Source organism: Desulfovibrio desulfuricans DSM 642 (genome assembly GCF_000420465.1).
Lineage (GTDB): Bacteria > Desulfobacterota > Desulfovibrionia > Desulfovibrionales > Desulfovibrionaceae > Desulfovibrio > Desulfovibrio desulfuricans.
The window spans coordinates 1-177308 of the sequence record NZ_ATUZ01000018.1 but is presented as its reverse complement, the minus strand read 5'-3'; the positions used below and the strand labels follow the sequence as shown (position 1 = coordinate 177308).

The following is a 177308-nucleotide window of genomic DNA, read 5'->3' as shown; positions in this document are numbered from 1 at the left end:
ACGGTTCTGTTTCTGAGGTCGCGAAAAAGAGTTTCTGGGCTTGTATCCATTGATGCCATCGGAGTTGGGATTTTGAACGCCATAAATCCTCCTAGCATAGTATATAAAAATATATTTTTTCGAATAAGCTGCTTAAAACGAAAAATAGAAGAACTGTGCCCCAAGCACAAGTAAGAAAAAAATCAAAATATAGGGCTAATCGCGCGAAAGCAGTTAACGTAAAAAACCCCCGACCATTTTTCAATGATCGGGGGTTTTAATTACCTATCTGGTGGAGCTGAAGAGAATTGAACTCTTGACCTCTTGAATGCCATTCAAGCGCTCTCCCAACTGAGCTACAGCCCCATGAGAAATTTGGAATTATACTTTTTCGCCGTGGGGTGCAAGTATTTATTTCAGCTAGTCAAAAGAAAATGCCGAGAGCGGTGCGCCCATAGCCCTGCCGTGCCAGGCAAGCTTGCCCTGCGCGACTCCGGCAGCCCCGGCAATCACCATCAGCGGGATCAGATGCTCCTCGCGCGGGTGGGCAAAGCGCGCACCGGGGGCCTTTTCCCATTCCGCAAGGGCAGCGTTGCGCATGGCGGCATTGGGGTTGCACACGGCATCCGCCAGCCAGTTGTCAAAAACATCCGCCCCTTCAATGGGCGTGTTATCCCCGTAGCGGAAGGCCCGCATGTTGTGAAAGCTCATGCCGCTGCCCACAAACAGCACGCCTTCCTCGCGCAGAGGGGCCAGCGCCCGCCCCAGGGCCAGATGCTCCAGCGGATCAAGCCCCCGCCGCAGCGATAGTTGTATCGTGGGCATCTGCGCCTCTGGATACATCAACAGGCCCGGCACAAACACGCCGTGGTCAAAGTCCCGCGTAGTGTCCTCTGCCAGCGGCAACCCTGCCGAGCGCATGCACTGGCCCACACGGTCAAACAGTTCCGGCGCGGGCGGCGCAGGCCACTGCAACTCATAGGTATGCGGCGGAAAGTCGTAGTAATCGTAATACAGGCCAGGGGTCCGCGTGGTCAGCAGGGTAAATTCCGACTGCTCCCAATGGGCGGAGAATACAATCTGCGCCCTTGGCTGTTGCGGCAACGTTGCCGGGATGGAGCGCATCCAGCCGCCAAGGGCATTCCATGTGTCCGGCGGCATCCAGTCCATAAAAAAGCAGGGGCCGCCGCCGTGGGGGATGTAAAATGCGGGCATGGTCATGATGCGCCTCGCTGGTGGATGTGGATGTCACAAAACTAGCTTGAGGAGGGAAGATGCAGCTATCAGCGTAGCGCCAAATCCTGCCGGGGCCAAGAGCCGTAGCGACCAGTACAGACAAATTTTTGCGGGTGCAAGCCAAGCCCATAATGAAGGCGGGCATTCCGCAGAATACCCGCCTGTGCATACAGTCATGTTTGCGGGCAACGCCCTTTATCCATCCTCGCGCCATGCGCCGCGCCCTGTTACCCACAGCCAGAGGCAGAGCACGCCGAGCAGCACGGCAAAACCAAGATGCACAAGGTCAATAAAGGTTGTCATACCCGGCGAAAACGTGATGGAAGGCAGGTTTTTGGCAACGCGGGCCATGCCGCTCAGCACCACAACCCCCAGCACTGCCAGCCGCACCTTGCCCCAGTAGGCAAGGCGGCCCCGCAGCCTGCCGCGCACCTGCAGGGTCAGCCAATACAGTCCCAGCGCCAGCAGCAGGGCAGCCAGAATATAGTGGACGTTCAGCGTGGTGTAAAAATCGCCTGTCCATGTGAGGCCGGGAACTTTGGCAATGCCGTATCGGCTTGCCACGGGCAGTTGCATCATGCCCGTAAAGCCGAGCAGAAGGGCCACGGTCACCCACAGCTTCTTGAGCAAGCCGCCGGAGAGGGCAGCTTCAGTCTTGGGGTCATGCAGCGCACCCTGAGGGCGGGCCTGCGTGTGGCTCGGGCCTTGCCCCTGGCGTGCGGCATTTACCAGCGCCCCTGCCACGCCCACCAGCGGTGCCGTTATCAGCATGCGGGTGAGGTTGCCAGCCTGCGCCATGGAGTCCTCCACCGGGCCAAAGGTGGGCTTGCCGGGGCCGGGTTTGGCCTGCGCCGCCAGTTCGGAAAACGGCACGGGCGATAGATAAAAAGTATTGGTGCCGCCGTTTTCCGTCACGCCATAAAGGTACGCGCCGCGCTCCTGCGCCAGCTTGCGGGCCTGCGCCAGAATTTCATCGCGGGGGCCAATGGTCTGCACCTGCTGGGGGCAAACCTCTACACAGGCGGGCAGTTGGCCGTGGGCAAAGCTGTCTGCGCAGCGGTCGCACTTGTACATGATGCCGTTGCCGGCAAAGCGCGGCATGAGGTCAAGATACAGCCCCACGCCCGATTGCCGCTGCGGGATGTGCCAGGGGCAGACCGTGCGGCATTTTGCCCCGCCAAGACAGGTCTGGCTGTCTATGCTCACCGTGCCTGTCTCTGGCTGGCGGCTGGCCGCGCCCCATGGGCAGAGGTTGGCGCAGGGCGGATTTGTGCAGTGCAGGCAGCGGCGGGGAATATGCAGTTCAAGCGGCGCGCCGTCCTTCTGCACGGTAACGCTCTCAATATACAGCCAGTTATAGGGCGTGAGCCTGTCGTCCACATCCCGCTTGCCAGACCAGTCCTCGTCCTTGGTTCCGGGCGGAAACATGACCGGCAGGGGCTTTTTGACTTCCGGATAGCGGTTCCCGTTACGATCGCGGCAGCCCTCCACGCACTGGCCACAGCCGATGCATTTTTCAATGTCGAGCAGGGTTGCGTATTCCGCATGCTGGGCAGAGGCGCTCGCGCCATTGGTTTCGGCCCGGGCATCCAGCCCCGCAGCCGCAATGCCTGCCGTAGAGGCCGCGCCCACCAGAAAATTACGTCGGGTCAGTGCCATGTATGCTCCCTTATCGGCATATGCGGGCGCAAGGGTGCAGCCGAATTGCCGATTATTACGATTCATTCGCAATATGGCATATTCCGAAAAAGAGTGCAATTTATAGCATACTTTTACAGTATGGCTTGAAGGGGAAGGCAAATAGGCAGAGCACGGCAGAAAGCCCGAGCAGGAATGAAAAGCTTATGTCGTCAGGCCAGAAAATCAGGCCCAAGAAGCTGGGAAGTCGGCCCAATAGCCCGCAGCAGGGGGCAGGCTATTCTTCGCGGGGCAGCACGGGCACATAGACATCGTGGGTGCCGGACTGAATAAAGCGGCTGTCGTAGCGCTCGAAGCAGGGCTTGTCGACCAGAACGGTATAGCCGCCCGGCGTTTGAGGCCATTCGTCATACATGTAGTCGTATGCTTCCTGAAGCATGCCTGCGGCGGGGATGCGGCAACAGGCATAGAGACCGCCCGGCAGGGTTACCGCGTCCATGCCTGCGGGAGGCGCGGCAAGTTCCGGAGCTTCCATTGCAGCCCAGTAATCAAAAGCCAGTCCTGCATGGTCTGTAAACAAAGAAAGCCCGTAAGACGGCCCCTGATAGGTATTGCTGGGCTTGCCGCTCAGCTCTGGCATGCGGGGGGTAAAGACCTCATTCCACAGCCGGGGGCATTCCTGCGGGGCGTTGTGCAGGGTTGTGTGGATGCGCACACCGAAAAGGCGGACACTGTGGTGTTGCAACACCACAACGGCAAAAGGCATTGGCATGAACGCTCCTCGGCTGGTCTGATCACAGGGCAACAGTTTTCGGCCGCAGGGGTGAAATGACGTCAGTCCCCCATATGCGTCGGCCAGCCGTTTTGCATGTACCAGTTATGTTAACATGTCAACCGGTATACCAATGTGATGAAATCGTCATGGGCATATATTATGCTGAATTATATTTAAAATTTGTAGATGATGATTTATAATTACTAGCAGTCTGTTTACAAAAGCGAGGCGTGCCTTGCATCCATGCCACTGACCATACCACAGGCCCTTGCCGCTGCTATGGCTCGCGTGGACAGCGCCCCCGGCTCCCGCTAGTGTGAGTCATGCCGTAACCCCCCAGTCTGGCGCGCAGGCGCGCCGCAAGCAGGAGCCGTCATGCACCATGCCACTATGCTTCCACGCTATACCCGGCGCGCATTTTGCTCCTTGGCGCTGGGAACCTGCGCCGCTCTGCTGCTGCCCTGTTCCTGTATGGCCTCCATTGCGCAGGGCATCGGCAAGCCGGTGAGCGATGAGGCCCTCAAAGCCGAATTTGCAGAAATGTGCGCCGGTGCGGAGCAGATGCTCGCCGGGCAGCGGCCAGCGGAAGATTTGCGCGCCATGGTTGCCCAGGCAAGGCAGGCCCATGACCGTCTGCTGCCTCTGCCGGATATTGGCGGGCCGGAGAACCTGACCTACCCCAGTTTTCTGGTAGGGCCGCAGTATGCGGCGCTGTACACTGCCATGCGCGAGCACGGATTCAGCGCCAGGGATGTGGGCAAGCTTGTGTACGATCTGGCGGTCTACAGTTTTGAGGAGCAGAAGGAAGCCTACCGCGCCAACGGGCAGCGGTTCTTTACGCCGGAGTATTTTGCCCTGTTGCAGGGCTGGGCCATGCGCAGCCAGCAGCGGCGCTATCCGCTGGATTGGGTGCAGACGGTATTTCGGGGTGATGGGCGCGATTTTGATATCGGTGTAAACTACACGGAATGCGGGCTGATGAAGTATTTTGCCTCGCTGGGCATGCCCGAGCTGGCTCCTTATCCTTGCCGGGTGGACTTTCCCACCGCACGGGCGGAGGGCACGGGCCTTGCGCGCACCTCAACGCTGGCTGAGGGCGGCAAGGTATGCGACTTCCGCTACAAGCAGGGGCGGGAAACAACCCAGGGCTGGGACATGGCGTGATGCGGCTGTTGCGCGGTGGCCTTGCATCCATGCCGCGCACAGTCGTCAGCAGGTTTTGACCGCCAGCACGTCCTTTTCAACCAGCTTGCGCATGGTTTCCGCACAGCGAAAAATATCCCTGCCCACAATGTCTGCTTCTTCAAGCAGCGTGGTTTCGCCATCGGCATAGGCCAGCAGATCCATCATCAGATTGACCTGTTCCGTACAGGAAGTTTTTGTGCTCAGCGTGGGGTAGAGGCCGCGTTTGCCCAGCTGCGGTTCGCACAGCACGCGCGGCTCGTAGGTGACGTTTTCTTCCAGCGCTTCAAGGATGCGCGTCATGATGTTCACGCTGCCTTCAAGCCCCTTTTGCGTAACAAGCGAACAGTCGTCCAGCGAGGTGTGGTACTCGGGGTAGACGTGGTATTTGCTGCGCATGACGCTGCACAGGGGCAGGTCGATGCCGGGCGCGCAGTACTGGCGCTCGTCGCTCTCGCGGTCAAGAAAGGTGTAGCGGATAAAATCGGGTGCAAAATGGTGCAGCACGTGCAGGGCGGCCTTGTCGGCCAGAGTGTTGCCCTTGCGGCTGGGCAGATAGGAATAGGCCCGTTCATCGCCCATGCAGGTGAGGTTGAAGCCCGCCACCACATTGCGGCGCAAGGCCTCGTGGTTGCGGCTCAGATAGGTGATGGAGCCGATGGTTTCGGGCACAAAGGCAAAACGGTAGGTGTAGCGGCGCGGGCGCTGCGCCACCCACTGCGCAAGGGCCGTGGCCACCACCGGGCCGGAAAGCTCGTTGTTGGCCATGGAGGGGTGGCAGATGTAGGTGGAAAGAAAAACTTCTTTTTCGCTCTGACCGGGAATAACAAGATCGCCGTACGTCAGATGCCCCGGGGCAAGGGTGGAATCTATGAAGGCATGGTACATGCCGGGGGCCAGCTTTTGCCGCTCGTCGTGCTTGATGCAGAAGCCCCAGCGCCGGGCATAGTATGATGTGATGTAAGGAATGGCATTGGGCATTTCGGGCAGGGAATGCAAATGATTTTGCAGATCTTCCAGCGAAATGTCGCAGTCAACGGGTTCGGAATACCCCATCACATGCAGATTGGTGTCGGCAAAGTCGGCAATCACTTCGCCCGATGGGCCAGTCAGCCGCGCGCCCCTGATGTTCCATTCGTCCGGCACTGTCCAGTCAAAAACCTTGGATCCAGACGGCACCTCAACGGTGCGTAATCCCGGTAATTCTTCCTGCAACATGCGCAACGTCTGCCGCACCCCGTTGCCCGTAATACTGCGGCATATGGGAAAAAGGCTGCGAAGAAAGTCGTGGAAGCTCGTCATTATCCTTCCTTATGTTGGCATCGCGTGAGGCAGCAATTCCCAAAAGGGGCACTAACCCTAAGGGGCACTAACCCTAAGGAGCACTAACCCTGAGCGCCGAATTCCAGGGGGGGAATTTTCCGCCGGCAATGCCTGTCGCGAGCTTGCTTATGGCGACTGAGGCGCGCAGTCAAGCAGCAATTTTCTGTAAAACGGAAAAAAGATGCCCGCTGCCCCCATACAGGGCTTTTGTTCCCGGTCGTCGCGCAGGCCAGAACTGCCATTATGACCGCGCGCGTGGAGCTTCAACGGCAGCACGGGCCAAGCGGGAGCCAGCGCGCCTATTTAAGATTAGCATTTAGTTTGTGCGCAGAAAAGCCCCAGGGCGGGCGCGCAAAACATCCTTTTCCGCCATCAACAATACTGGTATGCAAAAAGTGCTCGCGCAATGCAAGCAACTATACGTAAAATCAGCTAGAATCTGGAGACTCCATGCCTCATATCAGCCTTACCGAAGCACAAAAAATGGGCGAAGACATTTTGCAGGCCCACAAGGTCGGGCAGCGACATGCCCAATTGACCATCGCCTCGCTCCTGCGGGCAGAAATGGAAGGCCTGCCTTCGCACGGATTTTCGCGCATTCCCTACTATGCATCTCAGGCGGCGGCAGGCAAGGTTGATGGCAAGGCAGTTCCGGTGGTGGAACGCGCAAAGCCTGGCGTGGTGCTGGTTGACGCCTGCTGCGGATTTGCCTTCAGCGCTTTTGCCGATGGCCTGCCCGTGGTGGCTCAGGCCGCCCGGGAGACTGGCGTGGCCCTTATGGCCGTGCGCAATTCGCACCATGCGGGCGTGATGGGATTCCCCGTGGCGGATCTGGCGGCGCAGGGTCTGCTGGCCCTCGGCTTTGCCAACAGCCCCGCTGCATTGGCCCCCTATGGAGGCTCAAAGGTGACGTTTGGCACGAACCCTCTGGCCATGGCCTGCCCGCGCAAGAACGCCCCACCCCTTGTTATTGATCTTTCCATGGGGCTGCTGGCGCGCGGCAAGATTTTGCAGGCCGCAAAAAAGGGCGAGAGTATCCCCGAGGGCGCGGCTGTGGATGCAGAGGGCAATCCTACCTGCGATCCGGTCAAGGCTTTCAACGGCGCACTGCTGCCCTTTGGCGGCCCCAAGGGCTATGCCCTTGCACTCATTGTGGAAATAATGGCGGCAGCGCTTACGGGTGCTTCCCTGGCCATTGAGGCCTCTTCCCTGTTCACGCCGGACGGCCCGCCGCCGCGCCTTGGGCAGAGTTTTCTGGTCATGGACCCTGCGGCTACGGCAGGGGCGAACTTTCTGGATCGGGTGGAGCACTTGCTGGGCTTCATCAGCGACCAGCCGGGCGCGCGCCTGCCGGGCGACCGCCGCATCGGCCTCAGCCGCGCCGCCAGTGAGCGAAATAGTATTGATCTGCCGGAAGATCTGCTGGCCCAACTGCAATCGCTGCACTAGCCGCAGTGTTTAAACGGTGTTGCCCTCTTGCGCGTAAGGCCGGGGGGCAAAACCGTATTTCAGTCATGGTCGCAGGCCGGTTATTTGAAGGGAAAGTACAGCTCCCACAGGTGCGAAAGCGGCAAAATAATGGCCATCGCGGGCAGCATGTTGATGACCGGGAATATCTTGATATCGCACATGCGCAGGCCCGTGGCCACAAAGATGACGCCGCCGCAGGCGGTAAAGTCGTTGAGCATGGCCGGGGTCATGAACGGGGCAATGGTGGTGGCCCCCATGTAGATGAGCGCCAGAATAATAAACTGCGGCACGGCGATAAGGCTTACGGAAAAGCCCATGAAGGAGCCGAAAACCACGCCGGTAAACATGTCCAGCGCGGCCTTGGTCAGCAGGATGTCGGGTTTGCCGGTGAGGCCTTCATGAAAGGCCCCCAAAAAGCCCATGCTGCCAAAGCAGAATGCCGCCACTAAGGTTATGACCATCAGGGAAAAGTTTTCATCGCCCATACGCTTGCTTTTCAGCAGACCAAAAATGGCCCGCAGGAACTTTTGCAACAGGGCTTCGGCATACATGATTTCGCCCACCATGGTGCCGAGAATGAGAGAAACCGTCACGGCTGGCAGTGCTGCGGCCTTGCCCACAAGGGTTGCGCCCAGACACAGGGTGATGACGCCAAAGATTGACGGCAGCGCTTTTTTGAGCCGTTCAGGAAAAACATCGGCAAAAATAACGCCGATGATGCCGCCGATGAAAAGTCCGCCACTGTTCACAATTGGCCCGATCATATGCGTGCTCCGCGTAATGGCATAGAAATCGTTCTGGAAGGCGGACAGGAAAAGTGGTCTGTAGGCCGGTGTGAATCGATGTGGTGATGCCAGGGTTTGTTGCCCCGAAAACAGCAAGGACGCAGGCGCGGGGCCGCCAGTACGCCGGGATTATCCCGAAAGCAGAATGACTTGGTGTGCGGTTTGGGTACCACAAGGGATTTTCGTTGACAATGCGCCCTCGCCAGCGGCGGGCGCAGGAGCAGACAGGAGACAGTATGATTGTGAGAACATGGCACGGGTGCGTGCCTGTGGCTATGGGCGACGCCTTTGCCGGGCATCTGCGCAAAACGGGCGAAGACCACGCCAAAAGCGTTGACGGCAATCTGGGCGTTGCGGTCAAACGCATGACCTTTCGCGGCTGGGAGCATTTTTTCTTTGCCACATGGTGGGATTCGCTGGAGGCCATAAAGGCCTTTGCGGGCGAAAGTTACCAGCTTGCCGTGCACTACCCCGATGACGAACGCTTTGAGCTGGTGGCAGACCCCTATGTGTTCCACCACAAGGTAGATCAGATTACGCCCCTGTAAACGCGATTCTGCGCGCAGTATGGAGAGGCCGTGGTATACGCGCTCATTGCTCTATGCGGCATTGTGGCAGGGGCCATCAGCGGGGTGGTGGGCACCGGGTCGTCCATAATCCTGCTGCCGGTGCTGAGTCTGGCTTTTGGCCCCAAGGCTGCCATTCCCATCATGGGCATTGCAGCCATTGTGGGCAACGCGTCGCGCGTGGTGGTCTGGCGGCGGCAGATAAGCCTCAGGGCCTTTGCCTGCTATTCGGTAACTGCCGTACCTGCGGCGGTGCTGGGTGTGCGAACGCTCTGGATTATGCCCGCAGAAATTTCAAACTTTTGCATCGGTCTGTTTTTCTTTGTGCTCATCGGGTTGCGGCGGGGAATGCGCACGCGCGGATTGCGGCTGGGGCCACGGCAGATGGCATTTACTGGGGGCGTGGTGGGATATCTGGCTGGTGTTGTGTATTCCACAGGGCCGCTGACCATCCCCATCTTTGCCGGTTTTGGCCTTGCTAAGGGCGCGCTGCTTGCCACCGAGGCGGCTGCCTCCATTGCGGTGCATCTGGCCAAGACTTTTGCGTTTGGTGCCGTGGGTGGCCTGCCCCTGCCGGTGCTGTGCAATGGTCTTGTGGTGGGTGCTACGCTGGCTGTTGGCACATTTCTGGGCAAGCGTTTTGTGCTTGGCATGTCTGAAGCGACCTTCAGTCTGCTTATTGATGCCATGCTTGCCTGTGCGGGCCTTGTGATGACGGGCAACGCGCTGCTGGGGTAGAGAAAATGCGGCGCGGAAGCGGGATTTTCCCCTCTTCACAAAAGCCTGCATGAGGCATAACAGACCCTGAACGGACTGCGCTGCGGCAGAATTGTGCGGAACAAGGCCCGGCGCTGCATTTGCGGCACAGCAACAAACAGGGACACGACTCATGGCACAGCATTACATGAAATACGGCGACAGGGAATTTTCTGTGGAGCTTGGCAACGGCCTCATCGCGGCGGAGCTGCATTCAAATGCGGTTGCGCTGCCCGCCAAAAGCGCGCTGGAGCATATTAACGAAGCTCTGGATAATCCTATCGGTTCGCCCCGGCTTGGGGAAATGCTCAAACCCGGCCAGACGGTGTGCATTGTCGTGCCAGATTCCACGCGTCTGTGGCAGTCGCCCAATGTTTATGTTCCTGCTGTGGTGGCCCGTCTGAACAAATGCGGCATCCGCGATGCGGACATTCGTATACTCACGGCCACGGGCACGCACCGGCCGATGACGCGCGAGGAGCACATCGCCATCGTTTCCGAGGATATTTACAACCGTATTCAGGTTATTGACCACAAGTGCCGGGATTCGGCGGATATGGTCAAGGCGGGCGTGACCAGCAACGGCACCGAGGTGTGGTTTAACCGCTTTGCCATGGAGTGTGACCATATCATCCTGACCGGCGGCGTGGTGTACCACTTTCTGGCCGGGTACGGCGGCGGCCCCAAGTATCTGCTGCCCGGCATCGCCAGCTACGAGACCATCCAGCGGCACCACAACCTGGCCCTGAACAAGGGCTTTGGCAGCGGCACCAATGCGGCGGTGCGTAGCGCCAATATGGAAACCAGCAATATTTTTCACGCCGATCTTGAAGAAGCCGCCCTGCTGGCCAAGCCCAGCTTCCTGCTCAACGTGGTGGTGGACGACAATTACAACATCATCAAGGCCGTGGCTGGCGACATGGTGCAGGCCCACCGCGAGGCCTGCGCGCTGGTTGATGCCATCGACGGCGTCAACGTGGCCGAGCGCACTCCCCTGGTCATCGCCAGCGCAGGCGGCGTGCCCAAGGACATCAATTTTTACCAGACCATCAAAACCCTGGCCAACGCCCTTGCGGTGGTGAGCGAGGGCGGCACCATCATCATTCTGTCAGCCTGCACCGAGGGCTTTGGCAGCCCGGATACCCAGCACCAGATCTGCGATTTTGACAATATGGACGCGCGAGAAAAAGACCTGCGCGAGAATTTTTCCATAGGCAGCTATGTGGGATTTCTGTTTGCGGAATCGGCGGAAAAGCACAACCTCATCATGGTCAGCTCCATGAATGCTGCGGACTTTGCCAAAACAAAGATTCATATTACCACGACTCTGGATGAAGCCCTTGCGCTGGCTAAAAAACTGAACGGCGGCAAAGACCTGCGGGCAACATTGCTGCCCCACGGGGCCAATACCCTGCCCAAGCTCCACGCGGTCAACAACTAGGCATTTAACAGTTGAAAAGCTCACTTGAGGCAGACAAAGCCTGCCTTAACGCCTTGCATGGATTGACAGACTGATCACAAAACATCGGGCGTAAAGACGACTGGATTGTCTCCACGCCCGATGTTTTCGTAAAAGCAACAGCGCCCCCTCATGCCTGTACACGGGGGCATCGGCGAATGGCTTGGACAAATGTAGAAAATGCGATATGTCCCAACGATGTGTTTTATGGGGGGGAGTATGCGCTTTATCTATAATCCTTGTACAGACGCCTCGTTCAATCTGGCGGCGGAAGAATGGCTGCTGCGCAATAGCGAAACCGACATTTTTATGCTCTGGCGTAATGCGGCTTCTGTTATTGTGGGGCGGAACCAGAACTCCCACTCCGAAATCAACGCCGATTATGTGCAGCAGCACGGCATCCCCGTTGTGCGCAGGCTTACCGGCGGGGGCGCGGTTTTTCATGACCTGGGGAATATCAACTTTACCTTCATCAGCCTGAACAACCATTCGGGGCTGCTGGATTTCAAGCGCTTTGCCACGCCCATTACCGAAGCGCTCAATGCCCTTGGCGTCCCCTGCGAGTTCAATGGCCGCAACGACATGGTCGTTGGTGAAAGCAAAATTTCCGGCAACGCGCAGCACATGCACCGCGACCGTCTGCTGCACCACGGCACCCTGCTGTATTCTGCCAACCTGGATTCGGTCTGCGCCGCGCTCAAGCCCAGCCCCGCAAAATACATTGATAAATCTGTCAAAAGCGTGCGTGGCCGCGTGGGCAACATTGTGGATTTTTTGCCCCAGCCCATGCCCATTGAGGAATTCATAAACTACCTCATGCGCTTTGTGGCCGGGGAGGGTTCTATAGGGCAGACGGCCTTGAGCACGGAGGAAATAACCGCCATTGAGGCTCTGGCAGTAGAGCGCTACCGCTCCTGGTACTGGAATTTTGGCTATTCACCCAATTACGCCTTTGAACGCAGCACAAAGACCCCCGGCGGCGTACTTGACGTACATATGGATGTGCGTGACGGCATAATCGCCGATATCCGTCTGTTCGGCGACTATTTTGGCGTTCGGGATGTGACGGAACTTGAAGACATGCTCTGCGGGTGCAGGCACGAGCGCGGGGCTCTGGAGCGTCGGCTGGCTCTGGTTCACATTGACGCATTCATTCAGGGCATTGGCGACCGTATTTTCCTGGACTGCCTTTTTTAGTTGGCTGGAAGCGGGCAATAGTTTCAACCACTTGCGCATTGCCCTGTTTTTATGCCATATAAATTTCCATATATTTTATTTCATTTATTTACCGGACTTTTTCCCTTATCTTTCTGTTTGCCCATATGCGCTCCAGCAGCGTGTTGCAGGTCTGCCTGGCAGGGTGATCCTCTACGCGCGGTCTGATTCTGCGGGCTGATGTGTGCTTTTGAAAATTTTCCTGACTTGCGCGAGACGTTTGGATGTGGCAGTGCATAACATCTGGTGCCAAAAATAGTTTTGGGCTGGCACCATGCAGACGGCAAGCAAGTGTCAACTGCAAGCTGGCAACGCACACAATGGGGGCATTACAATGAGCGCTTCTACCAGAGACCTTGTTGGTATAATCATCAACCGCACCTCCCGCACATGGCGTACCAAGCTTGACGAGCGTCTTTCCCATCTGGGGCTGACCCAGGCGCGCTGGCTGGTGCTCATGCACCTGTCGCGGATGAACGGCAAGGCCCTGCAAAAGGATCTGGCCGTTTCTGTGGGCGTGGAAGGCCCCACCCTGGTGCGGGTGCTGGATGGCCTTGAGCGCATGGGCCTTGTAGAGCGTGTGGGCGTGGAGGGTGACAGGCGCGCCAGACGCATCTGCCTGACCCCCAAGGCGGACAGCGTCATCAACGATATTCTGAACATTGGCACAAAACTGCGCGTTGAAGCTCTGACGGGCATATCCGATGCAGACCTTGAAGTTTTTTATCGTGTGATGGAAGTCATCCTGGCCAATCTGCTTTCCGCATCAGCAAAGTAGCGATTTGCGCGCCTTTACGGCGGTGTTTTTTTATCCCCGGCATACTGGGGATGGCGCAGGCGTCATGTTGGTTTGCCTAGCGTCTGCGCAGCAGGTGGGGTAGGGCCGTTGCGCAGAAAATGCCGCCCAGAATGGCAAGGGTGCTCACCAGCAGCCGCAGCCCCAGAGTTTCGTTCATGAGCACGGCGCCGCCAAGGGCGGTGATGAGCGGTACGCTCAACTGCACCACAGCGGCAGAGGGCACGCTGAGCCAGCGTAAAACAGCATACCAGAGCACATAGCCAAGAGCCGAAGCCAGAGCTCCGGCAGCCAGGGCGCAGGCAACGCCTGCCCACGGCCATGCGGCGGGCATGCCAGCCTGGTCAAAGGCCGCAGCCCAAGCTAACAGCACGATAGCCAGCGGCACACAGCGGATAAAATTGCCAGCCGTGGCCGCAGCGGCATTGCCGCCGCCCCTGCCGTAAATTGTATAGGCCGCCCAGCACAGGCCAGAGCAGAAAATGACCGTAGCCGCCCCTGCTGGCGGCGCATCAAGCCCCGGAAGCAGCAGATAGACAAGCCCTGCCATGGCAAGTCCAATGCCCAGGCTCTGGGCCTTGCCGGGATGTTGCCCCAGCCGCAGCCCGGCCACGAGCATGCCAGCCTGCACGGCCACGGCAATAACCAGAGCGCCCGCCCCGGCAGACAGCCGTACATAAGCCCAGGAAAAGCAGGCCATATAGCCAAACAACGCCAGCGCAGCGCCCCAGCTGCCAGCACGCAGCGGGTTGCCGCCGCTCCGCAGCTGGAGCAGCCAGAGCATGGCAGCGGCAGAAATGGCCCTCAGGGCCGTATATACAGAGGGATTCAGGGGATGGGCGTTTTGCCCTTCGGCAAGCGCAAAGCGGCAAAGCAGAGAGTTGGCGGCAAAAAGAATCATGACCAAGGTCGTCAAGGCCGCCACCACCAAGGGGGAAGCATGCGTCTTGACTGTCGTCTTGCCAGCCCTGACGCTCACACGCATCAGTCAATCCGCCGTGCGCCCTGCAACTTGCGGAACACCGTACTGCGGTTGATCTGGAACAGCTCCGCCACGCGCTGCACAGAGCCGTGCACTTCAATGGCCTTGAGCAGAAAATCCCGCTCCATTTCGGCCATGATGTCGCGCAGGGGGCGGCGGGCGGCGAGGATGTCCTCGGTATAGCACGAGGCTTCGCGGGGTGCGCCGGATATCTGCGGCGGCAGGTCGCGCGGGGAAATCAGCGGCCCGCTGAGCGTGATGACCAGGCTGTGCACAAGGTTTTGCAGCTCACGCACGTTGCCGGGCCAGGAATAGGCCGTCATGATGTCCAGGGTCACGTCCATAAAGGCCATGGCCTTGTGGTATTTGGCAGTGTACTGGGCGAGGTAGTGCTCTGCCAGGGGGCGCACGTCTTCCTGTCTTTCGCGCAGTGGGGGGATGCGCACCGTGGCAACATTGAGGCGGTAGTACAGGTCGCGTCGGAAGGTTCCGGCCTCCACGCTTTCGGCCAGATCGCGGTTGGTGGCGGCAATGATGCGCACGTCCACCTTGCGCGGGCTGGAGGCCCCAACCCGCATGATTTCGCCGTCCTGAAGCACGCGCAAGAGCCGCGTCTGCATGGAAAGCGGCAACTCGCCCACTTCGTCCAGAAAGATAGTGCTGCCATCGGCAATTTCAAAATATCCGGCCTTGCCCTTGTTGGAAGCGCCCGTGAACGCCCCCGGCATGTAGCCGAACAGCTCGGATTCTGTGAGCGATTCAGAAATGCCGCCGCAGTCGACCTTGAGCAGGATTTTATCGTTGCGGGCCGACTGGGAGTGGGTGTAGCGGGCAAACACATCCTTGCCCGCGCCGGTTTCGCCTAAAATAAGCACGGTCGCGTCCGTGTCCGCAAAGCGGCGCAGCAGGGAAACCACGTCACCCATGGCCCGGCTGGCATACACAGGCTCGCTCGATTTCGCCGCGCCCTGCGCAATGTAGGCCAACTGGTCGTTGATCTGGTCAATAAGTTTGCACTGCCCTGCCACCTGGGTCTGCAACTGGGCGAGCAGGGTGACATCGCGCGCAAACGTGACCACCAGACACAGATCGCCCTTGGCATCAAAAACGGGAAAGCCCGTAAGCACAAGTTTTTTGCCGTTTTTGAGTTGCTGCACATGGGTGGTGGGCCTGCCCGTGCGCACGATCTCCGGATTCAGGATGCAGTCAAACGTGCCTTCCTGTACCAGATCGCGCACATTCTTGCCGCGTATCTGTTCCTGGGTCAGCCCGGTCAGCTGCTCGTACATGCGGTTGACCCGCAGGCTGGTGCCAGAGGCGTCGCTTATAAAAACGCCTTCAGGCAGGGCGTCGAGTATGCGCTCCACATGTTTTGATAGAAGCTCGGAAGATCTGCATGCCATAGGTCAATCGGGGGTAAGTGGTTATCAGTGCGGTACGCGGAGCCGATCGCCCAGGATGCCCTGCGCCACAGCCTGAAGCCTGTTCATGTGCTCTGTTTCCAGCTTTACATCGCCCATGGGCACGGGCCTGTCGAGAAACTGGTATTTCTGCGTACCAAGGCGGTGGTAGGGCAGCATTTCGTATTCCACCCGCTCAAAGGGCTTGAGGAATCCGGCAATGGCGGCAATGGCTTCTTCGCTGTCGTTAAAGCCGGGAATTATCGGTGTGCGTGCCAGTATGGGCAGATCGGGAAATTCTTCTGCCAGAATACGAAAATTTTCGAGGATACGCCTGTTGGGCAGGCCTGTCTGCGCTTCGTGCACGGCGCTGTCCATGTGCTTGATGTCGAACAGCACGTAATTGAGATATGGCGCTGCCTCGCGGATGGTATCAGGCGAGACCATGCCGCAGGTTTCAACCGCGGTCTTGATGCGCCGGGTGCGCGCCTCGCGCAGCAGAGCCACGGCAAATTCACCCTGCAACAGGGGTTCGCCGCCCGAAAGGGTCAGGCCGCCGCCAGAGCGGGCATAGAAGGCCATATCCTGTTCAACTACTTGCAGCACATCGTCCACTGTACGCTCTTTGCCATAAACCAGCAAACCCTGAGCCGGGCAGGCCGCAGCGCAGGGCAAATCACACGCGGCGCAACGGCTGCGGTCTATGTTCAGCTTGTCGTCATCACCCAAGGTGATGGAACCGTGCGGACAGGCTACAATGCAGTGCCCACACTTGGAAACGCCCAGGCAGCGCCCGGCATTGAATGCCAGCTCCGGTTCGCGTTTTTGCGATTCAGGATTGCTGCACCAGCGGCAGGAAAGGGCGCAGCCCTTGAGAAAGACAATGGTTCTTATGCCGGGGCCGTCATGAACCGAATATTTCTGTATGTTAAAAACCATGCCCCGCTGTTGGCTGTCTTCCAGGCACATAAACCCTTCCTTTATGAAAAAAGCGCGGCAGCCCGGATGCTGAGGCTGCCGCGCGGTTGAATATTACATCACGTCGTGTTCAGTACGGGCAATCAGGTCGTTCTGCAGGTCGGGCGACAGATCCACAAAGTAGGCGCTGTACCCGGCAATGCGCACAATGAGGTTGCGGTACTTCTGCGGGTCTTTCTGCGCGGCCACCAGGGTCTGCTTGTTTACCACGTTGAACTGCACATGCCAGAGCTTGAGGTCGCAGAAGGTGCGGATAAAGGACACCAGCTTTTCCGTGCCCTGTTCGCCTTCCACGCACTTGGGCGTGAACTTGATGTTCAGCATGCGGGCGGCGCGGTCGCGCATGCCCATGTTCTTGGTCTGGTAGTTGGAGAGCAGCACGGCGGTGGGGCCGTTGACGTCCGCTCCGTGGGAGGCCGAGGAGCCATCGGAAAGCGGGAAGCCGTCTGTACGGCCATTGGGCGTGGCGGAAACCACCTTGCCGAAGGGCACGTGCGAGGTAAAGGGCACGTAGCGCACATCGTTGTGGATGCCCAGCTCCTTCATGGAGTACTTGCCGCCGTATTCCACGGAAATCTTGTCGATTTCGCGGCCAATGGCATCGGCGTATTCATCGTTGTTGCCGTAGCAGGGGGCGGAACGCAGCATGGCGCGTACGTCATCGTAGCCTTCAAAGTTGGCGTCAATGGCGGCCAGCAGCTTGTCCATGCTCAGTTTCTTTTCTTCAAACACCAGCTTTTTTACGGCGGCGAGGGAGTCCACAACCGTGCCGAGGCCCATGTATTCAAAGTAGCCCAGGTTGATGCCTTCGGGGATCTGTTCCTGATGCAGGTCGATGCAGTGCTTCATGCACAGGTCGTGCATGGCCGAGCCCATGGGCTGGGCAAAGTGCTGGGCGCGCAGCTTGTTGATGATGTACTGCTGGGTAAAGGCCGCCTTGAGGAACAGCAGGTGCTGCTGCACGTAGGCGTTCCAGAATTCGTCCCAGGTCTTGAAGTTGCGCGGGTCGCCGGTTTCAGCGCCCAGAAGCTGGTCGCCGTATTTCTTCATGCGGCCATTGCGCAGCACCATTTCCACGGCAGCGGCAAAGTTGATGTATGCCCCGCCCGATGTGTAGGTGTCACGGTTGGGCATGCGGGCTTCGGTGCAGCCGGAAACAGCGTAGTCCAGGGCTTCTTCAAAGGTCGCACCCTTGGAAACATAGAGGGGCACGATTTCTTCGTCGTTGATGAGCTTGGGGAAGCCGGAGCCGTACTTGATGGTTTCGGCCACGTCCCACAGGTAACGCTCGGGCGCGCGGGAGTGGATGCGGGCCGCGAGGTCGGGGTAGTGCAGCGGGAACTCACGCTTGGACTTGAGGATCAGGTAGGTCAGAGCGTTGCTGGCATCGCGGCCATCGGTGGTCTGGCCGCCAACGGTCACGGCTTCCCAGTGGGCATAACCTTCGTTGAAAGCGCCGCCGGTGGGCGAAATGTACATGTCGATGAATTCGGCCATGCCCACCCACATGCATTCCAGCAGTTCCGTAGCCTGGGCATCGGTGATTTTGCCCTCGGCACGGTCTTTGGCGTAGAAGGGGAAGAAGTACTGGTCCATGCGGCCATTGGAAATGGTGGTGCCGGTCTTCTGCTCAATGCGCGAGAACATCTGGGTGAACCACTGGCTCTGGCAGGCTTCCCAGAAGTCGCGGGCGGGTTCGCCGGGAACGTGGTCGGCATTGTCGGCCATGCGCAGCAGTTCGGCCTTGCGGGTGGGGTCGGCTTCCTTGGCGGCCATTTCGCGGGCAAGCACGGCGTGGCGCTTGGCCCACAGCACGATGGCATCGCATACGATGACGATGGCTTCAAGGAAGGGGCGCTTTTCGCAGGCGTCCTTGCAGCTCAGGGGATCAAGGGCGTCCAGCTTGTCCTGGGCTTCCTTCTTGATGCTGTTAAAGCCGCGCTTCAGGATCTTTTCATAATCGTGCACCCACTGGATGGACGAACGGAAGGACGAAGTCTCGTTGACGATAAAGCGCGAGATAAGCCCCATGGGGTCGTCATAGGTCAGCTTGTGGATCTCGGCGGGCAGGGCGGCGTTAAGGGCCTCATGGTAGGTCTTGCCCTTCCAGTACGGCGCAATTTCTTCAATAACGCGCTTGGCGTCTTCAGGCGTGATCATGGCGGGCGAGGTCTTGCGGGTGGGCAGATCGCGCACGGCGATATCCAGAAAGTCGCCGTCCAGCTCGGGGTACAGAATGCCGTAACGGCCATCGCAACCGGCGCGGCCAAGCAGCAGCTGGTCTTCCTGCACGTAGACGGTCATGTTTTTCGCAATGTGCATGAGGGCCTTTGCCCATCGCAGTACCAGGGGCTGACCGTCTGTCTCCTGCATGGATTGGGTGAAGTACAGCGCGCGTTCAATGTCGATGCGCGGCTTCTGGCCCTCAAAGCGCTCCAGCAGCTTGAAAACGCGGGTGTGGGTTTTGCGGAACTTGTCTTCCCTGCCCTCGATCTTGTCGTACAAACGCTGTTCCTGGGGGGACCGGCATTCGCAAGTGGTGGTGCTCATCACGCTACTCCTGAAATATGAATATGTGGCGCGCGGTGCTGTTGTGGTGCCGCCGCGCGGAGAACGCCGATAGTTTGTGGCAATCCTCGGTTGCCCCCCTCTCTGCATGGGGTGTGCCAAATTTTATAATACTTTGAAATGATTTTATTTTTTAAAAAATATGGATTTGCGGGCGCTCAGAGGGCACCTGCGAAGGAAAGGATGATGCATGATTGCATCAGTCAGGATTGTTTTTTGATAAACTGGTACAGGAGTGCGACGCAATTTTGCGACATGCTGAGGAATTGCGGTTTGCCAGAGGGTCTCAAAATTGCGAAAATCCTATATGAAACATATTTCACAATATGCCCAAAAGCGTTGTCGGTAGCAGGTATCAATAGGTGCGGATTTGCGACATCAATAATCTTGCGCCGATTGGCTGCGCGCATTGCTTATTATTAACTGGCTGTAAAATAAGTTAAAATTAGCTATGCGCGCTTTTAGACCCTGATTTTTAATGGCACGCATTGTGCAAAACAAAAAAATCACAAAGCGGAGGCCTTTGATGAGGCCGTCCAGGTTTATGTTTTACAACCCCCTACTGAGAGTGAGGAGAAACATGCGTAAACTATTTTTTGCAACCGCTCTTGCGGCTACAGCCTGCCTTGGCATGAGCCTTTTTTCGCAAGATGCCTTTGCTGAAAAACCGCTGACCCTGAGGCTGGGGCACCCCATGGCTCCGGGCAATAACGTGACCGTAGGGTATGAAAAGTTCAAGGAACTTGTTGAGCAGAAAAGCAACAAGAAAATCCGCATCCAGATTTTCGGCAACTGTCAGCTTGGCAGCGACCGCGTGACCACAGAAGCCGCTCAGGCTGGCACGCTTGATATGTCTTCAAGCTCTTCGCCTAACCTTGCCAGTTTTTCCAAGGCCTTTATGGCCATCGATCTGCCCTATGTGACTGACCCCAAAAATCAGGACAAGCTCTACAAGGCCCTGGACGAAGGCGATCTTGGCAAGGCTCTGGACAAGGTTGCAGGTGGTATCGGCCTCAAGACCATCATGTTCAGCGAATACGGCTACCGCAACTTTGTTTCTGCCAAAAAGCCCCTGAACAGCGTGCAGGACCTCATGAACCTCAAGGTGCGCACCACGGATTCCCCCGTGGAGGTGGCCGTGGCCACAGAACTGGGCATGAATCCGGCTCCTGTGGCCTGGGGTGAAACCTACACTGCGCTCCAGCAGGGTACTGTTGATGCCGAGGGCAACACATTTTCCCTGCTCAACGATGCCAAGCACACTGAAGTGCTCAAGTACGCCATGGATTCACAGCACAACTATTCCATGCATGTGCTGCTGATGAACAAAAAGAGGTGGGACAGCCTCACCCCCGAACAGCAGAAGATCATCGCCGAAGCGGCTCACGAAGCTCTGGTGTGGCAGCGCGCGGAGACCGTAAAGCTTGAAAAGCTGGCCTGGCAGGCCTTCCGTGACCGGGGCATCACCATCCACATGCTCACTCCCGAGCAGCGTGAGGAACTGAAAAAGAAGACCGCTCCTGTGCGCGAAAAGTTTGCCAAGGAAATTCCTGCTGAGTTGCTGGAACTGATCGCCGCAACGCAGAAGTAGTTATTGTCGGGGGGCCGCCAGTTTTGCTGGCAGGCCCCCCAACAAGAATTAGCACTCACCGACGGGGAAAAGCATGAACGCCACAGAAGCAAAAAACAGCCCTCTGCGCTGGCTGAACCAGAATTTTGAAAACATTTTCATGGTTGCTGGCCTGATCAGCATTATTTTATTCATTACCTGGCAGGTTATTTACCGCTACATCATTACCCAGTTCATTGAACGTGCCGGTGCGGCTGTATGGACTGAAGAGCTATCGCGGTATATTTTTTCTGGATTTCCTATCTGGCCGTTTCTGTGGCTATCAGAAAACGCTCATCCATTCGCGTGGACATGCTGTATGACCACCTGCCTCCCCGCTGGCAGCGCATCAGTTGGATAACGGTTGAAACGCTGTTTTTATGTCTTACAGCCACCATTGCATGGTTCGGCTGGGGGCAGATAGAACGGTTGCTGACATTTCCCCAGTACACAACAGCTCTGGGCATGCCCTATCTTGTGCCGTACCTCATTCTGCCGCTGGGTTTCGGCCTCATGTGCCTGCGGCTTTTGCAGTCGCTCTACGGCCAGGTGAAGGAGTGCGGCGCGCTTGATACGCTCATTGGTCTGGCCCTGACAGCGCTCATCGCTTCTCCCTGTTTTATCTTTGATTATATTGAGCCTCTGACGGCGCTTTTTGGATACTTTGTGGTTTTGTGCGCCATTGGCGTGCCCATTGCCATTTCGCTTGGGCTTTCCACCCTTGCCACCATCGTAAGCGCAGACACCCTGCCCATTGAGTACATGGCCCAGGTGTCGTTTACGTCCATCGACAGCTTCCCCATCATGGCCATCCCGTTCTTTATCGCTGCGGGCGTGTTCATGGGCGCTGGCGGCCTTTCGCGGCGTCTGCTCAGCCTTGCGGACGAGATCGTCGGCGGCCTGTATGGCGGCATGGGCCTCACGGCCATTGTGACCTGCATGTTCTTTGGGGCCATCAGCGGTTCCGGCCCGGCCACGGTGGCGGCCATTGGCGCGCTGACCATCCCTGCCATGATCGAACGCGGGTACGACAAGTATTTTTCTGCCGCCCTGGTGGCTGCTGCTGGCTGCGTGGGCGTGATGATTCCGCCAAGCAACCCCTTTGTGGTCTACGGCGTATCCGCTCAGGTTTCCATCGGCGATCTGTTTATGAGCGGCATCGTGCCGGGCATCATGACCGGCTTTGTGCTCATGGGCTACTGCTACTTCTATTCACGCAAGCAGGGCTGGCGCGGCGAAAACAAGGTGCGCAACCTGCACACCCTGGGCAAGGCCTCGTGGGAAGCCAAGTGGGCGCTCATGGTGCCTGTAATCGTGCTTGGAGGCATTTACGGCGGCGTCATGACGCCCACCGAGGCCGCAGCCATCGCCGCTTTTTACGGAATGATCGTGGGGCTTTTTCTCTACCGCGAAATGGATATCAGGACGTTCTTCGCCTCATGCGTTGAATCGTGCGAAACCTCGGCCATTATCATTGTGCTTATGGCGATGGCCACGCTTTTCGGCAACATCATGACCATTGAGGATGTGCCCGGCACCATTGCCCGTGCCATCCTGGGCTTCACAAACAGCAAGATCGTCATCCTGCTGCTCATCAATATTCTTCTGCTTATTGTGGGCACCTTCATGGAGGCTCTGGCCGCCATTGTCATCCTTACGCCCATACTGCTGCCCGTTGTCACGGGGGTTGGCGTGTCGCCCCTGCATTTCGGCGTCATCATCGTCGTAAACCTTGCCATTGGCTTCATCACGCCGCCAGTGGGCGTCAATCTGTTCGTGGCCAGCGGCGTTGCCAAGGCCAAACTGGAAAAGATAGCAGGTATGGCCCTGCCCATGATTGGCCTCATGGTGATCGTGCTGCTCATCTGCACCTATATTCCCGAAGTGCCCCTTTGCCTTGTAGGCGCCAAATAACGCACCATGGTTGTTGAACTCTGTAGCCAGTTCAGGAGAACTGCACAATGAATACCATTGATTTTCGTTTTCGTCCCAATACGCCGGAGATCATCAACGGCATCAAGAACAGCTCCATGTTCAAGGCTGCCTGCAAGGCCATTGGCTTTGACAAGCGCAAGCCTCAGCCGCTTGAGGATATTGTGGCCGATCTTGACCGGCTTGGCGTAGACCTTGGTGTTATCACAGGCCGCGACTGCGAAACGACCTACGGTTTCCCGGCCAATAACGGCAGCGTGCTTGAATTCTGCCGGGCCTATCCCGACAAGTTTGTGGGCTTCTGGGGCATTGACCCGCACAAGAAAATGGCGGCAGTGCGCGAGATTGAGCAGGTTGTGGCCGAATACGGCATGAAGGGCATTGCCATTGACCCTTATCTTGCCCATATCCCAGCCTCTGAAGCCAGGTTCTACCCCCTGTACTCAAAGTGTTGCGAACTGAATATCCCCGTATTCATCACCATGGCTCCGCCGCCGCAGGTGCCTGGGGCCATCCTGGAATACGCCGACCCCCGCGATGTGGACAAAGTTGCCCGCGACTTCCCCGAGCTTACGCTCATCATGAGCCACGGCGCATACCCCTACGTGAACGAGGCCGTGTACACCTGCCTGCGCAATGCCAACGTGTACATGGATATTTCGGAATACGAGCGCGCCCCCATGGTTGACGTGTACGTGCGCGCCATGAACGACCTCATTCCCGACAAGGTGCTTTTTGCCAGCGCCCATCCCTTTGTGGAACTTGCTGACGCCCTTGATGCCTATACCCACTTTGACCTCACTGAAGAAACCCGGCGCAAGGTCATGTATGAAAATGCCCGCCGTGTGCTGGGGCTGGATCGGGCGTAACACCCTGATCCCCTGATAACTTTGGAGTCTGGCCGCCGCTGCGGCAGTTCTGCCGTGTGGGCTGGTTGGCACGTGGAGGGCTGATCGCCTGGCGTGCTGCCAGACCCCATTTGGAGAGACCCTCTCCTCCTGCCGGGGGCCGGGCTAATGCCAGCCCGCCCCCGTACACAGTCCGGCCTGGGCGTGTGCTGCGTCACGCCGGGCCGGGCTGTTATTGGGCCAGACTGATATTGGCCGGACAGGCTTCGCACTGTTGTCCGGCGTCTGTTATGGGAGCCTTTATGCTTGCGGCGCTTGCGGTTTCGTCATTTCTGGTGGGCGCGCTTATTGGCGCAACAGGGGTGGGCGGCGTGCTGCTGATCCCGGCTATCATGTTTTTCGGCGGGCTTGGCACGCATGAGGCCATGGCAACGGCGCTGTTCAGCTTTCTGTTTGCGGGCATTGTGGCAACGGCGAGCTATCAGCGCTACGGCACCATTGACTGGCGGGTTACCCTGCCAGTGGTGGCGGGCAGCTTTTTGTCGGGTTATGCGGGAGCGTATGTGGGGGCGTATGTTCCGGCGCGCGGGCTCAACATTCTGCTGGCCTGCCTGATAATCTTTTCCAGCCTGTATTCCATGCTTCCGGCGCGCAGAGGAACGGGCATGGCCCAGCGGCTCAGCCCCAGGGGCAATACGGCGCTGCTCTTTGGCATTGGCATTTTTACGGGATTTTTGTGCGGCATGACGGGGGCTGGCGGGGGCATTATTTCCGTGCCGGTCATGCTGCTGTTCAGCTATGCTCCCTTGCAGTGCATTGCCACAAGCCAGGTTTTGCAAATGGTAATTTCTGTTTCCGGCTCTGCAAGCAACATGAGCAACGGCTTCATTTCCTATTCCACGGTCTGGTGGGTCACGGCCTGCGAGCTTGTGGGCATAGCCGTGGGCGCGCACATTGCCCACCGTGTGCCTGTGAGCCTGCTCAAGCGCATGGTCAGCGGGCTTTGCATGGCCATAGGTCTGTTCATCGCATGGCGGGCAATGGGTTAGATCAGGAGCTGGTACTCCAGCACTTCAGCCTTTCCAGTGATATCTGGTCACGGGCCTGCCGTGACCGCCGTAGTCTTTTTCACTGCCCAGGCGGTCAGCCGCCGTAAGGTAGTCGAAATACTTTTTCAGCGATATGCGCGAAATGCCTGTCAGCGGCTCAATATCCTTGAGGCTGAACGGGCCGGAACAGCCCTGCAGCACCTGTATGATGTTTTGCAGGGTGGTGGCGTCTATGCCCTTTGGAGTATCTGCCGGAGGCTGACCAGATTTTTTAATAAATATACGTTTGTCCAGGATTTCTTGCGTGATGGGCACCTCGGGCGATGTGAGCAGCTGGCGCTTTTCACGCAGCTGCTCAAGGGCGGTGCGGAACCTCTCAACCGTGAAGGGCTTGACGATATAGTCTGCAACGCCCATGCGCAGGGCGTTGAGAATGTCATCGCTGTTCTGCGCGGCGGTTATCATGATGACGTCTGTATTGAAAAAACTGGTCTTGATGATGCGCAGCAGTTCCATGCCGGTCATGCCGGGCATAAACATGTCGAGCAGCACCAGATCAATTTCTCCGGCGCGCAGCAGTTCCAGCGCGGCCTCGCCGGAACTGGCCCTGCCTTCAAGGCAAAAGCCCTCTATTCCTTCAAGATACACTGCCGCCAGATCTGCCACCATGGGATCGTCTTCAACGATGAGCACGCGGATCATTCCTGTTCTCCTTGCGCCAGCGCAGCCACAGGAACACGCACGGTAAAGACCGTGCCGTGCCCCGGTTTTGCGTCGATTTCCACAGAACCGTCCATTTCTTCCAGCGTAAGCAGCAGCATGTAAAGCCCGATGCCCCTGTTTGACCCCTTGGTGGAAAAGCCCTTGGTGAAGATTTTTTCCAGATGTTCATCGGAAATGCCGCGCCCGGTATCGGACACGCTGATAACAAGTTCGTCGCACCCGCCCGCCTGAGCCGGGATATTTTCGATATTCAGGGTGATCCTTTTTTCTACAGCGTAGATGGTGGCTTCAAAGGCATTGTCAATGAGGTTGCCCACCACCGTGACCAAGGCGTGCGAGCCCTTGGGCGAAAGCGGGGGGATCACGCCGTGCCCTTCGATCACCAGGGTCACGCCCATTTCATGGGCGCGGCTGTACTTGCTCTCCAGAAAACCCGCAACAATGGGATCCTTGACCAAGGCGGCAATGGCGGAGGTTTCCAGTTTTTTGCTGCCGATGATCTGCTCGAGGTAGGCATCAAGCTCCGCGTGGCGGCCATTGCGCAACAGACCGGAAATGACGTGCAGCTTGTTGAGGTACTCGTGCGAGCGCGAGCGCAGCGCCTCGACATAATTGTTAAGGCCGGTGAGGCGTTCGGCCTGGGCGCGCACGTCCGTCATGTCGCGGAAGGTCGCCACAGCGCCGATTATTTCTCCCTGCACCAGAATTGGCACGCGGTTGGTCAGCACCACGCTGTTGTTGATATTCTGCTCCTGGTCGTACTCCGGCCTGCCCTCCCTGACCACGGCGTCAAGGCGGGTGCCGGGGATGGCGCTCTGCACGGGCTGGCCCTCCAGCGGGCCGAAAACGCCCGCCGAACGCAGAATTTTTTCGGCCATTTCGTTAACAAGCACCAGGGTGCCGTTCTTGTTTACGGCGATAATTCCCTCGCGGGTGGTGCGCAGTATGGCGTTGCGTTCTTCAAGCAGCCGCGCGATCTGGTGCGGTTCCAGTCCGAAAAGGATCTTTTTAATGGTGCGCGAAAGCAGCACCGCCAGCACAATGCCGATAACCAGCGAGAGCGCCAGCAGCCAGCCAAGAGGCCCGGTCAGGCGCGCCACGCCCGCCTCGATATCGCTGGACAAAATGCCTGCGGAAGCCGCGCCCAGCTGATTGCCCTGCGCGTCAAAAATGGGCCGGAACGCCCGCAGCGAAAATCCGAATGTGCCGCGCGCCGATGAAAGGTAGGACTGCCCTTCAAGGGCCTTGCCTTCATCGCCGCCCATGAAGTGCTGACCGATTTTTGCAACGTCGGGATGAAAAAGGCGGATACCCTGCATATCTATCAGCACGATAAATTTTACGTCCGAGGCACGGGTGAGCGTTTCAAGAAAGGCGGTCATCTGTCTGTACGCCTCGGGCTGGCGGGTGCGCATGGCCTCCACCACAAGCGGAGATTCCGCCGCAAGCTGCGCCACGCTCGAAACGGTATTTTCCGCATCCTCATAGCCGTACTTGCTGATAAAATAGGAACCAGCCAGATGCCCGAGCAGCATGGGCGGGCAAAGCGCAAGGCTGACCATAATAACAAGCTTTACAAACAGGCTGGAATTTCTGATGGCGTGCAGCATGGCAAACCGACGAGGGCGGTCATGCTGGCGGGCAGACCGGATTGTGGCGGCGGCCCGTGGCTGGGCTCCGCCTGTGAGTGTGCGGCACAATTGCGGCAGGCGTAGGCTTGCCCGCCAGAAGCTATCATATCAGGTGCGTTGTGGGGCCGCAAATGGCGGCAAGCGTGTTGAAAATGGGTGTTGCTGCCAGATTGGGAGTGCTGCCGCAAATGGCAACATTTTGCAAAACATCCCTTGAAACAGCACAGGTGTTGCGCGCGGAGCCCACACGTTCCACGGCCAAGTAAAAAATAGTGTGGAAAAATATCACCTGCGGAGTTAGGAATGGCGACCCCCCTATGTGTGCATGTTTTGGAATGCTGTTGAGTTGGTCATTGAGTTACTGAACCAGGAAACGAAGATGGAGCCGGGGATGAAGAAAATTGCAGTGTTACTTTTGGTAGCCGGGATGTTGTGCGCAGTGCCCGGGGGAGCAAGCGCCATTGATTTTTCGGCCAAGGGCCGCTGGGCTTATAATTTCAGCTACGGCCAGCACGGCAATTTTACCGAAGGCGGGAACAAAACGGGCTACAGCTCCGGTGAAGACGAATTTGAAGCCGCCCAGCAGGTTCGCCTGCAACTGGACGCCAAGGTTTCTGAAAATCTTTCCGGCACGGTGCACTTTGAACTGGGTGGCTACAACCGGGGCATGATGCAGTACTGGGGCGCCAGCAACAGCGGCGGCTCGCTGGGCGCGGACGGCAACTGGGTCAAGGTCAAGAACGCCTTTCTCGACTGGACTGTGCCGCAGACGGCCCTCAAGGTGCGCATGGGTATTCAGCCCATGCAGCTGCCCGACTACATCAACAACAGCCAGGTGCTGGCCGATGATGTGGCGGGCATCACAGCCTCCTACGCCTTTAACGAAAACGTGGGCGTGACGGCCTTCTGGGCGCGCCTCTTCAATGACAACACCACTGACGCAACCAACCGCGGCCCCGGCTACATGGACAACATGGATGCCGTGGGCCTGACCCTGCCCCTGACGTTTGACGGCGTAAGCCTCACGCCCTGGGGAATGTATATGGGCATTGGCCCGGCCATCAACTACAACAACGTCAAAAATTCCCAGATCACCAGCTACACCAGCGTAGCCTCTGCCGGCGGGCCCAAGGCTGGCCTGCTGCCCCTGTACGGCGGCTTCCACAAGCGCAAGCTCAGTGAATACGGCAATGCCGTATGGATGGGCCTGCCCGGTCAGGTGACGTTGTTCGACCCTTTCCGCGTGTCGTGGGACGTTGTTTACGGCTCCGTGCAGTATGACGATGCCGCCATGAACCGTGCTGGCTGGCTGGCCTCCCTGCTGCTCGAATACAAGCTGGACTGGAGCACCCCTGGCCTTTACGGCTGGTATACTTCGGGCGATGACGACAATCCGGGCAACGGCTCCGAACGCATGCCCAACATTCACCCCAACAACCCCAACGATTTTTCGGAATTCGCCTTCCACGGCGACCCCATTGTGGGACGCGACAGCATTGTGGGCAAATCCATGACAGGCACCTGGGGCATTGGCGCGCGGCTCAAGGATATGAGCTTTATCGACAATCTCAGCCACACCTTCCGCATCAACTACATGGGCGGCACCAACGATCCGGCGATCCTGAAAAAGATCAAAAATGCCAATGGAAGCTGGATGGCTCCCAATGATGGTTCCGTGCCAGGCCGCGAGGGTCTGTACCTGACCCGCAACGACAGCCTTGTGGAATTTGGCCTGAGCACCAAGTACAAGATGTACGACAACTTCACCATCTACGTGGAAACCAACTATGACGCGCTCTTCCTCGACAAGAGCGCATCTGTGTGGGGCAACAGCAAGATGAATGGCAAGAGCGACCGCAGCGCCGATGCCTGGAATACCGCCGTGACCTTTGTGTATCAGTTCTAGGCCGCGCGCGGTCAGCCCCTGAAGCACCGCGAAAATAAAGCGCCCATGATTTCATGGGCGCTTTTGCTTTATCGGGACGTGCAGGCGGCAGATGCCGCTCATTCGGAGGCGGTGCGGCTCCGGCTCATAAGCAGAACAGGCGTAATGCCCAGCGCGGCGACCGCAGCCATGATCAGGTAGACGGCCTCCATGCTCCACATGGAGGCAATGCCGCCAAACAGCACGGGCGTCAGCATGTTGATTATGCCGCGCCCGAAGGAATTGAGCGAAAAAATGGCATCGTAGACGGTTGCGCCGCGTACCGGCTCCGTGATGATGGTCTGTATGACGGGTACGGTCCCCTTGGTCACAATGCCGATGGCCAGGGATATAATCACCGTTAGTATAAGATTGCTTGACTGGAGCAGGGCGCAAAGCAGCAGGGCAAGGGTAACACCTGCGATAACAAAGATTTTTCGGGTGCCGAAAATATCTATCAGGCGTCCGCAGGCCATCTTTCCCACAAAGGAACCGAGGGTGAAGCCAAGAGCGAACGAGCCGATGGTTTTGGCGTCTATGCCTTTTGCCACCAGCAGCAGTGGCAGAAAGGTAAAGATTCGGTCATTGCTGAAGGCATTGAGCATGCTGGCAAGCATGGCCAGAAAGACATCCCGGTTTTTCAGTATGCTGAACCCTGCAAAAGGATTGCGTCTTGGGCGCGGGGGCGGGGTTTCCGCAGAGCCGGGCAATGGACCGGAAGCGGAATTGTCAGCTTGCGTATTGCCGCCCGCCGCTGGGGATTTTTTTACGGCGGTGCAAAAGAGCCACAGGGCGGCGCACAGGGCCAGTACGCCATAGGCCAGGCAGACTGCCCGCCAGCCCGGCATGGGCCCCACAGAGTAGGCCGCCGCAAAGGCGGCAAAAGAGACCAGCGGGATGCGCCCCACATCGCCAATGGCGGTAAAGTCGCTCATGACCCGGCCAAGGCTCTGCCTTTCAGTATTGGCCGTGATGTAGGAAAAAGAAATGTTATGAAAGGCGGCAAAGCCCGCCATTGCCAGCACAAAGCACGTACCGGCGGTAATCATGCCGCCCGCAAAGGCCGCGCCCAGATAGCCAAGCCCGGCCAGGCATAGGAGCAGGGCCACAGAGCCGTCAAAGCCGAACCGCCGCGAAAACAGGCCCGTGCCAAGGCCCACGGCAGTGCTCAGTGCCGCGCCCAGCGATACCACAAGGCCCACGTCCGTTTCTCCACTGCCAAGAGCCAGCGCCATGAATGCCAGCACAACGGGAACGGAATCGAAAAGCCCGTCAATCAGAATGTGGCACAGATTCAGCATGATAAAGCGTGCGCGGGGTATCATGGGCAAGCTATACCGCTATGCCTGATAGGCGTCCAGTTGCCCGGCATGGGACAGTATGCAAAAAAGCTCCCCAACGGGCGGCCATTGGGGAGCTTGCAGTCTTGTGCGGGATTACTCAGGCTGTCTGGCTTTGCGCCTTCATGTCCTTTATGAGCTGATGCAATATCTGGGTCTGTTGCATGAGGTCAGATACTGCCGTGGAGGCCTGTTCCATTGCCTGCGCTGTTTCTGCGGAGATGGTGGCAATCTGCTCAACGGAGCGGTTGATCTCCTCGCTGGTGGCGGACTGCTGCTCGCTGGCCGTGGCAATGGACTGAACCTGATCATTGACCTGATCCACAAAGCCGAGGATATTTTTCAGCGAGTCGCCAGAGTGGGCGGAAAGGGCGGCGGCGTTTTCAATGGCCTTGACCACGGTTTCCACGCTGGAAATATTTTTGCGCGTACCAGCCTGAATTTCGTTCACCGCGCGGCCCACATCCTGGGTTGCCGTCATGGTTTTTTCCGCCAGCTTGCGCACTTCATCGGCCACCACGGCAAAGCCGCGACCCGCATCGCCTGCGCGCGCAGCCTCAATGGCGGCGTTAAGTGCAAGCAGGTTGGTCTGATCGGCTATGTCTGCAATGATGTTCATGACCTCCCCGATGCCGTCCGCCTGTTTGCCCAGCACCGCCATGTCTTCGCGAATGGCAAGGGAGTAGGCGCGCACGTCTTCAATGCCTTTGACCGCTTTGTCCACAATGGCGGCTCCGTCCTGAGCCTGCCCGCGCGTCTCGGTAGAGGCGCTGGCAGCCCGCTGGGAGTTTCTGGCGACCTCAAGCACGGTGGCGTTCATTTCTTCCATGGCTGTGGCGGTTTCCCGCACCCGGCCTGATTGCTCGTCCGCGCCCCGGCTGGACTGCTCAACGCGCGCAGAAAGCTGCTCGGAAGCCGAGGTGACAACACCAGCCACGCTCTCAAGCCGTTGGATTGTATCCACAAGTTTGTTGCGGTTCTCTTCCACTTTTTGTCTGGCTTCGTGCGCTTCCTCTGCTGCGCGGGTGGCCTTGGCGACCTCCTGCTCTGCAAGCTGGCTTTTTTCTTCCGCAAAAGAAATTTTGCGTTTCAGCTCCACAAGCATGGTGCTGAGGCTCGTTGCCAGCGTGCCAAAGTCGTCCTTTCTCTGCATGGTCATTTCTGAATCAAGCGCGCCGTCGCTGATGTTTTTTGCAAAACAGATGCACTCCCTGAGCGGCTTGATAATGCCCATGGCGATAGCCAGCGAGATCACCGTGATGAGCGCCAGACCGCAAATAAACATGGCGGTAAAGAAAATGCGCCCGGTTTCAACAACGCTGCGGCCTTCGTCCGAAACTTTTTTGGAATAGGCATCAAGCAGGCTCGCAAGCTTGTCCACCACGGCCCGGTGCTTTTGATAGGCGGGCGCAAGCTGGTTCAGGCAAATGCTTTCAGCTTCTGCCTTGTTGCCGGCCTGAAGTGCCGGTTTGAGCCTGGTTTCAAATATTTCAAAGATGGCCTTCCCCGTGGGGTATAGTTCCTGATTGAGAATTTCCTTGATCTTTGGGTCAATAGCGCCGGAATGCCAGAGTTCGTATTGCTGCTGGAATGCTTTTTTATGCTGGGCAATGGAACCGTAAATTTTTTCAAGGCTTGCAGCATCACTGGCGTTAACGGTTTGCAATGCATCAAGGTATGTTTCAACAACATAAAGCGGTGGAGGTAAAATATCGGCAAGCAAATCCTTGCTGTTTTCTATGGATTGATATGTTGCGGAACCAATTGATGTTTTTGATATCGTGTATGTTGAAATGACAAAAAGGGCAGTCATGCCCAAAAATACAGAAGCTATAAGAATTGTGAACTTTCTGGCAACAGAGATATTTTTCAGCATTGCCGTTCCCTCGCAGTGGTATAATAGAATGACTGATGTGATGCTTGGTTCTAAACGGACGCGCAGGGAAAAACAATAGGGCCAGCAGACCCTCGCCAACAGAACAGCACAAAAAAGTAACATTTGCCTGTTGGGCGCAAGGGAATCGCAGCGCAATAGCTTGATATGCTTGATATGATGAGCAGATATTGGAAAGACTGTTTTGAACAGGGAGATGCCGCGCATGTCGTAAATTTTGTAAGGGGAATCGCGCAGGCTTCTGTCAATGGGCGCATTGTCCGGGTGTTGCTTGATCTAGCGGCAGAATCGTATATCTGGCTATAATTACAGAGATATATTCCTGTTCTCCGTCAGGGGCTGTTTTGTTATGCTGCCGTTACGCTGATAACCGTCATTGATTTTCATGCCCCTGCGCACTGTTAGGAAGCCGCCCATGACCGAAATTGAAAATTCTGATCCTTCTGCAACGCCCAGCCATGCGTCAAACCATGAGGCAGGCCACGCGCCATACACTGCGCCAGACACTGTGCCAGTCCACGCCCCCGGTGGCGGAGTGTTGCCGCCGCTGACCAAGACCGCGCTCAACACCCTGTGCGATACCGGGGTAATCAGCACTGTAGCATGGCAGCGGGCCGTGGAATTTTGCGGTTTCAGGCCGGACGGCAAGGCCTGGCTCGCCTACTGGCGGCAGATGTTTTTGCTGGGCGGGGCGCTGTTTTTTCTGGCGGGCGTGATCTGCTTCATTGCCTGGAACTGGGGAGCCATGACGCCCTCTGCGCGCATGGCGCTTATGGGCGCGCTGGTGGCCGGGAGCGGCCTTGGGGCTGTGCTGCTGGGGCCGGATACGCGGCTGGGGCAGGTTTTGCTGCTGGCCTGCGGCATTGCAATGGGGCCGATGCTGGCGGTGTTTGGGCAGACCTACCAGACAGGGGCCGAGCTGTGGGAGCTGTTTCGGGTATGGACGGCGCTGCTGGTGCTGCTTGCGCTGGCGGGCAGGCAGGCCGGGCTGTGGTTTGCCGCGTGGATTTCAGCCAATATTTTTGCGGCGCTCTGGCTTGGGCGCAGCCTTTCCTCGCCTCTTGATGCCTTGGGGCAGTTTCTTATGGTGCCGGAGTGGCTTGTTGCCATTGCCTGCGCCATTGCGTGCTGGGAGTGGATGACCCGCAGGGCGGCGGCCAGACTGCAACAGAATCTGGATGATGCAGGCGATGATGCAGGCAATAATCCAGGCCAGAATATAGATCAGAGCAAGAACACGGCCCATGCCCATGCGCAGGCGTGGCTCTGCTCGCGCTGGATGCCCAGACTGCTCTTTTTTGACATGGTTTCCCGCACCACGTTTTTTCTGATCGCCACTATTTTTGGCCTGTATTTCAGGGTTGAGCAGATGCTCTGGCTTTCGCCCAATTTTGTTGTGGGTTTTGCCCTGGTTGTGGCGGGTTTTTCGTGGTGGTGGTATCGCACCCGGCAACCCGACCTCTTCATGCTTGCGGCCCTTCTGGCAGCGGGCGCGGCAGTGCTGCTTTCCGCTCTGGCGGAAGCGGAACTGTTTTTCAGCGCCGGAAGCATGGCAACCTTTTTGCTGTGGGGTTTGCTTGTCACCGGCGTGACTGCGGGGCTGGCAAAGATACTCCTGCACCTGCAACGCAGCATGATAACGGCCCCCCGGCAGGAGGCCGAAACCGTGGCCTTTTTTTCTTCAATCCTTGCCCGCGCCGCTGCCGGGAACAACTGGCAAACGCTGTGGGCGCACTTGCAGGCGGGCGATTTTGTGCCGCTCAATCAGCCCTTGCCTGACGCATCGGGCAGGCTGGGGGCGCAACCCTCCCCCTGGTATGTCAGGGGCATGCTGGCCTTTGGCGGATGGGTGGCGGCGGTTTTCTTCATCGCCTTTTTCGGATTTTTGCTTTTTGAGAGTCTGGGGATCAGCTCCAATGAGGAACTGACCGTTTTTGCGGCATCTGTGCCGGTGCTGCTTATGGGGCGGGTGCTGCTGGCAAGGCAGCAGTTGTTTGCCCGACACTTTGGCTTTGCCTTGGTGATTGCCGGAACTGTCGGGCTTGGCATTGCCCTGTGCGCCAGCATCAGGCCCGAAGGTTTGGCCTGTTTTGCGCTGGCGGGGGTGCTTTTGGCTCTAGGCATCCTCATGGGCAATGCTGGCTACGCAGTGCTGGCGGCGGTGGTGATTGGCAACTCTGTGGCGCTGGGGATTGCGTTCTCTTACGGGTATGCGCGCAATGGTTTTGCCGCCTCCGAAACAGGCGGCGCGGTGGAGTTGTTTTCGCTGTGGTGGGCGCTGGTTTGCGCGGGGCTGGCCTGCTATTGCCTGCGTGAACACAGGTGGCGCGGCACGGCGCGTGGCAACGTGACGGAAGGGTGGTTTTACGGCTTTTACGCTTCTGTGCTGATTTTTGAGATGTTCACCCTTGCCCCGGCGTACAGCCTCGCCAGCGATATGGGTTTGCCCGGTCTGACTTCGGGATATTTGGGCCTTGCCCCGGCTCTGGCTGTGGCCGCGCTGGCATACTGGTTAGGCAAAGGCGCGGGCAGGCCCGCCCGGCTGCTCACAATGGCGGGCATGCTCCTTGTGTTTGCGCTGTCGTGGTATCTGCCGGGGGCGGGGCTGGCCCTTTTGGGGCTAACGCTGGCAAGGCGGATGGGCAACGTGGTTATGCAGGGCTTTGTGCTGGCGTATCTCTTCGCCTACATGGTTTTTTATTACTACAGTCTGGCTGTGCCGTTTTCGCAAAAGTCCATCTATCTGATGGCAACAGGCCTTGGCCTGCTGGCGCTGGCCCTGATTCTGCGGCTATGGCAGGCAAAAGCTGCGGCGCGGGAGGCAGCCCATGCGTAAGCTCTATATTCTTGCGGTGCTGGTTTTGTTTTTGGGCGGCTATGGCCTTTCCGTATACCGCATGGAAACAGTGCTGGCGGAAGGCAAGACAATCCTGCTGGCCTTTGCCCCGGTTGACCCGCGCGCACCGCTCATGGGCGACTACATGGCCCTGCGCTATGTGGTGAACAACGATATTCGCAAGGCCATTGCGCAGAGGGCCGCACAGAGCGCTGCCCAAAAGGCAGCTCAAATGAGTGCGGAAAAGGGGACGCCGGAGGCTGGAGCTTCGGGCAATGCGGCAAACGGCGGGGGCGTGGATGGCAGTGCCAGTTCGCCCACAGCACGCGCAAAAAGCCTCAACACATATGACGAAAGCAGGAACACGGAAGGCTTTGCCGTACTGCGCATTACCAATGACCCGGTGCCGCATGCGGCATCATTTGTGCGGCTGGATGATGGCAGCCCCCTGCAAGCCGACGAATTTCTGCTGGCCTACAAGCTGCGTGGATACGAAGTGCTGACTGCCGCCACAGCCTTCTACTTTCAGGAGGGAACCGCCCATCAGTATACAGGCGCTAAGTTTGGTGTGTTCAAACTCGCGCCAGACGGTAAGACCCTGCTTGTAGGGTTGGGGGACGGGTAGGGGAGTTTTATTGAGGTGGCAAAGTGCCTTTACTCAACTAAGGGATAATGATGGCTAAGCTTTCCAGTTGGCTAGAAATAACGTGCGCATAATGTTACCTGTTGCGATTAAAATATATACGTTTTGCTTTGGGTATTATTTGCACATCTTCATCTTGCACTATAAAATAGTCAATTGGTGTTCCGCTTAATCTTGCAATGTCGAAAAAAGATAACCCTAGTCGAGTGCTAATGTCTTCTTTGGTCACCCCAAGGCTTGAAATAAGCATTTTTGTTGCTGCATTAAGCAAATTAGGTGTTTCCAGAGGCATTTCATCGTCGAATGGTTCATTTGTTCTCCATCCTTTTTTTGAAAGATGGATATATAAATAGTGTTTAATTTTTTCAGGTATAATATTTAACTGAGAACACCGCATAATTTGGGCGCTTATGGAAACTCCCCATTTCTTTTTCAGCGATTTAAAGCCATCAAGATTAGTGTATCGCAAATCTTTAGCATAGCCCATTTCCGGCATGAGAAATGCGGACGCATAAACATTCGCTTGGTCTTCTACAATTTTTCTATTTTTATCTGTCAGAGTTATATTCCGGTGCATGACGAGGTGCCCAAGTTCGTGGGCAACACTCATCCTATCGCGGCATGCCGTTGTCTCTGATGTTACAAATATGCAAGGCACTCGGTTGCCCAACAACCAGCGTGAAAAAGCAAACTCTGATGGATCCATGTCAACACGCAAGACCACACAGCCGCTGTTTTCCATTAGTTTGATCATGTTAGGAACTGCACCATATCCTAATCCTAATGCAGCTCGTGTTCTGTAGGCAATGTCTTCAATGGTTGCACTTGGGACTGATTCCCAATTTTCTCCCAGGGTTATCTGGGGAATTTTCAATTCCGGCAGGTCGATATATTGTAGATAAATATTCAAAAGTTCTTCAAGCCAGGCACTTTGTTGTGCCCATTGTTCTTGAAACACCTTTTTTTGGCGAGTGAATGAGCGGAAAAATACAGGAGACTCCAACGGGGGGGCAAGTGGCTTGAAAAAGAAAGCTTCAGGAACGGATAGAGCATTTGCAAGCTTTGTTATTGCGTCAGGTCTTGGAAGTTGCTTGCCTGCTTCATAATTTGAAATAGATGTTTGTGTGATAGACGACAGCATAGAAAGGGTTGACTTGTTAATTCCCCTTGCAATCCGCGCTTGTTGGAGTCTCTCTTTCAAAAAATCAAGCATTTTCTATCCGATATTTTGTTGTTCCATTGGCTTCGCTTTTGGCTGGGCATCCGGCAGCTCTGTCTCTATTTGAACTGGCTGCGTATTAATTGCACCAACAGGTAGTTCAAGCATTTCAATGAACATTTTTAAATTAGGATCTGGCAAAACGATTCTGGCAAATCCAAGTTCCTCTCCGTGCTTTTTCTCAGGGCCATGGAGAATAAGGCAGTATGGAAAATCTGGCCGATCAAGACCACTATCACCAAACAAAGACCATTGATTTGTCAGCGCATGGTTTGCCCTGAAATTGGCCCATCTTATCTTGCCGCCCTCATGAGGGAGGCGATTAATTGAAAAACGGAGGCCCCCAGCAATGCCATAAGCATATCGGTATGACTGATTGCGGTTGCTTTTGGGATCCCATTTTGATCCTTGCCCCGTGTGTGCATAAAAAGCTTGTTGAAAGGCAAGGTCTCCAGCACTTTTTTGATTTAAACTCAAAACTTGTTTTCGCATGCGAGCGTCGTGGAATCGCTCCGATTGAAGCGCAGCTTCTTGGTAGCCATAATGAAGTTTCTGCAAAAAGTCATCAATCAACTTGCCACGATCTGCTGAGTAAAATTTTTCAATAAATTTGGTCATATACTTGACAGCTCCTTTTTTATAAAAATAAACTTTATATAATTTTTGTCAATTTTTATAAACTTTATAGCGAGAAAAAGGGGTTGTCAACGTTCTCTTTGTAATGAATCCTATCGTGGTGTTGCGTAGGTAGTGAGGAGATATGCGAGGAACGATCCGTTCAAAAACAAAAAAGCCCTTACGGCTCGTCTCCGTAAGGGCTTGTATTATCTGGTTGCGGGGGCAGGATTTGAACCTACGACCTTCGGGTTATGAGCCCGACGAGCTACCGAGCTGCTCCACCCCGCGACACGTGCAGCGTTTCTCGCTGCGAGAACAGATATCTAAGCGCTTGGCCTCTGACTGTCAAGGAAATTAATAAATTTTTTTGAAAGAGCCTCATTCAAAAATGATTGTCAGAGCCTGAAACCCTTTGTTTGCGCAGTTATATTGCATTTTACTTCTCAAAAATATTTTTGCTCCAGGGGCGCGTTTTTCAGTCAGCATAATCTCACTTGCCAGTTGCCGCAGTAACTGTCGTTCCTTTTTTTCATTTCATTCGTTGAGATTGCGGCTGGTTTTGCTGGTCAGCATCCACATCCCCCCCTCGCTCAACGCCCCAGCGATTGCAAACAGGCCCGCGCGGGGCTAAACTTCGGCTGTCAGCGCCGCCTTGCGTTTTGCAGGGCGACCCGCCGCATCAAATCCTTCGGATGTTTCGCCATGCTCACCCTTGTTCTGGCCGTTGTCATTGCTGTTGCCGTTTCCTTTACCTGTTCGCTGCTTGAGACGGTGCTGTATTCCCTTTCGTGGTCAACCATCGAGCGGCTGCGCAAGTCCGGCAGCAAGTCCGGCGAGCTATTGTACGCCCTGCGCACCCAGGTGGACAAACCCATTGCCGCCATCCTCACGCTCAACACCATTGCCAACACCGCCGGGGCCACGGTGGCGGGCGCGGCCTTTCTGGCCGTGTATGGGCCGGAATACATGTCGATTTTTGCCGTGGGCTTTACGGTGCTGATTCTGACAATGGGCGAAATCCTGCCCAAGAATCTGGGCGTGACCAAGGCGGAGCCGCTTGGTGTGATGCTCGCCCGCCCACTTGCCATCATGGTCAAGCTCATGTCGCCCCTGCTGTGGGTTACGAGCATGATAACGCGGCTCGTGTCCCCGCCGTCCGCTGGCCCGGTCATTTCTGAGGACGATATTCGCGCCGTAACGAGCCTTTCGCGTCAGGCGGGGCGCATCAAACCTTATGAAGAAGCCTTTATCCGCAACGTGCTGGCGCTGGACCAAAAGCGTGTGCGCGAGATAATGACTCCCCGCACGGTGGTGTTTGAACTGCCGGACGACCTCACCGTGGAGCAGGCCTATACAGACCAGCGCACCTGGCATTTCAGCCGCATACCCGTGTACGGCGACAATAACGAAGACATTGTGGGCGTGGTGGAGCGCCGCACCCTGGGCCGCTGCATAAACGAGGGCCGCAAAGATGTGACCCTCGGCAAGATCATGCGCCCAGCGCATTTCATCATTGAAAACCAGACCCTTGACGTGCTGCTGCACGATCTGCTCAAGGCCCGCGTGCATCTCTTTGTGGTGCTGGATGAATACGGCGGTCTTGCTGGCGTGGTGTCGCTGGAAGACGTGCTGGAAGAGATCCTCGGCAGCGAAATTGTGGACGAAAGCGATAATGTGGATGATCTGCGCGCGCTGGCTCGTCAGCGGCGGCGCGAACTGAGCGTGAACCGGCAGGGCTGATCTGTTGCCCTGCGCTGCCCGCTTGCCCGGCTTGCAAATCCGGCGCGTAGCAGCTTGCGCGCCAGCCGAAGCGGATTGGGCGGCGTGGAATAATTGTATTATCCCTTGCGGCAGAAATCTTATTGTAGTAGTATGATAAGACGCAGGCCGCATTCTGCCTTGCATGTGTGCCTGAGCAAATGCTTGTTTGGATTCAGCCCCTGTTCCCCTGCTGTTGCAGTGGTGTGCGCCCGCACACAAACCTTGCGGCAAGTGTGACTACAATCACAGAACCCGCGCCCCTAGCTGAGTTATACTTCTATTAAAAATAATTCCTATCTTGTCAACAGGTGTAAAATAGCGTAAGGGTTTGAGCAATCAGGCCGGGTGCCCCAGGGCAAAAGCCCCAGCCCGGCAGGTTCGGTCTGCGCGCCCTGCGGCGCAACAGGCCGAAGGTCATGGCCCCTTTCGGGCAGCACCAAGCATGACCCAATGTTTCAGGAGAAACGCATGGCCCGCAAAAAAAACACTGGCATCTACATAGCCGCGCTGCTGCTCTTTTTGGGCGGGGTGGGCTATCTTGCATATTCCGGCTTTTCTGAAAACAGCGTGTATTTTCTGAACGTGTCGGAAGCCAAGGCCGCAACGCCCGAAAAACTCGTGGCGGCGCGGCTTTTTGGTACTGTGGCCGAAGACGGCATTGAGAAGCACCGGGGCGCGCCCGGTGTGGATTTTCGCCTTGAAGACAAGGACAACGCCAGCCAGACCATTCTGATAAGTTATTCCGGCGCAGTGCCGGACACCTTCAAGGCTGGCGCGGAAGTTATTGTTGAAGGCGGCATGGGGCCGGAAGGCCGCTTTCAGGCCAAGACGCTCATGACCAAATGCCCCTCCAAATACCAGAAAGAGAACCGCAATAGCTGAGCCTGCTCAGCGGCATTGCCGTTTGGCGAGTGCGATTGGCCTGACTGGCCCTTCGTTCTGTCCATAGTTGCGGGCCAAGGTCGCGGGCTTTCCCTGCAAGATGGCCGGGTTTCAGTTCAGTGCGCGTAGCCGTAATCGGGCACCCGATGCCCAAACGATAGCAACGCCCCGCCTAGCGGCGGGCCGCCCCCTAAGCGGGATAAAGGAGTCTTATGTACGTTTTTGCCTTTGCCCTTCAACTGGTGGCCCTGCTGGCCGCACTTGGCGGCTGTGGTCTGGCCCTTCTGCAATTGTGGCAAAACCGGGAAGACTCCCTCGCCGTGGTGGAAAAAGCCCACCTCGTTATCAGCGGCGCGCTCTTGCTGGCCTCGGCCCTGCTGCTGCACGCCCTGTTCTGGAACGACTTCAGCGTAGCCTACGTTGCCAGCTATACTGACCGCGTACTGCCCGTATTTTACCGCCTCACGGCCTTCTGGGCCGGGCAGCCCGGCTCCATGCTCTTCTGGGCGCTGGCAGTGGGCCTGAGCGGCAGCGCCTTCGCGCTCACGCGGGCCTACAGAAACCTCAGCCGCCCCACGCGCCTGTGGTACTGGAGCTTTTTTTACATCATCATGGGCTTTTTTGCCCTTATCCTCACCAGCTGGAGCAATCCCTTTGTGCTGCAATCGCCTGTTCCGGCAGACGGCAACGGCCTGAACCCCCTGCTCCAGAATCCCGGCATGATCTTTCATCCGCCGCTGCTGTTCCTCGGTTACGGCGGTTTTGCCGTGCCTGCCTGTCTGGCGTTGGCGCAGTGCCTTTCAGGGCAGAGCAGCAGCGAAGGGTCCTGGTTCCGCCTTTCGCGGCCCTTCATCATTCTGGCGTGGCTGTTCCTTACGGCGGGCATAGTGCTCGGCGCATGGTGGGCCTACATGGAGCTTGGCTGGGGCGGCTACTGGGCATGGGACCCTGTGGAAAACGCCTCTCTGGTGCCCTGGCTTATCGCCACGGCTTCGCTGCATACCCTGATTGTTGAAGACCGCCGGGGCAAGCTTGGACGCGTCAACGTTGCCATGATGGTGCTCACCACGGTTTCGGCCTTTTTTGCCACCTACCTCGTGCGCAGCGGCGTTATTGATTCCGTCCACGCCTTTGGCGACGGCAGCGTGGGTACGCCCCTGACCATCTTTGTGCTGGGCGGCCTTGTCATTGCCCTGTGGATTCCCTTTGCCTCGCCCAAAACCGGCAAACCCCTTGCCGGGCTTGAAAGCCGCGAAGGCTTTCTGACCCTTGTGGCCTGGGTGCTGTTGGCGCTTGCCGTGATTATTCTGGTTGCCACCATGTGGCCCGTCATCAGCAAGTTGTGGTCTGCCGCGCCGCGCGGCCTTGACGCGCGTTTCTACAACCGCGTGTGCCTGCCCCTCGGCGCGCTGCTGGTGATGATGATGGCGGCCTGCCCCTGGCTCGGCTGGGGCGGGGGCCTGCGCAACAAGAAGGGCTTTTTTGCCGTGATCGGGGCCTTTGCAGTCAGCGCCGGGGTTATCTGGACGCTGGGCTACCATCAGCCCACGGCCCTGCTGGGCGCTTCCGCCGCTGTGGCTATTGTGCTTGGGGCCGTCATGCTGCTGGCTGACAAGGCCAACCGTTCGCAGCCTGTCACCATCGGGGCGCTGGGCGCGCACATAGGCATGGCGCTGGTTGCCATTGGCATCTCCTTTTCCGGCCCGTACACCACTGACCGCGAAATGATCCTCGCCAAGGGCGAAAGCAGCACCGTGGGCAGCTATACTGCCACCTTGCTCGAACTGGGCGAGGGCCGCCGCGTTGACCATGAATTTATCGCCGCACGGCTGGAAATCTTCAAGGATGGCAAATCCATCGGCATTGTCGCGCCGGAGCGCCGCCTGTACGACAAGTTCGGTACCATGCAGTTCTCCGAAGTGGACGTGATCCCCGGCCTTGGCAACGAAATCTACGCCTCCCTGCTGGGGCTGGACGAAAGCTCCAGGGTTGTGGTCAAGGTCAGTGTTGAGCCGCTGGTCAACTGGCTGTGGATCGGCGGCACCATCATGTGCCTTGTGCCGCTTGCCGGTCTGCGCCGCCGCAAGAATCCCGCGCCGGAGTCGGACAGAGAGAACAGCGCGGCCTAGCCGCAGGAGGCCCTCTTGCTGGAACTTGTGCGCGTTGCCAAGGTCTATGGCGTCAAGGTCGTCTTTAAAGACGTAAGCTGCGCTCTTGCTGCGGGGAGTGTCTCGCTGCTTGTGGGCGGCAACGGCGCGGGCAAGAGCACCCTCATGCGCATCATGGCAGGGCTTTCCCGCCCAAGCGCTGGCGCTGCCAACGTGGCCGATCAGGCCCGCGTGGGTTATCTGGGGCACGCTACCTTTCTGTATCCCGGTCTCACGGCGGTGGAAAATCTGGCCTTCTGGCGCGACGCCTACGGCCTCAAGCTGACGCGTGACGACATTATGGCCGGGCTGGCCCGCGTGGGGCTGGAAGCCCACGCCCACGAACGGGCGGGCGTGTTCTCGCGCGGTATGGCCCAGCGCCTGAATCTTGCGCGGGTGCTCATGCAGGCCCCGGACGTGCTCCTGCTGGACGAACCCGGCACAGGTCTTGATGTGGGTTCGCTGGCCCTGCTGCGGCGCGAGATTCTTGCAGCGCGGCAGCGCGGGGCATGCGTGGTGCTTATCAGCCACGATCTGGCGGGCGACGCCCCACTGGCCGACAGGCTGCTGGCGCTGGAACACCGCAAACTGGCCTATGACGGCTCCCCCGCTGGCTTTGGCGGATTTGCCCCGGTGGAAACCTTGGCTGGCGCTGCCGCAGAGGCCTCTGAACGCACGCAGGGAGGCCCCGCATGCTGCGCCTGATGTTTGCCATGACCCGCAAGGATCTGGCCCTGACGCTGGCGCGTGGCAGCGGGCTGGTGCAGGCCTTGCTGCTCGGGCTTTTGCTGCTTTTTGTATTTAGCCTGTCGCAGGGCATTGGCGAGCGCATGGCACCCCAGGGCGCTGCGGCTGTGTTCTGGATAAGTTCCGCCTTTTGTCAGGTGCTTATTTTCAACCAGCTCTATGCGCTGGAAGAAGTTAACAATTCCCGCCTCGGGCTTTTGTTGTGCCCCGCCCCGGTGCAGGCCGTATGGCTTGGCAAGGGCTGCGCGGGGCTTGCCCTGCTGGTGCTGGCGCAGGTTGTTTTTCTGCCAGCGGCGGTTGTCTTTCTGGGGCAGGATCTCAGCGGGCCATTGCCCGAGGCTCTGCTGGCCCTTGTGCTGACGGATATCGGCATGTGCGCCCTTGGCTCCCTGCTGGGGGCGCTGGCGCAGGGGCAGGCCGCCCGTGAGTCTTTGCTGAGCATTGTGCTTTTTCCGCTGCTGACGCCGCTTTTGCTGGCGGGTATCAGCGTGGGGGCGCAGGCCCTCGGCGCCCCCAACCCGGATGGGCCGGGGGCGTGGCTCGGCGTTGCCGCCGCCTTTGACGCAGTTTTTCTTGGTGCCGGGCTTTTGCTGTTTGGATACATCTACGCGGGGGACGAGTAATGCCCAAGTGTTCGGCGTTGCCGCAGATTCTGGCCCTGCTGGGGGGCGTTGCCTTTGCCGCCTGTCAGTGGCTTGTGTTTGCCTATGCCCCCGAGGAAGTGACCCTGGGGCTGGCGCAAAAGATATTTTACATCCACCTGCCCATGTCGTGGTGGGCACTGGTGAGTTTTTTTGTGGTGTTTGGCGCATCTGTGGCCTACCTGTGGCGGCGTAATCCCGCTGCGGACAGGCTGGCTGCCGCCGCCGCAGAAGTGGGCGTGCTGCTGGGCGGCCTTGCGCTGGTCACGGGCATGCTCTGGGCGCGCCGCTCGTGGGGCGTGTGGTGGACGTGGGATCCGCGCCTGACCACAACCCTGATCATGTGGTTCGTGTACGCGGGCTATCTGGTTTTGCGCGGGCTTGACCTGCCGCCGCAGCGCCGCAATACGGTGTGCGCCGTGGTGGGCGTGGTGGCCTTTCTGGATGTGCCGCTGGTCTTTATGTCGGCGCGCATCTGGCGGTCAATCCATCCGGCTGTTTTTGGCAGCAAGGGCGGCGGGCTGGAGCCTGAAATGCGTATTACCGTCATTGCCTGCGTGGCCTGTTTTGGCCTGCTGTGGGCGGCCCTGGTGTGGCTGCGCAAACGCCAGCTTGATCTGCGCGACCGCCTTGACGCGCTGGCGCAAAATCGGCTGAATGCCTGATATTTTGGCCCGTAACTGGAATCATTCACTCCACCCGGAGGAACTATGGATACACTGACATGGGTAATCATGGCCAATGCCGCCGTGTGGATTGGCATTGGCTCGTATATGGCTTTTCTGGCGGCTCGCCAGCGTTCACTGGCCGCGCGCCTTGCCCAGATGGAGATGCTCAATCATGACTGATACGAAAAAAGGCAACCTTTCTGCCCGGATACTCATTATCGCGTTGGCTGTTGCGCTGGCCGTGATGCTTGGGGCTTCGCTCAAGGCGCGGTTCCAGAATCCGCATCTCACTGTGGCGGCCCGTCAACAGCAGGGAATGGGCGGGGGCGAAACTGGCGAAGATGCCCAGACCGTGGGCAAGCTCATGCGTCAGGTTGCGGAAAATTCGCAGGATCTCGGCGCTCTTATTCATCTGATCGAGCACCTTGTGACCGCGCAGAACTGGGATGCGGCGGAAACCTTTGCCCAGCGCGCCGTGACCATGGACGTGAGCAATCCCAAGCCCCTGTACCTGCTTGGCGTAATCCAGCACAATCAGGGCCGCCACAAGGAAGCCGCCGAAGCCCTTGAGCAGGTCGTTAAGATCAAGGACGAAGCCTCCGTGCGTTACAGCCTCGGCGTGCTGTACATCTATTTTCTCGAAGACCCCAAGCGCGGCGCGGAACATTTGCGCGCGGGCCTGACTGACGCCACCGCCAGCGAAGAACTCAAGGCCGCCATCAAGCAGGAACTGGAAAAAGTCCCCGCAGTGCAAGAAGCCCAGCCTGCCGCAGCCAAGCCCGATGCCAAAGCAGACGCCAAGGCGGACAAGAAAGCTGACAAAAAGGCAGACAAGAAATCCGCCAAGTAAGACTTTTCTGCCAGCCAGAAATTAAAAAGGCCTCTGTGGAACTGCTCCACAGAGGCCTTTTGGTGTTTTGAATGGCCTTGTTAGCCACTCCAGATAGCAGAAGAAAAAATTCAGGGGGGTGGGGGTACGGGGGAGGAGACCCTTTTTAAAGGGTCCCTCCCCCGCAAAACTCTCGCCTAGCTGTTGTAGAAGTTGATCAGGCAGCCATTGAGGATGATCTTGCGTTCATCACTGGTCAGTTCCTTGAGGGCCAGGCTGATCTGCTGAGCCTGCCCGCCTTCGCTGGCAACGTAGCCGGTGAAGCTGGGGTCGGCGTTCTGCACGGCGCTGCGCACGTTGGGCACCACAAGCCAGTCGCCGACTTTCAGGCTGTCAGCCAGCGAGGGATCAACAATAAAGGGCAGCATGCCCCAGTTGATAAGGTTGGAGCGGTAACGCTTGGTGGCGTATTCAACAGCCATGTTGGCCCAGCCGCCCAGCACTTTCTGGCAGGAAGCCGCCTGTTCGCGGGCCGAGCCATCGCCGGGCTTTACGGCAAAGATTGTGGAGCCAAGGCCCACCTGCTTGAGGTCGGCTGCGCCCTGCAACACGTCAAGACCGCACACAGCAAAGAGTCCCCGCGCCTTGGCAAGCAGTTCCGCATCGGCGGGATTGGCGAGGCGGGCGGCTTCCATGGCGTTGACGGCCTTGGCGCGGTCCACATAGCCGGGGTCTTTGCGGGAAAGCGTGTATTCCGCCAGTTTGAGCGGGTTGGAGCGCAGGGACGAAGTTTCGCCGGAGGGAATCAGCTCGTCCGTAGTGGTGACCGGGTCGGTGATCACGCTTACCACCTGCAGGAGCAGATGTTCGGGCAGGGGGCTCATGCTCGGCCAGTCGGCAATGTTGGGGCCGCGCACGAGCTGGGCTTCGGGTTCCGCCTTGCCAAAGCCGTTGTACACGCGGCTGTGGTAGATGAGCGGCTCAAAGGAGTAGGAAAGATCGACATTGGCCAGCGCGGGCGCTGACCAGTCAAGCTCTGTTGCCGGGGTGAGGCGACCGCCGTTGGCCGCAGTGGCGGCGATGGAGCGGGCGTCCATGAGGGCCACCGTGGAAACCTGCCCGTTGGAAGGCTTGGAGCCTTCGCGGTTGGGGAAGTTGCGGGTGGTGTGGCGGATGGAGAGCGCCCCGTGGGCCGGGGTATCGCCAGCGCCGAAACAGGGGCCGCAGAAGGCCGTCTTCATCACCGCGCCTGCAAGCATGAGCTTGGCGGTTGCGCCGTTTTTGACGAGCGCAAGGCCCTGCGGTTCGCTGGCGGGGTACACGGCCAGATTGAAGGCCTGATTGCCCGTGGATTTGCCGTCCAGAATGGCGGCAGCCAGGGCGATATTTTCAAAATTGCCGCCAGCGCAGCCAGCAATGATGCCCTGATCCACCCACACGCCGCCATCGCGCACCTTGGCGCGCATGTTCAGGCCCTTGGCCGCATCACCAAACTGGCGCAGGGCTTCGGCTTCCACTTCGGCCAACAGTTCGGCCCCGTGCTTGGCAACTTCGGCCACGGGGTACACGTTGCTGGGGTGGAAGGGCAGGGCGATCATGGGCACAATCCTGCTCAGATCAACGCGGATAAGGCCATCGTAGCAGGCCGGGCTTTCAAGCCGCAGCTCGGCGTAGTCGTCCGCGCGGCCGTGCATGGCCATGTAGTCGCGCACCTTTTCGTCAGTGGTCCAGATGGACGACAGACAGGTGGTTTCCGTGGTCATGACGTCAATGCCGCAGCGGTATTCCACAGAAAGACCCGCCACGCCGGGGCCCATGAATTCCATGACCTTGTTCTTCACAAAGCCGTTTTTGAACACCGCGCCAATGATGGCAAGAGCCACGTCCTGCGGGCCAACGCCGGGGCGAGGCGCGCCCTCAAGCCATACCACAACCTTTTGCGGATTGGTCACATCGTAGGTCTTGCCAAGCAGCTGCTTGACCAGTTCCGGCCCGCCTTCGCCAATGGCCATGACGCCCAGCGCGCCGTAGCGGGTGTGGCTGTCTGATCCAAGGATCATGCCGCCGCACTTGGTCATCATTTCGCGCACATACTGGTGGATGACCGCCAGATGCGGGGGCACAAAGATGCCGCCGTACTTGCGGGCAGCGGAAAGACCGAAGAGATGGTCGTCCTCGTTGATGGTGCCGCCCACGGCGCACAGGCTGTTGTGGCAGTTGGTCAGTGCGTAAGGGACGGGAAATTCCTTGAGGCCGCTGGCGCGGGCCGTCTGCACAATACCCACGTAGGTGATGTCGTGCGAGGCCATTGCGTCAAAGCGGATGCGCAGCACGTTGTCGTCCGTGCCGGTATTGTGCGCCGCCAGAATGCGGGCGGAAAGGCTGTTTTTGCGGGCGGCTTCAATGTCCACGCCCTTGGCGCGGGCTTCTTCAGCCATGTTTATGCCGTTGGCGTCAATCACCACAGAACTGTTCACAATTTCGATCATGGCAGACCTTCAGGGGTTTGCGGGTCGCTGGCGCGCCGCGGGTTAGCTAGAGTATTTCAAAGCTGAAATGCTCTGGCGCCTGCATAAGCAGACGCCCGCCGTGTAGGCGTAACGCAGCTTCAGCCGTTGGCGAACTTGTGAGCCTTACGGATGAAGACAGCAACGCTATTTGCTTGCGCTGTTAAGCGCCGGAACGTGCGTGTCTTAACCTTGGAGAATGCATATTCTCAAAGTTAATCGGCTCCAGCTTGCGCCGTGGCCAGTTTGAGGCCAAAGGCTATGAACACAAGGCCAGTGCAGCGCTGCATCCACTTCTGGAAGCGGCTGTTCTCAAAGATGTGCCGGATGCGGCCCAACATATAGGCCAGCGGCACATACCAGAACAGACACAGTCCAGACATGATGCTTCCCAGGGTGAGAAACTGCGGGGCAAGCGGTGCGTGGGGATCCATGAACTGGGGGAGAAAAGTCAGAAAAATCAGCACAGCCTTGGGATTCAGCGCATTGGTCAGAAAGCCCTGGCCGAAGAAGTGCAGCCATTGGCGCAACGTCAGACGTTGCACTGACCGGGCGGGATTCGGCTCCGGCGCCGTTTTAACTACCGCCGCGCTTACAGGCTGGCCAGCACGTTGCCCGGCGCGTATGGCCTGAATGCCCAGCCACACCAGATAGGCCGCGCCCACATATTTGAGGATGCTGAACCACAGCACGGACTGGGCGATGATGGCCGAAATGCCCAGCATGGCTGCCGTGGTGTGCACACAGATGCCAAGGGCCACGCCCACTGCCGAGGCCTGCCCCTGCGGGCGACCATTCATGAGCGAAATTTTGGCAATAAGCGCAAAATCAGGCCCGGGCAATATGACTAGAATTGCCGCCAGAGGAACAAACAGCAGCAGATTGTCCAGTGAAATCATGGTGTAGTCCTTCATTCAAGCCAGAGCAGGAGGAATAAAAGGAGCACCTTGCGGTTGCGCCCGTCAGTCGGTTGACCTCCGAACAGAGCCGTAAAGACACTCCTTTTCTTCATATTCTACCTTCAAGAGTATGCATCTGGCCGGGCAATTGGCCGTATGACTAGCCATGCATCTGGCCCGCGCAGCATGCAGAAGTAAAGCCCGTAACCTTTCGGCTACGGGCTAACATATCTACAGATTTGCGCCGATGATTTCGCCGAACTCCACGCAACCCACAGTGCGCGAACCGGGCACCTGAGCGGCGAGGTCTTCGGTCACGGCCTTGGCGGCAATGGCCTTGCTCACGGCATTGCGGATGCGCTCGGCCGCCTTGGGCACGCCGATGTGTTCAAGCATCAGCGCGCCGCACAAAATGACGCTGCCGGGGTTGGCCTTGTTCTTGCCCGCAATGGTGGGAGCCGTGCCGTGGGTGGCTTCGTAAAAGGCCAGGGTGTCCGACATGTTGACGCCGGGGGCCAGCCCAAGGCCGCCCACCTGCGCCGCCAGCGCGTCAGAGATATAGTCTCCGTTGAGGTTGGGCGTGGCGAGAATCTGGTACTGCTCGGGGCGCAGCAGCGCCTCCTGGAACATGGCGTCGGCAATGCGGTCTTTGATCACCAGACGCCCAGCCACGGGTTCCTTTTCCGTGCAGGTGAGGTCGCCAAATTCCTGCGCGGCCACATCGTAGCCCCACTGGCGGAAGGCGCCTTCGGTGAACTTCATGATATTGCCCTTGTGCACAAGGGTGAGGCTCTGCTGCTTCTGGTCCAGGGCAAAGCGAAGGGCGCGGCGCACCAGACGCTTGGAGCCAGCCTCGGTCATGGGTTTGATGCCCACTGCGGCGGCATCGCCCACTTTGTTCACGCCCAGTTCTTCACGCAGGAAGGTGATAAGCTTGCGGGCCTCGGGGGTCCCCGCGGCAAATTCCACACCGGCGTAAACGTCTTCGGTATTTTCGCGGAAAATGACCATGTTGACGCGCTCGGGGTGTTTGACGGGAGTTTCAAGCCCTTCAAAGTGACGCACCGGGCGGATGCAGGCGTAGAGATCAAGCCCCTGGCGCAAAGCCACGTTGAGGCTGCGGATACCCGTTCCCACGGGGGTGCCGAGGGGGCCCTTCATGGCAAGTTCTGCGCTGCGCAGGGTCTGCATGGTTTCTTCCGGCAGGGGAGAGCCAGTTTCTTTCACGGCCTTGTCGCCCGCCAGCAGCTCTGTCCACTCCAGATTGATGCCGGTATTTTCGGCAGCAAGGGCAGCTTCAATGACAGGGCGCGCGGCCTTCCAGATTTCGGGGCCAATGCCATCGCCTTCGATCCAGTAGATTCTCTTGTTCATGGAATTTCCTTACCTTAGTCGTTGTCGCTGTCGTCTGCTGCCGCCACTTCCTGCTGAAGGGCGCGCGCGCGTTTCAGAAGCAGTTCAAGCTGGATGTCCACGCCAATGACGCCCACGATGTTGTCCTTGTCATCCGTCACCGCGCATGAAACGGTGATGATGAGCTTGCTCGTAAAGTGCGACTGGTACACATCCATGATGTGCAGGTCGCCGGTTTTCATGGGCATCTTGAACCATTCGCGCTCCGAAAAATCGTAGCCGATGGGCAGAGCCTCGTAGGTTTCCTTGTAGACCGGGTCGGTAATGGCAGAGCAGCGCAGCTTGCCCTGATCGTCTGTGAGGTAGCAGTACTGGATAAAGGGGAATTCGCGTACAAATTCATCAAGCCGCGCGCAGGCATGCTTGTTGAGATCCAGCAGATCCTTGCTGCGGGCAAGGCGAATGATGATGTTGGCCGAAAGTTCGCCAGCAAGTTGCTTCATATGGTCGTATTCGGATGCAAAGAGCTCGGGCATGAAGCGCTGTACCAGAGCTTCCATTTCTTCGTGAGAGAAGCTGGTGGTGCGGCCCGTTTCTTCGTACACGGCCATGATGGCGTCATATATCTGGCCCACGGCAGGGTGCTTTTTGGAGACCTGCTGGTCGTTGGGCAGATTGAGGTTGGCGTTGATCCAGTAGGCAACGCCAGCGCGGCCCGTCTTGTCGGTAATGATGATGGGCACCGGGCGGCCAAGCAGATGCTTGGTGTCGAAGATGTTGTAGATCTCTTCGTTCTTGGCCAGGCCATCGGCGTGCACGCCCGCGCTGGTGGCGTTGAAGTCGCGGCCCACAAAGGGATAGTTGTGGGGAATGCGGTAGTGCAGTTCTTTTTCAAAGAACTCGGCAACTTCGTTCAGAATTGTGGTGTCTGCGGCGGCATCGTCGCCCGTAAGCGAAATGTATTCCACCAGCAGGGCTTCCAGCGGGGTGTTGCCCGTGCGCTCGCCAAAGCCGAACAGCGTGCCGTTGACCGCGCCGCATCCATAAAGCCATGCGGTAACGCCGTTGACCAGCACCTTGTGGAAGTCGTTGTGCCCGTGCCATTCAAGCCACTGGCCGGGAACGCCAGCCTCGTCCGTAAAGCAGCGCACAATGCGCTGCACCGATCGGGGCAGCGCCGCGCCGGGGTAGGGAACGCCGTAGCCCATGGTGTCGCACAGACGGATTTTGACCGGCATGCCGCTCTCGCGCGAAAGCTCCATGAGCCGCTGGGCCAAGGGCAGGCAGAAGCCGTAAATATCGGCTCTGGTCACGTCTTCAAAGTGGCAGCGGGGGATGATGCCCCATTCCAGCGCCTGCTCGGCCATGCCCACGTACATGTCCATGGCCTGCTGGCGGGTTTTGCCCAGCTTGAGAAAAATATGGTAGTCCGACACGCTGGTGAGCATGCCGGTTTCGTCAAATTCCATGTCGCGCGCGAGCTTGAGGTCGTCCTTGGTGGCGCGTATCCAGGCGGTCACACGCGGAAAGCGGTAGCCTCTGGCGCGGCATACATCAATGCATTTGCGGTCTTTGGCCGAGTACAGAAAAAATTCCGAAGCCGTGATGAGTCCTGTTTTTCCGCCGAGTCGGTGCAGAAAATCGAACATCTTTGCCACTTGCTTGACCGTATAGGGGGGGCGGGCCTGCTGGCCGTCGCGAAAGGTCGTGTCGGTAATGCGCATCTGATCTGCCGGCCGGGGGGACAGCAGAACCTCGTCAAACGAGGTGCGGCAAACGCTGGTGTAAGGGAAAAGCTCACGGTAGAGCTGCGGTTTTTCCGGCTCCTGCATGACCAGGGTACGGCTGCCTCCAGTTTGGTGAATAATGTTGCTCATTGGGTGTCCGCCCTGCTCGCGCTATGCGAGTGGTAAAAATTGTTGCCGTAAGCCGCTAATATAGCGGTTTACAGCCCTTGCGTCCAGTATGTCTGGCGCTGCGCCCCCGGTGGCACTTGCCAGAAGGCCAAAAATAAAGGAATGTCTTTGGCTGCAAGCGCGACGGTCTATGGGAGAGCGGACGCGCTTTTTCTGAAGGAGCGGGCATGTCTGATTGTGTGCGCTACCCGGCGCCGGGTTGCGTGGTGGAATATATGGAAGGCAATGCCGTGCAGATTGCCCTGGTCACTGAAGAGGTCGGGGGCAGGCTGCGGCTGCTGTTGCCCAACAGAAGGGAAACCCGGCTCAATTCTTCGCGCCTGCTGCCCTGGATAGGGCCCATGCACGGGGCGGACATGGGACGGGAAGACGCCGTGCGCGTGCTTGAAGCGCACAGAAAAACCCGCGAAGACATGGCCGCCCAAATTCCTGTCATGGACGTGTGGGAACTCGCCCAGGGAGAGGTGGAAGCGGCCCCGGCAAGCTGGTTTGCCGAGCTTTTTGAAAGCGATCCCACCACCGATCATGTGGCTGCCTATGGCCGCGCCCTGCTGGCCTGCAAAAGTCATTTTCGTTTTCAGCCCCCGGATTTTCAGGTTTTTTCTGCCGACATGGTTGAAAAACGCATGGCCGAGGAGAAAATCCGCCTTGAGCGCGAATCGCTCATTGCAGGCGGAGCCGCCTTTCTACGCCTTTTGTGGGATGTTGCCTGCCGCAAGCGCGAGCTGCCCCAGCCCCCGCGCGAGGGCGCTGCCCTTGGCGAATGGCCCTCGCAGGAAGTGGCCGAGCGCCTGGAAGAAGTTCTTTTTTCCCGCATGATTGATCCTGAAAGTCAGGAATGGGAAAACATCTGGCGCACCCTGAGCAAGGGCATGCCGGATGTGCCGCATCTGCCCCTGCAACTGCTGGTGGCCTGGGGCAAGGTGCCGCCGCACTATAATTTCTGGCTTGACCGTGCGGGCTATGCCTCGGGCGACACATGGTGGCAGGCCTGCGCCGATGAGGTAGACTCCCTTGCCGCCGCAGGGCGCGACCCCCTGACTACCCTTGTCAACGATGGGCAGGAAGGCAGCCTTGATGTCTGCGATCTGCCCTGCATCAGCATAGACAGCGCAACTACGCGCGACGTGGACGATGCCTTTCATGTGGAGGCGGAGGGCGATGGCTGGGCCCTGACCCTCATGCTGGCCTGCCCCTCGCTGTTCTGGAATTTTGGCGGGCCGCTGGACAAGATGGTGCTGCACCGCGGCACCAGCATCTATCTGCCGGAAGGCGACTGCCACATGCTGCCCGAAGTACTGGGCACTGACGCCTACTCGCTGCTGGCGGGCCAGACGCGTCCCGCACTGAGCGTGCTCGTGCATGTGGCGGCGGATGGCACCCTTGGCGAGTGTGAAATTTCGGTTGTGCAGACCAGCCTTGCCGCCAACCTGACCTATGTGGACAGCCAGGCCGTGCTTGACGCGCAGGCCGCAGGCGAACCCCTGCCGCAGAATGCTGCCACCCCCTATGCCGGACAGCTGCGTCTGGGCCTTGAACTTGCCCGTCAGCGGCAGACCGCCCGCATTGCGGACGGAGCGGTAATTATGGACAGGCCCGACCCTGTGATACGTCTTGAGGGCGAAGGGGCAGATGTGCGCGTGGAAGTTGGGCTGGATTATCAGGCCTCGGACGCGCAGATGCTGGTGGCGGAAATGATGATCCTTGCCAGCGCCGCTGTGGCCCAGTGGGCCGCCGATCACGGCGTCGCCATGCTGCACCGTGTGCAGGATGTGGCCCTGCCCAGGGAATACGCGGGCATCTGGACAAGTCCGCAGGACATGACGCGCATCATGCGCGCGCTCACGCCCTCAGGCCTTGAGGTGCAGGCCCGGCCCCACGCGGCCCTCGGGCTTGCCCGCTACACCCCTGTGACCTCGCCGCTCAGGCGTTATCCCGACCTTGTCAACGAAGAACAGTTGGTGCATTTTTTCCGCACTGGCGCGCCGCGCTGGACAGAAGCCGAGCTGACAGACCTGCTCAACGTGCTTTCGCCCGCGCTGGACGCGGCGGGGCAGGTGCAGCGCTTCCGCCCGCGCTACTGGAAGCTGCTGTTCTTCCGCCAGAAGGGCGACAAGGTCTGGTGGAACGGCGTTATCACTGAAGAAAACGATGCTTTTATTACTGTGAGCCTGCCTGATCAGGGCATGTTTGTGCGCGGTAAAAGGCGGCTCTTTGACGAGCGCTCGCACCCCGGCCTTGCCGTGGATGTGCGTATTGGCAAGGTGCAGCCCCTGTATAATGAAATCATGATTCTGGAAGCGGTTACGGCGGGCTAGACCGGCCTTTCGTTTCCGTCGGGCAGCATCCCGGTCCGGCATGCGCGCCAGCAGCCTCTTGCGCTGCCATGCAGTGGTGTTTTTTTAGGGGACTGTTTGGGTTTGCGGGCATATCTGTCCGTATTTTCAGAGAGTTGCAGCGGAGAACTATATGCTGGAAGTATTGTGGATTGCTCTGGCCTATGTGCTTGGTTCCGTGCCGTGGGGCCTTGTTATCGCCAAGACCTTTTGCCGTCTGGACCCGCGTGAGAGCGGCAGCCGCAACACCGGGGCCACCAATGTGGCGCGTCTGTGCGGCTTTGGCTGGGGTGTGGCAACCCTTGCGTGCGACGTCTGCAAGGGCGCGCTGCCGGTGTGGCTTGCGTTCCGCATCAATCCCTCGCCCCTATTTGTCAGCGTAGTGGGCTTGGCCTGCGTGCTTGGACATGTGTTTTCCTGCTTCATGAAGTTCAAGGGCGGCAAGGCTGTTGCCACCAGCATAGGCGTGTTCATGCCCCTGGCTTTCTGGCAGTTGCTGGCAGCTTCTGCCCTGTGCTGTCTGATCATCTGGCGCAGCGGCTTTGTTTCGCTGGGTTCCCTGAGCCTCGTTGCCGCGCTGGTTGTGGCTCTGGCGGTTACAGGCCAATGGGTGTGGCTGCCTCTTTCCCTGTGCGTGCTGGCCGTGGTGGTCTGGAAGCACAAGGAAAATATCGCGCGCTTGCGCGCAGGCACCGAAAAAAGCTGGCTCAAGGGCAAGCATTCGGAAAAGCAGGAAGACAAGGGATAGCCCCTGGCTTTCCCGCAGATTTCGGCAATGCTGCGGCCTGCTGTGCCGCCATTGTCAGAGCCACAAGCGCCCCTGGCCGCAAAATGTTTTTGTGAACCGGGGGTGAGGATGGGGATTGCAAAGCCCCTTCCTGATGCAATTATCAAGGAGTTTCTCTCATGGCGCATGCGGATTTTCCGGCCTATCGCGGCCGCATGGAGTATGTTTGTCTTGACTGTGGCGCGCGTCATCCCGGCGACAGCCTGCTGTACACCTGCCCGCAGTGCGGCGGCGTGTTTCTGCTGGAAAACCTGGATTTCGACAAACTGAAAGAGCGCAGCGGCGCAGAGTGGCGCGAGCTTTTTGACGCCCGCTCCGCCAGCCGCAGCACCGCGCTTCGGGGGATATTCCGTTTTTACGAGCTGCTTGCTCCCCTGCTGGACGAAGACGATATCGTGTATCTGGGCGAAGGCATCACGCCGATTATTGAAGCGGCCCCGGCCCTGCGTGACCGCGTGGGCGTGCCCTTTGCCTACAAGAACGATGGTCAGAACCCCAGCGCGTCCTTCAAGGATCGCGGCATGGCCTGCGCGTTCAGCTACCTCAAGTGGCTGTGCCGCCGCAACAAGTGGGACGAAGTGCTGACCGTGTGCGCCTCCACTGGCGACACCTCGGCGGCGGCGGCCCTCTACGCCTCGTATGTGGGCGCGCCCCTCAAGAGCGTGGTGCTTCTGCCCCACGGCAAGGTAACGCCCCAGCAGCTTTCGCAGCCGCTTGGCAGCGGAGCAACAGTGCTTGAACTGCCCGGCGTGTTTGACGACTGCATGAAGGTGGTCGAGCTGCTGGCAGAAAATTACCGCGTGGCCCTGCTCAATTCCAAGAACAGCTGGCGCATCCTCGGGCAGGAATCCTACGCGTATGAAACAGCCCAGTGGTACGGGTGGGACATGACCGATCTGTGCCTCTTTGTGCCCATCGGCAATGCGGGCAACATCACGGCCATCATGTGCGGCTTCCTGAAAATGCTTGAGCTTGGCATCATCACCTCGCTGCCCCGCGTGTTTGGCGTGCAGTCCGAGCATGCCGACCCGGTGTGGCGTTATTACGATGCGCCCAAGGATGCCCGCCACTGGCAGCCAGTGACCGTCACGCCCAGCGTGGCGCAGGCCGCCATGATCGGCAACCCCGTTTCCTTCCCGCGTGTGCGCAAGCTGGCGGAGATGTTTATCGAAAAGGGCGGCGAAGGGGCCTTTCAGGTGGTGCGCGTGACCGAGCAGCAGATCATGGATGCCATGATTGTTGCCAACCGTCACGGCCACATTGCCTGCACCCAGGGCGGCGAGTGCCTCGCGGGCCTCATGAACGCCAAGGCCCTTGGCCTGATCAGCAACAAGGAGCATGCCGTGCTTGACGCAACGGCCCATGCCCTCAAGTTCGCAGGTTTTCAGGACATGTATTTCAACGATTCCTTCCCGGCGGAGTACGGCGTCACGCCCGACAAGAGCCTGGCCAACAAGCCGGAGCTGCTCCTGCCAGAAAGCGCGCGTCAGGGGCGCGAAGTGGCCGAATTTGCCCGCATGGGGGCGGATGCCGTGGCAAATCGACTTTCTTTACAAAAAAAGTAAAGTTTATATTATAGAAGCCGATAATCAAAGAAGCGGCAGCGCAGGTCTGTTGCGCTGCCGCTTCTTTTTTGCTGTGCGGCAATACCTCGCCAGCGCAGGGAACGCCGCGTTGATGGCATTATGCGGATAACAGCCACGCTGCGGCCTGTCTTGGCGTGTCCCCATGGAGAATTATCGTCCTTCAGAAATGAGGGAATGCCGCATATGAAATGCTATGAATCAAGGTGTTCAGGTGACTAGTTTTATTACGTAAAGGAAGCTGTTATGTTTTCACGCAGTATCAGAACTGCCATGTTGCTGGTCATCAGCATCGTGGTACTGGCGGTGCAGTCGGCTCTGGTTGTTGTCGTAACGCGCATGGGGGATGAGGCGAACCTTAAGGCAAGCACTCACGAAATGGATCTCACCGCGGACACGGTAAGCAAATCCCTGGGCGATTTTGGAACCCAGCTCAGCATGTTCATCAACGGTGTTTCCAAACCGCCACGACTGCGTGACTTCCTGCTCACGGGCGAAGACAAAAAAGGCGCGGAAGTTTTTCTTGCTGCCATGTCCAAAGCCGCGCCTGAAATCAACACCATTTACCTCTTTGATACCGCCGGGAAACAGCTCATTACCTACGCGCAGGGGCAGGCCGGCAAGCTCAGCGACCTTGCCGACCGCGAATACATCAAGGCCGCCCTGGCCAACAAGCCGGGCTTCAGTTCCGCACCTACAAAAAGTATAGCCACGGGCAAGCTTATCGTCAGCGTGACCGCACCCATCCTTGACGATAAAGGCAAGGTCGTGGGCGGCGTGGGCATGTCATACGACATCGACAGCCTGACAAAAAATCTCAAGGCAATCAGTATTGGCAAGACGGGCCGCGTCATTGTTGTTTCGCCCCAGGGCGTTGTGATCAGCCACGTAAACAGCGATTACATCCTCAAGAATATGGCCGGTGAACCGGGCGTCAGCGATATGGTCAAGGTTGATTCCGGCAGCGGCGTGGAATTTATGCGTGAAGGCGAAAAGCGCATGCTGGCCTGGGATGTGGCTCCCAACTGGAACTGGCGCGTAGGCGTGACCATGGCCCTTGATGAAATAGAAGCCCCGGCCCGCGAGCAGCGCAACGTCATGCTGGTGCTCGGCTTTGTTACTATTCTGGCCTTGGTGGGCATCTGCCTGTTTGCGCTGGACAAGGTTGTTGTGCGCCCCTTGCGGCAGTTGCAGGCTTTTGCTTCAGACGTTGCGGACGGCAATCTTGAATCCTCTCTGACAATCAACCTGCGCAATGAAATCGGCAAGTTGGCAGACAGCCTGCGCAGTATGGTGAGCAGCCTCAAGGCCAAGATAGCCGAGGCCGATGGGAAAAGCCGTCTGGCTCAGGAAGAATCTGAACGCGCAGCCAGCGCAACAAAAGAGGCCGAAGCCGCGCGCATGGCCGCCGAACAGGCCAAGGCCGATGGCATGCTGCATGCCGCTACCGAGCTTGAAGGCGTTGTGGAAGCCGTAACCACGGCTTCGGAAGAACTCTCGGCCCAGGTGGAACAGGCCAGCCGTGGTGCTGAAAGCCAGACTGCCCGTGTGGGTGAAACAGCCACCGCCATGGAAGAAATGAACGCCACCGTGCTTGAAGTGGCTCGCAACGCCGGGCAGGCGGCGGAATCCGCCAAAACCGCCAAGAGCAAGGCTGAAAGCGGTGCCGAAGTGGTGGCCAGCGTGGTAAAGGACATCAGCCGCATCCAGACCAGCGCCGTGGAACTGAAAACGGAAATGACCACGCTCGGCAAGCAGGCCGAGAGTACGGGGCAGATCCTGGGCGTTATTTCGGATATCGCCGACCAAACCAATCTGCTGGCCCTCAATGCGGCCATTGAAGCGGCGCGCGCTGGCGAAGCCGGACGTGGATTTGCCGTGGTAGCCGATGAAGTACGCAAACTGGCGGAAAAAACCATGACCGCCACCAAGGAAGTGGGCGATGCCATCCGCGATATCCAGAACGGCACCCGCAAAAACGTGGGCAATGTGGAGCAGGTAGTGGGTATGATTGACACCGCCACCACGCTTGCAAGCACCTCGGGCGAAGCCCTGAATGAAATTGTGGAGCTGGTGGACGCCACTGCCCAGCAGGTGCAGTCCATCGCCACGGCTGCGGAAGAGCAATCCTCCACCAGTGAGGAGATCAACCGCTCCATTGAGGACGTGAACCGTATTTCGCTCGAAACCAGCTCCGCCATGCAGCATTCCGCCGGAGCGGTTTCAGAAATGGCCCAGCAAGCCCAGGTGCTGCGCGGACTTATCGCCAGTATGAAATCCGGAAATTAGCCAGGGGCGAAGAAAAGCAGAGGCAGATATGCTCTGCCGGACTGAATTTGTTGCTGAAATGTTTTAAAATCAGTCCTTGCTACCTGACTGGAAGCGGCTCCTGCTGATGTGGGGGCCGCTTTTTTCACCCTGTTTTTGCCCCTATCCACAAGGCGCACGTTTAGGCATCACTGTTAATTATTTTAATATCAGTGTTAACAAATGTGAACATATGGGGACGTGGCGTGAAGGAATCAAGAGCCAGATAATAATAAATACTTAGTTATTTCAAATAATAAACAAAAAATAAAATATCTTGATATATTGGAATATATATTGCACTCGCCTTCATTTTGATGTTTTTAGCAAGATCGCAGTGGACAGCCTGAATTGAAATGATCTGTTTTGCAGTGAGGAGGCTAGTTTATGTCGGTACGCAGCATCAGAATGGCAATGATGCTTCTTGTGGGCGGGGTAGTATTTGCGGTGCAGTCGGCCCTGATTGTCGTGGTCGCCCGCTACAGCTATGAGGCCAGCCTGACGTCAAGCGTTGATCAGATGCGCCTCCTGGCTGGCACCATTGCCAAGTCGCTGGGCGACTTTGGCGAACAGCAGCAGATGGTGCTGCACGGAGCGGTGCTGCAACCTGCCCTCAAGGAATATTTGCGTAACCGGCACGATAATGGCGAGGCCGCAGGTTTTCTCTCGGCCATGTCGCGCTCGGCAGACGAAGTAAACTCCTTCTTTCTGTTTGACACGGAAGGCACCCAGCTGATCAACCGTGTTCACGGCAAGGAAGGCAGCCTCAAAAATTTTGCCCACCGCGAGTACATTCGCCAGACGTTCAAGGGCAAGCCCGGCCTGAGCGACACACCGTCAAAGAGCTCGATCACGGGCAAGGCCATTGTGGGCGTTGCCGATGCCATAGTGGACGACAGCGGCAAAGTCATTGGCGGCGTGGGCATGGCCTATGCCATTGACGGCCTGATGGAAAACTACATTAACGACATCCATCTGGGCAAAACGGGCTATCCGTTTATTGTCGCGCCCACGGGCGTCATGGTCGGCCACCCCGACAGTGAGCGCGTGCTTAAGGATGTTTCCAAGGAAGAAGGGATTGCCCATATTCTTGCCACGCCGTCGGGCGTGGAATCCTTCACCCGTGGCGGCGTGGAAAAAATGCTGGCGTGGGCGCCGGTTCCGGGCTGGAACTGGAAGGTTGTCATCACCATGGATCGCGCGGAGATCGAAGCCTCGGCCAACAACCAGCGCAACATCATGGTTTGCGCTGGCTTTGCCGCAATCCTGCTGCTTGTGGGTATTACCCTGCTGGCCCTTGAAAAGATCATCGTCAAACCCCTGCAAGAGCTGGAATCCTATGCCCGGTCGGTGGCGGCGGGTGAGCTTGAGCGCAGCCTGACGCTTGTGCGGCGTAATGAAATTGGTCATCTGGCAGACAGCCTGCGCAGCATGGTGGGCAGCCTTAAAGACAAGATAGCCGAGGCTGACGGAAAAAGCCGTCTGGCGCAAGAAGAATCGGAACGCGCAGCCAGCGCAACCAGAGAGGCCGAAGCCGCCCGCATGGCTGCGGAAAAGGCCAAGGCCGATGGCATGCTGCATGCCGCCACCGAGCTTGAAGGCGTTGTGGAGGCCGTAACCACGGCTTCGGAAGAACTTTCGGCGCAGGTGGAACAGGCCAGCCGTGGCGCTGAAAGCCAGACTGTCCGCGTGGGCGAAACAGCCACAGCCATGGAAGAAATGAACGCCACCGTGCTTGAAGTTGCGCGCAACGCCGGGCAGGCGGCGGAATCCGCCAAGGCCGCAAAGAGCAAGGCTGAAAGCGGCGCGGATGTGGTGGCCAGCGTGATAACGGATATCAGCCGCATCCAGACCAGCGCCGTGGAACTGAAATCGGAAATGACCACGCTCGGCAAGCAGGCCGAGAGTACGGGGCAGATCCTGGGCGTTATTTCGGATATTGCCGACCAGACCAATTTGCTGGCCCTCAATGCGGCCATTGAAGCGGCGCGCGCTGGCGAAGCCGGGCGTGGGTTTGCCGTGGTTGCTGATGAAGTGCGCAAACTGGCGGAAAAGACCATGACCGCCACCAAGGAAGTGGGCGACGCCATCCGCGATATCCAGAACGGCACCCGCAAGAACGTGGGCAACGTGGAGCAGGTAGTGGGTATGATTGACACCGCCACCACGCTTGCGGGCACCTCGGGCGAGGCCCTGCATGAAATTGTGAATCTGGTGGACGCCACAGCCCAGCAGGTGCAATCCATCGCCACAGCTGCGGAAGAACAGTCTTCGACCAGCGAGGAGATTAACCGCTCCATTGAAGATGTGAACCGTATTTCGCTCGAAACCAGTTCCGCCATGCAGCATTCTGCCGGGGCGGTTTCCGACATGGCCCAGCAGGCCCAGGTGCTGCGCGGGCTTATCAGCAATTTGAAATCCGGGCATTAGCCGCCCGGCTGTACGTAACCAATACGGGGGGGGCCTTGCCGCATGGCAGGGCCCCTTTTCATATGGTTTTTCCGGGTCAGCTTTTTGGGCTGCCCACAGATGCTTGCAAAAGAACGCTGCATCAGTAGTGTGGAAAAAACACCAGCAAACCCGGAGGCTCCATGCGGCAGACCACAATCATTGTTTTTTTGTTCATGCTGCTGGCGGTAACTGCCAGCGCGGCAGATTACAAGGACGTTGCCTCCGGCGTGCGCTATACGCACATCGGCGACTACAGCGTTGAACGGCTGAACAAAATTCTTACGTCAGAAGTGGCGGCATTCAGCAATTTCAAGATGCCGTACCCGGAAGCCGCCAATGGCGTGAGCCTGTACAAGGTGCTGTATACAACCATGATTCCGGAACAGGGCAATCGGCCCACGCTTGCTTCCGGTCTTGTGGCGGTGCCGCAAACCACGCAAAAGAAGCTGCCCGTGGTTTCATACCAGCATGGCACGGTATTTACCCGCACGGCGGTGCCCTCCCGCCCCGAGGAATCGGATGAAACGCGCATTGTAACCGCGCGGCTGGCGGGGAACGGTTATGTGGTGATAGGTGCGGACTACATCGGCAAGGGGGATTCCACAGAGCCGGACAGCTACATGGTGCGCGAGGCAACAGTGCAGGCCTGCATGGATATGCTTTTTGCCGCCCGCGCAGTGCTGGCGGATATGGGTATTGAAGAGGATGGCCTGTATCTCAGCGGCTGGTCGCAGGGCAGCTGGAGCACCCAGCAGTTCCGCCATCGGCTCGAATCCCTGAGCATGCCCGTCAAGGCGGCGGCAACGGCGGCTACGCCAGCCGATCTGTACCTGTTGCTGACCCGCTGGATAAACAACCCCTCATCGCTTGATGCCACGTGGCTCGCGGGCAGCGTTATTCTGTTTACCTATTCCTACGCCTACTATTACGACATGCCCGGCCTGCCCCAGACCATCATCAAGCCAGAGTATCAGGCTGCTTGCCGTGATTTTTACGAAAACAATATCGGCTGGGAAGAGCTGAAACCGCAACTACCCGCCAAGGTTGCCGATCTGGTGCAAGAGGAAGTTATGGCGCAATCCTCGGCGGGTATGGACACATTTTTTCGCAGATTGCGCGACAATCAGGCCTTCATGTGGCGCTCGGCAACACCTTGCCGCTACTATTACGGCAAGGTGGATGAGGTCATGCCGCCCTACGTGTCCACCCTTGCAGTGGGCTACACCATCACCGCCGGGGGTGCCAGGGCTGAGGCCGTGTATGCTGGCGACACCGCCGACCACCGGGGTGCGTTTTTGTATGGGGTGGGGGATCAGAAGGATTTTTTTGACAGCAAACGCTAAGCAGTTCCCTTGTCCGCTGGTTGTTTAAAACAGCCTTGCCGGGAACAAAAGACAATTCAAAAGACAGGATTGCTCTGCTGACGGGATTTTTGGCCCTGCGGTCAGGAGGCTGAAAATCAGCCCCCTGACCGCAGTTTTTTTATAACCATGTGTTGTAGCGGCGCATAAAGGCCCCCTTTACCAACGTGGCCAGGGCAAGATAGCCCGCGAGCACCGCAGCCAGCCAGGGGAAGTAGCTGGCGGGCAGCGCGCCCATATCCAGCCCCTGACCCAGCGCGGTAAAGGGAATGGCCGTGCCCACGGCAACGCCAAGGCCCGTGAGCAGGGTCACCTGCCATGCGGCGCGGCTGTGCAGCAGGGGAATGCCCGGGGTGCGCAACATGTGGATGACCATTGTCTGCGTCCACAGCGATTCCACAAACCAGCCCGCCTGAAACAGGGCGGTAAAGCTTGCCTGGTCGGTGCTGCTCATGGCCTGCCAGCCGCCTGCTGGCAGAGGCACTACTGCAGGGCAGATTACCCAGAACAGCAAGGCGTAGGTTGTGAGGTCAAAGACCGAGCTGGTAGGCCCGAGCCAGAACATGAACCGCCGGATGCTGTCCGTGTTCCAGTTGCGGGGCTTGCGCAGAAACTCCTCATCCACATTGTCCCAGGGCATGGCCGTGCAGGAGACATCGTAGAGCAGGTTGAGCACCAGAATCTGTAGGGGCGTCATGGGCAGGAACGGCAGAAATACACTGGCCGCCAGCACGGAAAACATGTTGCCGAAGTTTGAACTAACCGTAATTTTTATATATTTTATTATATTTGCATAGGTGCGGCGGCCTTCCATTACACCGGCTTCAAGCACTGTGAGGTCTTTTTCCAGCAGGATGACGCCCGCGGATTCCCGCGCCACGTCCACAGCGGAATCGACGGAAATACCCACATCGGCGTTCTTCATGGCCGGGGCATCGTTGATGCCGTCGCCCATAAAGCCCACCACATGGCCGTTGCCGCGCAGGCAGGTCACAATGCGGGCTTTTTGGCGCGGGCTGAGCTTGGCGAAAATGTCGGCTTGTTCAACGGCGGCTTTCAGGGCCGCGTCGTCCATAGCCTCTATTTCTGCGCCCAGCAGAATATTTTTGCCCGGCAGCCCCACCTGACGGCATACGCTGCGGGTAACGGCATCGTTGTCGCCTGTCAGCACCTTTACGCGCACGCCGTGCTCGTTGAGCGCGGCCAGCGCCTTTGATGCGGAATCCTTGGGCGGATCAAGAAAGGCCAGATAGCCCAGCAGCACCATGTCTTTTTCGTCCGCCACAGAAAAAACTCCGCTCGTCGCGGACATGGTTTTGTGCGCCACGCCCACCACACGCATGCCGTCGTTATTGTAACGGCGCACGCGCTCGAGTATTTCGGCCTGGAGCTCGGGCGTGAGCGGTTCGACCTGCCCGTGGTATTCGGCATAGGCGCATACGGTCAGCATTTCTTCCAGCGCGCCCTTGGTGATGATCTGGGTCTTGCCCGTGGTGTCGGCCACCACAACACTCATACGGCGGCGGCTGAAATCAAAGGGCATTTCGTCCACAAGGCTGTATTCCTTGCGCAGAGGCTGCATGCTCAGTTCGTCGGCGTGGTTGACGATGGCGGCGTCCAGCAGGTTTTTGAGGCCGGTCTGAAACCAGCTGTTCAAAAAGGCGTGGCGCAGCACTCGGGCGTCTTCCGTGCCGTGAATATCGAGCGAATACTCAAGCACAATCCTGTCTTGCGTGAGGGTGCCCGTCTTGTCGGTACACAGCACATCCATGGCCCCGAGATTCTGGATGGCGTTGAGGCGGCGGGCAATAACCTTTTTGCGGGCCATAAACATGGCTCCGCGCACAAGATTGGCCGATACAACAGTGGGCAGCATCTCGGGTGTAAGGCCCACGGCAATGGAAAGGGCAAACAATGCGGCTTCCACCCAGTCGCCCTTGGTGAAACCGTTGATAAAAAGCACCACCGGGGCCATGCAGATCATGAACTGCAAAAGCAGCCAGGAAACGGAATTCACGCCTTTGTCAAAGCTGGTGGGCGTGGTGGTGGCCGCGATCTGGCGCGCCAGAGAGCCGAAAAGGGTGGCCCCGCCAACAGCCAGCACAAGGCCGTAGGCCGCGCCGCTGACAACGTTGCTGCCCATGAAGGCCAGATTGTCGCAATCAAGGGGCGAGGCGGCGGCAGTGCCGGAGGGCTGGGCATGGGGGAACTTTTCCACAGGTTCGCTTTCGCCCGTGAGGGAAGACTGGCTGACAAAAAGATCCTTGGCCCGCAGGATGCGTATGTCGGCGGGGATCATGTCGCCTGCGGCCAGGCGCACCACATCGCCCACCACCAAGGAATTGATGGGCAGTTCCTTGCCCTCGCCCTCGCGCACCACTTCAATGGTGGTTTTGACCAGCGATTCAAGGCGGGACACGGCATTGCCGGAGCGGGCCTCCTGCACGAAATGCAGCACGCCGCTTATGCAGACCATGACCGTCACGATAATAACGGCGGTGAGGTCTTTTTCTCCGGCAGCTGCCAGCAGATAGTCGGTAAAGAAAGAAATGCAGGCCAGCAGAAGGAGCACAACGCTGAAGGGATTGATAAACGAGGTGAACAGGCGTTTGGGCAGGCTGTCCCTGTCCTTGGCGGCAAGGATATTGGCCCCGTACTGCTGGCGCATCTCATGCACCTGATGGCGGGTAAGACCATCGGGTGAGGAGTTGAACGTCTGCAAGGCTTCGTCCGTTTCAACGCGGGCGGCATCAAGCAGGCGGGTTGCAGCCTGGCGAACCAGTTCCGTACTGACGGTATGTGAGGCGGCGTGGCCTTTGCGGCCAAAAAAACGGGCAAGCGGCACAACAAGGCCGTGCGGCAGAAAAGAGCGCAGAACCATAAAATCCTCCTGGGAGCACGCGCAACGCGTTACCCGCAGGAAGATATTCAGCTACGGGAACGGAATGGCGTGGAAAGAGTGGTGCGACGTAAACTGTCAGGTTCCGAAGGGGAACTGTGGCAACTGTCGGACGACATGTAGGATGCTCCTTCCATAGGTTTGAGGGTGACCGTCTGCCAGAGGGCAGACGCATAAAAAGCGTATGGCCGCAAAAGGCCATCTGCGCGGAACCTATTCGCTCCGGGCATTGTTGTCAAAGGGTGGGATTTGAACTCTACTCTGCCGTATCGGCTTCAAATCCAGGTTTTCTGCGGTTTGGCTCGGCGGATTGTGCCATTTCGTCAAGAAAGTCATGCAAAAAACATATGGCGTCTACCGAAACGGATTCGCAAAGATGCGGTGGATCATTGGGGTGGATGCCGCCGGGCCGCAAAGCCTTGCAGGAGAGGCTGCCGAAGCGTTCAGTGAACAGGGCGGCAAACTGCGCGCACAGATCAACAATTTCTGATTCTTCCTTGCCCAGTTCTGCGCCGCGCAGGCCGATAAGCAGCAAGCCGCCCTCCACAAGGCCGCACTGCCCGCCAGTGCCTCCAGCGCCGTGGCAACCCACTGTGGCAGTGTATATCTGCGGGTGCAGCGGTTCTTTGAGAACGTTTTCCAGGCAGCGCAGGGTTGTGCGGGCGCAGTTGAGATCTCTGTCCCAATAGTAGTGGCGCACCAGGGCGGCCACTCTGTCATGCGTACTCATGGTTTTCCTCTCAGGTGCAGCAGTGTTTCCCATCTGGGAAGATCGACGTTCAGGTCAAGATATTCAGGTGGAAGGTGCAGAGGCGCTGCAGTTCGCAGCGCGCAGGCCACATCATCCACGCTGCCGGTGCGCGGCAGGCTGGCTACATCTTGCAGGGGGCAGAGGTCAAAGTCGTCTGTGGGCAGCATGGCCACCACGGGCAGCCCCTTGATGGCGGCTTCAAGCGCCACGGTGGTGGAATTGGAGGCCCAGACCACCACGCCGGGGGCAAGCTGGTCGGCAATGGGGCCGTCCACGACCTGCACGTCCAGCGCACGGCGGCCCAGCAGGGCGTGCAGCCTTTCCTGAACCGGCAGGTAGGGGTGCGGCTTTACGCGGATTTCCCAGCCGTCAAGCAGGCCTGCATGCAGCGAACGGGCAAGCAGGGCCAGATGGGCCTCGGTTTCGTCCGCAAAAAAGCTGGTTACGGCCAGCAATCGCCGGGGAGCAGGCGTGGAATTATGGCTCGCAGCAGTGGCATTTTGCGCGTCATTGTGGGCCAGATAGAGGTAACGCAGGGCTTCCACTTCGCCCAGCCGTTCGGCGGGCACTCCTGCCTCGCGCCACTGCGAGCAGGCGGACTGCCCGTTGCCCCGCACCATATCGGGCTGAAATTCTGCCAGTTCTCCCGTAAAGGTGCGCGGGTCGTCAAAATAGCGAAAGTCTGTGGGCCGGATGGTGGAGTGCTGCGCGCCGATGACGGGGCCGTTGTCTGCCTCGTGCATGGCCTGAGTGAGCATGCGTTCCCACGGGCAGTTCTCCAGCGGGAAGAGCGTCCAGCGCTGCGGGCCGGCCGTAGCGGCATATCGCTTGAATGCCCGGTGTTGCAGGCAGCGCTCAAGGCAACGCCAGCCCCGGAACGATTCCGCCCAGTAGGGGCCGAGGTAGGCCCAGAAATCAATCTGCGAGCCTGCAAAACGAAAGGCCGCGCGGGCTTCTTTTTCCAGCCGCAGGCTGGCAAGGCACAGGCGCGCGTAGCGGAACAGGGCGGCTATGAGGTCGCCTGTGGTCAGAAATTCTTCAAGATAATGAAAACTCGCGCCGTCCCTGCCTTCTCGGCGAAAGCGGTCGCGCAGGGCAATGCACTGGGCCAGACTGAGCTGGGGCGCGGGAAAGCGGATGAAAAGCCAGCGCACAAAGTGCCCGGCGGTCTGGGCATGCTTCCCGGCGCTCCCCTGTTCTTGCGCCTCCACCCCGGCGGTCGCGTTCAGCGCATCGTGCAGGCTCTCCCAATAGCGGGAACGATAGCGGCCATTTTCCGCTGCCTTCATGTCCACATTGGGAAAGTAGGTGGCGATGGTGGCAGCCTGCCCCTGAGCTGGCGGCAACGGGCTTTTGGCCGAAACGGGCGGCATGTGGCGGCGTACAGTCCACCACCAGTGGGCGTAGCGGGCCAGCGCGCGCAAGGGGGGAGGCGTTGCGTCATAAACCTTGCGCAGCAGACTGCGGGCTGGCTCAAGCGGAACCGGAGCTTCGCTGTTTTCTGCAAACAGCCTGTGGCCTGACTTGCACATGCGGGCCAGCGCATCGCGCAGGTCTTCATCCCCGCCAAAAACGCGCAGGGAGGCAAATCCGCCCTCGTCCATGAGGCGCTCAAGGGTGCGCAGCTTGTAAACAGTGTAGAGGCCGGGCGTCATTTTGGGATGGCGCTCGTACAGCAGCGAACACCACCACATGGAGAGCTTTTCGCCGCAACGCAGATGCTGCTGCACTTCGCGCCCGCCAACGCGCATGCGTCCCAAATCGTGTGCCCAGGCCATATGCTCGGCGCGGATGGTCGTCAGTTCATCGCGCAGGCGCGCAGACAGCGAAATTTCGCCATTGGGCGCTTCCCACCCGTCCCAGTGGGCAACAAGCCGTTCGGGCAGGGCCTGACCCGACTCTGTTTCGGCTTTGCCGCTGGGGCTGTAGCCCGGGGCCGTGCACAGCGCGCGTGCCGCATCCGGCAGTGCCGGGCCAATAACAAGAACAAGCTCTTTCATGCTGAACCCCTAACGCTCAATAATCCCGGCGTCATCCACCTCGGGCGCGGCGCTGGCCTCGTTGAGGGCTGCCCAGATGGCAAGCCCGTAGGGCGGCTGCAACACGCCTTTTTCGGTGATGATGCCGGTGATGAGTTCTGCCGGGGTTACGTCAAAAGCAAAATTGTATACGGGCACATCTGCGGGCGTAAGGCGCGTATCACCCACGTGGGTGACCTCGCGTTCCGGGCGCTGCTCAATGGGAATGCCGCTGCCGTCGGACGTTGTGGGGTCAATGGTGGAGAGCGGGGCAGCCACGTAGAAAGGAATATTGAAGTGCTTTGCCAGCAGGGCAACGCCATAGGTGCCGATCTTGTTGGCCGCGTCGCCGTTGGCGGCAATGCGGTCTGCCCCAACCACCACAGACTGCACGAGCCCCTTGCTCATGAGCAGCGCGCAGGCATTGTCGCAGGCAACAGTAACGGGGATATTGTCCTTGTGCAGTTCCCAGGCCGTGAGGCGCGCGCCCTGGAGGAAGGGCCGTGTTTCATCGGCAATAACCTTGATGCGTTTGCCCTGCTCCACAGCACCTCGAATAACCCCAAGCGCCGTGCCATAGCCCGCAGTGGCCAGGGCGCCAGCATTGCAGTGGGTGAGCACGGTGTCGCCGTCTTTCAGGCAATCCGCGCCAAAACGGCCCAGAGTCTTGCATGCTTCCACATCTTCGGCCTGCATTCTGGCGGCCTCGTCAAGAAAGGCCGCGAGCAGGGGGGCGCGGTCGCCGCGTCCGCTGTTCATGCCCTTCCACCAGCATCTGCGCATGCGTTCAACGGCCCAGCGCAGGTTTACGGCGGTGGGTCGGGCATTGGCAATGCGGTCGAGCAGTTCTTCAAGCTGGGTGGCCCAGCCGGGGCCGCTGGTTTCGTTCAGCGCAAGGGCGCAGCCCCAGGCCGCAGTGACGCCAATGGCCGGAGCCCCGCGCACAACCATGGTTTGTAACGCCGATACAATGTCGTCTGTATTGCGGCAGATCACTTCGGTTTCCTGCTCTGGCAGCAAGCGCTGGTCAAGCAGGTGCAGCGCAAGATTTTGCCTGTCAAAGCGAATATGATCTTCCATGGTTTGCCTCCGCAGGATTCGAGATATTTATCAAGGATACACAACTATGCGCTGAAGGCAAAGCGCAGTTGGCGGCATTTCGCCGTAAACCATATAAAAAACATGCCCCCTCAAGGGGTTCTGCGGCCCGCAATGCTTTACAAACAGGCGCGCGGCTGGCTATGCTGCGGCTTGACAAAATCGTTTCCGGCGCGATGTGAGCGCCCGGTAAACGCACGGGCTTCCTGTGGGGCTGCGCGGCAGGGTGGAGTCCATGCCTGCATGGTGCGGGCGTGACCTGTTGCGAGCGCATGGGACAGACTGCATGTCGATCAACTTAGGAGCTATCAGACATGGAAGAGTTTTCGCGGATTCGCCGCCTCCCCCCCTATGTTTTTGCGGTGGTGGGAGACCTCAAAATGCGGCTGCGTCGGCAGAATATCGACATCGTGGACTTCAGCATGGGCAATCCGGACATCGCAACGCCCGCACCCATCGTCGAAAAGCTTGTTGAGGCAGCACAGAAGCCGGTGAACCACCGCTACTCGCTTTCGCGCGGTATTCCGAACCTGCGCAAAGCCATCTGTGATCGCTATGCCCGCCACTACGGCGTGCAGCTCGACCCTGACAGCGAAGCCATCGTGACCCTGGGTTCCAAGGAAGGCCTGGCCCACCTTTCGCTGGCTATTCTTGAGCCCGGCGATGTGGTGCTCGCACCCGACCCGACCTACCCCATCCACAAGTACGCGCCCATCATTGCAGGCGCGGACGTGCGCAGCGTGCCCATCGGCCCTGGCCGCAACTTTTTTGAAGACCTTGAGGCCGCCATGCGTCAGGCCTGGCCCAAGCCCAAGGTGCTTTTCATCTGCTATCCGCACAACCCCACCACCGAAGTGACGGATCTGGAATTCTTCCAGAAGATTGTGGACTTCGCCAAGGAAAACCACATCTGGGTTGTGCATGATCTGGCTTACGCCGATCTGGTATTTGACGGCTACAAGGCCCCCAGCTTTTTGCAGGCCAAGGGCGCCAAGGATGTGGGCGTGGAATTCTACTCCCTGTCCAAGAGCTATTCCATGCCAGGCTGGCGCGTGGGGTTTGCCGTGGGCAACAAGGATCTTATTCATGCCCTGGCGCGCATCAAGAGCTATCTGGATTACGGCATGTTCCAGCCCATCCAGATTGCCTCCACCGTGGCCCTCAACGGCCCCGAAGACTGCGTGCACCAGATCCGCGATGTATATCAGGAACGGCGCGACCGCCTCATCGAAGGCCTGAACCGCATCGGCTGGGAAACACCTTCGCCCAAGGCGACCATGTTTGTGTGGGCGCACATTCCCGAACCCTTCCGCAAGATGGGCTCCGTGGAATTCTCCAAGCTGCTGTTGCAGGAGGCCCACGTGGCTGTTTCGCCTGGCCTGGGCTTCGGCTCCTACGGCGACGAATACGTGCGTTTTGCCCTGATTGAAAACGATCAACGCACGCGGCAGGCTATTAGCAGTATGCGGCGGTTGTTGTCGGGCGTCTCCGACTAAACCTGTTTCGCACTCCGCGCCTTTTTGCTTCCGGCGGCGTCAGGCGGTCTTTTTATTCCGGTCGAGTACCATCAGAGTACACTCCCTGCATAAAAAGCCCGCATTCCTTGCCGGAAGGCAAAAATCCGCAGGATGGCAAAACAGGTTTTGGAAGCATCATTTGTCCCCTGGACAGCCTGAAACGGGTCGTTTTCTTGCCAGGGAACAAAATTTCGCTTTCAAAAGCCGTTTTTTCGGACGGTAAGAAGCGAGGTCCGAATTACTGAAATCGGCGGGGTCGGGAGGTTTTCCGGCCCCGCCGCAGCAACCATAAGGCCGCACATGGCCAACAACCGCGCAGGCCCGCGGCGGACAGACCGGGGTTAGGCAGCAGATTCGGAGGCGACATGACAAAGAACAGCGATAAACCCCTGGTAGTGGGCCTTGCCGGATTCGGCACCGTGGGCGGCGGCCTTGTGCGTCTGCTTGACGAAAACGCCGATCTTATTCGCCGCCGTTGCGGGCGCGACATCGTGCTCAAAAAGGTGCTTGTGCGCAACGCCACCAAGGCCCGCAGCGCCCCGTTGCCAGCCGGAACCGAGCTAACCACCGATTACCGCGCGCTTACCGATGATCCTGAAATTGACGTGCTGGTGGAACTGATCGGCGGCATCGACAATGCCCGCACCATCATCGACCGCGCCCTTGATCAGGGCAAGCACATCGTCACCGCCAACAAGGCCCTGCTGGCCGAGGAAGGTCTGGCCCTGTTCCAGAAGGCTGACCGCAAAAAGCGCATCCTGCGCTACGAAGCCAGCGTGGCCGGGGCCATCCCCATTGTGGAAACGCTGAAGGAAAGCCTCACGGGCAACCGGATTGAATCGCTCATGGGCATTCTCAACGGCACCAGCAACTATATTTTGTCTGAAATGACCAGCAATGGCATGGATTTTGACGTTGCGCTCAAGCAGGCCCAGCAGCTGGGCTATGCCGAGGCCGATCCCACGCTGGACATTGACGGTCATGATGCCGCCCACAAGCTTATTCTGCTTATCCGTCTGGCCTACGGGGTGCACTATCCCTACACGGCCCTTTCGGTGCGCGGCATTCGCGGGCTTTCTGGCATGGATATCCGCCTTGCGCGCGAATTTGGCTACCGCATCAAGCTCATTGGTCAGGTGCGCGAGGTGCCCGGCGCCGAGGGTGCTGAGGGTGAAGGCAACATCCGGCTTGAGGCCGGGGTGTTCCCCGCCCTAGTGTACCACAAATTTTTGCTTGCCCGCGTGGGCGGCGTGTACAACGCCGTGCGGGTGGACGCCAACGCTTCCGGCCCGCTGTTTTTCCACGGGCGCGGCGCGGGCGATCTGCCCACAGCCGGGGCCGTGCTGGGCGATCTGCTGGCTGTTGCCCGCGATGAACGCCCCAACAACACCGGCTTTGTGGGCAAGGAATTGCCCAAGGCCTCCATCGTGCCGCCGGAAGAATGGCGCTCGTGCTACTATGTGCGCGTCATGGTGCAGGACACCCCCGGCGTGCTGCGTGATCTTTCGGGCTGCATGGCCGCCGAGGGCATCAGCATGGCTCAGGTCATCCAGAAGAGCGATGAAGGCAACGGCGTGCCGCTGGTCTTCATGACCCACGAAACCACGGCCCGCGCCATGAGCGACGCCCTCCAGCGCACCATGGACGCCGGCCTGCTCAAGGAACCCGCGGTGTACTTCCGCGTGTTGGGAGGAGCATGATAATTTTTGATGAACCATACGTCTCGCCAGAGCTGCTCGACTACGCGGCAGCCCGGCGGGAACCGGTGCTCGACAATGCTGTGGCGCGGGACTTGTCCCGCGCCCGCGCGCTTTCTGGCGCAGCGCCCCTGAACCTCATACCGGAAGCGGAATTTGCGGCCCAGGGCCGGAAGCCCTGCCCGGACTGCGCGCCCCCGCGCATCTATACCTGCTCGGAAAATTCCCTGGCCTGGGTTTGCGACCATGTGGACAATGCCGAGCTTGTCAGCGGCATTGAAAAGCTCAAGAACAAGGCCAGGACCCGCGAGTTGCTGCGCCCCCTCTACGATGATTATTTCTATCGCAGACTCAGCCTTGATGCCCTGCGCCACCTGCCTTTTGAAGAACTGCGCCTGCCCTGCGTGGTCAAGCCTTCTGTGGGCTTTTTCAGCCTGGGCGTGCGCATTGTGCGCACCCGCGAAGACTGGCAGGCCGCCCTTGCCGTCATTGAGCAGGAAGCAACGCACTGGCGCGAGCAGTATCCAGACAGCGTGGTGGACAGCGAAGACTGGCTCATCGAGGAATACATTGACGGCGATGAATACGCCGTGGATGTGTACTTTGACGCACAGGGGCAGGCCGTGATCTGCAACATCCTGCGGCACGAATTTGCTTCCGCTTCGGACGTGAGCGACCGCCTGTACTACACGGGCGCTTCTGTGGTACGCTCACACCTTGCGGAGTTCGAGGCATGGTTCAACAAGGTTAACTCCTTGCTGGGTCTGCGGAATTTTCCCACCCATGTGGAGCTGCGGCGTGACGCCCAGGGACGTATACGGCCCATAGAATTCAATGCCCTGCGTTTTGCGGGCTGGTGCTGCACGGACGTCACCCTGTTTTCCTGGGGCTTCCACACCTACGGCTGCTTTCTGGAAGGGCGGCGGCCTGATTGGGACAAGGCTCTGGCAGGGCGCGAAGGCAAGCTCTACACCCTCATTGTGCTGAACAAGCCGGAAAACTGCCCGCCCGTGCGCAACTTTGATTACGAGGCATTGAGCCGGGGCTTTGCCCGTGTGCTGCATGTGCGCAAAAGCGATTTCACGCGCTACGGGCTGTTTGGTTTTCTCTTTACCGAAACGCCGGAAAACCAGCGTGAAGAGCTGGGCCGCATAGCCCGCTCCGACCTGCTGGAATTCACAAGTTGAGGCAGCCGTGGAAACTCTCGAAATAAGCACCCGCAGCCGTTGCGAGATGGTCGACATCACGGCGGAGCTACGCTCGCTGGTGCGTCGCAAGGCCGCAGATGGCCGCTGGCAGAGCGGCGCTCTGGCTCTGTTTTGCCCGCACACCACTTGCGGCCTCACGGTCAACGAAGGCGCAGACCCTGACGTGCGGCGCGACATGCTGGCCTTTTTTAGCCGCCTTGCTCCGGAGCATGGCGATTACCGCCACGCTGAGGGCAACAGTGATGCCCACATAAAAACCACCCTGCATGGGCCATCCCTCCTGCTGATTGTGGAGAAGGGCGAACTGTGCCTTGGCACCTGGCAATCTGTTTACCTGTGCGAGGGCGACGGCCCCCGCCGACGCAACCTGTGGCTGCAATGGCTGAAGTCCGACGACTAGAGCATTTCGTGGCAAGGATTTTTCAGGAAAATCCTTGCGGAGCAGTTAACCCATTCCATTCGTTAACAGCTCTAGAGCGGGCATTCAGCTGTTTGCGGCCTGCCTTTTCATGGCCTCAAAGGAGCACAATCCATGCCCCATGACGTAGATCTTATTCTTACGCTTGCCGGGGGGCTTTCCGCCGCTCTGGTTCTTGGTTTTATCACGCAGAAACTGCGCCTTTCCCCGCTTGTGGGCTATCTGCTCGCAGGCATCATCGTAGGCCCTCACTCCCCCGGCTTTGTGGCCGATGCGTCCACGGCGGCCCAGTGCGCGGAGATCGGCGTTATCCTGCTGATGTTTGGCGTGGGCCTGCATTTTCACCTCAAGGATCTGCTGGCCGTGGGGGCCATTGCCACTGGCGGCGCAGCGGCGCAGATATCGCTGGCAACGCTGGCAAGCATGGGGCTGTTGCATTTTTTCGGCTTTGATCTGCTGTCCGGCGCGGTCTACGGCATGGCTATTTCTGTTGCCAGCACCGTGGTGCTTACCCGTGTACTTGCCGATAACCATGACCTGCACAATACCACCGGGCATGTGGCCCTGGGCTGGCTGGTGGTGGAAGATATCTTTACCATCCTGCTGCTTGTGCTCCTGCCTTCGGTTCTTTCTCCGGGCGGCGAATTCTGGAGCGCCCTGGGCATGACCCTGCTCAAACTGGCGGCGCTCTCCGTGTTTACGCTTGTGGCCGGGCAAAAGCTTATCCCGTTGTTTCTGGGCTATGTTGCCCGCACGGGAACCCGCGATCTGTTTACCCTTGCGGTGCTGGCTCTGGCCCTTGGCATTGCCGTGGCGGCGGCGGAGTTTTTTGGAGCGTCCATGGCGCTTGGCGCTTTTTTGGCTGGCATGGTTGTAGGGCAGTCCGAGTTCAGCGCCCGTGCCGCCGCCGAAGCCCTGCCCCTGCGCGATGCCTTTGCCGTGCTGTTTTTTGTGTCTGTGGGCATGCTCTTTGATCCCGCCTCGCTGGCGCAGGACTGGCCCCTCATGCTGGCGACTCTTTTTGTCATCATGATTGTGAAGCCCCTTGGGGCGCTGCTGATGACAAGTTTGTTCCGCAAGCCTCTCAAGCTGGGGCTGCCCGTGGCCGCCTCCCTGTCGCAGGTGGGTGAATTTACTTTTATTCTTGCGGGTCTTGGCATCAGCCTTGGGGTTTTTGACCAGAGGGTGAACAATGCGCTCATTCCTGCGGCCATCATTTCCATCACGTTCAACCCCATGCTGTACCGCAAGGCCAAGGATCTGGGGCTGTGGTGGGAGAAGCGCAAGCGCGGCAACGTTGCCGAACCTTCGGCCTGCCTGATCGTGCCGGACGAAGGCACCCGAGGGCGGGTGGTTGTGGTGGGCTACGGCCCCGTTGGCCGCAGTTGCTGCCGCATTTTGCAGGACAGCCGCATGCTGCCCGTGGTTGTGGAAATGAATATCGACACTGTGCGGCTTTTGCGCAGCGAAGGGGTACCCGTGGTGCACGGCGATGCCATGCAGGCCGAAGTGCTGCGCGAAGCTGGCCTGGAAAAGGCCGAGGCGCTGCTGCTGACAACCCCCAGCATCCCTGCTGGCGAAGTGACGCCCATAGCGCGCGCGGTCAATCCGCATGCGCGCATTCTGGCGCACACAGCTTTTGTGAGCGAGGCCCGCTCACTGCGCGAGAAAGGCGTGGATGCTGTGTTCAGCGGCGAGCGTGAAGTTGCGCTGGCCATGGCGGAGTACTTGCTGCGTTCGGCGGGTGCGCCGGAAGCGTATGTGCAGACGGAACTGGAACGTGTGCGCGAGAAGCTCGACTAGTCGCGGTTCGCACAAGGCTCTTTTGTTCTCTGGCTGCGTCAGAACGTTTTTTAGCTTCAGTCGAGTACCTTTTTTGTACACTCCTTGCGCAAAAAAACGTTCTTCCTTGCCGGAGAGCAAAATTTCTCTTGTGTGAACCGCGACTGCCGTTACTGTTGGTTGCTGTCCTGAAACGGGCCTTTTCCTTGTTAAAGGACAAAAGCCATCTTTTTAAACGTAAATCTTTGATAGAGAAAAAATTACGCCGAAATTGTAGTGTATTAACGTGCATCGCAAAGAAAAATCACAAGACTTCAATCATCTTCACCGCCTTACACCGCAGTGAAGCCAGCGCCCGGAATGTTGTCATGATTATCCATATCGACATGGATGCCTTTTTTGCATCGGTAGAGCAGATGGACGACCCGTCCCTGCGCGGCAAGCCCGTTATTGTGGGCGGCGAGCAGAGGGGCGTGGTTTCCACCTGTTCTTACGAGGCGCGCATTTTTGGGGTGCATTCGGCCATGCCCATGGCAACGGCGCGCAGGCTTTGCCCGCAGGCCATTGTGGTGCGTGGGCGATACGCGCGCTATGCCGAGCTTTCGCGGGCGGTCATGGCGGCCCTTGGCGAGTTTTCGCCTCTTGTGGAACAGGCCAGTGTGGATGAGGCCTACGTGGATGCCACAGGCCTTGAACGTCTGTTCGGCTCGCTGGAAGAGCTGCTCTTGCGCATCAAGGAGCGTGTGCGTGAGGCCACAGGCGGACTCACCTGTTCCGCCGGGGCCGCGCCGGTGAAATTCCTTGCCAAGATATGTTCAGACATCAACAAGCCCGATGGCATCTTTATCCTGCGTCCCGAAGAAGTGGACGCCTTTCTGGCGACCCTGCCCGTGGGCAAGATTCCCGGCGTGGGCAAGCGCATGGTTGAGAGTCTGCAAGGTCTGGGCGTGAGAACGGTGGGGCAGTTGCGCCGCTACAGTCTGGATTTCATGCTGCGCAAATACGGCAAGTGGGGCGGTGTGCTGTATGAGCGCGTGCACGGGCGCGACCCGCGCGGCATAGAAACCGAGCGCGCCGCCAAGAGCGAAAGCGCCGAATGCACCTTTAATGAGGACACGCGCGACCGGGATTTTTTGCAGCGCATGTTGCTGGCCCATGCAGAGCGCGTGGGTGCCTCGCTACGGCGGCATGGCTACAGGGGCCGCACGGTGACGCTCAAGGTCAAGTATACGGATTTCAGGCAGGTTACCCGATCGCGCACCCTGCCGGAGGGCATAAACGCCACGGAAACCATTTTTGAGGTGGGCTGCGCCCTGCTGCGCGAGCTGCCCCTGCCGCAGCCTGTGCGGCTTATCGGCCTTGGGGTTTCAGGTTTTGACGCGCCTGTGGCGCAACTGGTCTTGCCGGGCGCGGTCAAGCCCGCAACGCAGGGGCTGGACCCGCAGGTCGAGGCCAGAAGGCAAAAACTTGATGCCGCGCTGGACGATCTGCGCAGCCGCTTTGGCAAAAAGGCCGTGCAGCGCGGGCGGCTGTTTACGCCTGCGGAAAAAAAGACCGCTGCCGCGCCTGTCCAGAGCAGCGCTGGGGATGCCGATGCGGCGGATGCAAACGAATCTGATCGTGAGGAGTAGGCGGCTTTAAGCGTTTGCCTGACCTTGCCGCGCAAACAGGGCCATGTATTCCTGATTGCCCTTGGGCCCCTTGATGGCTGCGGGCAGCACACCCTGACAGGCAAGGCCCAGATTGGCCTGGGTGAAGAGCAGAATTTTGTCCACCGCACGCTGGCGGGCGGCCTCATCGCGCACCACGCCCTTGACGGTTTCGCCGGGGCCAAGCTCAAACTGGGGTTTGATGAGCGTGGCGAGCATGCCGCCGGGTTTGAGCCAGGGCATGCACGAGGGCAGCACGAGGGTGAGCGAAATAAAGGAAACGTCCGCGACCACCAGATCAACCATCTCGGGGATAAGGCTCTGCTCCGCATGGCGCAGGTTGACGCCTTCAAGGTTCACTACGCGATCATCGGCGCGCAGGCGTTCGTGCAACTGGTTTTTGCCCACATCCACGGCATAGACGCGTTTGGCCCCCCTTTGCAGCAGGCAGTCCGTAAAGCCGCCGGTGGAAGCGCCCGCGTCCAGACACACAAAGCCGGTCACGTCCAGCGTGAAATGCTCGAGGATGGTCAAAAGCTTGTAAGCGCCACGGCTCACGTAGCGTTCCGGCTCCAGCAGGGCAAAAACCGTGTCCGCGGCAAAAGGATGCCCCGGCTTGGGCACAACCTGCGGCGGCGCGCCGGGAACTGTCTGCTCAAGGATGATTTTGCCCGCCATGATAAGGCGGCGGGCCTGTTCGCGGCTTTCCGCAAGGCCCTGCTCAAATACAAGCTGGTCGGCGCGTTGTCTGGGTGATTTAGGCATGGGGGTCTTATAGCTGCTTGCCGCATCAACCACAAGACTGCCCCAAGCCTGCCCCGTAAGGGGCAGTCAAAAGGCTTGCGGCAGGCCCATCGCAAGAGGCTGTAAAGCCATTTTATGCTCAACCCCGTCCGGCGGACTTGCCAAAGCCGCAAAAGAGGGCTATATAGCTTGCCCTTGTGCGGTACTGCGCCGCGCCAAGGGTAAAACGCGCGGGCGTCCGAATTGCTGTAAAAGCTGGATTATGCCGCGTTCACGAGGTAGCTGCCATGAAAAATGATATCCATCCCAAAGTGTTCAACGCCACCATCACCTGCGCCTGCGGCAATGAAGAGCATGTGCTCTCCACCAAGGGCGAACAGGTTAGCGTGGAAGTTTGCTCCGCTTGCCATCCTTTCTTCACCGGCAAGCAGCGCTTTCTTGATACCGCTGGTCGTATTGACCGCTTCCGCAAGAAGTACGCCAAGTTTGATCAGTAGTAAGCTTGGGTCGGGCCTTTACCGGGACTCCAGCACTGGCATGACGCCCGAAAGTTCGCGGTGGGCAGGCTCGCAGCAAATCGCCCCGCGCGCAAAGCGCGCGAGCGGTGTGTTGCAGCTTGCCCTCGCTCTTTTGAATGCGGAATGCGCCCCGGTGGGCGGGCAGGCCGTCATGGAAGGCGTGATGATGCGTCACGGTGATGTCTACGGACTGGCTGTTCGCCAGACCGACGGCGTCATTCGTGCCATGCGCTGTCCGTGGTTTTCGCTTACCCGCAGCCCCTGGCTCAAAAAGCCCTTTGTGCGGGGCTTCCCTGTGCTGCTGGAAACGCTGGTCAACGGCATCAAGGCTCTCAACCGCTCGGTTGAAGCTGTGGCCCAGAGCGAGCAGGAGGAAATCTCCGGCTGGCATCTGGTGCTTACGCTGATTCTGGCCCTGCTGATGGCAGTGGGCCTTTTTGTGGTTGTGCCGCACCTGCTCTCGCTGGTGATGCTCTGGGCGCGGCTTGGCGGCGATGTGGAAGGGCTTTCGTTCCACCTCTGGGACGGCTTTTTCAAGTGCTGCATCTTCATGGGGTATATCAAGGCAATTTCGTATGTGCCTGATATTCGCCGTGTTTTTCAGTATCACGGGGCAGAACACAAAACCATCCACGCCTACGAAGCTGGGGGGGATGTGGATGCTGCCGCCGCCATGGGCAAAAGCCGCCTGCATCCGCGCTGCGGAACCACGTTTTTGCTGTTTGTCATCAGCATTTCCATATTGCTGCATGCGGTGCTGGTTCCCCTGATGCTGAGCATTTACACGCCGCAGGGCGAGGTTGCCAAGCATGCCCTCACAATTGGCGTCAAGCTGCTGCTGATGGTGCCCATCAGCGCGTTGGCCTATGAGCTTATACGCTACGCTGCCAAACTGCCCGAAGGGCTTTTGGCAACGGTGCTGCGCGCGCCGGGGCTGGCCCTCCAGCGGCTCACCACCTACGAGCCTGACGAAAGCCAGCTTGAGGTGGCCGTGGTGGCCCTGCGTGAAGCCCTTGGCCCGGATGATGGCGCGAAGGTGCGCACCGTAGCCTACACCACGGAATAGCGCTTATTGCCGTCTTTTTCTGCCGCCTTTGCGGCAGATGCTGTACATGGGCCTGTTGCCTGGCATGCTGCTTGCGGCATGGCTGCGCGCCCGATTTCCGTTTTTTCCGCCCACAGCGTGTTGGAGACACCTATGTTCGCCAAATTGGAAGGTCTGGAAAAGAAATTCATGGAGCTGGAGCATTCCCTGGCTGAGCCGGACGTGTTCAACGATCAGGAACACTACCGCAAGCTCACCAAGGCCCATGCCGATCTGCGCGACATTGTGGGAATGTACCGCCGTCACAAGGCGCTGTTGCAGGAGCAGGCCGAAAACAAGCTGCTGCTGCGCGATGAAGATCCGGAAATGCGCGAGCTTGCCCATGAAGACCTGCGTCGCATTGAAAAGGAATTGCCCGAGGTGGAGCAGGAGCTCAAGCTCATGCTGCTGCCCAAGGATCCGCTGGACGAAAAGAACACCATTCTTGAAATCCGCGCCGGTACTGGCGGCGAAGAAGCGGCCCTGTTTGCCGCCGATCTGTTCCGCATGTATTCGCGCTATGCCGAAGTAAAGGGCTGGAAGGTGGAACTCATGAGCGAATCGCCCTCTGAGTCGGGCGGCCTCAAGGAAGTTATCTGCCTTATCAGCGGCAACAAGGTGTACAGCCGCCTCAAGTTCGAGGCTGGCACCCACCGTGTGCAGCGCGTGCCCGCCACAGAAGCCCAGGGACGCATCCACACCTCTGCCGCCACAGTGGCCGTTATGCCCGAAGCGGAAGAAGTGGACGTGGAAATCCGCCCCGAAGACCTGCGCATTGATATTTACCGGGCTTCCGGCGCTGGCGGCCAGCACGTCAACAAGACGGAATCGGCGGTGCGCATCACGCACTTGCCCACCAATACCGTTGTGACCTGTCAGGACGAACGCTCGCAGCACAAAAACAAGGCCCGCGCCATGAAGGTGCTTGCTTCGCGCATTCTGGCCGCCGAGCGTGAACGCTATAATTCGGAAATTTCCGCCGACCGCAAGTCGCAGGTGGGTTCCGGCGACCGTTCCGAGCGCATCCGCACCTACAATTTCCCGCAGGGGCGTTGCACGGATCACCGCATCAACCTGACCCTGTATTCTTTGGACCGCATCATGGAAGGCGAAATCGATCCTCTGATTGAGGCCCTGAGCACGGTGGCGCAAGCCGATGCACTCAAGGCGCAGGCTTCTGATTAATCGTCCCGCCTTAGTATGGCTAGCTACTAAAAACGCCCGCAATTTGCGGGCGTTTTTTGCGTCTGCGTGGCGGGCATCCACGCGGCAGGCAATGCACTTATGCTGACTGGTCGGGCAGCCGCAGCATGCCCTCGCGGATGATAAAGGCGATCACGGCCTCAATGCCGGCGCCGGAAAGCATTTCGGTGAGAACATAGGGGCGTTCGCCGCGCATGCGGCGGGTGTCCCGCTCCATCACATCCAGCGAGGCATGCACCATGGGCGCGAGGTCAACCTTGTTGATGATGAGCAGGTCGGACTTGGTGATACCGGGGCCACCCTTGCGCGGGATTTTGTCCCCGCCGCTCACGTCTATGACATAGATGGTCAGATCTGCAAGTTCCGGGCTGAACGTGGCGGAGAGGTTGTCCCCGCCGCTTTCCACCAGCACCAGCTCAAGGCCGGGATGGCGCGCCTGAAGCTCTTCAATGGCCTGAATATTCATGGAGGCGTCTTCGCGGATGGCAGTGTGCGGGCAGCCGCCCGTTTCAACGCCGATGATGCGGTCGGCCTCAAGGGCGTTATGACGCAGCAGAAATTCCGCATCTTCGCGGGTATAAATGTCGTTGGTGACGACAGCCATGTTGTAGTGCTTGCGAAGGCGCATGCACAGGTGGCGCAAGAGGGCCGTTTTGCCGGAACCCACAGGGCCGCCAACGCCCACACGCAGGCAGGGTCTATTGGTCATGACGTTCAACTCCTGAAAAGTCGGGTGTATTGTCGTTCGTGCCCGGCGCTGCACAGGGCAAGGCCGGGGAGGCTGGAGCCTATGTCCTCATCGGGCAGGGCCGCTGCCTGAGCCACCAGTTGCGGCACGGCAGGCATGAACTCCAGCAAAAGTTTTTGCGCGGCGGTCTGGCCCAGAGGCACTGTTTTGCAGGCCACGGCCACCTGATTTTGCAGCCAGCTCCACACATAGGCGCAGGCCGCGTCCATCCCGGCGCGCTGCAGCGCGGCAGGATCGCAATAAGGCTCCATGCTGCGGACGTGCTGGTCGAGCATGACGGCGGCAACAGCAAAACAGGCCGTGTATCCCGCGTTGTCAGGCAGCGGCCAGTGCGGCAGCATGTCCTGATCGTGCAAAATGCGGCGCAGGGCGCGGCCCATCTGGATTTCTTCCTGCCACAGTTCACGGCTTTCGCGTCCGGCAAGCATAAGGGCGTTCCAGTGGGCCAGCGCACCGGCATCTGCACTGCTTGCTGCCCCGTGCATGCGCAGCAAAAGGGGCAGGTCGTTGCGCGCAAGGCCGAGGCGCAGCACGCCCCAAAGCCAGCGGCGCACGCCTTCCGCAGTGCCTGCCTGCCCCCGTTCCACAGCGGCGGCAAGGCCCTGCGACCAGGCAAAGCCGCCCACGGGCAGGGATTGCCCCGCCAGATAGAGCAGGGCTGTCAGGCCAAACTGCGGCCCATTCCATGCCGGGTGGCTACAGCCACGGCCAGCATGCGGCCCGGTTTGCCCTGCGGCATCCTCCGCCTGCGCATGTGTCGCACACTGTTGAACATGTTGAGCAAGGCAGGTTCCGCCTGCCAGAGCCCTTGCCGGAGGCGGCAGCTCGGATGCCAAGTCAGTCGCCAGTCCGGTAGCCAATTCAGCCATGACTGTGACCGTGCCCGCCGTAGGCTCCGCCCTCGGGTACAAAGGGGAGATTTTCGCGCCGCAGCCGCAGACCCAGATTTTCCGCCAGTTCTTCAAGCACGTGGTCGGGCATGAAGCGCAGCCATTTGTGCCCAAGCTGCAAGGCGGCGTGGCGGTTGCCAATGTGATAGCAGGCGCGTGCCAGGGTTTCCCAGTTGGGGGCAATGCCCGTCACCACGGGTTCCGCGCCGTTGCGTACAATTGCCAGCACGTCCCCGGCGCGCAGAATATCGCCCTCGCGCAGAACCTGCCCGCGCGTGAGAAACAGGCCCGCTTCTTCGCCGCTGTCCAACCGCAGCCGCTGACGGCATTTGCCGCGTTGCTCCCAGGTCAGGGTGAGGGTGGCCGTAGGCTCCAGGTTGTTGCGCTGCCCCATGTTTTCGGTAAATTCCAGCATGGTCGCTCCTTGGGTGGTTTGCCTAGAACAAAAAATACCGTTGCGCCAGCGGCAGCACTTCTGCCGGAGCGCAGGTGAGTATTTCGCCGTCAGCGCGGACTTCATAGGTTTGCGGATTCACGGCAATGGCCGGGGTGGCGCTGTTGAGCAAAAGGTCGCTCTTGCACAGTGTGCGCGTGCCCCGGCAGGAGGAAAGCCCGCGCAGCAGACCCAGCTCCCGCAGCCGTCCCTCGCCGCCGTTTTCCATGAAGGCACGCGAAACAAAGCTCAGGCTGGCGGCAGCCGCAGCCTGCCCCAGCGCGCCAAACATGGGCCGGTAGTGCATGGGTTGCGGCGTGGGGATGGAGGCGTTGGCATCGCCCATGGGCGCGGCGGCTATCTGCCCGCCCTTGATGACCAGCGAAGGTTTGACCCCAAAGAAGGCGGGCTTCCACAGCACGAGGTCGGCCAGAAGGCCGGGGGCCACTGCGCCAATGGCGTGGGAAAGGCCGTGGGTAACGGCAGGATTGCAGGTGTACTTGGCCAGATACCGGCGCACGCGAAAGTTGTCGTTGCCGTGCCCTCGGTCTTCGGGCAGGGGGCCGCGCTGCACCTTCATCTTGTGGGCGGTCTGCCACGCGCGGGTGATGACCTCGCCCACGCGGCCCATGGCCTGCGAGTCTGAGGAAATCATGGAGATCACGCCCATGTCCTGCAAGATATCCTCCGCGGCAATGGTTTCGCGCCGGATGCGCGAATCGGCAAAGGCCGCGTCCTCTGGCAGGGAGGGGTTGAGGTGGTGGCAAACCATGAGCATGTCCAGATGCTCGTCCACGGTGTTCACGGTATAGGGTCGGGTGGGATTGGTGGACGAGGGCAGCACGTTGGGCAGGGAGCAGGCGCGCAGAATGTCGGGTGCGTGGCCGCCGCCTGCGCCTTCCGTGTGGTAGGTGTGGATGGTGCGGCCACGGAACGCGGCCAGCGTGTCTTCCACAAAGCCCGCCTCATTGAGCGTGTCGGTATGGATGGCGACCTGTACATCGTATTCGTCAGCCACGGTAAGGCAGGTGTCGATGGCAGCGGGGGTGGTGCCCCAGTCTTCGTGCAGTTTCAGGCCGCAGGCGCCCGCCTCGAGCTGCTCGCGCAGGGCATCGGGCATGGCGGCATTGCCCTTGCCCAGAAATCCAAAGTTCATGGGCAGTGCGTCTGTGGCGGCCAGCATGCGTTCCAGATGCCAGGGGCCGGGGGTGCAGGTGGTAGCGTTGGTGCCCGTGGCGGGGCCGGTGCCGCCGCCAAGCATGGTGGTGATGCCGCTGGCCAGGGCTTCTTCCACCTGTTGCGGGCAGATAAAATGGATGTGCGAGTCCATGCCGCCAGCGGTGAGCAGGCAGCCTTCCCCTGCAATGATTTCCGTGCCGGGGCCGATGATCACGTCCACATCGGGCTGCACATCGGGGTTTCCAGCCTTGCCGATGGCGGCAATGCGCCCGTCGCGTATGCCAAGATCAGCCTTGATGATGCCCAGCGCCGCATCCATGATGACGGCATTTGTGATGACGGTGTCCATAGCGCCGTCAGCATTGCTGATCTGGCTCTGGCCCATGCCATCGCGAATGACCTTGCCGCCGCCAAAACAGACTTCATCGCCATAGACTGTGTGGTCGCGCTCAATTTCGATCCACAGTTCCGTGTCCGCAAGGCGGATGCGGTCGCCCGTGGTGGGGCCGTAGAGTTCGGCATACTGGCTTCTGGGAATGCGGATCATGCTTTTTCCTCCCTGGGGGCTTCGGCATCAAGCGCCCCCATGATCTGGGCGCGAAAGCCAAACACGCGCCGTGCCCCGGCGTAGGGCACAAGGCGCACCTCGCGTTTCTGCCCCGGCTCAAAACGCACGGCGGTTCCGGCGGGTATGTCGAGCCGCATGCCGCGCGCGGATTCGCGGGCAAAGGTAAGAGCCGGGTTTACTTCAAAAAAATGGTAGTGCGAACCCACCTGAATGGGCCTGTCGCCGGTATTGGAAACTTCCAGCACAACTTCCTGCCCTTCCGAGAGTGCGTTGAGGGTTATTTCGCCCTCAGCGATATGAAATTCACCGGGAATCATGCGTCCCCCTTGTGTGTTCGTGTACGTTGCCGCGTTCGTTGTCGTGTACGGCTTGCCCGTGGTCGGCCCTGATTACAGAATGGGGTCGTGCACCGTCACAAGCTTGGTGCCGTCAGGAAAGGTGGCCTCCACCTGCACTTCGTGGATCATCTCGGGTACGCCGTCCATGACGTCCTCGCGCGTGAGCAGGTTGCGGCACGAACCCATAAGTTCGGCCACGCTTTGCCCATCGCGCGCGCCTTCAAGCACGGCCAGGCTGATGTAGGCCACAGCCTCGGGGTAATTGAGCTTGAGGCCCCGGGCCTTGCGCCTCTCTGCCAGCAGCCCGGCGGTGAAAAGCAGCAGCTTGTCTTTTTCTCTGGGCAGAAGTTCCATGTTGCCTCCAGTATATGCGGCATGCCGCAAGAGTTCCTTGAAATTTATATTGGCGCAGCTCGGCTAGCAGTCTCAATAGCAGCCCGGCTGTGAAAAACACCCTTAAAAAGCTCCGTACCAGATGCGCGGCATGTGCGGCGGGCAACCGGTCAGCGCGGGCCGCAGCAGGTTCCAGGTTGTCAGCAACAGGCTGCGCGCTTCTTCCATATCCGGCCCCAGATAGCGCACCACAAGCACCCCGCCGCGCACGGTGGCTCCGGCCCGTTCCCCCATGTGGGCAGACAGGGGAACGGGCTTGGCCTGGACGGAAATATCGCTTGCAGCGGGGCTTTGCCCTCCAGATGCATCATCAGGAGTGCCATCTGGCGCATCATCAAAGTCGCAGTTGGGCGAGAGCATGTTTTGCAGCGTGGTGCAGCATGCTTCCAGCGCGGCAAGGTCTTGCCCGTCATCCGCTCCGCGTCCCACGGCAAAGAGGGTGGCGGAGACCGCCTGATCATCCAGACCACAGGCGCATTTTTGCAGGGCATCGCCGCCTTCAAAGCGCAGCACTTCATGCAGCAGGGGCAGGCCCTCGCGAGTGAGGATGAGGCTTTGGCGCACGCTGCCGTGGGTAAAGCTCTCGTTGGCGGCAGGGCGGCCAAGGCAGATCATTTCCCAGCCAATACAGGCGCTGGCATTGTCCAGCTCCACCGATGTGCGCATCTCGGCCCGCGCCCCGTCATAGATGATGGTTTCACGCGGCAGCCATTCCAGCATGCCGCCCGCAACGTTCAGGTCTGTGGTCTGACGCTGCGCCACATTATGTTCATCCGCAGCGTAGAATTTGGAGGCAGAAGGGGCGGTGAGCAGGGCGTGCGCGCCTTGCGCAAGCCGCACGGCAAGGCTCAGATCGTCGCCGCTCACAAGGCCGCCCGGCGGGTGCAGCAGGCAGCAGTGGCAGGGCTGGAACGCCTGCGCCCGGCCCGGCGCATTGGCTGGCGCAGCTTCGGGATAGAAGGGCCGCTGCACGCGCAAAGGCCCGCTGAACTGCATTTTTGCCAGCGTGGTACGTCCCTGCCGCACCGCAAAATCCAGCTCCATGCGCGCGCTCCAGCGGCGGTCAGGCGTAAAGCAGTGACCGTGGAGATTGCCGGCAGGGTTTGCGGTGTTGGCAGACATGCAGTTCCTCTTGGATTCCGTGGCGGGAATCAGACGCTCAGAAAGGCTTTGACGGTTGCATCGTCCAGGCCGTGCATGCCGCCCTGCGAAACGATGTGCCCGCGATCCATAATCATATAGGTATCTGCCATGCGGCGGGCAAAAGGCACTTTCTGCTCCACCAGCAGCACGGTGAGGCCCATTTCCTCGTTGAGTCTGCGAATGGTTGTGGCGATGTCGCGCACAATGTTGGGCTGGATGCCCTCGGTTGGTTCGTCCAGAATGAGCAGACGCGGCTCCAGCGTGAGCGCCCGGGCAATGGCAAGCTGTTGCTGCTGCCCGCCGGAAAGATCGCCGCCCCTCCGATGCATCATTTCGCCCAGCACGGGGAAAAAGTCAAAGATGAACGGAGGAATGGCCCCGGCCTTGTCCTTGCGCATGGGCAGGGAAAGCTCCATGTTTTCACGCACGGTCAGCAGGGGGAAGATTTGGCGGCCCTGAGGCACATAACCGATGCCCAGGGCCGCACGGCGCTCCACAGGCAGAGGAAGCAAGTCCGTTCCTTCAAGGAGAATATGACCGGAGCGCGCGGGCAGCACGCCCATGATGCACTGAAGCAATGTGGTTTTGCCCACGCCGTTGCGGCCCATGAGGCAGGCGCACGAACCGGCCTTTACCTCAAGGTTGACGTCGCGCAGGATGTGGCTTTCGCCATAATACTGATTGAGACCTTTGATATGCAGCATTACGCTCCTCCTGGAGCATGAGGCTCGAAAATTGGCAGTTTGCAGTGGTCCAGTCCGTGATCAGCCCGAGATCAGCCACGGCTGACCAGGGGGCGTGCAGGCGCTAGGCCGCGCCCAGCGGTTCGCCCAGATAGGCTTCAACCACGGCGGGGTGGTTCTGCATTTCGTCCATGGTGCCCTCGGCAAGCACGCTGCCTTGATGCAGCACTGTGACCTTGTGGGCAATGGCCCGCACAAATTCCATGTCGTGCTCCACCACCATGATGCTCTGCTCGCCCTCAAGGTCGTGCAGCAGGTCAATAGTGCGGTCCATTTCCTCAGGCGTCATGCCCGCCACGGGTTCGTCCAGCAGCAGGAGTTGCGGCTTCTGCATGAGCAGCATGCCGATTTCAAGCCACTGCTTTTGCCCGTGCGAGAGCTTGCCCGCCTGCAAGCGGGCCAGTTCCGTCAGGCGGATGCGGTGCAGCACTTCTTCGATAAAGACCCTGTTGTCCGTAGAGAGCCGCGCGCGGAACGTGGGCCATACCCGCTTGTCGCCAGCCAGCGCCAGCTCCAGATTTTGCAGCACGCTCAACGCCTCGAACACCGAGGGCTTCTGGAATTTGCGGCCAATACCAGCCTGGGCGATGGCGACCTCATCCATTTGCAGCAGGTTGCAGGTGCGCCCAAACCATGCGGAACCCCTGTCGGGCCGGGTTTTGCCGGTGATGACGTCCATCATGGTGGTTTTGCCAGCGCCGTTGGGGCCGATGACGCAGCGCAGTTCGCCCTTGTCCACATAGAAGGTCAGGTCATTGAGCGCCTTGAAGCCGTCAAAGCTCACGCTGATTTTTTCCATGTACAGCGCAATATCTGGCTTGGACATCATGGGGCGCGGGGGCCGGGCGCGCATCTTCATGGGGCGCTTGTCAAAGGGGGCGTGCGTTTCTTCGTAGGCGCGGGCGGCTTCTGCCACGTCCTCAAGGCTGCGCCCGTGCAAAATATCCTGCTGGGTCTTCATGCTGCGCCTCCTTCTCTGGCGGAATCGGCAGGGGAATCCGGCCTTGCGCCCCGTGTTGCGCGGTTGCGCCACTGATCGGGCAAGCCCGCCAGACCCTGCGGCAGGAAGATGGTCACCAGCACAAACATGCCGCCAAGGGCAAACAGCCAGGCCTCGGGCATGACCGCCGTAAACCACGTTTTGAAGGCATTGACGGCAAACGCTCCAAGCACCGCGCCATAGAGCCGCCCACGGCCTCCAAGCGCCACCCAGACCACAATTTCAATGGAGTTGAGGGGCGAAAATTCTCCGGGGTTGATGATGCCCACCTGCGGCACATACAGAGCGCCGCCAATGCCCGCCAGAATGGCGGACAGCGTGAACACCGCCACCTGATAACGCTCCACCCTGTAGCCGATAAAGCGCACGCGGCTTTCCGCATCGCGTACGGCCACGCACACGCGCCCAAGGCGCGACGCGGTGACAGCCCTGCACAGAAGGTAGCCAGCCATGAGCGCCACGGCGGAGCAGGCAAACAGGGTTGTGCGCATGCCGTCTGTCTGCAATTCAAAGCCCAGCAGGGTCTTGAAGTCCGTGAGGCCGTTGTTGCCGCCAAAGCCCATTTCGTTGCGGAAAAAGGCCAGCAGGAGGGCATAGGTCATGGCCTGACTCATAATGGAGAAATACACGCCCGAAACCCGCGAACCAAAGGCCAATCTGCCAAACACATAGGTCAGCAGGCCGGGCAGCAGCACGACCAGCAGCAGTGCCACCACAAAGTATTCGCTGCCCTGCCAGAACCAGGGAAGTTCCCTCCAGTTAAGAAAAACCATGAAGTCCGGCAGGTTGGCATTTCCATATACGCCGCGCGCACCTATCTGCCGCATGAGGTACATGCCGAAGCCGTAGCCCCCAAGGGCGAAAAACGCGCCGTGCCCAAGGCTGAGCACACCCATGAAACCCCACACCAGATCAACGGAAAGAGCCAGCAGGGAGTAGGTCAGGTATTTGCCAAGCAGGGTGACCATGTAGCCCGGCACATGCAGGGCGCTGCCTGCGGGCAGCAGGCTGCCTGCAACCACAGCCAGCGACAGCAGGGCGGTAATAGCCAGAAAGTTGCGGGTAGGCGCGTTGAGCAGCCTTTCGTGTTCAAAGATATCGGTCGCCATTTACGCCTCCACCGCACGGCCCTTTTGCGGAAACAAGCCGCGCGGGCGCTTCTGGATGAACAGGATAAGGCAGACCAGAATGATGATCTTGGAGAGCATGGCCCCACTGGCAGGCTCCAGAAATTTGTTGGCAATGCCTAGGGCCAGCCCGCCCGTGAGCGTTCCCCAGAGGTTGCCCACCCCGCCAAACACCACAACCATGAAGGAATCCACAATGTAGGTCTGGCCCAGATTGGGGCCAACGTTGGAAACCTGGCTCAAGGCCACGCCAGCCATGCCAGCCACGCCGGAGCCAAGGCCGAAGGTCAGCGCGTCCACGCGCGAGGCGCGTATGCCCATGCAGCGGGCAATGGCTCTGTTTTGCGATACGGCGCGTACTTCAAGCCCCAGCCGGGTGCGGTGCATGGCCACATGGATGAGGGCAAACACGCCGAGGCAGAAAAGGATGATATACACGCGGTTGCAGGTCAGGCTGAAATGCTGGGTTATCTGCCACACGCCGCTCATGAATTCCGGGTTCTGCACGGCGCGGTTGAGGGGCGAAAACACGGTACGCACGGCCTGTTGCAGCACAAGGCTGATGCCGAATGTTGCCAGCAGGGTTTCCAGCGGGCGGCCATAGAGAAAGCGGATAACAGTTTTTTCAAGCAGTACGCCCGTGCCGCCGCTCACCAGAAAGGCGGCGGGAACAGCCAGAATGAGCGCAAGACCGGGCTGGCCCGGCAAGAGCTGCTGCATGCCCCAGGCCGTATAGGCCCCAAGCATGATCAGCTCGCCGTGGGCCATGTTGATAACGCCCATGACGCCAAAGGTGATGGCAAGGCCAATGGCGGCCAGTACAAGAATGGATCCCAGACTCGTGCCGAAGAAGAGCATTTCAAAAAACTGCGCCCACTGGGCGGAAACGCGCTGGGAATACAGGGCATCGTCCGCCGCTTTTGCCACCGCCGTGTCGGATGAGGCGGCAAGCGTACGCAGGGCGTTGAGGGCGGCGGGGCTGCCGTTGCTGTTCAGGGCCTTGACGGCGGCAAGCTGGTCTGAGCGCACGGAGGCCGGGTCAGCTGCCACGTAGAGAGCCAGTGCCGCGCTGAGGTTCGCGCGCACGGCTTCGTCCTTTTCCCCATCCAGCAGCTTGTGCAGGGCCTCCGCCTTGAGGGGCGGGGTGGCGCTGTCCATGAGGGCCGCCGAAGCCTGACGGCGCTTGACCGTGTCTGTGGAGGTAAGGGCCTGAGCGTTGAGGATATCAGTAATACGCTGGCGCTGGCGGTTGCTTGTGCCCACCTTGCGCAGGCTGTCGGCACTCTGTGCCGTGCCAAGTTCGCCCTTGGCGTTGAGGGGCCGCGCCTGACCTGCATCGTCGCTCACAAAAAGCGCTCCGGCAGCTGCATCGGCCAGCAGGGTGTTGCGCAGCAGGGCTTCCAGCAGTTTTTCGCGCAGTGGCGCGGCAAGGCTGCTGTCATCCTTTTCCAGTGCGGCAATGGCCGCATCCCTGTCCGCTACCTTGGGGCTCACCAGAGCCTTGAGCAGATCGGCTGGAATAATGGATGGCGAAGTTTGCACCGGGGACGCGGAAGGAGTCGAAACCGCGCCCCCGGCATTCCCGTCCGGTTCCGGTCCGGACGCCAGCACTGCGGGAGGCAGGCTGAAAATTATGAGGCAGCAGAGCAAGAGCGCCGTGCGCATGGGAATATCCTTTAGTCTGGTCTGCCGGGTCTGCACGGGGCTGACCCTGGCCGACGTGCCGTGGGGGGATTGCGGGGGCCGCTGGGGCCCCCGCAGCAGGTTCAGACGGTTACGGGGGCTATTTGGAAGCACCGCCGCATTTCTTGGTCTTGGTGTTGTAGTTGCCGCAGTTGATGGGGTCGGTCCAGTCGCCGATCAGATCCTTGGATTCGGGCAGGTAGTGCGACCACGCTTCGCCGGGAACCACGGAGGGCGTTTCCCAGACCACCTGGAACTGGCCGTCGGCCTGGATTTCGCCAATCAGCACGGGCTTGGTGATGTGGTGGTTGGGCAGGACCTTGGCCATGCCGCCGGTGAGGTTGGGGGTCTCAAGGCCCACAATGGCCTTCAGAACCTTGTTCACATCGGTGCTCTGGGCCTTTTCAACAGCCTTCACCCACAGGTTGAAACCGATGTAGTGGGCTTCCATGGGGTCGTTGGTCACGCGCTTGGGATTCTTGGTGAAGTCGTGCCATCTTTTGATGAAGGTCTTGTTGGCGGGATTGTCCACGCTCATGAAGTAGTTCCAGGCGGCCAGATGGCCCACCAGAGGCTTGGTATCTATGCCGGAAAGTTCTTCTTCCCCCACGGAGAAAGCCATGACGGGAATGTCGGCGGCAGTGATTCCCTGGTTGGCAAGTTCCTTGTAGAAAGGCACGTTGGCATCACCGTTGAGGGTGGAAACCACGGCGGTCTTTTTGCCCGCGTTGCCGAACTTTTTGATTTCAGCAACGATGGACTGCCAGTCGGAATGACCGAAGGGCGTGTAGTTGATGAGGATATCTTCCTTTTTCACGCCCTTGGAGATCAGGTAGGCTTCGATGATCTTGTTGGCGGTGCGGGGGAACACGTAGTCCGTACCGGCCAGCACCCAGCGCTTCACGCCGAGGTCGTTCATCAGGTAGTCCACAGCGGGGATGGCCTGCTGGTTCGGGGCCGCGCCGGTGTAGATGACGTTGCGCGAGGATTCTTCGCCTTCGTACTGCACGGGGTAGAAGAGGAGGCCGTTGAGTTCTTCAAACACGGGCAACACGGACTTGCGCGAAACCGAGGTCCAACAGCCGAAAACAGCGGCGACCTTGTCCTTGCTCAGCAGTTCGCGGGCCTTTTCTGCAAAGAGGGGCCAGTTGGAGGCAGGGTCTACCACCACGGGTTCCAGCTTCTTGCCCAGCAGGCCGCCTTTTTTGTTCTGCTCTTCAATGAGCATGAGCATGACGTCTTTCAGCGTTGTTTCGCTGATGGCCATGGTGCCGGAGAGCGAATGCAGAATGCCCACCTTTATGGTGTCTTCTGCTGCCTTTGCGTTCAGCGAACCGCACAGGGTGACGAGCATGAGAGCCAACGCCGCCAACGTTTTCTTGAACATGTGGAGCCTCCTTGGAACTGTCTGTATGGCTGTACGTGACGCGGCGCACCCCCATGGTTGCCGCGCTGCTTGCTACAGCACATAGTTAAGCAAGAGGCGTTCCAAGACCGTATTTTGCGTAATATTGCGTAATAATTTGATAAATTTTTTATGGGCACGCTAATGTTAAAACATTTTTGTAAAATCTGGAGATTTTAAAACATTTTTGTACGACTTCGGAGTGGTGCTGTCTGTCCGGCCCACAGCTCCGAACGTCCACGCAAAAAAGCACCCCCGGCCCGGCAGACTTGTAATCTGCCGGGCCGGGGGTGAAGTGTGTATGTCCTGCATCGGTTTGGGGCGTTATGCTGGCGTGGAAGGCGCAAAACGGCGGTGGTCTATGCCGTATTTTTTCATCTTGTAATAGATGATGCGGTAGGTGATGCCCAGATCGCGCGCGGCCTGATGGATGTTGCCACGGGCGTTTTTGAGGGCGTCCACAATAAATTCCTGCTCCACCCGGGCGATGGTTTCGTTAAAGCCGAGGTCGCCGCCCGTGGGGCCGGTGCTGCTGCTCTCTGCGCTTTGCAGGGTGCTGGGCAGGTGATGGGCGCGCAGCACGGCATCCTCGCAGATGAGCACGGCGCGTTCCATGACGTTTTTCAGTTCACGCACGTTGCCGGGCCAGTGGTATTGCAGCAAAAGGTCGATGGCAGGCGTGGAAATGCGCCGTACCGGGCGGTCGTATTCCTTGCTGAACATGCGCAGAAAATGCTCCGTGAGGGGCAAAATATCTTCCGGCCTTTCGCGCAGCGGCGGAATGAACACGGGAAAGACATTGATGCGGTAGTACAGATCCTCGCGGAACAGCCCCTGCTCCACCAGTTCTTCCAGCGGGCGGTTGGTTGCGCAGACAAGGCGCACGTCCACCTTGTAGCGGCGTTCATCGCCAAGAGGCTGGATTTCGCCTTCCTGAAGGGCGCGCAGCACCTTTGCCTGGGCGGTGGTGGACAGGTCGCCGATTTCATCCAGAAACAGCGTGCCCTTGTCTGCCTGGCGGAAAAGGCCAGCACGGTTTTGCACCGCGCCAGTGAATGCGCCTTTGCGCCAGCCAAAAAGCTCGCCTTCAATGAGTTCTGAGGGCAGGGCGGCGCAGTTGAGCATGACCAGCGGCTGCGTGCGCCGAGGGCTTGCTGTGTGCAGGGCCTGGGCCATCAGTTCTTTGCCCACGCCCGACTCCCCGCGCAACAGCACGGTTGCGCGGCTGGCCCCGGCCTGGGTAAGGCGGCGCAGCACGTGCCGCAAGCTCTTGGAGGTGGCAATGACCGAGGCTGGCGTGCCGCTGACAAGCGGTTCATCGGGCAGCATGCAGAAATGCTGGCGCGCCATTTCCTCCTGCAAACGGGCCACCTGTCGGCCCACAAGAGTGGCTACTGTTTCGAGGAAGCGGCAGCGCAGATCCAGTTCAGATTCTGGCGCGGTGGGGGTATCGGCGCTCAGGGTGCCGATAACTTCCGTCTGGTCGGCATTTTCAACGCGCACCGGCACGCTTATGAATGCCAGCCGCGCCATTTCTTCCTGACTGCGGCCAAAAAGGCGGTTCTGAAAGTCGGGCCGCCCCTGCATGCATGAAACAATAATGGGCCTGCCCTCGGCAAAAACCTGACCAGTGATGCCTGATCCCGGCTCATAGGCGGCCTCGGGCGCGTCCGCAGGGCCGTATGAAAGCGAGAGCTTGAGCTCGCCGCTTTCGGGATCCTGAACCACAATGTGGGGTCTGTCGAAGTGCATGTCTTCTGCAAGAGCCGCCAGCAGCTCCTGTAGAGAATCACGAAAGGAATGGCCCGGCGATAGGGCGGCCAACACCCGGTTAAGGGTGTCGAGGCACTGCCCTGTGCCCATGAAGGGCGCTGCGAAATGGGCTTCTTGCATATGTCCCCTGCTCAATGCGGCGTGAGTACGGCGCTGTTTTCCGAAGTTGCCGAACATTGTCCATAGCTGCGTTACGCCTTGGTGGCGGGCATCTGCTCACGCAGTAACATGAGCAATCTCAAGTAAAATTGCTGCAATACGGAACGGCACATCAGGCATCGCGGCAAATGGTGCCCGCTGATGCAGACTGAGGGGGAAGATGCGGATATGGTCTGACCTGTTGTCGGCTTGCAGATGGTGCAATCCCAGGCCACAGTGGCCCCTGTGGGGCTGATTGTTCTGAAACGGGCCGCTTCATAGCTGGCGGCAGGGCGGCTCCGCCACAGAGTGTTGAAGGGCCACGCCCGTGGCGCGGCCCTTCAGAAGATTATTGCTGCGGTCCCTGGTCAATGTCAATGATACGGCCTTGCAGCCACACATAGGCATCAATCTCGTGTCCCGCTTCAGGTTCGTAGTCGCCCAGAACCATCTTGGAGGCGTAAACAGCCAGACGCATGGGCTGCCTGTCCTCAAAGGGAAAGCTGAGGTAGAGCAGCTTTACGGGCATTTTTTCAAGCTGGCAGTCTTTCACTTCTTCAATGGTGGCGCGCATCTGGTATTCGCAGAAGTTGCGGCCAGGCATGATGAGGTGACGATTGCTGACGCTCACCTTGAGAGGCGGCACGTCCAGGCGGGTTTTGCCGGGGTTTTCGGCAAGCCATGCCTCGGCATAGGCCTCGTAACGCACGCCCTGGGTGATTGTGATTTCGTCAAGCAGGGCCTTGCGCAGGCCAAGGGCGAGGCCAGCCAGCAAAAAAGTGTGCATGACGCCGGGGGTGAGGTCGTCCTTGTCGCGTCCATACAGAGGGTCGTAAAACCACATGGGGTTTTTGCCCTCAAGCATGGTCACGGCCACGTTGGCCTCAACGCCGGTCTGCCAGGGGTGCACCTTGTCGACCGTGAGGTCGTTGGGCAGCCCTTCAAGCAGGGGGGTGGCGGTAACAGGGGCAAGCTTTTCCCCTTCCACGCCAGCCACAAGCACGGCAGCCCTGACGGGCTGATCCTGCGGCCATGCCAGCAGAATGTGATCCTTGCCGTCGCGTTTCCACTGCCAGGAGGGGCGGGTTCCGCCGTCGTGCATGACGGTGGTGGCAATCTGGCCCATGATGGCGGCGGGGTTTTGCCCCGTCAGCACAGCCCAGGCATCGCCCAGGGTTTCTGTATGCCCACGGTTGGCGGCAGCCAGTTTGGCTTCCAGCTCTTCGGCAGTAGGAGCCTGATCGGCAAGAGGATTGCCTTCGCTGTCAACCCTAACCCATTCTTCGGCTTCGGTTTCGGCAGCCTGAATTTTGTTTTCAGCTTTTTTGGCCATGAAATATTCCTTTCATCGCGCGGTCAGGGCGCAGGCCGGAGGGTATCCGGCCTGCGCGCAATATATTTTAACGTCTGTCGCCACGGTCGCGGTGGTCACGCCCGCCACGGTCACCACGGCCATTTCTGTCGCCACGGTCGCCCCTGTCGGAACGGGGAGGACGGGCGGTTTCTTCGGGATTCCAGGGGTGGCCCTGCTCTTCAAGCAGCACGGCCTTGCGGCTGGCGCGGATGCGGTCGCCGTTGATTTCAATGACCTTGACCATCATGTCTTCGCCAAGGCGAGCCACGTCGCCGGGCTGTTCCACGCGGTTAACGTCAAGCTGCGACACGTGCACAAGGGCTTCCACATTGGGCAGCACTTCCACGATGGCGCCGATTTCCATGATTTTGCGCACCTTGGCAAGATAGTTCTTGCCGAGGTCGGGGCGCTGGTCATAGTACGAAACCATTTCGCGGGCTTTTTCCAGAGCTTCAGCCGTGGGGGCGAAGATGGAAACGCGGCCAGTGTCTTCGATATCCACTGAAGCGCCGGTAGCCGCAGTGATGGCCTTGATGTTCTTGCCGCCGGGGCCAATGATGAGGCGGATGATGTCCGGGTTCACGAACACTTCGGCATGCTGGGGAGCAAAGCGCGAAAGTTCCTTGCGTGGTTCGCCAATGGCCTTGGCCATTTCTTCCAGAATGTGATGACGCCCTTCGTGGGCCTGCTTCATGGCGGCGCGCATGATCTCGGTGGTGAGGCCGGTGATCTTGATGTCCATCTGCACGCCGGTCACGCCTTCTGCGGTACCAGCGATCTTGAAGTCCATGTCGCCGAGGGCGTCTTCGTCACCAAGAATATCGGTGAGCACGATGAACTTGTCGCCTTCCTTGATGAGGCCCATGGCCACACCGGCCACAGGGGCGCTGATGGGCACGCCCGCATCCATGAGCGAAAGCGAACCGCCGCACACGGCAGCCATGGAGGAAGAGCCGTTGGATTCGAGAGTCTCGGACACAACGCGCAGGGTAAAGGGAAAATCAGCGTCAGCGGGCAGCACGGGGCGCAGGGACCTTTCAGCCAGGGCGCCGTGGCCGATTTCGCGGCGCGAAACGCGCACGGGCTTGACCTCGCCCACAGAGAAAGGCGGGAAGTTGTAGTGCAGCATAAAGCGCTTGGTCACGTCGCCAGTGAGCGAATCCATGCGCTGTTCATCGGTGGAAGAACCAAGGGTGGTCACAACCAGGGACTTGGTTTCGCCGCGGCGGAACAGGGCAGAGCCGTGGGCGCGGGGCAGCAGGCCGGTCTGAATCTGGATGGGGCGCACGGTCTTGGTGTCGCGGCCGTCAATGCGCGTACCTTCGTTGACAATGCGGGCGCGCACCAGCTTCTTTTCCAGGTCGGAGAGCATGTCGCCCACGCTCTTGAGCGCGGCGTCGTTTTCGGCCCAGGCCGGATCGTTCTTGAGGTTTTCCATGACCTTTTCTTTCACTGCCTTGCGGGCGTCCTTGCGGGCCATTTTTTCAGGCACGCGCAGGGCTTCTTCCAGACCGGCGGCAAGGGCCAGTTCCTTCACGCGGGCAACCAGAACCGGGTCGTCGGCGTGGGGGGTAAAGGTCATTTTGGGCTTGCCAGCCAGTTCGCGCAGCTTGAGCTGGGCTTCAACCAGGGGCTGAATCTGCTGGCGGCCCCATTCAAGAGCGTCGATGATGACTTCTTCGGGCACAAAGCGGGCTTCGCCTTCCACCATGGTGAGCGCATCGGCAGAGGCGGCAAACACGATGTTGAGGTCGCTCTGTTCCTGCTGCTCAAAGGTGGGGTTCAGCACAAACTGACCATTGATGCGGGCAATGCGGCCACCGGCCACCGGGCCGTCAAAGGGCAGGGGCGAAAGCATGACCGCGGCGGAAGCGCCCGTGAGGGCCAGCACGTCGGAGTCGTTCACCTGATCGGCAGAGATGACGCTGGCAAGAACCTGCACGTCCTCGTTCAGGCCTTTTTTGGGAAAAAGCGGGCGCAGCGGGCGGTCAATCAGGCGGGAAACCAAGGTTTCACGCTCGGAGGGGCGGCCGATTTCGCGGCGGAAGAAGCTGCCGGGGATGCGGCCAGCGGCGTACATTTTTTCAGAGTATTCCACGGTAAGGGGGAAGAAACCCTTGTCGAATTCAAGCGTTTGTGAGCACACGGTGACGAGCACCACGGTGCCGCCGCACTGAATCCACACAGAACCGTGGGCCTGATTGGCCATACGACCTGTTTCAAGGATAACTTCCTTGCCGCCGACCATGGCTGTAACCCTGATGGGTTCAAAAATATCTTGATACATAAAAATTCCTTTGCGTAGTGCGAAGGGGATTCCGGCAAAAGCGGGCAGATCATCGGCCTGTGGCCTCTGCCTGATTTTCCCGGACCCCCCTTCTTCGCGTTTTGTACCCTCGATGGGGTTGATTCAAGCAACAAGGGGGAGCGCTGGCTCCCCCTTGCGCGACAGAAGTCTTACTTGCGCAGACCGAGCTTTTCGATAAGAGCGCGGTAACGCTGAACGTCTTTCTTCTTCAGATAGTTCAGAATGTTGCGACGGCGGCCAACCAGCTTGAGCAGACCGGTGCGGGAGTGGAAGTCCTTCTTGTGTTCTTTGAAGTGACCGGTGAGGTCTTCAATACGGGCGGTGAGCAGAGCTACCTGAACTTCCGGGGAACCGGTATCGCCTTCGTGTTTGGCGTGGGCATCAATAACCGTTTTCTTGTCGCTGGCATCCATTACCACAGCAGTACTCCTTGATAGTCGGGGTTAGTTCCAAAGTCCCCGCAACACGGTCCAACATGAGCCAGCGGGCGTGGTTTCGAGCTGCGCCAGAGCCAGGGCAGTGCCCTGTTCAAGCAGCAGCGCAAAGCCTTCCGCAGGCTCGACACCTGTCGCGCCCTGCTCGGGGGCATCCGCTTGCGCGGGTGCTTCCGGGCGGCAAGGCACGGCTATGCCGTTGCGCACACGAGCGGCTTCATCCGGCGTGAGTTCCACCTTGCGCCAGTGGGGCAGTGCTTCCGCAATGGGACGCACGCAACCGGGCAACAGGGTGGGATCAGCCGTGAAATCCGCAGGATCGCGGGCCACATCGAGGCCGAAGGGGTGACTATACTCCCGGGTCAGTTCTGTGAGCACGGCTCCGCACCCTAAGCGCGTCCCCAAGCTGTGGGCCAGGGAGCGTATATAGGTGCCAGAACTGCAAGCGACCCGAAAGCTCACAAACGGAAGACTCACCTTGAGTGTTTCCGCCTGCGAAATTTTAATGCGTTTGACCTTGGCAGGGGCTTCTACGCCCTTGCGCGCCAGTTTGTAGAGCGGCTGACCTTCGTGCTTGGCCGCTGAATAGGGCGGCACGGCCTGCTCGGCAAGCTCAAGCCACGCGGCAACTTCGCGGCGCACGTCAGCTTCGCGCACATGCTCCCACGGCGCTTCGGCCACTACCTTGCCTTCAATATCCCAGGTGTCGGTGGTCTGGCCCAGCCGCAACGTGCCGCTGTAAACCTTGCCGCCGCCAGCCAGCAGATGGCCTGAAAGTTTGGTGGCCTGCCCCAGCAAAACAAGCAGAACCCCTGATGCCAAAGGATCAAGAGTGCCCGCATGCCCGATCTTTTTTTGCCCAAGTCGTTTGATAGCCGTGAGACAACGGGCCGAGGTGGGGCCGGAGGGCTTGCGCAGCACCAGAATGCCGTGCTGCTGGGGCAACTGGGCCGCCCCGGTGCTTTTTTCCGGCTGCTGGTCTGGGGTGCTGGGTGCGGCAGTAGCCGCTTTGGTCATACTCATATGCAAGTTGTAACCATAGCCGCAGAGCGGGCATAAGTCAAAAAAATATCGGCGGCAAAGCCCCCTGGCGAGCCTCAAAACCGAGAAAAAAGCAGAAAACCGTTACTCGCAGGTCGAACCCAGCTCTTCGGCATCCAGTTCTTCAGCTATGGCAGCCAGCAACTGGGCGCTTGCCGCATCCATATCGGCCCGCACAGTGCCGCCTGCGGCATTGCGGTGCCCGCCGCCGCCAAGTCTGGCCGCCGCCGCGCGCACGTCTACCGCGCCGTAAGAGCGCAGGCTGAACTTGCAGCAGGCCGGGGAATCCTCCCGCAGCACTGCGGCCACCTGAACGCCGCGCAAACGGCGCAGTTGCTCCACAAAGCCTTCAAGGTCTTCCTTCAGCGCGCCGCATTTGCGCAGGTCTTCAAGATACACGGGGCAAAAACAGACGCTGCCGTTGCGCTCAAGTTGCGCCCGCTGCAAAAGCTGGCCCCAGAGGGTCAGGCGGCCACGGCTCCAGCTGTTTTCAAGATGTTCGCGCAACTGGGCAATATTACAGCCATGCTCAACCAGATGGGCCGTGAGGTAGAGCACCTCGGCGCTGGTATTACCGTGGCAGAAGCCGCCGGTGTCGGTAATGATGCCAAGGGCCAGGCCGTTTGCCAGCTCGCCAGTGAGGGGAAGGCCTGCGGCCAGAGCCACATAGGCCATGAGCTGGGCAGTGGCCGCTGCCTGGGGGTCAACCCAGTTTGCCATGCTCCCCATGCCGTTGCCGCCGAGGTGGTGGTCAATATTCAGGGTTTGCAGATCCGGCAGGCGGCCCGCCAGCTCGCGGCCAAGGCGCTCGGGTTCGCCGCAGTCAAGCAGCACCGCGCAGCGCGGCTTGAAGGGCGGATGCTCAAGCGTAGTGTGCACAACGCCCGGCGTGGAAAAAAAATCCAGATATCCTGGCAGGCCTGGCTGGGCGTAGAGCATGAATTCCTTGCCCATGGAGCGCAGGATATGCCCAGCAGCCGCCACCGCGCCAGCTGCATCGCCGTCAGGGTTCACATGGGCGGCCACAATAACCTGATCCACATGGCGAAAAGCTTCGGCCATGCGTTCCGCACCTTCACGGAATTGCGGGGGAATGAGTTCAGTCCGCTGCATATATCTCCACCTGGCTATCCGTCATTTCCTCGGGGCAGACCGCTTCCATCATGAGCGCGCATTTGTCCATGCGGCTTCGCAGATGGCTCTCGCTGTTGGAAATGGATACCACTGCAAGCCGCAGACGGGAGAGGCTGTCTTCTGTTCCCGCTTCGGCTATGGCTACATTGAATTTGTTTCTGGTCTTCTGTTTCAGGCTGTTGGCAACACGGCGCTTGGCCTTGAGATTATCGTTGCCTTCCAGGCTGAATTCTACGGTAAGAACCGCCATAAACATGGCCATAGGCTGGATTCCTGCCGGGCGAAAGGCTTTTTGCAGGCTTGTCGCCTTGTGGCGGCAAGGGGTAGGCGGCGTGCTTTTGGCCCCACGGGCACTTTCCGGCATAGCCGAGAACTACAGATATGGCCTGTTGGGCTGGCTGTCAAAGGCATGTATGCAAAAAAGAAGGGAGGCCAGTTCGCGGCCTCCCTTCCCATAGATCAATATTTAAAGAGTGGCGGCTTCTTCGACGGTTTCAAAGGCTTCAATGATGTCGCCGATCTTCACGTCGTTGAAGTTTTCAAGGCCTACGCCGCACTCGTTGCCCTTAACCACTTCCTTGGAGTCGTCCTTGAAGCGTTTGAGGGAAGAGATTTTGCCAGTGTAGACCACCACGCCGTCGCGCAGCAGGCGCACACCGGCATTACGGGCGATCTTGCCGTCAGCCACGTAGGAACCGGCGATGACGCCGACCTTGGGCACGCTGAAGGTATCGCGCACTTCGGCCTGGCCGAGGTACACTTCACGCTGCACAGGGGCGAGCATGCCAGCCATGGCGCACTTGATATCGTCCACGAGCTTGTAAATGATCTCGTAGAAGCGGATATCCACGTTTTCGTGGTCGGCCACATCCTTGATCTTGGAAGTGGGACGCACGTTGAAGCCGATAATGATGGCCTGCGATGCAGAAGCCAGCAGAATGTCGGATTCCGTGATCGCGCCTGTGCCGCCGTGCACCACATTGATGCGCACCTTTTCCGTGCTCTGCTTGTTCAGAGCTTCGGTGATGGCTTCCAGACTGCCCTGCACGTCCGCCTTGACCACAAGGTTGAGGGTCAGGGTTTCCTGATCGGACTTGCGCTGCGACAGGAAGGTTTCAAGGGTGACGCGCGATTCGGAGGCCAGATCGCGTTCACGCTGCTTCACAGCGCGGGAATCGGCGATGCGGCGGGCGACCTTTTCGTCGGACACCACAAAGAATTCTTCACCGGCTTCCGGCACCCCTTCAAAACCCTGCACTTCCACAGGCAGCGAGGGACCGGCGTCCTTGACCTTCTTGCCCTGGTCGCTCATGAGCGCGCGCACACGGCCCGAGAAGGTGCCGCACACAAAGCTGTCGCCCTGGCGCAGGGTGCCTTCCTGAATGAGCACTGTGGCGATGGGGCCACGGCCCTTATCAAGCTTGGCTTCCACGATATGACCGCGAGCGGGCTTGTCGGGGTTGGCCTTGAGCTCCATGATTTCAGACTGGAGGGCCACCATTTCGAGCAGTTCGTCCAGACCCATGCGGCTCTTGGCCGAGACCTTGGCAACGATGGTGTCGCCGCCCCATTCTTCGGCCTGCAAACCAAGCTCGGCCAGTTCGCGCAACACGCGGTCAGGCTCGGCCCCGGGCTTGTCCATCTTGTTCACGGCCACCATAATGGGAACATTGGCGGCGCGGGAGTGGTTGATGGCTTCGCGGGTCTGCTCCATGACGCCGTCATCGGCGGCGACCACAAGGATAACAAGGTCGGTGACCTGAGCGCCTCGGGCGCGCATGGCGGTGAAGGCTTCGTGGCCGGGCGTGTCGAGGAACACGATTTCGCCGCGCTTGGTCTTCACGTGGTATGCGCCGATGTGCTGGGTGATGCCGCCGGCTTCGCCGCTGGTGACGTTGGACTTGCGTATGGCGTCGAGCAACGAGGTTTTACCGTGGTCAACGTGACCCATAATGGTAACAACAGGCGGGCGCGGCTTGAGAGTTTCAGGCGCGTCCACTTCCTTGGGAACCAGATAATCGTCTTCAGAAAAGCCGACTTTTTCAACTTCGTAGCCAAATTCGGCGGCCACCAGGGTGGCGGTGTCGATATCCAGCGTCTGGTTGATGGTCGCCATGATGCCAAGACCAAAAAGTACCTTGATGATCTCGTTGGCCTTGAGGCCCATCTGGTGGGCCATGTCGGCAACGCGGATGGCTTCGGTAATCCGGATCTTGCGCTTGGCGGCCTTGAGCGGCTGGGTGGACTGCTGCACCACAGAAGAACGGCCCGACTTGCGGCGGCCTTTGCCCCTGTTCAGGCGACCACTGTCGTCATCATCGCTGCGGCGACCAAAATCACCCTGCTGAAAATCAACTGTACGGCGACCCTTGAGACGCTTTTTCTTGCTCTGTCCATCACGGGTGTCGGAAGGGGAAGCAGGCGCTGCCTGCTGCCCAAAGCCGCCTGCGGGGCCGCCGGGGCGGGGGCCGCCAGCAGAGCGCGGTGCGCCGCCGGGGCCACCGGGGCCGCCAGGACGGGGACCGCCGGGACGGGGAGGCCTGCCAGCGCCGTCTCTGGGCGGATAGCCGCCGGGGCGGCTGTCGCCAGTGCGGGCGGGGCGGGCATCCTGCGAGGGCGTAGCGCCGGGAACAGGACGGGAAATAATGCGAACCTGCGGCGTTGCCGGGGCTTCTGCACGGGGCGCGCGGCGGGGCGCGGCGCCTTCCTCTCCGTCTTCACCGGCGCGGGCTTCGGCAGGACGCTGGGGCAGGGTAGGCGCGGACGAGCCTTCGGGCATGGCCGAGGCATCGGGGCGCGCCACACGAGCCTTGGCGGCCTTGTCCTGGGCTTCAGCCTTGTCGGCGTGGGACTTTTCAACCGGAGCCTTTGCCGTCGTTGCTGTTTCCACCACAGTGTCGGCTGGCGCTGCTTCAGGCGCAGGAGCAGACTCCGCAGCGGCGGGAGCCGGAGCTTCCACAACCTCGGGTTCTTTCTGATCGCTGGGGCGGCTGATGACGCGAGCGGGCGAGACAACCTTGGCAGGCTTGACGCTGCGGGCCTTGTGTTCGGCGGCGGGGGCCGTTTCCTGCGCGGGCTTGGAAGCCTTGGGCGCAACTGGCTCGGCAGCGGCAGGTGCCGCTTCGGCCACGGCTTCTACCACCGGGGCAGTTTCCTTGGGCGCTTCGGTTTCAACCGATGCGGCAACGGGGGTTTCCTGCGCTGCGGTTTCGGCTTCCTGCGGGGAGTCCTTGCGGCGGCGGCGCACGATGACGTCGCGCTGCGAACCCGCGCGCTCCGCATCAACCTGTTTCTGTTCGGCAAAGTAGTCGCGCAAGCGAGTGGCCTCCTCTGAGGTGACGGAACCAGTAGCGGATTTTACCGGCAGGCCGAGCTCACGCGCGACACGCAGTATATCCTTGGGATCCTGCGAGATATTCCCGCCAAGATCCTTAATTTTAATTTTATCATCGGACATGTTTTCCCCCCTTGCGCCGTGTTCCGGGTCTGAATTTCGCGAACTTGGCCGCGCAGACAGGATCGGAACATACATACCAGCCTCTGCCCGGTCTGGTTTTTTCTGCGTCTAAAGTCAAAATTCCCTGCTCCGCCAATACGTGGCGGTCGAGATCGGCCTTGGGAAAGCGGCGGCGGCAGATGACGCACATGCGCTCCGGCCCGTCACAGGCCTGCTCCCCGACTTCAACGGGCGCAGCGTTATTCTTTTGCATCTCCGCTTTCCGTGGCGGCGGGCATTTTCAGCTCCACTGCCGAGGATTCGGGAGTGCTCTCCACAATCGGGGCCAGGAAGTTGATGGCCGAGCGCAGGTCGGCAATGCGCGATGCGCTGATAGTGAGCTTGTCAGACAGTTCCTGGTCCGTGGCCTCGCGCAGGTTGTCCAGCGAGCTGTAGCCCGCGGCCAGAAGCGCTTCAATGGAAACTTCCGCCACGCTGGCAACCTGTTCAAGGCCGTGCCCGATGGCATTGGCCTCATTGTAGCGGGTTTCAGTAAAGATATCGACCTTCCAGCCCAGCAGGCGCGCGGCAAGCTTGACGTTCTGTCCCTTGCGCCCGATGGCGTTGGTGAGCTGATCGTCAGGCACGATGACTTCCAGAAGATTTTCTTCTTCGTCCACCACAATGCGTGAAACCAGGGCCGGGGCCAGGGAGTTGCGGGCATAGGTGGCGATGTCTGCGCTCCAGACAACGATGTCGATGCGTTCGCCGTGCAGTTCCTGCACGATGTTCTGAATGCGCGAACCACGCACGCCAACGCATGCGCCCACGGGGTCCACATCGCGCTCTCGCGAGAGCACGGCAACCTTGGCGCGGGAGCCGGGATCGCGGGCAACGCCCATGATCTGCACCACGCCATCGTCAACTTCGGGCACTTCGCGGCGGAACAGGGCGGCCATGTAGTCGCGGTGCGAACGCGAAACAACAACCTGCGGGCCGCGCCCTTCCTGGCGCACCTCAATGATGAGGGCCTGCACGCGGTCGCCGCGCTTGTAATGTTCACGGGGAATCTGTTCCTCACGGGGCAGTATGGCCTCGGTGCGGCCAAGGTTTACAACCCAGCCGCCCTTGTCGCGGCGCTGCACGATGCCGGATACAATTTCGCCCACGCGGTCCTTGTATTCGGTGTAGATGATTTCCTGCTCCGCATCACGCATGCGCTGGATGATAACCTGCTTGGCAGACTGGGCGGCAATGCGGCCAAGGTCTTCGACCTTGACGCGGAAGCCCATTTCGTCGTCCACCTGCACGGAAGGATCATGCTTGATCGCTTCAGAGTATTCGATCTGCGTGTCAGGATTGGCAAAGTCGTCGTCGGCCATGACGATTTTGAACTGGTAGACCTCAATGTCGCCTGTTTCGTCATTGTAGGTAACTTCCACGTCCATATCTTCGCTGAAGCGGCGCAGCACAGAAGTGCGCACCGCGTCTTCGAGCGTGTCGATGAGCATGTTGCGGTCAAGGCCTTTGTCCTTGCTGATCTGGTCAATGGCCTTTTTAAGTTCAAGATTCATGGGTGCCTCCGGCTGCTGGCGCTGCGGCGAAAATATCTCTGGTTCCTGCCCTGTTCACGGCGGCCAGTTCTTCTGGCCATGCCAAGCGAGTGTGCAGTTGCGTCAGGTTTTACTGGTTCTCTTCAGAACCACTGGATTTTGTTTTCTTTTCCTTGCGGGGCTTGGTCGCAGCCTTGGCGGCGGGCGCTTTTGCGCGGCCCTTGCCAGGCTTTTGCGGCTGCCTGAAAATATACATGCGGCTTGCCCTGCGCACGGAATCCCAGGGGATGCTGACCGGCGGCAGGTTTTCGGGTGTCACCTCGCCCTCGGGCGAGATGGTGGCTGGCGCCAGGGTGAAAGCATTTTCTTCAATGGAAAGCAGGGTGCCGCGCCACAGGCGGCGGGGGCCGCCGTGGGAGGGGTTGGGCCCTTCGGGCGCACCCTCGTTGATGGCAACGGCCCTGAGCAGACGGGCTTCCACCACATCGCCAATATAATGGCGCATCTGATCAAGGCTGAAGAAAAGTCGCGTCAGGCCGGGGGTGGAAACCTCCAGCACGTACGCCTCGGGAATGGTATCTTCCACCTCAAGGGCGAGGCCGATATGGCGCGAGATATGCTCGCACTGCTCAAGGGTGGCAGAAAGCGCGACCAGGGCTGGCGCATCAATGTCGTCGGTGTCGACGGGGGTGGGCTGGGTGTCGGATTCCGCAGAAAACGGCACGTCTACAAAGAGCCGAACCACTGTGCGCCCGGCGCGGACGATTTCCACTCCCCAGATAACCAGGCCCAGCGATGTTGCGAGGGGCTCGGCCAAACGGGTGATGGTTTCTTTGAGTACGTCGTCGGTCATTCGTTTCTTAGAGCATTCCTTTGCGCTGAAAATGCGCTTGCCTGGCGGGTTTGCCCTGTCACAAGGACAAAAAAAAGGGGGCCCATTCAGGCCACCCCGCAGGAACTGCGTTCCGCATCAGGATGTAGCAGTGGCGCGAACGCCAGCCGCTTTGAATGAGTTTCATTATCTTGGTGAAAAAAAATTGTCAAGATGTTTGTGCAATGCGGGCAAGATATACCAAGGCGAGTTGTCGTACCTTGATTGATGAAGTATGGATACCACCAAATGGTAAAAATGGCCCTTTTTTTTCTGAAAACTAATTTTTTTCAAAAAACTGCCGAAATGCAGAGTGAGAAGAGAATAGTCCGGGACAGCGGCATTAGGGGGCTGCTGTACCTTTTTGTAAACGATGGCATGCTGACGGCAAGTTTTTGCCACGCATAAAAAGTTTTTGCGTTTAAAAGCGAGGTGGCTCTGTGAACGGTAAATTCCTTTTGTACAGTTGCGCATCAGCGCTGCTGGCAGCGGGTCTTGGCTTTGGCGTAACTCAACTGGCGGGTTTGCCCGTTTTGGCTGTTATAGTGAGCGCCCTTGTGGCGGCTTTTGGCGCGTTTGCTGCCGGGCGTGCGCTTGCTGGCGGGGCTTTGCGTCAGGCTGGTGAAGCTGTCTGCGCCGTGGCAGCCAATCCAGGCCGAGGCCTGAACAATACCGACCCCTCACTTGCTCCGCTGTTTACAAGCCTTGAAGACCTGCGGCAGGCGTTTAAAAACGACAGGGAATACAAAGACGGCATTCTGCGTGGCCTGCCCATGCCGTTCCTGCTGGTGGACACCAACGAGCGCGCGCTCAGCACCAACAAGGCATGTCTGAACATGCTGGAAATCGACGACAGCATTGAGTCCTGCCTTGGCAAAACCCTGGCCCATCTGTTTTATAACGATCCCACTCGCAAAACCGCCGTGGGCAAGAGCATGGCCACGGGCGAGTGCTTCAAGAATCTTGAAGTGACCATCGGCGGACACAAGGGCGGCAAGGTCAACGTGCTCGCCAACGTGTTCCCCATCTACAATGCCGAAGGGGCCTGTATTGGCGGCATGTGCGTGTATGTGGACATGACCGCGCTTAACGAGGCGCAGCGGCAGATCACGGAGAAGAACCAGCGTATGGCCGAAGTGGCCCAGGCGCTGGAAGAAACCATGGATGAACTGGCCGAGATCGTGGTGGCCCTTACCGGCAGCATCCGGCAGTCGGACAAAAATGCCGCCATTGCCGCGGGGCAGCTTAAAGAGGCCGCCTCCTCCATGGGCCACATGAACGCCAGAGTGCAGGAAGTTGCCGGCAATGCGGATAAGGCCGCCGAAGCTTCAGGCCACACCATGTCCAAGGCCACCACAGGGGCGGAAGTTGTGCAGAACGCCCTGCACGGCATTGAAAACGTGCACCGTGTCACGCTTGAACTGCGTACGGATATGGCCACGCTGGAATCGCATGCCAGAGCCATTACCGAGATCATGAACGTTATCTCGGATATTGCCGACCAGACCAACCTGCTGGCTCTCAACGCCGCCATTGAAGCGGCCCGTGCTGGCGAAGCCGGACGCGGTTTTGCCGTGGTGGCCGATGAAGTGCGCAAACTGGCAGAAAAAACCATGGCTTCCACCACGGATGTGGGCCGAGCCATTGAGGCCATTCAGCAAAGCGCCGCCAAGAGCATGTCATCCATGGATAATGCCGTGCAGCAGGTGGAGCAGGCCACAGATTATGCCAAGCAGTCTGGCGAGGCGCTGGACGCCATCGTGGGTACGGTGGAAAATACCGTGGGGCAGGTCAAGGCCATCGCCGCTGCCAGTGAAGAGCAGTCAGCCGCCAGCGAACAGATCACCCACACCATTGATCAGGTCAACCATATGGTGGCCGACACGTCCCAATCCATGGGCCAGGCCAGCATGGAAACCGACAAGCTTCAGGAGCTGACCGACAAGCTGGAAGACCTGACAGCGCAACTGAAAGTGTAGCAGAATTTTTGCCTCAAGGCAGTAAAAGACCCGTTGCAGCCGGATAGAGCGATAAGCGCGTAATATCTGTCTGGAACGGGTCTTTTGTGGCCAAAAATGTCTGGCAGTTCTTATGTTTGCTCATTCACGCCCAGCACCATCTCAAGCACGGCGTCAGCCAGCAGGGCGGCAGCTTCGGTCACACGGGGGGCAAGCGGCGGGGCCAGCAGGATATCTGTGCTAAAGTCGCCCACCAGTACCAGATTGCCAAGGTAGCGTTTGCCCATGGCTTTGCCGCCCCAGCCGCCCATGCCCGATGCGCTGGCTATGCGGTAGCCGCCGAGCAGGGCTGTTTCCACCAGCAGGGTCTTGTCATCCGGCCCGTCAAAGGCTTCCACCCAGATGGGGCAGGCGGGCAGCACCTCGGCCATGTTGTTCTGGTCAAGGCGCATACGCCGCGCCTCCACGCCAATTTCGGGGTTCAGTTCCAGCAGCAGCTCTGCCAGGGCTTCGACCTTGGGGCGGCCCACATGCCGGGGCCAGTACTGCTGGCGGTTGAGATTGGAGGCGTCCACCACGTCATCGTCCACCAGCACCAGATTGCCCACGCCGCTGCGGGCCAGCATCAGGGCTGCGTTTGAGCCAAGCCCTCCCGCCCCGGCAATGCCCACGCGGGCGGCACGCAGGGCCTCCAGTTGGTCGGGGCTGAGGTAGCGGGCAAGGCCGTTGTGAAGTGCATTGTGCATGGCGTGGATCCGTACGTTGAATGTTCTGGTGCGGATTTTTCCGCATGTGTCCAAACGGCGGCCCGGTGTGCACCAGACCGCCGCGCCATAACTGCAAACAGTGTTTTTATACAGCCACCGGGTCTTCCCAGTCTTTAAGCACAGCCTGATAGCCTATGCCAGCGAGGGAGGCCGCCATTTCTTCAAGGCTGCGGCGGTCGGTGATCTCAAACTGGCCGGGATTGTGCAAATCCTCGGTTGCGCGGCCGCCCACGGCAGTGGAAACACCGGCGGAAACACGGGTTACGCCGATAGGCACCAGATGATCGCGCATAAAGGCGCTTTCGCGGCTGGAGCAGGTGATGCCCGCGCGCGGCAAGAAGCAGCGCATGGCCGTAACATATTGTACAAGATGCCGGTCGTCCACGCCGTGCTGCACGTCAAAGTTGCCTTCATGCGGGCAGATGCGCGGGATGGAAACGCTTATGTCCACGCCGGGATAGCGCCTTTGCAGCCACCATGCGTGCAGGCCGGTGGCAAAGGCATCCTGCTCAAAAGATTCCAGCCCCAGCAAGGCGCCCACGCCGATGGAGCGGATGCCGCCCTCTGCCGCGCGCTGCGGCGCATTGAGCCTGAAACCATAATCATGCTTGGGGCCAACGGGGTGCAGCCATGCGTAAAGTTCCGGATTATACGTCTCCTGAAACATGGTCATGCTGTCCACGCCTGCGTCCACCAGCAGTTCATATTCCTCGGTGGTGAGCGAATAGACTTCCACGCCCACCGAGGCAAAGCGGGGTTTGATGCGGCGAGCCGCATCCGCGATATATTGCGGCGAGGACAAATGCCGCGCATCGCCCGTCAGCAGCAGGATGTGCTGAAAGCCCTTGTCGGCGATAACGTCCGCCTCCGCAGCGGCCTCATCAATACTCAGATGACGGCGTGGCTGCTTGTTTTTGGCATTGAATCCGCAGTAGCGGCACTGGTTGGTGCAGACATCGGAGATGTAGAGCGGCGTGAAGATGTTCACGGCCTTGCCAAAAAAGCGCAGGGTCAGATCGCGTGCGCGGCGTGCCATGGCCTCAAGGTGCGGGGCAGCCGCAGGCGAAAGCAGGGTAAGGAGATCGGCTGGCTGCAAAATTTCCTTTTGCAGCACGGCCAGCACATCCGCTTCTGTGGCGCGCGCGGCTCCCTCTGCCCGGCGGGCTGAAGGCCACGCCTGCAAATATTCCTGAAAAGTTTCCATGTGTGATCCTTATAAGCGGTCGGCTGCCAGCGGTTTGGCTGGCGGTCAACATGGCAATGTATTGCAAGCGTTAGCGGAGAAATCCCGTCAGCGGTGAAGACGCTTCCGCGCCCTGGCCCTGCGCTTTGACCGCGCCGGGGCCAGCCAGCCATGCATCGCGCCCGGCCCGAACCGCCGCGCCGAATGCGCGGGCCATGCTGACGGGATCGCTGGACGAGGCAATGGCCGTGTTTACCAAACAGGCCGCCGCGCCCATTTCCATGGCCTCGCATGCCTGCGAGGGGCGGCCAATGCCCGCATCCACCACAATGGGCAGGTCGATTTCTTCAATCAGGATGCCCACCATCTCCTTGGTGCGCAGGCCCCTGTTGGTGCCGATGGGCGCACCCAGCGGCATGACGGCAGCCGCGCCGGCATTGGCGCAGGCCCGCGCCACGTACAGGTCTGGATTGATGTAGGGCAGAACGGTAAAGCCTTCTTTAGCGAGGATTTCCGTGGCCTTGGCGGTTTCGTAGCCGTCGGGCAGCAGATGGCGGGTGTCGGAAATGACCTCGATTTTTATCCAGTCGCCGCAACCCGCAGCGCGGGCCAGCCGGGCCAGACGCACGGCTTCCTCAGCGGTTCGCGCGCCCGAGGTGTTGGGCAACAGCCGCATATGGGCGGGGATATGCCCCATGATGCCCTGGCTGGAAGCCTGCTTTTCGCCCTGTTTGTCCACACGGCGCATGGCCACGGTGATGACTTGCGCGCCGCTGGCTTCGGCCACTGAAGGAATGAGGCTGTCGGCTCCGTATTTGCCGGTACCAATGAAAAGACGGCTTGTAAGGGTGACGCCGCCAATAATGAAGGGATCGTTCATTGTGCTCTCCGTCTGGGATGTGCTGGTAAAAGGATGGTGTGCTGGGCCGGAAACAGGTTTGGCCTCTTATCCGCCGCCCACAAAGTGCACGATCTCCAGACTGTCGCCCCCGCAGAGCAGGGTTTGGGCAAAACGCTCGCGGGGCAGGATTTCTCCGTTGCGTTCAACGACAACCCGTGCCGTATCATGTCCGCGCGCCGTCAGAAGTTCGGCAACGCTGCATGGTTCGGCAATGGCTTCGGTTTCCCCGTTGACTGTGACATCCATACGCGCCTCCAGAGGAAAACAGCCGCGGGGCTGCTTTCCGAGGTTGAGGTTGTAATGGTCCTGCGGGGCGGTTGATGCCGGACGGCATAAAACAGAAATGCCCGCAAAAACCATTACGGCTGCGGGCGAGCACAATCCTGCAAATAAATGCAGGTTGGCCAGCTTCCCTTCGTCGGCACTATCCGCGTCAGGTGCAGAACCGCGTTGTTTTGCGCGATTCTAGGGGTCAGGGCGCTATCACCCTTTCTCAGCCTTTGAGGCTCCCCCAGCCGGTTTTTCGACTTTAGGCCCAGGCCGGGAGGAATGCAAGCAAAACGCGCCAACGATAGGCAGCAACCCGGCGCTACTACATTCCGATTGCCGCGATGGGGCGGGTTTGCGCGGTACAGACAAGCCCGCAACAAAGTTCTTGCATGGATTCACGAAAAGAGTGAAAATTTTCACATCGCTGCGGGGCCTTTGTGAATGCAGGCAATCTGTCTTCGGTAACCGAGCAAAGTACTGTATAAACAGAGTGCACCAGAAGCCTTTTCCATTAAACTGTGCAAGATATATGGTGATTGGCGTTTGGCCGAAAGTGCGGCATTGGCCTTGCGCAAACAATTTGTATGGACAGCGCAATTTAATGGGGGTACGCGAAAAGCAGGAAAGTTTATGATTAGCAATGTTGACCAGTTAACTGGGGGTTCTGGTTTGTCGCGGTTGTAATGCCCGACGCATTGGCAAGGAGGAAGCAGACTGTGCATTGTTCCGCGGGATTCAGTAGCGTTTTTCTGAGGTAGCGGCTGTGTGCTTTGGAATGATTTGCAGGCTGCGACCAGAAGAACAAAACAGGGAGAGACACGATGGAAAGCTTGGAGCACATTAATGCCATCACGCTAGTGTTTGCGGCATTGTGCATATTTGCCATTGCCTACCGGGTGTATGGCATTTTTCTGGCAAACAAGGTTCTGAAACTGGACGCGGGCCGTATTACGCCAGCGGTTCGTTTTGCTGATGGTCACGACTACGTCAAAACCAACGAATTTGTTCTCTACGGGCATCATTTTGCCGCCATCGCGGCTGCCGGGCCGCTGGTTGGCCCTGTGCTTGCCGCGCAGTTCGGCTATTTGCCCGGCGCGTTGTGGATCCTGATTGGCTGCGTGCTCGGCGGCGCGGTGCACGATATGGTGGTGCTGTTCGCCTCCGTACGGCACAAGGGCCAGAGCCTTTCGGCCATCGCCCAGCGCGAGGTCGGCCCCGTTACGGGTACCGTGGCGGGCATCGCCGTGCTGTGCATTCTTATTCTGACTCTGGCGGGTCTTTCGCTGGCCTGCATCAGCGCCATGCACAACGCGCCATGGTCGCTGTTTATCGTGGTCATCACCATGCCTATCGCTATGCTCATGGGCCTGATCATGCGCTTCAAGCAGAACAGCGTTCTGCTTGCCAGCCTTGTGGGCCTGGTTCTGCTGGTTTTGGGTATTCTGAGCGGTCATGACCTCATGCAGAAGGACGTGCTGGGCTGGGCATTTGACTGGGACCGCAACACCGTGGCTCTGGCCATCGCCGGTTACGGCTTTCTCGCTTCTGTTCTGCCCGTGTGGTTCCTGCTGGTGCCGCGCGACTATCTTTCCACCTATCTCAAGATCGGCACCATCCTTATGCTGGCCGTGGGCATCATATTTGTGCAGCCCATCCTCCTCATGCCCACCGTTACCCCCTTTATTAACGGCGGTGGCCCCGTGATCGGCGGGCCTGCATTGCCCTTTATCTTCATCACCATCGCTTGCGGCGCCATGTCCGGCTTTCATGCCATCATCGGCACAGGCACAACGCCCAAAATGATCGGCAACGAGCGCGATATCCTCTTTGTGGGTTACGGCGCAATGCTTACAGAAGGCTTTGTTGCCATCATGGCTTTGATCGCCGCCTGCACCCTGATGCCCGGCGACTATTTTGCCATCAACTCCACCCCTGACAAGTTCAGCTCACTGGTTGCGGCGCACCCCGCGCTGAACACTGTCGACCTGGGCTTTTTTGAAGAAAAGATCGGCCTGAACCTGCATGCCCGCCCCGGCGGCGCAGTTTCTCTGGCCGTGGGCATGGCCCACATTTTCCACAAGATCCCCTACATGGATCACCTGATGGCCTACTGGTACAACTTTGCCGTCATGTTTGAAGCCGTCTTCATCCTGACCGCCATTGACGCCGGTACCCGCGTTGGCCGCTTCTTCCTGCAGGAAATGCTGGGCAAGGTGTACGCGCCCTTTGGCGACAAGAACTGGATGCCCGGCGTCTACATCACCAGCTTCATCTTCACGTCCATGTGGGGCTATCTGATGTACACCGGCAACATCAGCAACATCTGGCCCCTGTTCGGTCTGAGCAACCAGCTGCTTGCGGGCTGCGCCCTGATCGTGTGCACCTCCATGCTGCTGCGCATGAACCGCGGCAAGCTCAGCCTAGTTACGGCCATCCCTGGTATCTTCCTGACCGCCGTGACTTTCTGGGCTGGTTATTTGCAGGTCACCACGACCTACATCCCCGGCGGCAAGTATCTGCTTGCCTTCCTGGCCTGCCTGGTCATGGTGCTGATGGTCTTCGTGCTTGTGGGCACCATCCGCCGCTGGATTGAGCTTATGAATATCAAGGGAACAGTGAACGACGCTTACGGCGAACCCGTGCGCGCCCTGGCCGAAGAATAGCAGAAGAATAACTGAAAGCCGCCGCTTGCGGCTGGCATAACAAAGCTCCCCCGGAATCTCGCGGTTCCGGGGGAGCTTTCTATTTATGGCAAAGGTCAACAATGGCTTGCGGGGTGCGCCAAGAAGAACGTTACTTCAGCTTGCCCTCAAGGGCCTCGGCAGCAATCTGGCTGGCGGTTTTTTCGTAAACATCTTCGCCGTCAAAAAGTTCGCAGGGGGCTGTGTTGCCCGCTTCGGCCAGACGGCGCAAAGCAGGGGCGTCCATGAGGTCGGGCGGCAGTTGGCTGAGCGCCCATGCGGCCATGCCCTGACAGACAGGGTCAACGTCTTCCAGCCCTTTCAGCAGCCAGGGGCGGGCGGTCAGGCACAACTGCGGGCGGGTATGGGCAAGACGCCCGATGGCCCAGTAGCAGGAGCGGCGCAGGGTGTCGTTGTCGCAATAGTTGTCGTCGCGGCCAAGATCAATGATGTAGCTGATAAGAATGCGGTGAAAATCCTTGGCCAGAGATTCGCTGGCAGCGAGGATTTCTGCAAAGGCCTCGGGGATGCCCCAGCCGATGTTGCCGGATTCTTCGTTGAGGTGCCACATGAGGCGGCGGATGATATTCCTGGCCGATTCCGGCTGTTCCTGCATCAGGCGCGCCGTTACCTGCCCCAGCGCAACAGCGGCGCGGTGCATGGTCTGGGGGCCGAGCAGAAGAAAGGAAAAGAGCGGCCCAACATTTTCAAGGCCGCCTTGGGCGATTTCGTCCAGGTGTTCACGCCACTGCGGGCTGACAAGGCATTCTTTAAGCTTTTGTTTTGTAGATCGCATGCGGGCCATGAGCAGTTCCTCCGCGGTCTGTTTTCAGGCTTGCGTTTATAGTGAGCGCTTTTGAGCGATCTGGCAAGGCAGGAATCTGGTTACGTGTTTCGTCTTGCGGCGGGATTGCGCACTCTCGGCGCGGGGCAAAGGGGGTCGGTTATGGGGCTGCGCCCCCTCCTCGTCCCCCTCTGCACTCCCCCCAGATCAGGTGTCCCCCCCCCCTTTGGGGTTTCAATTACCGTGGGTTTGCGAGGGCACGCGTCTTGTGCTGCGGGAGCTTCCTTCACTCGCTGCACTCTCTCAGGTGATCTTCCTCCGCGACGCGTAAATGCCAGAGTCCGTTTTCGCTTTGGGCGGGGGGCCGTTTCAGCCAGATTCCCAGTCAGTCTTGGTCATTGAAAAGTTACGAATAACAGGATGCTATTCATGATCAGAAGCGGGTCGTGGAGTCGCCTTCCTTATACTCGCCAAAGCGGAGCGAAGGCGATGGTTGGTGTTGGGCGAATTTGCAAAATACGTTTTTTGCGATCTGGAAAGGAAGCGCCGGGATTTTGAGCGCAGCGTACTTGAGTAATTTTATTTTGAAATTGCTTTAGTGACTGCGAAAGCAGGCACCCGCCGTGAAGGCATAAGCGCAATTTATTTGCGCTGTTAAGTGCCGGAACTGGCGTGCCTTGAACTTTGAAAATGTATATTTTCAAAGTTTATCTACTCTTAAATCCGTGAGCATCAAAATCCCGGCGCTGACGCATTCAGGCCGTAAAAGTCGGGTTTGCGTAAATCAGCCTGACAGGCTCAATACCCTCCCGCATTGGGGTGACTATTCTAAAGGGTACAGAAAAAAATCACCCAGAACGGCACGCTGAAATCCAGCACCATGCCGTGTACGATGGAAACAAAAAGCCAGTCTTTGCCGCAATACCGGGTAATACCAGGCAGCGTTGTATCCATGGTAGAGGCTCCGCCGCAACAGATCGGCGCCAGCGGCCCAAGATATCGCGCAAGCAGGGGCGTGAGCAGCAGGGTGATGAGCTCGCGGGCAATGTTGCTGATAAGCGCAATGGTGCCGAGTTCCGGCCCTTTGTACTGCGAAATGAAGATGGACGACAGCGAGTAGTAGGCAAAGCCCGCGCCCACAGCCATGCACTCGCTCACGCTGTAAGCAAGAAACAGGCTCATGAGGGCCGTGCCCGTAAAGGTGCCCACCGTGGTTGCCAGCGGCAGCAACAAAACGCGCGGACGCAGCGTGCGCAGAATTTCGCCCAGCCTGCGGTCGGAGCCGATGGAAATGCCCACCAGCAGCATGAGCAGCCACAGGGCGTATATCGTGAAGTCGTGCTCCACCAGATAGGTGGGTATCAGCCCCATGCGTGCAAGCAGTACGCCGGAGCAGAAAAAAAACAGGATGATGAGGCTACCTTTCATGACTGCGCGCCTCTGCATCCGTTGCCTTTTGCTGGGGTGAAATCCCCGCAGGCGTGGGCGTTTTGGCGAAGAATCGGCGAATCAGCGCCGCGCAGGCTAAGGAACCCAGAATGCCCGCTACCGTGAGAACCAGAGCTGCGCCGCCAAGTCGTGGCAGGGACTGTATGAGCAGCTCGTTGCTGCCCACAGAGATGCCCAGCGCAAAAAGCAGCAGCATGATGGCGGGTGTAACGCAGCGTGTCAGCGAGGTAATCCAGGGCTGGCCGCGCAGCAGAAAGCCAAGGGCCATGCCAAGGAAGGTGAGTCCAAGCGCGATAAACATGGAAAGAAAATCTCCTCTCGGTCGCCCATGAGCGACAATGAAGGGCAGTCCGAAGCGCGCGGCGACCCCCACGTGTCCTGTTTGCGGGTCTTAGCGCAAAATGTGGCGCAAGGCTTCGCGCAACAGGGCCAGCATGGATGCATAGCGCTGGTCGAACTGGAGCAGGTTGTCCACGTCCCAGAGAACCCATACCAGCTTGCCGCGGTGGCGGATTTGTTGGGGAGGCCGCAGCCCGCCGGGGAGCGCGACGGCATTGGCTGCCGCCGAACCCATGACCACCACGCCTCTGGCGCGGAGTTGGGCAGCGCCAGACCAGAACACGTCCGCATTGGCCGCAAAGCCATTGTCCGCCATGGGTGGTACGGCTGGCGGCAATGCAGCGGGATCGGGAGGGAGGCACGAGGGCCAGAAGGTATGCGTACCAGCGGGATGCCCCAGATCTTTCAGCAGGCGCTGCAAAAACTGGCGGCGTTCCAGACGGCCCGGAGTCTGCGGGTCGCAGAGGTCGGGGCCAAGATTCCAGTATGTCCACAATATCGGGCCGGGGCGGGTCTGTTCCAGTCGGGCCTGCCAGGGGGCAGGCCACACGTGGGGAGGCAAGGGCAGCCAAGCGGCGGCCTTGCTCTGCTCTGCGGCTGGAGCGGCTTCGGCATGGGCGGTATCCGGCCCTGCGGGCATGTGGGGCCGCCGCTGGGGCGGCACTTCACGGTTTGGCGCGGGGCTTGCCGATCGTGGACTTTGCTGCCATGGCTGGCGCTCCCGCGCGGGCTGGCCCGTATGCGCCTGGCCCGTATGCGCCTGGCCTGTATGCGTCTGGCTGCGGGCGTTGGCGGATGCCGCGCGAGACGCCTCCTGTTGGGGGGCGGCAAAGGCATCGTAGCCTTCGGGCATGAGCAGGGTGGTAAGCCCACGGCGCTGCCAGAGCGCGCTGACGGGGTTTACGAGCGCAAAAGCCATGAACACAGTTCCCAGGCCACATCAGCCTTGCTTTGGTTGGGCCAGATCTCTTCATGCCCGGTTGCGTCTACAACAGCCATGGAATTGGTGACAGCGCCAAAGCCGCTATCTGTGGCGTTGACGCGGTTGGCGGCCAGCACATCAGCCTTTTTGCCTTGGAGCTTGGTATGGGCCAGCGGCAGCAGGGCCTGCATGTCGGCGGCGGTTTCCGCGGCAAAGCCCAGCACCTTCTGGCCTGGCTTGCGGCCCGCGGAAAGGGTGCGCAGAATATCAGGGTTGGGCGTAAAGGCCACGGTAAGGCCGTCCGGAGCGTCCGCTTTCTTGAATTTGCGGGGGCCAAAGGGCTGGGGCGAAAAATCCGCCACAGCAGCGGTGAACATGCCCATGTCCATGCCGGGCCAGATATCGGCGGCGGCCTGAAACATGTCGCGGGCGCTCACAACATCGTGCCGGGCGATTTCGCGCGGCAAACGTGCGCGCACGCCGGGGCCGCAGACGGCAGTAACCTCTGCGCCGCGCAGCCATGCCGCCACGGCCAGCGCCGCGCCCATGAGGCCGCTGGAAGGATTTGACCAGAAGCGCACGCCGTCCCATGCCTCGCGGGTGGGGCCCAGCGTGACCATAACGCGTTTGCCCGCCATGTCCTGCGGCGAAAGCGCGCGCAGGGCAGCCAGAAAAATATCGTGCAGGGGGGCAAGACGGCCCTCGCCCTGTTCGCCGCAGGCCGTGCCGCCGCATGCTGGGATTACAATATGCGCCCCGCGTTGCCGCAAAATGTCAATGTTGGCCTGCGTGGCTGGGTTGGCCCACATGCGCGGATTCATGGCCGGGGCGATCACTATTGGCCCGTCAAAGGCCAGAGCCTGCGCGGCCAGCATGTCGCCCGCCGCGCCGTGCGCCAGACGGAACAGGGCGTCAGCCGATGCCGGAGCCACTACCAGAGCCTGCGCGTGTTGTCCCGGTTCAAGGTGGGAAAAAACATCCTGCCCCTGTGAAAACATGTCTTCATACACCGGGGCAGCGCCCAGCGACTCAAAGAGCAGGGGAGCCACAAAGCGGCGCGCGCCCGGCGTGAGCGTGGCCGAAACATGTATGCCCATGCCTGTCCATGCGCGCAAAAGATCGGCGGCCTTGTAGCAGGCCACGGAACCGCACACGCCAAGGTGCAGGCGCTTGCGTTCGTAACGGGTGCTCTGGTCAAAGGGAGTGTTCAGGCCACTTTTGCTTTCGCTCATAGGTTTCGCTCCTGTAGACCGCCCTTGTTGCCGCCCCAGCTTTCAGTAAAGCCAGGCTTGGGGGAGGAATTCATGCCGCCGCCACTGCCAGAGCTTTCGCTGTAACCGGACGAGCTGCCGCTGCCGCTGTTGCCCCCGCCGTAGCCGTTGGTGCCAGTATTTTCCTGCATGGGCAGGGTTGCTCCATCGGGCATGCGGTCAGCAACCCAGATGGCAAGCACGGTGCCCATGGTTTCCCGTTCAATTGTCAGCGTAGCCACGGTTGAGCTGCGTTCGTACACGTATACGCTGCGTATGCCCTTGCGCTGGGCCATGCGCAAATGCCAGCCCTGACCCTGCAAGCCGGTGAACATGATCTGGGCTACAAAACCCATGTCGGCATCACCGCGAAATATTTCAAGCCCTTGCGCGCCGCCAGCCCCGGCGGTCTGGTATCCGTGGGTGGGGAAACGCTGCATTCCGGCAGGTGTGGAAACCCCCAAAAGTTGGCTTGTGCCAGTATCAACGCCGCCCGTAAGGGGGTCATTGGTAAAGGGATTGCTGATTTCCATCGTCGAGCAGCCCGCCATCAGAGCGGCAAGCAGGGTGACTGCAAGGATGACAAGCGGGCGTCGCATGGCTATAATCTCCTCCTCCCGGCGTGAAATGCTCCGGAAGCAACCCAAGTACACTAGCGCCTCCGCCGCATGCTGACAAGTCCGCGGCGTGAGAGGTTCATTAATGAGGCCCACGTATTATGCCCACTGAGGAAGCGGATTTTTTTCTCGAAAGTTATAATTTTGCATTGCCTGAAGCGCAGATAGCCCAGTTCCCGCCTGAAGAGCGCGGGAACTCGCGTCTGCTGGTCATGCCGCGCCAGGGTGCGCTTGAGCTTGAGCACCACCAGTTCAGCGATCTGCCGGACTGCCTGCCCGAGGGCGCGTTGCTGGTAGCCAACAATTCCCGCGTATTGCAGGCGCGCCTGCTGGGAACACGCTCCACTGGCGGCAAGGTGGAGTTTCTGCTGCTCACGCCCCTGCCGCTGGTGCTTGAAAGGGGACGGCCCGACAAGCTTGGCGGCTCCAGCGCGGAAGTCGAGGGGCTCATACGCTCCGGCGGCAGCATTCGTGATGGTGAAAAGCTTGAATTTGGCGCGGGCATCAGCGTGACCGTGCTGGAATCGGGCGAATTCGGGCATCGGCGTGTGCGTCTGGCCTGGGACGGGGACCTTTCCAAGGCCTTTGCCGCCACCGGGCACATTCCCCTGCCGCCCTACATCAAGCGGACAGATGCGGAAGAAGATCTGAGCCGCTACCAGACCATCTATTCCCGCGAGGACAAGACGGGTTCTGTGGCCGCGCCCACGGCGGGGCTGCACTTTACCCCCGAGATGCGAGAAACCCTGAAGGCCAGAGGCTTTCAGTGGGCGGACGTAACCCTGTATGTGGGTTACGGCACCTTCAGCCCTGTGCGCAGCGCCGACATACGCGGCCACCGCATGCACAGGGAATATGTGGAAATGCCCGAGGCGACGGCGCTTGCCATTGCCGAGGCCAAGCGTGAAGGGCGGCCTGTGATTGCCGTTGGCACCACCAGCCTGCGCTCTATGGAGGGCGTGGCCGAATTGTGCGGCAGGGTGCAGCCCTTTACCGGTTGGACGGACATCTTTTTGTACCCCGGCAGGCCCTTCCGTGTAGTTGATGGCCTGCTGACAAACTTTCATCTGCCTGAGTCCTCCCTGATCATGCTGGTTTCTGCCCTGGCCGGGCGCGAGCGCGTGCTTGCCGCTTATGCCGAGGCTGTGAGCAGGGGGTATCGGTTCTTCTCATATGGCGATGCCATGCTTATTCGCTAATTGTTCCATGAAGCGGGTGTGGAATCCCAAGGAGCTGAAATGTCAAGAGTTGTATTTATGGAAGAGCGCTGCAAGGGCTGCCGCCTGTGTGTGGAAGTCTGCCCGGTGCACATCCTCAGGCCTTCGGGCCGTTTTAACCGCCACGGTTATGAAGTGATGGAAATGGAAGGCCAATGCACGGGCTGCGCCTCGTGCGCGGTCATGTGTCCCGATGTGGCCATACGCGTGTTCAAAAGCGCGAAAACCAAGGGGGACAAGGCATGAGCGCTGCAACCGAACGTGTGCTCATCAAGGGCAACGAGGCCGTGGCCTTTGGCGCTATAGATGCGGGCTGCCGCTGCTATTTCGGCTACCCCATCACCCCGCAGAATGAAGTGCCGGAATCCCTCTCCAGCCTCTTGCCCGAAGTCGGCGGCCAGTTTGTGCAGGCCGAAAGCGAAGTTGGCGCCATCAACATGGTGCTGGGTGCGGCAGCCAGCGGCATTCCTGCGCTTACGTCATCTTCCAGCTGCGGCATTTCGCTCATGCAGGAAGGCATTTCCTACATGGCGGGCAGCCAGATCCCCGGCGTGATCGTCAACATGCAGCGCGGCGGCCCCGGCCTTGGCGATATCGGCCCCTCGCAGGGCGATTATTTTCAGGCCGTCAAGGGCGGCGGGCACGGCGACCACCGTAATCTGGTGCTGGCCCCCTCCACCGCTCAGGAATGCTATGATTTTATGTTCAGGGCCTTTGCTCTGGCATTCAAATACGCCAACCCGGTCATGGTGCTGGGCGATGCCATCGTGGGCCAGATCAAGGAACCCGTGCGCCGCGTGCCGCCCAGGGACGCCGTGCCCGCCGAGGAACTGGCCGCCCTTGCCGCGCCTTGGCGTATGGAAGGTTATGGCCGCCGTGGCCCCGGCGCGCAGCCGCGCCTGCTCAAGTCGGTCTATCTGGCCGAAGGGGCGCTGGCCGAGCGCAACCGCATGCTCATGCGCAAGTACGAATCCATGAAGGCCGACTGCGCCTTTGAATGCGTTGATACTGACGATGCGGAACTGATCGTGGTGGCCTTTGGCTCCATTGCCCGCATTGCGCGCAGCGCCATCCGCCAGTTGCGCGCCCAGGGGCATAAAATCGGCCTGTTCCGGCCCATTACCCTGTTCCCCTTCCCGGATGAAGCCCTGCGCGCTCTTGCGCCCGGCCGGCGTTTTCTGGTTATGGAGCAGAACACGGGGCAGATGGTGGAAGATGTCCGCCTGGCCCTCTTTGGCCAGCCGGGCGTTGCGCCCGCATCCGTGCTGTGGCACGGCGTCATGCCGGGGCTGTTCATCGGCGCCGATGCCCTGCGCGAACCCATGCTTCAGGCCCTCAAGGAGAACTAATCATGCAAGCTCAGGAACTGGACGCATTGCGTCCCGCCGAGGGCGAAAGCCTGGTTTTTGATACCAATCCCGTGCTCAACGAGCGCCCCACCCACTATTGCCCCGGCTGCCACCACGGCATTGCCCACAGGCTGGTGAGCGAGGTGCTGCACGAACTGGGCGTGGCCGAACGCACCATTCTGGTGGCCTCGGTGGGCTGCGCCACATTCACTTACGATTACTTTAACGTGGACGGCCTTGAGGCCCCGCATGGCCGCGCCTGCGCCGTGGCCACAGGCGTACGCCGCGCCCGCCCTGATGCTGTGGTGTTCACCTATCAGGGCGACGGCGACATGGCTGCCATCGGCATGGCCGAATCCATGCACGCCGCCAACCGTGGCGAAAAGATCACCGGCATCTTCATCAACAACACGGTGTACGGCATGACCGGCGGGCAGATGGCCCCCACCACCCTGGTGGGCCAAAAGACCACCACATCGCGGCAGGGGCGCTCCATCAGCAATGAGGGCGGCCCCATCCGCATGGCCGAGATCATGGCCCAGCTGGACGGCGTGGCCTATTCCGCCCGCTGCTCGCTGGATTCGGTCAAGCATGTGCGCGAATCAAAAAAGGCCATGCGCAAAGCCTTTGAAGTGCAGTTGCAGGGTCTTGGCTTTGGCTTCATCGAGCTGCTTTCCGGCTGCCCCACCAACTGGCATCTGGATCCCATTGCCGCCAACAAGCGGATTGCCGAGGCCATGATGCCCGTATTCCCCCTTGGGGTGTACAAGGATGTGACGGCCAGCGTGGAGGCGGATCATGTCTAACGCATATCAGGATGTGATTATTGCCGGTTTTGGCGGTCAGGGCGTCATGCTTATTGGCAACCTGCTGGCGCAGGCCGGCATGGAACACGGGCTTGAAGTGAGCTTTATCCCCGTTTATGGGGCAGAAATGCGCGGCGGCACGGCCAACTGCACTGTGGTGCTTGATGAGCACCACATCGGCTCGCCCCTGGTGCGCGAGCCCATGTCCACCATCATTCTCAACGAGCCTTCGCTTTCCAAGTTCCAGCCCCGGCTGAGCGCGGATGGCGTACAGATCGTCAATGCCTCGCTGGTGGCGCAGAACCTGCTCGATGCCGCAAAGCGCACGGTCTACATTCCCGTGAACGACATGGCCCACGAACTGGGCAATGTGAAAATGGCCAACATGGTGGCCCTGGGCGCATGGCTCAAGGCAACGGGCGCGCTGCCCCTCAATGTGGTGCAGGAAGCGCTGAACCGTGTGGTCAGCGCGCACTATGCCAAACTGATCTCCGCCAACGCCAAGGCGCTGGAACAGGGCTACAACTTCGCATAGCATGCGGCCCGCCCAGTGCGGGACGCTTTTGCAAAATCAAACATCCGGCAGGGGATTCCCTGCCGGATGTTTGATTTCAGGGCGCGTGCAGGCCTCCGAGCCTACGCGCCAGCCAGGCCGTTGCCGATCATGGTTTCTGGCCGCACGATGCTGTCGAACTGTTCTTCGGTCACGCTTCCCAGCTCCAGAGCCGCCTGCCTGAGAGTGAGCCCTTCCGCCGAGGCCTTCTCTGCAATTTTTGCCGCCTGCTGATAGCCGATAACGGGCGAAAGCGCCGTGACCAGCATCAGGGAATTATTGACGAACGAATCAATTTTCGCCCTGTTGAGCCTTGTGCCTTCAACGGAATGTTCCCTGAACTTGCGGCAACCGTCGCCCAGAATATTGATGGATTGCAGCACATTTTTGATGGCTACGGGGCGCATGACATTGAGCTCAAAATTGCCCTGGCTGCCCGCAAGGGCCACGGCACTGTCGTTGCCCATGACCTGTATGGAGATCATGATCAGGGCCTCGCACTGGGTGGGGTTGATCTTGCCGGGCATGATGGACGAACCGGGTTCGTTTTCCGGCAGTTGCAGTTCGCCTAGGCCGCAACGCGGGCCAGCCGCCAGCCAGCGCATGTCGTTGGCTATTTTGACCAAAGCCACGGCCAGACCGCGCAGGGCGGCACTGAAGCGCACGATGGCATCCTGGGAGGCAAGGGCCATGAACTTGTTGGGCGCAGTGACAAAGGGCTTGCCCGTGATGTTAGCCAGTTCTTCCGCAACTGCCATGCTGAAGCCCTTTGGCGCGTTCAGCCCGGTACCCACGGCGGTGCCGCCCAGAGCCAGGGGGTAGAGTCCCTCGCGGGCGGCCTGAATATCCGCAATGCAGGCCCTCAGCTGGGCGGCATAGCCTGACCATTCCTGCCCCACGCTGAGGGGCACGGCATCCTGCAAGTGGGTGCGGCCAATCTTGACCACGTCCATCCACTGTACCGCCTTGCGTTCCACGGCATCGGCCAGGGCTTCCACCTCCGGCAGCAGGCGCGTATCACAACTTTGCACGGCGGCCAGATGCATGGCCGTAGGAAAGGCGTCGTTGGACGACTGGCTCATGTTCACATCATCATTGGGGCCAACGGGCTTCTGACTTCCCATGACGCCGCCAATCAGCTGGATGGCCCGGTTGGACAGCACTTCGTTCACATTCATGTTGGTCTGGGTGCCGGAGCCTGTCTGCCACACGTAGAGCGGAAAATGTTCGTCCAGCAGGCCGTCCATGCCTTCCTGCGCGGCGCGGTCAATGGCCTGCGCCTTCCAGGCGGGCAGCCTTCCCATGCGGGCGTTGACCTGCGCGCTGGCCTTTTTGATCAGGCAAAGGGCGCGGCAGATTTCCAGCGGCATCTTGTCGTCACCAATGGAAAAATGTTCGAGCGAGCGTTGCGTCTGGGCGCCCCAGTATCGGTTGGCAGGCACCATGACCTGCCCCATGCTGTCAAATTCTTCGCGTTCTCCAGCGGCGTCTATGCCCACAGGAAGATCAAGAACAGACGGTTCATTTTGTGCTGTACTGCCCACGGCGCGTTCCTCCCTGTACGAACAACGGCCCCCGGCCCGCTTCTTGCGAAGCGGCTGACCGGGGGCCGTTCTGTGCCGTTATACGGTGCGGTGCTAGAAGCCCTTGGCCCCCATGAGGCAAGCGAGGTCGCACACACGGTTGGAATAGCCCCATTCGTTGTCGTACCAGGCCACAATCTTGACCAGGCGGCCTTCCTGCACGGTGGTGTAGGGGGCTTCAAGAATGGAAGAATGCGGGTCGCCCTTGAAGTCCATGGAAACCAGGGGCTTTTCGTTGTAAGCCAGAATGCCCTTGAGGTAGGTTTCCGAAGCTTCCTTGAGTTCGCCGAGCAGGCTTTCGGTATCAGTGGATTTTTCCAGAATGCCCGAAAAGTCCACAACTGAAACCGTGGGCGTGGGCACACGCAGCGAATAGCCCGTGAACTTGCCCTTGAGTTCGGGAATAACCTTGGCCACGGCCTGAGCCGCACCGGTGGAGGTGGGGATGATGTTGCAGGCAGCAGCGCGGGCGCGACGCGGGTCCTTGTGGGCCATGTCGAGGATGCGCTGATCGTTGGTATAGGCATGGATGGTGGTCATGTTGCCCATCTGGATGCCGAATTTGCGCTGCAATACAAGGGCCACCGGGGCCAGGCAGTTGGTGGTGCACGAGGCGTTGGACACAACGTGGTGCTTGGCCGGGTCGTACTGCTCGTGGTTCACGCCCATGACGATGGTGATGTCTTCGTCCTTGGCGGGGGCGGTGATGATGACCTTTTTGGCGCCATTTTCAATATGCACGGCCGCCTGGGTGGCAGAGCGGAAGATGCCCGTGCTTTCCACCACGATGTCAACATCATGCGCGCCCCAGGTAAGCTGCTTGGGGTCGCGTTCTGCAAAGCAGTGGATGTTCCAGTCGCCTACTGTGGCGTCCTGACCGTTGACCTTGGCGTCAAGGTTGGCGCGTCCATAGACGGAATCGTATTCCAGCAGGTGGAAATTGGATTCCGCGTCAAACAGGTCATTGATGGCAACCACTTCTACTTTGTCGCGGTAGCTCTGGTGCAGGGCGCGGAAAACCTGCCGCCCAATACGGCCAAAGCCGTTGATGCCTACTTTGATTCTGCTCATATGCAAGTTCCTCATAGCGTAGAGGGAAAAATCGTTGTCGTGCGTTGCCGCCGGAATTCAACGGCTCAAATTTGCAAAGCGCATGCACTGCGCCCGGCGGTTCTGGCCTCCGGAAGAAAGCCCTGCCACTTTTAGGCAATGCCTTTGCCGCTCGGGCTGTTGAAAACCTGCCTAGGCAGCCGGAACAAATCCGCCTGTGCGCGGCCTAGTCTTCGTAGAGAGAGTAGGCGTGTTTGGCCATCAGCTCGTAATTGTTGCGCAGGGCTTCATGCAGGCGGGAGTTTTCAATGGCCAGCGCCGAAATGGCAGCTACGGCTTCCATGAAGGTTTCCTCATCGGCGCTGAATTCGCGCTCCACATCGGAGTACACGCGGATGAGGCCAATGGCTTTGCCGTCAGCCATGAGGGGGGAGGACAGCACGGAAACAAGCCCTTCGGCCTTGGCCGATTCCGGGTACTGAAAGCGCCCATCGGCGGTGGCGTCCTTGAGGTGAATGGTCTTGCCGGAAAGCACTTCGCCGTCAAGGCCGCTGCGTTTCACTTCCACCGGGCCTTTACGCATATAGGTGGAGGAAAGGCCGTGGGCGGCGCTGGGCAGCAAGAAGCGTCCGGTGCTGTCCAGCAGACGGATGGTGCTTGCTTTGCAGCCCATGGTAACGGCGGTTTGCTCGGTGATTTTGTGCAGAACTTCGCGGGGCTCAAGGCTGGAGTTGATAACCAGCGCCACATCCCTGAGCGCACGGAAATAATCGTGTGCCATAGGTGCCTCCTGAGGAAAGCGTTTCGACAGGCATTAAAGCCTGCCGCGCATGAATTGTTGATCTGGTTTGTAACACGTTTTCCAGTTCCAACTATGCGCTATTTTTCTGCATCAGGCAAATGTGGTGTGGCATGGCCCGGCGAATATGCCATAAACAGGCAAGAGTGCACCAATGCAGCGCTATTTCAGGAGGCTGCTGGCCGGGATATTTGCATTGGCAGAATCCTTTCTGGGGTGCGCAGCAAAATTGCCACAGGCTCTCATTGGTCTGTCCGCGAAGGGAAGGCCGAACGTTGTGAAAAAACGGCTGGGCGCACCCTCAGGCGTTCTTGCTTTGCACCCTTATGCCTTGGGCTTGCCCGGGGTCTTCATGCTGATCTGACCTTCGATGATTCCGCCTTCTTCTGTAAGCAGATTGGGCGTGACAACCTGACCTTCGAGCACCCCGGAGCTGTAAACCACGATGCGGCGTTTGGCCGTCACATCGCCGGTGAAGTGGCCGGAAAGCAGCAGTTCGCCCACATCAAGGGTGCCCTGCACCTGAGCATCCTTGCCCACGTTGAGCGTACCGTCACTGACAATTTCGCCAGTATAGCGGCCTTCAATGCGCACAGTGCCCTTGAAGTTGAGTTTGCCTTCATAGACGGTATCGGAGCCGAGGTACGCTATTTCGTCCTTTGCCACGTTTATCCCCTTTGGCTTTACAGTTAGCTTTTAAACATGAAACGTCGCATGGACACGTTGAGTACAATGCCAAGCAGTGTGAAGTTGACCACTGTGGCGCTGCCGCCGTAGCTGATGAAGGGCAAGGGAATGCCCACCACCGGCATGAGGCCTATGACCATGCCCATGTTGATAAAAATCTGCCAGAAAAAGTAGAAAAACACCCCAACCACGAGGGTACTGCCAAAGCGATCCTTGGCCTGAACTGCGGTTGAGAAGATGGAAAGCAAAAACAGGCAGAACAGCGTGACCAGAGCCACGCAGCCCACAAAGCCCCATTCCTCGCCAAAAACAGCCACGGCAAAGTCGGAGTGGCGTTCGGGCAGAAAGCGCAACTGGCTCTGCGTGCCTTCGCGAAAACCCTTGCCCCACAATTCGCCCGAGCCAATGGCAATGCGCGACTGGATGATGTGATACCCTGTGCCGCGCGGGTCGTTGCCGGGGTCCAGAAACGTCAGGATGCGTTGACGCTGGTAATCGTGCATGCCCACAAACCACATAAAGGCGACAGCGGCTGGCGCAACCAGAAGGCACGTTTTGAGCACGTAGCCCTTAAGCCCGTGGAACAGGATCATGCCGCCCATGATCAGCAATATCAGCAGGGTAGTGCCCAGATCGGGCTGAACGATAATGAGCCCGCAAGGAACAAGGCCCACGCAAAGCACGCTGCAAAAATTTTTCCAGCCCAGGGGGCGGCTGTCGCGCGCCAGCAGGCGCGCTACCAGAACCAGTACGGAAAGCTTGGCCATTTCTGAAGGCTGCAAGCTCATGAAACCCAGCGAAATCCAACGCTTGGCACCGTAGACTGTTTTGCCCGCAATGGGCACCAGCAGCAGAAGAAAGACGGTTATGAGAAAGAAGGGCCAGGCAAGGTTGCGCAACTGGCGGTAGTCAAAAACCATTGCCAGCAGCATGCATACCAGGCCGCACAGGCCCCAGATCAGCTGGCGCTGATAAAAGGAATTGAATGCCAGGCCAGATTCCACGCGCGTACCGCTGGCGGAATACAGGTTGCCCACGCCCACAAGATAGAGCAGCAGCATACAGGCCAGAAGGCCCCAGTTGATATAGCTGAAAAGGCGATTATCCATGCCGCTTGTCCGCTTGTCAGGAATGCGTGGTTGCAGGGTGGTGTGAAAAGGCTTGCCCATATGCCGCCGCACCGCACCGCAACACTCCTTGCCCGTGGCGGGCTTTGCTGCGCTTGTTGGCTGCGCTCTTGCCATTGGAGCAAACATTGTTTGCCCCTGCGCGCCGTGCCGGCTCTTTGCCCATGTTGCCTAGTCCGGGGGGGCTACGGCTGCGGTTGGGGCAGGCAACACGATCATGGGCGCGTTAGGATCAGGCCCGAAAAGATAGTCGTAAACCTTGCGGGCCACAGGGCCAGCCACGCTTGAACCGCCGCCGCCGTGTTCTACCATGACAATAACCACATAGGTTTTGCCGTCTTTAACTCCCCAGGTGGCAATCCATGCGTGGTCTCGCTGGGCGTATTCCATCTCTGACATTTTCAGGCGGCGGTCGCCCGCAGCCATCTTGAGCTTGACCACCTGCGCCGTGCCTGTTTTGCCGCCCATGTCGGCATCCTTGCGGCCCACAACCTTGGCTGTGCCGCCGTTGGCAGTGCGGCGCATGGCCTCCACCACAAACTTGAGCGTCTCAGGCTTGGCGGGTACGCGACCCCGCACTTCGCGGGTGGCGTCATCCACAAGCTGGGGCTTGAGCAGATCGCCGCCGTTGAGCAGAGCCGAAACAAATACGGCCACCTGCACCGGCGTCACCAGAGTGTAGCCCTGGCCGATGGACACGTTGTAGGTTTCACCGCGCGTCCACGGGCGCCCAAAACGCCGCCGTTTCCAGTCGCGCGAAGGCACAAGGCCCGATTTTTCGTGCGGCAGGTCAATGCCTGTAGGCCGCCCGAATCCACAAGCCTTGGCGAATTCTTCCAACTTGTCAATGCCCAGGCGGTCACCCATGAGGTAGAAATAGACGTCGCAGGAGTCGATGAGCGCGTGCACGAGGTCTTCCGAGCCGTGCCCGCCACGCTTCCAGCAGCGGAAAATCTGGTTGCCCAGCTTGACCTGACCAGGGCAGAACACGCTTTCACGCGGGTTGACGCCCTTTTCAAGCAGCATGGTGGCCATAACCAGCTTCCATACGGAACCTGGGGGGTAGACGCTCTGGATAACGCGGTTCTGCAAGGGAAAGCGGTTATTGGTGCGCAGTGCGTCCCAGTCGCGTTGCGAAATGCCCGCAGCAAAAAGATTGTTGTCGTAGGCCGGGGATGTTACCAGGGCGCGCAGTTTGCCGCTGTCCGGCTCCATGACCACGATGCAGCCAGCCTCGCCGCCGAGGGCGTCCCAGGCGGCCTTTTGCAGGCCCGCATCAAGCGAAAGATGTATTTCGTGCCCGCCGCGCGGTTCATCACGCAGGGTTTTGCCAAGCACCCGGGCGTGGGCGTCAACCTCGACATCGTACAGGCCCTTGCGGCCCCGCAACTGCTTTTCCAGCTCCAGTTCCAGCCCCTGCTTGCCTACCAGATCGCCCATGGCAAGGGCGCTGTCCGCGGCCATTTCCTGCTCGTTGGCTTCTGCCACGTAGCCAAGAATATGGGCGAAAAGCTCCTTCTCGGGGTAGCTGCGCTTGGTGCGCACCACAATTTCAAGCCCCGGCCATTCGTGAATCTCGGATTCAATGCGGGCCACAAGGTCAAAGTCGATATCGGTGATGAGCAGCAGAGGCTCAAAGGGTTTGACCTTGAAGCGATCCTGACGGAACTTGTCCCAGACCTGCTGGAGGGGAATGCCCGACCATTCGCTTATCTGGGCCAGGGTGGCCGGGATGTCGTGGCAGTCTTCGCGCACGATGGAAAGGCCGTATGCGGTACGGTTGTCGGCCAGCACCTTGCCCTTATCGTCCATGATGCGCCCGCGAGGGGCAAAGATGCGCTCGATGCGCAGGCGGTTGTCCTGCGCCTGACGCGCAAATTCTTCGCCTCTGTGTACCTGCAAATACCAGAAGCGCACCACAAGCACAAAAAACATCAGACCCACAAGAACCTGAAGCAGGATTGCGCCAGCGCGCGGCGGCTGATAGCCTTCGCTCTCGACCTGAATCTTGAGCCAGGAGCGAATGCCCTTATGCTGCGCCTTGTCTTTGTGCGCCAGCAGCGAGGTATTGTCAGTTTTCCTGATCATTGGGGTTCCAGTGGCGGGTGGCCACCAACAGCCGCCAGGCGAAGGGCACAAAGATTGCCTGAATCAGGCTTGTGTCCAGGGTTCCCTGCACATCGAAAGGCAGGTTCTGCAAAGGGGCCATGAGCCACGCAATGGCGTAGTATGCGGCGCCCAGGCAGGCTGACAGCAGAAAGACAAAAATGAAATTTTCCACTTCAAACAGCCAGCGGCCCATCTTGAACAGCAAAATGACTGCGGCATACCAGACAATGACGGCCCCGAAGGGGCGCGTGCCCATGCCTTCCTGCAACAGGATGAACACGGGCAGCAGCCAGAGCATATTTTTATAATCCCGTTCCTGCAACAGGATGATCAGGCCCACCGTGAGCACGTCAAGCCCCGGTACCGCCGCCTGCAAAACAATGGCGCAGGCCATGAAAAAGGCCCACCATGCAATGCTGCGGAGCGTTCTCATGGCGTGGCGCTTTTGGGCGCGGGCGGGCCGACGAATTCTTTGGGAGCTTCGCTGGGTTCCAGCGGGCGGGGCGCGCCGGTGGATTCGAGCAGCAGCACTTCTTCAAGGTGTTGCAGGTCAACCAGCGGTTCAGCCTTGATGGCCATGAACTGGGTGTAGTCCGAAGGAGCCACGCGCAGTACGCGCGCCACGGGTATGCCCTTGGGGTACTTGCCGTCCAGACCGGAGGTGATGATTATTTCGCCTGGCTTGACCTTGGCATCGCGCTGCACAAAGTTGACTTCAAGCTTTTGGCCCGTGCCCATGCCCATGAGGATGCCGGGAGCCCGGCTTTCTTGCGAAAAAACGGCTATGCGGCTGCTGGGATCAGTGAGGAGCAACACAATGGAACTGTGGGCGCTGGCCTTGAGAACGCGGCCAACCAAGCCAAGGTGGGTAACCAGCGGCGTGCCCGGCCGCCCGCCCGTGCTGTAACCCCGGCTGATGGTGATGCTGTCAAGAACGGCGTTGGGGCCCATGCGGCCGGAAAGAACGCGGGCGCCAAGGGGGCGCCATGTCTGGTCTACCGGCAGTTGCACCAGTGCGCGCAGGCGTTTGAGCTCGGCCAGGTCTTCACCATTGGCAAGCAGGCGCGCTTCAAGCTCGTCCACCTTTTGCTTGAGGGCTTCGTTTTCTTCACGCACGCCCACAAGGTCAAAGTAGCGATCCCACATGGTTTCCGCAGCGTCCTGCGCGGAACGAACAGGCGTGAGCACCGCGCCGGTGATTTCAAGCCCCAGTTTCGCAGCCAGGTCATCCAGAACGCGCGTGCGCTGATTCCAGGAGTACATGCCCAGAAACAGGATGAGCAAAATGCCCGAAAGGAGGAGAAGACGCCGCAGTGTCACAGGCGGAAGCTCCTGAAAGCCGGTGCGGAATAAACCGCGCCCCTGAGCCGGAGACGCAAAACCGGAAGCTTGTGTTCCGGCATTGCGTCAGCCGCACAGGGGCGCGAGGACAAGGTCGGTTCTAGTCGATGCACACTTCTTTGAGAATGTGCAGGTTGTCCAGCGCTTTGCCAGTACCCACCACAACCGTGGACAAGGGATCGTCCACAACCGTAATGGGCAACGAGGTTTCTTCGCGCAGCAGTTGGTCAAGGCCCTTGAGCAGCGCGCCGCCGCCCGTGAGCACAATGCCCCTGTCCACAATATCCGCCGCCAGTTCCGGCGGGGTCTGTTCCAGGGCGATGCGCACAGCCTGAACGATGCTGTCCACCTGTTCAGAAATGGCTTTGCGCACTTCTTCAGAGGTGATGATAATGTTCTGCGGAATACCCGTCACAAGGTCGCGGCCCTTGACTTCGATCTGTTGTTCCGGATCGAGCGGGTAGGCGGATGCGATCTTGATCTTGATTTCTTCAGCGGAAGATTCACCGATGAGCATGTTATACTTGCGCTTGACGTGGGTCATGATGGCTTCGTCCATCTTGTCGCCGCCCACGCGCACAGAGCGCGAGTACACAATGCCCGAAAGGGAGATGACCGCCACTTCAGTGGTGCCGCCGCCGATATCCACCACCATGTTGGAGGTGGGTTCCTGAATGGGCAGATCCGCGCCGATGGCCGCTGCCATGGGTTCTTCGATGAGGTACACTTCACGTGCGCCAGCGGACTGGGCCGACTCTTTCACGGCGCGCTTTTCCACCTGGGTGATGCCCGTAGGTACGCAGATCATGATACGCGGGCGCACAAGACGCCGCGAATTGTGAACCTTGGCGATAAAGTGGCGCAGCATGGCCTCGGTAACTTCAAAGTCGGCGATAACGCCGTCTTTCATGGGGCGGATAGCCCAGATGTTGCCAGGGGTTCTGCCCAGCATGCGCTTGGCATCGTGCCCAACGGCAAGAACTACATTGTTGCCGCGCGGGTCTTTTTTGACCGCGACCACCGAGGGCTCGCGCAACACAATTCCCTGCCCCTTGACATAAACGCAGGTGTTGGCTGTGCCAAGGTCAATGGCCAGATCATTGGAAAACAATCCTAGTGCGAAATCCAGAATTTTGGACATTACTCTAACTTGCCTCGCTGTGCTGGTGTGCTACCTTACCGTCATGTTGAAACAACTCCCGCACCCGGCGAGGCGAAGAGGCCTGGAGTGGGGGCGCTGTTGGAATTGGTAACGTCAGGCTGAAAACTGTTCTGCTAAAACTGGCATGAAGTCAAGACGGTGGACGCAGGGTTAAAATATTTGTCCCGCCGGAAGGCGCGGAAATAAGCCTTCAAGGGACGCAAACATGCAGCGCTGGCATACTCTGGCCGCTTATTATAATCGACGCTATGGCAGCCGGGTGCAAAAAATTCCACTTGACGCCGGGGCCTCCTGCCCCAACCGCGACGGTACGCTTTCATTTTCCGGCTGCACGTTTTGCAATGCCGATGGGTCCGGCTCGGGCCGTGCAAAACAAGGCGATTCCCTACTGCAACAGTGGAATTTCTGGCGTTCCATATATCTGCGGGACGACCCCAATACGCGCTTTATTGCATACCTGCAATCCTTCTCTAACACGTATGGGCCATCAGAACGCCTGCAACAACTGCTCCAAACGATTCGCCAACTGCCCGGCTGTTTTGGAATTGCCGTGGGAACCCGCCCCGATTGTCTTGATGACGAAAAGCTCGACCTGCTCGCAGCCCTTGATTGCGACCTCTGGCTGGAGCTGGGCTTGCAGACGGCCCATGACCAAACCCTGGCCCGCATTAACCGGGGCCATTCCGCAGCCAGCGCTGAAAATGCCGTGCGCATGGCCGCAGCGCGCGGCATTGCCGTATGCGCTCACCTCATGGCCGGGCTGCCCGGTGAAGGCGAAGGCCATTTTCTGCAAAGTCTGGACTGGGCGCTCTCCCTGCCGATAAGCGGCCTCAAACTGCACAACGTTTACGTGCCCAAGGGGACGGAACTTGCCCGCCAGTACGCCGCAGGCCAGTATCATCCCCTCTGGCGCGATGAATATGTCGACCTTCTCTGCGCCGCCCTGCCGCGCATCCCTTCGCACATTGTCATGCACCGCCTCCAGAGCGACCCAGCCCCCGGTGAACTGCTGGCCCCCACCTGGGCCACGGACAAGCGCGGCCTGCTGGGGGATTTGCGGCGGGCGCTGGGGGCGAGGGAGTTGTGGCAAGGCAAGTTCTGCGACTCCCCTGAGGGGTGTCCGACGGTCTTTTTGAGCGCTGGCTGCGTCAGAAGTAATTTTGCTCGGGTCGAGTACTGTCAGAGTACACTCCCTTCGCAAAAATAACTACTTCCTTGCCAGCGCCCAAAAATCTTTGTCGGACACAATCGTTGGCTCTGGGGGGCTGGTTGCGTCATTAACGGCTTTGCTCAGCTGGTTTCATAAGAACTCCTGTTGGTTTCACTTGGTGTTGCCGCAAATCAACTCGTTTATTCTCGGTCAAAAAACTCCACCCCTCTGTAATATTATAAGGTTAACATGCTGGAGCCGCACTGTGGCGTATGGACATTTATTTGGCTTTGTGCTGGTATACCAGTTATGAAGCAGACAAACACCAAGGCATCTTCCACAGCGTATGAGGCCATCCGTTCCATGATCGCGCAAGGGCAGCTCAGCCCCGGCGAAGAACTGTCGGAACGCAGCCTGGCTGAAAGCCTGCAACTTGGGCGCACGCCAGTGCGCGAGGCCATCAAGGATCTGTGCAGGGAGGGCGTTCTCATGAGCGTGCCCCTGCGGGGCACCTTTGTGCAGCGCCTGTCTGTGGAAGACCTGAAAGAAATTCACGAGGTGCGTCTGGCGCTCGAAGGCATGGCCGCCAAGCTGGCGGCAGAAAAAGGCGGCAGCCCTGAGCTGCGGGCCTGTCTTGCCGAACTTCAGGCCCTGCCCAACGGGCCGGAGCTTGATACCTTTGAAGCGCAGCGCATCGGCTGGGATTTCCACAAAGCCATATTTCAGGCCGCTGGCAACACGCGGCTGGCAAAACTCTATGCAGACGTGCGCGTGCAGAACTCCTTGGCCATGCAGCGCGTCAAAAATTACGATGCAGAACGGACACGCGTGGTGATCAAGGAACATATCGCCATTGGCAACGCCATTCTGGATCGCAATCAAACCCTGGCTCACCAGCTTGTCTGGGATCATCTGCAAAAGGCCATGGAAACGAAACTGCGCTCACTGCTTGCAGTTCTCGACTAAACTTGGCCGCTGAGCATCACAAGGCGTTTTACGTGCAAGGAACAGAGGGGGAAGAGAGGCGATGGAAATGACAAAAACCAGCAAAAAGCGGCCCATTCCGCTGCCAATTCAGATGGTGCTCGGCCTTGTTCTGGGCATTGTGTTCGGCTTTATTGCGCCGCACTTTTCCCAGGCTCTGGCCCCGGTGGGTACGGCCTTTGTGCAGGCCATCAAGATGATCGTGGTGCCGCTGGTGTTCACGGCCATCACCCTTGGCATCTACCAGATGGGCAACAGCGCCAAGCAGTTGGGCAAGGTTTCCGTTATCAGCCTGCTCTATTTTTTTATTGCCACGGTGGTGGCGATCATCATTGGCCTTGCCCTCAACGGCATGTTCCACCCCGGCGTGGGCGTCAATCTGTCGCACACCGCAGAACTGCCCAAGAACATCAATACCACGGTCAACTGGACAAAGTTTTTCCTCGACATGATCCCCTCCAACGTGTTCGCGGCCATGTCGGGCACCAACCTCCTGCCCGTGCTGGTGTTTGCTGTGCTGCTGGGTCTTGCTCTGGCCTCCACCGGCAGCAGGGCAAAGCCTCTCGTTGACGTGCTGGACGCTCTGATGGGCGCTGTTTTCAAGCTCACGGGCTGGATCATCGCCCTGTCGCCCATTGCCATCTTCGCCATCATTGCCTGGCTGTTTTCCACGCAGGGCATGCACACCATTTTGGCCCTGCTCAAGCTGGTCCTGGTCATGTATCTGGGGCTTGGCGTGCTGCTGGTGCTGTTTGCCATTTTGATGCTCTGCATCGGCGAGCACCCCCTCAAGACCGCCAAGGCCGTGAGCGAGCCTGTGATTCTGGCCTTTGCCACGCGCTCGTCAGAGGCGACACTGCCCCTGCACATGGAAAAACTGGTGGAAATGGGCGTTCCCAAGGCCGTAGCCTCTGTGGTGCTGCCTCTGGGCTATGCCTTCAACCGCGACGGCTCCATCATGTATTTTGCGCTGGCCGTGGGCTTTCTGGCGGATGCCTATAACATTCCGCTGGATCCCAGCACCCTGCTTTCCATCATCGTGGTGACCACGCTTGCCAGCAAGGGCAGCGCCAACGTGCCCTCAGGCGGCCTTGTGGCCATTGCCATGGTGCTGACCACCATTGGCATTCCTGTGGAGGCTCTGGCCATCATCGCGGGGGTGGACGCTTTTCTGGACATGGGCCGTACAGCCGTCAACGTGGTCAGCAACACCGTCGCGGTGAAGCTTGTCATGCGCTGGGCGGGCATTGCCTATGAACCGACGGAAGAAACCGCCGAAGTCTAAAAGGTGAAATTCATGTCTGTAGTCGATCTGCGCAGTGATACCCTGACCATTCCCACCGAGGCCATGCGCGCCGCCATGCGCGAGGCCGAAGTGGGCGATGATGGCCGTGTTGATGCGGAAGGGCGCGGCGGCGACCCCACAGTCAATCGGCTGGAAGATTATGCTGCCGAACTGCTGGGCAAGGAAGCCGCGCTTTTTTGCCCGTCGGGAACCATGGCCAATCTCGTCGCGCTGGCAACCTGGTGCGACCGTGGCGATGCTGCGGCTCTGGAGCCGGACCTGCATGTGTTCCGCACCGAAAAGTCGCCATTCATGGAAAAGTTCCTGGCCGTTAAGCCGGTGTTTTATACGCGTGATGCGGAGGGCATGCCCGAAGTCGCGTCCTTTGCATCCGCTTGCGCGACGCCGGGCCTCAAGCTGGCTTGTGTGGAAAACAGCCACAACTTCGGCGGCGGCATCTGCGTGTCGCTGGCGCGGCAGCAGGCGCTCGCCGCTACGGCCCGCAAGGCGGCGGTTCCCGTGCATATGGACGGCGCGCGTCTGTTCAACGCCGCCGTGGCCCTCGGGGTGGACGCCGCGCATCTGGCCGCCTGCGCGGACAGCGTGATGTTCTGCCTTTCCAAGGGGCTGGGCGCTCCGTTCGGTTCCGTGCTGTGCGGAACGCGCGAGTTCGTTGCCCAGGCGCGGCAGACGCGCAAATTGCTTGGCGGCGGCATGCGGCAGGCGGGCATTATGGCCGCTGCCGGGCTGGTGGCCCTGCGCACGGGCATTGAGCGCCTTGCGGAAGACCACGAAAACGCCCGCCATCTCAGCGCGGCCTTGGCGGCCTATGACGAGTTTGTGCTCACGCCTGTGCAGAGCAATATTGTGATGCTGGATATAAGCGCTTCCGGCAGGTCTTCAGAATGGTTCGAGCAAAAGCTTGCACCTCTGGGGCTGCTGGCTAAGGGCATGGGCAAGAATCATCTGCGGCTGACAACTTACAATGGCGTGGGGCGTCAGGATATGGCGCGAGCCATTGAGGCCTTTGAGCGCTTTATGGAAGAAAACCGCGCCCTGTGGAAGTAATGCCTGCCAGTAAACTGTCGCTGCAATAAAAAAATGATAAAGCCGCGCCGATGGTCATAACGACTGTTGGCGCGGCTTTGTTTGTGAGTTTCTGGCTAATCTACGGTGAGAATGACGGAAAAAGCCTTGAAAAATACCGTTACGGTTTGCCCGGCCACAAGATTGATGGGGTTTTCCGGCCCACGGTTGCGCAGGGCGCAGACCTGACTGCCTTCGCCGAGCGCCACCAGAATTTCAGCCACCATTTCATCTTCCCGCACTCTTTCCACTACGCCGGTAAAGCAGTTCTCCGCCGGAGGGGAGCTTTTGGGCGAGAGTTCGCCCCCCTGCACCAGCACCCAGGGTGCCTTGATGCTGGCATTGACCAGCTTGCCTTCATTGAGGGCCAGGGTCTTGGCGCTTTCGTCCGTAATGAGCGAGGCCACACGCAGGCCGCCTGCGGTACGCAGCACCACTTCGACCAGCAGCCCGCTCTGGCGCAATGAGGTTATGCGCCCCTGAAAGACGTTGCGCGCACTGGTTTTCATGGGTCGCTCCCTTTGCAGTTGTTCGCGCAGCAGGCGTTTGGCCTCCTGCGGGTCGCAGCGGACAATGCCGCTCTGGCCGGGCGCGGATCGCCGGCCAAGAAAAATATCCACAACGGGCAGGGGCAGGCCTTGTCTGCCCAGCTCAAGGGCGCGGGTATGGCGCAGGGCGCGGGCGCTCAAAAGGCCTTTGGGCAGGCCGCAGGCAGCGCCGCACTGTTGCAGGCAGCGGCGCACATAACTGGCGTCGCAGCGCATGAGCTCGCGGGTTTCAGGAAACAGCGCCGGGTCTTCCAGCACACGCTTGAGGCGGCGGCTGATGGTAAGCGGCAGGGGAACCTCGCGACCGGGGGCATCGTTGCTGCCCGGCACATGGATAACGCCGTCCTGAAAATCAAGATGCGCAGGCATGATTTCAAAAATTTCCACAAGCCGCAGGGCTGCGTAGCGCAGCAGCATGAAAATCAGCCACATGCGCAGGCGAGGGCGCTTTTCGCGCGGGCCACGGGCAGCGCTGGCCCGTTCCCACAGCCATGTTTCCACGGCCAGAAGCTCGCGCGGGCTGATGCGCCCTGTATCCTGCAGCAGAGCGGCGGAGTCGCGCCGCATAAGGCGCTGGCGCAGCCATGCCCTGTCTGCGGAAGAGAGGGAGCGCAAAAGCGCGGCCATTTCCTCACGGTTTTTGTTTTTTTCCATGCTGATTCCCGTCAGTTTTCCTGCCTTATACAAGTAAAACCCTTTTGTTGTACAGTGTTCACGCTTTCATCAAAAAACGTGACTGTATTGCTCGCCCTCAAGGGTTCTGTACTGTTGATGTACAAACCGCGCTTCTGGCGCACGGAGGAATTTCATGAAAAAGACTGCATACGCTCGTGGGGCCTTTTGCCGCATAGCTTTGGCGCTGGGTTGCGTGGCCTTGCTCAGCCTTCCCGTTCAGGCTGCGGAAATAACCGTTTCTGCCGCTGCCAGCCTTACAAATGCCTTTAACGAAATCAAAGGCGTGTTTGAAAAGAAGCACACCGGCTTGCAGGTGCACACCAACTATGCTGCCTCCAATCCGCTGCTCAAACAGATTCAGGAAGGCGCGCCCGTAGACGTCTTTGCCTCTGCCGACCAGGGCACCATGGACAAGGCCGTGGCCGCCAAGGTTGTTGACCCCGCTACGCGCAAGGACTTTGCGCTCAACGACCTCGTGCTTATCGTGCCCGCTGGCTCCAAAAAGCCCGCCAAGCTTGAAGACATCAAGGCATTCAAGCGTGTTGCCATTGGCAATCCCGATTCCGTGCCTGCCGGACGTTACACCAAGGACGCGCTGAACACCGCCAAACTGTGGGAAGCCGTGCAGCCCCAGCTTATCATGGGCAACAGCGTGCGTCAGGTGCTGGACTATGTGGCCCGTGGCGAGGTTGATGCCGGTTTTGTTTACCGTACAGATGCCAAGCAGCTTGCGGACAAGGTTGAAGTGGTCATGATTGTGGAAGGTCACGATCCCGTGAGCTATCCCATTGCCGTTGCCACCACTGGCAAGGATGCCAAGATGGGCCAGGAATTTCTGAACTTTGTGCTTTCGCCTGAAGGGCTGGCAGTGCTCGCCAAGTACGGTTTCTCCAAGCCGTAGTGCATGAAGGCGCGGCCCGTGCCCTTGCGCACCGGCCTGCAATGATGGATTGTGCTTACTGGCGGTTGCCGTTTTGGCAGAAGCGGCAACCGCCTTCAGTATTTTTTACGTATCAACGGATCAGTTCAGTGGCAGGGGGCAGAGTTGGAAATGGATTTTGACCTGGCGTTTATCTGGAGCCCGCTGGAGCTTTCGTTGCGCGTGGCAGGAGCGGCTACGGCTGTTTCCTTTGTTGTGGCAACGCTGGCGGCCTGGCGGCTGGCCCGCAAAAAAGGCCCCATGCCCGCCCTGCTGGACGCCCTGTGCTCGTTGCCGCTGGTGCTGCCCCCCACAGTGCTTGGCTACTATCTTATCTTGCTGGTGGGGCGGCGCGGCGTTTTTGGGCATGGGCTGGCAGAACTGGGCATCAACCTGATTTTTTCCTGGCAGGGGGCTGTGGTTGCAGCCACTGTTGTGGTTTTTCCGCTTATCTACAAGTCGGCCCGCGCAGCGCTGGAGCAGGTGGACAAACATCTGGAAGACGCGGCCCGCACGCTTGGGGCCTCGGAATGGCGGGTGTTTGTCAGCGTGTCTCTACCCTTGGCCTGGAAGGGTATTTTTGCGGGCATCATGCTGGCCTTTGCGCGCGGCATGGGCGAATTTGGCGCAACCCTGATGATTGCGGGCAATATCCCCGGCAAGACCCAGACTCTGGCCCTTGCCATCTACGATGCCTTTCAGGCGGGTAATGACCTCCAGGCCTCCTGGCTTGTGTTTGTTACCTCCGCCGTGTGCGTGACCCTGCTGATGGCGGCGGAACTGCTTGTGAAACTCAAGGGGCGGCGCAGATGATCTCGTTGCGGCTGGTAAAAAGTTTCAGGAACGGGGTTACGCCCTTCAATCTGGATGTCCGCTACGATATCGGCGACGAGCACAAGTGTGCGGTGCTTTTTGGCCCTTCCGGTTCCGGCAAGTCGTTGACCATGCAGTGTCTAGCGGGGCTGACAAAGCCCGATGCAGGGCACATCCGCATTGGCGACTGCACGTTGTACAATGATGCGCAGGGCGTGTTTGTTTCCGTGCAGAAGCGGCGTATCGGCTACATGTTTCAGGATTACGCCCTGTTTCCACACCTGAACCTGTTGCAGAACGTGGCCTATCCGCGCACGGGCTGCTGGCCCTGGAAGGTGCGCGGCGAGGAGCGCGACAAGGCGCAGGCCATGCTGGAACGCTTGGGCATCGGGCATCTGGCGGCCCACCTGCCCTCGCAGATATCTGGCGGGCAGCGGCAACGCGCGGCTCTGGCGCGGGCGCTCAATGCAGACCCCTTGCTTCTGCTGCTTGATGAGCCTTTTTCCGCCCTTGATCCTCTGCTGCGCGAACGCCTGCGCGAAGAACTGCTTGAACTGATGGATGACCTGACCATCCCTGCCGTGATTATCAGTCACGACCCTGACGATGTGGATACCTTTGCGGGCGGGCTTGTGCTCTATGACCGGGGCGGCGCGCGCACGGTGCCGGACTATGCAGATCTGCGCAAGGATTTTGCCACAGCGGGCAAGTGTCTGCGGCATTTGCAGGAGCAGGCCTGGGCCTGTCAATCGGCCTGACGGCGTATCGCTCTTTTAAGCCGAGTGCAAAAAAAATAGCCGGTGGTGACAGTCTGCGAGGGAAAGGTGGGCTAATGCTGGCGGCGTTCTGCTACAGCATTTCCTGCGAGGATTTTGACATCCGTTTGACCATGTAAAGTTCGCTGTCGGCCCGTTTGAGCGCATCTTCAACAGACTCGTTCGCGCAGTGCCATGTGGCGTGCCCTATGCTGATGCCGATGCGCAGCATGAGGCCGTCGATGGAAATGGGCGCTCCCACATCCTCGCGGATGCGGTTAATTGTGCGCAGGATGTCTGGCGTGCCCCTGGTATGGCCGAGCAGGGCCAGAAATTCATCGCCTCCCAGCCGCACCAGCACATCATCCTTGCGCAGGCACCGCGTAAGGCGCTGCCCCAGAATGGTCAGCACGGCATCGCCCACATGGTGCCCGTGCGCGTCGTTGATTGGTTTGAAGCCGTCCAGATCCATATACAACAGCTCGACCAACCCCTGGTTTTGCGTCAGGCTGGGCATGGCCTCGTCAATGCGCGCAGCCAGACCGTGCCTGTTCAGCAGGCCTGTGAGGGCATCGCGTTCTGCGGCATGCTGGATGCGGTTCCGGTCTTTTTCTGTGCGGGTGAGGTTTTCAACCAGGGTGGACAAAGAGGCTGAAAGCACTTCAATTTCGCGTATGCCCCGGTTGCGCGGAATGGTGACGCGCTCGCCCCGGCTGAGCCTGTCTGCTGCTGCGGTAAGCGCCTTGAGGGGGGCAATGGTGCGCTGGGCAATGTATCCGGCAACCAGTGCGAACAGCACAGCAAGCAAGAGGCCAGCCACAAGAATGCGCGCCACAAGACGACGCACGGGTTCGTATGCGGCATCCAGCGATTGCCGCGCAACCACGCTCCACTGCAAGCCATCGTAGTCTTTAAATCCCGTGCAGCTTACTGCCGCGGTGAGGTAGGCAATGCCATCGGGCCATGTTTCCACGGCCCAGGCTGAAGTGGAGTGTTCAAGTTCTTGCAGCAGGGGCAAGGCCAGCGGTTTTTCATTGTTGTCGCCGCCCAGGATGACACTGCCGTCTGCACCGAGAACCATGATCTTGGTGTTGGTATCCGAGCCTTCGCCCGAAAGGATGTATTCCTCCACCTCTCTGGCCCATGCCCAGCTCAGATGGGCTACCAGCACCCAATCTTTCAGTTCGCCCTCGCCAATGGGCATGCTGATGTCCACAAATTTCAGCGGGCCGTTTTCCGGGTGGGGCAGCAGTTGGGCAAGCAGGGAGGCCTTGCGTACATCGCCCACAAAGAGGCCGTTTTTGCCCTGGCGGAAAATGGCGCAGATGGAAAGGTCTGTTCCTTCCAGCACGCCATCGGTGGCGACCAGAACCTTGCCCTGGGGATTCATGAGTCCGATCCAGGCAAAGGCGGGCATGGTGTCCTGTAATCGGTTCACGGCGATGGATAGTTTTTTCATATCGCCGCCGAGCAGCCCGACCGTGTGGCGCAGGGTGCCCACCTCCTTGATCCAGAACCACATGGACTGATCAAGGGCCTTGGCAAGGGATTGCACGCGGTTGGTCAACAGCAGGCCGCGTTCGTAGCGGGCCTCGCTGCTGGCTTCGCGCCCGGTTATGGCCGCAAGAAAGCATGATGACAGCAGGATAAGCAGCGTGAATGCCTCAATAAACTGCGTCTTGAGGCTGCGCGTGAATATGCGCATGGCTCCTCCTGCGAAGGGATGGCAGAAAAGCTGACAAGGTATGATGGTAATTTTGAAACCATACAGAAAATCAGGAAATAGGCAATGGGTCTAACTGTCCGCGCACTGCCTTTGACAGAAAAATAAAAGGGGGGTGCAGACGCAATGCACCCCCCTTTTGCTATAGGGTTTGAGGAGAAGATGTTATTGGGGTTTGTTTATGAGAGATGCTTCAGACCGCGCTGCCCAGCGCCGCTTCCTTGCGGTTGCGTTTTTGCCCGCGCCACATGCCGCCAAGGATCATGCCCGCGCCAACGAGCAATCCGGCGCACATGGTTATGAAGCTCACGACCTTGAGCAGATAGAGAATCCCCGGGCCCATCTGGATAAGCCCCAGCGCGCTGAGGTAGCCCGGCAGGGCGACAATGCGGCTTGCGGCAACAATAAGCATGATGGCGGCCATGACGTACTTGATCATGATGGGTTTGACGTAGGTGGTGCCGATGGCCCCAAGCTGCACGCCAAGCAGGGAGCCCGCCAGGATGATAAAGACGAGGCGGATGTCTATCATGCCGTGCATGGCCCAGTTGACCGAGCCGCACAGGCCCATGACAAAGGCTGTGACAAGTTCCGTGCCGGATGCAATGAGTCCGGGTACGCCGATCACATAGATAAGCCCCGGCACGCCCACGAATCCGCCCACGGCAATGGTGGCAGCCAGCATACCTGTGGCTATGCCCACGGGCAGGGTAAACCACAGCGAAATACGCAAGCCGGATTTGGGAAAGGACATCATGGGGGGCAGGTTGATAGCCTGCAACTTTTGGGCAAGGGGCGGCGTGCTTTCGTCATCCTCCTTGCCGGAATGGCTTGAGTGCAGGGCATCCTTGAGAATGTAGCTGCCCACCACAACGAGAACCACCACAAAGGAAACGCTGACGTAAAGATCAGACCCGGCCTGGCCCCATTTTTCCAGAATAAAACGCTGAATGCGGATGCCAACCTGTACGCCTATGCCAGCGGTTGCAGCGATAACCAGACCCAGTTTTACATCCACCTGACCGAAGCGGTAGCGCTTGATGGCGCCCACCATGGCCTTGGGGAACTTGTGGCACATGTTGCTGGCAACAGCCACGGCACCGGGCACACCCAGGCCCATCATGCCCGGCGTGAGAATAAAGGCCCCGCCGGAACCGATAAAACCGCTTACAAGCCCGCCCACAAATCCCACGGCCAGCAGAAAGGCCACGGAAACGGGCGTGAGTGTGATAAACTGGGACGGGTCAAGACTGAGCAGATCCATGTTACCTCCGGCTGGCAGGCTGCCTGGCGTACTGTTATGCGCTGGCGCAAGGCCAGACATGCCGCTGCTGAACAAAAAATTTGAGCCGGGCGGCGTAGCCCGGACTTGTGAAGAAAACTCGGTTAGCCGTGAACCACGGCAGTGTTGCCCAGCCGGGGGGCAGGTGCGGCGCTCTGACGGGTCGCAGCCCTTGCAGTGGTTTGCGCGCTCTTCTTTTGCACGCCGGTAATGCCGCACAGTTCCCAGAGTGCTCCGGCAAAGTGACCGTGCACGTAAGAGAGCAGCAGCACCGAGGCGATGGGCAGGGCAGTCCACAGGCCACCCTTGGCGCACAGGGCGGCAAAGGCATCGGCATTGGCAAAAGCCAGCGCGTAAATGACAATGCTGCCCGCGCCGTACAGCAGGGTCTGCTTCAACGCCGCGCTTTCGCGCTTGCCGTTCAGAGTCCACAAATCGTCTGTCCAGCCGGATTGCCCGGCATCGGCATATGCCACAGCGGTAAACCAGTTTTCCATCGTTTTTTGCAGGGTGTTCATGTCGGCCTCCTGCGCTTGTGACTACAACTATTGTGCCAAAAAGTTCAATCTGTAACATGCTGAATTTATATTAATTTATTTGTTACGCACTGTGTGGCATGCTGCCCCGTTACTGTTTCATTCTGACATGCTCAGGCGGGCAAAGGCCGCAACTTGTTGCAGGCCAAGGCTTGTCAGCTTTGTTTTATTTTTATACGCTGTTGCAAATTGAAACAGCGTCGGGCGCAGGTGTAACTCTTGCGCCTGCGGGGGTGAGGCATGCTTCCGCATTTTTCTGTCTGGCATACCATTCGCGGCAAGATTGCCGTGGGCACGGGCCTTTTTCTGGTCATGCTGCTGCTTTTGGGCGGCATTGCCTGTTATGATCTGGGGCGCATCGACAGGGCGGCCCGCCTGATCGACATGGTGGACGACCTGCGCAGCGATGTGCTCGAGATGCGCAGGTACGAAAAAAACCTGCAACTTTTTCCCGGCAGAAAGGGCGACCTGCTTGCCCTGCGCAGTTTTGTGGAACTGGCGCGGGAGCGGGCCACATCCGTGGGGCAGGATTATAACGCCGCCATGGGCCGCCGGGTGGGCGACGGCGCGCACCATAATCTCGACCTGCTGCTGGAAGGCATCGGCACCTATGAGGCCCTGCTGGAGGATCAGCCCACAGACGGCGCCGCGCTCACCGATCAGGGGCAGCGCCTGAGCGAGCTGGCTGATTCGGCGGTGCGCCGCATGCGTCAGGGCATTTTTACCGCCGTGGGGGATCTGCGCACCCAGATGCTGGGGGCCATTGCGGCCCTGCTGGCCTGCGGGATGGCTTTTGCATGGCTTATCGGCAGGCACATCATGCGCGCCCTTGGGGCCATTGAAAGCGCCGCGCGCAGCGTTGGCGCGGGCATGCCCCTGCCATCGCCCCCGCCGCAGCTTGAAGAAGAAGCGCGCCATGTCCTCCAGACGCTTGACGGCATGGCGGCGGAGCTGGAAAAGCGCCACGCCCTTCTGTTGCAGGAAAAGAAGCTGGCTTCTCTTGGTGTGCTGACCTCCGGCGTGGCCCACCAGCTGAATAATCCCCTCAATAATATTTCCGTTGGCTGTCAGCTGCTCGGCGAGGATGTCAACGATGCCCGGCAGGGGCTGCGCCCCATGCCCACGGCGGAAGACGTGACGGCGCAGCTGGATGAAATCCAGGCCGAGGTTGTTCGCGCCCGCGATATTGTGCGCGGGCTGCTGGATTTTGCGCGTGACCGGCCCTTTACTGTTGCCCTGCATGATCTGTCCGGCCTTGTGCGCAGGGCAGTTGCACTGGTGCGGCACGACATGGGCGCTGCGGTGCGCATAACGGTGGACGTGCCAGAAGGGCTGCAACTGCCCGTGGACGCCCAGCGCATGCAGGAGGTGCTGATCAACCTGCTGCTCAACGCGGCTCAGGCCATGAACGGCAGGGGCGAAGTGAATATCACCGCCTCTGTGGACGAACCGGCGGGTATGGCGGAGCTGCGAGTGCGCGACTCCGGCAAGGGTATTGAACCCGAGAACCTTGGCCGGGTGTTTGATCCCTTTTTCAGCCTCAAGCCCGTGGGCGAGGGGACGGGGCTTGGGCTGTCCATAGCCTTTGGCATTGTGGGCAAGCATGATGGAACGCTTGAAGTACAGAGCCAACCGGGGCAAGGGGCCTGTTTTACCGTGCGGCTGCCCCTTACGGAACGGCATGAAGCAAACGGTTCAGGAGCAGCGGCATGACTACGGAACGGTTCCGGCTTTCGGAACAATCACCTGCACCGGCTACCCCCGGCGAGCCTCGGCACAGCGGGCACGGGCTTGACGCCGCGCAACGGGCTGGCGGCGGTGGCCGTTTGCTGATCATTGACGATGAGCGGATGGCCCGGGCCAACCTCGCGCGCGCCCTGGAGCGCGGCGGGCACGAATCGGCTCAGGCGGGCAGTGGCGAAGAAGGCCTGAAACTGCTGGCCGAGCAGGATTTTGACGTGGTCATTACCGATATCGCCATGGCGGGCATGAACGGCATGGAAGTGCTCAAGGCGGTACGCTCCAGCAAACCGGATGTGGAAGTCATCATGGTCACGGGCTACCCCATGATTGAAAGCGCCGTGGAGGCCATGCGGCTGGGGGCTTTTCATTATCTGGCAAAGCCCTATTCGCTGGAAGAAGCGCGCATGCTGGTGGCGCGGGCGCTGGAAAAACGTCGTCTGCGGCAACAGGTCGCCCAGATGCGGGCTCAGCTTGAGGCAAGCGGCTCCGTGCCGGAAATGGTTGGCATGTCGCCGGCCATGTGTGGCCTGCGGCAGGCGCTCATGCGTCTGGCCCCCACGGATGTGGCCGTGCTGCTGCAAGGTGAAACAGGTACCGGCAAGGAGTTGGCTGCCCGCACCATGCATGCCCAGAGCCAGCGGGCGCGTCGGCGCTTTCTGGCGATCAACTGCGGCGCGCTCTCGCCGGAATTGCTAGAAAGCGAGCTTTTCGGACATGAGCAGGGGGCGTTTTCAGGCGCGGTACGGCGCAAGGAAGGTCTGTTTGAAGCTGCCAGTGGCGGCACGCTGTTTCTGGACGAGATGGGTGAAATGCCACCGGGCATGCAGGTCAAGCTGCTGCGCGTCCTGCAGGAGCAGAATCTGCGCCGTGTGGGGGGCACTGTAGACATACCCGTGGACGTGCGCATTATCGCCGCCACCAACCGCAACCTCAAGGAAGAGGTGGAGGCCGGGCGCTTCCGGCGCGATCTGTATTACCGCGTGGCCGTGGTAACGCAGGAACTGCCGCCCCTGCGCAGCAGAGCTGAGGACATTCCCCTGCTGGCGCGGTTTTTTCTCGCACGGCTGGCGGAGCAGGGCGGGGCCGTGCCGCTGGATATTGAAGATGACGCCCTTGATGCGCTGCGGCAGTATCCCTTCCCCGGCAATGTGCGCGAACTTGCCAATATTCTTGAGCGGGCGGCGGTGTTTTGCCCGCCGGGCGGCAGCATCGGGCTGGCGCATTTGCCTCCGGAAGTCTCCGAGGTTGCCGCTCACCTGTCCGTCCGCAATCCCGATTCTTCTTCTGCCGCCGTCCGGCAGGAGGATGCCGCCGCTGCACCCTCTGCTTGCCCGCAGGCAGCAACGCCGCTTGTTCCGCTTGCCGAAATGGAAAAGCAGCACATCCTGCACGCACTTGAACTGGCGGGCGACAACCGTACTCTGGCCGCCGACATGCTGGGCATCAGCCGATCATCCCTGTGGCGGAAGCTGCGGGAATACGGCGTGTAGCTCTGAGGCAGCGCGACAGCCCGATGCGTATTATGCAAGCCGCGCACCTTCATGATTTTGCCTGTGATAATCCTGTACGTGAATAAATATACTTGCCCGGTGCGCAGTATTTCACTTTGAAAGGCAACAGAACTGAAATATAGTGATTCATTGGAGAGAGTGAGTGAGCGAAAAGTTTTTTGATTCTGCACCGAGCAAGTGCATATTTCCAGCACTCGCAGCACGATGCAGGCAAGGTCTCTCACACTGCGCTTTCTGTATCTGTTTACCTTGGAGGAACCATGCAGGCACGTATGAAAGAACACCCCTTGACCACTGAACAGATAGATTCCCTGTTGGGCTCTGTTCAGGTTGGGCATCTGGGCACTCTGGGCGAAAATGGTTTCCCTTACGTAACACCAGTACATTTTGTGTTTATGAACGGGCATATCTACTTTCACGGGTTGGCAGCGGGGCAAAAGCTGAAAAATCTACGCGCCGACTCCAGGGTCTGCTTTGAAGTTGAAGGGCAGCATTCATTTATTCAGGCAGATGTCCCCTGCGACACCAATACCGCCTATCAGAGCGTGATCATTACAGGTAACGCCGCTGTAGTGAATGACCGGGCCGTAAAAATCGCCGCCCTTGACGCCATTGTGGGCAAGCACACGCCCCAGCACGCAGGTGCGGCTTACCCTGAAAATATGCTTAAAATGACGGCAGTGGTTGAGATTAAGATTCAGGAAATCACTGGCAAGTATTATTCCTGACGCGGCTATTGGCTATGCGGAAATAAAAACAGCCCAATGCATCAGCATTGGGCTGTTTTTATACTAGATGTGGGCTTGTTGCAGATGTTGCCTTGCCAGAGTGCTCGTGGCAGTCCGGCAACGCAGTTTCGCGCCGAAGGCCAGGCAGCTTCCTCAAGGCTCTTGCGGGAGGTGCCGCGCGTATTCCGTTACAGCTTGCGTCTACAGTTTTTTGGCAATGATGTAGCGGGGCCTCTGGCGCACTTCGGTAAAGACTTTGGCAAGGTATTCACCCACCAGCGCCATGCAGAAAAGCTGCACAGAGCCCAGCAGCAAGACTACAATAATCAGTGATGTCCAGCCCTGAATGGTTTCACCCATCGCGTATTTGAGCAGGGAAACGCCGCTGAAGGCCAGCGCCGCCAGCATGCAGAGCATGCTCATAAGGCCCGCAATGCGCAGGGGCGCAACGCTGCATGCCGTAATGCCCTTCCAGGCAAAAGACACCATCTTCCAGAAAGGATATTTGCTTTCTCCGGCCATGCGGCATTGGCGCATGTAGAAGACCTGCGCGCTTTTAAAGCCGAGAGCCGGAAAAATTCCGCGCAGAAAAAGTGAATGCTCGTGAATTTCGTCCAGCGCTTCCAGCACTGGGCGGGCCACAAGGCGGTAGTCGGCATGATCGGGGATCAGCGGCACCTTGAGCCAGCGCATGAATCCGTAAAACATGTGTGCAGTGCGCCGCTTGAAAGGCGTATCCGTGCTGCGGTCGTTGCGCACGCCGTAGACAATGTCGTTGCCTTCCATGTACTTGGCGATCATGTCGGGGATGGCGGCAATGTCGTCCTGCAAATCCGCATCAAGGCTGATGATGCAGTCCACGCCCATGTCGCGCGCCGTGACCATGCCCGCCCATACGGCGTTCTGGTGGCCTGCATTGGCGGCAAAGCTTGCACCCCGGCAAAAGGGGTCGATCGCGTGTCGTTCTTCAAGCAGTTCCCAAGTGCGGTCACGGCTGCCATCGTTCACATAGAGGGCAAAGCTCTCCGCATGCACACGGCCCTGTTTTTTGAGGTCGGTCAACAGACCGGCCAGAGCATCAAGGGTGCGGGGCAGGGTTTCCTCTTCATTATAGCAGGGTACAACCAGTGCCAACAATGGGGCGGTGCGGGACAAGGCTTATTCCTCCATGCGGAGAGTACGTTGGGTGCGATCAGTTTTGCGAATGAGACGCACTTGCTCTGCGCCACACAAGGGGCGCGTTAAGCTGTTCTACAGCGATATAGGCAATGTCGTCCACAGATTTGATGCCGGGAATAAACACCGCTGCCTTGCCATCGTCCGTAACAGTGGCGGATGCGGGAAAATACCGCAGAGCAACTGTTTGGGCTGAAATGATCCCTTCATCAGGGCTTTCAAACAAGGCCCTTGCTGCCTGTTGCAACAGGCTTGCAGTGGTGGCTGTACGTATCCTGGCTGCCACATGGACTTTGCCCTGGGGCAGGTTGTCGAAAAACGCAATATTGCATGCCACCAGCGCGAGGGCATCGGGCGCTTCAAAGACGCGTAACGTGTGCGACTCGTTCCACGGCACAAGACCACGCCAATCCGTTGAAAAAAGGTTTACCTCGCGGATGTCGTAGCCGGGGAAGAAATATTTGTCTGTTTCCGGGTAGTCTATGCTGCGCAGGGTGCTTTGGTGGTGCGTGGCAATGACCGGCTGCGCCATAAGGAAAACGCGCGCCTCAATCAGCACGCTTGAGAGCAGCAGGGTGCAGAATATGATAAAAAGAGCCTTGGCCTTGATGCTTGAGGGGTTCAGGACTGCAAGCAGAGAAAAAGGGCAGAGCGCGGTGAAAAAGAATGTGGCGCTCATGGCCCGATAGGGTGTTGAGGGGCTGGCAATAAATGCTGCAAGGCTGGCCTGGGCCATGAGAAAGAAAATCACCGGAGGGATCCACGCGGCAGGCTTTAAAAGCCCCCGGCGGCGCAACAGCCATGCAAGCGCCATAGCTGCAAGAAAATAAGGCAGCATTTCAAGTTGTTGCGTGCCCCAGAATTCCAAAAAACGCAGAAAAGCTGGCAGGGACAGCAGCGGAATTTTTTCCGCGCCGCCCACGGCTGCGAGGCGCACGGCATTGCCCGGCGCGGCCATCATCATGCCCCAGCCAAAGGCTGCCCCCGCAATGCCCGAGAGTGCCCATGCAGGTACGCTGCGAGATGTGCGCCAGCGAAACAGCGTCACGCCCAGAGCTGCAAGCAGAACCAGCATGCCGACATTTTCGTTGCTCCAGCCTGCAAGAACACCCACAAGCGCATAAAGCAGGCCGCCCGGCATGCGGAAGTCTGCTTTGTCGGCCCAGATGCGGTACGGCACCAGAAAAAGAACGCCCCACACGAGGCTGTAGCCGTAATCACCCGTGCCGGTGCGCCAGAAAAAAACTGTCCCAAATGCGGGCAGTGCAATCCATACAAGCCCGGCCATGACAGCGAGGTGCCAGGCGCTCAGGCGCTCACGCCACTGTGCGCCCAAGGCCAGCAGCGAGCCGCTGACAACGAGCAGCAGAAACATGGCTGGAGTGAGCAGGGGGTGCAGCCAGGCTGGCCCGCGCAGCAGCACGCGAGACATGAAATGCCCGATAAATTTTCCACTCCATTCGTGGTATTCGAGCACCTGCATGTCCCACAGGCCGGTGCAGCCAGGATAAATGCTCGAAAAGGCATGATCATCGCTGACCCACGGCGTCATGGCGCAGAACCATGACATGATGGTTATAATGAGCAGGCCTGTGAAAATAAGGCGATTGCGACGTAAGTGTGTGGATTTTTGAGCCGCCTGCGCGGCGGAATTTAATTCTGTGTGTTGCATTTCGTAAAAGTCCTGGCCCATGCTGTCAGGGAAAAGGGCTGAAAGCCCGAGATGCGTTTCTGTAGCTGGTATCTATTAGTAAATATATTTCGGTGTCAATGTGTTTATCTGCAGCACCAGGGGGGCGTTCTGCTGATGCCGGGAGCAGGGTGTTGTTCTAATGTTTTAGCAGGTATTGTCGTTAAGAAGCAATACTGATAGAAATTAACGTGAAAATGTCTGTCAGCGTACAGCCCCGAACCCCCTGTAGGGAACCACGGCCACCTCTGCTTTCCGGAGTTTACCATGCGCCAGATCAGCATCAATACTATCTGCACATTGTCCGTAACGGCAGCGGTTGTTGCCGTGATTACCGTGCTTGTCATCTACGTGTCCACCTCGTCCTACCGCATGGTTGCCGGTGTGCAGACCGAGGCCCTCAACGAAGCCAGCAAAACTGTGGCGCGTTCGGCTGAAATATACATCCAGCAGTCTGTGGATGTGGCCACCATTCTTTCCCGGCAGGAGCCAGTGCTGAAAGCATTTGCCGGTCAGCCCCAGGAAGCGCAGGAATTGTTGACAAGCTATGTCAAATCCTTGCCGGGGTATTGGTCATTTCTGCTTTTTGACCTCAAGGGGCGTATAGTTGCCGGGGTCAATTCTGACATGGGCGACCTGACCGGGGGCAACAGGGCTGATCGGGATTATGCCCGCCAGATATTCAGCGGCAAGGATGTGGCCCTGAGCGAAAGCGTCATGAAAGCCGCATCGGGCGATGTGTTGATCTACGTGGCGGCCAAAGCTGTGCGCGGCAAGGACGGCACTGTGCTCGGCGCTGTGGCCGTGTGCCCCCGCTGGACGGACTTTACGGAAAAGACCATTGACCCCATCCGGCTGGGGCGGCGCGGATACGGCTTTACCATCGACCAGAGCGGCCGTTTCATTTCCCACAGCATGGACAAAAAGCTGCTGCTTCAGGATTATTCGAAGGAAAAATTCATTCAGGACGCGCTCGCAAAGGGCAGCGGAACCTTCAGCTATGAATGGAAAGGCGAGGACAAGTTCATGTCAGTAGCCAAAGTTCCGGCTACAGGGTGGCTTGTGTGCATGAGCGCCTATGATTCCGAGCTTACAGCACCAGCGGCGGATCAGCGGTCAGTGCTGTACATGGTGGGCTTGGGCGCGGTTATTCTGCTGACGCTGGTGATACGCGTTGTGAACCGCAAGCTTGTGTTCGCTCCCCTGCAGCAACTCACAGATTTTACAGAAGCCGTGGCGCGGGGCGATTTCAAGGCTGTGCTCACAGGCAAATACCGTGCAGAGATGAAACGTTTTGCCGGGCACCTCTGCACCATGGTGGACGAGCTGAAAAAACGTCTTGGTTTTGCCCAGGGCGTGCTCAACGGCATTCCCACGCCATGCTACATCGTGGGCAGCGATTTCAAGGTGACCTGGCTGAATGAGCAGGTGTGCAGTTTGCTGGGCAAGCCGGATCCCAAGGATACGTATCTGGGCCAGCGCTCCGGGCTTTTCTCGAGGGGGGATGCCAACCATGAGACGCTGTCTGACCGGGCCATCAAGGAACGCAAGGCTCTGAACCGTGAGTTTGACTATACGACGCAGTCTGGAAAGCAATTGCGCGTTTCCGTGCAGACAACGCCATTTTTTGATCTGGACGGCGGCATGCTGGGTTCGATTACATTCTGGACGGATCTGACGGAAATTTACGGTCAGAAAACGCGCATTGAAGCGCAGAATGCGGCCATTGCCCAGACTGCCGTTGAGGTTTCGCAAGTGGCGGAAAATATCGCCACTGCCTCGCAACAGCTTTCGCAGCAGATCGCGCATTCGAGCGAGGGCGCTCGCGAGCAGAGTGGCCGCGTGAGCGACACCGCCAATGCCGTGGAAGAGATGAACGCCACAATCCTTGAGGTAGCCAGAAGCGCCTCTGCCACATCGGAAAGCGCCGAAAAGGCCAAGCTGAAGGCGCAGGATGGCGCCCGGCTGGTGGAGGAAGTCAGCGCCGCAGTGCAGAGCATCCGCAATGAAGCAGGGCATATGACCGACAGCATGCGCAGCCTGGGCGAGCAGGCGCAAGGCATCGGAGCCATCATGGGCGTTATTTCAGATATCGCCGATCAGACCAATCTTCTGGCGCTCAATGCAGCCATTGAGGCGGCGCGCGCTGGCGAGGCCGGGCGTGGTTTTGCCGTGGTGGCGGACGAAGTGCGCAAGCTGGCGGAAAAAACCGCCCACGCCACCACCGAGGTGCGCACGGCCATTGGCGGCATACAAAGCGGCACCAATACCGCTGCCGCGCAGATGGATGCCGCCGTGGAGCGCGTAACCCAGGCCACTGGCTTGGCCCAACGCTCTGGCGAGGCCCTGGCTGAAATTGTGGAAATGGTTGAATCTGCGGGGGATCAGGTGCGTTCCATTGCCACCGCCGCCGAGCAGCAGTCCGCCACATCTGAAGAGATTAACCGTGCCGTTAGTTCCATCAGCGTTATCGCAACTGAAACGGATGATGCCATGGCTCAGTCAACCGAGGCGGTCGAAGCCCTTGTGGCTCAGACCCAAAAGCTTGAACAGCTTATAGCGGCATTGCGCTCCAGTTAGCGCCGGGTATCGTGTTTTGCAAAAGCCCCTGTTGCCCGAAATTATCGGGCAACAGGGGCTTTTGTCTGTCTGGGCGAGCAGTGGAAAAGCTGACTATTAATTTGTCTGCATCTTGCGCCAGCTTTGCAGTTCAATGATGTTGCCCTCTGGGTCGCGCGCGTACACAAAAACAGCTTCCATGCCGTTTGGGTAAGCTGCAGTGACTACCTCGCCAACCTGCCCGCCGCCAGCGGCAACGATCTCTGCCAGGGTTGTTTCCACCTCATCCACTTCAAAAGCAATGTGCGCAAAGCCGGGGCGGTTGACCTCCGGCGGCAGCGCGTCGCGCAGGCTGTCGTAAGAAAAGACTTCAAGCGTTGGATGGCTGCCGTCATAGCCGGGCAGCAGCAGATGCTCGCCAGTAATGTGGGCCTTGGGCAAACCGGTGAGCCGGTCAAGCCACGGCCCTTGCAGATCACGCGTTTGCCCCATGCTCTTGCAATGCAGCGCCTGCTTGTAAAAGGCAATGAGTCTGACGGCATCTTTTGCAATGATATTTGTGTGCACATAGCGGAACATGGCGTCTCCTGGTGCGGTATATGGGGAATGGAAAGGCCAAAACGGCATGCAGGCACCATCTGCGGCAAGGCAGCGGCTCGTGAACTCTTGGGGGGGGATCCGATATGTATGCCATGCGTTCGGCACTATCAATGCCATCCTGCTGACAATTCAGATTTTTCAGACTTGAGGCTTCAGAAACCGGGGGATGTAAAAGACATGCTGTTGCGGTCTGGTACATGCTATTGATTGTCAGTATCTATAAATTCTGTATTATTGATAGTATGAGGCATATGTTTTTTGTGTGCTGCCAAGGGAGTTTCCTGTTTGTGACAGCATGAATATTCTATAAACATTATTGGCGGATACGTTATAATGACTGAATTGTTTTTGCATTTACTGTCAAAGCTCTTGCTATAGCCTGCATGGTTTAGTAAAAAAAGCTATCTTTGCTTTACTCTAACGCAAGAGTGTCAGTCATGGAAGCTATCTCTCTGAAAGAATTGGCTGTCCCTATCATAAAATCCATCGATAGCTGCAATTACCTTTTAAAGTCGCACCATAGGCGTACAGCCATCATTGCCTACCATATTGGCAAAAAAATGAATCTTGACTGTGATCAGCTCTTCAGGCTGATCATTGCAGCTGCTGTCCATGATGTTGGAGCCTTGTCTGTTCAGGAGCGCGATGCGCTCATTCAGGCTGATGTGCATAATCCAAGGCCGCACTGTGAAATGGGATACAGAATGCTGTCGTCATTCGGCCCGTTCAAGGACGTTGCCAGGATCATCAGGCATCATCATATCCACTATGATGCATCGCTGGATATGGAAGAAGGCGAGGTGCTGCTGGACAGTCACATACTTCACCTTGCGGACCGGGTTGACGTGCTGATCAATCCAGATGTTTTTGTGCTCAAGCAAAAAGCCTCGGTTATAGAAAAAATCAGGGCCAACGTTTCCACCACGTTTCATCCGGATGTTTTCGCTGCCTTTGTGCAGGCATCAGCGCCGGATATCTTCTGGATTGAAATCAATAATCTCGAGCTTGATCAGCTTTTCAGGTTGGTCGATTCGTCGATGAATTTTGATCTTACACTTGAAAATGTTATCGATTTTGCCTTGACCATTTCGCGCATCATTGACTTCCGTAGTCATTTTACAGCCTCACATTCCTACACGGTAGCCAATCTTGCCTGCGAACTAGGCAAAATATTTGGATTTTCCCGCGAGCGCTGCCTGAAGCTGAAGATCAGCGGCTATCTGCACGATATAGGTAAAATCGGAATCGACCCCGGCCTTATTGAAAAAGGAGGCCCCCTCACTGATGATGAATTCGATCAGGTCAAACTGCATACGTATTATACGGGGCAGATACTGAGCAGCCTCAGCATTTCTGAGTGGTTTTATGAAATTGTGCTCTGGGCCAAGAACCATCACGAAAAGGTCGATGGGTCCGGGTATCCGTATTCCCTGCAAGATGAGAATCTTGATGTGGGTTCAAAAATACTGGCGTTTTCAGATGTGATTGCAGCTTTGATGGAAGATCGCCCATATCGCAAGAGCCTGCCTATTGATACGGCCTTTGAGATAATCAGAAAAAGTATTTCTGCAAAAATTTCTGATCAAATGTTTGATGCCATAGAAGAGCACAAGGACGAAATAAATATCATCGTGTTGCAGTGTCAGCAGAACATCAGAAAACAATACAGGCCAGAGACGGTCAGTTAGCTGGCATTGCCAGTGCACTGCGCCGGGCCGCTCGGCTCTGCATTGCTTTCAGGCTATTCAGCGTATTTTTTTACGATGTCGTGAGCCAGTTCCGCATATGCCTGAGCTTTGAGGACAGCCACTTGTTGCTGGTCTGAAGATGCGCGTGTGTAGCGCGCACTGGCAGATGTATCCTGAATCGGCTTGGGTGAAAAAGCTTCCCACTGACCAGTCGCAACATCGATGAGAGCGATTTTCAGGCGGATTCGCATTTCCTGCGATTCATCTGGAATAATGCCGCCAACTATGGGAACCCAGGAAACCGCTTTCGTGCTCATATCTTTTTGCGCTGTTTCCAAAATTCCCCAATAGACCAGTATTTTTGCGCAATTGCCCTTTGCCGCAGCCAACCGTAAAGCTGCTGCATGACTGGTGTCGCCCTGGCCCGCAGGAATGCCGGAAAAGGCCGCAACCCGGTAATGCGCTTCCAATGCCTGGATCATGCTGTCATCCGGCATGATGGCCCCTGACTGGATAAGCATGACAGAGGAGCCTTTCGGCAGAGAAAACTGTTGCCTGTTTTCCAGCGCGCGCAGGATTTCTTCCTGCGAAACTGAAGCTGTAGGATTGATCCCCAAGACCTCGAATTCAGTCAACTCGCCTTTATAAAGGGAATGGTTTGCGTGCCGCAATCTGCCAGCTTCCGCCTGATACCCGGAATCAGAAATGGACCTGACGCCGCATCCTTGTAACGCGAGAACAGCAAGTAAAACTGAAATAGTCGCGGCATAACGTAGCGGCGCGTGCGTATTCATGATGTGTCCAATATATAAAGGATTGTCAGGCGTCTCGACGGGCATTACCTTGCCCAGCGCACAAATATTTGTAAAGTATGGTTCTGATAAAAGATGGTTCCGTGTCGGCTCGCAGGTGGGGGCTTTATCAGAAAGCAAGACGATCTATGCACCATTTGGTGTATTCATTGCACAGGGATGAACCAAGGGGCGAAAGTGAGGCTTGTGTTGCAATAGAAAGGGCGGCGTCGCGGCAATCCGCCCTTTGGGCTGTCCAATAGCCCCCTTGCTGTCGTAAAACGCCTCCCCAATGGGGAAGGCAGCCTAGGTGCTGAATCCGTTCATGACGTTGCGCACCGCGTACAGATACGCAAAGCCGTCTTTTTGATCCGGCTCCAGATGACAGCCCTCGCCCCATTCATTCCAGGCGTTGATAAAAACATATTGCAAGTTCTCTGGCAGATACGCGCGGGTGTGCTGCGCCATGGCACGCAGGGCGGCGGTGAACACATCCACTGAAGTGCGCTCAAAAGATAATCCGTGTCTGCCGCGCCGGGGTGTGTTGTCCCAACCGGGGAAGACGCAGCGCAGCCGTGTGTAGGCGGGGGTTTCTTTCAGCAGCATGTCTTGCACGGTGGCAACATAATCAAAACGGCGGGGTTCTTCCCCTGCAATGGAGAGCATGTTCATGGGGTTCAGGTTCGGGGCAAACTCCACCATCACGTCAAACCCCAGATTGGCGGGATGCTGCCCCACGTGACATTCCACGCCAGCCAGACAAAGTTCTGTGTGCCCCATGGCCCACGCCTCTTCGCGCCATATCTGGCTATACACAGACATCAGGGGATTGCGCTCCGGTGCAAAGACCAGCAGCAATGGTTTGCCGTCTATTCTGATATGGCGTGGATTGTCAAAATACTGCGCGAGATCGCGGATAATCTTTCTGGCGTTTCCCGGTGAATATTCCTGCGCGATGAACGGTTTTATCCTTTGGGGCTGGGTATTGTCGTACCAGCATTCGTGCGCCCAGCAGAGGCAAAATTCGTTCCGTATCAGGCGGCTTTTGTTGATGATGTGCAGCGGCGCATCCAAAAGCGTACGGCCAGCCATATTGTAGTAATAATAGCAGAACGCCGTAACGTTGTTATCCCAGGCGATGTGATGCTGCTTTGTCAGGATCTTTTCGTCAGTAAGATCATAGTAGCCCAGAATGCCGTGAGGAATATGCGGCTGGGCATGCCCATCATACAGAGGAACGGCCCTCCGGACGTTGCACCATTCCGTAAAATTTTTGCCGTAGATGTCATTTTCTGGAATGACATGAAACTGCGGCAGATAGAACGCGACAGCTTTTATCATATGTTGCCATTGCTGTTCATTGAGTATCATCAAAACCCGCCCATACTGTCTGAAAAACAAACGGTACAGGGGGCGGCCATCTGCTGATTGTAACGGTGCTTCTCTCTTCACAGAAACACGAAGAAGCCTGAAAGTCACTATGCGAAAGTGTGTTGTGGCGCACAAGAGGCTGGCAGTCGTGAAGATTACTCCACGGCAAACCCTTGCCCCAATACCGCCAGCCGCACTCGGTTAGTGAAGCTCCATGCCGTTGGTGTTACACCCGCGTGTCGCATAATGCTGTTTACAATCAGCCAGCCCTGTGTTGATGTAAGCACGCCGAAATGAGTGATTCCTCAACTGCGAGTGTCAGCAAGATGACTGATTTTATTGATATAAAAACATTAGTTGTTTGCTATGGTTTGTGCTGCTGTACCCAGCTTGTTGCCTTTATGCTCCAGTATCGGATCAACAAGGGCGGGCAGGGGATTCAGTGGTGGATAGTGGGCAGCGTGTTGATGGTTTTTGGATTTTTCATGAACTCGTTCAGAGATGTCGAGTCGCTAGCCAGTATTGCAATATTTATTTATACGGCTTCGTTTTTGCTTTGTTTTTTGTGCATATACATTGGGCTTGCGGAATTTGTGGAAAATAAAAAACTGTTGCGACCTGTGCTGATTATAGTAGGCGTGTCGCTGATTGTGTTGAGCTATCTGGCGTTTATTGAAGGCAGTATATTTTTACGGCGAACACTCCTTTCTTTCTCCTGTTCCATACTTTCGCTGTTTTCAGCCATAACAGTTGCAGGTGGCAACTGTAAGCATGCGCTGCCTGCCAGATTTTTAAAATACGTATTTATTTTTAATACGCTGTGGCTTTTTGTTTTCGCGGCTCTTCCATGGTGGGGTGGGCCGGGGATGGCCCTGTTTGCAAGCCCTTCTCCACTGGCGGCAACGTATTTTCTCCTTATGACCACCAGCACCTTCTGGACCATCGGGCTCATTATGCTGGTGAGCCAGAAGTTGTCCGACCAGCTGCGTTCTTCCAAGCAGTTTCTGGAGTCCACGCTCAACGGTCTTTCCGCCAATATCGCCCTCATCAACGCCGAAAGTGAGATTGTGCTGGTCAATCGGGCATGGCGCGACTTTGCTGTTGCGAATGGCATGTCGCAGGATTTTGTTTCCGAAGGGGTAAATTACCTGCGTGTCTGCGAAGGCGTGTGTGTTGATAATACGATGGAAGCCAATTCATTCGCTCAGGGCATACGGGATGTTCTTGACGGCAAGCTTGAGACGTTCTCCATGGAATATGGCTGCCATTCGCCAGAACAAAAGCGCTGGTTTCTGGGCAGGGTCAACCCTTTCTGCGGAGATGGCCCACGCATGGTTGTGGTGGCGCACGAAGACATTACGGAGCGAAAGCTTGCAGAGATCGCCCTCGCGGAATCCAATCACAAACTCGAGCTGATGACCAACGAGGACGGCCTGACAAAAATTTCCAACAGGCGGCATTTTGACGCCATGCTCGCCTATGAGCGCAATCGCCACATCCGCTCCGGGGCAACGCTTTCGCTCATCATGTTGGACATAGACTTTTTCAAAAATTACAATGACACGTATGGCCATGTGAAGGGTGATGAATGCCTTCAGGCTGTAGCTCGGGCTGTGGCGCAATGCCTTAACCGCCCCACAGATATGGCAGCGCGATATGGAGGAGAGGAATTTGTCTGCCTGCTGCCCGATACCGATATCCTTGGCGCAGTGAGCCTGGCCGAGCGCATACGCAAGGCTGTCATGCAGTGCGGGATTCCCCATGCGGCATCACAGGTAGCCAGCGTGGTGACGGTCAGTGTTGGGGTAGTGTCGTGCATCTGCAAGGAATACACTACACCAGAGCTGATTGTGCAGAGCGCGGATGAACAGCTCTATCTGGCAAAGCATGAAGGCCGTAACTGCGTTAAATTCCGGTCTGATGATGACGGGATGTATGCCCAGATGCACAACGGGAACAGCTTGGGACTGGAGGTGCTATGGAACAGCGAGTATGCTTCCGGCAATGCTGAGCTGGACGGGCAGCACATGGAGCTGGTTTCGATTGTGAACAGCCTGCTTGAACGTGTGCTCGCAGAGGGAGATGCTCTTGATCTCAATTCCCGTTTTAACGATGTGTATCATACTGTAGAAAAGCATTTTAATGACGAGGAAGCCGTGCTGCGCAGCAGTGGATACCCGGAGGTTGACGAACATGCGGCCCGGCACAGAGAATTGCTGCAAAAGTGCGCGGGTCTGCTCAAACAGAATGCGGAAACTCCAGCGCCCCCAGTGCAAATGCTGCAATGCATAATACACGACCTCGTGCTGAACCACATGGTCAAGGAAGACGGCAAATACTTCGCTTTTTTAAACGGGATTGAGACTACAACCAAGTAACGTGCGCAGCTTCGATAGCTCTGGGAAGCAGTCATGCTTGCTACACAGCGCCTCCGTGGCGGTCTTTCCAAGGGGGCAGGCTGTTGCGGGGGAATCAGTTGTCTGATTTTTGTTCAGGGCGATATTATAATGGTATATATGCGCGCGCCGCGCCACATTCGATCCTTTTCAGACGCAAAAACGGCGAGTTACCTATAACGGTGACTCGCCGTTTTATTAGCTCGTGTGGCGGTGAGAGAGGCTGATCCGTTGTCAAAGGCTATTGTTTAAATTGGCTAGCCGTTTGATTTGCAATAATGTTCATCAATAATGGAGTGCAACTAAGCAATTATCAAAGCAAGAAGAAGAAAGAGATTGGCAATTAAAGCAATCAGGACAGCCATGGAACCTTTGTCTTTTGCGGCTTTTACAAGTTTTGATTCCTGCGGATGAATTATATCGCAAATGTTTTCGATAGCTGAATTTAGTAACTCAGCTAAAAGCACAAGTGTAAAGCCTGTTGGTAGTAATATTTTTTTCCATAATGGCCATGGAACAAAAAAAAGAACAATTATTAAAACAAGTAAAACAAGGAGTTCTAGTCGAAAGGCTTCCTCATGGCGAAAGGTATCAGTAAATCCGTCGATGGAATATTTTGTAGCGGAGATAAGTCGCCGGCGTACTAATTCAATAAAATTTTTCATAATATTAAAGCCTGTATTTGATACGTCTTCTTGTTGGCTAGAGAAGAGGTCGAATGATTTTTTCAAGGTAGAAATGCATTTTGCTGCGAGTCAGGCCCTGAAGGTGAGAGCCATCAAAGGGGTGTTCTTCACCTTTGACGAAGGCAATGAACGGAATTTTCCCTGCGCCATCTCTGGAATACGAACGATGATCCCCCCATATTACCACTAACGTGCCAGCAGGGGCCTGTGTGATGTAGTTTCGTATGGCATCATCTGTCGATCTGCTGCATGAGTAAAAACCGTTATCATCTCCGGTAGTAAAATGCATTTGTGGGCACACGTCGCGCGGATTTTCAAAGGTGTGCATATTCATTGTAATTATGAATTGAAAAAAGTTTCCACTTTGAGGAATTTTGCTTAAAGCGAGCGGAAACATGTCTTGATCGGCAATTACTCCGTCTCCCCACATATGGCGCGGCGTAATTCCCTCGTGCTGCATTTCTTCGAGGCATAAGACGTGCTCAACGCCCTGGGCTGTATATGCAGGCCCCTGGTTCATATAAAAATAGGGCATTCCATGAAAAGCAAATGAGGGTGAAATTTTCTTTGATATCTCTGACAAAAGGGAGTTTTGAAATGTTTTGGTGAATGTATAGTGTATATAATTCGATGATGCAATATTTCCTGTGAAAATTTCAAAGTCAGAATTTGCAGATCCAAGCTTTTTTGCCCCGTCAATGGGAATGACAATCGCTGCCTTTTGCAGGTCGTGCAAAAAAGGCATCACATATTCATCCCCTACGGTAGCGTTGAGCAGGTCGTAGTCAAGACTTTCAACTTGGATAAAGATAATTTTCCCTGTTGCTTTTAAAACGGGTATCTCTTCAATGCCGTTGGGTGTATCCATAATTGGCTGAAGTTGCATGACCCTTGAGGTATATCCTGTGAAGAGTTCTATAAGATATGTGGCTAGATAGCCACGTTTGTGTAAAGATCGTCTTTCCGGTGGGTTCCAGTTTACAACTTCGCCAGGCTGAATTTTTTCATTTGGCCAGAATGCAGACAATGGCAGGGAAATAAAACTTATGGCATAAACTGAAAACAGTGCAATCAGGGAAATGATACCAATTTTCGTTCTTTTAACGTTCCAGTTAATCTTATGAACACAAATTAATTGGGTAATTAGGCATATTGAAAAAAATAAGGCCATATATACTTGAACGTATATGTAAATAGACAGTCCAAAATCAAGGGCATAATCCATGCCATTAAGAATAGCCGTTAGGGTAAGCGGCTCTTTTAGGGCTGAAGCTGCAGAAGTTAGTATGATGCTAGATATGCACTGCAATAAAAAAATAATTACACAAGTTTTTTTATTTGCAAAAGAAAGGACAGCAAGGCTTGCCAGAAAGTTGATGCCTATGATCGGGGCAGATGGGTGGATGCTCCAGATTTGGCAAAAAGTACTTATGCCTGCTGTGAGGGATACCAAGAAAAAGAATGGAATCCATTCTTTGATTGCGCGAATGTTCAAGCTTGCCTCCTGGTATATTGGCGAAATTCACTATATGCCAAGAACCAAGATGTCAACGGAGCCGTATGGCGTTGCCTTTATTTCGACCGGATGTCCCCCTAGCTTGGTTTTGGTGAGGCAGAACTATGTCTGAAGCTGCGCTACAGCAAGTTCAACGGTTGAGATTGTAGTATGGGTTTTCGTCCGATTAGTTTTACCGATTGCGCGTGTCCAGTGCGGTTGCTGCGCGGCAGCTCAAATATCTGTCGGTAAGGGCCGCCGTTGACTTGATCAAAATTCCCTACAAGTCTTCCAAAAGTATATACGGCGGTATGTACGTCAGTCCGCACCGACACCCTAAAAACTGACAGCAGGTGCAGCGCCGGCTGATTGGCTTCTCAGTAGCTTTAGGCCGTCAGGGGTCCGCCCGGCGATGTTTACTTGCGGATTGTGGCCCCCAACCTTGACCATCTGGCTGGGTTTATTGAAGTATTAGTTCAGTAGGTAGCAGCCCATAGGGATGGGCTGCGGTCGAAGGTCGGGTTTTACTGCGCCAGTAGAAATGGGCCATTGGCGGATGCCATTTGGCGATTGTCCATTGCTTAAGAGGCTCACCCCTAGGGGTGAGCCTCTTCGCATTTCATTCAAATAGAACGTTCAACGTGCATGTTTTTCAATTTTTTTTGTACATCATACTTCCTTTGATCCGGAAAGGCGGTGGAGCCTTCAACGTTTGAGGGGCATGCTTTTTTGTGCATTCATAGTCGTGCTTTGCGCTGGCTGTCAGGTTGGCAGCTCTCTTCGTCAAGTTGTTTTTTTGCAAAATAATCTTTCCGGGTGATAGCGGCACAAGAATAATCAGAGCAAAAGGTTGCTGAAATTTTGTGCCCCGCATCGATGTGAGATTTATTGTGAAACAAGGTTGTGGTGGGTTCCCTCGTCCGAAGCGAGTATGCGGTCATAGCGGCATGTTTGGTGTTGCCTTGAGCGTAAGGCAGGCACAGTCCAATGCGAGGCATGGTAAATGTGGCGTGTATTCTATTTATTTAAAAATATGTTTTCGGAGAATTATAATATACATGATTTAATATTAAAATTAATTTTAGCTTTTGATTTTTGTGATATTTTGGACAACTTTGAGCACTTGGAGAAGAGATGAGAGTTTCATTATTGCATGGTGACTTTTCACGCATACAAAATATGTATTGCATGTCACGGTTTGTTATGCTTTTTGTATCAGCAATTTTATTCACTATGAGCATATTACATAATAAAGCATATGCAGCATCTGTAACTTACAATAATAATTGGAATAGTTACTATTTGCTTGGAAATAGCGCGGCAGGCGGAAGCATTAGTTTTGGTGGAGTAAACACTCTTATTGATAAAGATGACAGTAACTATTCATCTGGAAATACGGTAACCGCCGTTAACGGAAATGTCGATTATGCCATATATGGCGGGTATTTTTATGGGACTATAAATAGTGACGCCGCATCCAACAGTAACAACGTTACAATTAATACATCATTTGCTGGCAAGAGTGGTCTAAATATTTATGGTGGGTACGCTGTCGCTACAGGTCTTGGTTCCATGACCGCCAATGAAAATACTGTAACACTCAATGGGGGAACGGCGGATCAAGTGTATGGAGGTTTTGCAGAAAGCACCACCGCCACTGCAAACAACAATATAGTAACTATGTCAGGTGGATCAGTAACAACAATATACGGTGGGTATGCCGATGTCGGGAGTTTGAGCGGCGTATACACCACAACGGCTTCCGGAAATGCCGTCAATATCAGCGGCGGAACTGTGGGGACAGTTTACGGTGGATTTGTCGATGCCCCCTCTGGAACAAAACAAGCTACAAATAATATTGTAACCATAAGCAGTTCGCATGGCCTGAGCAGTGCAAGCCTCTATGGGGGGTATCTTTCTGGAGGCGCCACTGGCGATGCTTTTACCGGCAACACCCTGAATATAAAGACCTCAGCCTTAACATTAGCCAATGTTTATAATTTCCAGCATCTTAACTTCTATTTGCCGTCCACGGTGTCAGCGGGTGATACTATGCTGACTGTGACGGGCACAGCAGATTTGACTGGCAACGCTGGTCGGTCTTCCTCCGTCAATGTTGGTATCAATGGCAGTACTTCTCCACTATTACCGGGGGACACGATTACGCTTATTAATGCAGGCACGCTGGTTACCAACAGCGGCCTTAATACGAAGGCTAGCGGCAAGGGCATGCAAGGGGTAACCCTGCTGTATAATTTTGACATTGCCACCAACGGTAACAAACTGCTTGCAACGGTAGCCACTAACAACGGGGTAACTGTGAATCAGCAGACCAAGGCCCTTTCAGAAGGCTTTGTCTCTGGCATGGGCATGGTAACGCAAGGTGCGGACGTAGCAGCCGGGCAGGGCATGAGCTCCGCCGTTTCTGCCGCCAAAGGCGGTTCCTCCGCTAAGGGCGGGTCAGCTGGTGGCGGGGCCACCCCTGCCGGGTTTGGCGCTGCATCCGGCGGTTCCGTTCGGTATAACACGGGTTCGCATGTGGACATGCGCAGCTATTCGCTGACGGCAGGTCTTGCCTGGGGTGCGGATATGGCGCCCGGTCGCCTGACATTCGGGCCTTTTTTTGAATACGGCAACGGTTCGTATAATACCTACAATTCATTCAGCAACGCAACCTCTGTCGAGGGCGACGGCAGCAACAGTTATCTTGGCGGCGGCATCCTTGGCCGCATGGATTTTATCAATACCGGCCCCGGCCATATATATGCTGAAGCCTCGGCCCGTGTGGGCAGCCTGCGCAACAAGTATGAAAGTTCCGACCTGCGCGATTCCACCGGGCGTAGCGCGGAATATGACTCTACATCCACGTATTATGGTTTGCACTTTGGAACCGGTTACGTATGGGACATCACGGAAAACGCCTCGCTCGACATGTACGGCAAATATTTCTGGACGCGGCAAAAAGGTGATTCCGTTACCCTTTCCACCGGCGACCCCATCGACTTCAAGGATGTGGATTCCAACCGTCTGCGCCTTGGTTCCCGCTTCAGCTACACGGTGAACGACTACATCAGCCCCTATGTGGGCGCGGCTTACGAACGCGAGTTTGACGGCAAGGCCCGCGCCAGCACCAACGGCTATGACATGAAGGCCCCTTCCATGCGCGGCGATACGGGGATAGGCGAGATTGGGTTTGTGTACACGCCATCCGCATCGTTGCCCTTGTCTTTTGATTTTGGGCTGCAGGGCTACATAGGCAAGCGCGAGGGCCTGACCGGCAGCTTGCAGGCCAAGTATGAATTTTAACTGCGGGCATGCTTAGCGCAACAGGCAAGCCTTGTTGGGCAGCCATAGAAACTGGTGAATATCGTACAGCCAATTGGATATTTCCCCACAGGCCACACAAAAGTATGTACGCCACCCGCGCTGCCCCCAATTTTTCCCCTTTATAGACGCAAAAACGGCGAGTTACCTTTAACAGTAACTCGCCGTTTTACTTGCGTATGTGGCGGAGAGGGAGAGATTTGAACTCTCGATACAGGTTTAAGCCCGTATACTCGCTTAGCAGGCGAGCTCCTTCGGCCGGCTCGGACACCTCTCCGCATGCATCAGGCCAGCAATTAAGCGAACCAGAATGCAGAAAAGCAAGCTAGCCTAGACGGCGGCACCTGTCAAGAATGTTCTGCCATCTATGAATAAAAGCGCATAACATGAGGGCGCGCGTCCTGCACAGCCACGCATTGACCGGGGGCGCAGCTTGGCGTAATTTTATGGACTTCCCATTAAATGGAACTATTGGAGCGCATTATGGCCCCCGAAAATGATACGACACCCGCCACTGTTGCTGAAAGCACCGCCGCTGGCGATACCGCAAAAGTCGGCCTGGATTTCATCCGCACCCGCATAACTGAAGACAACGCTTCGGGCCGTTTCGGCAATCGTGTGCACACGCGGTTTCCTCCCGAGCCGAACGGGTATCTGCATCTGGGGCATGCCAAGTCCATCTGCCTTAACTTTGGCGTTGCCAGGGAGTTTGGCGGGCTGTGCAACCTGCGCTTTGACGACACCAACCCCACCAAGGAAGAAACGGAATACGTTGATTCCATCCGTGAGGATGTGCGCTGGCTTGGCGGCGTGTGGGACGACCGCGAATTTTACGCTTCCGACTACTTCGAGAAGCTCTATGACTACGCCGAACAGCTCATCAAGATGGGCAAGGCCTATGTGGACGACCTCTCGGCAGAAGAAATCCGCGAATATCGCGGCACGCTGACCGAGCCCGGGCGCGAAAGCCCCTGGCGCAACCGGGGCGTGGACGAAAATCTTGATCTGTTCCGCCGCATGCGCGCGGGCGAATTTGGCGATGGTCAAAAGGTGCTGCGCGCCAAGATCGACATGACCTCGCCCAACGTGGTCATGCGCGATCCCACGCTGTACCGCATCCGCCATGCGGAGCACCATCGCACGGGCAACAAGTGGTGCATCTACCCCATGTACGACTATACCCATTGCCTGTCCGACTCCATCGAGGGTATTACCCACTCGCTCTGCACGCTGGAATTCATCAATAACCGCGAACTGTACGACTGGGTGCTCAAAACCCTCGGTGCGTACCGTCCGCAGCAGATCGAATTTGCGCGGCTCAATGTCACCTATACGGTACTCTCCAAGCGCAAGCTCATTCAGCTTGTGAAGGAAGGCCACGTTACAGGCTGGGACGATCCCCGCATGCCCACCCTGAGCGGTATGCGCCGCCGGGGCATTCCGCCCGAGGCCCTGCGCGAATTTTGCTCCCGTATTGGTCTGGCCCGCGCCGACTCCACCGTGGAATATTCCATGCTCGAATTCTGCGTGCGTGAATATCTCAACGAGCATACCCCGCGCGTTATGGCTGTGCTCGATCCGGTGAAGGTGGTTATTGAGAACTATCCCGTAGGCCAGGTGGAAGAGTTTGACATGCCCTACCACCCGGAAGATGCCTCTTATGGCAGCCGCAAGGTGCCGTTTTCGCGCGAGCTGTATATTGAGCGGGACGACTTCCGCCTTGAGCCGCCCAAGAAGTTCCACCGGCTGGCCCCGGGTGCGGAAGTACGCCTGCGCTACGCCTATTTTATCACCTGCCGCGAGGCCGTGCTGGACGATGCGGGCAACGTGGTTGAACTGCGCTGCGTGTACGACCCCGAAAGCAAGGGGGGGCAAAGCCCCGATGGCCGCAAGGTAAAGGGAACCATCCATTGGGTGTCGGCGGCACACGCCATCCCCGCAGAAGTGCGCCTGTACGACCAGCTTTTTGCGGTGGAAAACCCCAATGCCGCGCCCGAGGGCAAGACGTTTCTGGATAACCTTAATCCCGAATCGCTTACAAAGGTGGAGGCGCTGCTGGAACCGGCCCTGGCTACTTTCAAGGCTGGGGACAAGATGCAGTTCGAGCGCCTTGGCTACTACTGCAAGGACAAGGACAGCACCGATGCCAAGCCCGTGTTCAACCGCACAACCACGCTGCGAGACACTTGGGCCAAGCTGGAAAAGAAGGGCGCATAGCGGTTTTTTGAGCAAATATGGGCTTGATCGGCATTTTGTCGCAAGACGCGCTTGACAGTTGCTAAGGCTGTCGCTATATTCCGCGTCTCTACGGGTCGTTAACTCAGTAGGTAGAGTATCTGCCTTTTAAGCAGAGAGTCGCAGGTTCGATCCCCGCACGACCCACCATATATTTCAAGGGCTTATGGCTAACCGCCGTAAGCCCTTTTTGTTTTTCCCCACACCATTCCCCACACGGCTTATGAAAAATGGTGGGAATGGATAGTAAACAATGTATATGTACTACCACGCCATTAGAGGTTTACACGCACTGCAAACTACGCCTATCTTCCACACATGAGCAACAAGGAATACCTCCCTCCCATGCGGCCATGTACCAAGTGTGGCAAAATGCCTCAGCGTGAAACTTCAAGGCCGGATGGAAGAACCAACGATATTTACCGATATGCCTGTGAATGTGGCAATTGCCCCCTCCAGTGGTCTGTCAGTGACTCTGCTGCAATCCGGCTATGGAACGCATACGTTGCGACCTGACTCTCGCTTCGGTCAAAAATAAAAGCATATCAAGGGCAGGAAGCGGATATAGCCCGCTTTCCCGCCCAAGAATCAACTTTTTTACATGCCTTTCCTTTCAGGCAAGGCCAGCCTTTCCGGCTCCCCCACGGTATCGCGGCTGCCGTTTCTTCGGCCTTCCAGTTCCACAGAAATTGCCGCCGCAGTGAATACTCCTGCGATGCCAGCCAGTATGCCGCCTATGAACGTCCATTTACCTCTCATGTTTTACTCCTTTTATTCATATGAAATGACAGAAGGCGGGGAAAGCCCGCCCTCTGTATGCCAGCTTTAGTGGACTAGTCGTCCCAGTTGTCTTTGATCACCTGCAATACAGCGATGGCTACTGGTATCCATGCCAGTGGGTTCATACGCCCTCCTTCATTTTTAGCAGCGCGGGATGCGCCGTTTTTTGTTAGACGTAAAGAAACGGAATAACCCCGTTCGATACCAAGGCCTGAAATCAAGGGGAACCATCATACCGCACCGCCTTTGAGCAAGGCGACCTGCAGCATGGTAAACATGGCAGGCACCAGGTCGGGCAGATCGTTGACCACCCTGCTGGTGTGCGGCAGCAGATGCGTGATGTGTTCATCCCGAATGCCAAGGCCATAGACTTCAAAGCCAAGTTGTTGGGCCACCCCTATGGCATTGTTTGCAGCCAATGGGTTGTCCGGCATGCCGTCAGTGATAACCAGAATCATCTTGCGTTGCTCTTTGAGGGGCAGCATGGTTTGCAAAACCCACCACAAGGCCCCAGCCAAGGGGGTTCCGCCAGAAGCCCGAATGTCGAACCTATCTGGCAACGGCTGCCCATGCCGCATGATTGGGAATACAGAATTGGTCACCGAGACTGCGGGAAAGACCGTCACTGCCGAATTCACGCCACGAATATGGCTCAGCGATGTTGCCACGGCATAGCAGGCCCGATTGGCAAGATTAATCGGTGCGCCAGCCATGCTGCCGCTTACATCCAGCAGGATATGAACAGCGGTGTTAACGCCTTGATGCCCTGACTCTTTTTGGAAAACACGAGCATTGCCAACCTGCAGACGGTGTAGCGAATTGGCATGCAGATTCCCTCTACGCCCGATGCTGCAACGCCTTTGCGTTTGTGCCTGCAGAAAGCCCTGTAGGCGAGTACGCAGCGCAATGCTGGCCTGAAGGGCTTGCAGCTTCTGTTCTGCTGGCAAGGGGGTTGCATGTCGGGTGCCTTCCACGGCCACGGTCAGTGCGTCACCAGCGGATTCTGCGCTGCTATTGGCAAGCTCAATCGCCATGATTTCGCCGAGTTGCTTGGGGAGATCCTGCGCCTCTGCATGAAACAAGGCCTTGAGCGGTAAAGCACTCGACAGTTGGACCGGTTCAGATTGCTGGTTGATTTGTGTGGCAGAATCGTTGTCCTCCCCTGTCGCCCTAGGTGTAGCTCCCTGGTCGTTCGTACTCGCGCGTTTGCTAGTTGAATCCTGTCGAGGTGGTTCCCACTGCCTGACGCATATGGCAATTTGTCGAGCATATTCGACTGCTGCCGCAGTATCCGGGCAATGGATGTAAACCTTGACCAAGATGGCATCCAGAGCCCCTAGCAAGCCGGGGAAGTGCTGCTCCACGATGCTTGCCGCGTGTTGCCGTGCCGGGGTCACCTCATCCACATCCCAGGCTCGCACTGTCAACAGCACATAGTCCAAAACAGCAAGGGCCGGGGAATCATCCCCGGCCCTTGGCTGCGCTTGCTCTACAAAAAATCGTCGTATCAGCCAGTTCAGATTTCTCCTGCAGCCAGGGAAAATGCCTGACAGCATTTTTTCAACACGCCAATCTTCAAGACAGTTGAACAAATTGAAGGTTACTGGATCAAGGTTTGCAGCTTTCAGCACGCTAAAATCTGTGTGCCGTATATGAGCCGCCTCATGGTCTGTAAACCCCTTGGCGAGTGCCAGCAATTCCGGCTCACAATCCATGGGCAACGATGGCAGATGGATAACTTTACCGTTGGTGCAGGCTTCCTTGCCGCCAATACGTACCTGCACGCCATAGCGGTCGCCAAGGATGGACGCCAGCAGGGGCAGACAGTTGAGAACGTCTTTTGTGCGTACCATGGCGTCACCACAGACCAAGGCTGGGGATGGCAGGATGCGGCAAAGCGCTGTCAGCCACGGGAATCTTAGGCAGGATGGGTTCATCGTCCATATTCCCATCCATGGAGCCATCCATCTGTCCAGCAAGGCCGTCCGGCTCGTGGATAACGTCCGGACCAGCCAACAGGGCATCCAGCACAAATGCCGGGCTGTAGCCCTCAATTACTTTCTGAGCGTGGCCCACAAGAGTCGTACTGTCCTTGAGCAGGCAGACCAGCCCTTGCAAAAGCAGCAGGTCTGTACCCGTGATGTTGCCCTTCTTGGGCATGCGCAACAGTGCAGCCTGCACGATGTCAGCTACCGGGGCCACATGTGGCTCTACAAATGACAAGCCCGTGAGCTTGGCATGCAGGGTGCGCAGCGGCGAGAGCGCCTTGTGGGTTACCTCCGTTTTGCCATGATAAACCCTGCGCCATATATCGTCAGCCGACTTGGCCACCTCATCAAACAGGGTGCCGCCGAGGCCCTGCACCTCTTCCGCCAGACCAGCTTCCAGCACAGCGGTGTTGTCTGTGTGCTGTTCAAGCGGGGCCACCTTGTACAGCTGCCAGCGAAAATCCATGCGGGCGCGTACATAGTCAGGCCCCACAAGGGAGTTACGAATGATTTCGCCCCACTGATGGTGCTTCTCAATCCATGCCTGCACATTTTGGTCATAGTCAGCCAGAAATGCTTCCTTTTCTTTCTGGAATTCAATGCGGATGTTAAGCAGCTCCTGCACGATTTCGCCGGCTTTTTCTTCGGGGATAGCCCAGCCAGACATGAACCGTACCCCGTGCCGGTCAAGGTAGTTGAAAGCGCGAGCCTTGAGTGTGCCGAATACTTTGAGGTTCTCCGGGTCGGCAATGCGCTTTGAGCCCAGAGAAGCCAGATCTTCGGGGGGCAGTTCCGCACCCCCCAGGTCTTCCTGGCTCATTTTGCGCCGGGCTGACCATAAGCTGACGTTGAGGTTGAGGGCCAACAAATTGTCCAAAATGCGGATGTCAGAAACAAGTTGTGTCATAGTAGCCTCCTAGAACAAGCTTTTTGTTGTATTGAGGGAGTAGCCTTCATTGAGTTTCTTTGCTGCGCGGGCTTCAAGTTCCATCACGGAATTTTTGCCCTCACAGTTTTCGGCGGGAATAAAATGCTGCTGGCCAACGGTGTCCGGCTTGCCCCACTTCAGCGTGAGCCCAGCAGGGCTAGCCTCGCCGATCCAGAACTTGCCGTCCTGCTTTTTGCCGGAAAGATTGTGGATTACCTGAAGATGAACGAGGGTCTTGGTCACTGTCGGTGTGTGGTGCAGATGGCCACGCATGAAGCGTAGGGCTTGCTCGCCTTGCAGGGTTTCTGCTTCAGGCCTTTCTTTTTTGGGGGCCTCACCTTCCATCTGCTGCGGGAACATACGCTGAGCCAGCTCGTGCAGCATGGCGCGTGTTTCACGGCTTGCACGGTAGGCCAGAGCCCGGTCGAGGGCGTAGGTTACAGGCTGCACGCCTTGATGGGCCAGAGGCTGAAAGCGAACGGTCAGATCACCCCATCGCAGCAAACTGCGAGTGGAGAATGTAACTTCAATGGCGTTGGTCAGATTGCTGGTCGTAGCCTCCCCCATGAAGAGTTTTCGAACCTCATTGGCATAGTCCACCATGGTGGCGCACAGCGATTCGGGCAGCGATGGGAAGCGCCGGGCAAGCAGGCTTTTTTCCACATCGGCAGATGGGTAGCCAACTTCGCAGATTGTGAAGCGGTCCAGCCATGCAAGGTTCTGCCGTTGGGTGCCCTGATAAAGGCCGGTGTCATCGCCACCGCCATTGGTATTGGCCGTGGCAACCAGACGGAACATGGAGTGCGGCGCAATCAGTTCGCCGCCGTTTTCCGCTATGCACAGGGGGGAGCCGTCCAATACGCTATTCAGGCCTGCTGCTATTTCTGGCGAGGTTAGGTCGATTTCGTTCAGCAAAATTATCGCCCCGTAACGCATGGCAAGCGCAAGCGGGCCGTACTCGAAGGTCATGTTGTTATTTTTGACTGTCAGGTGACCAACCAGGTCGGCAAATTCCAGCCGCCCGTGTCCGGTAACCTCAAAGATGGGATAGTTAAGTCTGGCAGCCAGCTGCTTGATGCAGCTGGTTTTGCCGCAACCAGTGGGGCCGAAGACGTACAACGGTTCCTGTGGGTTGAGAAACCAGACCACAACGTCACGGCTGGACTCATGGAAAAGATAGTCGTGGTCAATGGACGGGGTGTAGGCCGAAGGAACGGCGTAGCCCCTGACCGTGGTGCCGGATGGTTTGCCGCTGAAGACCTGACCGGCATCAAGATCCGTGGGCTGCAGCTTACAAAGGTCGTTGATATTATTCATGCATGGCTCCTTAAAACGAAAACTGCCCCAGGGTGGGGCGGTTTTGGCGAACGGGATAAAAGTGAGGGGATGGTCATGAGCGCCCTATTTTTCAGTTTATGGGCGAAATGCTCAATTTTTCGAAAGGTGAGCCGGTGCGCTCGCAACGGGCCAGCAAGGTATCCACGTCGATGCCGCCCATGTGCTCAGCATTAAGAATCTCGGTCAACTCCTCCCGCAGAGCATCCTTGTCCAACGTGGTACGCCCTGCTGCCACTGACATACGGAAGCGGTAGTTTCCCGTGTCTACCCAATCCCGTGAGCCAGCCTGGCGGTGGACCAGCTTAAGCACAGTCTCCATTTCTCTGATTTCATTATCTAAAAACGTGCGTTGATCCTTAAGGTCCGCCAGTTTTTCAAGCGTCGGTTCCCATTGCGGCATTTGCATGCCCTGTGGGAATTTGGGGCAGGCGCTGTTGTGCTCGCAGTACGAGCACAACGGGTAAAAGCCCTGAGCGCAATCCACCTGTGCCAGGGTTATGTGTCCGGCGCGGAAATCTGTAAGTTCTCCCCAAAGCTGCGCCGCATGGTCAAGGGCAGTATCCAGCATGGCCTGATTGAAGCCATAGGGGCCGAACGCTTTAACCTCTTTCATGGAAAGGCACAGCAACCATGCTTCTATGCTTGTCTTGGCAGCAGTTGAAGGCATCTCAAGACCAAGCTGGGCACGGCAAAGTTGAGGGAAGGTCATCTTCTCATGCAGAAGCGTGCCGTCCTCAGCACGGAGGCTGAAGGTGGGCTTGTTCCATGCTTTTGTTAGAAGACCGATTTGGCCATGCAGTTGCAGAAGATGGGCATCGTGTGGAGTGTTGGGCAGTTTGTCTGTGCTTTTAACTTCCAGAATGCGTATGGCATTGACGGGTGCGCCCCATACCAGCACGAAATCAAGATGGGCTTTAATCGGCACGCCCTGATGCTGCCAGTTAATCTCAAGCTGCGGCAAAATATGCAGGCCCAACGATGTCAGTGCCTGCCCAACCCCAGATTCAAACCAGTGCCCGCGCTGTAGCGTGAGCAGACGCTCCAGGCTGTTTGTGGTGGGCAGCACTTTTCTGGCCAGTGCAGCCCGTGGGCATTCCCAGTGCTGGCCAATGTCACTCATTCCCACATAGCTGGAGCGGTCGCCTAGGTGCGCAAGTGTGTCTTTGTGGGCGACGGTTTGCAGGCCCTGTCTGATTAGCGCCTTCAATCCTTCCGTGCGGTCTATCTGTTCCATGGGTTAGTCTCCATAAAAGCGAGAGGGCCGCCATCAGGCAGCCCTCTCACTCGGTACTTTTATTTTTTCTATGCGGCGTCAACATACTTCCACCACAATTTTCTCTGCGGGTTCCAACGGAAGCCCGAACCGGTCAGCAATTCCTTTTTGGCCTGCGTGTTGCCGGTGGCAATGATGCAGGGACGCCCATCCTGAGCGGTAACTTGTTGGTAGGTGACGCCTTCCAGCGGTGGAAGATTTTCAAGGCTTGCTGAGGGGCGATTTGAGGAGTTTGAAATGTTGTTTGCTGTGGATGGGTCGCGATGACGCGCTTTTTGTGATTCAGGGGTAATTACGGGCAATTTGGGCCGTGTAGGCGATTTTTTGCCATTTTTAGCCCCTTCTCCATCGTCATCTTCAGTTACCATGCCCAACATGGCAGTTAGAGCGTAGCGGCGGGCATAGGTAATTGCCGATCCCATGCCCTGCGGATCGGCCTTAGGTAGAGGAACCACTGCAAGAGAGCTTTGCCACTGCCCTGACTCTGCATGCGTCAGTTTGGTGACCAGCCCTATGGTGTTGGGCTGTTCAACAGGCACAGGGTACTGGCACAACCAGATGCCGTTTTCGATGAGCGCATCGCGGCAGGCGTCCATGACACTGTTGAGGCTGGCGTACCAGCTTTTTGTGAAGGGGTTTTCAGCATCTTTTGTAACAGGTTGCACGGTTCGCTGTACGCAGAGCAGGGTCTTAGCCAAATCAGTAATACTTGCTGATTGGTATTGGTTCATATGAACATCCTCCTTCGATAGCAAATGATAAAGCCCCGCCCAGCATAGTGCTGGCAGGGCTATTAGTGGGTTCAGAATCACAAATCTAGTCTGTTCAAAAAATAATATATCGCTGATAATTATTGATACGCAGCATGCTGGATCTGCGCGGATAATGGCCGTTATAATGTCACAAGACATTTATTTGAAGGCCTCATGACTAATTTTGAGGGACATTTTTTCTGTTGAGCCCCCTGGGGCCTGCCTGCAAAGCCAGCTGCAATCTGCTCCTTGGCCTACTGCTTCCACTGGGAAATCTGATTTGGATGCACGCCATACTTACTGGCAAGCTTAGACAATGTTCGCACCCCGGGCAGGCCATCAAGGGCGACGCGAGTCTTGAGTTCTGCGGGGAAAGTCCTCCTCGACCTGGACATAAAAATCCTCCTTTGATTTTTTACGTCCACCTTAGCTCACAGTCCAGTTTTCCGAACCCACTTTGGGTCAGGGGGCCATGACCTGCCCCCAAAAAACTGGTCCGCCTAAAAAGTTAGTATAAGGTGGAGCCATGGAGGGCATCAAATGGGTCGCAAAGCATTTACTCCAGAGCAAATCATTTTCAAGCTTCGCGAGGTTGAAGTTCTTGTGGGACAAGGCGAAAGTATTGCCCTGGCTTGCCGCAAAATTGCTGTAACCGAGCAAACGTATTATCGATGGCGCAAGGAATATGGAGGCATGGGGACTGAGCAGCTCAAGCGATTGAAAGAACTAGAAAAGGAAAACGCTAGGCTGCGACGAGCCGTCGCTGATT

142 protein-coding genes, 4 tRNA genes and 2 pseudogenes are annotated in these 177308 nt (G+C 58.2%); 61 read left to right on the top strand and 87 right to left on the bottom strand.

Going from position 1 to position 177308, the window contains the following annotated elements; translation table 11 throughout:
• Window positions 1–269: 269 nt before the first annotated feature.
• The 4 genes from G449_RS0114240 to G449_RS0114225 all read right to left on the bottom strand — a co-directional run bounded on the left by G449_RS0114240 (window position 270) and on the right by G449_RS0114225 (window position 3625).
• Window positions 270–345: transfer RNA gene (locus G449_RS0114240), tRNA-Ala, on the bottom strand.
• Window positions 346–399: 54 nt separating this feature from the next.
• Complete coding sequence (locus G449_RS0114235) at window positions 400–1200, bottom strand: DODA-type extradiol aromatic ring-opening family dioxygenase (RefSeq protein WP_022659992.1); 801 nt, start codon at window positions 1198–1200, stop codon at window positions 400–402.
• Window positions 1201–1410: 210 nt separating this feature from the next.
• On the bottom strand, window positions 1411–2874 hold the full coding sequence (locus G449_RS0114230; protein WP_022659991.1) for a 4Fe-4S dicluster domain-containing protein: 1464 nt from the start codon (window positions 2872–2874) through the stop codon (window positions 1411–1413).
• 256 nt (window positions 2875–3130) lie between these two features.
• On the bottom strand, window positions 3131–3625 hold the full coding sequence (locus tag G449_RS0114225; protein ID WP_022659990.1) for a GyrI-like domain-containing protein: 495 nt from the start codon (window positions 3623–3625) through the stop codon (window positions 3131–3133).
• A 378-nt stretch (window positions 3626–4003) separates the two neighbouring features.
• On the opposite strand from G449_RS0114225, the gene G449_RS17305 reads away from it, so the two are divergent.
• Entirely contained in the window at window positions 4004–4792 is a 789-nt protein-coding gene (locus tag G449_RS17305) for an L-2-amino-thiazoline-4-carboxylic acid hydrolase (protein ID WP_022659989.1), read from the top strand.
• 45 nt (window positions 4793–4837) lie between these two features.
• On the opposite strand, the gene G449_RS0114215 is transcribed toward G449_RS17305, so the two are convergent.
• Window positions 4838–6112, bottom strand: a complete 1275-nt coding sequence (locus G449_RS0114215; protein ID WP_022659988.1) for a DUF4910 domain-containing protein — start codon at window positions 6110–6112, stop codon at window positions 4838–4840.
• Window positions 6113–6583: 471 nt separating this feature from the next.
• On the opposite strand from G449_RS0114215, the gene G449_RS0114210 reads away from it, so the two are divergent.
• A complete protein-coding gene (locus G449_RS0114210) occupies window positions 6584–7582 on the top strand; it encodes an Ldh family oxidoreductase (RefSeq protein ID WP_022659987.1) in 999 nt (332 codons plus the stop codon).
• Window positions 7583–7662: 80 nt separating this feature from the next.
• Here the strand turns inward: G449_RS0114210 and G449_RS0114205 are convergent, their stop codons facing one another.
• On the bottom strand, window positions 7663–8367 hold the full coding sequence (locus tag G449_RS0114205) for a DUF554 domain-containing protein (RefSeq protein WP_022659986.1): 705 nt from the start codon (window positions 8365–8367) through the stop codon (window positions 7663–7665).
• A 257-nt stretch (window positions 8368–8624) separates the two neighbouring features.
• On the opposite strand from G449_RS0114205, the gene G449_RS0114200 reads away from it, so the two are divergent.
• From G449_RS0114200 to G449_RS0114180, 5 genes are all read left to right on the top strand, one after another.
• The gene (locus G449_RS0114200; RefSeq protein ID WP_022659985.1) at window positions 8625–8936 is read left to right on the top strand and encodes a hypothetical protein; all 312 of its coding nucleotides are present in this window, start codon (window positions 8625–8627) and stop codon (window positions 8934–8936) included.
• Between the two features lie 30 nt (window positions 8937–8966).
• Window positions 8967–9692 (top strand): sulfite exporter TauE/SafE family protein, encoded by a 726-nt coding sequence (locus G449_RS0114195; RefSeq protein WP_022659984.1) that lies wholly within the window; start codon window positions 8967–8969, stop codon window positions 9690–9692.
• 151 nt (window positions 9693–9843) lie between these two features.
• Window positions 9844–11151, top strand: coding sequence for a lactate racemase domain-containing protein (locus tag G449_RS0114190; protein ID WP_022659983.1), 1308 nt, complete (start codon window positions 9844–9846; stop codon window positions 11149–11151).
• A gap of 237 nt (window positions 11152–11388) precedes the next feature.
• Window positions 11389–12366 (top strand): lipoate--protein ligase, encoded by a 978-nt coding sequence (lplA, locus tag G449_RS0114185; protein WP_022659982.1) that lies wholly within the window; start codon window positions 11389–11391, stop codon window positions 12364–12366.
• Window positions 12367–12718: 352 nt separating this feature from the next.
• Entirely contained in the window at window positions 12719–13162 is a 444-nt protein-coding gene (locus G449_RS0114180; protein ID WP_022659981.1) for a MarR family transcriptional regulator, read from the top strand.
• A 76-nt stretch (window positions 13163–13238) separates the two neighbouring features.
• Here the strand turns inward: G449_RS0114180 and G449_RS0114175 are convergent, their stop codons facing one another.
• The 4 genes from G449_RS0114175 to hpsG all read right to left on the bottom strand — a co-directional run bounded on the left by G449_RS0114175 (window position 13239) and on the right by hpsG (window position 19090).
• A complete protein-coding gene (locus G449_RS0114175) occupies window positions 13239–14165 on the bottom strand; it encodes a DMT family transporter (protein WP_022659980.1) in 927 nt (308 codons plus the stop codon).
• Window positions 14165–15565: a sigma-54 interaction domain-containing protein gene (locus G449_RS0114170; RefSeq protein WP_022659979.1), complete on the bottom strand. Its 1401-nt coding sequence runs from the start codon at window positions 15563–15565 to the stop codon at window positions 14165–14167. The genes G449_RS0114175 and G449_RS0114170 overlap by 1 nt, the downstream gene beginning before the upstream one ends.
• Window positions 15566–15589: 24 nt before the next feature.
• The gene (gene hpsH, locus G449_RS0114165) at window positions 15590–16531 is read right to left on the bottom strand and encodes a (2S)-3-sulfopropanediol dehydratase activating enzyme (RefSeq protein WP_022659978.1); all 942 of its coding nucleotides are present in this window, start codon (window positions 16529–16531) and stop codon (window positions 15590–15592) included.
• Window positions 16532–16594: 63 nt separating this feature from the next.
• Window positions 16595–19090, bottom strand: a complete 2496-nt coding sequence (gene hpsG / locus G449_RS0114160) for a (2S)-3-sulfopropanediol dehydratase (RefSeq protein ID WP_022659977.1) — start codon at window positions 19088–19090, stop codon at window positions 16595–16597.
• A 598-nt stretch (window positions 19091–19688) separates the two neighbouring features.
• On the opposite strand from hpsG, the gene G449_RS0114155 reads away from it, so the two are divergent.
• The 4 genes and pseudogenes from G449_RS0114155 (at window position 19689) to G449_RS0114140 (ending at window position 24546) form a co-directional block, all read left to right on the top strand.
• The gene (locus G449_RS0114155; RefSeq protein ID WP_022659976.1) at window positions 19689–20699 is read left to right on the top strand and encodes a TRAP transporter substrate-binding protein; all 1011 of its coding nucleotides are present in this window, start codon (window positions 19689–19691) and stop codon (window positions 20697–20699) included.
• 73 nt (window positions 20700–20772) lie between these two features.
• Window positions 20773–22631 (top strand): annotated as a pseudogene (locus tag G449_RS17300) (TRAP transporter large permease).
• Between the two features lie 47 nt (window positions 22632–22678).
• On the top strand, window positions 22679–23518 hold the full coding sequence (locus G449_RS0114145; protein ID WP_022659975.1) for an amidohydrolase family protein: 840 nt from the start codon (window positions 22679–22681) through the stop codon (window positions 23516–23518).
• Window positions 23519–23799: 281 nt separating this feature from the next.
• Window positions 23800–24546 (top strand): sulfite exporter TauE/SafE family protein, encoded by a 747-nt coding sequence (locus tag G449_RS0114140; protein WP_027181036.1) that lies wholly within the window; start codon window positions 23800–23802, stop codon window positions 24544–24546.
• A 24-nt stretch (window positions 24547–24570) separates the two neighbouring features.
• On the opposite strand, the gene G449_RS0114135 is transcribed toward G449_RS0114140, so the two are convergent.
• Both G449_RS0114135 and G449_RS0114130 read right to left on the bottom strand, forming a co-directional pair.
• Window positions 24571–25248 carry a response regulator gene (locus G449_RS0114135; protein WP_022659973.1) on the bottom strand — a complete coding sequence of 226 codons (678 nt, stop codon included), beginning with the start codon at window positions 25246–25248 and terminating at the stop codon, window positions 24571–24573.
• Window positions 25245–26879 carry an ATP-binding protein gene (locus G449_RS0114130; RefSeq protein ID WP_022659972.1) on the bottom strand — a complete coding sequence of 545 codons (1635 nt, stop codon included), beginning with the start codon at window positions 26877–26879 and terminating at the stop codon, window positions 25245–25247. The genes G449_RS0114135 and G449_RS0114130 overlap by 4 nt, the downstream gene beginning before the upstream one ends.
• A 412-nt stretch (window positions 26880–27291) precedes the next feature.
• On the opposite strand from G449_RS0114130, the gene G449_RS0114120 reads away from it, so the two are divergent.
• Window positions 27292–28806, top strand: coding sequence for an outer membrane homotrimeric porin (locus tag G449_RS0114120; RefSeq protein ID WP_022659970.1), 1515 nt, complete (start codon window positions 27292–27294; stop codon window positions 28804–28806).
• A 98-nt stretch (window positions 28807–28904) separates the two neighbouring features.
• On the opposite strand, the gene G449_RS0114115 is transcribed toward G449_RS0114120, so the two are convergent.
• Together G449_RS0114115 and G449_RS17290 are read right to left on the bottom strand one after the other, a co-directional pair.
• A complete protein-coding gene (locus G449_RS0114115; protein WP_022659969.1) occupies window positions 28905–30149 on the bottom strand; it encodes an MFS transporter in 1245 nt (414 codons plus the stop codon).
• Between the two features lie 115 nt (window positions 30150–30264).
• Window positions 30265–32040, bottom strand: a complete 1776-nt coding sequence (locus tag G449_RS17290; RefSeq protein WP_022659968.1) for a methyl-accepting chemotaxis protein — start codon at window positions 32038–32040, stop codon at window positions 30265–30267.
• Between the two features lie 433 nt (window positions 32041–32473).
• Between G449_RS17290 and G449_RS0114095 the strand changes: the two genes are divergently transcribed.
• Together G449_RS0114095 and G449_RS17910 are read left to right on the top strand one after the other, a co-directional pair.
• Window positions 32474–34894 carry a DUF2157 domain-containing protein gene (locus G449_RS0114095; RefSeq protein WP_022659965.1) on the top strand — a complete coding sequence of 807 codons (2421 nt, stop codon included), beginning with the start codon at window positions 32474–32476 and terminating at the stop codon, window positions 34892–34894.
• Window positions 34887–35519, top strand: a complete 633-nt coding sequence (locus G449_RS17910) for a GDYXXLXY domain-containing protein (RefSeq protein ID WP_022659964.1) — start codon at window positions 34887–34889, stop codon at window positions 35517–35519. Before G449_RS0114095 ends, G449_RS17910 begins: the two co-directional genes overlap by 8 nt.
• Window positions 35520–35613: 94 nt before the next feature.
• Here the strand turns inward: G449_RS17910 and G449_RS0114085 are convergent, their stop codons facing one another.
• The 3 genes from G449_RS0114085 to G449_RS0114075 form a co-directional block, all read right to left on the bottom strand.
• Entirely contained in the window at window positions 35614–36750 is a 1137-nt protein-coding gene (locus G449_RS0114085; RefSeq protein ID WP_022659963.1) for an XRE family transcriptional regulator, read from the bottom strand.
• A 3-nt stretch (window positions 36751–36753) separates the two neighbouring features.
• Complete coding sequence (locus G449_RS0114080) at window positions 36754–37374, bottom strand: hypothetical protein (RefSeq protein WP_022659962.1); 621 nt, start codon at window positions 37372–37374, stop codon at window positions 36754–36756.
• Between the two features lie 211 nt (window positions 37375–37585).
• Window positions 37586–37662: transfer RNA gene (locus tag G449_RS0114075), tRNA-Met, on the bottom strand.
• Window positions 37663–38076: 414 nt separating this feature from the next.
• Between G449_RS0114075 and G449_RS0114065 the strand changes: the two genes are divergently transcribed.
• The 8 genes from G449_RS0114065 (at window position 38077) to G449_RS17275 (ending at window position 45070) form a co-directional block, all read left to right on the top strand.
• Entirely contained in the window at window positions 38077–39114 is a 1038-nt protein-coding gene (locus tag G449_RS0114065; RefSeq protein ID WP_022659960.1) for a hemolysin family protein, read from the top strand.
• 489 nt (window positions 39115–39603) lie between these two features.
• Window positions 39604–40017, top strand: a complete 414-nt coding sequence (locus tag G449_RS0114060) for a cytochrome c maturation protein CcmE (RefSeq protein WP_027181034.1) — start codon at window positions 39604–39606, stop codon at window positions 40015–40017.
• A 212-nt stretch (window positions 40018–40229) separates the two neighbouring features.
• Window positions 40230–42146 (top strand): heme lyase CcmF/NrfE family subunit, encoded by a 1917-nt coding sequence (locus G449_RS0114055; protein WP_022659958.1) that lies wholly within the window; start codon window positions 40230–40232, stop codon window positions 42144–42146.
• A 15-nt stretch (window positions 42147–42161) separates the two neighbouring features.
• Window positions 42162–42869: an ABC transporter ATP-binding protein gene (locus G449_RS0114050; protein ID WP_022659957.1), complete on the top strand. Its 708-nt coding sequence runs from the start codon at window positions 42162–42164 to the stop codon at window positions 42867–42869.
• Window positions 42857–43534, top strand: a complete 678-nt coding sequence (locus G449_RS0114045) for a heme exporter protein CcmB (protein WP_022659956.1) — start codon at window positions 42857–42859, stop codon at window positions 43532–43534. The genes G449_RS0114050 and G449_RS0114045 overlap by 13 nt, the downstream gene beginning before the upstream one ends.
• Window positions 43534–44217 carry a cytochrome c biogenesis protein gene (locus tag G449_RS0114040; RefSeq protein WP_022659955.1) on the top strand — a complete coding sequence of 228 codons (684 nt, stop codon included), beginning with the start codon at window positions 43534–43536 and terminating at the stop codon, window positions 44215–44217. The genes G449_RS0114045 and G449_RS0114040 overlap by 1 nt, the downstream gene beginning before the upstream one ends.
• Window positions 44218–44262: 45 nt before the next feature.
• A complete protein-coding gene (locus G449_RS18210) occupies window positions 44263–44400 on the top strand; it encodes a CcmD family protein (protein ID WP_022659954.1) in 138 nt (45 codons plus the stop codon).
• A complete protein-coding gene (locus G449_RS17275) occupies window positions 44393–45070 on the top strand; it encodes a tetratricopeptide repeat protein (RefSeq protein ID WP_022659953.1) in 678 nt (225 codons plus the stop codon). Before G449_RS18210 ends, G449_RS17275 begins: the two co-directional genes overlap by 8 nt.
• Window positions 45071–45246: 176 nt before the next feature.
• Here the strand turns inward: G449_RS17275 and G449_RS0114025 are convergent, their stop codons facing one another.
• The 4 genes from G449_RS0114025 to G449_RS0114010 all read right to left on the bottom strand — a co-directional run bounded on the left by G449_RS0114025 (window position 45247) and on the right by G449_RS0114010 (window position 51685).
• Window positions 45247–47538, bottom strand: a complete 2292-nt coding sequence (locus tag G449_RS0114025) for a hydratase (RefSeq protein WP_022659952.1) — start codon at window positions 47536–47538, stop codon at window positions 45247–45249.
• 233 nt (window positions 47539–47771) lie between these two features.
• A complete protein-coding gene (locus G449_RS0114020; RefSeq protein ID WP_027181033.1) occupies window positions 47772–48455 on the bottom strand; it encodes a LysE family translocator in 684 nt (227 codons plus the stop codon).
• Window positions 48456–48686: 231 nt separating this feature from the next.
• Complete coding sequence (gene icd / locus G449_RS0114015; RefSeq protein ID WP_022659949.1) at window positions 48687–49829, bottom strand: NADP-dependent isocitrate dehydrogenase; 1143 nt, start codon at window positions 49827–49829, stop codon at window positions 48687–48689.
• A 14-nt stretch (window positions 49830–49843) separates the two neighbouring features.
• On the bottom strand, window positions 49844–51685 hold the full coding sequence (locus G449_RS0114010) for a triose-phosphate isomerase (protein WP_022659948.1): 1842 nt from the start codon (window positions 51683–51685) through the stop codon (window positions 49844–49846).
• 206 nt (window positions 51686–51891) lie between these two features.
• Between G449_RS0114010 and G449_RS0114005 the strand changes: the two genes are divergently transcribed.
• From G449_RS0114005 to G449_RS17270, 6 genes are all read left to right on the top strand, one after another.
• Window positions 51892–54042 (top strand): ribonuclease catalytic domain-containing protein, encoded by a 2151-nt coding sequence (locus tag G449_RS0114005; RefSeq protein WP_022659947.1) that lies wholly within the window; start codon window positions 51892–51894, stop codon window positions 54040–54042.
• 151 nt (window positions 54043–54193) lie between these two features.
• Complete coding sequence (gene plsY / locus G449_RS0114000; RefSeq protein WP_022659946.1) at window positions 54194–54808, top strand: glycerol-3-phosphate 1-O-acyltransferase PlsY; 615 nt, start codon at window positions 54194–54196, stop codon at window positions 54806–54808.
• A 158-nt stretch (window positions 54809–54966) separates the two neighbouring features.
• A complete protein-coding gene (gene thrC / locus G449_RS0113995) occupies window positions 54967–56412 on the top strand; it encodes a threonine synthase (RefSeq protein ID WP_022659945.1) in 1446 nt (481 codons plus the stop codon).
• Between the two features lie 264 nt (window positions 56413–56676).
• Complete coding sequence (locus G449_RS0113990) at window positions 56677–58719, top strand: methyl-accepting chemotaxis protein (RefSeq protein ID WP_022659944.1); 2043 nt, start codon at window positions 56677–56679, stop codon at window positions 58717–58719.
• 405 nt (window positions 58720–59124) lie between these two features.
• A complete protein-coding gene (locus G449_RS0113985; RefSeq protein ID WP_022659943.1) occupies window positions 59125–61167 on the top strand; it encodes a methyl-accepting chemotaxis protein in 2043 nt (680 codons plus the stop codon).
• A gap of 161 nt (window positions 61168–61328) precedes the next feature.
• A complete protein-coding gene (locus G449_RS17270) occupies window positions 61329–62531 on the top strand; it encodes an alpha/beta hydrolase family protein (protein ID WP_022659942.1) in 1203 nt (400 codons plus the stop codon).
• 139 nt (window positions 62532–62670) lie between these two features.
• On the opposite strand, the gene mgtA is transcribed toward G449_RS17270, so the two are convergent.
• The 4 genes from mgtA to mtnA form a co-directional block, all read right to left on the bottom strand.
• A complete protein-coding gene (gene mgtA / locus G449_RS17265) occupies window positions 62671–65430 on the bottom strand; it encodes a magnesium-translocating P-type ATPase (protein WP_022659941.1) in 2760 nt (919 codons plus the stop codon).
• Window positions 65431–65704: 274 nt separating this feature from the next.
• Window positions 65705–66178 carry a C-GCAxxG-C-C family (seleno)protein gene (locus tag G449_RS17260; protein ID WP_081640579.1) on the bottom strand — a complete coding sequence of 158 codons (474 nt, stop codon included), beginning with the start codon at window positions 66176–66178 and terminating at the stop codon, window positions 65705–65707.
• The gene (locus G449_RS0113965; RefSeq protein WP_022659939.1) at window positions 66175–68199 is read right to left on the bottom strand and encodes a TIGR04326 family surface carbohydrate biosynthesis protein; all 2025 of its coding nucleotides are present in this window, start codon (window positions 68197–68199) and stop codon (window positions 66175–66177) included. Before G449_RS0113965 ends, G449_RS17260 begins: the two co-directional genes overlap by 4 nt.
• 9 nt (window positions 68200–68208) lie before the next feature.
• Window positions 68209–69297, bottom strand: coding sequence for an S-methyl-5-thioribose-1-phosphate isomerase (gene mtnA, locus G449_RS0113960; RefSeq protein WP_022659938.1), 1089 nt, complete (start codon window positions 69295–69297; stop codon window positions 68209–68211).
• A 332-nt stretch (window positions 69298–69629) separates the two neighbouring features.
• On the opposite strand from mtnA, the gene G449_RS0113955 reads away from it, so the two are divergent.
• The 6 genes from G449_RS0113955 (at window position 69630) to G449_RS17255 (ending at window position 77568) form a co-directional block, all read left to right on the top strand.
• On the top strand, window positions 69630–70811 hold the full coding sequence (locus tag G449_RS0113955) for an aminotransferase class I/II-fold pyridoxal phosphate-dependent enzyme (protein ID WP_022659937.1): 1182 nt from the start codon (window positions 69630–69632) through the stop codon (window positions 70809–70811).
• Between the two features lie 386 nt (window positions 70812–71197).
• Window positions 71198–72532, top strand: coding sequence for a homoserine dehydrogenase (locus G449_RS0113950; protein ID WP_022659936.1), 1335 nt, complete (start codon window positions 71198–71200; stop codon window positions 72530–72532).
• A complete protein-coding gene (locus G449_RS0113945) occupies window positions 72529–73716 on the top strand; it encodes an ATP-grasp domain-containing protein (RefSeq protein WP_022659935.1) in 1188 nt (395 codons plus the stop codon). The genes G449_RS0113950 and G449_RS0113945 overlap by 4 nt, the downstream gene beginning before the upstream one ends.
• Before the next feature lie 7 nt (window positions 73717–73723).
• Window positions 73724–74137 carry a secondary thiamine-phosphate synthase enzyme YjbQ gene (locus G449_RS0113940; RefSeq protein WP_022659934.1) on the top strand — a complete coding sequence of 138 codons (414 nt, stop codon included), beginning with the start codon at window positions 73724–73726 and terminating at the stop codon, window positions 74135–74137.
• Between the two features lie 132 nt (window positions 74138–74269).
• Window positions 74270–75958 (top strand): cation:proton antiporter, encoded by a 1689-nt coding sequence (locus G449_RS0113935; protein ID WP_022659933.1) that lies wholly within the window; start codon window positions 74270–74272, stop codon window positions 75956–75958.
• A gap of 347 nt (window positions 75959–76305) precedes the next feature.
• Window positions 76306–77568: a DNA polymerase IV gene (locus G449_RS17255; RefSeq protein WP_022659932.1), complete on the top strand. Its 1263-nt coding sequence runs from the start codon at window positions 76306–76308 to the stop codon at window positions 77566–77568.
• Between the two features lie 6 nt (window positions 77569–77574).
• Here G449_RS17255 and G449_RS0113925 read toward each other — a convergent pair whose 3' ends face one another.
• Complete coding sequence (locus tag G449_RS0113925; RefSeq protein ID WP_022659931.1) at window positions 77575–78351, bottom strand: TlyA family RNA methyltransferase; 777 nt, start codon at window positions 78349–78351, stop codon at window positions 77575–77577.
• A gap of 266 nt (window positions 78352–78617) precedes the next feature.
• Here G449_RS0113925 and rpmE point away from each other — a divergent pair, with 266 nt between their 5' ends.
• From rpmE to prfA, 3 genes are all read left to right on the top strand, one after another.
• Window positions 78618–78827: a 50S ribosomal protein L31 gene (gene rpmE, locus G449_RS0113920; RefSeq protein ID WP_022659930.1), complete on the top strand. Its 210-nt coding sequence runs from the start codon at window positions 78618–78620 to the stop codon at window positions 78825–78827.
• A 172-nt stretch (window positions 78828–78999) separates the two neighbouring features.
• Complete coding sequence (locus G449_RS0113915) at window positions 79000–79914, top strand: DUF1385 domain-containing protein (protein WP_034605777.1); 915 nt, start codon at window positions 79000–79002, stop codon at window positions 79912–79914.
• A gap of 132 nt (window positions 79915–80046) precedes the next feature.
• Window positions 80047–81117: a peptide chain release factor 1 gene (prfA, locus tag G449_RS0113910; RefSeq protein WP_027181030.1), complete on the top strand. Its 1071-nt coding sequence runs from the start codon at window positions 80047–80049 to the stop codon at window positions 81115–81117.
• Between the two features lie 97 nt (window positions 81118–81214).
• Here the strand turns inward: prfA and ureG are convergent, their stop codons facing one another.
• From ureG to G449_RS0113795, 23 genes are all read right to left on the bottom strand, one after another.
• On the bottom strand, window positions 81215–81844 hold the full coding sequence (ureG, locus tag G449_RS0113905) for an urease accessory protein UreG (protein WP_022659927.1): 630 nt from the start codon (window positions 81842–81844) through the stop codon (window positions 81215–81217).
• 5 nt (window positions 81845–81849) lie between these two features.
• Window positions 81850–82752, bottom strand: coding sequence for an urease accessory protein UreF (locus G449_RS0113900; RefSeq protein ID WP_022659926.1), 903 nt, complete (start codon window positions 82750–82752; stop codon window positions 81850–81852).
• Window positions 82745–83188 (bottom strand): urease accessory protein UreE, encoded by a 444-nt coding sequence (gene ureE / locus G449_RS0113895; protein ID WP_022659925.1) that lies wholly within the window; start codon window positions 83186–83188, stop codon window positions 82745–82747. The genes G449_RS0113900 and ureE overlap by 8 nt, the downstream gene beginning before the upstream one ends.
• Window positions 83189–83210: 22 nt before the next feature.
• On the bottom strand, window positions 83211–84932 hold the full coding sequence (gene ureC, locus G449_RS0113890; RefSeq protein WP_022659924.1) for an urease subunit alpha: 1722 nt from the start codon (window positions 84930–84932) through the stop codon (window positions 83211–83213).
• A complete protein-coding gene (locus G449_RS0113885; RefSeq protein WP_022659923.1) occupies window positions 84929–85270 on the bottom strand; it encodes an urease subunit beta in 342 nt (113 codons plus the stop codon). Before G449_RS0113885 ends, ureC begins: the two co-directional genes overlap by 4 nt.
• 72 nt (window positions 85271–85342) lie before the next feature.
• Window positions 85343–85645, bottom strand: a complete 303-nt coding sequence (ureA, locus tag G449_RS0113880; protein WP_022659922.1) for an urease subunit gamma — start codon at window positions 85643–85645, stop codon at window positions 85343–85345.
• A gap of 102 nt (window positions 85646–85747) precedes the next feature.
• Complete coding sequence (locus tag G449_RS0113875) at window positions 85748–86806, bottom strand: urease accessory protein UreD (protein ID WP_022659921.1); 1059 nt, start codon at window positions 86804–86806, stop codon at window positions 85748–85750.
• Window positions 86807–86835: 29 nt separating this feature from the next.
• Entirely contained in the window at window positions 86836–87531 is a 696-nt protein-coding gene (gene urtE / locus G449_RS0113870) for an urea ABC transporter ATP-binding subunit UrtE (protein WP_022659920.1), read from the bottom strand.
• A 103-nt stretch (window positions 87532–87634) separates the two neighbouring features.
• On the bottom strand, window positions 87635–88531 hold the full coding sequence (gene urtD / locus G449_RS17250; RefSeq protein ID WP_022659919.1) for an urea ABC transporter ATP-binding protein UrtD: 897 nt from the start codon (window positions 88529–88531) through the stop codon (window positions 87635–87637).
• Complete coding sequence (urtC, locus tag G449_RS17245) at window positions 88528–89679, bottom strand: urea ABC transporter permease subunit UrtC (protein ID WP_022659918.1); 1152 nt, start codon at window positions 89677–89679, stop codon at window positions 88528–88530. Before urtC ends, urtD begins: the two co-directional genes overlap by 4 nt.
• Window positions 89680–91362: an urea ABC transporter permease subunit UrtB gene (gene urtB / locus G449_RS0113855; protein ID WP_022659917.1), complete on the bottom strand. Its 1683-nt coding sequence runs from the start codon at window positions 91360–91362 to the stop codon at window positions 89680–89682. It abuts the gene before it with no gap.
• Between the two features lie 118 nt (window positions 91363–91480).
• Window positions 91481–92767 carry an urea ABC transporter substrate-binding protein gene (urtA, locus tag G449_RS0113850; RefSeq protein WP_022659916.1) on the bottom strand — a complete coding sequence of 429 codons (1287 nt, stop codon included), beginning with the start codon at window positions 92765–92767 and terminating at the stop codon, window positions 91481–91483.
• Window positions 92768–93109: 342 nt separating this feature from the next.
• The gene (locus G449_RS0113845; protein ID WP_027181027.1) at window positions 93110–94678 is read right to left on the bottom strand and encodes a sigma-54-dependent Fis family transcriptional regulator; all 1569 of its coding nucleotides are present in this window, start codon (window positions 94676–94678) and stop codon (window positions 93110–93112) included.
• A 367-nt stretch (window positions 94679–95045) separates the two neighbouring features.
• Window positions 95046–96029, bottom strand: a complete 984-nt coding sequence (locus tag G449_RS0113840) for a hypothetical protein (RefSeq protein WP_022659915.1) — start codon at window positions 96027–96029, stop codon at window positions 95046–95048.
• A gap of 67 nt (window positions 96030–96096) precedes the next feature.
• Window positions 96097–98337, bottom strand: a complete 2241-nt coding sequence (gene pnp, locus G449_RS0113835) for a polyribonucleotide nucleotidyltransferase (RefSeq protein ID WP_022659914.1) — start codon at window positions 98335–98337, stop codon at window positions 96097–96099.
• Between the two features lie 170 nt (window positions 98338–98507).
• On the bottom strand, window positions 98508–98777 hold the full coding sequence (gene rpsO, locus G449_RS0113830) for a 30S ribosomal protein S15 (protein WP_022659913.1): 270 nt from the start codon (window positions 98775–98777) through the stop codon (window positions 98508–98510).
• Window positions 98778–98801: 24 nt separating this feature from the next.
• Window positions 98802–99809, bottom strand: a complete 1008-nt coding sequence (gene truB, locus G449_RS0113825; protein WP_022659912.1) for a tRNA pseudouridine(55) synthase TruB — start codon at window positions 99807–99809, stop codon at window positions 98802–98804.
• Between the two features lie 108 nt (window positions 99810–99917).
• Window positions 99918–100946, bottom strand: a complete 1029-nt coding sequence (locus G449_RS0113820) for a DHH family phosphoesterase (protein WP_022659911.1) — start codon at window positions 100944–100946, stop codon at window positions 99918–99920.
• The gene (locus G449_RS0113815) at window positions 100933–101223 is read right to left on the bottom strand and encodes a DUF503 domain-containing protein (protein WP_027181023.1); all 291 of its coding nucleotides are present in this window, start codon (window positions 101221–101223) and stop codon (window positions 100933–100935) included. The genes G449_RS0113820 and G449_RS0113815 overlap by 14 nt, the downstream gene beginning before the upstream one ends.
• A 210-nt stretch (window positions 101224–101433) precedes the next feature.
• A complete protein-coding gene (infB, locus tag G449_RS0113810; RefSeq protein WP_022659909.1) occupies window positions 101434–104424 on the bottom strand; it encodes a translation initiation factor IF-2 in 2991 nt (996 codons plus the stop codon).
• Window positions 104414–104614 (bottom strand): DUF448 domain-containing protein, encoded by a 201-nt coding sequence (locus G449_RS0113805; protein WP_306666365.1) that lies wholly within the window; start codon window positions 104612–104614, stop codon window positions 104414–104416. The genes infB and G449_RS0113805 overlap by 11 nt, the downstream gene beginning before the upstream one ends.
• 49 nt (window positions 104615–104663) lie before the next feature.
• Window positions 104664–105977, bottom strand: coding sequence for a transcription termination factor NusA (gene nusA, locus G449_RS0113800; RefSeq protein ID WP_022659907.1), 1314 nt, complete (start codon window positions 105975–105977; stop codon window positions 104664–104666).
• 109 nt (window positions 105978–106086) lie between these two features.
• Window positions 106087–106809 (bottom strand): ribosome maturation factor RimP, encoded by a 723-nt coding sequence (locus tag G449_RS0113795; RefSeq protein WP_022659906.1) that lies wholly within the window; start codon window positions 106807–106809, stop codon window positions 106087–106089.
• Window positions 106810–107267: 458 nt separating this feature from the next.
• On the opposite strand from G449_RS0113795, the gene G449_RS0113785 reads away from it, so the two are divergent.
• Complete coding sequence (locus G449_RS0113785) at window positions 107268–108806, top strand: methyl-accepting chemotaxis protein (protein WP_022659904.1); 1539 nt, start codon at window positions 107268–107270, stop codon at window positions 108804–108806.
• A gap of 110 nt (window positions 108807–108916) precedes the next feature.
• On the opposite strand, the gene thiF is transcribed toward G449_RS0113785, so the two are convergent.
• From thiF to thiS, 4 genes are all read right to left on the bottom strand, one after another.
• A complete protein-coding gene (thiF, locus tag G449_RS0113780; RefSeq protein ID WP_022659903.1) occupies window positions 108917–109531 on the bottom strand; it encodes a sulfur carrier protein ThiS adenylyltransferase ThiF in 615 nt (204 codons plus the stop codon).
• Window positions 109532–109637: 106 nt separating this feature from the next.
• Complete coding sequence (thiH, locus tag G449_RS0113775; protein WP_022659902.1) at window positions 109638–110756, bottom strand: 2-iminoacetate synthase ThiH; 1119 nt, start codon at window positions 110754–110756, stop codon at window positions 109638–109640.
• Between the two features lie 70 nt (window positions 110757–110826).
• Entirely contained in the window at window positions 110827–111615 is a 789-nt protein-coding gene (locus G449_RS0113770; RefSeq protein ID WP_022659901.1) for a thiazole synthase, read from the bottom strand.
• Between the two features lie 66 nt (window positions 111616–111681).
• Window positions 111682–111882: a sulfur carrier protein ThiS gene (thiS, locus tag G449_RS0113765; RefSeq protein WP_027181022.1), complete on the bottom strand. Its 201-nt coding sequence runs from the start codon at window positions 111880–111882 to the stop codon at window positions 111682–111684.
• An 845-nt stretch (window positions 111883–112727) separates the two neighbouring features.
• Between thiS and G449_RS0113760 the strand changes: the two genes are divergently transcribed.
• Window positions 112728–114569 carry a carbon starvation CstA family protein gene (locus G449_RS0113760; RefSeq protein ID WP_022659899.1) on the top strand — a complete coding sequence of 614 codons (1842 nt, stop codon included), beginning with the start codon at window positions 112728–112730 and terminating at the stop codon, window positions 114567–114569.
• Window positions 114570–114699: 130 nt separating this feature from the next.
• On the opposite strand, the gene G449_RS0113755 is transcribed toward G449_RS0113760, so the two are convergent.
• The 6 genes from G449_RS0113755 to G449_RS0113725 form a co-directional block, all read right to left on the bottom strand.
• Complete coding sequence (locus G449_RS0113755) at window positions 114700–115392, bottom strand: DVU0298 family protein (RefSeq protein WP_022659898.1); 693 nt, start codon at window positions 115390–115392, stop codon at window positions 114700–114702.
• Between the two features lie 807 nt (window positions 115393–116199).
• Window positions 116200–116799, bottom strand: coding sequence for a LysO family transporter (locus G449_RS0113745; RefSeq protein ID WP_022659897.1), 600 nt, complete (start codon window positions 116797–116799; stop codon window positions 116200–116202).
• Entirely contained in the window at window positions 116789–117121 is a 333-nt protein-coding gene (locus tag G449_RS17240) for a LysO family transporter (protein WP_022659896.1), read from the bottom strand. Before G449_RS17240 ends, G449_RS0113745 begins: the two co-directional genes overlap by 11 nt.
• A gap of 90 nt (window positions 117122–117211) precedes the next feature.
• Window positions 117212–118078 carry a hypothetical protein gene (locus G449_RS17905; protein ID WP_022659895.1) on the bottom strand — a complete coding sequence of 289 codons (867 nt, stop codon included), beginning with the start codon at window positions 118076–118078 and terminating at the stop codon, window positions 117212–117214.
• Complete coding sequence (coaBC, locus tag G449_RS0113730) at window positions 118060–119313, bottom strand: bifunctional phosphopantothenoylcysteine decarboxylase/phosphopantothenate--cysteine ligase CoaBC (protein ID WP_022659894.1); 1254 nt, start codon at window positions 119311–119313, stop codon at window positions 118060–118062. Before coaBC ends, G449_RS17905 begins: the two co-directional genes overlap by 19 nt.
• Entirely contained in the window at window positions 119310–119930 is a 621-nt protein-coding gene (locus G449_RS0113725) for a hypothetical protein (RefSeq protein WP_022659893.1), read from the bottom strand. Before G449_RS0113725 ends, coaBC begins: the two co-directional genes overlap by 4 nt.
• A gap of 119 nt (window positions 119931–120049) precedes the next feature.
• Between G449_RS0113725 and queA the strand changes: the two genes are divergently transcribed.
• From queA to G449_RS0113700, 5 genes are read left to right on the top strand one after another with little or no spacing between them, the layout of a single operon-like run.
• Window positions 120050–121147 carry a tRNA preQ1(34) S-adenosylmethionine ribosyltransferase-isomerase QueA gene (gene queA, locus G449_RS0113720; RefSeq protein WP_022659892.1) on the top strand — a complete coding sequence of 366 codons (1098 nt, stop codon included), beginning with the start codon at window positions 120050–120052 and terminating at the stop codon, window positions 121145–121147.
• Window positions 121148–121186: 39 nt separating this feature from the next.
• Window positions 121187–121411: a ferredoxin family protein gene (locus G449_RS0113715; protein WP_022659891.1), complete on the top strand. Its 225-nt coding sequence runs from the start codon at window positions 121187–121189 to the stop codon at window positions 121409–121411.
• Complete coding sequence (gene vorB, locus G449_RS0113710; RefSeq protein ID WP_022659890.1) at window positions 121408–122514, top strand: 3-methyl-2-oxobutanoate dehydrogenase subunit VorB; 1107 nt, start codon at window positions 121408–121410, stop codon at window positions 122512–122514. Before G449_RS0113715 ends, vorB begins: the two co-directional genes overlap by 4 nt.
• Window positions 122515–122516: 2 nt before the next feature.
• On the top strand, window positions 122517–123320 hold the full coding sequence (locus G449_RS0113705; protein WP_022659889.1) for a thiamine pyrophosphate-dependent enzyme: 804 nt from the start codon (window positions 122517–122519) through the stop codon (window positions 123318–123320).
• Window positions 123313–123855, top strand: a complete 543-nt coding sequence (locus tag G449_RS0113700; protein WP_022659888.1) for a 2-oxoacid:ferredoxin oxidoreductase subunit gamma family protein — start codon at window positions 123313–123315, stop codon at window positions 123853–123855. Before G449_RS0113705 ends, G449_RS0113700 begins: the two co-directional genes overlap by 8 nt.
• Window positions 123856–123956: 101 nt before the next feature.
• On the opposite strand, the gene fumC is transcribed toward G449_RS0113700, so the two are convergent.
• The 9 genes from fumC to G449_RS0113650 all read right to left on the bottom strand — a co-directional run bounded on the left by fumC (window position 123957) and on the right by G449_RS0113650 (window position 133710).
• Window positions 123957–125417 (bottom strand): class II fumarate hydratase, encoded by a 1461-nt coding sequence (gene fumC, locus G449_RS0113695; protein WP_022659887.1) that lies wholly within the window; start codon window positions 125415–125417, stop codon window positions 123957–123959.
• Between the two features lie 93 nt (window positions 125418–125510).
• Complete coding sequence (gap, locus tag G449_RS0113690; protein WP_022659886.1) at window positions 125511–126527, bottom strand: type I glyceraldehyde-3-phosphate dehydrogenase; 1017 nt, start codon at window positions 126525–126527, stop codon at window positions 125511–125513.
• Window positions 126528–126732: 205 nt separating this feature from the next.
• Window positions 126733–127287 carry a GAF domain-containing protein gene (locus G449_RS0113685; protein WP_022659885.1) on the bottom strand — a complete coding sequence of 185 codons (555 nt, stop codon included), beginning with the start codon at window positions 127285–127287 and terminating at the stop codon, window positions 126733–126735.
• A gap of 342 nt (window positions 127288–127629) precedes the next feature.
• Entirely contained in the window at window positions 127630–127971 is a 342-nt protein-coding gene (locus G449_RS0113680) for a bactofilin family protein (protein WP_022659884.1), read from the bottom strand.
• A 23-nt stretch (window positions 127972–127994) separates the two neighbouring features.
• The gene (rodA, locus tag G449_RS0113675; protein ID WP_027181019.1) at window positions 127995–129101 is read right to left on the bottom strand and encodes a rod shape-determining protein RodA; all 1107 of its coding nucleotides are present in this window, start codon (window positions 129099–129101) and stop codon (window positions 127995–127997) included.
• A gap of 189 nt (window positions 129102–129290) precedes the next feature.
• Window positions 129291–131207 carry a penicillin-binding protein 2 gene (gene mrdA / locus G449_RS0113665; protein WP_022659881.1) on the bottom strand — a complete coding sequence of 639 codons (1917 nt, stop codon included), beginning with the start codon at window positions 131205–131207 and terminating at the stop codon, window positions 129291–129293.
• Window positions 131191–131661, bottom strand: a complete 471-nt coding sequence (locus tag G449_RS0113660; protein ID WP_022659880.1) for a hypothetical protein — start codon at window positions 131659–131661, stop codon at window positions 131191–131193. The genes mrdA and G449_RS0113660 overlap by 17 nt, the downstream gene beginning before the upstream one ends.
• Window positions 131658–132548, bottom strand: a complete 891-nt coding sequence (mreC, locus tag G449_RS17230) for a rod shape-determining protein MreC (protein ID WP_022659879.1) — start codon at window positions 132546–132548, stop codon at window positions 131658–131660. The genes G449_RS0113660 and mreC overlap by 4 nt, the downstream gene beginning before the upstream one ends.
• Before the next feature lie 121 nt (window positions 132549–132669).
• A complete protein-coding gene (locus G449_RS0113650) occupies window positions 132670–133710 on the bottom strand; it encodes a rod shape-determining protein (RefSeq protein WP_022659878.1) in 1041 nt (346 codons plus the stop codon).
• A gap of 226 nt (window positions 133711–133936) precedes the next feature.
• Between G449_RS0113650 and mnmL the strand changes: the two genes are divergently transcribed.
• The 4 genes from mnmL to G449_RS0113630 all read left to right on the top strand — a co-directional run bounded on the left by mnmL (window position 133937) and on the right by G449_RS0113630 (window position 138218).
• Entirely contained in the window at window positions 133937–134938 is a 1002-nt protein-coding gene (gene mnmL, locus G449_RS17225) for a tRNA modification radical SAM protein MnmL/YtqA (protein ID WP_022659877.1), read from the top strand.
• Between the two features lie 252 nt (window positions 134939–135190).
• The gene (locus tag G449_RS0113640; RefSeq protein ID WP_022659876.1) at window positions 135191–135847 is read left to right on the top strand and encodes a GntR family transcriptional regulator; all 657 of its coding nucleotides are present in this window, start codon (window positions 135191–135193) and stop codon (window positions 135845–135847) included.
• A 67-nt stretch (window positions 135848–135914) separates the two neighbouring features.
• Window positions 135915–137150: a dicarboxylate/amino acid:cation symporter gene (locus G449_RS0113635; RefSeq protein ID WP_027181017.1), complete on the top strand. Its 1236-nt coding sequence runs from the start codon at window positions 135915–135917 to the stop codon at window positions 137148–137150.
• A gap of 12 nt (window positions 137151–137162) precedes the next feature.
• Window positions 137163–138218 (top strand): GntG family PLP-dependent aldolase, encoded by a 1056-nt coding sequence (locus G449_RS0113630; RefSeq protein ID WP_022659874.1) that lies wholly within the window; start codon window positions 137163–137165, stop codon window positions 138216–138218.
• Window positions 138219–138313: 95 nt separating this feature from the next.
• Here G449_RS0113630 and G449_RS0113625 read toward each other — a convergent pair whose 3' ends face one another.
• Window positions 138314–139438: a TOBE domain-containing protein gene (locus G449_RS0113625; protein WP_022659873.1), complete on the bottom strand. Its 1125-nt coding sequence runs from the start codon at window positions 139436–139438 to the stop codon at window positions 138314–138316.
• Window positions 139439–139592: 154 nt separating this feature from the next.
• Between G449_RS0113625 and modA the strand changes: the two genes are divergently transcribed.
• The 3 genes from modA (at window position 139593) to G449_RS17220 (ending at window position 141949) form a co-directional block, all read left to right on the top strand.
• A complete protein-coding gene (modA, locus tag G449_RS0113620) occupies window positions 139593–140360 on the top strand; it encodes a molybdate ABC transporter substrate-binding protein (protein WP_022659872.1) in 768 nt (255 codons plus the stop codon).
• A 150-nt stretch (window positions 140361–140510) separates the two neighbouring features.
• Window positions 140511–141191 carry a molybdate ABC transporter permease subunit gene (gene modB, locus G449_RS0113615; protein ID WP_027181016.1) on the top strand — a complete coding sequence of 227 codons (681 nt, stop codon included), beginning with the start codon at window positions 140511–140513 and terminating at the stop codon, window positions 141189–141191.
• Entirely contained in the window at window positions 141188–141949 is a 762-nt protein-coding gene (locus G449_RS17220; protein ID WP_022659870.1) for an ATP-binding cassette domain-containing protein, read from the top strand. The genes modB and G449_RS17220 overlap by 4 nt, the downstream gene beginning before the upstream one ends.
• A gap of 91 nt (window positions 141950–142040) precedes the next feature.
• On the opposite strand, the gene G449_RS0113605 is transcribed toward G449_RS17220, so the two are convergent.
• From G449_RS0113605 to G449_RS17900, 3 genes are all read right to left on the bottom strand, one after another.
• On the bottom strand, window positions 142041–143651 hold the full coding sequence (locus G449_RS0113605) for a GGDEF domain-containing protein (protein ID WP_022659869.1): 1611 nt from the start codon (window positions 143649–143651) through the stop codon (window positions 142041–142043).
• A 211-nt stretch (window positions 143652–143862) separates the two neighbouring features.
• Entirely contained in the window at window positions 143863–144933 is a 1071-nt protein-coding gene (locus G449_RS0113600) for a sulfite exporter TauE/SafE family protein (protein WP_022659868.1), read from the bottom strand.
• 122 nt (window positions 144934–145055) lie between these two features.
• The gene (locus G449_RS17900; protein ID WP_022659867.1) at window positions 145056–145469 is read right to left on the bottom strand and encodes a hypothetical protein; all 414 of its coding nucleotides are present in this window, start codon (window positions 145467–145469) and stop codon (window positions 145056–145058) included.
• A 258-nt stretch (window positions 145470–145727) separates the two neighbouring features.
• Between G449_RS17900 and G449_RS0113590 the strand changes: the two genes are divergently transcribed.
• The 3 genes from G449_RS0113590 (at window position 145728) to G449_RS0113580 (ending at window position 149469) form a co-directional block, all read left to right on the top strand.
• Complete coding sequence (locus tag G449_RS0113590; RefSeq protein ID WP_022659866.1) at window positions 145728–147200, top strand: sensor histidine kinase; 1473 nt, start codon at window positions 145728–145730, stop codon at window positions 147198–147200.
• On the top strand, window positions 147197–148720 hold the full coding sequence (locus G449_RS0113585; protein WP_022659865.1) for a sigma-54-dependent transcriptional regulator: 1524 nt from the start codon (window positions 147197–147199) through the stop codon (window positions 148718–148720). Before G449_RS0113590 ends, G449_RS0113585 begins: the two co-directional genes overlap by 4 nt.
• A gap of 281 nt (window positions 148721–149001) precedes the next feature.
• The gene (locus tag G449_RS0113580) at window positions 149002–149469 is read left to right on the top strand and encodes a pyridoxamine 5'-phosphate oxidase family protein (RefSeq protein ID WP_022659864.1); all 468 of its coding nucleotides are present in this window, start codon (window positions 149002–149004) and stop codon (window positions 149467–149469) included.
• Window positions 149470–149670: 201 nt separating this feature from the next.
• Here G449_RS0113580 and G449_RS0113575 read toward each other — a convergent pair whose 3' ends face one another.
• Both G449_RS0113575 and G449_RS0113570 read right to left on the bottom strand, forming a co-directional pair.
• Window positions 149671–150624: a glycosyltransferase family 2 protein gene (locus tag G449_RS0113575; protein WP_022659863.1), complete on the bottom strand. Its 954-nt coding sequence runs from the start codon at window positions 150622–150624 to the stop codon at window positions 149671–149673.
• A gap of 37 nt (window positions 150625–150661) precedes the next feature.
• A complete protein-coding gene (locus G449_RS0113570; protein WP_051135465.1) occupies window positions 150662–152317 on the bottom strand; it encodes a DUF6056 family protein in 1656 nt (551 codons plus the stop codon).
• Between the two features lie 285 nt (window positions 152318–152602).
• On the opposite strand from G449_RS0113570, the gene G449_RS0113565 reads away from it, so the two are divergent.
• On the top strand, window positions 152603–154915 hold the full coding sequence (locus G449_RS0113565; protein WP_022659861.1) for a methyl-accepting chemotaxis protein: 2313 nt from the start codon (window positions 152603–152605) through the stop codon (window positions 154913–154915).
• A gap of 96 nt (window positions 154916–155011) precedes the next feature.
• Here G449_RS0113565 and G449_RS0113560 read toward each other — a convergent pair whose 3' ends face one another.
• A complete protein-coding gene (locus tag G449_RS0113560; RefSeq protein ID WP_022659860.1) occupies window positions 155012–155473 on the bottom strand; it encodes a VOC family protein in 462 nt (153 codons plus the stop codon).
• 458 nt (window positions 155474–155931) lie between these two features.
• Here G449_RS0113560 and G449_RS0113555 point away from each other — a divergent pair, with 458 nt between their 5' ends.
• The gene (locus G449_RS0113555; protein ID WP_027181013.1) at window positions 155932–157182 is read left to right on the top strand and encodes an HD-GYP domain-containing protein; all 1251 of its coding nucleotides are present in this window, start codon (window positions 155932–155934) and stop codon (window positions 157180–157182) included.
• 53 nt (window positions 157183–157235) lie between these two features.
• On the opposite strand, the gene G449_RS0113550 is transcribed toward G449_RS0113555, so the two are convergent.
• On the bottom strand, window positions 157236–157976 hold the full coding sequence (locus G449_RS0113550; RefSeq protein ID WP_027181012.1) for a lipoprotein YafT: 741 nt from the start codon (window positions 157974–157976) through the stop codon (window positions 157236–157238).
• 303 nt (window positions 157977–158279) lie between these two features.
• Window positions 158280–159314 carry a glycosyltransferase WbsX family protein gene (locus tag G449_RS0113545; protein WP_022659856.1) on the bottom strand — a complete coding sequence of 345 codons (1035 nt, stop codon included), beginning with the start codon at window positions 159312–159314 and terminating at the stop codon, window positions 158280–158282.
• A gap of 896 nt (window positions 159315–160210) precedes the next feature.
• On the opposite strand from G449_RS0113545, the gene G449_RS17895 reads away from it, so the two are divergent.
• Complete coding sequence (locus G449_RS17895) at window positions 160211–161722, top strand: diguanylate cyclase (RefSeq protein ID WP_159060481.1); 1512 nt, start codon at window positions 160211–160213, stop codon at window positions 161720–161722.
• A 320-nt stretch (window positions 161723–162042) separates the two neighbouring features.
• Here G449_RS17895 and G449_RS0113535 read toward each other — a convergent pair whose 3' ends face one another.
• Window positions 162043–162405 carry a diacylglycerol kinase gene (locus G449_RS0113535; protein WP_034605760.1) on the bottom strand — a complete coding sequence of 121 codons (363 nt, stop codon included), beginning with the start codon at window positions 162403–162405 and terminating at the stop codon, window positions 162043–162045.
• Window positions 162406–162442: 37 nt separating this feature from the next.
• A complete protein-coding gene (locus G449_RS18500) occupies window positions 162443–163921 on the bottom strand; it encodes a sulfatase-like hydrolase/transferase (RefSeq protein WP_159060480.1) in 1479 nt (492 codons plus the stop codon).
• 2229 nt (window positions 163922–166150) lie between these two features.
• Between G449_RS18500 and G449_RS18670 the strand changes: the two genes are divergently transcribed.
• The gene (locus tag G449_RS18670) at window positions 166151–167227 is read left to right on the top strand and encodes an autotransporter outer membrane beta-barrel domain-containing protein (RefSeq protein ID WP_245559878.1); all 1077 of its coding nucleotides are present in this window, start codon (window positions 166151–166153) and stop codon (window positions 167225–167227) included.
• Window positions 167228–167427: 200 nt separating this feature from the next.
• On the opposite strand, the gene G449_RS0113510 is transcribed toward G449_RS18670, so the two are convergent.
• Window positions 167428–167522 (bottom strand) — tRNA-Ser (locus G449_RS0113510).
• A 206-nt stretch (window positions 167523–167728) separates the two neighbouring features.
• Here G449_RS0113510 and G449_RS0113505 point away from each other — a divergent pair.
• Window positions 167729–169462 carry a glutamine--tRNA ligase/YqeY domain fusion protein gene (locus tag G449_RS0113505; RefSeq protein ID WP_027181010.1) on the top strand — a complete coding sequence of 578 codons (1734 nt, stop codon included), beginning with the start codon at window positions 167729–167731 and terminating at the stop codon, window positions 169460–169462.
• 92 nt (window positions 169463–169554) lie between these two features.
• Window positions 169555–169630: transfer RNA gene (locus G449_RS0113500), tRNA-Lys, on the top strand.
• Between the two features lie 447 nt (window positions 169631–170077).
• On the opposite strand, the gene G449_RS18495 is transcribed toward G449_RS0113500, so the two are convergent.
• The 7 genes and pseudogenes from G449_RS18495 to G449_RS18795 form a co-directional block, all read right to left on the bottom strand.
• Window positions 170078–170239, bottom strand: a complete 162-nt coding sequence (locus tag G449_RS18495) for a hypothetical protein (RefSeq protein ID WP_022659849.1) — start codon at window positions 170237–170239, stop codon at window positions 170078–170080.
• A gap of 251 nt (window positions 170240–170490) precedes the next feature.
• On the bottom strand, window positions 170491–172113 hold the full coding sequence (locus G449_RS0113490) for a VWA domain-containing protein (protein WP_022659848.1): 1623 nt from the start codon (window positions 172111–172113) through the stop codon (window positions 170491–170493).
• 4 nt (window positions 172114–172117) lie between these two features.
• Window positions 172118–173155 (bottom strand): DUF3150 domain-containing protein, encoded by a 1038-nt coding sequence (locus G449_RS0113485; protein WP_022659847.1) that lies wholly within the window; start codon window positions 173153–173155, stop codon window positions 172118–172120.
• A gap of 372 nt (window positions 173156–173527) precedes the next feature.
• A pseudogene (locus G449_RS17200) lies at window positions 173528–174493 on the bottom strand (AAA family ATPase); the annotation flags it as partial.
• A gap of 91 nt (window positions 174494–174584) precedes the next feature.
• On the bottom strand, window positions 174585–175748 hold the full coding sequence (locus G449_RS0113475) for a hypothetical protein (protein WP_022659845.1): 1164 nt from the start codon (window positions 175746–175748) through the stop codon (window positions 174585–174587).
• Window positions 175749–175816: 68 nt separating this feature from the next.
• Window positions 175817–176518, bottom strand: coding sequence for an ERF family protein (locus G449_RS0113470; RefSeq protein ID WP_022659844.1), 702 nt, complete (start codon window positions 176516–176518; stop codon window positions 175817–175819).
• Window positions 176519–176793: 275 nt separating this feature from the next.
• Window positions 176794–176934, bottom strand: coding sequence for a transposase (locus tag G449_RS18795; RefSeq protein WP_081640575.1), 141 nt, complete (start codon window positions 176932–176934; stop codon window positions 176794–176796).
• Between the two features lie 145 nt (window positions 176935–177079).
• On the opposite strand from G449_RS18795, the gene G449_RS0113460 reads away from it, so the two are divergent.
• Window positions 177080–177308 (top strand): transposase (locus G449_RS0113460; protein WP_022659843.1); only part of this gene is annotated, 229 nt, incomplete at its 3' end.

Bases quoted from the DNA above. Each gene is read 5' to 3' on its own strand.
- G449_RS17275 (WP_022659953.1), top strand. From the start codon at position 44,393: ATGACTGATACGAAAAAAGGCAACCTTTCTGCCCGGATACTCATTATC.
- G449_RS0113875 (WP_022659921.1), bottom strand. From the start codon at position 86,806: ATGTCTGCCAACACCGCAAACCCTGCCGGCAATCTCCACGGTCACTGC.
- G449_RS0114120 (WP_022659970.1), top strand. From the start codon at position 27,292: ATGAAGAAAATTGCAGTGTTACTTTTGGTAGCCGGGATGTTGTGCGCA.
- G449_RS0113555 (WP_027181013.1), top strand. From the start codon at position 155,932: ATGGAAGCTATCTCTCTGAAAGAATTGGCTGTCCCTATCATAAAATCC.
- G449_RS0113580 (WP_022659864.1), top strand. From the start codon at position 149,002: ATGCAGGCACGTATGAAAGAACACCCCTTGACCACTGAACAGATAGAT.
- G449_RS0113685 (WP_022659885.1), bottom strand. From the start codon at position 127,287: ATGGCACACGATTATTTCCGTGCGCTCAGGGATGTGGCGCTGGTTATC.
- G449_RS0113545 (WP_022659856.1), bottom strand. From the start codon at position 159,314: ATGATAAAAGCTGTCGCGTTCTATCTGCCGCAGTTTCATGTCATTCCA.
- mrdA (WP_022659881.1), bottom strand. From the start codon at position 131,207: ATGATCAGGAAAACTGACAATACCTCGCTGCTGGCGCACAAAGACAAG.
- G449_RS18210 (WP_022659954.1), top strand. From the start codon at position 44,263: ATGGATACACTGACATGGGTAATCATGGCCAATGCCGCCGTGTGGATT.
- G449_RS18670 (WP_245559878.1), top strand. From the start codon at position 166,151: ATGCAAGGGGTAACCCTGCTGTATAATTTTGACATTGCCACCAACGGT.
- thiH (WP_022659902.1), bottom strand. From the start codon at position 110,756: ATGGAAACTTTTCAGGAATATTTGCAGGCGTGGCCTTCAGCCCGCCGG.
- G449_RS0114005 (WP_022659947.1), top strand. From the start codon at position 51,892: ATGTCTGATTGTGTGCGCTACCCGGCGCCGGGTTGCGTGGTGGAATAT.
- G449_RS17220 (WP_022659870.1), top strand. From the start codon at position 141,188: ATGATCTCGTTGCGGCTGGTAAAAAGTTTCAGGAACGGGGTTACGCCC.
- modB (WP_027181016.1), top strand. From the start codon at position 140,511: ATGGATTTTGACCTGGCGTTTATCTGGAGCCCGCTGGAGCTTTCGTTG.
- G449_RS0114095 (WP_022659965.1), top strand. From the start codon at position 32,474: ATGACCGAAATTGAAAATTCTGATCCTTCTGCAACGCCCAGCCATGCG.
- infB (WP_022659909.1), bottom strand. From the start codon at position 104,424: ATGTCCGATGATAAAATTAAAATTAAGGATCTTGGCGGGAATATCTCG.
- G449_RS0113770 (WP_022659901.1), bottom strand. From the start codon at position 111,615: ATGAACGATCCCTTCATTATTGGCGGCGTCACCCTTACAAGCCGTCTT.
- G449_RS0114140 (WP_027181036.1), top strand. From the start codon at position 23,800: ATGCTTGCGGCGCTTGCGGTTTCGTCATTTCTGGTGGGCGCGCTTATT.
- G449_RS0114040 (WP_022659955.1), top strand. From the start codon at position 43,534: ATGCCCAAGTGTTCGGCGTTGCCGCAGATTCTGGCCCTGCTGGGGGGC.
- G449_RS17255 (WP_022659932.1), top strand. From the start codon at position 76,306: ATGATTATCCATATCGACATGGATGCCTTTTTTGCATCGGTAGAGCAG.
- G449_RS0113805 (WP_306666365.1), bottom strand. From the start codon at position 104,614: ATGTGCGTCATCTGCCGCCGCCGCTTTCCCAAGGCCGATCTCGACCGC.
- G449_RS0113650 (WP_022659878.1), bottom strand. From the start codon at position 133,710: ATGTCCAAAATTCTGGATTTCGCACTAGGATTGTTTTCCAATGATCTG.
- G449_RS0114085 (WP_022659963.1), bottom strand. From the start codon at position 36,750: ATGCTTGATTTTTTGAAAGAGAGACTCCAACAAGCGCGGATTGCAAGG.
- hpsG (WP_022659977.1), bottom strand. From the start codon at position 19,090: ATGAGCACCACCACTTGCGAATGCCGGTCCCCCCAGGAACAGCGTTTG.
- G449_RS0113485 (WP_022659847.1), bottom strand. From the start codon at position 173,155: ATGACACAACTTGTTTCTGACATCCGCATTTTGGACAATTTGTTGGCC.
- G449_RS17270 (WP_022659942.1), top strand. From the start codon at position 61,329: ATGCGGCAGACCACAATCATTGTTTTTTTGTTCATGCTGCTGGCGGTA.
- G449_RS0113755 (WP_022659898.1), bottom strand. From the start codon at position 115,392: ATGGCCCGCATGCGATCTACAAAACAAAAGCTTAAAGAATGCCTTGTC.
- G449_RS0113590 (WP_022659866.1), top strand. From the start codon at position 145,728: ATGCTTCCGCATTTTTCTGTCTGGCATACCATTCGCGGCAAGATTGCC.
- G449_RS0113660 (WP_022659880.1), bottom strand. From the start codon at position 131,661: ATGAGAACGCTCCGCAGCATTGCATGGTGGGCCTTTTTCATGGCCTGC.
- prfA (WP_027181030.1), top strand. From the start codon at position 80,047: ATGTTCGCCAAATTGGAAGGTCTGGAAAAGAAATTCATGGAGCTGGAG.
- urtE (WP_022659920.1), bottom strand. From the start codon at position 87,531: ATGCTGCATATCAAAGGTCTCAATCAGTATTATGGCGAAAGCCACATC.
- G449_RS0113505 (WP_027181010.1), top strand. From the start codon at position 167,729: ATGGCCCCCGAAAATGATACGACACCCGCCACTGTTGCTGAAAGCACC.
- G449_RS17910 (WP_022659964.1), top strand. From the start codon at position 34,887: ATGCGTAAGCTCTATATTCTTGCGGTGCTGGTTTTGTTTTTGGGCGGC.
- G449_RS0114235 (WP_022659992.1), bottom strand. From the start codon at position 1,200: ATGACCATGCCCGCATTTTACATCCCCCACGGCGGCGGCCCCTGCTTT.
- G449_RS0113715 (WP_022659891.1), top strand. From the start codon at position 121,187: ATGTCAAGAGTTGTATTTATGGAAGAGCGCTGCAAGGGCTGCCGCCTG.
- G449_RS0113490 (WP_022659848.1), bottom strand. From the start codon at position 172,113: ATGGTACGCACAAAAGACGTTCTCAACTGTCTGCCCCTGCTGGCGTCC.
- G449_RS0113820 (WP_022659911.1), bottom strand. From the start codon at position 100,946: ATGCAGCGGACTGAACTCATTCCCCCGCAATTCCGTGAAGGTGCGGAA.
- urtA (WP_022659916.1), bottom strand. From the start codon at position 92,767: ATGTTCAAGAAAACGTTGGCGGCGTTGGCTCTCATGCTCGTCACCCTG.
- G449_RS0114045 (WP_022659956.1), top strand. From the start codon at position 42,857: ATGCTGCGCCTGATGTTTGCCATGACCCGCAAGGATCTGGCCCTGACG.
- G449_RS0114025 (WP_022659952.1), bottom strand. From the start codon at position 47,538: ATGATCGAAATTGTGAACAGTTCTGTGGTGATTGACGCCAACGGCATA.
- G449_RS0113845 (WP_027181027.1), bottom strand. From the start codon at position 94,678: ATGCAAGAAGCCCATTTCGCAGCGCCCTTCATGGGCACAGGGCAGTGC.
- ureA (WP_022659922.1), bottom strand. From the start codon at position 85,645: ATGGAACTTCTGCCCAGAGAAAAAGACAAGCTGCTGCTTTTCACCGCC.
- G449_RS0113625 (WP_022659873.1), bottom strand. From the start codon at position 139,438: ATGGAAAAAAACAAAAACCGTGAGGAAATGGCCGCGCTTTTGCGCTCC.
- icd (WP_022659949.1), bottom strand. From the start codon at position 49,829: ATGAACAAGAGAATCTACTGGATCGAAGGCGATGGCATTGGCCCCGAA.
- G449_RS0114230 (WP_022659991.1), bottom strand. From the start codon at position 2,874: ATGGCACTGACCCGACGTAATTTTCTGGTGGGCGCGGCCTCTACGGCA.
- G449_RS0113900 (WP_022659926.1), bottom strand. From the start codon at position 82,752: ATGGCTGAATTGGCTACCGGACTGGCGACTGACTTGGCATCCGAGCTG.
- G449_RS0114225 (WP_022659990.1), bottom strand. From the start codon at position 3,625: ATGCCAATGCCTTTTGCCGTTGTGGTGTTGCAACACCACAGTGTCCGC.
- G449_RS0113985 (WP_022659943.1), top strand. From the start codon at position 59,125: ATGTCGGTACGCAGCATCAGAATGGCAATGATGCTTCTTGTGGGCGGG.
- G449_RS0113565 (WP_022659861.1), top strand. From the start codon at position 152,603: ATGCGCCAGATCAGCATCAATACTATCTGCACATTGTCCGTAACGGCA.
- G449_RS0114020 (WP_027181033.1), bottom strand. From the start codon at position 48,455: ATGATTTCACTGGACAATCTGCTGCTGTTTGTTCCTCTGGCGGCAATT.
- pnp (WP_022659914.1), bottom strand. From the start codon at position 98,337: ATGTATCAAGATATTTTTGAACCCATCAGGGTTACAGCCATGGTCGGC.
- G449_RS0114055 (WP_022659958.1), top strand. From the start codon at position 40,230: ATGTACGTTTTTGCCTTTGCCCTTCAACTGGTGGCCCTGCTGGCCGCA.
- G449_RS0113795 (WP_022659906.1), bottom strand. From the start codon at position 106,809: ATGACCGACGACGTACTCAAAGAAACCATCACCCGTTTGGCCGAGCCC.
- urtC (WP_022659918.1), bottom strand. From the start codon at position 89,679: ATGGCGACCGATATCTTTGAACACGAAAGGCTGCTCAACGCGCCTACC.
- mgtA (WP_022659941.1), bottom strand. From the start codon at position 65,430: ATGGTTCTGCGCTCTTTTCTGCCGCACGGCCTTGTTGTGCCGCTTGCC.
- G449_RS0113945 (WP_022659935.1), top strand. From the start codon at position 72,529: ATGATAATTTTTGATGAACCATACGTCTCGCCAGAGCTGCTCGACTAC.
- queA (WP_022659892.1), top strand. From the start codon at position 120,050: ATGCCCACTGAGGAAGCGGATTTTTTTCTCGAAAGTTATAATTTTGCA.
- truB (WP_022659912.1), bottom strand. From the start codon at position 99,809: ATGACCAAAGCGGCTACTGCCGCACCCAGCACCCCAGACCAGCAGCCG.
- thiF (WP_022659903.1), bottom strand. From the start codon at position 109,531: ATGCACAATGCACTTCACAACGGCCTTGCCCGCTACCTCAGCCCCGAC.
- G449_RS0113640 (WP_022659876.1), top strand. From the start codon at position 135,191: ATGAAGCAGACAAACACCAAGGCATCTTCCACAGCGTATGAGGCCATC.
- G449_RS0113635 (WP_027181017.1), top strand. From the start codon at position 135,915: ATGACAAAAACCAGCAAAAAGCGGCCCATTCCGCTGCCAATTCAGATG.
- G449_RS0113470 (WP_022659844.1), bottom strand. From the start codon at position 176,518: ATGAACCAATACCAATCAGCAAGTATTACTGATTTGGCTAAGACCCTG.
- G449_RS17240 (WP_022659896.1), bottom strand. From the start codon at position 117,121: ATGTTTATCGCGCTTGGACTCACCTTCCTTGGCATGGCCCTTGGCTTT.
- G449_RS0114060 (WP_027181034.1), top strand. From the start codon at position 39,604: ATGGCCCGCAAAAAAAACACTGGCATCTACATAGCCGCGCTGCTGCTC.
- gap (WP_022659886.1), bottom strand. From the start codon at position 126,527: ATGAGCAGAATCAAAGTAGGCATCAACGGCTTTGGCCGTATTGGGCGG.
- mnmL (WP_022659877.1), top strand. From the start codon at position 133,937: ATGCAGCGCTGGCATACTCTGGCCGCTTATTATAATCGACGCTATGGC.
- G449_RS17260 (WP_081640579.1), bottom strand. From the start codon at position 66,178: ATGAGTACGCATGACAGAGTGGCCGCCCTGGTGCGCCACTACTATTGG.
- G449_RS0114210 (WP_022659987.1), top strand. From the start codon at position 6,584: ATGCCTCATATCAGCCTTACCGAAGCACAAAAAATGGGCGAAGACATT.
- G449_RS0114010 (WP_022659948.1), bottom strand. From the start codon at position 51,685: ATGAGCAACATTATTCACCAAACTGGAGGCAGCCGTACCCTGGTCATG.
- G449_RS0113705 (WP_022659889.1), top strand. From the start codon at position 122,517: ATGCAAGCTCAGGAACTGGACGCATTGCGTCCCGCCGAGGGCGAAAGC.
- G449_RS0113955 (WP_022659937.1), top strand. From the start codon at position 69,630: ATGGAAGAGTTTTCGCGGATTCGCCGCCTCCCCCCCTATGTTTTTGCG.
- plsY (WP_022659946.1), top strand. From the start codon at position 54,194: ATGCTGGAAGTATTGTGGATTGCTCTGGCCTATGTGCTTGGTTCCGTG.
- G449_RS17290 (WP_022659968.1), bottom strand. From the start codon at position 32,040: ATGCTGAAAAATATCTCTGTTGCCAGAAAGTTCACAATTCTTATAGCT.
- G449_RS0113950 (WP_022659936.1), top strand. From the start codon at position 71,198: ATGACAAAGAACAGCGATAAACCCCTGGTAGTGGGCCTTGCCGGATTC.
- G449_RS0114200 (WP_022659985.1), top strand. From the start codon at position 8,625: ATGATTGTGAGAACATGGCACGGGTGCGTGCCTGTGGCTATGGGCGAC.
- G449_RS0113745 (WP_022659897.1), bottom strand. From the start codon at position 116,799: ATGAAAGGTAGCCTCATCATCCTGTTTTTTTTCTGCTCCGGCGTACTG.
- G449_RS0113935 (WP_022659933.1), top strand. From the start codon at position 74,270: ATGCCCCATGACGTAGATCTTATTCTTACGCTTGCCGGGGGGCTTTCC.
- G449_RS0114190 (WP_022659983.1), top strand. From the start codon at position 9,844: ATGGCACAGCATTACATGAAATACGGCGACAGGGAATTTTCTGTGGAG.
- G449_RS0113990 (WP_022659944.1), top strand. From the start codon at position 56,677: ATGTTTTCACGCAGTATCAGAACTGCCATGTTGCTGGTCATCAGCATC.
- G449_RS18795 (WP_081640575.1), bottom strand. From the start codon at position 176,934: ATGTCCAGGTCGAGGAGGACTTTCCCCGCAGAACTCAAGACTCGCGTC.
- G449_RS18495 (WP_022659849.1), bottom strand. From the start codon at position 170,239: ATGAGAGGTAAATGGACGTTCATAGGCGGCATACTGGCTGGCATCGCA.
- G449_RS0113815 (WP_027181023.1), bottom strand. From the start codon at position 101,223: ATGTTTATGGCGGTTCTTACCGTAGAATTCAGCCTGGAAGGCAACGAT.
- G449_RS0113585 (WP_022659865.1), top strand. From the start codon at position 147,197: ATGACTACGGAACGGTTCCGGCTTTCGGAACAATCACCTGCACCGGCT.
- G449_RS17905 (WP_022659895.1), bottom strand. From the start codon at position 118,078: ATGGCTTTTGCGCTCGTAAACCCCGTCAGCGCGCTCTGGCAGCGCCGT.
- modA (WP_022659872.1), top strand. From the start codon at position 139,593: ATGAAAAAGACTGCATACGCTCGTGGGGCCTTTTGCCGCATAGCTTTG.
- nusA (WP_022659907.1), bottom strand. From the start codon at position 105,977: ATGAATCTTGAACTTAAAAAGGCCATTGACCAGATCAGCAAGGACAAA.
- G449_RS0114170 (WP_022659979.1), bottom strand. From the start codon at position 15,565: ATGGCATGCAGATCTTCCGAGCTTCTATCAAAACATGTGGAGCGCATA.
- G449_RS0114065 (WP_022659960.1), top strand. From the start codon at position 38,077: ATGCTCACCCTTGTTCTGGCCGTTGTCATTGCTGTTGCCGTTTCCTTT.
- G449_RS0113925 (WP_022659931.1), bottom strand. From the start codon at position 78,351: ATGCCTAAATCACCCAGACAACGCGCCGACCAGCTTGTATTTGAGCAG.
- rodA (WP_027181019.1), bottom strand. From the start codon at position 129,101: ATGGATAATCGCCTTTTCAGCTATATCAACTGGGGCCTTCTGGCCTGT.
- G449_RS0113600 (WP_022659868.1), bottom strand. From the start codon at position 144,933: ATGGATCTGCTCAGTCTTGACCCGTCCCAGTTTATCACACTCACGCCC.
- G449_RS0113535 (WP_034605760.1), bottom strand. From the start codon at position 162,405: ATGAAAAATTTTATTGAATTAGTACGCCGGCGACTTATCTCCGCTACA.
- ureC (WP_022659924.1), bottom strand. From the start codon at position 84,932: ATGATCCGCATTCCCAGAAGCCAGTATGCCGAACTCTACGGCCCCACC.
- G449_RS0114205 (WP_022659986.1), bottom strand. From the start codon at position 8,367: ATGATCGGGCCAATTGTGAACAGTGGCGGACTTTTCATCGGCGGCATC.
- G449_RS17305 (WP_022659989.1), top strand. From the start codon at position 4,004: ATGCACCATGCCACTATGCTTCCACGCTATACCCGGCGCGCATTTTGC.
- G449_RS0113725 (WP_022659893.1), bottom strand. From the start codon at position 119,930: ATGCGACGCCCGCTTGTCATCCTTGCAGTCACCCTGCTTGCCGCTCTG.
- ureE (WP_022659925.1), bottom strand. From the start codon at position 83,188: ATGCTGGAATTTACCGAAAACATGGGGCAGCGCAACAACCTGGAGCCT.
- G449_RS0114130 (WP_022659972.1), bottom strand. From the start codon at position 26,879: ATGCTGCACGCCATCAGAAATTCCAGCCTGTTTGTAAAGCTTGTTATT.
- G449_RS0113700 (WP_022659888.1), top strand. From the start codon at position 123,313: ATGTCTAACGCATATCAGGATGTGATTATTGCCGGTTTTGGCGGTCAG.
- mtnA (WP_022659938.1), bottom strand. From the start codon at position 69,297: ATGGAAGATCATATTCGCTTTGACAGGCAAAATCTTGCGCTGCACCTG.
- ureG (WP_022659927.1), bottom strand. From the start codon at position 81,844: ATGACCAATAGACCCTGCCTGCGTGTGGGCGTTGGCGGCCCTGTGGGT.
- G449_RS0113560 (WP_022659860.1), bottom strand. From the start codon at position 155,473: ATGTTCCGCTATGTGCACACAAATATCATTGCAAAAGATGCCGTCAGA.
- G449_RS17900 (WP_022659867.1), bottom strand. From the start codon at position 145,469: ATGAACACCCTGCAAAAAACGATGGAAAACTGGTTTACCGCTGTGGCA.
- rpmE (WP_022659930.1), top strand. From the start codon at position 78,618: ATGAAAAATGATATCCATCCCAAAGTGTTCAACGCCACCATCACCTGC.
- vorB (WP_022659890.1), top strand. From the start codon at position 121,408: ATGAGCGCTGCAACCGAACGTGTGCTCATCAAGGGCAACGAGGCCGTG.
- G449_RS0114215 (WP_022659988.1), bottom strand. From the start codon at position 6,112: ATGACGAGCTTCCACGACTTTCTTCGCAGCCTTTTTCCCATATGCCGC.
- G449_RS0114135 (WP_022659973.1), bottom strand. From the start codon at position 25,248: ATGATCCGCGTGCTCATCGTTGAAGACGATCCCATGGTGGCAGATCTG.
- urtD (WP_022659919.1), bottom strand. From the start codon at position 88,531: ATGAAGACCCAGCAGGATATTTTGCACGGGCGCAGCCTTGAGGACGTG.
- G449_RS17895 (WP_159060481.1), top strand. From the start codon at position 160,211: ATGGCCCTGTTTGCAAGCCCTTCTCCACTGGCGGCAACGTATTTTCTC.
- G449_RS0113915 (WP_034605777.1), top strand. From the start codon at position 79,000: ATGGAAGGCGTGATGATGCGTCACGGTGATGTCTACGGACTGGCTGTT.
- urtB (WP_022659917.1), bottom strand. From the start codon at position 91,362: ATGCGCACGGCGCTCTTGCTCTGCTGCCTCATAATTTTCAGCCTGCCT.
- G449_RS0113605 (WP_022659869.1), bottom strand. From the start codon at position 143,651: ATGCGCATATTCACGCGCAGCCTCAAGACGCAGTTTATTGAGGCATTC.
- G449_RS0113550 (WP_027181012.1), bottom strand. From the start codon at position 157,976: ATGAATACGCACGCGCCGCTACGTTATGCCGCGACTATTTCAGTTTTA.
- G449_RS0114175 (WP_022659980.1), bottom strand. From the start codon at position 14,165: ATGCGTGTGAGCGTCAGGGCTGGCAAGACGACAGTCAAGACGCATGCT.
- G449_RS0113570 (WP_051135465.1), bottom strand. From the start codon at position 152,317: ATGCAACACACAGAATTAAATTCCGCCGCGCAGGCGGCTCAAAAATCC.
- coaBC (WP_022659894.1), bottom strand. From the start codon at position 119,313: ATGAGCGAAAGCAAAAGTGGCCTGAACACTCCCTTTGACCAGAGCACC.
- thrC (WP_022659945.1), top strand. From the start codon at position 54,967: ATGGCGCATGCGGATTTTCCGGCCTATCGCGGCCGCATGGAGTATGTT.
- G449_RS0114080 (WP_022659962.1), bottom strand. From the start codon at position 37,374: ATGACCAAATTTATTGAAAAATTTTACTCAGCAGATCGTGGCAAGTTG.
- G449_RS0113630 (WP_022659874.1), top strand. From the start codon at position 137,163: ATGTCTGTAGTCGATCTGCGCAGTGATACCCTGACCATTCCCACCGAG.
- G449_RS0113760 (WP_022659899.1), top strand. From the start codon at position 112,728: ATGGAAAGCTTGGAGCACATTAATGCCATCACGCTAGTGTTTGCGGCA.
- G449_RS0114155 (WP_022659976.1), top strand. From the start codon at position 19,689: ATGCGTAAACTATTTTTTGCAACCGCTCTTGCGGCTACAGCCTGCCTT.
- hpsH (WP_022659978.1), bottom strand. From the start codon at position 16,531: ATGTGCCTGGAAGACAGCCAACAGCGGGGCATGGTTTTTAACATACAG.
- G449_RS0114145 (WP_022659975.1), top strand. From the start codon at position 22,679: ATGAATACCATTGATTTTCGTTTTCGTCCCAATACGCCGGAGATCATC.
- G449_RS0114180 (WP_022659981.1), top strand. From the start codon at position 12,719: ATGAGCGCTTCTACCAGAGACCTTGTTGGTATAATCATCAACCGCACC.
- lplA (WP_022659982.1), top strand. From the start codon at position 11,389: ATGCGCTTTATCTATAATCCTTGTACAGACGCCTCGTTCAATCTGGCG.
- G449_RS0113885 (WP_022659923.1), bottom strand. From the start codon at position 85,270: ATGATTCCCGGTGAATTTCATATCGCTGAGGGCGAAATAACCCTCAAC.
- G449_RS0114115 (WP_022659969.1), bottom strand. From the start codon at position 30,149: ATGATACCCCGCGCACGCTTTATCATGCTGAATCTGTGCCACATTCTG.
- thiS (WP_027181022.1), bottom strand. From the start codon at position 111,882: ATGGATGTCACAGTCAACGGGGAAACCGAAGCCATTGCCGAACCATGC.
- G449_RS0113475 (WP_022659845.1), bottom strand. From the start codon at position 175,748: ATGGAACAGATAGACCGCACGGAAGGATTGAAGGCGCTAATCAGACAG.
- G449_RS0113965 (WP_022659939.1), bottom strand. From the start codon at position 68,199: ATGAAAGAGCTTGTTCTTGTTATTGGCCCGGCACTGCCGGATGCGGCA.
- G449_RS0113840 (WP_022659915.1), bottom strand. From the start codon at position 96,029: ATGGCCAAAAAAGCTGAAAACAAAATTCAGGCTGCCGAAACCGAAGCC.